The following is a 230,686-nucleotide window of genomic DNA, read 5'->3' on the forward strand; positions in this document are numbered from 1 at the left end:
ACGCCATGACCTTTACTCGTGCTATCGGCACAAGGTAGCTCGATGGCTGCGATCAGCGGCTCAGTGCCCGATAATGGGAAGTTATCGACGCGATTAGGCAGCACTTGGTCTGCTAAGTTACCGTTACCATCACCCGCCACTTCAATTAAGTGCACAGGTAAGCCAGTCGCTTTTAACATAGCAGCATGGTTAACAGGATCTGCAGAATCTACCGCTGTTTGAACCGCAAAGGCAAACGTCGGAATAAATTGGGCATATACCCCCTGCACCAGTGCCGCATATTCAGGGCTACCGGGCTCATAACCTGCTGTATTAGCCGCATCGACCTGTGCTTGGAAAGTTGCAGATGCCGTAATATTACTAAACAGCACTGGACCAAAGGTTGCAGAACCTGCGAATGATCCTGCTAATCCACCTGCTGGCGCAACTAAGGATACAGCATTGATAGCATAAGCATTTGGCAAGGCATCGCCGGTTGCAGGATTCTTCATGCCTGTGCTGGCATAGGTCGCAAAATCGGTGCCCACAATGGCGCCTAAACTCAGACCTTGAGCACTGATTTTAGTCACATCAAATACTTGCGGCTGACCTGCTTGTGCTAAGCCCTGTGCTAAACCCGTAAGGGCAAGACGCACCCCTAAATGGTCCATCGTCGCTTGACGGAAGTTATCTCGCACCGACAAAGTGCTAGAAATATTCACAAACACCAACGGGTTACCATTTTTAAAGGCATCCGGTTTACCGACAACTGCACCGAAGGCAGGATCTGTCGCAGAGACTTCATAAATCCCATCACCGTTAGCATCGAATGAACGCGCACCGTGAAGTGGCATATCAATAGCAACAGTCGCAACCCCCATTGCGGCATACGTACCGGCATAGGCCAATGACATTTCTTTACCGCCACCTAAACCGTGAAGGGCAATTGTTGTTGGCCAACCAGATGTAGGAGGAATAAACTCACGACCTTGCTGTTGATAAAAAGCGGCCAATTTCGTTGCATTGGGCATAGAAATCAGTACAGATACTGTTTCATAACCTTTGATTGCTGGAATAGGATTGAACTTAGTCAGATGTTTGGTTTTATCAACTGCCGTGCCATCGTCTAAAACCCATGTTTTACCCGCCATTAACGAGGGATTAGCTAAAGCATCAGCAGGGTTAGCAATACCATTAGCCACCGCTTGCATACCAAAATTATTCTGGCTGAGTGTGCCCGCTTGCAGTGCAAGTAGCACAGATACAGGGCTATCACCTTGGGCTTTCCAATGACCATTAATTAATGGTTTACCTTCAGCGGATAAACAACCAACTGAAGAACAATCACCGTAAATAGGCAGTTTAATTTTTGCCGTATACACATCAGCCAAGTTTGCGGCAACATAGGCAGCTCCAGCAGCCGGTGTTAAGCCCGCCACTTGAGCCACAGTCAATCCAGTTGGTGTTGGCATCTGGGCAAAGCTTGGTGCATAGGGAGCACCCTTCGCCATCAGCAATTTGGTGGTTTCATAGACGTTAGCAACAGACTGAGTGGTAAATAAGCCAGAGTAACTGATGGTTAAAGGATCGACCTTATGGGCCGCAGCAATCCCTTTCTCATAACTATTCACTAAGGTTTGCAGCATCAATTGATCTGGCGTTTCTAAAGGTAACGTATTGATATCCAGCTTCAACAAACCATAGGTCGTTGAAGGAGCGATACCACGACCTTCAGAATCTTGAATAAGATTCGTTGTCGCATAAATATAAGATTGCCCAGCTTTGAGTGGCTTAAGCGGAATTATTACCACTTTTTTGCCCGAAGCGGTTGATATAAAGTCAACGCCAAACTGCAACTCAGCGCCCACTTTACAGGCTGAAACTGAAGGTTTAGCCTTACATTCGGGATCAGATGATAATGCGCCGCCTACTGTGGCTTCAAACATTCTGACAGCACCCGGTTGTGCAACCGATGCCGCCATTAAGGTCAGCGGTGTACCGTCATGTTTTTTCGCCAAATCGATATCAATAGAAATCGGTGATGTTGTCGACCACCCATCTAACGCCCCAAGCGCTATTTGTGGATCAACATAATTGCCCGAGCTTTCACCCGGAATTGATAATGTGCCATCTTTGGTGCCACTGAACAGCAAATCATTCGGTAATGGTACTTTTGAATTAGCAGGGTCGAACACCATGTGCGATTCAGGGATGAGCACTTCTGTCTTATCCTTGAGTTCATTAAAACTGTCCTCACCACATCCTGTGAGGCCCAGTGCAGATGCAATCGCAACACCCAAAATGAGTCTTTTCATCTTTTTTCCCCAAATCTTGTTGTAATAGTTTTGTTTTCCCCAAGAAATTAGTCACAATAGCTTTTAGATCTGTGACCAATAGGGCTTATGTTAGCCCCTAACTCATTTCAAGTTAACGTAAAAATATTGAGTTAGCCACAAGTTTGTCACAAAGATTTTAGCTATTGATAACAAAGTTTCATTCATTTGTTTGAAACATGCGTTTATCACTTCGGCGACTCTAGAAGTGGCGGGCATTCTCGCCAAGAGGAAAAAGAGACTCATGTTGGAATATCAAGCAGCAAAAGATTTACTCAAGGGCAAGACGATTTTAGTCACAGGCGCTGGTGCTGGCATAGGCCGAACCGCCGCCATTGAGTTTGCAAAACACGGCGCCACTGTGATTTTACTTGGTAAAACAGTGAAAAAATTGGAAGCAGTTTACGACGTAATAGAACAAGCCGGTTATCCCAAACCTGCTATAGTGCCATTAGATCTTAAGGGCGCAACGGAACAAAATTATCGCGATATGGCCGATACCATTGCCGAGCAATTCGATCATTTAGACGGCTTATTGCATAACGCTAGCTTACTCGGTGCCTTAGGTCCGTTTGAACACATAGATATTCCATCACTCGAAGACGTGCTCAAAGTGAACGTCACGGCCCAAGTCATGCTAACTAAAGCATTACTACCTGTGATGCGCCAAGCACCCAGTGCATCGATTATCTTTACGTCGAGCAGTGTGGGTCGTCAAGGCCGCGCCTATTGGGGACCTTATGCTTTCTCTAAGTTTGCAACCGAAGGCATGATGCAAGTTCTCGCCCATGAATGTGATGGCACCTCGGTTCGAGTCAACAGCATCAATCCAGGAGCTACCCGCACTGAGATGCGCGCTAAAGCCTACCCTGCAGAGAATCCACTGGATCTCAAAACCGCTGAAGAGATCATGCCGACCTATCTCTATTTGATCGGTCAAGATTCTAGTGCCGTCAACGGACAGCAGTTTAACGCACAGTAATCGAATCGCTTATTGAGTTTCTGCTGGTATGATTCAGCAATATTAAAGGGCCTATTTATGGCTCTTTATTATTTTAGATATTCTCAAAATGAAACCCGAACTTGTCGATGACATTAAGTACGACAAAGATAGCGCACCGCAAATCTTAGCTTAACTGAATTTTTGCAAAATAAATCATCGTTTTAGCTTTGGCGACTCTGTTTGATTCATCAAGCGAATTTTGCATATCCAGCTGTGAGTCAGCTAACTCATGGCTGGAGTAATAACTTACCCACAACTCATTTCCATCAATAACAAAGCCCGCATAACTAGTATCGCCCTTCGATGGCAGTGTCAGTAGTTCTTGAACCACGCCAGTATCTGGATGAATTTCAACTAAAGCCGTTCGAACTTGTTCATCGTATAAACGCACTACAGCCAACAAACGGGATTGATACATCAACATCACTGGCCCACCAATGCGCTTATCGAGTTCTTGCCATTGCCAATCAGTGAATGGCATTTGACTGCGGCCGAGTAAACCGACAAATTCTGGGCCCCATACGGGATCGCGCCTCAATAGACAAAAGCCGTTTTCTTGATGAAAAACAATGGCAGTTTCGTTGACATAACCTTGATTATTAAACACCTTTAACCAAGTCTCAAACTGCACCCCATCATCACTTTTATACAAGCGGGTATCGCCATCAGGCCCAGCGCGATAACCCACGCCATAGAGTGCATTTTGATGCTCGGTTAAGCGCCATAACCAATAGCCTTTATCAGCGACTTTTAACGCATCCGACCACGCTAGCCCATTGGCTGAGCGCCAAAGATGTGATTGTAAGCCGGACTTATCGTGTAAAGTCCCGCCGCCGAGTAAGAGTAATTCTCCTTGATACTCAATCAGTTTGCCATCGCGTAAATCCGCCTCATCCGAACGGATCAGCGCCACGCTCTGCCAAGTGTCGCCTAAATCCGCTGAGCGTAGAATTCGTAGCGCACCATCGGGTGACACATGGGCAGTCCCTTCACGGAAAACGCAAAACAGTGCCCCCTGAAACGTGATTAAATCGGTAAACGCATTATGGGCAGCGTGTTCCCAAATCCGTTTCACTGAAATTAGCTTCATCCATTCACTCCTCAATCCAACTGAGACTTGTTATAACATAGCTGCAAATAACAGAAAGCAAAAAGGCCGCTTAGCGGCCTTTTTCATTGGGATAAAACAACTTAGCTGCGCTGACGCGATGGCTTAGGTTTTCCCGATCCGGTTACTTTATGCTTACGTACGGCGCGGCGAATTTTAGCACTCTTCACCTGAGCACGGGCTACGCTGTGTTTATCAGCGGCGAGCATAGTACGAGTTTCGGGCTCAAGACCCGCCAGCTTACGCAAGTAGTTAACTTGCTCTACTGGCAATTCAACCCAGCCACCGCGAGGCAGTGATTTTGGCAGTTCGACCATACCATAACGAATACGGATCAAACGACTCACCTGTACTTCTTGGGATTCCCACAAACGGCGCACTTCACGGTTGCGACCTTCGCGTAAACACACATGCCACCACTGGTTCATGCCTTCGCCGCCCGCTGGTTTGATGCTATCAAACTGCGCAGGGCCGTCTTCTAACATGACGCCAGTACGTAAACGTTGTACTGTCGCCTCAGGGATTTCACCAAAGGTACGCACTGCGTATTCGCGGTCGACTTCGTTCGATGGATGCATTAAACGGTTCGCCAACTCACCATCTGACGTAAACAACAATAAGCCTGAGGTGTTAATGTCTAAACGACCCACCGCTACCCAGCGTGAATCACGCACTTTAGGCAAGCGATCGAATACCGTTGGACGGCCTTCAGGATCTTTACGACTGCAAATTTCGCCTTCAGGTTTATGATATGCCAGCACACGGCAAATCACGTCTTCGGCAGACTTTAACGAAATGGCTCTGCCATCGATACGCACTTTGGCATCGGCTTCAATCCGATCCCCAAGGCTAGCAATTTCACCATCAATACTAACTCGGCCTGCAGCAATCCATGCCTCCATCTCACGACGGGAGCCATGGCCTGCACGGGCCAAGACTTTCTGCAATTTTTCACTCATTTAGTATTTTGCTCTTCTGACTGTTCTGGCGCTGATTTCAAACCTGAAAAAACCGCCTGCAATGACTCAGTATCCGACAGCGGCGGTAAATCCGCTAAGGTGTCTAAGCCAAAATATGCTAAAAATTCTAAGGTAGTGGCATATAACGCGGGTCGCCCCGGTACTTCTTTATGGCCAACTACTTTAATCCAATGTCTATCTGACAAACTTTTTATGATATGGCTACTTATAGCCACACCGCGCACCTGTTCAATATCGCCGCGAGTCACAGGTTGACGATAGGCAATCACCGCCAAGGTTTCTAATGTCGCACGCGAATATTTAGGGGCTTTTTCCTGCCACAGGGGCTGCAAAAAAGGGCTCAAGACTTCTAAGGTCTGGAAGCGGTAACCTCCAGCGACTTTCACAAGTTGTACACCTCTGTCTTGATAATCCTGTTGCAGCTCATCCAATGCCGCTTTTATTTTGTCTCTGGAAACCGTGAAATCCACCAAGACAGTGTCTTTCAACATTTTCGCCGACAAGGGTTTCCCCAATACAAACAAACTCGCTTCAATAAGCTGTTTTAATTGAGTCGGATTTATCTGCATCAATTAATAGGCCTTAACGTAAATAGTTGAAAACGGCTCTGTTTGGTACAATTCGACCAATAATTCTTTGACTAATTCCATCAAAGCTAAGAAGGTGACTACCACGCCAGCACGGCCTTCTTCTACGGTAAATAAACGTTCAAAGGCCGTAAAATCTTCCGAGTTCAACATGGCTAAAATCTGGCTCATGCGTTCACGGGTCGATAACTGTTCACGCTTAACATGATGATCCTCATAGGCATCGATACGTTTGAGTACATCACCAAAGGCGCGGGCAATTTCAAACAACGAAACTTCTGGCGGGATCACCAGTGGCTTAATCCCAGGTGCTGCCACGGCTTTGGCTTGAAATACATCCCGCTCGAGCCGCGGTAAATCATCGAGTTTTTGCGACGCTTCTTTAATCACTTCATAGGCTTTAAGCTGCCGAATAAGCTGTGCCCGTGGATCTTCCTCAACCTCATCTTCGGCCACCATACGCGGCAGCAGCAAACGGGATTTAATCTCGGCAAGCGTTGCTGCCATCACTAAATAATCGGCGGCAAGTTCGATTCGAGCCTGAGTCAGCAACGTAATATATTCTAAATACTGCGCGGTGATTTGCTGAATGGGTAAATCGACAACGTCTAATTTTTGCTTACGGATCAAATATAAAAGTAAATCCAATGGTCCTTCAAAGGACTCAAGGAACACTTCCAATGCCTCCGGCGGAATAAACAAATCCAGCGGCATTTCGGTCATTGCCTGACCACGAATAACGGCTAAGGGTAAACTCTGTTGCGTGCCCTGCATCCGCTATCTTGCTCCGTTAACACTGCGCTATCCAACCTAGGCTAACGCCAAACGCGCGATTATACCTGTAAATTTACGGCGATAAAACTGCCAAATGTTGACTACCACTATCCGAATCACTTACCCGCATCCATTAGCGATAAATCTAATGCGGCAGATTTAGAGGAACGGCGTGATATCACCCGCGCCTTCACGTAAAATCTCGGCGCCATCTTCAGACATATCAATTACAGTCGTCGGCTTTTCGCCTAAATAACCACCGTGGATAATCACATCCACTTGATGCTCGAGCAAATCACGAATTTGTTCAGGATCAGACTCGGCAAACTCGGCATTTGGCATCACTAAACTGGTCGACATCAGCGGCGCATCTAAGGCTTCAAGCAACGCCAGTGCGATCACATTGTCGGGCACGCGAATACCTATGGTCTTTTTCTTGTCATTTTGCAGCCGACGGGGCACTTCTTTGGTCGCTTTAAAAATGAAGGTATAAGGTCCAGGCGTGCAACTTTTTAGAATACGATAGGCTTGGTTATCCACCTTGGCGTAGGTTGCAAGCTCGGAGAGATCACGGCACATCAATGAAAAATTATGATCGTTCTCAATTTGACGAATTCTCGCCATCCGCGTCATCGCGTCTTTCTCACCAATCAAGCAGCCTAATGCATAGCCTGAATCGGTGGGGTAAACAATCACACCGCCTGCTTTTAAGGCTGCGACGGCTTGACTGATAAGACGGGCTTGCGGATTTACTTCATGTACATAAAAAAACTGACTCATGGTCGTTCCATCCAAGATCTCGATTGCCAGACCCAATCAATACCTTGGGGCTGATACAGATTTTTACCTAATTCTATCCAATTGCTTGGAAAGTGAAAATCACTCCCTATCGATGCAAGCAACTGGTTTTGAACGCTCAGCGCCACAAGATTGGCCCTGTCGTCTAACGTTTGCTGGCCGAGTACCACTTCCATGGCATCTCCACCTGCTTCTTTAAATTCGCGCACTAAGCGCTTAAGCCACTTAGCGGATAACTTGTAACCGCTAGGGTGGGCTAACACAGCTAACCCGCCCGCGTTATGGATCACTTCAATCGCGCTAGCCATATCGCCCCAATTATTGGGCACATAACCAGTTTTACCCCGAGCTAAATAGCGTTTAAATACACTCGGCATATCCACAGCATGACCCTTATCAGCCATCCAGCGAGCGTAATGTCCACGGCTCAACGCGGCATCACCCGCCAACGCCTTAGCGCCTTCGTAGGCACCTTCGATACCAGCTTTAGCTAATCTATGGCCAATTTCTTGGGCACGTAATTCACGTAATTCACGCTGGTTTTCTAAAAATGCTAATAGCGCGAGGTTATCGGCATCGAAGTTAAGCGCCACGATATGAATATCGTAACTATTCCAGCGAGTAGAGATTTCCACGCCAGAAATCAATTTCAATGGTGCAGCTTGTGCCTGATTAAAGGCACGGGCTTCAGGTAAACCTGCCACAGTGTCGTGATCGGTGATCGCAAATAACTGCACGCCCTTTTCAAGGGCTCTTGCCACCAATTCAGACGGCGTTAACTGACCATCGGACGCGGTCGTGTGGCTGTGTAAATCAGCCAATATGCTTTGAGTATTCATGGCGCTATTGTACGCGCATTTGTTAACAAATGCGCTGCTATCTCGCACTTTGTCGCTAAGTCATATCAATTTTATGCCTCATTGAAGTGGATAAATCGCAGAAAATGAAAAATATTCAATTGACATTATTGCTCGGCTCATGTTTTCTATAGGTCCATTAACGAATTAGCGAGACCCTTTTGAATGACCCACATTAACGCTTCATTAAACATCATTTGGTGGTGGCACTTCCCAACGTAGCGGGTGGTGTGAAGCTCTGTGCTCATTTGAAAGTGACCAGAATCAACAAGAAGCCCGCAGAAATGCGGGCTTTTTTGTTAGGTGCGAAAAATGTCGGCAAACTCGGGTGAAAAATTAAGAAAGCGAGATAACTCATAATGTTAAAGACATTTAATCAGGTAGCTGGAGTATGAACATGCCCAAACAGACATTCGCACGCTCAAGCACACTCAAGGCGGCATTAACCTACCACAGCGATCCACTACGCTTATATCAGCATATCACCCAAGATGCGCCCCATACTATGTTGCTCGAATCGGCCGAAATCGACAGTAAAGATCACTTAAAAAGCATGGTAATGACCCATGCCGCCATGATGATCCGCTGTGACGGTTATCAGCTGACCTTCACCGCACTGACCGACAATGGCGCGAGCTTACTTGCTCCTATCGAACGCTTTTTTAGCCCGACCGCCCACTGCCAAAGCGCGCAATCCACCTTAGTGGTGACACTACAAAAAGACACTCAATTGCAGGATGAAGATGCACGCTTAAAATCGACCTCGCCACTCGATGGCCTGCGGATGTTTATCCAGCAGATTGATTGTGGCGCTCATACTGACAGCCAGATTAAACCCGCCTTTGAGGATCTGTTTTTAGGTGGCGTGCTGGCCTACGACTTGATTGATACCGTCGAACCACTGCCTGCCGTACCGAACCGCGATAACGATTGCCCTGATTACCTATTTTACCTCGCTGAAACCTTAATCCTTATCGATCATAAACTTAAACAAGCCGACATCATTACCCATAACTTCAGTCACGATTCAGCTCAATATGCCGCCATCACCGCAACGCTAAGTGAGCGGGTACAAAGTTTAACTGCAGAGTGTAAAACCCTCGGTAATTCACCTGCCGATATACCGACACTGGTCGCCATCGACGCAACTGAGCAAGTCAATATTTCCGATGAGGTGTTCAAACAAACCATTATCGATTTGAAAGAACACATTATTGCGGGCGATATTTTCCAAGTAGTGCCATCCCGTAGCTTTAGTTTGCCTTGCCCGAATACTTTAGGGGCTTATCGTGCCCTGCGCCTGACGAACCCTAGCCCTTACATGTTTTATTTCAGAGGCCAAGATTTCACGCTGTTTGGTGCCTCACCAGAAAGTGCGCTCAAATTTGATGCCAGCAGTAATCAGGTGGAAGTCTACCCGATTGCCGGCACCCGCAAACGCGGTAAAACCGCAACGGGTGAGATTGATTTTGACTTAGACAGCCGTATTGAACTTGAACTGCGTTTAGATAAAAAAGAACTGTCGGAACACTTAATGCTGGTCGATTTAGCTCGCAACGATATCGCACGCATCAGCCAAAGCGGCAGCCGCAAAGTCGCCGAATTATTAAAAGTTGACCGTTATTCCCACGTGATGCACCTCGTCAGCCGTGTAACGGGTCAACTGCGCCAAGATTTAGATGCCCTACATGCTTATCAGGCCTGTATGAATATGGGCACATTAGTGGGCGCACCAAAAGTACGTGCATCACAACTGGTACGCCAAGCAGAAAAAGCCCGCCGCGGCAGCTATGGTGGCGCTGTGGGTTACCTTAATGCCCTTGGTGACATGGACACTTGCATCGTTATCCGCTCCGCCTTTGTTAAAAATGGCACCGCCTTTATTCAAGCGGGCGCTGGCGTGGTATTTGATTCGGATCCACAAAGCGAAGCAGATGAAACCCGTCAAAAAGCCCAAGCCGTGATTTCAGCCATCAAGATGGGCGCTGGACTGCTAGTAACTGAATCACCAGTGAATGAATCGTCAGCTCAATCCACTTCGCATAATCCTCTTCAGTGCAATATAAATAGGAGCCAAATATGAAACTCTATCTACTCGATAACTTTGACTCCTTTACCTATAACCTAGTGGATCAATTTCGCAGCCTAGGTTGTGAAGTGGTGATTTACCGCAACGATGTTGCCGCCGATTATATCGCTGAAAAACTGCTTAACGAACAAGAGCCTGCAGCCCTCGTGTTATCACCAGGACCAGGTGCGCCCCATGAAGCAGGCTCTATGATGGCACTTATCGCCAAAGTTGCGGGTAAGGTACCTATGCTGGGTATCTGCCTTGGGCATCAAGCCATGGTGGAATATTACGGCGGCACAGTGGCACGCGCACCTTTTGTGGTGCACGGCAAGGCAAGTCCGACTTTCCATGACGGTACTGGCGTATTTGCCGGTTTGCCCTCTCCCCTGCCCGTTGCCCGCTATCACAGTCTCGTCGCCACTCAAGTACCGGATTGCCTGCAAGTGATTGCAACCACTGACGCTATGCCGATGGCAATTCTGCACCCTGAGCACAGAGCCGTTGGCTTTCAGTTCCACCCTGAATCGATTCTCACCACCTTAGGCAGCACACTGCTCATTCAAACCTTGGCATTTCTGACCCAAGACATGACTGCAGGAGTAAATGCATGAGTACAAACCATATTCAGCCTTTACTCGATGTTTTATACCAAGGTAAGAGTTTAAGTCGCGAGCACACCTTTGAGATTTTTAGCGCGTTAATTCGCGGTGAAATGAGTGAAGCCACTATGGCAGGCATGTTAGTCGCGCTCAAGATGCGCGGTGAAACCATAGATGAGATCAGTGGCGCCGCCGATGCCATGCGCGCCGCCGCCAAGACGTTTCCCTACTCGAATGGCGATAACCTTAGCAATGGCATCGTTGACATAGTTGGCACGGGTGGCGATGGCTTTAATACCATTAATATTTCCACCACTGCGGCCTTTGTTGCCGCGGCGGCGGGCGCCAAGGTCGCCAAACACGGCAATCGTAGCGTGTCGAGTAAATCGGGTTCATCGGATCTTTTGGCGCAGTTTGGCATTGACTTAACCATGTCACCAGACACCGCCAGTCGTTGCCTCGACGCATTGAACCTGTGCTTTTTATTTGCGCCCCACTACCACGGCGGAGTAAAACATGCGGGGCCGGTCAGGCAAGCACTGAAAACGCGCACTTTATTCAATGTGTTAGGGCCACTTATCAATCCTGCCCGCCCCGAATTTATGTTACTTGGCGTGTATAGCCCTGAGTTAGTCTTACCGATAGCGAAAGTATTAAAGGCGCTTGGCACAAAACGCGCTATGGTAGTGCACGGCAGTGGTTTAGATGAAGTCGCGCTGCACGGCAACACCCAAGTGGCCGAATTAAAAGACGGCGACATCATAGAGTATCAACTCACGCCCGCCGATTTAGGTGTGCCTTTAGCACAAATCAGTGACTTAGAAGGCGGCGAACCCGCGCAGAATGCCTTGATCACCGAGGCAATTTTGAAAGGTTGTGGCACAGATGCACATGCCAATGCGGTCGCCATCAATGCGGGTTGTGCTTTATATGTGTGTGGGATTGCTGATTCAGTGAAAACAGGAACCTTACTTGCGCTCAGTACCATACAAAGCGGTAAAGCCTTTGAATTGTTAAGCCAATTAGCTAAAGTCAGCAGTGAAACAAAGGAATAAGTGGCAATGACTCAAGAACTGATAACAAATAGCCAAGATATGAGAACTCAGCCACAGGCAGAAACAAACCCTATGCCAAAAAGTAATGTGTTAACCCGTATAGTCGACACCAAAGCTGCCCATATTGCCGCCCTGAAGCTGCGTTTCCCCGAGGCCAGTCTGTCGCCAAAAATCTCTGACCGCAGTTTATTTGCCGCACTCAAGGCGCCCAAGGCGGGTTACATTTTAGAATGTAAAAGAGCCAGCCCGTCCAAAGGGCTTATCCGCGATGTGTTTGATGTAGAAGCCATTGCCGATATTTACGGAAAATATGCGGCGGGCATTTCGGTATTAACCGACGAGCAGTTTTTCCAAGGGGATATGGACTATATCCCTAAGGTGCGCGCTCGGGTGAACCAACCTATTCTGTGCAAAGATTTTTTTGTCGATGAATACCAAATTAAACTCGCCGCCCACCAAGGTGCCGATGCCATTCTGTTGATGCTGTCCGTGCTCGATGATGCGCAATATCACCGCCTAGCGAAAGAAGCCGCTAAATATCTACTCGATGTGCTGACCGAAGTCAGTAACGAAGAAGAACTTAAACGCGCCATCGCATTAGATGCGCCGATTATTGGGATCAATAACCGTAACTTAAGGGATTTAAGTACCGATCTCGCCACCACAGAAACGCTAGCGCCACACATTGGCAGCGACCGCGTGGTGATCAGCGAATCAGGCATCTACAACAATCAGCAAGTACGCCGCCTGAGTCCACTGGTTGATGGTTTCCTCGTCGGTAGTTCGATAATGGCCGAGGCTGATATCGACTTAGCCTGCCGTAAATTGATCTTCGGTCACAATAAAGTCTGCGGCCTCACCCGCATGGAAGATATTCGCGCCGCGGCAACGTCAGGCGCCGTCTATGCCGGGCTGATTTTTGCTGAAAAATCCCCGCGCGCGTTAACCCTTAACGCAGCTGAACAATTGCTCAGGGAATATCGCGCATCCGCGGCTCCCGCCATTGAATTCGTCGGCGTGTTTGTTAATGCCGCGCCAAGCACCATTACGGATACCGCAGCCCGTTTGCAGTTATCTGCCGTACAGCTGCATGGCACTGAAACTGAACTTGAAATCGCACAACTCGCAGAGCGACTTGAGCAAGCGGGACTCACTACTCAAATTTGGAAAGCCGTCAGCGTCGATGCGCAAACGGGTGAGCTTGGTAACTTACCTCAGGGAGCATCGCGATATCTCTTTGATAGTAAAACGTCAGATCAATTTGGCGGCTCGGGCCAAGCCTTTAATTGGCAAAGCATTGATGTGAAATCCCTCTGCCCACAAAAGGCCTATGCCATGTTGGCGGGCGGACTCAACGCCGACAATGCGGCCAGTGCCAATGCCCAAGGATTTTACGGTTTAGATTTTAATTCTGGCCTAGAAACCGCCGCAGGAATTAAATCGGCGCAACTGATCCAAACAGCTTTTGCCCATTTACGTCTCTAGCCTATCGCGCTAAGCAAGAAGCCCTAGATGCTGTTGGTGCAGGGCAAGAGTGATGCTCAACAAAAAATATGAACCTATTAATGCCAGTGGCCAAATAGATAACGATGCGGTTAACCCCAAGACGCTGTTAGCACAATCGAAGCCACTGACAAACTGATTGATAAGATAAGGAAAAAGGTATGTCAAAGTTAAAGCTTAACCCTTATTTCGGCGAATACGGCGGCATGTATGTGCCACAGATTTTAGTGCCAGCCCTTAAGCAATTAGAAACTGCCTTTGTGGAAGCGCAGGAAGATGAAGACTTTAAAGCCGAGTTTACCGATTTACTGAAGAACTACGCGGGTCGCCCAACAGCACTGACCTTAACCCGCAATTTAAGCCCAAATCCTATGGTGAAAATCTACCTTAAACGGGAAGATTTACTCCACGGCGGCGCCCATAAAACCAACCAAGTGTTAGGCCAAGCACTGCTTGCTAAGCGTATGGGTAAAAAGGAAATTATTGCAGAAACTGGCGCAGGACAACACGGCGTTGCCACCGCCCTTGCCTGCGCGCTATTAGGCTTGAAATGTAAAGTCTATATGGGCGCGAAGGACGTTGCGCGCCAATCACCTAACGTATTTAGAATGCGGTTGATGGGCGCGGAAGTCATTCCTGTCACCTCAGGTTCTGCCACCTTAAAAGATGCCTGTAACGAGGCGATGCGCGACTGGTCTGGCAGCTACGAAAAGGCCCACTATCTTCTGGGCACCGCTGCGGGGCCACATCCGTTCCCAACCATAGTGCGTGAATTCCAACGCATTATTGGCGAAGAAACCAAAAAACAAATGCTGGAACGTGAAGGTCGCCTGCCCGATGCGGTTATCGCCTGTGTGGGCGGCGGTTCCAACGCTATCGGCATGTTTGCTGACTTTATCGACGAGCCAAGTGTCGAACTGATTGGCGTCGAACCTGCGGGTAAAGGCATAGACACGCCAATGCACGGCGCGCCGCTTAAACACGGTAAGACAGGGATTTTCTTCGGCATGAAAGCGCCTTTGATGCAAGATAGCGAAGGTCAAATCGAAGAATCCTACTCGATTTCAGCAGGATTGGACTTCCCCTCCGTTGGCCCGCAGCACGCGCATCTTAATGCCACTGGCCGCGCCCGTTATGAATCGGCTACCGATGATGAAGCCTTAGAAGCCTTCCAACAACTGGCGCGCTGTGAAGGGATTATCCCCGCATTGGAATCGGCGCATGCTATCGCCTATGCCGTCAAAATGGCGCGCGAGTGCACCAAAGAAACCATTTTAGTGGTCAATCTTTCCGGTCGTGGCGACAAAGATATTTTCACCGTTTCTGACATTTTGAATGGTAAAGAGGTATAACGAACATGAGTGATACATTGACTAACCCAGGCCTTTACCAAGCGGCCCGTTACCAAGCCACCTTTGCCAAACTCAAAACTGAAGGTCGTGGCGCTTTTGTCCCATTCGTCACCCTTGGCGACCCTAGCCCTGAGTTATCGCTAAAAATTATCGATACCTTAGTGCAAAACGGCGCCGATGCCTTAGAACTGGGCTTTCCGTTTTCCGATCCCTTGGCCGATGGCCCAGTGATCCAAGGCGCTAACCTGCGTTCTTTAGCCGCAGGCACGACTCCAACGGCGTGTTTTGAATTACTGGCGCAAGTGCGTGCAAAATACCCTGAACTGCCAATCGGTTTACTGCTTTATGCGAACTTAGTCTTTGCTAACGGCATAGATGCGTTTTACGCCAAAGCGCAGCAAGCGGGTGTGGATTCAGTACTTATCGCCGATGTGCCAGTGGAAGAATCAGCGCCCTTTAGCGAAGCCGCTAAAGCCCATGGTATTGCGCCAATTTTTATCACGCCGCCCAATGCCGACAGTGAAACCCTTGAGCAAGTGAGTAAAAGTGGTGAAGGTTACACCTATCTCTTATCCCGCTCGGGAGTCACAGGCACAGACACGAAAGCTGGCGTGCCGGTAGAGGAAATTTTATCTAAATTAAAAACCTTTAACGCCCCACCACCGCTCCTCGGTTTTGGTATTGCCGAGCCTTTACAGGTAAGCGCCGCCATCAAAGCGGGCGCTGCGGGGGCGATTTCTGGCTCTGCCGTAGTAAAAATCATCGAAACCCACCAGCACGATGAAGTTAAGCTACTTGCAACGCTTGGGGAATTTACTCGCGCAATGAAGGCTGCAACCTAAGAGAGTCTTGATTTAAATAATCCAATATAAATCAAGAATTCAATTACAAATAAAATAAGTGAGGTAGACTCGTCGCCTCGCTTATTTTGTTTATATTTACCAAGCTCTATGTTTACTCAGCCTTTATCTCCCGCAAACACTATCTATCAAGGCAATACTGACACTCACGCAGTACTACACTGACAGCGTATTTATTTAGTCACAGTTCCTCGATAGAATGCCCTATCGAAGAAAAACGGACTTTTTATGCAGTATCGGATCTATATTCTCGAATTAACGCCTTGGGGCTGTGGTTTTGAAGGTGAAGTTGCAGGTAAATGCGATAATGGTGCACCAATTTGGTTTTACTACCAAGGTAGCGATCAGCAGGCCGAAATTCGTTTTCCGGTTAACCAATGGGTCACAGTTGAATTGCTTGGCCGATTAGCAAGTGCCAGTCTTCAAGCTGATATGATTAAACAAACGCCACACCAGCATCTAAAATTCCCGTTGCATAACTGTCACTTTGAAGCTTCGGGACAAATCATCGACATCAGCCAAACACCCGAAGATACAATTTACCTGTTGCAATCAAATCTACCGCTCCCCTTTGATAATGAACTTGGGAAATCCCCTATCTCGCTAGGCCATTGGGTTAATGTAACAGGCGAGCTTTGGGTAACAAATTGGATGAATTGAGTCGATAAAAAAAGGTATAGTGCTAGCCTGTAACAAATCATTCGCCTGATACATATCCATTAGAGGATCCGATGACCATTTCTAAATCTTTACCCGATAACAAACCTCGTACTTTTTTGGGTACACCCAAATTACCGGCCAAGTATGCCACTGTGGTGATGCCATTTTTTCTCTCTATTCTCATGAGTTGTATCGTTTCTGGGATCAGCACTTTCAATGGCGTTGGCGCTTCACCGCAATTTCTCGAACTCTGGCTCGGCGCTTGGCTGATCTCATGGGTTGTCGCCTTTCCTACACTGCTGATGGTGTTACCTTTGGTGCGTAAAATCACAGCTCATTTTGTCGATTTACGCTAGTTTTACGACTTAATCTTCCGATTTAACTATTTTATTTCAAAGCCGTTTTAGGACGGCTTTATCTTGAACTCCTTCTCTTATGCGTACAGCAACTAAAAATTACATCGATAATTGCTCGATCTGTTACCCTGCCAATATTCACTTAAACTAAAACAGTACGACCTACACCATACCAATCGTATTAAATCAAAGCGCTCATTGAGCCCCCAGTCCACGCTTTACAATGGATTTACACTGACCGTTTAGCGGCACCTATGTTTATTGTATAAGGATGACATGACTCCCACCTAAATCAATTTTCCTCTGCTCTCGAACCAACTCAAGCATTAATGTAACCCACTGTATTTATATATTTTATAAAAATAGAGCTCGTAAAACCCTAAATGATACATCCTCAAAACGCTGCCTAATTATCACTCCTTTGTCATTTACTTATTTGTACCATTAACCGTATCTGCCCCCCTTATTCATCAGTTAAAAGTATTAACCCACAGCCCCACGCAAATGAGAATGATTTGCATTTGAATATTTTCACATGCTAATTTACCTACCGTTGTCGGGACAGAGACAGCAGGAAATGGCCTAAGGACTGAGCTAAAAATAGCGAGTTAATCAACGCAAGATAAATAGCCAAACAGTCTATTTTGATAACCGCATTCACTTTGGTTTGCGTCCTTAGGTAACTGATTACTGGATCGGCAACGCGCAGCAGCATGTTGCCAAGGAGGCGTAAGTGAGTACACAGCAAAGGGAAATGGATCGCGAAATCTTTGATCTACTTGGCATAGGCATTGGCCCATTCAATCTTGGCCTCGCCGCCTTATCAGAACCTATTGACGGCTTTAACTGCTTATTTTTAGATGCTAAAACCAGTTTTGACTGGCATCCAGGCATGCTACTCAAATCCTCAAGATTACAAACACCCTTTATGTCGGATCTGGTGACTATGGCCGATCCCACCAGCCGCTACAGTTACCTTAATTTTGCCAAGCAAACGGGCAGACTTTATCCCTTTTATATTCGTGAGAATTTCTTTTTACCTCGCCACGAATACAACTTGTATTGCCAATGGGTGAGCCAACAACTCAGCAACCTTAAATTTGGTTTTAAGGTCACTCAAGTGGATTACAACGCAGGTGAAAGTATTTATCGAGTTACAGGTTTTGATAGGCGCAGTGGTAAAACCCATACCTATCAATGCCGAAAGCTAGTGCTAGGCACTGGCACTGAACCTTATCTACCAAAGGATTGCCCAATCCAAGATGCACGGGTCATGCATACCGCCAGTTATATGCAGCAAAAAACCTACCTGCAGAGTCAGAGTGCCATCACAGTAATTGGTAGTGGCCAGAGTGCGGCGGAAGTGTTTTACGATCTACTGCAAGATATTGATACCTATGGTTATCAACTCAATTGGATGACACGATCAGCGCGTTTTTATCCCTTGGAATATACCAAGCTTACTTTAGAGATGACCTCGCCAGATTATGTCGATTACTTCCACGAGTTGACCCCTAATCAAAGATGCTCACTGATCGCCAGCCAGAAACAGCTCTACAAAGGGATAAATTCTGAGCTGATAAACGACATTTACGATTTGTTATATCAAAAGCGCCTATTGGCCGATTTTCAATGCCGACTGATGACGAATGCGGCACTGACTCATATCAAGCCCCAAGCCAATATGCTCAAGTTGCATTTCCACCACAATGAAAAAAATCACACCTTTGAGCAAGAAACGGGCGCCGTTATTTTAGGCACAGGTTACCACTATCGTTTACCCGAGTTTATTAGTGGTATTAAGCAACAAGTCGAATTCGATGACGCCGGACAACTTAGCGTGCAGCGTGATTACAGCATAGATATTCGAGGGGATATTTTTGTCCAGAATGTCGGTTTGCATACCCATGGGATAAGCTCTCCAGATCTGGGGATGGGCTGTTATCGCAACGGCACCATCTTAAAAGCCGTGCTCGGTTATGCGCCCTACCACATTGAGGAACATATCGCGTTTCAAACCTTCGATCCGGCCAAACTTGCCAGTCATCAGCCCTGCGGCGCCAATGCAATTAACACGCTGGATCTTAATCCAAGACATTTTCCTAAGGCGCCGCACAGAAAAACTCAAGTTGATGCGCCACAAACTATCCCTCCAACCAAGATTCCAAGTTCTGGCGCAAGTTCAACCGTGAGTTCAGGCGCGGGAACCAATATGCCGGTCTTAATGGCGCCGAACCAGGAGGCATAATAATGGCAAGCCAATTTAGCAACCATTGTTTAACACAACTATCCGCTATTTCGAGCATTAATGGTTTTCAGTTCAGAGCGTTAGACCTTACACAAGACATTCCAACACTACAGTCTTGGTTTAACCAAGATTACGCCAAGTTTTGGGGTATGCAGGGCTTGAACCTTGATGCCATAAAAAATCTGTTAGCAACGACAGAGCACAAGTTTGCCTTGATGGGTGAGTGGCAGGGTAAATCACTCTTTATGGTGGAGCTCTACGATCCCGCCCACGATGAAGTCGGCAAGCACTATCGTGTTGCGCCGGGGGATTGCGGTATGCATCTGATTATCGCGCCGCCCGATGGTAGCCCAATCAACGGCTTATCCTTCAAAGTGATGGATGCGATAGCGCAGCTCGTGCTTGAAAAATTGGCCTTTAACCGCCTAGTGGTTGAACCCGATCAACTCAATAGCAAAATTCATCGCTTAAATAGCCGAGTGGGCATTCGCTATGAAAAAGCGATTCAGTTAAGCACTAAAGCCGCGTTCCTCGGATTTTGCACTGCGGCCGATCGCCAGCTGGCATCAAGCACACCCTCTTCGATGCGCTTAGCCCAGACAACCTCAGCGCTGCCAAGCACGCTCGCCGCGCCCGTAACCTCTCCCATGACATTATCGACTCTTTAGGTGAACTAGATGAACTTACCCACAAAAGCCTTACTAATGGATCCATTGACAACGCAGGATCATCCAACTCACGCAGCGGCGGCTCAACTCAATCCTGCGCTGTCGTCAACCTCGACTTCTATGCCGGAGCACTTGACCCCCGCCTATTGGCAAGCGGCTAATCGGCATTTAGTGAAGAAAATCCTCTGCGAATTCACCCACGAGAAAATCATCACGCCGACCCTATACGGGCAAAAAGCGGGGCTTAACCACTATGAACTCAGGCTCAAAGACAGCACTTACTATTTTAGCGCGCGGCACTATCAGCTCGATCATCTTGCTATCGATGCAGATTCCATCCGCGTTTCAGTCGCAGGACAAGAGCAAGCCCTCGATGCGATGTCGCTGATCATTTCCCTTAAAAATGACTTAGGGATCAGCGAAACCTTACTGCCCACGTATTTAGAGGAAATCACTAGCACCCTCTACAGCAAGGCGTACAAGTTAGCGCATCAGGCGATCCCCGCCGCCACGCTGGCGCGAGCCGATTATCAGAGCATAGAAGCGGGTATGACTGAAGGCCATCCGGTGTTTATTGCCAATAACGGCCGGATTGGCTTTGATATGCAGGATTATCGTCAATTTGCCCCAGAAAGTGCGATGCCGATGCAGTTAATCTGGCTTGGAGTGCGCAAGAGTAAGACCACGTTTGCTGCCCTCGAAAACTTGAGTCACGACGCGTTACTCAAGGAGGAGCTTGGCCAGCAGTTCACTGACTTCCAACAACGTCTTAAAACCCAGCAGCATGATCCGCAGGACTTCTACTTTATGCCTGTGCATCCTTGGCAGTGGCGCGAAAAAATCGCCCGCGTCTTTGCCGGCGACATAGCCCGTGGCGATCTGGTTTATCTTGGCGAAGGCAGTGAACAGTACCAAGTTCAGCAATCGATACGCACTTTCTTCAATCTTTCATCGCCACAAAAGTGCTATGTCAAAACCGCGCTTTCCATCTTAAACATGGGCTTTATGCGCGGCCTGTCGCCCCTTTACATGAGCTGCACACCGCAAATAAATGCATGGGTGGCGAACTTGGTTGAAAGCGACCCTTACTTTACTCAGCAAGGGTTTGTGATCCTTAAAGAAATTGCCGCCATAGGTTATCACCACCATTATTACGAGCAGGCACTCACCCAAGACAGCGCCTACAAAAAAATGCTCTCTGCACTATGGCGCGAAAGCCCACTGCCGCACATTGCGCCTAAGCAAAATCTGATGACCATGGCCGCTCTGCTGCACACGGATCATGAAGATAAAGCGCTAATTTCGGCCTTGATAACGGCCTCAGGCTTGCCAGCAAAAGACTGGTTGAGCCGTTACCTCAACTTGTATCTGTCGCCCTTATTGCACGCGTTTTTTGCCTACGATCTGGTCTTTATGCCCCATGGTGAAAACCTGATCTTAGTGCTGGATGAATATGTGCCGGTCAAGATTTTAATGAAAGACATAGGCGAAGAAGTCGCGGTACTCAATGGCACCTCGCCGCTGCCTGATGATGTAAAACGCCTTGCGGTAAGCCTTGAAGAAGAGATGAAGCTTAACTACATCTTACTGGATATTTTTGACTGTATTTTCCGCTATTTAGCACCGCTGTTAGATGAGCAAACCAGTGTCAGTGAAAGCCAATTCTGGGAATTAGTGGCGGACAATGTACGTGACTACCAAGCTCAACATCCACATTTGGCCGCCAAGTTTGCCCAATACGATCTGTTTAAGGACAGCTTTGTACGCACCTGCCTCAATCGTATCCAATTGAATAACAACCAACAAATGATAGACCTCGCCGACAGGGAGAAAAACCTGCGCTTCGCCGGCGGTATCGATAATCCCTTGGCGGCCTTTAGGCAAAGCCATGCCTTTAAGCGCCCCAAACTTGGCAGCGCTGAATCGAAAACATGTTAACGCGCAACTAAGCAAATAGACCCGACACTTTCTGAAACTTGACGAAACGTTTGTGTGGGCCACTTATTGGCCCGCTTTATTTAACCCCAACCTAAATGGAATTAAAGATCACCATTATGAAGACTTTCCCTCTCTCCAGCATCGCACTCGTCTGTCGGCAAGCCCTCGTTAACCCGAAGCTATTGCTGTGCTCAGCCATGTTAGCCACGGTTCCCTATGCCACAGCTGACACTGTCGATGCGGATAGTAAAACTAAAAAGCACCAGAAAGAAATTGAAGTCATCAATGTCATTGGCGCTAAGGATTTACACGACAACCGTTATAAAACCCAAGCAATGAACACGGCAACTGGGCTCGATTTATCCTATTTAGAAACGCCGCAGTCGGTCACGTCCATCACCCGCCAAATGATGAACGATCAACAGCTTAATAGCGTGATTGATGCCATGACCAGCGTTGCCGGGATTAATGCTCGCCCTATGGATAACGATAGATACAGCATTAGTGCCCGCGGCATTGCCGTGACCAGTATACTGTACGATGGCGTACCCACCACCTACGACACCCGCTTCAACTATGGCGATAACCTTATCGACACCGCCATCTACGAGCGAGTAGAAGTGGTACGCGGCGCGACTGGCCTCATGACGGGAGCCGGTAATCCCTCGGCGGCTATTAACCTTATCCGTAAACGCCCGACTCAAGAGTTTATGGGCAACACCTCGTTAAGTGTGGGCTCATGGAATAATGTGCGCGGTATGGTCGATGTTTCCAGCGGCTTAAATGACTCGGGTTCTGTGCGCGGTCGCGTGGTGGCCGCCTATCAGGATAAAGATTCATTCCAAGACAGGTACGAGCAGCAGCGCACTACGCTATACGGCATAGTCGAAACCGATATTGGCGATAGCACCTTATTCACCCTTGGTGTCGATTACCAAGATGCTACACCGAGCGGCACTATGTCGGGCGGTTTACCGCTATTTTACAGCGATGGCAGTCGCACTAATTATGATCGTGCCACTTCAACGGCGCCCGATTGGGGCTCGGCGCATACCCAAGGCCTCAACACTTTTGCGAGTCTCGAACATAGATTAGATAACGGTTGGAACCTAAAAGGGACTTACACCTACGGCGATAACTCATTGGAGTTCGATGTACTATGGGCCACGGGATATCCAGATCCTGTAACCAATATCGGCGCCACTGCAGGCTCTATCGCCTATGTCGACGGCAGTCGCACCCAACACAATGTGGATTTGCGCGCCGAAGGACAATACCAACTCTTTGGATTAGAACATCAATTGATGTTTGGCTGGAATGGCCAACGCCAAGAGTTCGCCAATCCCTACTATTATCCCACTGCGGCAGTACCGCCTTTGGGGGATTTTCGCGATCCGAACTTCCAATATCCAAAACCTCAATGGAAGGAAACCTATACCACGGGTTCATTTGGCGAAACCAAACAGAGTGCAGCCTATGTAGCGACTCAGCTTAATCTCAGCGACGCTTTAGCTGTCATCGTCGGATTACGCCTCAATGAGTGGGAAACCGACCAAGATAATTTTGGCAGCCGTTACGATTTCAACATCAGCAACGAACTCACTACTTACTTCGGCCTCACCTACGCCCTGACCGAGCAATATTCGCTCTACGCCAGTTATACGGACATTTTTGCACCGCAAACTAAGCAAAGAATCGATAAAAGCTACCTAGATCCAGTTAAAGGGAAAAACTACGAAGGCGGGATTAAGGCGAGCCTGTTCGATGAGGCTTTAGATATGTCGCTGTCGGTGTTTGAGATCAGACAAGACAATGTCGGAGTCAGCACTGGCGATGTGATCCCAGGTACCACAACGCAAGTGTATGAAGGCGTAAACGGTACAAAAACACAGGGATTCGAATTTGAATCGACGGGTAAAATCACTGATGACTGGAATCTTTACTTAGGTTACACCCAGTTCACTAGCGAAGATCCTGAAGGCAAACGTATCAGTACCACGTCACCACGTCAGCAGTTAAAACTCTTCACCACTTATACCTTTGGCGGTGATTGGCATAAATTGCAAATAGGTGCGGGGGTTAACTGGCAGAGCCGCGTCTACCAAACAGTTAATTCGCCACTTGGCAAAGTCGAAGTAGAGCAAGGCTCTTACGCACTAGCGAGTCTAATGGCGAGTTACGCCTTCACAGAGCAGCTTAAGCTCAGCGCAAACCTGCACAACGCCTTAGATAAAAGCTACTACAGCCAAGTCGGTCAATATAGTCAATTCCAATACGGTACGCCGCGAAGTGCCAGCTTAACCTTGGACTATCGCTTCTAAGTCAGATTTATATTGAGATCGTTCGAAAAACCTTGTGAGCCCAAATCTTGGGCTCGCAAGGTAATAATTTACATGGACTTATCGATAACCGCGGCAATCAATCACAGCCATTAAGGAGTCACTATGGCAAGCCAACGGAGAGACACCAGACTGCAAACATTGTGCGATACCTCGCCAAGCCACAACGCGTTGAATCAAACTATTTTGTCACTCAATCAGCTGTTACATCAACGGGCACCCTTCTATGGCGAGCACCTTCGCGCAACGCAGTCACCTACAGGGCTCAGTTTTGATGAATGGAGTAACGTCGATACTTATCAAAAACTCATTGCACGTTTTGCCATCGCACATCCTAGCGCAGAAACTCAGAGTGAAACTGAAGCTATAACTGAAGATGAAACCGAGGTTAGTAAAACAGCTGCAAACAGCCGAGCGCACGCTTTGGTCAGTAAAAGCGCTACGGCCAGTATAAAAGACACTCGCAAAGCGCTGTATTCACTTTGGGGTCAATGGTATTTTGGCCTTTTAGTTCCGCCTGTGATGGAGTGGATTTTTAACGCAAAAAAAGCCGATTTCGAGCCTATTCACTGGCAGCCACAGTCCGTGTTTATGCAGGTACACGCCAGTGGCCGAGTGGCAAAATTTGAATTTAACATCGCAAATCGTCAGCCAAATACCGCTTTGACCTTTAAAAAATACCACGGCATCGAACCACTTTCCCAAACAAACACTAAGCCAAGTTTCAAGACAGACACTAAGGTACACTCGCCATTAACCTCATATAAGCCGCCAGTTGATAAAGAACTCGCCCTACAAGGCCTTATCTTAAACTTACTGCAACCGAGTGTTGAGCGACTACTCACTTTGAGCCCCGTGCCCGCTAAATTATATTGGAGTCACTTAGGCTATCTGATCCACTGGTATCTAGGAGAGTTGGGATTATCTCAGCAACAAAGTCAGCAACTTAAGCAAGCTCTGTTTCGCAGAACGACCTTTTTTGATGGCACCCAAAATCCACTGTATAACAGCATCAATTTGATTGTTGAACCCAAAGAAGGCAGCACAAACATCCAATGCATTCGCCGTACTTGCTGCCTAAGGTATCAACTCGCCAACACTGGCCAATGCCACGATTGCCCACTACTAAGTCGCCCTAACGCTAAGACAAACGCCGCCAAACAAGCACAAGTCTAACTTGCCCATTAAACCCATTTAATGGGCAAGATCGCAATCCTAGGCCCATGGTGCTTTTGCCCTTATGTTGCACATGCTACACTCAAGCCCATGTCTCTTTAACATGATTATTTATGAAACAACTGCTTGATTTCCTGCCCCTCGTCATCTTTTTTGCCGTTTATAAATTTTTCGATATTTATATCGCCAGCGGCGCATTGATCGCAGCCACCGCGCTTCAATTGATCGTGACCTATGCGCTATATAAGAAACTTGAAAAGATGCACTTAATCACCTTTGCTATGGTGACAGTGTTTGGCACACTCACTTTAGTGTTTCACGATGATTCTTTTATCAAGTGGAAAGTGACCATTATCTATAGTTTGTTTGCCATCGCCTTAGGTGTCAGTCAATTGCTCAATAAATCGATATTAAAGTCGATGTTAGGCAAAGAAATGCAAGTAGACGACAAAATTTGGGCTCGCGTAACTTGGTATTGGGTGATCTTTTTCGCCGCTTGTGGCCTAGTCAATATTTATGTCGCCTTTAGTTTGCCATTAGAAACTTGGGTCAATTTTAAAGTGTTTGGTTTAACCGCTTTAACTTTAATTAATACTGTCCTGACCGTATTTTATCTTTATAAACACCTTCCCGAAGATCAACGCAAGGAACTCAAATAATGTGGTATATGATTTCAGCTCAAGATTTTGAGAATAGTTTAGAAAAACGTTTAGCCGCACGCCCAGCTCATTTAGCTCGCCTGCAAGCCCTCGCCGATGAAGGTCGTTTACTGATCGCTGGCCCACACCCAGCCATCGACAGCGAAAACCCAGGTGATGCTGGCTTTAGTGGTTCACTGGTTGTCGCAGATTTTGAATCCTTAGTCGCAGCAAAACACTGGGCCGATGCCGATCCCTATATCGAAGCGGGCGTTTACCAAAGTGTTGTGGTTAAACCCTTTAAACGAGTCCTGCCTTAATGAAAATAGTGTCCTTTAACATCAATGGTCTGCGGGCACGCTTGCATCAATTGCAAGCCTTAATCGATAGCCACCAGCCCGACATCATCGGCCTGCAAGAAACCAAAGTGCACGATGAGGCGTTTCCATTAGCCGAAGTCGAAGCCATGGGATATCAAGTGCATTACCACGGCGGTAAAGCTCACTATGGTGTTGCCATGCTGTCTAAAATCGCACCAGAAAAACTGCAAAAGGGTTTTCCTAGCGATGACGAAGATGCCCAGCGCCGCATGATTATCGGCACATTTACCCAAGCGAATGGTCGTCCATTGACTGTGTTCAACGGCTATTTCCCCCAGGGCGAAAGCATAGACCACCCAACAAAATACCCTGCTAAACGTAAGTTTTATCAGGACTTAATGCACTACTTGCAGACAAACCACAGCAACGATGAAGATATCGCCATCATAGGTGACATCAATATTTCGCCGACCGATTTAGACATAGGCATAGGTGAAGTCAATCGTAAGCGTTGGCTAAAAACCGGCAAATGTAGCTTCCAACCGGAAGAGCGTGAGTGGTTAAAAACCTTACAAGACTGGGGCTTAATCGACACTTTCCGTCAATTACATCCAGAGCGCATCGAACGTTATTCTTGGTTCGATTACCGTAGCAAAGGGTTCGATGACAACCGTGGCCTGCGAATTGATGTGATTTTAGCAACGCCTTCACTAGCAGCACGTTTAGTCGAATCCGACGTCGATTACGATCTACGCGGCATAGATAAACCCTCAGATCATGCCCCCATTTGGAGCACGTTCAAAGAGGCTTAATCCGCTAACGTTCGACCATCTTAGTAGATATAAAACATCGGCTTAGACCGATGTTTTTTTATGGGCGAAACATATTTTATCTTTGTCGTTCGATGAATGGTAAATGAGTCAAGTGTGATACTGAACGTAATTCACTTTTGGACAGATATGTCTTGAAGACGAGTGTTTTGGGACCAATAATTTTAGTTGTGAGGAGTTTAGCGTTTGCTGATATCCACTCACACATGCTTGCCATGGTATTTGCTCGTCGACTCGCAGCCAGTCCATCCGTGAATGCTCGACCGCCCCATCTGATGTGAAAGGATTCACAAATGCCGCGATGGCATGGACGCCAAAGAGCGGCCATGGGGCGGACGATCGTCTCGCCAATCACCAAGGCTCACCTGTTTAGCATTGGCGAAACCTGTTTGTTTTAAAGAAATACATAGCATGCTTTGGGACAAAAGCGTGTTAGGTCATCAGCTATAACAGGTGAATTTCGCATAGAAATTTCTATGGTGTAACGCCTTGCTCAGCTGCATTTTTGGAGTAGAAGCTTTTGTGTTATCAAACAAAAAAGAAGGAACGGAAAAATTTCAGATACAGCAATTTGTTATGTTCGCATTCTGATAATACTATCAACATATTGATGGACCATTATTCAACTTTCACATAGAAGCAATTACATTTACAACTGAAAAGACCAATTTGAGGATCTTTAGGTGTAACTCCCTTACGTTTAGCTTGTGAGTTAGCAACTTCTACAGCGTGCTTAATCTCATTAATTTCTTTGCTAGATAGCCTTCTCGTATGCCCATGTACAGGACATCGTTCTCGTTCTCCATCACCCGATATTCGCTCTCCTGACATATTGATGCCCTCTTTCTAATTACTACCGCTTTAAACATAACGCCGCCAGCAACTGCCGGAGTGAGTTGGAAGCTTTTTTACGTCTTTTTGCAAAAAAGAAGACAGTTTACGGAGGTCAGATTGACTGGCCTTGTTAAACATTTTAGAACTTGAGCGAATAACCACTGGAAACCCACTCATTGAAATTTTCCGCCAACAATACCATAGACTCTTTCGTTAAATCGCCGAAAGGTACCCTATAAACTGGCCAGTCTTCTGAACTTATATTATGTGTGGTATCGAAGACAATTGACTCTCCCCCACCATCTGAACCAATAGCAACCAACCCAGGCAAGTATTGCTCGTAGCAATAGGCTTCTGTTAATTCGGATATCTCTTTAGCGCTCCAGAGCACAACTGAGTCATCTGGTTCTTGCACGCCAATCGGAGTTTCTGCCCCATTAGTTTCAAGCAAGAACTTCTTATACTCACTCGGAAGATCTGTTCCTAACCATTTCTCAAGAGCCTGAATGTCTTCAGCACTTGCTGGATTTTCCGGATATTCGAATTTATCTCGATATTTGCTCATAATGTTTAACGCCCATTTAAGGGGCTGATAATCGTTTGCTAAAATTGTGTAGCGAAGCGAAGTCGAGCAAACTGTTAGCAGTCCCGCTTTAAATGCTTGTATGGGTTAACGTTTGGCTAAGGGGCAGGCTTTAACCCATCACTGAGAGCGGAGCGAACGATTTGAACCACTATTTAGGCTATCACAGTTACTCAAGGTCTACACAAACCTGCTTGTGCCATGCAGAAAGATTCGGCCATTCTTCCTTAGTGCTGCCGTTGTGAGACCAATAAATTATCTCACCCGTCTTTGCTATGCAGAAATAGTCGCCATTATCCTCGATGAATGGCAAAAGGTCTCTTGGAAGACCCATGACATTCCAGGCTGTTTCAGCAATGTCAAAGATATCAAGATGGCCAGAGCCGGGTAAAATTACCGCAGGCTCAAAGGTAGCGTTTGCAACATCGCTGCCAGACTTCAAAAATGATCGGTAGTCGTCATGAAAACTGATGCCCAGTTTGCTTTCTGCGCTAGCTATTTCGGTATCTGTCGGGTTTCGAAATGGATCGTTATTCATAATTATTGTTGCCTAACGTTAAGCGGCGTCCCAAGCCAATTTTAATTGACCGAGGCGAACAAGTGATACTCTGGTGAACGTTTATCATCAACAAAAAATTTAAAATTGCTTGATATTTTTCTTAAATATTTCCGATAAAGGTTAACACAATCAGCCATATAGAAACCATCAATTTCCCCAAATTCTATTTTTACAAAACACAGATTTCCACCGCCAACCACAGTGAAATACCCTCCGCAAAAAGGACATTTTCAGACATAACTTTCTCCCCTGAAATCTATGACCGTCAATTTAGATAATGTCACGCTGATAGAACGGAATGGGGCAATATAACTAAATAGTTCTTTGGGTACTTCCAAATTAAAATGGCGGAAATCTAAGATTTCCGCCATTGTCGGATGATACGTTACTACTTAACATGAGACTCAGTATCGGGCGTTATTGCTCAACACCCCATACCGACGACTCACATTAAAGGTGACACATTAACTCGTGCGGTACTGCTTTAAAATGCCATCTAACTCGACCGAGGCATGGTGCAGATCATTGGCTAAGGTCACACTGCGCTGGGCTGTTTGTTTGATAGTTTCCGACTGATGGCGGATTTCATTCAATTGTCCGGCAATGTCGCGAGCGGCGACACTCTGCTCTTCCGCCGAGGCGGCAATTTGGCTGCTCATATCAAATACCGCATTGACCGATTGCGCCATGCCTTGAACATCATCACCGACGGCGATAATCGCACTGCGACCTTCATCGGCCTGATCGACTATCTCCATGGTAATGCTAGATAAACGAGTCGTGCCAGATTGTAAGCCTTCAATCATGGCCTGAATTTCTACCGTGGCCTGTTGAGTTCGACCCGCTAAGGTACGCACTTCATCGGCTACCACAGCAAAGCCACGACCTTGCTCACCGGCACGGGCCGCTTCAATGGCCGCATTTAAGGCTAACAAATTGGTTTGCTGGGAAATACTGTTAATAGTTGTGACTACAGCATCGATACTCGCCGCATCCTTAGACAATTGTTCCACCGATGAAAACGCCGCACCAATCTTAGTTGAGAGTAAACCAATGCTTTCCACTGTATGGCTAATACGCCCACGACTGGCCAACATTTGGCTTGAATTTTCCTTGGTTTGCAACGAAGTATTACTCGCATTAACAGAGACTTCTTCAATCGCTGAGGTCATTTGTGCCATCGCCACGGCAACGGAATCGAGGAATTGATGTTGGAACCCAATCAGTTTATCACTGGTGGCCGCCTGTTGATTAAATTCATCGGATGCCAATGATAAGGTCTGTGCATTTTTGCCAATGGCTGACACCATTTCACTCATATTGTCGGCGCAGCGATCGATTTCCCGGGCAATCAAACTGAAATCGTCAGTACCAAAGAAGTTTAATCTAAAGCTCAAATCACCATCGGCTAAGCGTTTGATGGCTAAGTACATGTCCCATAATCCACCACCGAGTGAAGTTGAAATCCAGTAACTCAGTTGGAATAAAGGCAACAAACCCACTAACGCTAACCAGAACATAAAGTTAGCATCGCTACGCGCATCGGCTTCCCACTCATGGACATTCTGCGTCAGTTGTAAGGCTTGACCTGACACACTGGCGCTGACCGTCACTTTATCCCCTTGACGCTGCGCATCACTTTGCCTTGAAGTTACAGTTAACCCGTATTGGCTGGCAAATTGAGATAAGGCGTCAGCTTGTAGCTTTTGCGCCGTTGCAACTTGCGCTAAGGTATCGACGCTAGCTTGAACCCGAGCGATTGAGGCCTGCTCAAGGTTACGGTGCGCATGTTGATAGTTGACAAGCGCCACGGCGGCCGTGATCAGCGCCACCATAGAACACACTACCCAAAACTTTCCGTTGAGACTGAACTTGATCAATATGGCATCAATGGTACGAAACTGGATTTGTTTCATCTTGATAATTCCTAAGAACAAAATGCTATTTGGCACTAAATCAGCAGTATAGCTCAGATTGTCACGACAACTATGTCAGTCATAAGATCTGAGCAGGTATTATGCTAATCCGTGCTAGCAACTTGGTTACGTGTGGCGGCAGACCACTTTTGTGTCAGAGTAACCAACTGCCCCGTTAACAGGCTCATGCTAAAACCTAATAAGCCACCAATGATCAACGACGGCACGACATTGGCCACATCACCCGCCATAGCAAAGGTAGTGCAACAGCCAATAAATGCGCCGGGAATAAAGCTAAGCTTTTGATAACTTGCCTGTAAACACATGGCCGAAGTGGCTATGCCGGTAAAAATATACCCAAATACGGGCGAAATAAAAAAGCTGCTACCCGAGATAATGAGCCAAGCCCAAAATACACCGGACAGATTTGTGCACCACGCCATCATCACGCCCTGAAAGCCAGCCTTAGGTTGAGCAAAAAAAGTGCTACAACCTAAAAAGCCGATCCAAGTGACCAGATGAAAAGCATCTGCGACGCCACACCAAATAGCCGCCAATAGGCCGGCAGAAATAGCGACTTGCCAACGATTTTCCATGGATGACCCCTTTAGTAATTCTATTCACGGAAGTTTAATACCCTTGGGCGCTCTAAAATGTGTATTTTGAGGTGGCTTGGGTAAACATATTGGTTAAATTACCTCTATTTTGGTAACAAAAACCTGATCTATTGCTAATTTTCGGCATTAATGCCCGTAAAATCGCTAACAAGCAAATTTTTTGTGGTAAAAAAACGAAAAAAGCGCTTATTAGGCGCTTTTTTGTTCAAACGGCTTTCAGTTAACCCTCTTGCCGACACTTACACTCGCAATAGTTTATTCACGGGAAGATCGCGGATCCTCTGCCCCGTCGTCGCAAAAATCGCATTGGTTAAACTCGGGGCAACGGGCGGCACACCCGGCTCACCCACGCCTGCGGGCGGCGCATCGGACTCAATAATGATGATCTCCATATCGGGGGTTTGGGGAAGTCGCAGCAAAGGATAATCGTGGAAATTCGATTGCTGCACCTTGCCCTCTTTGTAAGTGATTTCACCCATCAAGGCTAAGCTCAGACCAAATATAATCGCACCTTCTGTCTGGGCTTTTACCCTATCGGGGTTAACTATCGTGCCCGCATCTATGGCTGCGATGGCATTAAGCACTTTAAGCTGTTTATCCTCACTCACTTCCACCAACATAGCCACAGCGACGTAACTCACAAAACTGCGGTGTACAGCAAAACCCCAGCCCTGATTTTTACCCGCCTTGGGCGCCTTAGCTTGGGCTTTTTCGACCGCGTCGATTACCCCAAAATAGCGACTGACGTCCACGGGATGACGATCAAGATCTTCGCCATAGTTGCCATATTTAAACTGTTGGTCGGTAAAGGTCTCACGCCTTGCTTCACCTAACAGGCTACGCCACATTGCAGGGCAAGAAACCTGAGAACGGTGAGCCATTTCATCGACAAAACTGCCGACACTAAAACCGTGCTGAATGTTACACACAGAGCGCATCCAACCAATACGGCTATGCGCCTGCGCTTTTACCGCTTCGTATCTTAAATTTGGCAAAGCAAAGGGCACATCCACAAAGCCTAAATCCAACTCACCGCCAGAGGGATATTCCACCCCTTCAGCAAAGGTTGAACTGATCGATGGGAATCCCGTACGGGCTAAAAGCGCGGTCGGTTTGTTGCTGGCATCAAACAGCGCCTTATAGGACTGGGCGCTGATAGCATGGTAATAACCGTTTTGGATCTCATCCTCGCGGCTCCAACTCACTTTAATTGGACGCTTGAATTGCTTCGATAACAGCGCGGCTTCAACGCTAAAATCAGGTTTGGATTTACGCCCAAAACCACCACCCAATAGGGTGACATTCACTTTAATCGCATCTTCTTCCATACCCAGTGCAGCGGCCACATTTTGCTGGGTACTTTGCGGCGTTTGGGTCGATGCCCAGATTTCACAGCCCTTTTCAGTCACATGGGCAGTAGCAACGGGCGGCTCGATAGAAGAATGAATTAAATAAGGCACGGTATAAACCGCCTTTAACGTATTCGCCTCGGGCCAGTTTTTGATCTCATCACCAACTTGGCGCACGACATTACCGCTTTGCTGTACCCGCTCGACCAGTGACTTCAAATAAAGACTTGAATCATGCTGACTGTTGTCGGCTTGAGTCCAAGTGACTTTTAAGGCTTTGCGGCCTTCGAGGGCACTCCACGTGTTTGTGGCGATGACAGCAACGCCGCCCAAAGCCTGAAACGCGGGTGCGCCCTTAGCGGCGGGCAAACGATACACATCCACGACACCGGCCACTTTGCGCGCTGCGGTATCGTCCAAGCTTGCCACATCGCTCCCAAGCACGGGCGGGCGTATTATGCTGGCGTAGAGCATGCCCTCGAGTTTGATATCGTAACCATAAATCGCGCTGCCGCTTAACATGGCATCCATATCAACGATTTGGCGTGATGCGCCAATCTGCTTGAAATCTTTAACCTCTTTAAAGGTTAACGACTCAACGGCGGGTACTGGTTGCTCAGATGCGGCTAACGCTAACTCGCCGAACTTGGCCGAACGGCCCGTTTTAGCATGCAACACTTTATGGTCGGCGGTATGCACCTCGCTCACGGGAACTTTCCAACGTGCGGCGGCAGCCTGCTCTAGCATGCTTCTTGCCATCGCCCCCATCTGGCGCATACGGTCGTAATTTTCGCGAATACTGCGGCTACCGTCAGTGTTTTGGCTGGCATAACGTTTATCGGCTAAGCCTTGAATGGGGACGATTTTATCCCAATCCGCGTCTAACTCTTCGGCTAAGACTTGCAGAATACCGGTTCTGATCCCCTGTCCCATCTCGGAGCGATGGCAAGTGAGGTACACTTTGTCGTCTTCACCAATGGCAATAAACAGATTCAACCGCGCTTCTTTATCCTGCGCCAACGCCATGGGGCTCCAAGTTAGTCCGCTCGCCCCTAATGCTAATCCGCCACCCACTGCGCCAAACAGTTTTAGCACGTCGCGGCGGCTGATATTTTCTACGGCAGTAAAAGTACTCATATTAGCCCTCCTGTTTGGCATAGTTTTGCAGTGCGGCTTTGATCCGAGGATAGGTGCCGCAGCGGCAGATATTCCCCGACATGGCAGAGTTGATTTGTTCTGCAGAAGGTTTCGGATGCTGCGCCACTAACGCCGCAGCCGACATCAATTGTCCCGCTTGGCAATAGCCGCACTGGGGCACGTTATGTTCGGCCCAAGCATTTTTAAGCTTTTGATTATCCAGCCCTTCAATTGTTGTCAGACGTTTTCCTTGTGCCTGCCCCAAACTGGTTAAACAGGCGCGCACAGGTTGGCCGTCTAAATGCACAGTGCAAGCACCGCATAGCCCTGCACCACAACCATATTTAGTGCCCGTGAGCCCTAAAATATCCCGTAACGCCCACAGGATTGGCATCTTAGGATCGGCATCTAAGGTAAATGATTTACCGTTGATGAAAAGTGTTTGGGTGGAAGCGGCGGTACTGACTTCCTTGATAACTGCAGTGGTTGATAATACTTCTGCCATAACTCACTCCTTAAGTGCCAACCACGACGCAAGATCGGCTTGGGTATCAATATCAATTGCGGCGCGGGGTAGTGTTATAGCGACTAACGCTCCCCGCTGTGCTTGTTGTTTTAGAATCGATTTCGCCCCGCGATCACCACTCAAGTGAGTGAACTGCGGTAATGTAGAGGCATTAAAAATAGCAGGTACGCCTAAATCATCCAAATAATGGGCGGCAACGTCTTTACCGGTTTCATGCCATGTCAAAATCAGTTGTCGATAATCGTCTGCACTCAAGGCCACTTGGTCAGCGAGTGTCAGCAGCATGGCATCAAAGCCCTGTTCCTTGGCATAGCTTGCCGCCAAACTCACTGAGGATGCCAAGCCTGTTTGCCACTGTGGATTAACTAAAATATCAAAGGGTTGGCGGGAATGAAGCTCGACTAATAATGGCTGCAATATGTGCTGATGAGCACCGAGTATGATTAACAAAGGCGTATGCTGGAGCGAATGAGTGTCTTGGCGATCCAAACCTAAATCTTGGCAACTAACCTGCTGTAAACGCTCAACATGAGTGTTAATGATGGTTTGTTCGCGAATTTCCGTAGCGCTATGTGATGGTAGAAGTTGCGCTAACTTTACCCCATCAAAGCGCTTACTCTCACCCGCCGCAAGTACCACAATCAGCAGGCGCTTGGATGAAAGTGGCGTTTTCTCTGTCAACGTTAGCGCTGTCGACTTTGGTGCTGTAGACATTAGTACAGAAGGCTTTTGCACTGGCGGCAATGTCATCAACGCATTATCTCATCGAGATGTTTTAAGGTCGCACCATGGAGCACCCCGTGGCACTGGGCCAAAATACTTAACGCAACGGCACTCGGTAACTCGCCGCCAAGGGCAAGCCCCGCGGGAGCAGAAAATACCCCAGTAAAAGATTCAGCACTGAGCCCTGCCATTCCAAGCACTTTATCCCGTCGATGGGCAGGACCAAGCAAGGCGATATAGGCTAGCGGATGCGCTTGAATGACCTTTAATGCCGCAGCATCTAAGCCCAAGTTATGGTTCATCACCACGGCGCAATCTAATTGAGCGATATGATTCGCGGTTAATTCCCCCGCGGTCAGTTTCACTATATGGGCATGGGGGAAATCCGCCGCTCTAGCATAGGCGGTACGACCATCGAAAACTGTCACTTGCCAACCTAAAGTGTGGGCCATGGCGGCAACGGGCTTAGCATCGATACCACCTCCAAAGATCCCAAGATGGAATCTTGGTCTCAAGGGAATAATCAATGATTCTCCCGCGTCTTGGGTGAAGACGCCCGTGCGAACAAAATCGCTGGCGGGGAACGGCGTCAACTCCTCAGAATAAAACGCAGCGTGATACTGGCGCGCATCCGTCCCCGCTTTGACTAAAGGCAATTGGTAAAAACCCGACCGACCGTGGCGAAATGCCTGCACTAGCTCAACTAAGCCAAGATCATGATTCTCTTTTAGCAGAGGGATCAACATGATATCTACTATGCCACCACAACCAAGTCGATAGCTGGCATCGGACTCATCGCTTGCATCATAGGTGACGCACATGACTTGCTTAGTCTGCATGGCATTTTGAGCATGGCGACGTAAATCGGCTTCTAAACAGCCGCCACTTAACATACCCACGCCTTGACCAAACTCATGGAACAACATCATGGCACCGGGTTTACGATAGGCCGAACCTTGAATTTGGGTGATCACCGCAAGCACCCAAGCGTCATCCGCCAGTGGTAGCCAATGCTCTAGTAAATCTTCGATTTGGTGATCCATCCGCAAGGACTCCATTGGGTTAGGGAGATTTAAAAAATTTAATGCGCTTATCGCTATTGAAACTATCAACCGTAAATAACGCAGCTATCGACGTCTATTTGTCATCAAAGCTTGACGCAAGTTTTATCAGCAAATAAAACTGCTTCGTCAAACGCTCGCATTAAACATATGGACAACCAAGTTAGCAAAGGCGTGTACGTATTGAAAGGAGTAATAGATTTCAAAAAGCGTTGAAGCATAAAATATGTTCAGGGGAAGTTAAAGAGGAAGAATTGACGTCCATGTCTGAGTGGCGTTTGTTCGCAAATCAACCACATTTCATCTAAAACTGGTATTCGCCCGCCTTAGTGCGCAGTATCTGGGATTGGTTGTCTAGACTAATGGATGTCGATTCAATCTGTTCGATAATCTGTGATACTTCACGGGAATTATCGCGGATCACCATCATGCTCGAAGCGATTTCTTTAGAAACTAAGGATTGTTCTTCGGTTGAAGCGGCAACCTGAGTATTGATCCCATGAATCGCTTCCGTACTATGGCGAATATCCTCAAATACTGCCACGATACGTTGCAGTTCAACCCCCGCCTTTTGCATTAGCGTCGCCGCTTGAGTCACAGATGTACCCACTTGATTCGTACGGCTTTGAAGGCTTGCGACAATATCATCGATTTCCTTGGTGGAATCTTGAGTGCGCTGGGCTAATGATCGAACCTCATCAGCTACCACAGCGAAGCCTCGTCCTTGCTCACCGGCCCGTGCGGCTTCAATCGCGGCATTCAGTGCCAGCAAATTCGTCTGCTCAGCAATCGCCTTAATCACACTCAACACATTGCTGACTTGGGTACTTTCGTTCACTAGATGTGACATAGAGTCTTGAGTATTCCTAAACTCAGTTTCTAATACCGACATGGCTTTCAACGCTTCCGATACTGTCTGTTTACCTACAGTGACATGCGTTTCATTTTCGGCGGCGCGGCTTTCAGCATTCGAGGTGCTCTCACTCACATGCACTAAGGTCGTGGTCATTTCTTCCATCGCACTGGCGCTGGCATCCAGTTCTCTCGCCACTCGATTTGAGCTTTCACGCGAAATTTGAATTGATGCTTTAGTTTGCTTAGCTAAATCAGCCACCTCTTTTGCAATGCCATCCGTCGTCGATAATGAACTGGCAAGGGAAGAGATAAACAAGTTGATTTGATTAACGATTTCGCCAATTTCCCCCTGAGTCGTAACAGAGATCCGCCGCGCAAGATTTTTAGAACGCTGAATATCGAGCAATTCAACACAGGTCTGCACTAAGGGAGTCACAATCCTGCTCTTAACGATAATAAATCCGCCAACGGCGGCTAAAATCACGATAAATAACACCAGTTGGGACCAGTTTAATGCCGCATGCAGGGAGTCGAGTCGGTTATTCACATCACCATCGGTACGTTTATCCAATGCTGTAAAAAACTCATCAATCGGCTGCATGATCTTAGCTTTTTCTCTGTGGTATTGGTCGCTATGTAATAACTCCCTCGCCATAGTTAAGTTAGGCTCTCCTTTGATCGTGTAAGTTTGGGTGTTGGGGTCCATAAAAATACCTTTGACGGCATTCATGGCTTTCACTTCGAGGGCGACTAACGCATCTGAGTTTTGCTGGGCTTGTTCAAGGTAACGGAATTCTTCATCAGAAAAACCGAGGGACTTCATTTGCGTGTTTATAGCAATGCTAGCACCGTCAGGCTTTGGCTTATCGCCATAGCTCAGCACCAAATCCCAGTAAATCTGATGATATTTTTCAGGTCTAGACTTCTCACCATTACGGATAGCCAAAATATCCATATACATTTTTTCGTATTTTTCATCACCCGTAACAGCGTAAGTTCGAGCGAGACGCGTTAGGTCATCAGAACTTTGTCTTAACTCATCGGCAACTTGATAGGACTGATATCGAACGCTAGCCGCATCATTAAAGAGATCGATTTTAGACTTAACATTGAAGCTCAATACCGCAGAAATCACGGCACTCGCAACTATGGTCGAAAAGACCACGCTCATCATTGTTTTTGTTTTCATACTTACCCCAGTAGACGGAAGAACTGCTTTAAGTCTAGAAGGAAAAACAGAAAACATAGGTAAATGTGGGGCAATTTGTGGAAATAATCATTTGATTTGCGAGTGATTATCGCTCACAAATCAAGCAATGCTGAATGGCGTCTCAATTACAGTAAAAGTTGGTCCGCGACAAAAGGGTTATGCTCGCGCTCTTCGCCAAAGGTCGACATAGGACCATGCCCAGGAATGAATTCAACCTCGGCGCCTAAGGGCCACAGTTTTTCGGTGATCGAGTGAATTAAATCCTGATGATTTGATTGGGGGAAATCAGTGCGGCCGATAGAACTTCGAAACAAAATATCCCCCACCCACGCCAACTTAGATTGGGCAGAGAAAAGTGCAATGTGTCCCGGCGTATGCCCAGGGCAATGCAGCACTGATAAACTTTGCTCGCCCACTTTAACAATATCGCCATCCTGCAGATATTGATCCGGTTCAAAGGCATCGCAATGGGGAAAACCAAAATTTTGGCTTTGCTTAGGTAAGTTATCAATCCAAAATTTATCGGCAATATGCGGGCCAATAATCGGCACATTGGCGGCTTTCGCTAAGGCTTTTGCACCACCGACATGATCGATATGCCCATGGGTAAGGAGGATTTTTTCGAGGACGAGTCCAAGTTTCGCCACTTCGTTTTGGATCCTGTCAATATTCCCGCCGGGATCCACAACCGCAGCACGCTTGGTTTTTTCACACCAGATCAAGCTGCAATTTTGCTGAAAAGGTGTCACTGGAATAATCTGATACTTCATAGCTTCAATCTCGTGTTATCCATAAGCGATAGATTACGCTAAGAAACTCATCATGGCTCAAATTTGTATCCAAAAAATTGATCTTCACCAAAAGCTAATCAAATAATCCTAGCTTACGACATAAACTATTTTGTCTATACCCAAGTTAGCTGAAGATACGCGTTTCAGATAGCCTAGGTTGCTGCATCTTCAGCTTATTTGGGTATACAATCTGCCAATCACAATAACATGTTCCTCTGCATTAAGGTTGTTTGATGAAACCCGATATTATTCTCGCCGGAGTGCTGGCGAAAAAACACACTTTTACCTTGCCCCTCAACTATCAAAATCCAATTGCAGAGCAAATCCAAGTGTTTGCCAGAGAACTCTGTAGCCCAGAAAACAAAGATAAAAAACTACCTTATATCGTATTTTTTCAAGGCGGCCCTGGATTTGCGGCCATGCGTCCCGCCAGCAACAGCGGCTGGATCCGTCGCGCATTAAAAGAATATCGAGTGTTATTACTCGATCAACGTGGTACAGGCTTATCAACACCGATTAATTACCAAAGCTTGCAACACTTAGATCCCGCAGCTCAAGCGGATTACCTAAGCCATTTCAGGGCTGACAATATAATTCGTGATGCCGAAACGATTCGTGCCCAGCTTTGTCCCGCCGATAAGTGGGCAATTCTCGGCCAAAGTTTCGGGGGATTTTGCGTGTTACATTATTTAAGCGCCGCCCCTCAAGGCGTCAGCGAAGCCTATATCACGGGTGGCATACCATCATTAACCCGTAGCGCCGATGACGTCTATCTTGCGACTTATCAACGCGTACTGGCGAAGAATAAACAATTTTTCCAACGCTTCCACGATGCTCAACATCTCGTCACTCGCTTAGCAAAATATTTGCTTGAAAATGAAGTGTATTTGGCAACGGGTGAACGCCTCACGGTTGAAATGCTGCAGTTGCTGGGTATTAATATCGGAATGGAGCAAGGGCCTGAATCGGTTTATTATTTGCTTGAGCAAGCCTTGATCAACACGGCTTCAGGGACAGTCGTTAACCCGTTATTTTTAAATCATTTCGGTCAAATGCTCGATTACAACACTAACCCGATTTTTGCCCTGTTGCATGAAGCAATCTACTGTCAACACTCTGCTTCACAATGGTCGGCACACAGGGTTCGACAGCAATTCCCCGCCTTTAACTATCAACAAGGTAAACCGTTTTTATTCACAGGTGAGATGATATACCCATGGATGTTTGACCAATTTAGTCACTTAGTGCCGCTTAAAGCCGTAGCAGAAATCCTTGCCCATAAATCAGATTGGCCAACACTTTACAATCTAGAGCAACTGGCACAAAACCGAGTCCCTGTTGCAGCGGCAATTTACAGTGAAGATATGTTTGTAGAGATGCAATACAGTTTAGAAACCACAAAACAAGTTGGCAGGCTAAAGTATTGGTTAACATCAGAATATGAGCACAACGGCATCCGCATGGATGGAGAACGCATACTGGATAAGCTCATCAGCTTAAACCGAGGCGACACCCTAAGATAAATATGAGCTTTAAGGGCTAATTAAGTTAATGCTGAGATTATATGCCTGCTCCTCATCAGTTGAGTGATTTTGGCAAGCTTTAACGACCTATTTCCGTATGAGTAAACCGTTTTGGTTTACTCTTTTTTTTGCAAAAAATGCACTCACCTTCGGCGAGTGCATTGCCCAATAAAATAGACGACAAAGCAAAGTGACAAAATCTTAAAACTATCGCTTCATTTTAGGATAAGTAAATTCATGACATTGATTACAATAAACTTTGCTTTCTTTATGTTCTTGATGACAGTAGGTACATGGTAAATCAGAACCGTAATGTAAACTGTCATGGGGATTGGGCTCGACCGAATGCCCCGCGTCTTCAGGTCGCTTAGTCAGTTTAGCCACATCCTGAGGAGAACCATGGCAGTTAGCGCACACTGCGGCATCAGGTATGGTCTTACGCTTTACATCACCATGACAGGCGGTACAGTCGACCTGATCATTCTCACTTGTCATCACATCCTTATGATAATCCTTAATATTCATCGCATTTGTTGTTATTGGCAGCATGAACATGCAACCAAGTAAAAGTGTATATAAGGGTTTTAACATCAGACTCTTCCTATAGCGGGGCATACTGCCCCGCATAACATATTAATAATTTGCGATAAATTCAGTTGAAGTTTGGATATCAGGCGTGAATGGGCGATCTTGAGCAACAAATGGCACTTTTTCTCGGTAAGCCTTGTACATGGCTTCGGTCGCTTTACCTAAATGAAGATCTGGAGTGGCCAACTTACGTAAATCAATCGCTTGACTTGAATGCAGCAACTCTAAACCGTAGATCACACGTGTGTTGCCGACAATCTGGATCAAATTGTCCGCAGCAAGCTTCAGGTTAGTGAAAGTATCTTCAATTCCCCCCGCAATTGAAATCCCATCAAATGACACTGGGGTCGCCAACTGTTTATTACGAACCTGCATATCTACAAAAGCTTTTTGAATCGCGCCAAAAGCATGGCCATTATTACCTGGAGCACTTAAAAAGCGTGGCAGTTTAGTAAAGTGATCATCGGATAAATGGATGGTGCGCATAACACTGTTATGGGATACATGCGTCAACGCCACGCTCAAGTTTTGTACTGCCAGTGCAACAGGCAAAGGTTCAAAGTTCGTGGTTGGGAACACACCACCTTGCCCTTCGACAATATACTTAGCAACCTGTGGAAACTTCGCATACTCATTCGATGCGCCAACAATAACTGCAGGGTTATCATCCGAATGATTTATTTGAATATTTACCACATCATTCAATTCTGCTAACGCTTGTTCAGCACTGGCTAACGTGTATGCTGTCGTTCGGTAACTGAGAGGGTCCTGCAAAGGACGTTCATCATTAAGCTGCCATAAATAACTGCCATCTAACTGTTTTAGAATGTCACTTGTGCTGGCTTTAATATAAGGGAAAGGACGAATATCATTGGTTTGTGGTAAAAATGGCGCCACGTTACCATTTAATCCCTCAAGGCTTAAACCAAATAGCGTTGGCGAGATAGAGAGTAATTGCTTGGCCTCACGGTAACCTTTCATCGCATAAGCTACTGAAAACGAATTGTTAGACAGAATTGATAGCGCATCTTTCCCCATAGGCACAAGTGGTGTAATTCCGGCATCCGCCATAGCATCTTTACTGCTAACACGTTGTCCTTTGTAGAATACTTCCCACTCACCCACCATAGCTAACCCGACATGGGATGAGAGCAAAATATCCGCTTCACCTACAGTACCGTGGGCGGGGATGACTGGCGTTAACCCTTTGTTAAGGTATGCCTCATAGAGTTCAGCCACAACAGGTTGCACCCCTGTTTGTCCCGCGAGCATAGTATTTAAGCGTACCGCCAAGGCTAATCGAGTTAACCGAATCGGTGCAGCGTCACCGACTCCTGCACTATGAGCTCGAAAAGTGCTGTAGTTAAAGTTACGTGATGCCTCAAGCACTTCATCACTTAACTTGCCATTGGCATCAAATAACTTGTGATCTTTGTTCAAACCAACGCCCACAGTAAGACCATAAACAGGCTTACCTAAACGAGCAGCTTCCATCAACAAACTATTAGCTTTAACGAGTTGGGTTTTCGCTTGAGATGCAATCTTGACTTTAGCGCCATCGGCGATTGCCCATGCTTGTTCTTGCGTTAAATGTTTACCATCGAGGACAACGTGCTCCATCGCTAAAGCACTCCCAGAGAGTAGGCTTAAAGTAAGCGATGCCATCAACACTGATTTATTCATTACCATTCTCCAATACATTGTAATTTTTAATAAAAATCTAATTATGCTTGCTTAAGCACCGCCGCCTTTGCCGCGGCACAATTTCGGCCCGCGTTGCGACCAGTAACAACGCCCTCTGCGACAGCACAAGCGCCTAAACGGCTAGCACCGTGAATTCCTCCGGTTGCTTCACCTGCGGCATACAGCCCTGGAATGGCTTGGTTGGTGACTAAATGCAGTACTTCTGATCGGGTATTCACTTTAACGCCGCCCATGCAATAGTGAACTTTTGGCCACATACGAACGGCATACCAAGGCCCTTTATCTAGCACAATGGCTTCTTGCAGAGGACGTGCGAATTCTTTATCAACACCATTTTTTACCGCTTCGTTCCAACGGGCGACTTGAGCTTTTAGTGCTTTGGCTGGCATACCATAAATAGCAGCAAGTTCGTCTAAGGTTTCTGCTTTACTAATCACCTTATATTTCAGTCCCCAATCTAAGGTTTGCGCCTTACTAGCCCCTTCTGCATTAGTGAAACCAATAGGATAAACAGGCTGACCATGTTCATCACGGCGAGTCATGATAGCGTCAGCTCTCGCTTTACGATCTGCAAGTTCATTGAAAAAACGTTCACCAGTGCGCACATCCACCACAATACCGTGGGGATAGGTCGCAATCGTGTTGAACTGGGATGCAGTACCAAAGCCTTTTTCATCGGGAGATGCCCATGGGCCGAGTTGAATTTGGTCTAAATGAATAGGGTTAGCACCTAAGAGCATCATTTGCTTTAGGGCTTCTGAAGTTGCACCAGCATGATTGGTGGAATCTAAGTCGTTATTTAACTCAGGTAGTTGCATCATGCGATATTCAATATCGCGACCAAAGCCCCCCGTTGCCATAACAACACCACGGCGCGCGCCTATGCGACGTATTTTACCGGTTCGCTCATTAGGGAAATAAAAACCTTCACGAACTTCGACCCCAATCACGCGACCATCGAGATCTTTCACAAAGCTTTCGAGCTTGGTCTGATTTCTCATCACCACGCCTTTATCTCTCGCGGCGTTAATCAGCGGTCTGATAATACCTGCCCCTGAACTTTCAACGGTTTGCAAGACTCGTTGTATTGAGTGACCACCAAAATGCTGCACGAAAGGTTTCCACTTAACCCCATGTTCAATCAACCACTGACAGGATTCAGCCGTGCCATTACACACCAGTTTTAACATCTCAACATCGTTCATGCCCCGACCTGCTCGCATCATATCGGCGACCATTTCATCGACAGAATCCTTAATGCCTGCTTGTTTCTGCAACTCAGAACCCGCCACAGCCATGGCACCGCCATTGATAGTTGAATTACCACCAAAGACTGGCATCTTGTCCACAACCATAACGCTCACACCAGCCTCTCTAGCTTGTAATGCCGCAGACATCCCAGCAAAGCCGCTGCCGACGACCAGCACATCTACAATCTCGTCGAATGCTTCAGGAACAGCATCGCAACTTGCTGTTGCAGGTAAGGCTATTGCAGCCCCAAAGCCCGCAGCCATCACAGCCCCACCTTTTAGCAACTGCCGACGGCCCGTATCAATATCTTGAGTTTTACTCATGCTTACTTCCTTCAATAATGGCTGGAACTTGTCAGCATGGAAGTGCATGCGCTGTGCCAAGCACCTAAAAAGAGGTAATTAAGTGGGGAACTTTGATTGGAGGCACGGAATCACGAAATATAAAGATCTACAATCACGATACTTAATGATTAACATGAAATATCAATGGAAAAACACTTTTATCACGAATCGACACTGAGATTATGCAGTAGCCTACAACTCGAAAAGTCCCTGCAAAGTTACTTCGAGTTTATTCGGGATGAACTGCCTATTGATGGGCTATTTATTAATATTTTTCGCAAACAATTTAATGACATACAATTTATTGCTCATGTCAATGCTAATCAATCCTGTACCTTAGATAGGCAAATATCTATCCCTGAAGAACTGGCTCAGTGCTTAGATGATCCTCAACGCCCGCGCGTGAGAATTGTTAATGATATTGAGCACGACCCAATCACTGCTTTAGTTGCACCTAAGGTGATCAACGGTATTCGTTCGCTGATCATTTTGAGAATGTCTATCGAAAATACCCACCTTGGGATAGTCGGATTTTATGCCAAAACGACAGGCGTTTTTCGCCCTCGTCATGCCGATTTAATTGCTCCGCATATGCATGCATTAGCCTTAATCACTGCACTCAATTTACGCGGACGTAACTTACTTAAAGAAAATGAAGCACTCTCAAAACAGAATGTGAGCCTTCGCAGAACATTAGACGTGCAAAATGGCGTAGTGGGGGCCAACTCAGGCTTGAAGCACGTCATGCAGCAAGTGCAATCCATTGCCAAGATTAATACAACAGTGCTAATGCTCGGTGAAACGGGGTGTGGTAAAGAAGTGATAGCCAATGCGATTCACGAACTTTCTGAACGTTCAGATAAGCCCTTTATCAAGGTCAACTGCGGCGCTATTCCAGATACTTTGATTGACTCCGAACTCTTTGGTTATGAAAAAGGAGCATTTACTGGGGCTGAGTCCCGTAAAATTGGCTACTTCGAACAAGCCAATGGCGGCACTATCTTTCTCGATGAAATAGGTGAACTACCATTATCCGCGCAGGTTAGATTACTCCGTGTACTTCAAAATAGTTGTATTACCCGAGTAGGTGGACACGATGCGGTACAACTTGATATTCGGATAGTGGCTGCCACCCATAGAAATTTACAAGCTATGATACACAGAGAAGTGTTTCGGGAAGATCTTTGGTATCGCTTAGCCATTTTTCCTATTGAAATTCCTTCATTAAGACAAAGACGTACAGACATTCCTTTACTCGTACAGCATTTTATCGAGCAACTGAGTTCAAAGTTCAACCTGCCTCAATTACCAAGAGTTGCACCGGAACAATTAAATATTCTGAATCAATACGCTTGGCCAGGAAATGTCCGAGAACTCATTAACGTGCTCGAACGGGCGATAATACAACAACCTTCAGGACCGTTAGATTTTGGCTTCCTTGCTCCACATCAGGGTGAGGAAATTACGACCCAAGCAAATCAAACCGTTATCATAGATCCAAACTATGCGAGCGATAAACTTGTGCCCCTTGATGTTATGACCAGAAAATATATTAGTCATGCACTGCGGATTACAGGTGGAAAACTCTATGGTCCAGGAGGTGCGGCTGAGTTATTGGACATCAATGCTAATACGCTGCGTAGCAAAATGAAGAAACTGGGGATTGTGTAATCTTTCATCGGCAACGATGACTCTACAACAAAAAGAAGACGTCGGTTAACGCGGTACACGAATAACAAAGGTCACATAAGTGACCTTTGAAAAATTAATGATAACCATAGGATCTAGAAGAAATAACGGATTCCCACCGCATAGTTGTTATCTTGTAGATCTTCATAGGCTTTATCATCCATACTGCTGAAATCTATTTTGGCCTCAGCGTACATAATTGTGTCGCGGCTATAGCGATAATGCAGACCTAACACTGCAAATTGGCGTGTCCATTTTCCTTGGATCGCAGTATCTACATCGGTATCAAGATCTTGATATGTCAGTAATACAGTTGGAACGAAACCATTATCATACTGATAAGCAACAATAAACTCTGCTCCAGTTGAATCATATAAATCTCCACCCACTAATTCGTTTTGCTCACTCTTATGGGCGTTAAAACCTACGTATAAACCGTCAGCATCACGACCTGGAGCATATTGATAGAAACTACCGTATTGGGCGCCAACCCCAATAATTTGGTTAGTGTTATCAACCTCTTGGCCTGCAAGATTTCCGGTAAAATCACCACGATTAAATCCCGCTAGCACTTTAAATTTATCAGTAAAGTTGTAAGTTACACTTGCACCGTAGCTAGGTTCGAAACTCAATTCGGAACCATCTTTCAAGGGAGCACCACTGCCATCATACAAGGCAACATCGCTATTTTGTTTAGAGGCATACTGCACTGCGACATGTAGATTACCAAAAGTATTTCGATATTGCAGCGCAGCATCGGCACGTCCTGCCCCAGTTAAACCACCGTCACCGAAGGTATAAGCCCCCACAGACCAACCTGTAAAAGCATTGAGCACATCGGTTGTGTAAGCAACATCATAGTAAGCCCCCCATTGCTTACCAAAACTGATCTTTCCCCATTTCTCATGGGACATCCCAACATAACCCAGTCGATTAAATAAAAAATCTGAATTTTTGGATGCCGATAACTGACCACCACCTTGGCCTTGCGTGTATATAAGGCCGTCATCACTGGTCACCATATTGATACCCCATTCCGTATGGGCAAAGGAGCTCCAGCCATTTTTCTCTTGACGGTCGAAACGAAAACCAACACGAGAAAAATTATCTATAACAGAAGTTTCATGACCATCATTTAACGCGGCAAAACCTAACCAACCTATCATGTTAACGCTGTTAGTTTGGTCATTATACAACTCAACGGCTTGAGCAGTTCCCATTAACAATAAGCTTGGGATCATCAAAGCGAGCAATGTCTTTTTCATTTCATCTACCTTTAAATTCAGCGAAACCACATATAATCACATGATTTATTTGATATATTATTTTCCACAATCAATAGTAAGCAGGTTATATGCCACCGGGAGGAAAAGCTGAAAATCAAGGTGTTTTTTAGATACGGATCAGGCAATCTCGAAATATCGTGATTATCGGTTGTTAAATACCGTTAGATAAATTAAATGTCGTTATTACATCAAAAGACAATAACGACATGTATGCAACAAGTGTGTCATTACACTGCTGTTGTATATTTGCGGCTATTAGAAGCTGAACGACTGGTTGATCGAGTTACCGAACTTTTGGAACTGGTCTTTTGGGAACCATATTTGTTGGAACCATCGTTTTTTGTTGTACCGATACCTTTCGCTGAACTTGATTTTTTAGAATACGACTTACGATAACCGGATTTATTACTTGCCGTTTTACGATAACCTTGGCCTTGTAAACCATTAAGCGCGGTTGGCAGTTGTGCGCCTGCATTCTGGATAAGCGTGGATAAGGTGCCGAGCAGTGGCTGCATAAAGGCTTGATAAGAGGTTTCTTTATGGCAAATGCCATTCAGACTCGCTTCCCAAAGCGCTGTCATATCCGGCGTAGTCGCACTCGCGGGCAAGCTGTTAATCAATCCTTTCCCCACGTCTGTCGAGACAATAGATTTACCTAAGCGTTGTAAAAAACCGCGTTTGAACAGCAATTCGATAATACCTGCACGGGTGGCCTCTGTACCTAATCCATCGGTTTCTTTAAGAATTTTACGGATCTCAGGATCGGTCACATAACGGCTAATACCCGTCATAGCACCGAGTAAAGTGGCATCGTTAAAGGCCTTTGGTGGTTGAGTATTTTTCTCCAACAATTCGCCTCGAGTACAATGCAAAGCCTGTCCCAATTTCAAAGGCGGTAATTGGCCGATAAACTCGTCATTCTCCTCATCGTCCTTACCTGTGCTTTCTTCCGTCGACTTGTTGCCACTCGCCTTACTGCCATTTGGCTCTTGGCGGGCAAAGAGTTGCTTCCAGCCGAGGGAATTATCCTGACGCGCCTTGGTATTAAATAAGCCACCCTCGATTGTCACTTGCACTGTGGTTTCACTGTAACAATAAGCCGGATAAAACTGTGCTAAGTACTGGCGAGCAACATGAAGATATAACTGCCTCTCACGCTGACTCAAGCTAGATAAGTTAGCTGTCTTCTCTGTGGGGACGATTGCGTGATGGGCGTCCACTTTTTTATCATCCCATGCTTTAGATTTAAGACGGGGATCGGGTGCATCAGCACCTTGCAATAACTCAGCTGCACCGTCACTTATCGCCTTAAGTACCGAAGGCGCAAGGTTATGTTGCTCAACGGGTAAATAACGACTGTCGGAGCGTGGGTAAGTAATGAGTTTATGACGTTCATACAAACTTTGGCAGGTATCGAGCACATCCTTAGCACTCATGCCAAACCGTTTCGCCGCATCAATTTGCAACGCGGATAAGCTGTAGGGCAATGGTGGATTCTGTTTCTTGTCCTTAGCCACTAATTGAGTGACTAAGGCGGGTTTATCACTGATGCGACTCACCACATTTTGCGCTAACCCTCTCACTAACACTCGTCCTTCTTCATCCATATAGGGCTGACAAGCTTCGCTAGGTTGCCACTTGGCGCTGAAGGTTTCTTGCTTCTCGGTCGCCAAATGCGCCAGTACTTCATAAAAAGGTTTAGATTGAAAGTGGGCAATCTCTTCATCACGGCGCACCACTAGCCCAAGCAATGGCGTTTGTACTCGGCCGACGGATAACACGCCTTGATAACCGACCTTTTTACCTTGGATGGTGTACGCACGCGTCATATTCATGCCATAGAGCCAATCGGCACGACTGCGGGCTAAGGCCGATGTGGATAAAGGAATAAACTCGCGATTACTGCGTAGCTGCGTTAGAGCCCGTTTTACAGCTTGTGGGTTTAAGTCACTGATCAGTAAACGCTGGGTTTGATGTAGCTTGTCCCCCGTCACGCCAAGATAGGCAATCACTTCATCCACGAGTAACTGCCCTTCACGGTCGGGATCGCCCGCGTTAACCAGCGTGTTGGCTTGTTTGACTAATCGTTTAAGCACTGTGAGTTGGCTGCGGGTTGCGGCCTTAGGTTTTAGTTGCCACTTGTCTGGCACTATTGGCAAATGCTCGAATTTCCAAGACTTAAATTCGGGATTATAGGCATCAGGTTCTGCTTGCTCGAGCAAGTGACCAACGCACCAAGACACACAATCGCCATTGGCGGCTTCGATAAATCCATCGCCTTTTTTATGGGGTTTAGGCAATACATCGGCAATGGCCCGCCCTAGGCTAGGTTTTTCTGCGATATAGAGAATCATACAAACACCAAGCACTGGATATAATTACAGTATAATTTAGCCCAAACGCCAGTTGAGTGCAAATTTCTGTAGTAAACCGAGCTTAAATGTAAAAGCTTAAGTGTAAATTCAATTGCGAATGATTCTCAACAAGGCATAAGATACACTAAATAACTAAGGAGTGACTATGGGACAGTTTGCAATAAATGCGCGACAGGCTATGACAATAACTCCAGCATTAATATTAAGATTCAATCAGTTATTGATATTCCATAGCTTAATGTTACTCGCAATAAGCATGCTCACCAGTACCTGGCTGGGACAAATGAAAATCATCGATATGCCGTTAGCATGGGGATTCATTCTCGTCATTCCTATTGCTGTGAGTTTATCTCTATTACTCAGCCATCAAATCACGCGCCATAGCTTAAGCAGCTTATTCGGCGTGTGGATGCTACTTTGGGTAATGGGATAACTGACATTCATAATAAATCACTACCGTATTTCGAGTTAACTCGCCCCTCCGCTCTATTTACCCATGCTAAAACTCAATTTCAAAACACATTGGTTTCAAATATTTAACACTTTAACTATGAAGCTCCCTAAAAAATAGTTATGTTGAGTATCTTGGATATTTACAAAAAATGTCTTAATCAAAAGTGAATGTCCTAACTCAACATCTGTTGAATAACCGTAAACCTAAAAACTCTGCTAAAACAACACAATAAAGGAATCGGAGTCTATGAATGAGATTGTCAACGCGATCAATAGTGTAATTTGGAGCCCTGCACTTATTTTTCTTTGCCTAGGTGTAGGGCTCTATTTCTCCCTTCGCACTCGATTTTTACAGCTGCGCCATCTGCCAGAAATGATACGCCTGATGTTTGATGGTAAGAGTACTGATGCGGGAGTGTCGTCTTTTCAAGCACTCGCGATGACATTAGCGGGTCGAGTCGGTACAGGTAACATTGCAGGGGTTGCCACAGCAATCACCTTTGGTGGTCCTGGCGCTTTATTTTGGATGTGGATGGTTGCCTTTCTCGGTGCCAGCTCCGCCTTCGTTGAATCTACCTTAGGTCAAGTCTATAAAGAAAAAATCAATGGCGAGTATCGTGGTGGGCCTGCTTTTTATATTGAAAAAGGCTTAGGCATGAAATGGTATGCATGGGTATTTGCAATAGCGACCATATTTGCCTGCGGGATCCTGCTGCCGGGCGTACAAGCTAACTCGATTGGTTCAAGTTTAAAAACCGCTTTCAACATAGATCCTAATGTGACTGCAGCCATACTGGCTATGCTTCTTGGTTTTATCATTTTTGGCGGTGTAAAACGTATCGCTCACTTTGCCAGTGCCGTCGTCCCCTTTATGGCACTGGGTTACATCATAGTGGCTTGTGTCATCATAGCGCTAAATATTGGCCAGCTACCGGGTATTTTATGGTTAATTATCAAAAGTGCCTTTGGCTTTGATGCGGGTTTTGGTGCCATTTTAGGCTTAGCCATCATGTGGGGGGTAAAGCGGGGTATTTACTCCAACGAAGCGGGTCAAGGTACAGCGCCACATGCCTCATCTGCAGCGGCGGTAAGCCATCCAGCCAAACAAGGGTTAGTTCAAGCTTTTTCTGTGTATATCGACACCTTATTCGTTTGCTCTGCAACAGGTTTCATGCTGCTCATTACAGGACTGTATAATGTTCAGGGCCCAGACGGTGCGGCGCTTTATACCGGCATTGCCGGAGTCGCTGCAGGACCAGGCTATGTACAAACGGCAATGGAAAGTATGATGCCAGGATTTGGCAATATCTTTGTGGCTATCGCACTGTTCTTCTTCGCCTTTACTACCATAGTGGCTTATTACTACATTGCTGAGACCAACATTGCCTATATTAACCGTAAAGTAAATCATCCTTGGTTCATGGTCGTTCTCAAAGTCGTGATCATTGGCTCAACCGTATACGGCACAGTTAAAACGGCTGATATGGCTTGGGGAATGGGTGACATTGGTGTCGGACTTATGGCATGGCTCAATATTATTGCCATTATTCTATTAAGGAAAACCGCATTCACTTGCCTTAAAGATTATGAATCACAACAAGCACTCGGCATAGAGCCACTTTTTGACCCGGTAAAACTGGGGATTAAAAATGCGGATTACTGGGTTGAACGCAAACACGCTGAAGAAAATGTAATGACTGAAACAGCGCAACGTATAAATACGTAGACGTTACCACTATGCTCCGTTAAGCAAATATAAGCCATTAAAAAGCCAGTGATTTCTCACTGGCTTTTTTGTATCGTTTAGAACAAAAAGGACACAAACTTTACGATACTGAATGACCCACAATCCTTATGGGTGACAGACGTTATGCAGCTCTAAGTTAGTGCCGATATCTTTATTTCGATCGGCTTTGGCATCGTCATTACGCAGTTGCGTCAAGTGATCTAAATACGCTTGGTCAACGTCGTTCGTGATGTAGTGACCATCAAATACAGACGTTTCGAAACGTTTAATCGCAGGATTTTCCATTCTTACCGCTTCAATTAAATCGGGTAAGTCTTGGAAAATAATGCCATCAGCACCAATTAACTTGGCGATTTCATCGGCATCACGACCGTGGGCAATAAGCTCATTCGACGTTGGCATGTCAATACCGTACACGTTCGGGAAACGAATTTCCGGTGCGGCAGAGGCAAAGTACACTTTCTTAGCACCTGCTTCACGGGCCATTTCGATGATTTGCTCAGAGGTCGTACCGCGAACGATAGAGTCGTCCACCAACAGGACATTTTTGCCTTTGAACTCAGTGTTAATGGCATTCAACTTACGACGCACTGACTTCTTACGCTCCTGTTGACCAGGCATGATGAAGGTACGGCCAATATAACGGTTTTTCACAAAACCTTGGCGGTACGGTAAATCCATGCAACGGGCAATTTCCAGCGCGATATCGCAAGAGGTTTCAGGAATAGGAATAACCACGTCGATATCGTGATCGTACCATTCCTTCTTAATCTTCTCGCCAAGCTTAGCGCCCATGTTGACGCGACTTGCATATACAGACACTTTGTCGATCGTCGAATCTGGACGGGCAAAATAGACGAATTCGAAGATACAAGGTGCATAGCTAGGCTCGGCTGCACATTGACGGGTATACAGCTGACCGTCAATTGAAACATAAATCGCTTCACCCGGTGCTACATCACGCATCACTTCAAAGCCAACGGCATCAAGTGCCACACTTTCAGAAGCCACCATGTATTCAGTGCCAGTGGCAGTTTCGTGCTTACCTAATACCAAAGGACGAATACCAAATGGGTCACGGAACGCGACTAAGCCTTGACCAATAATCATGGCAACAACCGCGTAGGCGCCACGAGCTTGTTGGTGTACGTTAGCGACCGCATCGAACACTTCTTCCGACGTCAGGGTCAAACTCGTGGTTTTTTGCAGTTCGTCGGCCAACAGGTTTAACAAGACTTCAGAATCCGAAGTGGTGTTCACGTGGCGACGTTTTTTGATCAGCCCTTCGGCTAATTCGACTGTGTTGGTTAAGTTACCGTTATGGGCTAATGAGATCCCAAATGGCGAGTTAACATAGAAAGGCTGCGCTTCAGATGCGCTTGAACTGCCCGCAGTTGGATAACGCACATGGCCAATACCAGCATTACCTTGTAGGCGTTGCATATGTTTGACTTCAAAAACGTCTTTAACCAAACCATTGGCTTTACGTAGTCTGAAAGCACCACGATCAATGGTCACAATACCTGCCGCATCCTGACCTCTGTGCTGCAACACTGTCAGTGCATCATAAATGGTCTGATTAACCGATGATTGGCCAACTATTCCGACGATACCACACATGGGTAAGCTTCCTCATTGTAAGATGTTCTATCACTTAGGATTATTTTATTTTCTTTCTTATAGTTTGGGTACAAAGCTGGAGGTATTTTCCAAATAGTCAAAAAACCATTGAATAACAACGCCAAATTCGGGTACTAGCACAGAATCTTTCCACCATTGGGAGTTGGGAGAGCCTGTAAAAGCATCCATGAAAAACAACAAGGCGCTCACAATAAGCGCGCCTCGAATAGCACCGAAGCACAAGCCCAAAAGCCTGTCAGTGCCAGATAATCCGGTTTTGACAACAAGTTGTCCGAGAATATAGTTAACTAAGGCACCGAGTACCAAAGTGGTAATAAAGAGGATGGCAATAGAAACGCCATTACGCAGCATCTCATCGTTCATTTGTGTTAAGTGAACGGCAAGATCTTGGTAAAATTGGCTGGCAACAAAGAAAGCCGCAAACCATACCACTAAGGACATGGCTTCTTTGGCAAATCCACGGATCAGACTGATGAGAGTCGATAATCCGATGACGAATATGATAGCGTAATCAATCCAAACCATTGAGATGGCTTTCCGACATGGGCTTTAAGACGGCGCGATTCTACCAGAGACTGAAACGATTCTCACCCCTAGTGAGGTAAATAAATCATTTTCAGTCTCGTGTGTTGTATCACCATTAAGATTCTAAGGGATTAAAAGGAACAATCCAGCCCTTGAGACGTGTAAGGTTTTCCACCTCAACCTGTACTTTCTTCAGCTTTGCCTCAGACACATCGGGTCCGACAAACACTTTAGTTAATACGCCATCTTTAGGGTTTTCAGGAATAGTGTACGCTTTAAAACCACTCTTACGCAGCTGTGCAACCAAGGCTTTAACATTCGTTGCGTTGTTAAAACTGCCAAGCTGCAAGGTAAAGCCACTTTTCAAGCTGTCACGGCTGACCACTTTAACGGCATCCTCTTTGGCTGCACTGGCTTTGGGCGTTTCTGCTTTAGGCTTTTCAGCCTTAGCCACAGTAGTCGCTTTAGCGTCCGCTTTTTTAGCCGGCTCAGTTTTTACAGTGGCTTTAGGCGGCTCTTTTTTAGCTTCAGGTTTCGTTTCAGGCTTAGGCTCTGCTTTTTTTACATCAGGCTTAACGTCTTTCTTAACATCTTGCTTTGCGACTTCGATTACTGGCGCAACGGCAGACTTTTCATTGTCAGCATTAACTGGCATTTCGGCTAAGGCGACCTCAGTCCCATTCAGCGCAGCAGCATCCTCGGCCGACAAGACTTCAAACATATCATCGTCGGCTTTTTGCTGCTCAATCACGGTCGGGCGCAAAGGAATTTCGGAAAACTGCTCTTCTTGGCGATCTTTTTTGCCATCCAAAATATCCGGCAAAAAAATTACCCCAAGCGCAACCAGCACTACAGTGCCGACTAAACGATTATGAAACTGGCTAGACAAAACTGACTTCCTGCATAAATTGAGACTTAAAACCTGCCACAGTGTAAAAGGAGCCAAACACAATTACCACATCATCTGGGTTAATTTGCGCTTTTAATGCAGACCAAGCCTCAGATATGTCCTCAAACTCAAATGCAGCAGCCTCAGTGGCTAATGTTTTGCGTAGCATGGCCGAACTCGCGCCACGCTCACCGTGCAGACTGACCAAATACCAAGTGTCGATCAGTGGGTTGATCACAGGCAACACACCTGCGATATCTTTATCCTTCAACATGCCGCAAAGGGCGAAGACGCACTTACCCACAACGATTGGCGCTAATTGTTGTACCAAAAACCGCGCCGCATGGGGATTATGGGCAACATCGAGTAACACTAACGGCTTCTCACTCACCCGCTCTAATCGACCCGTTAACCGAGCCGTGCTAATACCCTCAGCAATAATTGAAGGCGTGATATCCGGCCAGCCCTGTTCAATCACTGCCAATACAGTCGCCGCATTAGGTAATGGCAAAGTTGGTAACGCTAAATCGTGCAGTTTGAGCACTTGACCTTGAAAATCCCACAGATTGCCATGGGCTTGATAACTGAATTCGTTACCGACGCGATACAAGATGGCGCCAACCTCATTGGCGACATCATTGACAGTGTGTGGCAAGTTGGGTTCACCTACAATGGCAGGTTTACCACGGCGGAAAATGCCCGCCTTTTCACGGCCCACAAGCTCACGGGTATTACCGAGATAACTTTCATGGTCTAAATCGACCGACGTCAGTACGCTAATGTCGGCATCGATAATATTGGTGGCATCTAACCGTCCACCTAAACCGACTTCTAAGATAACCACGTCAAGCTGAGCGGCTTTAAAGAGTATCAAGCCTGCGAGCGTAGCATACTCAAAAAAGGTCAGAGAAATATCGCCGCGCGCGGCTTCAATTTGCTCAAATGCCGTAACAAAACCGCTATCACTGACATCGCTACCATTGATACGCACTCGCTCGTTGTACTTCAGCATGTGTGGCGAACTGTATACGCCAACCGTCAAACCCGATAAGTGCAGAATATTTTCGAGCATGGCGCAGGTGGTGCCTTTGCCGTTTGTCCCCGCCACGGTCACTATCTTGGTTGGACCTAAATCCAAAAGACCAAGGGTTTGCGCGACCTTAGAGACACGGGTTAACCCCATATCGATTTCGGTTGGATGTATAGATAGCAAATAATCCAACCACTGTTCCAATCCTGCATTTGGCGCTGGTACTGTAAGCATGTCCGTATATCCTCGTATTCGATTATCTCTCAAATAAGATCTTTTCAATCCAACATGAATAATGGCCCAAGGGCGAGCTTAGGTAATTGATATTGTTCTGGATAAGTCACATCAACTAAATAGAGTCCATGGGGTTTAGCCGTTGCTGCGGCTTGGTTTCTGTCTTTTAACGCGAGCAAATCGCCCATCCAAGTCAGTGGCTGATTACCTAGACCGATTTCTAACAATGAACCGACAATATTGCGCACCATGTGATGCAAGAAAGCATTCGCGGCGATATCAACAATCACATACATACCTTGGCGCGTGACATTAACGCAATGCACATTACGAAACGGTGTTTTCGACTGACACTGAACAGCGCGAAAGCTAGTAAAATCCTGCTCACCCAAGAGTGCCTGTGCCGCTTGGTGCATTTTGTCAGCATCGATATTGCCGTGATAATGGCTTACACCATGGCGTAAAATCCCAGGCCGAAAAGTGTGATTATAAATCACATAGCGGTAGCGTCTGGCGGTGGCCGAAAAGCGCGCATGGAAACTGTCGTCGACTTCTTTGACCCAACGAACGGCAATATTGTCGGGCAAATTAGCATTCACCCCTAAGGTCCATGCGCCTTCATTACGAATAGCATTGGTTTCAAAATGGACCACTTGGCCTGTGGCATGCACGCCCGCATCGGTACGGCCAGCGCAGAAGACGCCGATAGGCTCATTGGCCACTATCGATAACGCCCGTTCTAATTGCCCTTGTACTGAATCGACTTCGGCCTGACGTTGCCAGCCAAAATAACCATTACCGTCATATTCAATACCTAATGCAATCCGCATCCACTTATCCTCACAATTGATTTAGCGGCGCATTTTATCACAGCAGCCCATAAAAAAAACGGCGCTGAAGGCGCCGTTAGATTGAAACACTCTCAACCGGGATTAACTAATCTCTTTGAGCAAACGTCCAGCTTCATCCTGCTGGCGCTCGTTACCGTCAATTTGCACTTCTTTGAGCAGGGCTTTCGCACTGTCGCTGTCGTCAATTTCGATATAAGCACGCGCTAAATCCAGCTTAGCGTTGACTGAGTTTTCTTCATCATCAACATCGATCATCGCGGCATCACCGATTAAAGCACCGACATCACTCATCTCAACGTCAACTTCCGAATACAAATCGGTATCAGCCCCCTCTTCATCGGCATCATTCAGCAACTTGTCGATGTCGATAAAACCGTTTTCATTTTGAAAACTGGTTAAATCATGGTCAGGAACAAACTTTTTCTGCGCTTTTCGCGACTCCTGGGCATCGAGTGCAGCCAAGGCTTCATCGACGGTAAGATTATGATCATCGACCAGAGAGAAACTGTCTTCCGACGTCAACACATCTTCATCGTCATAATCTGTATTGGCTGTAAAAGCGGCGAGCACATTATCGTCACTTAAGTCGAGCCCTTGCTCAAGGTCCAAATCATCCGTGTCTTCTTTGATATCAAGTTTAAAATCTTCACTAAAATCAATATCGTTACGCGTAGCCTTAATGGGCTTCTCTTGAGAAGCATAATCGAGCGCTGTGGCATCTTTATTAGGCTCAACATCATTAGCCGTTACATCTGCTTGCGTTGCAGCAGGCTTAGCCTTAGGTGCAAAATCTAGCTCTGAGTCCCAATCGAGCACATGGGGATCTTTGCTCTTATTGGCTTTTAAATCATTAAAGAAAGAAGATTCTTTTTCTTTAACACTGGCCGCGGCTGCAGCAGCGGCCAAAGTGACTGCGGCCGTCGCTAATACATCAGCGTCGTTATCGTCACTCAGTTCCTCGACTAATGTAAAAGTATCATCGGTGCCGTCGATAGAGTGAGCCGCACCTATGCCTTTAAGTAAATTATCTTCGTCAACTGAATTGTCGTCTGAATCGAGTTGCGCCGTTTCCATATCAAAGTCGAATTCATCTTCATCGGCATCCAATTGCTCCGGCACATCAAACTCAGCTAAGAGTGCATCTAAATCATCATCACCTGACGCTTCACCTTTTATGTCTTCCGGTAACGAAGCTTCTAATTCTGCGGCGATTTCTGCACTGATATCATCATCTTCTGCATCGACTTTGAGTTCAGGCTCAGCATCAAAACTCGCCAGTAGTGAATCAATATCATCGGATTCTTCTACGCCTAATTCATTAAGCTCATCGTCTAACTCAGCGGCAATTTCAGCACGAATATCGGGCTCGACTTCAGGTTCAACCGCTGGCGTCGGTTTATCAAAATCCGCTAACAGAGCATCAATATCGTCGGTATCTTCCACACCCAGCTCATCAAGCTCAGCGTCTAGCTCGGCGGCAATTTCAGCGCCGAGGTCGGGTTCAACTTCAGGTTCTGCAGGTTTATCGAAATCGGCTAACAGGGCGTCAATGTCGTCGGTATCTTCTACGCCCAGTTCATTAAGCTCAGTGTCTAGCTCTGCGGCAATTTCAGCACCGAGATCAGGTTCAACTTCAGGTTCTGCAGGTTTATCGAAATCGGCTAACAGGGCATCGATGTCATCGGTGTCTTCTACGCCCAGTTCATTAAGCTCCGCATCTAGTTCAGCAGCAATTTCAGCGCCAAGATCAGGCTCGACTTCAGGTTCAGCGGCTGGCGTTGGTTTATCGAAATCAGCCAATAAGGCATCGATATCATCAACGTCTTCTCCGCTAAGTTCATCATCTAGCTCATCACCGAGTTCTGCCGCGATGGCAGCACTGAGATCTTCATCATCAGATGCAACAACGTCTGGGGCAGGCGCTTGTGCAGTCTCAGTATCTTTTGCAGGAACACTAAACTCGGCAAGTAATGCATCAAGATCATCGTCATCCGCGATGGCTTCATCGGCAGGTTTAGTGTCTGCGACTTCAACATCATTCAACTTAGAAGTAACATCATTACTGTCATCTTCTTGAGCTAAATCGCTCGCAAAGTTACGCTCTAATTCACTTAAATCCTCTTCGGCTTCGGTGCTGTCTTCAGAAGTGCTGTCGTCAGAACCTAGGCCCGCTAATAGTGCATCAAGATCGGCTTCCTCAAGAATATTGCCAGATTTAGGTTTCTCCTCAACAATATCCTCTTCCTGATCGCCCATGGCTTCGGCCCACAGATCATCAAGAGATTGCCCTTCGTCTTCAACCTCAGGTTCGGCAGAGATCCCCGGATCGACAAACATTTCAGAAGCCATATCCATCTGATCGTGGGAGTCAGTCAAATCTTGCTCAGGTTGTAAATCGACACTGCCCATATCAAGAAGACTATCGATGGAGTCCGCATGGTCAGAATCTAAATGTACCGCCATATCGTCTAAATCGTCATCATCCATATCCATGATGGCGGTACCTGCAATCCCAGCGGCACCGGCGGCCATAACCGCTTCTTGTGTCTGCATTTCACGACGTTCTTTATTGCGTTTACGGCGCAGGAACCAGAACACAGCAAGCAGTAAGAACAAGGCAGGGATCACAGCCGCGGCAATCAATAACGCAGGACTGTTAAGGATATTGCGCCACAAGTCATCGGGCTCAATCGGTGCCTCTGCCTCTACTTCAGCTTCAACAGCTATCGTCTCTGGCACTTGCGCAGCTTCAACTTCGGCTTTCAAGGCTTGGTTTTGTAGTTTGCTGGCTTGAAGTGTTTCTTCCAGCACAGCAATCCGTTGATTTAATTCTTCAACTTTAACTTTTAGCGCTTCAACATCTGAAGTGCGCACTGAGAGTTGATCTTGCGTGCGGGCTAATTCATCGGTTAATGACAGATTTTTGCTTTCTGCCGCTTCTAACCGCGCCGTCACATCTGAACTCAGCATCTTGGGCTTTTCTGGAACAGGTGTTTCAACAACCGCTTTAGGTGGTGTCACTTTCGTTTCAACAATCACCGCAGGAGCCGTGACTGGCGCTTTTGCTGTCGTCACCTTAGCTGGCGGTTTAGACGCTGCTTTCGCCGGAGCCCGAGATTGTCTATCACTTTGCTCTGCTCTGGCTATCGCCATACGATTGGGGATCGACAGCATGACTTCTTTAGACGGAATGAGCAGGATCATACCGCGTTCTAAACTGTTATAACTGGCAGAGTTAAACGCATGAGGGTTAGCATCGTATAAGGCGGCCATCACCTGATAGACGCTAACACTGGCATCAGGACGGACTTTTTGCGCTATGCTCCAAAAAGTGTCTTTCGATGTCGTTGGACCATATTGATGGTTAACTTGACGAATCTGTCCGTCTGGCCCCATGATTTTTAAGGGTTTTAATCTTGGTGTATCTGCAGCAACGGCGGGATCAATAAAATAAGCGGTAGAAGAAACAGCTAAAACAGTGGCCATTAGACCCACAAGATACGAAGTGCGAAATTTCATCAATCCTTCCCTTTGAAGCGCTATAAAGTTATCTCACTGATAACAGGCTTTAGGCAATTGTATTTATTGAGATTACTATAAACCAGAAATCCCCGCCCTGCTACTGTTCACAATTGTAAAACAAAAAAAGCCTGCTGACAGCAGGCTTTTCAATGGGCATCAAATGCAATCTAATGCTTAGTAATAATCTCTCACTAAGATCTCGGCAATTTGCACACTGTTCAAGGCTGCGCCTTTACGAATATTGTCTGACACGACCCACAAGTTAATCCCGTGAGAATGAGAAATATCCTTACGAATGCGACCCACATAAACCGGATCGGTTCCTGCGGCATCTGTCACTGCTGTTGGATAATCATCATCGGATTCAAACAATACCACTCCTTCGGCATTACGCAGTAAAGCTTTAACGTCTTCGGCATCAACAGGCTGACGAGTTTCGATATTAATGGCTTCCGAGTGACCATAAAACACAGGCACACGTACGGCAGTCGCATTCACTAAAATCTCATCGTCACCGAAAATCTTCTGGGTTTCCCAGACCATTTTCATTTCTTCTTTGGTATAGCCGTTATCCATAAATTTATCGATTTGTGGCAATACGTTAAAAGCAATTTGTTTTGGATAGACTTCAGCGTCAGCAGGTAAACCTTGCAATAATTTAGTGCACTGATGCGCTAATTCTTCAATGGCTTTTTTACCTGTGCCCGATACTGACTGGTACGTTGCCACATTAATGCGGCTGATACCATAGGCATCATAAATAGGCTTAAGTGCCACCAGCATTTGAATGGTTGAGCAATTTGGGTTAGCAATGATATTGCGATTGCGGAAATCAGCGATAGCATGCGGATTCACTTCAGGTACAACCAAAGGAATATCGATGTCGTATCTAAAGTGTGAGGTGTTATCAATCACAACACAGCCTGCTTCAGCGGCAATCGGCGCCCATTTGGCGGAAACATCACCACCTGCAGAGAAGAAACCAATTTGAGCTTGGGTCCAATCGAAGGTTTCTACGTCGAGAATGGTAATTTGTTTGCCATGAAAGCTGACCGTTTCACCGGCGCTGCGGCTACTGGCTAAAGGGTACAAATTGGCAACCGGGAAATTACGCTCTTCAAGGATCTCTATCATAGTTTGACCCACTGCGCCCGATGCACCTAAAACGACAACATTAAATTCCTGTGACATAGCTACTGACCGACTCCTGAAAAACCTAAATTGGACAACCAATCTACCTCAGATTGACCGTCATAAGCCAGCGCCAATGCACTAAATTCGCGTCTATGTTGGTGATTTTTTCTCATAGTGTCGAAGCCATTCTCATTTAAGAATGTATTTCTGAACATCTTGTCATCATCGCGCAAATCATAGACAAAACGCGCGAGCTGTAATAACGCTTTTTCATTCGGCGCGGTCGCAAGTTCGACCGCCTTAATGTTAAAGCTTGGCAAGAGATCCAGTAGACTTTTATCGGCAGCAATATTAAGTAACTGACACAGCTTTTGATAGAGCATAAAAGTGCCGCGCGCCTTACCTTCTAAGCTGTAACCTGCAATATGCGGGGTGGCAAATTCAGCCAGTGGCACCAGTTCAGGCATCGGTGTTGGCTCGCCTTCCCACACATCAAGTACAAGTTTGAGATCATCACGCTGGCGTTTAACTCTGACAAGTGCTTTGTTATCTATCACATCACCGCGGCAGCAATTCACTAACCATGTATTGGGTTTGAGCGCCTTTAAGCGCACCTCATCGAACAAATGTTTGGTTTTATGCTCGCCCGTGCGCGTGATGGGCACATGCAAACTGATGATATCGGCCTGCGCCATGATAGTTTCTAAGCTCACAAAACTGCGCGGATCGCCCTGTTTCTCTTTGATGGGATCATTAAGCAACACGCTAATACCGTAGGCTTGCAAACATTTTGCTGTTGCAGTACCGGTATTACCCGCGCCCACTATGCCGACGACCTTGCCCTTAAGCGGCGAATCAAACCGCTGTGCTAGCTCCAGCATAGCGATAAAAGCAAATTCCCCAACCGCAGTCGCATTGCAACCTGGCGCATTAGAGAAGGGGATATTACGCTCGGCAAGGTAGGCTAAATCCACATGATCTGTGCCTATAGTGGCACTGCCGACAAACTTCAGTTGATGATTGTCCGAGAGTAACTCGGCATTCACTTTGGTGACTGAGCGCACTAATAACACATCGGCATCGCGCACTTGCGCTGCGGTTAACGTGCGGCCATTAACAGGAATAATTTCCCCGAGATCGCCAAATAGCGGTTCAACATAGGGCATATTTTCATCGACTAAAATCTTCATGGGCACCTGATCTAAAAAAGTGGGAATGGAAGGCATCAAGATGCTCGGTATTCTAACAAGACTAATGGGATAAATCCTTGTCGATGCAACAGGTTTACAAAAAACGCCCATAAAAAAGGGAAGCCTAAGCTTCCCTTCTATCGCGTTTGATAAACAAACTTATTTGAATTTACGCATCACTAGCGTGGCGTTTGTACCGCCAAAACCAAAGCTGTTACTCATAACAGTATTCAGCTCAGCATCGCGATATTCACGCACGATAGGCATATCTTTCGCCGCTTCGTCCAGATTTTCGATATTGATGCTTGGGGCAATAAAGCTGTTTTCCATCATGATTAAGCTGTAAATCGCTTCATGTACGCCTGCGGCGCCTAATGCATGACCTGTCATAGACTTAGTCGATGCAATCGGTGGGCACTTGTCTTTGAAAACTTCACGTAGCGCTTCTAATTCACGCACGTCGCCCACTGGCGTTGAAGTGCCGTGAGTATTGATGTAATCGATTGGGGTATCGACATCCATCATCGCCATTTGCATACAACGCACAGCGCCTTCACCCGATGGCGCCACCATGTCATAACCGTCTGAAGACGCGCCATAACCAATCACTTCAGCGTAAATTTTTGCGCCGCGAGCCAGAGCATGCTCTAACTCTTCAACCACTAAAATACCGCCGCCGCCAGAAATCACAAAACCATCACGGTCTGCATCATAGGTACGAGAGGCTTTTTCGGGTGTGGCATTGTACTTGGTTGACAGTGCGCCCATAGCGTCGAAGCCCATGGTCAGTGTCCAATCCACTTCTTCAGCACCACCGGCAAACACCATGTCTTGCTTACCCATTTGGATAAGTTCAACGGCGTGACCAATACAGTGGGCGCTGGTTGCACAGGCTGAACTGATAGAATAATTCATGCCTTTAATTTTAAATGGCGTGGCTAAACAAGCGCTGGCCGTGCTCGACATGATGCGAGGCACAATATACGGACCTACGCGTTTAACGCCTTTTTCACGCAATGTATCGGCAGATTGTACTTGGTTAGACGATGATGCGCCGCCTGTACCCACAATCAAACCTACGCGCGGATCTGAATACTGCTCTTCAGTTAAATTGGCATCGGCAACCGCTTCTTGCATAGCAATGTAGGCATAAGCTGCCGCATCACCCATAAAACGCAATGCCTTACGATCGATATGCTCAGCAGGGTTTAACTTGATGTCACCCCATACGTGGCTACGTAACTGCATCTCTTCAAACTGAGCTGAATGCGTAATACCACTGCGGCCCGCTTTCAGTGACTCGGTCACTTCTTGCTTGTTATTACCGATACTTGAAACAACACCCATTCCGGTGATCACGACTCTTTTCATTTTATTGCTATCCATTGTGTACATGTCAGTACCTACTTTTCGCTGAGCCAATAGTATCTGTTTTGACTCAATTAAGTGGTCAGCTTTCCATAAAGGCGAGTAAAATAATGCCAATTATGAGACCGAGAGTAAATTTCTTTGACTGCAGAGCCCAATAAACCTTGCCAAATTAAGCGCGATTACCCGCAATTAATCAACCTTTATCCCGCAACAGCTCACACTGATGCACACTATCTCAGCAAATTGAGCATTTATCAGCAGCGGATATTTGAGGCTCATTCACAGCAAAAACTCTTAGTATTAGGGCAAATTGGTTTAGGTAACGGGCTTGAACTCTTATCTTGGTGGCGCACTCAGACAAACCCTAAGCAACGATTACTCCTTAACGTATTCGAACCCAATCCGATTAATGCGTACGAACTTAAATTACTTTGGGATCAATCCGCCTGTTTAACCAAAGTGCCTGAACTTGAGCCACTTGCCCAACGCTTACTTCATACAGAGCCGACGGCTATTATAGGTTGCCAGAGATTAATTTTTGATGACGGTCGTACCACAATCGACCTGCACTTTGGTGATATTCAATCCCAGCTCAGTTCGCTCATCCATTCTCCGCTTCACCCCGTTCAGCACTGGCTGGTATTGCCCCATCTACAAAATGGGTTAAATCAGCAGATCCATTGGCAGATGGCAAAACTCAGTGACGATGGCGCCACTGTGGCAACTATTGGATTAAACGAATCAAGCGTATTAAGCGAAACACCTGTGAGCCATTTCCAAGCCTGTGGCTTTGAGGTGAGGGATTTTACCTGCGCTGAAATACAGACAAACCATCAGCCTGATGCCATTTTGTTACACGAGCGCCACGTCTTACGCCAGCAAGATGCTAAAGCCTATGCCTTTAATCCTATGGCTGCAATCTTACCCTCGGACGCGCCCAGCTCGATTGCCATCATAGGCGGCGGGTTAGCCTCGGCGCATTTGGCACTGTCTTTGGCGGAACGCGGCCAAAGCACGCAGATCTTTTGTAAAGATGCCAAGCTTGGCCAAGGCGCCTCGGGCAACCGCCAAGGAGCGATTTATCCGCTGCTGACACCGGAAAATGATGAATTAAGCCGCTTCTTCCAGCAGGCATTTTTATTTAGCCGCCGTAGAGTACAGGCGCTGACATCTGTCCCCGCCCCACATCAAACGCCGATTTCCCATGATTTTTGCGGGGTATTGCAAACTGCCCACGATGAACGCAGCCAATTACGACTCGATAAAATTATTCAAAGCCAGAACTGGCCAAGTGAAATAGCCTATCGAGTCGATGCGAAACTGGCCAATTCTCTTGCGAACATTAATATTGACAAATCAGGCTTTTTCTATCCGCTGGCTGGCTGGGTTTGTCCGTACGAATATGCCGAAGCCGCAATACAAAAAGCGCAGCAGCTTACCGAGGTCAAACTCCATTTGGAGACTGAGATCCTTGAAATTGAGCATCAAAGTGAAGGTTGGTATTTAATCACCGCTAAGCATCGCTTTGGCCCCTTTGCACAACTTGTGCTCGCCAATGGCGCAGCGCTCACGCAATTTGATGCCAGCAACAAATTACAAATTAGCCCTTTTCGCGGCCAAGTCAGCCATGTGCCCGCTCAGTTTCAATTGAGTCAACTCGCGACTGTGCTGTGCGCCAACGGTTATTTAACCCCGAGTCACCAAGGACTCCACTGTCTTGGCGCGAGTTACGTTAAAGAACCTAAGCATTTAGATTTTTGCCCGCAGGAGCAGCAAGAAAATCTCGCCAAAATGCATGAAAGTTATCCTGACCAAGGCTGGCTTGATGATATCGACATGAGTGGCAACAATGCTCGCGTTGGCGTGCGTATGGTCACGCGGGATCATTTCCCTATGATGGGCTGCGCGCCCGATGTGCCTAAAATCCTTGAGGATTATGAGCAACATCAACTCACTAAAGAGAGTCGCCACTACTGGCAAACCACGCCAGCGCCGGTGCATCAAGGGCTGTATATTCTTGGTGGGTTAGGCTCACGGGGGTTAAGTTCTGGGCCACTGGCCGCCGAATGTCTCGCGGCGCAGCTTTGCGGCGAACCAATACCACTCGATAAAGCGACTCTGTGTAAACTCAACCCCAATCGCATGTGGCTGCGAAAATTGCTCAAGGGCAAAGAGCTCTAGACAATCAATCGCTAGAAAAATAACGTTTTTGAGCGCTATAAAAAAGGGATTAAGCCATGGCTTAATCCCTTTTTAAAAATATTATTTTTAAACCAATTAAGCTGCTGTGATGGCTATCGCGTTATCAATGCTGCTAGGTTCAAGGCTGCTAGACCCGACACTACTGGATTCAACATGTCGAGGTTTTCGCGGCGCTCTGGGCCCTTTCACCCGAGTACGATTGTTGTTATCACGACTCTGACGGATGAGCGCATCGCCGCTTAAGTTCGAAGGTAGACCAGATGCTAGGCTCGATGTCAGGCTTGCAGCCTCACGGTGGGATTTAGCCAATCTGTCGTATAGCAACACATTGACCGAAGCCGCAAGATTCATACACCCGACCGTAGGCACATACACTACGGCATCGGCTTTATCGATAATCTCTTGGCCAATGGTGCCATCTTCAGGACCAAACACATAAAAGGCTTTCGCGGGATGAACAAAATCCGGCAGCGGCGTCGCGCCCACCACCAAATCGACACAGATAAGCTGAGTGTCCGCCGGAACCGCGGCTAACAATGAAGTGACGCCCGTTAGCGGAATGCGCTCGCCAGCATCTTTAGTATCGACATGGTATTGCACAGCACCCGAACGCGCGGCTAACTCGTAGCGCCTGCCAGTGTAAAATACGCCATCGACGCCATAACAACCCGATGCGCGCATAATGCCACCGACGTTAACGGGTGTTTTAGGATTCACTAAGCCGATAAATACCGCGCTGGCATCGATAGCTTGCTCACTGGCTAATTCAGCACTAGGCATTTCTACACTCGTTACTTCGGTATGAGTCACTTGCTCATCGTCAGTCATAGGCATAACGCTAGGCAACATCCAATTCGCCTATAATCTTTGCCTGCAGCTGTACCCATGCCTGTTCAACCAAGGCATAATCGGCATCGTTTAATTCTTGGCGCGCGAGTGCTAGACAGTCGGTCATTTTTAGCATTAACGCATCAAGATCCGTTTCACCCTGCGCTTCCAATTGCGACAACACTACGGCCACATGGCCCTGTAAATAGCCACAGGCAAACAAAGCATCGTCATCACCATGGCTAACAACGCTGGCGATCCACTGTTCTAATGCGTCTTCGTAATGCTCTAACATGGGTCTAACTCTCCATTAATACTAGATTGGCCGACACATCTGCTGCGACCAATAAATCTGGATTGGCCACCTGATACATGACGTAATCATGGTAGCCCGTCGTCACTTTGTAATAGCCGCCAAGCTCGCTATCTAATTTAGGGTCGCCACTATCCACAATTAGTGGTCGTCCATCAAGTGCTTTTAGCTTAGTTTTTGTGGCGAGGATAATAATATTGTCTTTTCCGATGCGCCGAATGAGCTCGGGTGACAACTGTTGATTACCGCGCCCTAAGATATGGCCTTGGCCACCAATTAAGGTAATCACCAACTTAGTCGGCTTATCTTGGGTCAGTTCGAGTAATTTATTCGCGGTTAAGTCATTGCCAACTAGGTTTTTATTTTGAATGAGATCAACACCGAGCAGGGTATTATCGAGTCCTAACTCTTCCATAACAAAGGCAACCGTACTGCCAGAGCCCATGATGTACAGTTCATCTTCCATTTGATTGATCACATCGGCGGCGATATCGGCCAGCACGAGTTCATCGACTTCCTTGCCGCCCATCTTCACCGCTTGCACATAGCGCGGCTCGGCGGGCACTAAGAGCTCACCAAAGCGTTTAGCGCGCACTGTGCCTTGGCGAAAAGCCACTTCGTCAATATCCATCACATCGGCGGACATCAAACTGACAAGTTCGCCATCGAGTAACATCTTGACCACCATGCCAGACGCATGGGGCGTAATACCGTAAACGCCGGAATGAATTTTCACCCCAGCAGGCACGCCGAGCACAGGGAGTTTGTCGTCGATAGTGGCTTGTTCAAATACAGAGTAAACATCGCGGGCCGTGCCATCACCACCAGCAAAAAGCAGTAAATCCAGCGGTTCATCCAGCAGCGCACGCACAACGGCCTGCGTATCCAGCGCCTGGGTTTTATCCGGAGTTTGATACACCACTCGCGTGGTAAAACCCAGTGTTTTAGCGGCGTCTTCACCCATGATGCCTGAAGCGGTAATGACTTCAATGTCATCACTATAATCACGGATAACCTCGAGGGCCTGCATCATACGCAAGGCGGCTTTGGGTTCAGCGCCTAAGGCGAGCGCTTCTTCGGCAACGCCATCGCTGCCCTTAAGACCAACACTGCCACCTAAGCCAGCCAACGGATTGACAACTAACCCTAAACGAAACCGAATCACCCTTTACCTCACTTAACGCAATCTTTTGATTTTTTATATTTTTATCTTAATGGATATGACTAGGCCGTATGGGCTGCAACACTCGGTTTATCCTTAGGGATAAAGAATACCGCCAGCATAGCGGCAAAGGCGCATACTGCGGCAAATACCCAAGACCAAACCGCCCCACTACCATCGCCCCAAATATAGCCGCAAATCCAAGTACCGAGCGCGCCGCCAACCCCAAAACTTAAACTGGCGTATAGGGCTTGACCTTGGCTTCTGTGACTCGCATCGAAATGTTTATGCACAAATTGAATCGATGCCGCATGGGTTAAGCCAAAGGTAAAGGCATGTAATAATTGGCTAAAACCAAGCCACAACACACTATCTACCCCAAAAGCAACCAATAACCAACGTAGACAAGTCATGCCGATGCTGACAATCAATAAGGTATTCACGCCATAGCGGCCGAGTAAACGCGGCGCGAACATAAACATCACGATCTCGGCCATAGCGCCAAGGGCGACAAATATGCCCGCCGAGGATTCGGAGTAACCTGCTTGCTTTAAATATAAGACGAAGAAGCCGTAGAAAGGTCCCGCGCTCATTTGCAGCAACATGGCCGAGACTAAGAACCAAATAATCGCCCGATTCCATTGCAATGGCGGCCGCACTTGGCTGGTGTCGCGCACTAAACGATTTGCTGGTAATGGCAACGCACTGGCTAACATGCCGATAAATAATGACAAACCGATATAAGGCAACACCTCAGTGCCCCACTGACCAATGGCAAAGCCCGCACCGACAACAAGACAGATATAACCGACACTGCCCCAACTGCGAATTTGACCGTAGCGGCTGGCATTCTCGCCTAAGGTTTCTAAGGTGATCACTTCAAGCTGGGCGAGGATCGCATTCCAAAAGAAAGTATAGAGGGCCAAACTCAGCGCCATATACACAAAACCACCATAGTAGAAGAAACTCAAATACGCCAGCGCGGCAGCTCCCGCGCCCATTTTGATCAGCTCGGCGCGCATCCCAGTACGGTCAGCCACTTTAGCCCACACATTCGGCGCAACAATGCGCGTCGCCATCAGGATGGCGAGTAAAAAGCCAATTTCTTGAGGATTAAAACCGCGATTTTCGAAGAAGACCCCAAGATAAGGGACCATAGTGCCGAGAATAGAAAAGAAGAAAAAATAGCAGGCACAAAGCCAGCGCAATTGCCGGCTTGTGCTAGAAGAAGTTGACATTAACGCATTCCATTTATCTCATGCTACTCATTGTATCGTTATCGCATACCAGCTATTTCATGCGACTTATCGCATACCAAGCACTGGCGTATGACTACGCACATCCTGATTTTGCGCTCTGTGTCTTAGCAAGTGATCCATCAACACAATGGCAAGCATAGCTTCGGCAATCGGTACCGCGCGGATCCCAACGCAGGGATCGTGACGACCTTTAGTGACCACTTCGGCCATTTCACCCTGCGCCGTCATACTTTGACCTGGCACACTGATGCTGGAGGTGGGTTTTAACGCAATATGGGCAATAATCGGCTGACCCGATGAAATCCCACCGAGCACACCGCCCGCATGGTTAGATTCAAAGCCTTGCGGCGACATTAAGTCACGCCCTTCGGAGCCCTTTTGCGTCACGACACCAAAACCATCACCAATCTCAACGCCTTTGACGGCATTAATGCCCATCAGCGCGTGGGCAATATCGGCATCGAGTCTATCAAATACTGGCTCCCCTAAACCCACAGGCACACCTGTCGCGATAACGGAGATTTTCGCGCCAATGGAGTCACCGGATTTTTTCAGCTCTCGCATGTATTCATCGAGCGCTTCAAGCTTGCTAACATCGGGGAAGAAAAAGGCATTTTGCTCAATTTGGTCAAGATCAATGGTCTCGGCACAAATAGGACCCAGCTGCGACATATAGCCGTAGATCTCGATACCGTGAACTTGCTTTAAATACTTTTTCGCCACCGCACCCGCCGCCACTCGCATCGCGGTTTCACGGGCTGATGAGCGGCCACCACCGCGGTAGTCACGCATACCGTACTTTTGCTGGTAGGTATAATCGGCGTGCCCAGGGCGAAATAAATCTTTGATATTAGAGTAATCTTGACTGCGTTGATCGGTATTTTCAATCAAGAGTCCAATCGAGGTGCCCGTGGTTTTACCTTCGAAGACGCCGGATAAAATCCGCACTTCATCGGGCTCACGGCGTGCCGTGGTATATCGGGATGTCCCAGGACGACGGCGGTCAAGATCATGCTGCATATCGGCTTCGGTTAATTCAAGCCCTGGTGGGCAACCATCAATAATGCAACCCAGTGCAACACCGTGACTCTCACCAAACGTCGTCACTACAAAATTTTGACCAATACTGTTTCCAGACATCCGCTTTGTACACCTTAGGTTATTTGTTCATCGCTCCGTGTCCAGCGACCACTGGACAATTTATTTTCCCGCTGCAAGCCTAACTGGCAGCGGGAAAAGTCTCAACCTAATTTGCTATCTTAGGTTATTCTGCGTCGCGATAAATGCCGAACACTGACTGATTTTCGACCAGTTGATCGCGGGTCAATACAAATACGCCATCGCCACCATTTTCAAAGTTAATCCAAGTGAATGGCACTTCTGGGAACTGCTCAATCAAATGCACCATAGAATTACCGACTTCGACTACGAGTAAACCCGTTGGCGTGAGGTATTGCGCGGCATTGGCGAGTATACGCTTGGTTAAATCTAAGCCGTCGCGACCTGAGGCTAAACCAATGGCTGGCTCATGGTGATATTCATCAGGCATGTCGCCAATGTCTTCAGCATCCACATAAGGTGGGTTTGAAACAATCAAATCATACTGAGGCCCTTCTGGGATGGCCGAAAACAGATCCGATTGCATCGGGAAAACTCTGTCCATCACACCTAAGGTTTCGATATTGATTTGCGCCACATCTAAGGCATCTTCGCTGATATCCAGCGCATCGACTTCGGCGTCTTCAAATTCATAGGCACAGGCAATCGCGATACAAGCGCTGCCAGTACATAAATCTAAAATACGTGTAACTGGCTTGTTATATAACCAAGGGCTAAAACGATTAGCGATCATTTCGGCAATCGGTGAACGTGGCACTAACACGCGCTCATCGACGTAAAATTCAAGCCCAGCAAAACGCGCTTTGTTGGTCAAGTAAGGCACAGGTAAGCGCTCTCTCACCCGACGAATGATCAACTCGACAATTTTATGCTTTTCACTGCTGGTCAAGTTACTTAAAATCACTTGCTGACCGATTTCTTCGGGTAAGTGTAAGGCATGGAAAACTAAGGCGATGGCTTCATCCCACGCATTATCAGTACCATGACCATAATACACATTGGCATCGTTAAAACGGCTCACGGCCCAACGTAACATATCGCCAATAGTACGTAATTCTGTCACAGCTTCATCTACAAAGATCTTATCCAAAACGTGCTCCCGCTAGTTTGTTCGCAAACATTGTAACTGAACTCTATTCAGAAACCATAGGATTCAATAGAATACCCGCCATGAATAAAGACGACGACAAAGAAGGCTTGGCGATGTTCTCAGCGCTTATTGATGGAATTAAACCCATCACGCAAAATAAGCGACACTTTCGCATGCCCTTAAAAACCAAACAAGAAATAGAACTGAAAGAGCAGCAACTGCATGCTAACAGTTATTTCTCAGATACTTATCAACCACTACTGCCTGTACAAGGGCCGATGCGTTGGTTAGAAGAAGGTGTTGACAGTTTAGAGCTCAAGCGCCTCAGACGTGGGGATTACCAGCCAGATTTGCTGCTGGATTTGCACGGCTATCGCCAATCGGAAGCCAAACTTGAGTTAGCGGCACTGATCCAAGCCTGCGTTAAACAGCAAAGCCTGTGCTGCTGCATTATGCATGGTTATGGCAGTGGCATATTGAAACAACAAGTTCCCATGTGGTTAGTGCAGCATCCTATGGTGAAAGCTTTCCATCAGGCGCCTAAAGAATGGGGCGGCGATGCGGCGTTATTAGTGCTGATTGATATTGGTGAGCAGCCGCATAGACGTTAGCTCGCTATCGGCTTAGGCTTTAACATTTACTATTTAGTGGAAAACAAACGGCCCATTTAATGTGGGCCGTTTGTTTTGTAAAAGAGATATAAACCTAGATTAGCTAATACTATGCGGGGCGTGCTGCCACACGATTGAGGCTTGCTCGGCATGTTTATCAATGAGCGTAATGCCTGACGTCGCGAATAATGGCGGCTCAACGCCAGCCACTAACTCACTGACTAAGTAGCCCAGTAACGGCATGTGAGCAATCACTAGTACTTTATCGGCTTTGTATAATTCAGCATAAGCCACAACCAAGGCGGCTACATTGGCGGGATCGCCAGAAGGTACGAGATCATCGGCGACTAGCCACTTACGCGGCTCAGGAAAATGCTGACTCAGTTCCTGCCACGTTTGCTGTGCTCGTAAGTAAGGACTAACTAAAACAAGATCGAAATCAGCCACACTGCGAGCTAGCCAGTTGCTCATCAACACAGTATGGTGCCTTCCAACATCGGTCAGTGTTCTGTCTCTATCAGACTGAGCATTAAATCCGGCGTCACCATGTCTCATCAAAAATAGCTGCATACTTCTCTCGCGACTCAAACTTGTTTTTGTTTTATCCCAATTGTAGCCCTAAAATCCGTTTCAACAAACCTCACAAGACTTAATCTTTAGTCGATAAACACAAGAGATATTTGCTAAAAACCATTAAGACTATCAATATATAACAAGCTATCGTTACCGGAGTGTCTCTTTGCAAGCCTCTCAGTCCATATATAAAAGTCCAAATGATCACCGCCAGTATCGTTATCTTGTATTAGATAATGCGCTCAGGGTGTTATTGGTTGAAGATCAAGATGCCAGCCAAGCTGCCGCATCTATGGCTGTAGGCGTGGGTCATTTTGATGATCCCGCAGATAGACCCGGCATGGCGCACTTTTTAGAGCATATGCTCTTTCTAGGTACTGAGAAATTCCCAGACTCAGGCGAGTATCACGCCTTTATCAACCAGCATGGCGGCAGCAATAACGCTTGGACGGGCACAGAGCACACTAACTTCTTTTTCACCATCAATGAAGACGTGTTTGCCGACTCCTTAGACAGATTCAGCCAATTTTTTATCGCCCCAAAATTTGATTTAGATTTAGTCGATAGAGAACGCCAAGCTATTGAATCTGAATTTAGTTTAAAACTAAAAGATGATATCCGTCGAACCTATCAAGTACTCAAAGAGACAGTCAACCCACTGCATCCATTTTCGAAATTTTCAGTGGGTAACTTAGTCACCTTAGGCGGAGAACAGGCACAGGTACGTAGTGAATTACTCGATTTCTATCAAAGCCATTACAGCGCCAACTTAATGACCTTGTGCTTAGTCGCTCCGCTTTCCCTTGATGAATTACAAGATTTAGCCTGCCACTATTTTAGTGGGATCCGAAACTTGAACTTAGTGAAAAACTATCCTCAAGTACCACTATTTTCAGAAAAAGAACTGTTGAGGCAAATCGATATTGTGCCGCTTAAGGAGCAAAAACGCTTAAGCATCAGTTTTAATTTCCCAGGAATTGATCACTACTACAAACGTAAACCTTTGACTTATATCAGCCATATTTTAGGCAATGAGAGTCATGGCAGTCTGTTGTCGTATCTGAAAGAACAAGGATTAGTGAACAACTTGTCTGCGGGCGGCGGTGTAAATGGTTATAACTTCAAGGATTACAGTATCGGTTTACAGTTAACCGATAAAGGGCTAGGCAATCTCGATGAAATTATCAGCTGCTGTTTTGAGTATATTGAACTTATCAAAACCCAAGGCTTAGATGAATGGCGTTATTTGGAGCGTGCAAACCTGCTCAAAATGGCGTTTCGTTATCAAGAGCAAGTTAAATCACTCGATTTAGCCAGCCATCTCAGTATCAATATGCATCACTATGAAGTCGAAGACTTGGTCTTTGGCGATTATCGGATGGATGGGCTGGATATCCCTGAAACCATTGAGCTACTTGAGCTCATGGTGCCACAGAATATGCGCCTGCAGCTTATCGCCCAATCGGTTAAAACGGATCGTAAAGCTAACTGGTATCACACGCCGTACAAAGTCCGCCCAATTGCGCCACAGTCCATAGCTCGTTGGCAAGTGAACAGTATTCGCCCTGAATTACAGCTACCGGCTGCAAATCCTTTTATTGTCGCCGACTCGATTGCCCGTCCGGATAAGAGCGATGTTGACGTGCCAGTGATAGTTGCTGAATCAACTGGATACCGCATTTGGCATAAGAAAGATGATGAGTTTAATGTGCCAAAAGGTCACATGTATTTATCGCTGGATTCAGAGCAGGCAAGTAAAACGCCAAGGCATGCCGCCCTCACCCGCTTATATGTTGAAATGCTACTCGATTATCTCACCGAGCCAACCTATCAGGCCGAAGTTGCTGGATTAAGCTATAACATTTATCCGCATCAAGGCGGAATTACACTGCATTTATCGGGCTTTACCGGCAATCAAGAAACGTTATTAGCACTATTAATCCATAAAGCCAGAGAGCGCAATTTTACCGAAGAGCGCTTTGCCCTCATAAAATCTCAGCTACTGCGCAGTTGGCAGAATCAAACACAGGCTAAACCGATTTCACAATTATTTACTAGCCTGACTGTTACGCTGCAAAAAAGCAGTTATGAACCAGCACGCATGGCTCAAATGTTGGAAGATATTAGCCTAGAAGATTTACATAACCATGTACGCGCCTTCTACGAAAAGATCTATCTTGAAGGGTTAGTCTACGGGGATTGGCTAGTCTCTGAAGCACAAGCTCTCGGCAAACGTTTACAGCACATTTTATCCTTAGTTTCGACGCCGAGCGCCGAGTCCACCAGAGAATTAGTGAATTTAACAGGCCAAGGCACGTTACTGAGAGAACTCGCAATAGATCATCAAGATAGCGCAATTATTGTGTATTACCAATCTGCCGTGGCAACACCCGAAAAAATGGCGCTATTTAGCTTACTGAATCACACTATGTCGTCCACCTTTTTCCATGAGCTGCGTACTGAAAAACAGTTGGGCTATATGGTAGGCACAGGTTACCTGCCGCTCAATCGTCATCCTGGACTTATTTTCTATATTCAGTCACCCACAACTGGACCACTGCATTTATTAGAGGCCATCGATGAGTTTATTGCCGACTTTAATTATGCAGTGATGCAAATCACCAACGAAGAATGGGAAAGCACAAAGGTAGGTCTGATTAATCAAATCATGGAGCACGACGCGAACCTCAAAACTCGCAGTCAACGTTATTGGGTCAGTGTCGGCAATAGAGATTATCAATTTAACCAAAGAGAACTCGTCGTAGACGAAATCACTAAGCTCACCCGCACTGATTTACTCAAATTCATGATGCATAAAATGCGTACTAAGCACAGCGATCGCTTAGTGTTATTTAGCACAGGTGAACAACACAGAACCCAACCCGCGCTGATGTCAGACAAAATGATCACGGATCTTAAAGTTTTTAAGCAAACGGCAGAAAAGTTTAATTTCTAAACAAAAAACACTTTTGCTCACACATTTGTGAGCAAAGTTAGGTAAACAAACAGAACCGCTACAAATCAGTCCAACTATAGTCGTATCTTTCGGTGTTGGGCGTAATCCTGATGTAAAACATGGCTAGCCCATGTTCTACCACTTCAGCACCGAACAATTTTACTGCATCTACATGCTGTTAAAAGGATTTTCTGCAGACTCCACTTTGACAAACCGCTCACTTTCTGGAAAAGTGATGTAACACAATTGTTTCATGGCATCCTCGGATAATAAGAACAAACACTATGCCTAAAGCACTCTTTAAAATCGTCTTGCTCGCTTTTTTTAGCTTGCATGCATTCGAAGACGTAAACGCATCTCCCTTTTCTGATAAATCTCCTATTATTCTCCAATCACAATCTTTTGGTGTCCCAGAAGGACTTTCCCAAAGCACTGTTACGTCTATCGTTCAAGACAATGATGGTTATATATGGATAGGAACATTTAATGGATTAAATCGATTTGATGGGAAAAACTTTAAGCATTTTTATGCTAATGATACCAGAACAGGCCTTCCCAGCTCTTTTATTAGAAGTTTACTTATTGATGATAAAGGCATTTTATATGTTGGAACCGATAGTGGCTTAGTCGTATATGATAAACTTCAAGAATCCTTTTCTCATTATGGACTGTCGGTAAAAAGCTCTCCTGTTTGGAGCCTCAACTCAAGTGATAAGAGTTTAATTGTTGGAACTAACAAAGCAATTATAGATATAAATAACAAAGAAAAAACATACGAACTTTCAAATAAAGGCCTAAGTGAAATCAAAAAAACGATAAAAGTAGGCGACGATTATTACATAAGAGATTATGCAGGTACGTTATTTAAGCTCACCCAGAATGAATTAAAAGAGATAGCTAAAAAAACAATTGATTTCGAGCAAGAAGATCACTCAACACTACTCATATCATTAAGTGATGGACTATATAAGTATAAGGACAATAAAATAGTAAAAATTGATCCGCGAGTATTTTTTCAACTCACGAAACACAAAAACACTATTTATGGTATCACTGATAAAAATATAGTTAATATTTCTAAAAATAGCATTGTAGGACTTCTAGCCACAGATAGCACAGATAAAACATCTTCATTTTTTGCAACCGAAGATATGTTTATACTAGGAAGTATTGATCAAGGCATCACTATTGTAAAAAAAGTAAATAATTTAGTGCAGAAAACCAACTTAACCACCGATAGCACATGGCATCTTACAAAAAACACTAAAGGCTTTCTGGTTTCATCTGACTCTGAAAAAATAAATCTTTTTGATGAAAATTTAAACCTAATCAAAAGTTTCAGCACTCATACTCAAGGATACAAATACGCAGTTCTAAGTGATGATGGACTTTATTTTGGTACTAATGCAGGGTTATTTTTACAGAAAGATGATTCATCCAGGTTGATTAGCAAAAATATAATATCATCACTCTCTATTAATGAAAATAGTTTAACAATTGCTGCTGGCACACCTGATGGGAAAGTTTTAATCATCAAAAATGGTGAAATTACTAACAGCATTGATACAAAAAAGAATGAGCCAATTTTTGACGTAGAGTTAACATCTGACAACCTAATATATATAGCCGGACAAGATGGACTGAAAAAATATGAAAATGGGTTATTAGAAAACTTAAACAATGAAATAACTTACAGCATCGAAAAAAGTGATAATGGCATTTACTTCGGAACATCAACGTCACTGATGCTTTATAATGATACCAGTAAAAAAATTTCGAGAATACTTTCTAACAATAAAGAGATCTACGCCATTGTAGATAATGATGGTTTTATAACAGCCTCATCACTAAGTGAAGTCATTATTTTTGAAAAAAACAGTAAAGTATCTTATACCTTAAAAACATCAAATGGGAGTCAATATGAGTACAATGCTCCCAATGGTATTAATATAAACGGTAACACTCTACTTGCGGGGATCAGTGGAATTAGTCTAGTATCACCTAAAGATGTTGTAAGCTATGTAAAGAAAAGCAAGGTAAATAAAACAGAAATATCAGATTTCTTAGTATTTAATATAGTTCAAAATCAAGAAAGTAACTATCTAATACAATCAATCGCAGCATCTAATAAAATATCATTGAAATACTCTGACTATCCATTTTCGTTCAATTTTATATCTCCCATGTCAGACGACTCATCAACTAACTACTACTATAGGATGTTTGGCCTTTCTGATATATGGATACCTGCAAATGGAACAAACTCAGCAACATATACAAACTTATCTCCAGGAAATTATACTTTTCAAGTTTATGCGGTTAACTCACTTTCCGGTGAAAAAGCAGCAACAAAAGAGCTTGCTGTCATTATAACACCTCCTTGGTGGTCATCATTTCAAGCAAAATCTATTTATGCTGCAATTGTATTATGTATCTCATATCTAGTAATAAAAACGGTGCTACGTCGTAGAGAAACACAAAGACAGATTGTACTCAGCGAAGAAAGATTAAAACTTTCCCTTTGGGGAAGTGGTGATGAAATGTGGGACTGGGATATAGAAACTGGCAACATTTTTCGCTCCAATATTTGGGGAGCACTTGAATTTCCCCGTGATGGACATCGTTCAGGAAAATCGGATGAAGAGAGTAATATACATCCTATGGATCAGGAACGTGTTCGTGAAGCGCTTAATAAGCATTTTTATGGTGAAACAGATCATTTTGAAGCCGCATATAGGGTAAAAGGCAAAGACGACAATTGGGTATGGATTTTAGACCGCGCCAAGATTGTAGAGCGGGATGACAAAGATAATGCCCTGCGAATGACTGGAACGATTAAAAATATTAGTCAATTTAAACAAAAAGAAGAGCAGCTGAAACTCTTTGAAAAAGCGATTGAAAATATTTCAGAAGGCATGTTTATCCTCGACAATGAATACCGTTTTGTCGAAGTCAACGAAGCTTGCTGCAAAATTTCATTACGTAACCGAAATGACTTTATTGGCAACTTACTCACATTTGATTTATATCCAGAAACCTTCTCCACCCAAATCAGAACCATGTTAAAACAGCAAGGTCGCTGGGCAAATGAAGTCGAAGCCGCCAGAGGAGATAACAGTCACTTCCATATGGAGCTCACTATCGATGCTATCTATGATGAGTTAGGCGAATTATCACACTATGTTGGTGTTTTTTCTGATATATCAAGACGTAAGCAGCAAGAAGAAGAGCTTAGAAAATTAACTAATAACGATCTCTTAACTGGACTGCCAAATCGCTCCAACTTACAAGTGACCTTAAGTAACCTAGTGAATCGAGAAATAGCTCATGCGCTTATGGTACTTGATCTTGATAATTTTAAACGTATTAATGACTCCTTAGGCCATCAAATTGGAGATGCATTATTAAAGCTCGTTGCTACCCGCATTAAGTCCTTACTTCCTAAAAATACCAGTATTTATCGTCTAGGCGGAGATGAATTCGCCATTGTATTAGACAAGGGTTCAGATATAAGCGCCAGCGCTGCGATTGCTAACCGTATTATTGAGGGATTAAAACCTGCATTTGACGTTAGCAATGAACAGCTAGTCCTAGGATTAAGTATTGGCATAGTGCTATTCCCAGAAGATGAGCAAAGCGAGCAAGCATTACTGAGAAAGGCTGACATTGCTATGTACCATGCTAAGTCAGCAGGAGGTAATTGCTACCAGTTTTATTCTGAGTCTTTAAACCAACATGCAATTAGGCAATTAGAAGTAGAAAATCTTATCCGTGAAGGCTTAAAAGATGATCTATTTGAAGTTTATTATCAACCTAAGGTTGATCTTAAAAGCGGTAAAATTGCAGGTATGGAGGCTTTAGTCAGATTAAATCATCCAGTACATGGCTTGATACCCCCAAATGATTTTATTCCGCTTGCTGAAGAAAACGGCTTAATTGTTGAAATTGGTGAAATAGTCTTACGCAAAGCCTGTTTCGCAGCACAGAAATGGCGTGAACAAGGCATATTCAGCGGCAGAGTCGCCGTCAATTTATCGTCACGTCAATTTGCACTGCCCGATATTCAACAGCGAATAGAGTCAATATTAAGACTCACTAAACTACCTGCATGTCATCTTGAATTAGAAATAACTGAAGGTACCGTCATTAAACAGCCGGAAACGGCTATTATTGTCATGCAGCAACTGGCTAAAATGGGCGTTAGTTTAGCACTCGATGATTTCGGCACTGGATACTCGTCCCTTTCATACTTAAAACGTTTCCCGATTCATACTTTAAAAATTGATAAAGCTTTTGTTGACGATATTGATAAGTCTGATCGCGATCTCAAAATGGTCGATTCTATTATCACTATCGCCCATAACATGGGGCTTTCTGTTGTAGGAGAAGGGGTAGAACAAGCTGCACAATTGAACATTTTACGGGCACTCAACTGCGAAGAAATTCAAGGCTATATTTTTAGTAAGGCCATAAAGGAGACCGAATTTACCTTGCTACTCCAAGAAGACATGATAAAGCTAAACACAAAAAGCAACATTACATAATCAATTTACTCTCAACTTGATTGCGACTTACAACATTGGCACAACAAGTGCAATAGCACTATCAGTGTCAATAATAAATCAATATCAACTACCCTGAGAGAGAATTAGAATGATGAAAGGAATCCTTGCCGCCGTTACTTTATTATCTTCAATTAGTTTTGCAGTAAATACTTATGCACTTGAAGATAGCACTAAATTAGAACCAGCAGCTAAGTCAATTACTTCAGAAGAACCTGCAGTTAAACTTGCTCCAGTAGAAGTAACTGGGCATCCATATGTGAAGTTTAAACCTTTTGAAATCGCTGGGCATCCTTATGTGAAGTTCAAACCTTTTGAAATCGCTGGGCATCCTTACGTGAAGTTTAAACCTTTTGAAATCGCTGGGCATCCTTACGTGAAGTTCAAACCTTTTGAAATCGCTGGGCATCCTTACGTGAAGTTCAAACCTCTCGAAGTCGCAGGACATCCTTACGTTAAATTTATTAACTCTGAAGTTGCATAACATTAATCAGGTTAAGGAGAGTGACTATGTTAAATTCAATCAAAAAAGCACTCGGTTTATCCAAGCCAGCGCGTAAAAAAGTTAAGTTGCCTGAAGGCTTGAATCACCTTGAAGTGATTTCAGCAAAAGGTTGGTGGAACTAATTTAAGTTCTGTAGCCATGAGTCTAACTCATGTACAGTGATAGTTAATTAAGTTAGCGCAGCTTAGAAACAATAAAGGGAGCATTGACTCCCTTTAGTTTTAAGTGAATATAAAAGTACTAAAGTCATGTAGTCATGTAGTCATGTAGTCATGTAGTCATGTAGTCATGTAGTCATGTAGTCATGTAGTCATGTAGTCATGTAGTCATGTAGTCATGTAGTCATGGAAATTACCTAACAAATTAATAAATTAGCTATTTAATATCCCTTCCTCACTACAACGGACTTTCCTCAAGGCTAAATGACTATGTGTCGTAAAGAGTGGATAAGCCAGAGGCCCGAGCACAAAACCCAGCAGCACCCAATGCTTAACAGTAAGACCTGCGGTAAATGCAGCCAAGCCAAAGTACCAAGCCGAGATTAATGCGATAAAGATAACCAGCAAAACCACAAACCACCTCTTTGAAAACAACTAAATAAATCATAAATGTAGAGAAATTAATTCCTCATTAAAATGCGGATGCTACTCGCGTAGTCTTGGTGATTGATGCACATGTTAAATACGTCGTTTTAACAGCAGGATAAAAAATTCTCCGCACTATGCATAAACGAGCAACACTCATTCATCGCTACGCTCTCAGTACAGAACAGGTAACACTGAACTCTCGATAAAGGGCTCAGATTATACAAGATCCACATCCCCAACATGAACATTTTTTAGGCAAAAACATGCCTTATGGCAATAAAAAAAGCGGCAATGATCTGCCGCTTTTTTGTTCAATTCCAATTTACTAAGACCTAGATTAACTATGACTTAAATTCACTGAAACTTAGAAAAAGTGCGCGTTTTCTTGAGCCATGGTTTTTAAACGCTCACAAGGCTCGAATCTGTTACCGAATTGACTTTGATAACCTTCAAGGATCTTCACTAAGTTCGCGGCGCCTAAAGTGTCAATATAATGGAATGGGCCACCGAGGAATGGCGGAAAGCCAATACCAAAAATGGCGCCAATATCACCGTCTCTTGGCGATGCAATAATACCATCATCTAAACAACGCACCGCTTCATTGAGCATTTGTACGACACAACGCTCGGCAACCGCTTTTGCGTCTTTATTGGTGCCAGGCTTAATGCCTAACACGCCATAAACACTCTCATCGACAGCTTTAGCTTTCTTGCTCGATGCGCCGTATTGATAAAAACCTTTGCCATTTTTACGGCCTTTACGATCGTCACCTAAAAGCTTGTCAAATGCCGCTGGCGCTTTAAAACGTTCACCCAATTCTTTCTCGAGGATCGGTGAAATTTTTGCGCCCACGTCGATACCCACTTCGTCGAGCAAAGTAATCGGTCCCACAGGGAAGCCAAATTTCACTAAAGCTTTATCCAAATGCTCAACACTTTGGCCTTCAAGTAGTAATTGCGCGGCCTCATTCATATACAGAGCCAGAATACGGTTCACGTAGAAACCCGCACCATCCTGCACCACTATCGGTGTTTTACCTTGCTTACGGGCAAATGCGACAGTAGTCGCAATGGTTTCTGGTGACGTTTTAGCATGGGCAATCACTTCCACCAGCGGCATTTTTTCCACTGGCGAGAAATAATGCAGACCAATCACATTTTCAGGACGCGTCGCCGCCTCAGCGATTTGGCTAATTGGCAAAGATGAGGTGTTTGACGCAAAAATCGTGTGCTCACCACACTCACGCTCAATGTCTTTCACCATTTGATGCTTAAGCGCTAAGTCTTCAAATACCGCTTCCACAACGATGTCGGCATCTTTAACGCCTTTATATTCAGTGGTTGTCGTCATCAGCGCCATTAAGTTATCACGGGCAGCAGGCGTCATATGGCGGCGCTTTACCCCTTTATCCAACAACTTATAAGCGTAGGCTAATGCATTGCTTAAACCTTTTTCGCTGATGTCTTTGACGCGAACGGGGATTTTAGCCTTAGTGGTAGTCACAGAGGCAATGCCTCCGCCCATTAAACCGCCACCTAAGATCACCGCTTTCTTCACTTTACGCGGCGTAGCACCCTCAGCGCCGGTTTCTTTCTTCATTTCTGTGGTGGCGAAGAAAATACTGCGCAGCGCTTCAGATTCTTTTGATACCACTAATTCGGCAAAGTGACTCGCTTCGACTTCTAGCCCTTTTTGCATCCCCTTCGCAATCCCTTGACGCACGCAGTCAATAATTTTGGCTGGTGCTGGATAATTACCTTGGGTTTTCTTTTCGACTTGTTTAGTCGCTTGATCGAAAATAATGTTACGACCAAAGCTCGTGCCTTCAAGTACTTGATTAACGAGTGACGTTTTAACAGGTTTCGGTGCACGTTTACCAGCAAGCGCCATCTCAACTGCGGTTTGCAGCAAAATGGTCTGCGGTACAACATCATTCACTAAGCCCATTTTCAAGGCTTGTTTAGGACGAATTTGTTTGCCGGTTAGCATCATATCTAAGGCGGTGGTAATACCGACTAAACGAGGCAAACGTTGAGTCCCACCGCCGCCAGGTAATAAGCCAAGTTGAACTTCCGGTACGCCGAGCATGGTTTTACCATCGTCGCTACATACCCTTTGATGACAAGCTAAGGCTAACTCTAAACCACCACCTAAACAGGCACCATGGATTGCCGCCACTACAGGAATTTTTAAGGCTTCTAACTCATTAAAAACCACATGCCCTTGCTGGGATAAGGCTTTGGCATCGCCAGCCGTTTTACAGGCATCGAGCATGGAAATATCCGCGCCCGCGACAAAAGAATCTTTTTTGCCCGAGATCAGCACGAGTCCACGAATATGAGGGTCGCTTTTAATCTCAGCCAGAATCTCACTGATTTCAGGGCCAAACTGTGCTTTTAGGGTGTTCATGGTTTCTCCAGGAACATCCATAGTCAAAATGGCAATGCCGTCGTCGCGGCGAGTTAAATTAAAGGTCTTTTCCATGCCGATTACTCCACTTCCACTATTATAGCCACACCCAAACCACCGGCCGCACAGGCCGTCGTTAAGCCAGTTCCACCACCACGGCGCTTAAGCTCACGACACACTTGGGTGATTAAACGGGTTCCCGTTGCCGCAAAAGGATGACCATAAGCGAGCGAGCCACCGAGCACGTTAAACTTGCTCATGTCGATTTCGCCAATCGCGCGGTTGCGGCCGAGTTTTTCTTCGGCAAATTTTTTCGAAGCAAACATCTGCATATTCGCTAATGTCTGCGCCGCAAAGGCTTCGTGCATTTCAATCAGAGTAAGATCTTCTAATTCCATTCCGGCACGTTTTAACGCCAGTGGCGTCGCGTAGGATGGCCCCATCAACATATCTTGCCACACATCAATGGCGCTAAAGGCGTAACTCTTAATGTAACCAATAGGTTGATAACCTAAGGCTTTGGCTCGACCTTCACTCATCAGGATAATCGCTGAGGCACCGTCCGTCAGTGGCGTACTATTGGCCGCCGTCACAGTACCATGTTGTTTGTCGAATGCAGGACGCAACTTAGCATATGACTCCAGTACCGAGTTTTCGCGGATATTGTTATCACGATCGATAAACTGCTTATACGGCGGTATATGCGCGACCATAACTTCGTCACGCAAATGGCCAGAAGCCCAAGTTTCACTCGCTAAGGTATGTGAGCGATGTGCTAAGGCATCTTGATCGGCGCGACTAATATTGTAGGTTTTTGCCATCTGCTCGGCGGTTTGTCCCATAGACAAGCCCGTTGAGTACTCGGCAACCGCAGGCGGCACAGGTAATAAATCCTTTATGCCTAAACGGCGGAAAATTTGTAATTTTTGCCCAAAGCTACGGGCTTTATTCAGATCGACTAACGCATGGGCTAATTTTTTCGACACACCGATAGGCAAGACAGAAGAAGAGTCGGCGCCGCCCGCAATACCGATTTCGATATTGCCTGTCATGATAGATTCAGCCACGTTTACGGCAGATTGAAAGCTAGTTGCACAGGCGCGAGTGACACTATAGGCATCGGTCGACACATTCATGCCAGTACCGAGTACGATTTCACGGGCAATGTTAGGTGCAGCCGGCATTTGCACGACTTGTCCATAGACTAATTGCTCAATCAGCTTAGGATCGAGTTCTGAGCGCGCCAATAATTCATTGACCACCATTTTGCCCATATCGAGCGCCGATACGCCGTGGAATGCCGTGGCTTGCTTTGCAAAGGGCGTTCTTAAACCCGCTACAATGGCGATACGTTCACCCTTGGCGTTCGTAACCTGTTGTCTATCACTCATTTGTCACCCTCTTTATGTGCGCAATCGCTGAGAGATTTCAGGCGGCGCTATCGATTTCCGTGTTTGACCCATTGTTTTACGGCGAAAAACGCCCAATAACAGGTCTGACCATTAAAGTGTGATCTGATTCTAACTTCTTGTCAGCAAGTTTTAAACACCTGTTTGTTTTTTTAACACTAGCCAAACCCTAAGGGAATTCTTTACCATAGCTGTTGTCTATAGCCCACACACGTATTTTCAACATAATAAAACGAGTAGCATCATGCCTTTGAGTCGCTTCCACGCATTACGCACTTACCTAAATAAGGTTGTTTTAGGGCAGCCAGTATTGACCGAAAATCTGCTCATTGCCTTAATTGCCAATGGCCACTTATTAGTTGAAGGACCACCGGGGCTGGCCAAGACCCGTGCGGTGAAAGCCTTATGTGACGGGGTTGAGGGCGATTTCCACCGCATTCAATTTACCCCAGATCTACTGCCCGCCGACTTAACCGGTACAGATATCTATCGCTCGCAAACTGGCACCTTCGAATTTGAAGCCGGACCGATTTTCCACAATTTAATCTTGGCGGACGAAATTAACCGTGCCCCAGCCAAAGTTCAGTCAGCCTTATTAGAAGCCATGGCCGAAGGTCAAGTCACAGTTGGTAAGCACAGCTATAAGCTACCGCCGCTGTTTTTAGTGATGGCCACCCAAAATCCATTAGAAAACGAAGGCACTTATCCCCTGCCAGAAGCACAGCTTGACCGTTTTTTAATGCACTTAAACCTTGATTACCCGAGCGGCGAGACTGAAATCGAAATTCTGCGTCAATCCCGTAAAGAAGCGCTGACCCACGAATTGCCAACCACTGAGCCGATTGCTCAGGCGGATGTGTTTGCCGCCCGTGACGAAGCCATGGAAATCTATCTCGCCGAGCCGCTCGAAAAGTACATAGTCGAAATCGTGATGGCGACCCGTGAGCCTTTACGTTACAGCGAAGACTTAGCTAAGTGGCTTGAGTACGGCGTCAGCCCACGCGCAACTATTTCATTAGAACGCTGTGCCCGCGCCCGCGCTTGGCTGCACGAGCGAGACTTTGTTTCACCGGAAGACATTCAAGCTGTTGCGCCAAATGTATTACGCCATAGACTCCTACTCAGCTACCAAGCACAGGCCGAAGGTGTCAGCCGCGATCACGTGATCAACCACATCTTAAGTCAAGTTGCAGTACCTTAACGGTGAAGATAAAGGTGAAATAAGATGAGTGACACAGCGCGACTCTCAGACTCGGCCGATGGCTTGCCGCTTTTTGCCGATGGCTTGCATTTAACCGAGCAAGAGCTGCTGGCGTGCCAAAATATCGCCCGTGCTATGCCTGAGCGTTATAGCCGTGCCCGCGCTAATTTAGCGGGCCATCGCAGCAGCTTAATCAAAGGCCGCGGTATGGAGTTTGCCGAGGTGCGCCACTACCAACAGGGCGACGATGTGCGCACCATTGATTGGCGCGTTACCGCTCGTACGGGCACAACTCACACTAAGTTATTTGTCGAAGAACGTGAGCGCCCTATTTTATTGTTAATCGACTTGAGCCAAAGCCTCTATTTTGGTTCGAGTTTATTGCTGCAATCAGTGCAAGCAGGACACCTTGCGACCACCTTAGGTTGGAATGCGATTAACCATGGCGATCGGCTCGGCGCCTTGATCGCCTGTGAGTCTGAGCATTTAGAGCTCAAACCCCGCAGCCGTCGTCAGGGCATATTGCAATTGGTCTCAGGCCTGCGCCGTGTACACGAAAATCAGCTCAATCATGTTGGCAGTGGCCAGCGCGATCCTGACCATATTCTGCGTGCCTGTCAGCGATTACAACGTATCGCCAAACCCGGCTCCTTAGTTTGGATAGTGACAGATGGCAGCCATTTTAGTCCCCAATGTATCGCGCCTCTCACCGAGCTTAAGCGTCATTGCGATGTGGGTGCCTATCTTATTACCGATCCTCTGCGTCAAGGTACACTGCCGTTACCACACAACTTTAATTTGCCGGTACGGGATGGGAATGAGGACTTAGTGCTTACCCGCCACAGTTATCAGGCTTGGCTCGACATTCAGTTGCGTCAGCAAAAGGACTTTATTGCCATGATGCAGCAACTGCGCGTTCGTACCCAGCTCATAGATGCGGGTGCTCCCCTAGCCCACCAATTGGAATTATTGCGTTAACTATGGATCCAGCAACAGTGAATTCAGAAATAGCAAATCCACAGGCAACAGTACCTATGCCTTCTACGGCGCCAAATCCAGCCCTTGCACAACTGCAGGATATTATTCATCCCGAACCGATCGGCGCTTGGTCTTGGGCAATCGGTTATTGGCTGGTTTTAGCACTTGTGATTGCCCTCATCACACTCTTAGTTATCTGGCTAAGAAAACGCGCCCGTGACTTTGCGCCGAAAAAAGCCGCTAAACAGTTACTCAATCAGCTCGATAAACAAGCGACGTCCTATGCCTCTGACATCAACAGCCTATTAAAGCGCACCGCCGTGAGTTACCTCAGCAGAGAAGCAATAGCCTCCTTAGATGGCGAAGCTTGGGCGGCTTGGTTAGACAGCTATTTACCCGAGCATAAACGCCAACATATCGGCCCTTTGCTAGCCAAACGCCATCAGGCTACGACATTGACCTTAGCTGAAGCCAATGAATTGCATCAACTCACACAGGCTTGGTTGGCATCGAAAGCAAAACTGAGTGCGCCTGAGCCGACTCTTGTTTTAGCTAAGGGCTACGTTCAAGCTAGTGGCGACGCTCAAGCTAAAAGCCAAGCGACAACCCAGCAAGCTGACACTGAAAAAGCGGAGGCACAATGTTAACAATTGCATGGCCTTGGCTATTGATATTATTGCCTTTACCTTTGATTTTTTGGCGCCAACACACATTACAAGTGGATGGTGGCCGGCTGCAATTACCCGGAATAAGCCAAACGGATAAACAAAGCTTAGCGGCCAACACGCGCCAGAGTCGCAAACGCTACTGGCTGATGTGGTGCCTGTTAGTGCTCGCTATTGCTCGTCCTCAATGGCTTGGTGAACCTATCGAACTGCCAAGCCAAGGCCGCGATTTGATGATGGCGGTGGATTTATCCGGCAGTATGCAGATTGAAGACATGGTGGTGAATGGCAAAACCGTCGACCGTTTCACTTTAATTCAGCACGTCGTCAGTGACTTTATCGAGCGCCGCAAGGGTGATCGTATCGGCTTGATCCTCTTTGCCGATCACGCCTATTTACAGGCGCCGCTCACTCAAGATAGACGTTCAGTGGCGCAATTTTTAAAAGAAGCACAAATTGGCTTAGTCGGTAAGCAAACCGCCATAGGTGAAGCCATAGCGCTGGCGGTAAAACGCTTCGATAAAATGGACGAGAGTAATAGAGTGTTGATTTTATTGACCGACGGTTCTAACAACGCGGGCAATATCGAACCAGAGCAAGCAGCGCAAATTGCCGCTAATCGTAAAGTTACCATTTATACGGTTGGTGTGGGCGCAGATGTGATGGAGCGCCGCACACTCTTTGGCCGCGAGCGGGTTAATCCTTCGATGGATCTGGATGAAAACCAACTTAAGCATATCGCCGACGTCACCCACGGCCGTTATTTTCGCGCCCGTAACAGCCAAGAGCTAGACCAGATTTACCAAGAAATCGATAAACTCGAACCTGTGAGTCGCGATCAGTTAAGCTATCGTCCGCAGGCAGATCTGTTCTACTGGCCGCTGGCACTGGCATTACTGACGAGTCTGTGGATTACCTTAGGTCAATTGCCACTCTTTGCAGCGCGCCGCGTTAAACCCTCTGTCGCAACCACTTCACAGGGGAACATCAAATAATGAGCCTACATTTTATTCGTCCCGAATGGCTACTCGCCCTAGTGCCGCTAGCCTTAGCCTTGTTGAGTTTATGGCGGCAACACGAAAGCCACAGCGCGTGGAACCGTTATATTGCGCCACACTTAGCCAAGATATTGGTCACCCAAGGCAATAAGAAATCCCGCCGTCCGTTACATTTATTAGCCTTAACTTGGTTGATTGCGACCTTGGCACTCGCCGGACCTGCCGTGAATAAACAATCCTTACCTGTGTTTGCCGCCGAGCAAGGCCGCGTACTGGTGATGGACATGTCCGTATCTATGTTCGCCACCGATCTTGCGCCGAATCGGTTAACCCAAGCTAAATTTAGGGCAACGGATCTGCTGCGTAATCTTAAAGAAGGTGAAACAGGTTTAGTCGCCTTTGCCGGCGATGCCTTTACTATCAGCCCATTAACCCGTGATACCGGCACATTACTCAATTTACTGCCGACGTTAAGTCCTGAGATCATGCCCGTTCGTGGTTCAAACTTAGCGGCAGGCTTGACCCAAGCCAAAACGCTACTGGCTCAGGGTGGCCATATTCGCGGTGATATTATCGTGATGACAGATGGCATCACAACAGCCCAGTTTGATGAGGCTAACTCGGCATTAAATGGCACCCAATATCGCCTCGCCGTCGTCGCTTTTGGCACCAGCCAAGGTGCGCCAATCCGTCTACCCGATGGACAATTACAACGCGACAGTAGCAACGAAGTCGTTGTGGCCAGCACTGATTTCGCTCTGCTGCAAAAACTGGCCGTGAATAACAAAGGCGTTCTGATCCAGAATCGCACCGACGGTAATGATCTCGCCCAATTACAGCAATGGTTAAGCGATGCTGGCGATGCGAAAGCCACAGATCTTGATGGTGAAACTTGGCAGGATCTCGGTCCTTACCTCGCCTTATTATTACTGCTACCCGCCCTTTTCAGCTTTAGACAAGGAATCGTGGCCAGTGTTGGATTTGTCACTCTCGCGGGCGGCATACTGATCGCGGCTGCGCCTCAGCCTGCCCATGCCAGTATGTGGGACAATGCCTGGGACAATGTGTGGAAAACCACAGATCAACAAGCGATGCAGGCCTATCAATCCCAAGATTACGCAAACGCCGCTAAGCAGTTTGAGTCGCCCCAATGGCGTGGCAGCGCCCAATATAAAGCTGGTGATTTTGCGCAAGCACTGAAAACCTTCGAGCAAGATAGTTCAGCCCATGGCCTCTACAATCAAGGCAATGCGTTGATGCAACTCGGTAAACCCGATAAGGCCAAGGAGCGCTATCAAGCCGCGCTTGAGAAACAAGCTGATTTCCCTGCGGCCAAGGCCAACCTTGAACTTGCTGAAAAGTTATTGCAGGAACAGCAACAACAGCAAGGTAAAAACGAGCAACAGGATAAGAACCAAGATCAACAAGGCGATCAGCAGTCTGGCGACCAACAATCCGGTGACCAAAAATCGCAGGATAAACAGCAATCTGACCAAGATAGCGCTCAGAAAAATAAACAAGATCAAGCGGGACAAGAGCCTCAGGATCAACAGGACGATGCCGACGCGGATCCAAGCCCTGAGCAGCAAAAAACGGATGAGCAACAGTCTGAGCAAGATAAGCAAAATGGCAATGCTCAGGATCAGCAGGATGAAGCCAAGCAGCAAAATGGCGAGCAGGATGCGCAGGAAAATGAGCCTGCAGACAATGAAGCTAAGATGCAAGCGCAGGCTAAAGCCGATGCTGAAGAGCAAAAGTCAGCTGAGCAAGAAAAGCAAAGCGTTGCTGCCAAAGAAGCTCCTGAGCAAAATGCGCAAGATAAACAAGAGGCTGCTATGAGTGAATCGGTAGAGGCACCGCCAACCAATAGCGAGCCACTGCCCGCAGAAATGCAGCGAGCACTGAGGGGCGTGAGTGAAGACCCGCAAGTGTTACTGCGCAACAAGATGCAGTTGGAATATCAAAAACGCCGTCAAAATGGCCAAATATCAAAGGATAACGAACAGTGGTGACGAGACAATTTTTTATCCTGCTACTCCTTGCCATCGGAGTGGCTCATCCCGCCTTTGCACTTAGCAAAATTGAGGCCTCGGTCGATCGCAACCCTGTGATGGAGGGCGAATACTTTGTGCTCAACATCAGTGTCGATGACGAGGTCGATACCGGTAAGCTAGACACATCCGCCCTACTGAAAGATTTTATTGTCGGCCGTACTAGCGTGAGCCGCAGCACGCAAATAATGAACTTCGATGCGGTCAAAGAAACCCGCTGGCAAGTACTGCTCGCGCCAAAACAACAAGGCCAGTTAACCATTCCAGCCTTTAGTATTGACGGTGTCAGCTCATCGCCTATTCCACTCAAAGTGGTCGAAACCGGTAGCCAGCCCGCGCAAATGAACAATCTGTTCATTGACGCCAAAGTCTCGACCGACGAAGCCTATGTTGGGCAGCTCATTACCTACAAGGTGAAACTCTATCTGGCGGTAGAATTACAAAGGGGCGTATTGAGTGCACCAGTGATCGAAGGCGCACAGATCAAACAAATCGGTGAAGATAGGGATGGTTCAGAGATAGTCGATGGCCGACGTTACCGCGTGATTGAACGCACCTATGGCATCATTCCCGATTTGCCCGGCCAAGTGAATATTAAAGGTGCAACCTTTGCTGGCGATGTGCTGGTAGAATCCCAACGCCGCGGCGGCATGTTTGGCTTTAATGAAAGCCGCCCAATGCAAGCAGGCGCGCCCTCACTGACAGTTCAAGTGAATCCCGCACCAACAAGCTTCCAAGGCCAATGGCTGGTTGCCGATTTAGTAGCGCTAAAAGAAAACTTCCCTGAGGATATTAAAAAGTTTACCGTCGGTAGCCCTATCACCCGCACTATTACGCTGTTGGCTTCCAATGCCGATGAAAATAGTCTGCCTGATATAGTGCAAACTCTGCCCGATGAACTCAAGTCATACCCAGAAAAACCCCAGCGGCAGACCTTTGTGCGCGATGCACAAATTGTTTCGCAGTACAGTATTACTTCGGCAATCGTTCCCAGCAAAGCGGGCACCTTTACCTTGCCCGAAATCAAAGTGCCTTGGTGGAATCCGCGCCTTAAACGTCAAGAAACTGCAACGCTGCCCGCACGTACCATAATCGTTGAAGGTGGTGCTGTCAGTGATACGCCAGCTCAACCAACATGGGAAACCAACTCCGCGGCCGATAAGGGCTGGTCTTGGCTAACCACTGTTTTTGCTGCGCTATGGCTGGTCACTCTAGTCGCTTGGATTATCACCTTAGTCGCTTGGCGCCGCGCCTTAAAAAATCAAACGGCCGCCCCAATTGCAGTAAACTCTTCAATCAGTTCAGCACAATCAGTGACTGCCTCCGGCTTGAAAGGATTAGAGCAAGCCTGCGCCAGTGGCGATGTAAGCAGAATTATGTTGCAATTGCAGCGATATTTCAGTGAGTTACAGCAAACGCCTATGACATTAGATAAGATTGCTGAGCAGTCACCACAACTGGCAGCAGCGATACAGCAACTGCAAATCAAAGCCTACAGTGCGAAGGCCGATAAGAGCCAGCATACTGACAGTGCTAATACGAGCAGTGCGAATTCTAACAATACAAATAGCCACTTAAGCGCCGAATGTACCGCCTTACTTAACGCGGTTAAGGCCTGTGAGCATAAACATTCAAACCCAAAATCAGCGCCATTAAGCCCACTAAATCCTAAATAAATGATGGGGTTAATGACAAAGAAGCGAGTGCTACCATGCTAAATATTCCGCCAAAAAGCCCAAAGATAAAAAATGTTTGCTAACTGGCGCAAGAAATCCGTCGAGCCCGCGGTCTCTTCTGACATGCTAAGCAAACAACGACGATACAACAGCCTAGTCAAGGCGCTACATGCAGACATTTTCCGCTACGCCTATTGGTTATGTGGCGATAAGCACGTGGCTGAAGACATTACCCAAGAAACCTTCTTGCGGGCGTGGCGCGCTTTGGATTCCCTCAAGGATGATAAAGCGGCGAAAGCTTGGCTGATCACGATTCTTAGGCGTGAAAATGCGCGGCGTTTCGAGCGTAAACAGTTCGATTATTCCGACGTTGAGCAAGATACCTTAGAGGACAATATCTCCAATAGCAGTGAAGAGCAGGCCGAGCAATATCTGATCCGTCGACAAATTGGCAAGCTGGATATCGAATACCGTGAACCACTCTTACTCCAGCTCATTGGTGGCTTTAGCGGCGATGAAATCGCCGAGCTGATGGAGCTCAATCGCAACACCGTAATGACGCGTTTATTTCGGGCGAGGAGCCAATTGAAAGAATTACTTGAGAAGAATGATGTGAGAGGTCAATCCAATGGATGAGCTTAAATTTAGACGTCAAGCTTATGAAGATCCTCATAATCAAGATGCTGACTTTCTGGCGCAGATCAATGCCAAGCCAGAAAACCAAGCCCTAATCAATGAGCTTAAAAACCTTGATGCCAAACTGAGCAACGCATTGAAAGTGGATGTGGCTGAGGATCTCGCCGACAAACTCATTTTGCGTCAGCAGTTACAACAGCACCATAAACAGCGCCGGCAAACGTTTTTTTTAGTGGCCATGGCAGCCTCAGTCGCGTTTGTGGTAGGCATCAGCTTCAGCCTATTACGCTTAGGGCCTATTGATTTGGCTGAACATGCCTTGGCCCATGTCTACCATGAAGATATTGCCTTGCATGTCGATCAAAATGTCAATTTTAGTCAAGTCAATGCCCAGCTTGCGTCGATAAAAGACTTTGGCAATGCCAAATTTACCCAACAACCGGGCAAAGTGTATTACACCTCTTATTGCGATTTTCAAGGGGTAAAAAGCCTGCACTTAGTACTTCAGGGCGAACAAAGTAAGGTGACACTCTTTATCGTGCCACTCGAGAAACGTATGGTGTTGGATAAAACCTTCGCCGACGGTAAATATCAAGGGATGGGCTTTGAAACGCCCGATGCATTTATTTTGCTCATAGGTGAGGATCAAGCTGACCTTAGCTATATAAAAGACGAAATCAAGAATATATTTATTTAAGCTATTGTTATAATTTGCATTTAAAAATCAATCTCCGATATTTTCATGTTATCGGAGGTTAGATTTCAATCACACTTACATCTGCTAATGGGCGCACGTTCAAACATCTGGTAGCATGCTTGCCACTTTTAATAATAAAAAGATGGGAAAAGGCAAGATGACGATTGAAACCCCGATTTTAATCACATTTGTTGGTTACTTAGTATTGATGATGGGCATAGGTTTTTGGGCTTACCGTGCTACCGATACTGTTGATGATTATATTTTAGGTGGCCGCAAAATGGGCCCCGCAGTGACCGCACTCAGCGTGGGTGCATCTGACATGTCAGGTTGGCTGTTACTGGGGTTACCCGGCGCAGTTTACTTAAGCGGCTTAGGTGCAGCCTGGATTGGCGTAGGATTAATTATTGGTGCTTGGCTAAACTGGTTATTTGTTGCCAAACGACTGCGCATTTATACCCAACTCGCCGATAACGCCCTCACTTTACCGGATTTTTTCGAGAAACGTTTCCACGATACCCAAGGCTATCTCAAGCTCGTTTCCGCAATCACTATTCTGGTGTTTTTTACTTTCTATGCCTCCTCTGGCATGGTCGGTGGCGCGATTTTGTTTGAGAAGGTCTTTGGGCTTGATTACACCGCAGCCCTCGTGATTGGCTCGGCCATCATAGTCGGTTACACCTTTATTGGCGGTTTCTTTGCCGTGTGTTGGACTGACTTTTTCCAAGGCAGTTTAATGCTCATCGCCCTATTGATTGTCCCTTTCGCCGTTTTCGCTCACCCCGAAAGCCATGCAGGTATTGAAACAATCGATCCCGCGATGTTGGCATTGGTCAATGACAAAACCACTGCCATCGGCATGTTATCTTTGCTCGCATGGGGCCTAGGTTATTTTGGTCAGCCACATATTTTGTCGCGTTTTATGGCGATAGGCAGTGCCGATGCCCTGCCCTTGTCACGCCGTATAGCCATGAGCTGGATGGTGTTATCTCTCATTGGCGCGTTAGCCACAGGTATCGCAGGATCGCTCTATTTCGCCAAAGAGCCATTAGCCAATTCTGAAACGGTATTTATCCATTTAGCTCAAGCGGCGTTTAACCCATGGATTGGTGGGCTATTAATCGCCGCTATTTTATCGGCAATCATGAGTACTATCGACTCACAGCTCTTAGTCTGCTCAAGTGTCATCACCGAAGATTTCTACCGTAAATGGTTGCGCCCAAAGGCCGATGATCGCGAGCTAATGATGGTAGGTCGTTTAGGTGTACTCGCTATCGCTGTAATTGCAGGTGTGATAGCACTCAATCCTGAAAGTAGCGTGCTCAGCCTAGTGAGTTATGCTTGGGCAGGCTTTGGTGCGGCCTTTGGTCCCGTAGTCTTGTTATCCCTGTTTTGGAAGCAATATAGCCGTAATGGCGCTATCGCCACTATTATTGTCGGTGCATTAACCGTGGTGATTTGGAAGCAACTCACTGGTGGCATTTTTGAAGTATACGAAATCCTTCCTGGGTTTATATTCGCGACTATTGCGGGTATTTTAGTCAGTAAATTCTCTGCTCCAAGTGAAAAAGTAACGACAGAGTTCGAACAATTTAAGTCTGCACTCTAATCTAGATATGCTTCCATATGTTAAAAAGCGCACAAGTGTGCGCTTTTTACATTTTGTATCCTTTTAAATGCCCAACACACCATTACAAACCGTTAACTTCAATTGAAACCCATAGCGGTACCCAAAGCCCTTCATATCAAGCATCTGGCCAGACCATTCAAGCATACTAAAGTATCACTCTTGTTTTAAAGACTTTTAATTAACTGAAAATTAACATATTTCACTTCTGGTCGGACTTGTTGAGGGTACATTGAATCCATAAGATGCCGGAGACTAATAAATGGATTTAAATACTTTCGGCGGACTAGGACCGAATAAAAATCCAATACTTATAAAAAATAGAGAGAATAATAATGAAAACATTCAACAAGACACTCATTGCCGTTTCTGTCGCATTAGCAAGCACACAAACCTTAGCTTCAGGTTTTCAACTAAACAGCCAATCAGCAACGGGTATGGGCCGTGCATTTGCGGGTGATGCGGTTATTGCCGATAACGCTTCTGTGTTATCACGTAACCCTGCTGCTATGGCATTATTCGATAAAGATGCGATCTCCTTCGGCTTAACTTATGCCGATATTACTGTTGATGTTAAAGACGTTAACTTTGCCGGTGGTGCCGTTGACTTAGGCAGCATCGATGACGCGGGTAGCTCTAAAATTATCCCTAATATTTTCTACATCCACCCCATCGACGATAAGTTCGCCGTAGGTTTTGCCGCTTTCTCTAACTTTGGTACCGGTACCGATGCCAGCTCACTTTCAAAGAGTTTACCAGCAGGCTCACCAGCACCTTATGATCTGCTTGGCGAAACAGAAGTAACAACGGTTAATTTTAACACCAGCCTTTCATACCGTATTAATGACATGTTCAGTATCGGTGCTGGTATTGATGCCATTTACGGTGAAGGCCGTTTAACCCGTAACATGGGCGCGACACCTCTGGTTGACGTCGACGCTGACGGTTGGGCGTTTGGTGGTATTGTGGGTGCCACAATTGAGTTAGATAAAGACAATCGTTTCGGTATCAGCTACCGTTTCAGCCCAACAGTGAATGTTAAAGGTGATGTTAATACCATTACATCAACCAATATACCAAATGTTGGACAAGTGGCTGTTGCCACCAGTTTTGATAGTTTAGATGTACCGCTAGCGGATATCTTCCAAGTTGCAGGTTTTCATCAAATCACCCCTAAGTTTGCTCTGCACTATACAGCACAGCACACCCAATGGGGTAATTTTGAACAAATCACAGCTAAAGATGGTGTTGCAACCATTCCAGCTGTTGGAGTGACTCAAGCCGTAGGTGATGTTGCGCTGAAAGAATACCAATGGAAAGATTCATGGTTATTCAGCCTAGGTGGCACTTACACAATCAACGAACAATTCACCGTGCGCGCGGGTTATATGCATGACCAAGGCGTTGTGGACGAAATCAGCTCTATTTCATTCCCAGACTCTGACCGTAACTGGTATACAGCGGGTATGAGCTACCACATCAACCCACAAAACACGGTTGACTTTGGTATCGCTTATATTAAAGGTGAAGAAGTTCACCTGATCGAAAACAGCGCAATCGCAGGCCCTGTTAATGCGATTACTGAATCAAGTGGTATGTACTACTCAGTTCAATACAGCTACCAGTTCTAAGATAAATTCCTAACACCAAAGCCGCATTTTTTGCGGCTTTTTTGTATCTTAAGCATTTATTGCCTAAAGTTAATTCATACTCCTGTAAATGCAGCTACGGCTATGGCTAAAGTCATTGGACTCGGTGGAATTTTCTTTAAAAGTGTCGATCCCGTTGCCTTGGCAACTTGGTACAAAACCCATCTTCAAGTCCCTATTGAAAACTGGGGAGGCGCCGCGTTTTATCACACAGATAAATCAACTCTTGGCTACCATGTTTGGACTCCTTTCGCCCATAGCACGGACTATTTCGCCCCCTCAGATAAAGGGTTTATGTTCAACTTTGTCGTTGACGATTTAGAGCAAGCACTCCTACAAGTAGAGCAAGGTGGCGGTCAACCGATTGGTGGTATTGAAGATTCAGAATTTGGCCGCTTTGGCTGGTTTATTGACCCTGATGGCAATAAAGTCGAATTATGGCAGCCAAGCGCCATCCCTCCTGAAAAATAAATGCTTTAAACAGATATTTCAAAACTCATCTCTCAACATAATCTCCTCTGCCTTAAGCGGCATCTATTCCGAATAAACCCAGTGCATGACTGAGGTTTATTCGGTATCGTAGACTGAGTTCATCTAATCAAGAGATTCTTTTTATGGAAAAAAGTAACATCCTTCCTGCCCTGCTGTTAGGTGGTTTCCTTTGCGCTGGACTTGTTTATGTAGGCCAGACAGCAAGCTCAGCACTATTGCAAATGAAAGCCATGGAACGCACTGTCACGGTAAAGGGCTTAGCGGAAAAAGAAGTCAAAGCCAATGTGGCAATTTGGCCAATCAATTTCACTGAGGTCGATAACAATCTGCCTAAACTCTATGAGACGGTTCAGCAAAAAACCGATCGTGTTGTGGCGTTTTTAAAGGAACAAGGCTTTAGCGACAGCGAAATTACTGTCTCTTTGCCTTCAATTGAAGATCGCCAAGCCCAAGGTTATGTCGATCCCAACGTCAGATACCGTTACTCGGCAAAAGTGAACCTATCGGTTTATACCCCACAGATTGATCTCATGCTGAACACCCGTAAGCAAATGATTAACTTAGTAAAAGAAGGTATAGCGATCGCTAGCCAAGATTATGATAATCGCACTGAGTTTCTGTTTACCGATCTCAACTCAGTCAAACCTATCATGGTGCAAGAAGCGACTCAAAATGCCCGCGAAGTGGCTGAAAAGTTTGCTAAGGATTCGGATTCTCGCCTCGGAAAAATTAAAAGTGCGAGTCAAGGCCAGTTCACTATTTCAGACCGCGATAGCAGCACGCCTTACATTAAACAAATTCGCATCGTTTCCACACTAACCTATTATTTAAATGACTAAATTTTAGGCTTAATTTGAAGCTCTGAAGCATGAGGAATAAGGCGCTATAGGCCTTATTCCTTATTCCTAAATTAGGTAAAAACACTACATTAAATTTTTCTAATAAATATTGATTGCCTATTGAAAACAACTCCATTAGAATTTTCTCATAAATTACATCTGGGGTGATATAAGTTATGACATCAATTTCTCGTGCTTTTTTCTTACTGCTGGCACTTTCCAGTACTCAAGCTCAGGCTGCCTCAGTCGAAACCATCGAAGTCTTAAATAAACCCTATCCGAATTGGGTCACCTTAGACGCCACCATTGAAGCAGTAAAAGCGGCGACGGTATCGGCGCAAACCTCTGGTCGTATTGTCAAACTCAACTACGATGTTAACGATGTCGTCCCCGAAGGAGCCGCCCTACTGGAAATTACCAGTAAAGAGCAAGGCGCTGAACTGGCAAGCTTTGAGGCTGATCTAGCCAAAGCGAAGGCTTTAAATGTCGAAGCTCAGGCACAATACAAACGTTATAAAGAGCTATTTCCCCAAGGCGCGATTTCTAAGGGCGCGATGGATGAAGCCACCGCCAATGCTAAAGCAACAGAACAAGCCGTCAGTGCAGCACAAGCCCGTGTCATCAAAGCCAACGAATCCTTAAAATACACTGTCGTTTCAGCGCCTTTTAGTGGCATAGTCACTGAGCGTTTTGTCGAACTTGGCGAAACCGTAAGCCCAGGACAAGCACTACTTTCAGGGTTTTCCGCGAGTCAAATGCGCGCCATTACCCAAGTGCCACAGCGTTACATTAACCAACTTAAAAATTCCCCCGAATTTCTCGTCCGTTTAAGTGATGGGCGCGAGTTCACCTCAACTGACCTCACGATTTTTAGTTTCGCCGATCCCGTCAGCCACAGTTATCAAGTGCGAATTAATCTGCCAGAAAATGAAGCCAATCTTCAACCCGGTACTTGGGCAAAAGCTTCCTTTAAAAATGGCGATCGGGAAAAAATCCAACTGCCCGCCTCTGCACTGCTCACAATGAACGAACTGAGCAGTGTTTACCTTAAACAAGGCGAAGCCTTTGTGCTGACCCAAGTCCGTGTCACTGAGCCCTTAGATGGCGAGGTAGAAGTGCTTGCGGGCCTTAAGTCGGGTGACAAGGTGGCCGTTGATGCCTACCAAGTGTTGCTCAGCAAGAAGCAATAAATTCCCTAGCGACTTAAGCTTTGTCGAGGTTGTTTTATGAAACATGCTCCAGTACCACAAACCACACTTGGGATTTCCGGACGAATTGCCGCTGCCTTTCAAAATAGCGCCATCACGCCGCTATTAGCACTTCTCGGGCTCTTACTTGGCTTATTCGCCATTTTGGTGACACCAAAAGAAGAAGAGCCACAAATTGATGTCACCTTTGCCGATGTGTTTATCCCTTTTCCCGGCGCGACACCCACGGAAGTTGAAAACTTAGTCACCCTGCCAGCGGAACAAGTGATCTCCGAAATCAAAGGTATCGATACTCTGTACTCGTTCTCCCAACCCGATGGCGCGCTGATCATCGTCATCTTTAAGGTCGGTGTTGCGCGCAATGATGCCATCGTCAGCCTATACAACCAGATTTATTCCAACATGGATAAATTACCAAGGGGCGCTGGCGTGGGTGAACCGCTAATTAAACCCCGCGGCATCGATGATGTGCCCATTGTCAGTTTGACCTTATGGTCAAAGGACAGGCAAGTGTCTGCTGAGCAGCTAACCCATGTCGCCCTTGGATTAGAAACCGAAATTAAGCGTATTCCCGGCACTCGCGAAATCGATACCGTTGGCCAGCACGATATGGTGGCCAACATACGTATCGATCCCGCCAAGATGAACAGCTTTAATCTGACCTACGATAAGTTAAGACAAAGCCTGAATGACAATAATATGGTCTCTATGCCTGCATCCTTAGTGCAAGGCAATCAAGAGATTAAAGTTCAGGCTGGGCAGTTTTTACAATCCATCGACGATCTCAAGCAATTAGTCGTCAGTGTCTATCAAGATAAACAAGGCAAGAATATTCCGATTTATTTGGCAGATATTGCCGAAATCAGCTTAAAAAGTGATATCCCTAAACAGAGCGTTTGGCACGCAGATAAAACCGACATTTATCCCGCTGTCACAATCGCAATTGGTAAACAAGCAGGCCAAAATGCCGTCGACATCGCCGACAGTGTGATTGAGCGGATAGCTAAAGTCGACAATGTGTTGATCCCGGCAAATGTCGAAGTCACAGTGTCACGTAACTATGGCGAAACCGCGGCGGATAAATCTAACACCCTTATTTTAAAACTGATTTTTGCCACCAGCGCCGTAGTCGTGCTGGTCTTTTTAACCATGGGCGCACGCGAATCCTTAGTCGTGGGCGTGGCCATTATTATCACGCTAGCGATCACCCTTTTCGCCTCTTGGGCGTGGGGATTTACCTTAAACCGCGTGTCCTTGTTCGCCTTGATTTTCTCCATCGGCATTTTGGTCGACGATGCCATAGTCGTAGTAGAAAACATCCACCGACATATGGCACTCGGCAAAAAGTCTTTTAGTGAGCTTATTCCTGTGGCGGTCGATGAAGTCGGTGGCCCGACGATTCTGGCGACATTTACAGTTATCGCAGCCTTGCTGCCGATGGCTTTTGTATCGGGCTTAATGGGGCCTTACATGAGCCCGATCCCCATCAACGCCAGTATGGGCATGTTAATTTCCCTCGTTGTGGCATTTGTGGTCACTCCTTGGCTCAGTCATAAACTGCTGAAACATAATGACCAACACGATACTGCCCAAGCCTCGCACGAGGATGAAGCTGAAACTAAGATGGTGCGCCTCTTTACTCACTTAATTGGTCCTTTCCTGCTGGGTAAAAATGCCCGTAAGGCAAGAGTGGGACTGGCTGCCGGCGTATTTGTGTTAATCGGCATCGCCGTCGCGCTCCCCGTGGGTCAGCTCGTGGTGCTTAAAATGCTGCCCTTCGATAATAAGTCAGAGTTTCAAGTGATGGTGGACATGCCAGAAGGCACTCCCGTAGAGCAAACACAAAGAGTATTGCAGGATTTGAGTCGCTACCTAACAACCGTCCCTGAGGTCGAGCATCTGCAATTGTATGCGGGCACTAACGCGCCAATGAACTTTAACGGCTTAGTGCGCCACTATTTCCTGCGTCACAGCCAAGAGCTTGGCGACATCCAAGTGAACCTAGTGGATAAGAAACACCGCAAGCGCGACAGCCACAGCATAGCGGTATCGGTGCGAGACGAACTGCAGCAAATTGGCGAGCAATATCAAGCCAATATCAAAGTGGTTGAAGTGCCACCTGGGCCGCCGGTGTGGTCGCCGCTGGTTGCTGAAGTGTATGGCCCAAGCCCCGCAATCCGCGAGCAAGCCGCTTACGAGATGCAGGCGCTGTTCCATGAAACCAAAGATGTGGTCGATATCGATATTTTCTTGCCCGCAGCCCAGCAAAAATGGCAAGTGATGATCGACCGCAGTAAAGCCAGCCTGATGGCCGTGCCCTACAGCAATATTGTCGACTTGATTGCCACCTCCGTTGGCGGCAAAGATGTGAGTTATTTACATCAAGCCCAGCAAAAACAACCGATACCGATCCGCCTGCAATTAAACGAAGGCGCGAAAGTCGATTTAGATCAAGTGCTGAATATGAAGTTACTGAGCCAAACGGGGCAATCCGTGCCTGTGTCTGAGCTGGTAACCATCAAACGCGGCAAAATCGATGCACCGATTATCCATAAGAATATGATCCCTATGATCATGGTTGTCGCCGATATGTCGGGACCACTGGACAGCCCGCTCTACGGCATGTTCGATATGGCGGGCAAAATCGATGGCGTCGATGGCTTAGGGTTTGATCAGCATTATATTCACCAACCCACAGGGTTAGACTCAGTCGCCGTGCTCTGGGATGGCGAATGGAAGATCACCTACGAAACCTTTAGAGACATGGGTATCGCCTATGCGGTCGGTATGATTGCGATTTATTTATTGGTGGTCGCGCAGTTTAGATCGTATCTGGTGCCGCTTATCATCATGGCGCCAATTCCACTGACTGTGATTGGCGTAATGCCTGGACATGCCCTGCTCGGAGCACAATTCACCGCGACGTCCATGATAGGCATGATAGCGCTGGCGGGGATTATTGTGCGTAACTCGATATTATTGGTCGATTTTATTAATCAAGAAACCGCATCCGGCGTGCCCTTTGAGCGGGCAGTGATCCACTCTGGCGCCGTGCGAGCTAAACCTATCATGCTGACTGCATTTGCAGCCATGATAGGGGCATTGTTTATTCTTGATGATCCGATTTTCAATGGCTTAGCGATCAGTCTGATCTTTGGTATTTTTATCTCGACCATACTGACCTTAGTTGTCATCCCTGTGCTGTACTACACGGCCATGAAAAACCGTATGAATACTGTTCAGATACAAACACAAAACTAACCACAACAAAGGCCATCACCAAGATGGCTTCAAGGAGTAAGGTATGTCATTAGAACGCAGTATTATGGCTTTTGCCGGATTGATGGTGTTACTGTCACTGGTGTTAACCGCCTATGTGCACCACAACTTTCTGTGGTTAACCGCATTTGTTGGCGCTAACCTATTCCAAAGTGCTTTTACCGGTTTTTGTCCTGCCGCCATGGTTTTACGAAAATTGGGTGTAAAATCAGAGGCTGAAATTGCTAAACAAAGCTAAGCCACATACAGTCACTACTTAAGAGTTAAGATAAGAGATAAGAGATAGGTGAGCAAGTACACGCTTGACTAATACAAGCGTGCCGAAAAGCCGTCAAGGAGAGATAAAGTGACCCACAACCTCGTAACCAGTGGCCAAAGTCTAATGCGCTTAGCCCTATTAAGCTTGCAATCACTGGTACTCATGCCACTGCTGCTAATGCCCATGATAGCCAGCGCCGCCGACCAAGATCCTGCAATCGCATGGGATAAAATTGCCGCAGGCGCTATGGTGCTCGATGTTAGAACGCCTGAAGAATTTGCCGAAGGTCATTTAGCGAATGCGGTCAATATTCCCTTTGAGCAAGTGACAGAGGAGTTTGCTAAGCGTGGCATCGCCAAAGATGCTCCCGTCGTCTTGTATTGCCGCAGCGGTCGTCGTAGCAGTATTGCGACCGAAGCCTTAGTCGCTGCCGGATACACCCAAACCTATAATGGTGGCGGCTATTCCACCTTAGTTGAAGCGCAAAAACGCCCGCTAAGTAATTAACAACCATCAAATTGGCTCTAGTGTGGGGAAGTAAGAATAAATCACTTTAGTACTCTCACCTCGCTCTAGCCATTCAAGGCTTAACGGCTAAAAGCGCCCTAGGGCGCTTTTTTATTGTCTAAGTAAAATATCGAAATTAAGCAGGGGGTGGATTAATAGGTTCTTACCAGATTCATTGTGGACGAAAGAACACAGGATTTTTTAGTAGTTCTATAAAATAAGTAACCCCCGTATTCCCAAACAGCCTAAGTAAAGTCAATCCATTGGCAACTGCCACCCTATTGACAGCCTTTTGCAACAATTTCGCATAATCAATCACTTGAGAAAATATTATCATTATGATGAAAACTTAAAGTTTGTTTTTATTATTTTTAATTACAAAAAAATATATATATAAATTTCAATGCATTGATAACGGTAAAATCAATCAAAAACCCGTATATGAAGTCGTAAATTCGTATTCACTTATTCACGTTTATCACATAAAAAAACAAATATTTTAATAAAATTTGGTTACAAATCGTTACAACTTGAATTTATATGCACTATAAATGACTATTAAATCCAAATACTTACCAACCGCCATACCGTTAACAATTGATTTACAAATGACGTGGTCGCAGATAAATTCACTAACCGAGTAGCATCTGAGTCGTAGTTATTCTTATGAAACATAAAATAATAATGATTAACACTAAATTGACCATGGAAGAAGAACATGACAATCAACAGAACCACTAAAATAGCGTTAAGCCTTTCAAGCTTAGCTATTGCGATCTCAGCTGGTGTACAAGCAGCACCACAAGCCCCAGGTTTTGCCGTAGCATTACAAGCACAAACCTCCCCACTGCCAAAGCGTTACATTGTGAAGTTTAAAAACACTGATGCCGCGGCCATCATGTCAGCCAATAGTGTGCAATCAACGAGTGATCTGCAGTCACTCAATGACGCGACAACAGATACGCTACCAACCACAATGAATTATCAGCCACAAATGGCTGAAATCAGTGCCCAACATACCACATTAAATAAAGTACAAGCGAAGGAAATGAAGCGTATCGGCCGCAGTAACAGCTACTCGGTGAAACTCGATGCCAAAGGGATCAATGCATTAAAAACCCGTGCTGATGTGGAATATGTCGAAGAAGATATGCCACGCCGCTTTCTAAGTGAAAGTACGCCTTGGGGCCAAACTTTTGTGGGAGCAACCCAGCTAAGCGATAGCCAAGCGGGCAACCGCACTATTTGTATTATCGACTCAGGCTACGACCGTAGTCACAGCGACTTAGGTGGCAACAATGTCACAGGGACCAATAACTCAGGCACGGGTAACTGGTTTGAGCCGGGCAATAATAACGCCCACGGTACCCACGTTGCGGGGACGATTGCGGCGATTGCCAACAATGATGGCGTGATCGGCGTTATGCCAAATCAAAATGCCAATATTCATGTGATCAAAGTGTTTAATGAATCTGGCTGGGGCTACTCTTCATCCTTAGTCGCTGCCGTAGACACTTGTGTCACCAACGGCGCCAATGTTGTCACTATGAGTTTAGGTGGTTCAGGTTCTAGCACCACTGAGCGTAACGCTCTGGCCGCCCACTATAATAATGGTGTTCTCCTGATTGCTGCTGCGGGTAACGATGGGAATAGCACTCACAGCTACCCAGCATCCTACGATGGCGTCATGTCTGTCGCCTCTGTGGATAGCCATAAAGACCACTCAGCATTCTCCCAATACACCAACCAAGTGGAAATATCTGGCCCTGGTGAAGCCGTTCTATCGACTGTTACCCGTGGCGAAGGCCGTTTAGCCGATATCACTATCGGCAATCAGTCTTACTTTGACTCAGGTGTCGTACCGCACAATCGCCTGATACCTTCTGGTAGCAGCTATGTCCCCGCACCATTTAACGGTACCAGCACTGCAACTTTGGCAGAATGTACCGTTAGCGGCACAAGCTTCAACTGCGGCAACATGACCAATAAGATTTGTTTAGTGGAACGTGTTGGTAATCAAGGCACTAGCTACCCTGAAATTAACGCAGCTAAAGCCTGTAAGAATGCAGGTGCCAGTGCGACGATTGTTTACAGTAACGCGGCATTACCCGGCTTACAAAACCCCTTCCTTGTCGATGCTAACAACGAAATCAATATGGTTTCTGTATCTGTTGATCGTGCAACAGGTTTAGCACTGCGCAATCAACTGGGCGCGACAGTCACTGTCAGCAACCAAGGCAATAAAGATTACGAGTACTACAATGGTACATCAATGGCGACACCGCATGTGTCAGGTGTTGCGACCTTAGTGTGGAGCTACCACCCAGAATGTAGTGCGGCGCAAGTCCGTAACGCATTGAAAATGACTGCAGAAGATCTTGGTACTGCAGGTCGTGACAACTACTATGGCTATGGTTTAGTTAATGCAGTTGCAGCAAAAGCCTTCCTAGACGCATCTTGTACTGGTCCAACGGATCCTGTCGATCCAACCGAACCGGGCGATAGTGTTCTGGTGAACGGTGTGGCGAAAACAGGTTTAGCAGGCGCAACAGGTGAAGAATTACATTTTTCATTTGAGGTTCCAGCAGGTGCAACTAACCTAGGCTTTGTGATGAACGGTGGCACAGGTGATGCGGACTTGTATGTGCAATATGGCGCGGCGCCAACCACCACTAATTACGATTGCCGTCCGTATAAAAGTGGCAATAGTGAGTCTTGTCCAATCACCAACGTACAATCAGGCACTTACTATGCTATGGTGAAAGGCGATTCGGCTTTCACTGGTGTGTCGTTAACGGCGAACTACACAGCGTCTAATGGCGGCGGTACGCCAACGAGCTATACCAATGCTGATAACTATAATATTCCTGATAACAAAGCGGCGGGGATCACTAGCCCAATCACGGTTACTCGCACAGGTGATTCAGGTACTGTGACTGCAGTCGTGAACATAGTCCACCCTTACATTGGTGACTTAAAAGTGCAGCTGATCAGCCCTTCAGGAAAAACGGTTACCCTGCATAACAACACAGGTCTTGGTGCAGACAATATCAACAAGAGCTATACCGCAGATATGACAGGTGCGAATTCGAACGGCGTATGGAAGTTAAAAGCCGTAGACAGTGGCCGTGGTGATGCTGGCTATATCGATAGCTGGGAACTGAGCTTCAAATAAATCAAAATCGATACTCTTACTGATACTTAAAAGTGATAAACGGAAAGAGCCTGCAATTGCAGGCTCTTTTTTTACAAAACATGTTATTCAATATCTTTGAGAATTTCAGGCTCAATCAACACGCTGGTTTCATTATCCGATAACCAAATTTGGCCTTCACTAATCGAAACTTGCAATGCCATATTACGCCCAACAAAGGCTTCCATCGCCGTGACGGACTCTTCGGCAATATTCCACACTTTTAAATTCTGATAACGCTCTAACGCTTGCTGATTCTGTTTCCACCAAATCGGTACACTGCGACCACCATAGGTAAAGAGCTGCACGACTTTGGCACGGCCGCTGGCCTTTCGCAGCCATTTTTCATCGGCCTGACCAAACTCAACCCACAGATCAATTTCACCGGATAGGGTTTTGTCCCATAGCTCTGGCTCGTCATCGACGCACAGACCTTTACTAAAACTTAAGGTTTCGCTGGCATTCACAATAAACGCGAGTAAACGCACCATCATGCGGCCATCGGTTTCGGAAGGATGCTGTGCAAGCGTCAATTGATGGTCTTGGTAATAATTCCGATCCATATCGGCTATCTGTAAATTGACTTTAAACACGGTCGCCTTGAGGGCCATAGTCATCCTAAATGCAGAGTGAAATCCTGAAACAGCGAAATCCTAAAATAAGGCTGCCGAGTCTACCTGAGACTCGGCATTAGCTCAAACGAACAATAGAATACGCCCATGAAATCGAACATAAAGTGCAATCGAACAAAAGGTTAAATCGAACCCAAGGCTGAATCGGTAAGAAATTAAATCGCACCGGGTCGCAGATGTTTAGCCATGGGGAAATGGGCTTTCAACAAGCTGATTTTTTGCGTATCCGCTACCAGTAGCATGCGCGTACCCAGCTCATACTGTTGACTCAACTCACTGAAAGCGGGTAAAAAACCGCGATCTGCGTCGCGGCGAACAAGTTCAGCGAGTTCAACGCTTAAATCACCTTGGCTGTATATACAATCGAGGCGCTGCAATAGCGGCATGGCGGCGAGCGGCAGTAAGTCCACAGAGGTTGCATCATCCAACAAAAGGATTTCGCCGCGGCAGACTAAGTTATTAAACGCATTATGGTAATGCTCAGTGGTACGACTATCGAAACGGTCGCCATTGGTATCGAAAAAACGCTCCCAAAATAAGCGGCGTTTCGAGGTTGAATCGAGTTTATCTTGTACTTCGACGCGTCTATCGGCGACAAAATCGAATAACGGTTTGAGTGACTGCGGTAGGCTAGATTCTAAACGCGAGCGAATCGTGCGTGCAAATACCGGTGCAGCGCCCGCAGTGCTGATCGCGACCACTAAACGACCTCGATCCACAATAGAAGGAGTGATAAAGCGGCAAAAGGCCGGATTATCAACGGCATTAACCCAGATACCACGCGCGGTAGCTAAGGTCGCTAACTCTGCATTAAGACTGTCGTTTGCCGTAGCTAAATACACCAAATCATAATTTTGAACGTCGGCATGGACAACTTCACGCTGGGATAACAAAATGCGGCCAGCATCTGCATAACGTTGCACTTCAGGGTTCACCTCTGGCGCTACCACGTGGATATTGGCTTCAGTACGTGTCAGCAGTGCTAACTTACGGCTCGCCACATCGCCCGCCCCCACCAGTAGAACATTCAAATTAACCGTATCGACAAACAAGGGAAAATATTGCATTAGATGAGATCCTGAACGCTTAGTCCTGCACGACTGGCAGTTGACGCTGTATCCAGCCCTTATAGCCACCAATCATAGATGCAACGTGGGTGTAACCCATAAGTTGCAGATTATGGGCAGCCAAGGCGGAGCGCGCACCACCCGCGCAGTAGAGTAATATGGGTGTATTTTTATCGGGGAAACGCGCTTCGATATCACGCTCTAAAATACCCCGGCTTAAATGTTTCGCTTGGGGTAAATGATCTTGCAGCCACTCACGATCCTCACGCACATCAACAAGGTGCCAGCGGTCATCGGCCTGATAAGCTTCGATTGTCACTTCGGTGATATTAGGCAGAATAGCGTCAACAAGGGCGGAAAATGCATTGGGATGCTGCATCACTAACTCCTAGATAAGATATTGAATGACATGATGAATGTCCGCTTATCAGCAAAGTGTAATCTTCTCATCCTGCAGACGCAATCTTTCAGCCTCACCGCAAAGCTGAGAAGGTTGCCAGTGAAAGGCTAGTTGTGGCTTTCGCTGCGCTCTGAGCTACATTGCCAGCAAAGCTCAAAACTGCCTTCATTAGTCTCATGGCATTGCACACACTGCCATTGCGGACTTTCAACATCCAACGCATTCAATTGAACTTGTGCCGACGCGTATTGGGACTCACCTACCCATAACTCGACGTTTTGCATCCCAGTAGGGAGTTCACCAATGCCGCCTAATAACGCTTCACCTCTGAGTTCAACATGAATGCCACAGGCCTCCAATAAACCTTTCCATGTGTGGGCCTGCAATAAATTACCACCAGCAACTAACACTTTACGTTCTTCCATGCGACATCCTACGGCTACAACTCTCTAGAATATGGGTTGCCGACATCCTACTGCTAAATAGCCGAGGCTGTCGAGCGCTGATTTTTACATCAGTTGTTAAATAAATTAACATTCACCTTTTACAGCATAACTGACTATAACTTTGTGAGTTTGCTAGCAGAATGTCAGATATGCCTCAAAATTGATGCAAAAAAAAGCCACCTCATAGGTGGCTTTTTAACTCGAAATTAACCTTTAAGGCATCATAGGAGGTTGGTCTGCGCCTTCTTTCTCAATCTCAACTGGCATCATGTGTTCACGATTGATACCCAGTTTAACGGCCAAGAAGCTCGCCACATAGATAGAGGAATAAGTACCCACAAAAATCCCCAACAGCAATGCAGTCGCAAAGCCATGGATCATAGTGCCGCCCTTAAGGAACAAGGCCACAACAGTCACCAAAGTCGTGCCCGTTGTAATAATGGTACGGCTCATCGTTTGAGTGATTGAAATGTTAACTATTTCTTCAGGATCGCTCTTACGCATCTTAAGGAAGTTCTCACGGATACGGTCAAATACCACAATAGTATCGTTAAGTGAGTAACCCACCACCGTCAACAAGCCCGCCAATACGGTCAAGTCAAATTCCAATTGGAATAACGAAAACACCCCTAAGGTCACGATGACATCGTGCGCCAGTGCTGCTACAGAACCAAACGCTAAGCGCCATTCGAAACGAAACGACACATAGATCATGATACAAATCAGCGCAACTAATACCGCCAATGCACCTTGCTCTGCCAGTTCTTTACCCACTTGTGGGCCAACAAACTCAACACGCTTCTGCTGCACTTGTGGGTCAACTTTCTGTGCGGCTTCCATGACAGACTTAACCTGCACATCGCTCTTAACGCCTTCTTTCACCTGTAAACGTACAAGTACGTCACGGCTAGAACCGAAGTTTTGCACGATCGCACCTTCGGAATCTGGCGTCGTCAGTTGCACACGCAGCGCATTCAAATCAACCGGCTGAGTAAACTCCATTTCAACAACAGTACCGCCAGTGAAATCAAGACCCCAGTTAACGCCATTAGTTGCGAGCGATACCAGCGAGCACAGCACTAACACTGCCGACATAATGCTAATAGGCAGTGCATGGCGGAGGAAGTTTACTGTATGTTTTAAGGATAAAACTTCAATCATTGTCACTTCCCCTTAGATAGACAGAGTCTTCACGCGCTTACCACCCCAAATCGCGTTAACGATTGAGCGAGTACCCACGATGGCGGTAAACATAGAAGTCGCAATACCTATCATTAAGGTCACAGCGAAGCCTTTAATCGCACCAGTACCTACGGCAAACAAAATGAGCGCAGTGATGAAGGTGGTGATGTTCGCATCGGCGATAGTTGAGAAAGCATTACCATAACCTTCATGGATTGCCTGCTGTACGCTACGTCCTGCACGAAGCTCTTCACGAATACGCTCATAAATCAGCACGTTGCCGTCAACCGCCATACCGACCGTCAACACCATACCGGCAATACCGGGTAGGGTTAACACAGCGCCAGGGATCATAGACATCACGCCCACAACCATGGCTAAGTTTGCAGTTAAAGCCAGGTTAGCAATAAGCCCAAAGCTACGGTAGTAAACCAACATAAAGAGTAAGACAACTGCCATACCCCATACCATAGCTTGCACACCGCTTTGAATGTTTTCAGCACCTAAGCTTGGACCAATGGTACGTTCTTCAACAATTGATACAGGAGCAATCAAGGCACCCGCACGCAGTAATAGCGCAAGGTTTTGTGCTTCACCATGACTTAAGCCAGTGATCACAAAGTTACGGCCTAAACGGGCTTGAATAGTAGCAACCGAAATTACTTCTTCAATTTTCAGCATCTTAACGCTGCCATCGGCATTGCGTTCACCACTGTCTTTATACTCGATGAACAAAGTCGCCATAGGCTTGCCTATGTTGTCTTTGGTCACGTCAGAGAAAATGGTACCACCTTTAGCGTCGAGGTTGATGCTGACCTGAGGACGACTGTACTGGTCAAAGCTAGGTTGTGCGCCAGTGATATGATCACCCGTCAACATCACTTCTTTCTTCAATATCACAGTGCCACCTTCGCGGCGCTGATACACTTCAGAACCCGCAGGTACACGACCTGATTGCGCAGCATTCGGATCGGCTTTGTCATCCACCATGTGAAATTCAATTGATGCGGTTGCACCTAAGATTTCCTTAGCACGAGCCGTATCTTGCACACCTGGCAACTCAACGATAATGCGCTCGGCGCCTTGACGTTGTACTACAGGCTCAGCCACACCTAACTCATTAACACGGTTACGAATTGTGGTAATGTTTTGTTGCAGTGCTTCTTCTTTAATCTGCTTTAGATAAGCTTCACTCATCACAGCTTGCAGCGCGAAATCTTCGCCACGGCTAGCGTCGGTGAACACCATATCTTGATTGCGAGTCTTAAGAAAACGCTCGGCAGTCGCTAAGTTTTCAGCATCACGGAACTTGATTTCAATTCCAGTGGCATTAACACGAATACCAGCATAACGAATGGTTTCTTCACGTAATTGTGAACGGAAATCAGCGACTTTAGCTTCTTCCATCTTACGAATCGCTTCGCCCATGTCCACTTCCATGAGGAAATGCACACCACCGCGAAGGTCAAGACCAAGCTTCATTGGGCTACCACCCATGGACTCAAGCCACTTAGGCGTCGCAGGCGCTAAGTTAAGTGCCACAGTAAACTTGTCACCTAAACTGTCAGCAATGATTTCTTTCGCCAGTAGCTGTTGATCCGCATTTTGCAAACGGACTAACAACTGACCTTTTTCAAGCTCAGAGCGCTTTACCGCAATGCTCTTACTGGCTAACAGCTCGTTCACACTGGCTTGGGTAGATGCTGTTACTTCAGCACCTCGAGTCGCCACCACTTGCACCGCGTGATCTTCACCAAAAAGGTTAGGTACGGCATAGAAACAACCTATGGCGATGACGAGCATCACCATAATGTTTTTCCACATTGGGTATTTATTTAACACGCCTGAGCCCTCTTGGCTTACAACGACTGGATAGAGCCCTTAGGCAATACAGCTGCAATATAGTCTTTTTTGATCGTGATTTGTGTTGTGTCGTTCAAGCTCAGTAACACGTAATCGCTTTCGTCGCTGATTTTTGCAATCTTGCCTAAAATCCCACCACTGGTTAACACTTCATCGCCTTTGCCTAATGAAGACATCAGATTTTTGTGCTCTTTAACGCGTTTTGATTGCGGACGGAAAATCATGAAATAGAAAATCAGGCCGAAAATCGCCAGCATGAAAATCAGTTCCATCGTGCCGCCACCTTGTGGTGCGCCGGCAGCGCTTGCATATGCATTTGAAATAAACATAGTTTTTCTCTTCTTATTAGCAAAAAATCAATCGACTAACTCTGGTACTTCGCGACCTTGACTGGTATAGAAGTCCGCCACAAAGGCGTCTAATGTACCCGTCTCAATCGCACCGCGCAAACCTTCCATTAACATTTGATAGTATCTCAAGTTGTGAATGGTGTTTAAACGCGCACCCAGAATCTCATTACAACGATCTAAGTGGTAAAGATACGCCCGTGAATAATTTTTACAGGTATAACAATCACACTTAGTATCAAGTGGTGACGTGTCATCTCTATGACGCGCATTGCGTATTTTGATCACACCTTCACTCGTAAACAGATGACCGTTGCGGGCATTACGGGTTGGCATCACACAGTCAAACATGTCAACACCACGACGTACACCTTCAACTAAATCTTCTGGTTTACCGACCCCCATCAGATAGCGAGGTTTGTCTGCAGGAATTTGCGGGCAAATATGCTCAAGAATGCGATGCATATCTGCTTTAGGCTCTCCTACGGCCAAACCACCGACGGCATAACCGTCGAAACCAATATCGACTAAGCCTTTTAAGCTTTCGTCGCGTAAATCTTCATACACACCGCCCTGAATAATACCGAAGAGTGAGTTAGGGTTCTCTAAACGGTCAAATTCATCACGCGAACGTCTCGCCCAACGCAAAGACATCTGCATTGACTTGCGCGCTTCATCTTCGGTGGCAGGATACGGGGTACATTCGTCAAAAATCATCACCACATCACTACCCAATGCATCTTGAATTTGCATTGATTTTTCAGGATCTAAGAAGATTTTTTCACCATTAATGGGCGAACGGAAATGTACACCTTCTTCGGTGATCTTACGGATATCGCCAAGACTAAACACTTGGAAACCGCCCGAGTCCGTTAAAATAGGACGCTGCCAGTTCATAAAGTCATGCAAGTCACCGTGCTTACGCATGATTTCTTCGCCTGGGCGCAACCATAAATGGAAAGTGTTACCGAGCAAAATATCCGCGCCAGTGGCACGTACTTCTTCCGGTGTCATGCCTTTCACTGTGCCGTAGGTTCCTACCGGCATAAAAGCGGGGGTTTCTACTGTGCCACGATCAAAAATTAACCGACCACGGCGCGCACGCCCGTCGGTAGTGTCTAATTCAAATTTCATAATTCACCTCGCCAGATAAACAGTCTGACTACATTTTTAATGGCTAATGCCATTTTGATTAACAATAGAGATGGGGACAGCGTTAAAAGGTTCAATCTTTTAACGAAAAAAATTGCCGCACAATCTCACTTTGGGCGGCTATTTTAAAACAAAATCTTGGTCTAGTGGGCTTTTTTCGTCACAAACATCGCATCGCCATAGCTAAAGAAGCGATATTTTTGCGTGATAGCATGTTGATACGCCGCCATAACATGATCAAAACCGGCAAAAGCACTCACTAACATGATCAAAGTTGATTCAGGTAGATGAAAATTTGTCACCATAGCATCGACCACTTGGAATTCATAACCTGGGTAAATAAAGATATCAGTATCGCCGCTAAAAGCTTTGAGTTCGCCAAGGCTTGCGCGTGCCGCACTTTCTAAGGAGCGCACTGACGTCGTCCCTACGGCCACCACACGTTTACCCGCAGCTTTGGTTTGCGCGATTAAATCAACCACTTCCTGCGGTACATTCGCCCACTCGGAATGCATCTTGTGTTCAAGAATGGTATCGACACGCACTGGCTGAAATGTTCCCGCGCCCACATGCAAGGTCACAAACGCGACATTCACGCCCTTGGCTTTTAATGCATCGAGCATGGCATCGTCAAAATGTAAACCCGCCGTTGGCGCGGCAACTGCACCAGGGTTTTGGTTATACACAGTTTGATAGCGCTCTTTGTCGGCATCTTCATCGGGTCTATCGATATAAGGAGGCAAAGGCATGTGCCCTACTGCTTCAAGCACTTCTAAGATGGTTAACTCGGATAACAACTCAAGTTCAAACAAAGTATCGTGACGGGCGACCATCTTCATCTGATAGCCACCATCGAGATGAATTAACGAATCCACTTTAGGGGATTTAGAGCTACGAACGTGGGCGAGGATGCGCTTATCATCGAGCATACGCTCAACTAAAATTTCTAACTTACCGCCACTGGCCTTTTGACCAAACATGCGCGCGGGGATCACTCGGGTATTGTTGAACACCATTAAATCGCCGGGATTAATCATCCCCAGCAGATCGGTAAACTGTTTGTCGCCTAACGCACCAGAGTTGCCGTCTAAGGTTAACAGACGGGATGCATTACGCTGCGCCATAGGATAACGAGCGATCAGCTCATCGGGGAGATCGAAAGAAAAGTCTGCAACGCGCATATTGGCCTCTAGATAGCTTAGAACGGCGGCTAGTCTATGGTTAGAGGCCAATAAGATCAAGATTACTTATTGCCAGTGTCCACTTCTTGCTCGGGTTCCACTGGATTGATGCCATCTTGGGGCAGATTGTCATCGGTATCGAATTTTAGCCGCGAGCGACTAAAGTCATCCATGCTGAAACGGTGTTGTTCAAAGGGGATTTCTATTAGCACTTTTTTGCGCTTCTGCTGCTCGTCTTTACCGAGCATTTTGGTGAACCAGTTCCACATCATCCATGATCCTAAAAAAGGTTATTGATTTTATTTCACTTTTCCCTTATCGATTACTATGTCAACGTTGAAGTCAGCCATAATTATTTACGGCGAATCAAATGTCATTATCAATAAAAAGTGAAAAAATACTGCATTTTTAGCTTCGGCGCTTTCCTAAGCGCGCTTGTGCATGATACCGTGAACCGACGTGGTTAACCAAGCACAAATAATGAACTTTCTTACACACTTACATCTCGCCGACATCAGTAAAACCCACCTTGCTGCCAACGTAGCAGGTAACTATATTCAAGCGCCAATTGCGCAAGCCCCAATGGAGTTACGCCAAGCCTTATGGCTAAACCAAGAGATTAATACCCTCTGCGCCAGCCATGAATTGACGATTGAATTAATGGAAGCTTTCCCTGCGCCCTTAAGAAGCATAGCAGCAGAACTCATGGCGGTGAGTTTCGATCACTATTTAGCTTACTATTGGGAAGAATATCACCACCAACCCTTGGATGAATTCAGTAGCAAGGCCTATGACGCGTTAGATTCTTTCGCCACGCAAGGCGTTGATCCATACCATCCAGAGGCATTATTTACACTCTTGCCCACAATGCGCAGCGCCGATTGGCTAGGCAGCTACATCACCGAAAAAGGATTACAACAAGCCTTAGCACAAGTGGCCAAACAGCATCCGCAAGCCGCACTGTTTAAAGATGCCCATAAAGTCGTCAATAAAATGCAGATAGAAATCGAAACCGCGTTCCGCACTTTTTATCCGCAGCTGATGGCTTATACCCGTATTTGGAGCCGTAAGACGCCTGTAGAATATTTGCCCTCACCCCTCTAAGAATAAGCAAGCATGAGATTATGCTGTGTGCCTGCGTAAATTTTGCTAGTATGGCCGCGCAAAAATGAGGACAAGATGCAGATATTTGATTACCAGCCCCCAGCAGTTCCTTGGCTAGACATACGCTATAAAGATAGAGATCTGATTATCATCAATAAACCTTCGGGATTATTGTCTAATCCGGGTCGAGCGGCTCACACCTTCGATTGCGCATTAACCCGCTTACAAGCCCTTTATCCAGAAACGATTTTAGTGCATAGGCTCGACTGCGCGACCTCGGGCATTATGGTGTTCGCCCGTAATAAAAAAGCGGAGTCGCATTTAAAAACACAGTTTCAAGATAGACAGAGTAAGAAAGTCTATATTGCCGAAGTGATGGGACATGTGCAGCAGGAACAGGGCATTATTGACCTCGCGATAGTGCCAGACACTGAACATCCGCCCTATCAAAAAACGCTACAGGTGGGAGAGACTGGCGGCAAAAGCGCCCTCACTCACTACCGTGTATTAGAGCGCCGAGAAAACAGCACCTTAGTCGAGCTTTCGCCAGAAACCGGCCGTACTCATCAATTACGTGTGCATATGCTCGCCCTAGGCCATGCAATTTTAGGCGATGAATTTTACGGTGATGCCGAGGTTATCAAGGCCAGACCGCGTTTATGTTTACATGCACAAAGCTTAAGTTTGACCCATCCCTATTCGGGTAAATCGCTGTTTTTTAGCAGCAAACATCCATTTACTGAATAACTTAAGCCACTCGCTACAATTCCATAAAAGCAAAAGGTCGCGACTTAGCTCTTAGCTATCGTGCGACCTTCGTTATTTACGGATTCTACTGTCGTCGTTTAAGCGACGCGTATACCTTGACCAAAATCGACATCAGCCGCTAATTTTTCTGCTTGGAAATAACAGCCCTGCTCATTACAAAATTGTAATTGCTGCGACGATGTAACGATAAAAAATTCACCAAAGAAATTGCCGCCAACATCCTCTAGCTTATGGCCCTCAGGAGTTTGCGTCATATAGACTTCATCTAAACTATGGCAGCCATCGCTAAACCAAGTTTCTAAAAAATATTTATCGTCTTCTTTATAGAGGGTAATTTTGTCCCCCAATAAAGGACGCCCATCTAACCAACGACCTATAATTTCACGATTTTGCATATCTGTCTCCCGCCAATGAAGGCGACGGCGTTTTTCAATCCCAGACATCCTGATATCCTTATGCAATACCCAATCACCTAAAGTGAATGTCAGTTGTGGTAGTACATTAAGCATAGAACCCATTTAACTCTTTACTCCCCACAGCAGCAAATTACTTCAAATCGCCCGTCAAATGTAACTTTTTGGTTAATTTAAATTTGCTAAATATTTAAAATATAAAAGATAAATCCCTTTGACTAATTAATCGGCAGTGTAGCTCAATCTAAAAATAAAAACGCGATCTTTATCACTATTTACTTATCGCTAAAGTAAAGGCAGCTAAAAGACTTATCTTCCTAGATGAATGAGTTTGTTACATCTTTTATTGCCAATTTTAATAGGGTTTCTGATATAACCCATAAGTGAATTACCGCACAAATAAGACCAAGTGATATTTCAATATCCCTACAAAACAAAAATAAAGCAGGAAGCGCTATGCATAACATTCATCGTCGTCACTTTCTTAAAGCAGCGGGTGCAGCTACCGCCGGACTCGTCACAGCCAATATTGCCCTCAACGCCTACGCCAGTAGTGTCGCCCCTAAACCACAAGCGGGTAAATCCGTTATCGGACTCATAGCACCCAAGATGGACGTGGTTCGAGTTGGCTTTATCGGTGTTGGCGAGCGGGGTTTTAGCCATATCGAGCAATTCTGTCATTTAGAAGGCGTTGAACTTAAAGCCATTTGTGATACTCACACAGCGGTGCTGGACAGAGCCGTGGATCATATCGTTAAACAGAATCGGCCAAAACCGGCTGTCTATACTGGTAATGACCTGAGCTATCGCGATCTCTTAAGCCGCGATGATATTGATATTGTGATCATTTCTACTCCATGGGAATGGCACGCGCCTATGGCGATAGAGACGATGGAAAGCGGTAAACATGCCTTTGTCGAAGTACCGTTAGCACTCACAGTAGAAGAATGCTGGCAAATTGTGGATACCGCTGAACGCACTCAGAAAAACTGCATGATGATGGAGAACGTCAACTACGGCCGTGAAGAACTTATGGTTCTCAACATGGTACGCCAAGGTGTGTTTGGTGAGTTGCTCCACGGTGAAGCCGCTTATATCCACGAGCTACGTTGGCAGATGAAGGAAATAGACCATAAGACGGGCTCATGGCGGACTTATTGGCATACCAAGCGCAACGGTAACTTGTACCCGACCCACGGTTTAGGGCCGGTTTCCCAGTATATGAACATCAACCGCGGTGATAGATTTGATTATCTAACCTCGATGAGTTCACCCGCTCTTGGCCGTGCGCTCTATGCTAAACGTGAATTTCCCGCCGATCATGAGCGTAATCAGCTCAAGTACATCAATGGGGATATCAACACCAGTCTGATTAAGACCGTTAAGGGCCGGACCATTATGGTGCAGCATGACACTACGAGCCCAAGACCTTACAGTCGCCACAATTTGATCCAAGGAACAAATGGCGTGTTTGCGGGTTTCCCGAATCGTATCGCCGTCGAAAATGGTGGCTTTGGTCAGAGTTACCACGAGTGGGATATGGACATGCAAAAGTGGTATGACAAATATGATCACCCTCTGTGGCAACGCATAGGCAAAGAAGCTGAGATTAACGGCGGCCACGGCGGCATGGATTTTGTGATGTTATGGCGCATGATTTATTGCCTGCGCAATGGCGAGGCCTTAGATCAGGATGTGTACGATGGCGCGTCTTGGTCGGTGGTGAATATCTTAAGTGAACATTCAGTCAATGACCGCAGTAATTCAGTCACCTTCCCAGATTTTACCCGCGGCGCGTGGCAAACCGCCAAGCCATTAGGGATTGTCGGCGCTTAAGCAGCAGCTTTCGCCAAACTCACAACCTTGCCCTGCCCACCATAAGGATAAGTGCCTCGGCCTTATCCTTTTTCTTTTCTTTTCTTAAATGAAGCCTAGAAATGCCAGCACCATCAATAGCAAGCAATAAGGGACAAGCAATTAGGGGCAAAAACTCATGATAAGAAACCAACTATAAACGCTAATAGTAGCCAATTTCTTTGATTTTCAAAGAAAAATCACCACTCTGCTGGGCACCAATCACTAGCCCTAGACTACAGACTTGGCTTAAATCTATTGCCACTCGGGAAATCGGTTTACCCCGACATTGGGGCTTGAAATCACGGAATGGAATTTCTATCCGCTGCCAATTCAAGACTCTGGCACTACTCACGCCAAAGGTTTGGTGAGTTGGCGTGGGCATAGGCGCTTGATACACCGTACTTTGTGGTGTGTCGACATCCTTTAAATTCACTTTATAGTCTTTAGTTCGGTCGCCATCGAGTTCGAGGTAAATCCCAGTAAACTCACTGACATCTATAGGGCTAAACTCACAACGCACTGAAGCAAACCCGCCGCCATTTGCCAGCGACACATGGCCACTAAACTCACCATAGCCTAAAGGTGACACCGTCATCTTACTGCGGGACAAACCGCCCATCACAGTGTCATTTATCCCATACCAGAGCTTTGCGGCATCTAGCACTCTAAAATCAAAAAAGATCATAACGACTCCCATAAAAAAAGCAGCCACCTAAGTGACTGCTTCCATAATACTTTTCAATACGAATAACAGCACTCGTTAACTCAGTTTAGCTTTATTCTCAGCGGCTTCACAAGCAGCAGCGGTAAAGATAACGTCAGTAGAGCTGTTCAATGCGGTTTCGGCAGCATCTTGAACCACACCAATAATAAAGCCGACAGCGACTACTTGCATGGCGACATCATTAGAAATACCAAACAAGCTACAAGCCAGTGGGATCAATAGTAATGACCCCCCCGCCACACCCGAGGCGCCGCAAGCCGAAATAGCGGCGACAACGCTCAATAACAATGCGGTGAGTAAATCGACTTGAATGCCTAAGGTATGCGCCGCAGCTAAGGTCAATACCGTAATAGTGATCGCCGCGCCGCCCATATTGATGGTGGCACCTAACGGAATAGAGACTGAGTAAGTGTCTTCATGCAGATTTAATTTTTCACACAGCGCCATATTCACCGGAATATTCGCCGCACTCGAGCGGGTAAAAAATGCCGTCACGCCACTTTCACGCAAACAACGAAATACCAACGGATAGGGATTGCGTTTAATCTTCACGTAAACAATTAAAGGATTAACGATTAAGGCAATAATGGCCATCGCACCTAATAATACTGCCAATAACTGCGCATAACCCGCAATTGCGGCAAAACCGGTTTCAGCAAACGTCGCAGCAACTAAACCAAAAATACCAATAGGTGCTAAACGAATAATGAAATGCACCATTTGCGAAATGCCGTGGCTCATGTCGGCAAATACTTGCTTAGTAGAATCGCTAGCATGATGTAAGGCTAAACCTAAACCCACACCCCAAGCAAGAATACCAATATAGTTGCCCGTCATTAACGCATTCACTGGATTATCAACCAGTTTAAATAATAAGGTATGGATCACTTCACCAATACCTTGTGGAGGACTTGTACCTTCCACACCAGCAACCAAAACTAAAGTCGTGGGGAAAATAGAGCTTAAAATCACAGCAGTTAACGCCGCGGCAAAGGTACCCAATAAATACAGGATCACAATTGGGCGCATATTGGTTTGCGTATTTTTCTTTTGATTGGCAATCGACGATGCTACTAAGATAAATACCAGTATTGGAGCAATCGCTTTTAATGCTCCAACAAATAAACTGCCTAAGAAGGCGATATCTTTTGCGCTATCGGGTGAAAAACTCGCTAACACCACACCAGCGATAATCCCTAATAAGATTTGTAATACGAGACTGCCATTAGCCAACTTAGCTAATAATGATGATTCTTGTTTCATGGTTTAACCTGTCGTTATTATATTTCGGTTGAGATCCCCAACGCGCACCTTCGGAAATGAGGCCAATAAGGTTTTTATAGGATGTGACTAGACTTGTCTAGTTTTGCGGGGAAATAAGCTAACTAAATTACCCTTGTCCCGCAAAAAGCATACAAAAAACTAACAAGCGCCTTATTGGCGCTGCTTCATGGCTAAATCGGCACCACGCAACATGGCATCAATCAACTCGTGAGCATCGAACTTAGTCAGCGCTTCATTTGCCCCCACTTGGTGGGCCTGACTCACGCTTATTTCGCTGGATAAAGACGTGTGTAAAATGATGTAGGCCTTGGCGGTCAATGGATTATCACGCACCTCAAATGCCAGTTCGTAACCATCAAGTCCCGGCATCTCAATATCACTCACCAGAATATCTATGGGGTGATGCTCTAGTGCCGCTTGTTCCATCATGACTAAGGCTTCTTTACCGTCGGCGGTCACTCGATAAGGGATGTTGATCATATCAAGGGCGTCGGATAACTGCTTACGTGCCACCTTAGAATCATCCACTAACAGGATATTCATGGGTTTGAGTTTCTCACGCTGCACATCGGTCAAGATTGCCCGATTTGCCTGTGGGTTATTCGGGAAAATTTTCGACAGCAATAACTCAACATCGAGTAATTGTACTAACTGGTCCTCAAAACGAGTCACGCCAGTCAAGTAAGCATTCTTACCCAAATTGGCAGAAGGCGCCTCAATATCACGCCAATTACATTCAATAATCTTATCGATACCACGCACTAAAAAGCCAATGATCATCCGCTGACAGTCAGTGATGATGATGTAGCATTTTTCCCGCTCTTCAGGAGCTATCGGCCGATAACCAATCGCAGCAGCCATATCTATGATAGGAATAGTATGGCCACGAATCGTTGAAGCGCCAAGAATCGTCGGATGAGATTGGGGAATTTTGCTTAGCTGTGTGTACGGCACCAGCTCACGCACTTTCAACGTGCCTAAGGCAAACACTTGAGTCTGTGATAACCGAAACAGTAGTAATCCCTGTGACTGACTTGCCTTACTTTTCATAATTAGATAAATAACTCACTAAAAACAACCTTCGGATAGCTTAACCTTAACACAGTAAAATTTTGATGACTAAGGTCAAACGAATGAAACTATTATTACCTATTTATTAATAGGTTCGACGCCAATCGCCGAGAAATGCTTAGTCTTGCAATGCATACAAGACATCAAAGGCGAATTGATCCCAACCTTCGGCAGTAAAAGCGATATCGCGAATATTACGAACTTGGCTCACCGCATGTAATGGCGCTGCACCATTGACCATCAAGTAATAGGCCATGATAAGACTGGTGCGATCCTTGCCAGAGCGACAATGGATCACGACAGGCAGCTCATCGGCTTCACATTGCTGAATAAAGGCGAGTGCCTTGGGCAACTGAGCGACACAAATCGCCACATCCCCATCTTGGGGCGGCACATTGCGCGAAAAGGGAATACATTCATAACGTAAATCAAGCTGCTTAAACGCACTCGGCTCGCAGCCCTCGCCCCCATTGACCGACAGAATGGCACCAATACCGGCCTCTTTGAGCGCTTTTAAATCCCAAGGATCTTTATTAGGGCCACTGCGCCCTGCGACTTTACCTTCAACTAACCAGAATAAGTGTTGCATAAACCTTACCTACGACAAGTGAGATGACAAGGAACGCCAGAGATAAGCTAAGAATAGCTTGTTTCCAACGACTTAAGATTTTTTACCCCAAAATTCAGCATTGGCAGGCGGTAACTGTTTACGTTTTTTTTTACCCATACCTTCAGGCTTGGCGACAGGTTTAGCTTGTTCTAACAGTTCGGCTGGCATTTCATCATCGGCTTCAAAACCGACAATTTGCTCACGCACTAACTTAAGTTTGTTCTTTTTCTCTATCACGCCAAAGTGGTGATAATCCTCATGGGAAATCAAGGTCACGGCTAAGCCAGCTTCACCGGCGCGGCCACTACGGCCAATACGATGCATATAATCTGCAGGGCTCCTTGGTAAATCAAAGTTGATCACCACAGGCAGTTTATCGATATCGATACCACGGGCGGCAATATCGGTCGCAATTAACACACTGATCTCACCATTTTTAAAGCCATCGAGCACCCGCGTACGCGCACCTTGGGCTTTATCGCCATGGAACACTTCAGCAGTGATCCCACGTTTAGACAGCTTTTGCGCTAAGTGATTACAGGTATTTTTGGCACTCACGAAAATCAACGCCTGTGACCACTGATGTTCTTTAATCAGATGCGCCAATAATGCGGTTTTCATCGGACGATTAACCGTAATCACCCGTTGATGAATCGTGCTTTCTTGCTCACTTTGCAATTGATATTCAAGCGGATTATTAAGCAGTTTTGCCGTTAACTCACGGACTTCTTCAGGGAATGTCGCTGAGAATAATAAGGTTTGTTTCTTGGCGGGCAAAGCGTCGAGCACTTGGGCTAATTCTTCGGTAAAGCCAAGGCTTAACATGCGGTCGGCTTCATCGAGCACTAAGGCACTAACGCGGTTAAGTTTGATGGCATTACTGGACAACAGATCTAACAAACGACCCGGCGTTGCTACGAGTACGTCGGCGCCAGAACGTAAGCTCTGCATTTGCGCATTGACTGACACACCGCCAAACGCAGCGACAATTTTTAGCTTGCCATTGAGATGTGAGGCATAGGACAGAAAGCTGTCAGCGACTTGTTGTGCTAATTCACGGGTAGGGACTAAGACCAAACAACGAATATAAACGCCTGTCTTATCTTCTGTTTTTGCTTCAACAAGTTGTTGCAACAGCGGCACGGCAAAGGCTGCCGTTTTACCCGAGCCCGTATTAGCACCGGCTAACACATCGCGCCCCGCAAGCACAGCGGGGATCGTCGCCGCCTGTACTGGTGTGGGCGAAACATACGCTAATTCGGTTAATCGATTTAGCAAAGGTGCAATAATGCCGAGTTGGGCAAAGCTTGCCGCAGAGGAAGAAGCCTGAGTCATAGAAAGTTTAACTGCTCACCAATATCTTAATAGGCGGCTATTCTAGCTTAAATATCGAGGCAATGCTTGGCAGTTTCCAGCGTTAATAACTGCTGTTTCATCGCAAGCCCATAGGCGTAACCCGTTAACTTGCCATTTTTGCCTATCACTCTATGGCAAGGCACGATAATCGCAATGGGATTGGCACCATTGGCAGCGCCCACGGCGCGCACCGCCTTAGGCCGACCGATTTGCTCGGCAATCTGCCCATAACTGCAGCTCTGACCGTAATCTAAATTGAGCAAGGCTTGCCATACGTCGCGCTGAAATTCAGTGCCTTTAGGTGCGAGCTTTAAATTAAATTCAATCAGTTCACCTGCAAAATAACGCGCGAGCTGCACTTGAGTTTCACTAATATGCGCCTTAGCTTGATTGAGGACATCCTCACTCACCTTAACAAGCGCAATCTCAGTGCGATCCGAGCCGACAACAGTTAAATGACTCAGCCCATAGGCATTGGCATTTAACTGCAATATTCCGGCAGGACTCATAAAAGTATCTACGGCACAGGGCTGATACGCAGCAATACTCGGCGCTTGGCTCAATTGACGAATCGCATGTTTCATAATTTATCTCTCTATTTATGTCTTACATTTATCTCTATCAATTTAGATCGTTTTACGTCGTTATTGATGCCAAAGTTGAAAGGTTAAATAACTGCCCCAAGGCGCGATCTCTTGACTCAGTTGCTGGCACAGCTGCAGGTAGTTAACCGCACCCACAGCGGCTTCATCCAGCCTATGGGTCTTGCCATACAAGGCCAGCAAATGCTTTTTAACAATCAAATCGGTATGCAAAAACACATTGGGATCGCCCAAACCGCGGAGCTTAGCATACGCGATTGTCCAAGGACCTATGCCCTTAACGCTGAGCCAATCATCGACACTCGCCTCAGGATGATCGCAGATAAACGCCGCGAGCGCATTGAGGGCTAATTTACGAGCGCCGGGCATTTTTAGCTCTGTTAGACTCGCCTCACGAATGGCCTCGGGTGTAGGAAATAAACGATACTCGCAACCATTGAGACTAAAGCGCTCGCCATAGGCTTCAACCAATTGATTAAGTAGCTTAGTCGCCTGCACTACCGTCACTTGCTGGCCTAGAATCGCGCGACAGGCCGCCTCAAATAAGGAGCCTGCACCGGGAATCCGTAATCCCGAAAACGGTGTTAATCCTAAACTTGGTAGCGCACTTAAGCCTTGTTCAATCAGCAGCATATCCGCATCGAGATCTAAAATGCGTCGCACTTCAGTGACCAGCAATTGCAGCTCATCGACAGGAGAGTCTTCGGTCAACATTATCGCGAGTTTGAAGCGATTTAGCTTAGGCTCATGGATAATGTGCACTGTGCCGCGCATCTTACCTAGGGCAAAACAGCGACCATATTCGAGCCCATTATCGCCAGCTTTGGCCTCATCTACCACGGACGCCTCATCGCCAACGACATCGCTCGCTTGTGGATGACTCATCTGCGGTGTGAACCATTCCATCCCTGTTACCGCACGTAATCGATAAAACGCCAGCTGTGATGCCCAATCCAATGGCGGACGATAATACTGATACAAGGTTAATCCATAGTGCGGCACAAATTCACCCATAGTATCAATCTCACTTAATCCTGTTAGTGGCTCAATCATGGACTCCTTTGCCGCTTTGGTTAATGTACTTTTTCTTAACTGCGTCGGCGTCAATTGCAAGGTTTGCTTAAACGCCTCATTGAAACGGCGAATACTGTTGAAACCCGCCGCCATCGCGACTTGAGTGATAGGTAATTGGGTTTGGTGCAATAATTGTTTAGCAAACAGTAATTGCCGATATAAGGCGTATTGTTTTGGCGAAGTGCCAAAGCCTTCGGTAAAGAGCTTATTGAGATAACGACTGCTGATCCCTAATCGGTCAGCCAATTGTGTTATTGTCGAAGCTGGCTCTCCCGATGATTTTCCCGCTAAGGCGCCCGCTTCGATTAAGCTAATGGCCCTCGCTAACGTTGTGCCAGTCCCCTTCCAAGGATTCGATCCCGGCGCACTGTCGGGCCGACAACGCAAACACGGGCGTAATCCTGCCTGTGCAGCTTTCACGGCCGAATCAAAATAACGCACATTTTGCTCTTTTGGCGCGACGGCGGGACACACAGTTCGGCAATAAATGCCCGTCGTTAATACGCCCACAAAAAACTTACCATCAAACCGCGGATCGCGGCTCATCCTCGCCTCACGGCAAATGGACGCAGAAAGTAGCCCCGCACTGGACTCCAGTGAATGCACCGAATCTATTTCATCACGCTTAATCGCACTCTTAGACACTCTATCTGCACTCATTTTTCACCACGCCCGACAATATTCGCTCACAATTAATTTCTTGTTCATTACTTTACGTAAAACTAGCATATAGCACTAGCGGAAAACGGAACTCAATCATTTCAATGCTTTTAGGGCATGAAATCCTATATGCTAGAGCCGACTATTTTTTATCTCACCATAGAGTTAATTCATGTTTAAACGATTTGAATCCTGGGTTGAAGCCCTACCCGATGATGAACCCACTAAACCACCCACAGGGGTTTATGCTTTTTGTCGCCACTACACTAAGGGCTACGAACTGCCGCTGATCTTAATGTCAGTGCTGACCGCCATGCTGGCCATGCTTGAAGTGTCACTGTTCGGATTCATGGGCCAATTAGTGGATTGGCTGGTGAAAAAAAATCCCGAAACCTTATTCCAAGACGAAGGCACGACCTTAATGCTGATGGGAGGTATGGTGATAATTGTGATGCCAATATTGGTATTACTGCATGCGCTTATTATGCATCAAACCTTGCTCGGCAATTATCCTATGTCGATCCGCTGGCTTGCACACCGTTATTTGCTAAAACAAAGTGTATCGTTTTATCAAGATGATTTTGCTGGCAGAATCGCCACGAAAGTGATGCAAACATCCTTAGCCGTACGCGAAACTGTGATGAAATTGCTCGATGTGTTGGTATACATTTTAGTATATTTCACCTCTATGCTGGTGATGATTGCCAGCGCTGATCTGCGCTTAGTCATACCTATGCTCGTCTGGCTTGCACTGTATGTTGGTCTGCAATGGTACTTTGTGCCTAGACTAAAAAGTGTCTCTACCGAGCAAGCCGATGCGCGCTCAACCATGACAGGCCGTATCGTCGACAGCTATACCAACATCACCACAGTGAAGCTATTCGCCCACACACAAAAAGAAGCCGAATACGCCAAATCCAGTATGCGGATATTTTTAGACACGGTTTATCGCCAAATGCGCTTAGTGACGGGCATCAGCGTCAGTGTGCAAATCATCAACTATCTGTTGGCCTTTAGTATTGCAGCAGTATCGATAGCTCTATGGACCGATAGCGCAATCACGGTCGGCGCCATCGCCATTGCGGTCAGTTTAGCACTGCGCTTAAACGGCATGTCACAGTGGATAATGTGGGAAATCAGTTCGTTATTCGAAAATATCGGCACGGTTACCGATGGAATGAACACCTTATCGAAAACAACGATCATCCAAGATGAGCCAAACGCCAAGGCGCTGGTCGTCAATCATGGCAAGATTGATTTCAACCAAGTGTGTTTCCATTACGGTGAGCAGACTGGCGTGATTGAAGATCTGAATTTGAATATTAAAGCAGGTGAAAAAGTTGGCTTAGTGGGGCGTTCTGGCGCAGGTAAATCGACCCTAGTGAATCTACTAATGCGATTCTACGATGTTGAAAAAGGTCAGATTAATATCGATGATCAAGACATCAAGATGGTTATGCAAGATTCACTGCGTTCGCAAATTGGCATGGTAACTCAAGATACCTCCCTCTTGCACCGCACCATTCGCGAGAATATTCTTTACGGCAATCCCAGTGCCAGTGAAGAGCAACTTGATCGCGCGATTAAACAAGCTCAAGCCTATGACTTTATTCAGGAACTCAGTGATCCTAACGGTAATCATGGCTTAGATGCCCAAGTGGGTGAACGCGGCGTAAAACTCTCTGGTGGCCAAAGACAGCGTATCGCCATCGCGCGGGTTTTATTGAAAAATGCGCCCATTTTACTGCTTGATGAAGCCACATCTGCACTAGATTCCGAAGTCGAAGCTGCTATTCAAGAAAGTTTGTATGAATTAATGCAAGGCAAGACAGTGATCGCGATTGCCCATCGACTTTCGACTATTGCCGCGATGGACAGGTTAATTGTATTAGATCAAGGCCGAGTCGTTGAGCAAGGCACGCACCATGAACTCATCGCCGCAGGCGGTATTTATGCTCAATTATGGGCGCACCAAACCGGTGGATTCTTAGGTGTAGACTAAGCCAAAGGTGAGATGACAAAAGGCGACACTCAGCAGTGAGTGTCGCCTTTTTTATCTCAAATAAGTTTCCACCTAATTCTGCCCTCTTCCCACATAGCTTCACTCTTACACTCGCCCGCATATTCACCGCAACGATACGCTATTCAGCTATTACAATAGCTACCGTAAGAACGGTTCACTTCAAATTGCGCTCGTTTAGCGATTGGAAGCATGAGATAAATCGCGATTAACGATTCAACTTATCAGTATTGAAAGTGGCAGCATTCAAAGTGCCAACACACTGAACAATCCGAAAGGTGAGTTTGAGCCATGGATTAGCGCAAAGTTAAGCAGGAAAACGCTTCAATAATCTTTGTCACACGATTAAACAGAATGACTTCACCACAGGAAGTAAGCCTCTCGAAGCATTATTTATCTTAATGTGGATGGTTTGAATTATTGGGTAAATTCGGCAAATAACTCGGGGCGTATGACTCGTAAATGAATCGGGGAGATCTCGATTTAATATTCAAAATTCAGACACAAAAAAACCACCTTAAGGTGGTTTATTGTCTTTAACCAAAGTTTCGATAAACCTTGATTAAAATTGGTATCCCCTAGGGGATTCGAACCCCTGTTACCGCCGTGAAAGGGCGGTGTCCTAGGCCTCTAGACGAAGGGGACCCGGACTTATGWTTTAACTCGTAACCGAGYTTTKTAACACATTCRCTTCAGTAGGCTAGGAAGCAAATGYCTYGTTCTTACCAAACAACWCGTTAGTTATTTGCTAGGAACCAAAATGTGGTATCCCCTAGGGGATTCGAACCCCTGTTACCGCCGTGAAAGGGCGGTGTCCTAGGCCTCTAGACGAAGGGGACCCGGACATATTAATTTGAACTTAACGTTCCCGTTTAACATCTACGGTCTCATAGGCACTCTTCTAAGTAGCGAAGTGTGCCTTGGGTATATTAATTTAAACTTTCGTTTCTGCTTAATAAGGCAGTAAATTGGTGGAGCTACACGGGATCGAACCGTGGACCTCTTGCATGCCATGCAAGCGCTCTCCCAGCTGAGCTATAGCCCCAAATTTTTGTCAACACAGCTAACTTTAGCAGTATATGTATCAGCAGAAATTTAGATTTTGTCCTTACCAAACAACACGTTAGTTATTTGCTAGGAACCAATATTTGGTATCCCCTAGGGGATTCGAACCCCTGTTACCGCCGTGAAAGGGCGGTGTCCTAGGCCTCTAGACGAAGGGGACCCCGGACATATTAATTTGAACTTTTCGCTAGAAAAGGTTCCCGTTTAACATCTACGGTAAGTTTGGTGGAGCTACACGGGATCGAACCGTGGACCTCTTGCATGCCATGCAAGCGCTCTCCCAGCTGAGCTATAACCCCAAACCTATCGAACTACATTTAAGTGCACTGCAAGCATTTGCTCGACTGTGTCTCAACTGCGTGGCGCATTCTATGCAGCGCACCTAAAAGTGTCAACTCGTTTTTTTAGGAATTTATTCTATCTGCTACAAATTCAATCGCTTTGGATATTCTTTGCTCAGAACGGCTTCTTCCAATTAAAAATAGTGTGATATCTAAGCCTGGAGACTGCCCTGCCCCTGTTACTGCAACACGTAAAGGCATACCGACCTTACCCATACCCACATCTAATTCAGTCGCAGTATCTTCAATTGCCTGATGAATAGCTTCAGCTGTCCACTCAGTTAATGCTGATAATTTCTGTTGCACCAGTTGCAATGGCTCTAACGCAACACCGCGTAAATGCTTTTTCGCCTGTGCTTCATCAAACTCAGCAAAATCTTCATAGAAATAGCGGCTAGATGCGGCTAACTCTTTTAGAGTCTTAGCGCGCTCAGCTAATGCAGTGACCACTTCAGCTAATGCTGGGCCATTTGACAGATCAATTTTTTGATCGTCCATGTGCCATTGTAAGTGTGTTGCCACATATTCTGGATCTAGGCTCTTTATATAGTGTTGGTTCAACCACACCAGTTTATCGGTATTAAAAGCAGAAGCGGCTTTGTTGATGTCACTCAACTTAAAGAATTGCTTCATTTCTTCTAATGAGAAAATCTCTTGATCGCCATGTGACCAACCTAAACGTACTAAATAGTTCAGCAGTGCTTCTGGTAAATAGCCATCGTCACGGTACTGCATTACGCTAACAGCGCCATGGCGCTTAGACAACTTAGCGCCGTCATCACCTAGAATCATAGATACGTGTGCATATTCTGGGATCGGCGCCCCTAATGCTTTAAGAATGTTGATTTGACGCGGGGTATTGTTGATATGATCTTCACCACGCACCACACAAGTGATCCCCATATCCCAATCGTCAACCACCACACAGAAGTTATAGGTTGGCACGCCGTCGGTACGGGCGATGATCAAGTCATCTAATGCATCGTTAGAAAATTCAATCCGACCACGAACATGATCATCAAATACCACTGAACCACCGATTGGATTTTTAAAACGCACTACAAATGGTTCATCAGTCTCGCGAGCGGGTAAGTCGCGACAGCAACCATCATACTTTTGTGCTTCACCGTTAGCGGCCTGTGATTCTCTTAGGGCATCGATTCGCTCACGTGAACAGTAACATTTATACGCTGTGCCCTTTTCTAACATTTGAGCAATGATTTCGTTATAACGGTCAAAACGCTTAGTTTGGTAATATGGGCCCTCGTCCCATGTCAAACCTAGCCAGTTCATGCCTTCTAAAATCGCATCACAAGCAGCTTGAGTCGAACGCTCAATATCAGTGTCTTCAATACGTAATACAAACTCACCGTTATTTGCACGGGCTTGTAACCAAGAATAAAGTGCCGTACGGGCACCACCAACATGCAAGAAACCGGTAGGACTAGGGGCAAAACGCGTCTTAGTTGTCATAATGGGACACTAACCTATATAAAGTCGTCTAGATAAAGACAATCACGATAAAAAAAGTGGGCTTATTCTAACAGTCAAAGCAGGCGCTGCAAATGGGACAAGCTTCACAGTATCACTTATCTGGTTAAATCGTGTCGCAAATCCCTCTCCTTTTATAGGGAAGCCAATATAAAGCGATATATAGAGGTGGCACTATTGCGATCACCACCATTGATGAATGCTAACACTTGAGAATATTTTTCAGACTCTATATTCCAGCCCCTAAATCTCTACACCTATATACCTTTAACTATAAATATCTGCGCCATCGAACACGCGCATCTATACACTATCAATGCACTCATACTATTTAGTACGCTAATTTTTATAAATCACTCACTTCCTCAGCACTTTTACCACAAAAAAGTCCGGTGAATGGGATGAGTTCAACTCGTATTTAATCGCGAGCGCCCAAATTGCATACCATTGACTGGCGAATTAAATAACACTTTGATCGGCGGCATGATTAGCATTAAGCCAATGTGGACAAAAATAGCGCGACCAATGCTTTTTTCACTAAAAAGCGTTGACACTAGATCGAACCTCCCTATAATACGGCTCCACACAGCGAGGTCGATTAGCTCAGCTGGGAGAGCACCTCCCTTACAAGGAGGGGGTCACTGGTTCGAGCCCAGTATCGACCACCATATTTTCTACAAAGAAACTATGGCATACAAAATTTTATATCCCAGGTCGCTTAGCTCAGCTGGGAGAGCACCTCCCTTACAAGGAGGGGGTCACTGGTTCGAGCCCAGTAGCGACCACCATATAACTTAGTGTATTAGTGTGTAAAAGTCATTCCCAGGTCGCTTAGCTCAGCTGGGAGAGCACCTCCCTTACAAGGAGGGGGTCACTGGTTCGAGCCCAGTAGCGACCACCATTCTTTATTGAAGAATGACTTAAAAAATGTGTAGTTTGAGAATGCCCAGGTCGCTTAGCTCAGCTGGGAGAGCACCTCCCTTACAAGGAGGGGGTCACTGGTTCGAGCCCAGTAGCGACCACCATATTCTGCAATACACATGTTATATCCCAGGTCGCTTAGCTCAGCTGGGAGAGCACCTCCCTTACAAGGAGGGGGTCACTGGTTCGAGCCCAGTAGCGACCACCATATTCTGCAATACACACGTTATATCCCAGGTCGCTTAGCTCAGCTGGGAGAGCACCTCCCTTACAAGGAGGGGGTCACTGGTTCGAGCCCAGTAGCGACCACCATATATCTCCCCCAATAAACTTTATCCACGCGCTTACTCAACTATGCTTGATCTCAATCAGCGAGTGATAAGTTATGCTATTCGGCATTTTATATTTCGTTAAATACTAAGCACTATCGACACTCAGCCTGATTTCATTCTGCTTTAGCATTTTTGGAGATCAACATTATGGCCAGCGTCAGTCAATCCGCTTCTCTTGCCAATATCGCCACTTATTTAAAGCATACCCACGCCTGCTATGAGCAAACGGCTCTAAAAGAAGCGCGGGAAGTCATGCATAATCTCGTCAGCATGCGCCAAAAAGGCTTTATTACTGGTTGGTACTTTGATGAACAAGGCCATTTAGCCTTGTTACCTAGCGATGCTATCCTTAAACGTATTCTTTTAGAGGATGACTAACAGCATCAAATGAATTGTGTCTTGATTGACTACGATAGCTATCGACTTAACCTCCATAGACTTCACATCTCACCTACACTTCTTCTAAAGCAGCTCACCACAATATTTATCGTTATATCGCATACTTTTACGGCTTTTTTTGATCTAAAAATAACTAAGTTTGTTTAATTTATCTGCAACGACAAGAGCCGTCAATTTGAGGCCGATCTTCACTATGGGTGGGTTTCCACCCAAACACAAAATCACTGTGAGCGAGATCTCACCCACCAAACTAAAAGTGTGACAAACATCAAATGAACTACACTTTAGTAACCAAACACTTACAGAAGCCAGTGTAAGTTGGCGTGGTATTTGCCTTTAGTAAGACAGACCTCAGGGAAATCAAGGCTGTATTCCTACTCAAACTTGGTAACAAACTAACCAAGACTGAGGACAAATCCTAACAACAGAAAAAGGAACTCAAGATGATATTGAATCAACAAACTGGATTGACCCGTCCACTCAAAACCTTAGTCAAAATGCTCGCTGTTGCCTCCGTATTTGCGACCAGTTTTAACGTATTTGCAGAACCGATTGAAATTAAGTTTTCACACGTAGTGGCAGAAAACACACCTAAAGGCCAAATGGCACTTAAATTTAAAGAACTCGTTGAACAACGTTTACCAGGTGAATACAAAGTCAGTGTATTTCCTAGCTCACAGTTATTTGGGGATAACAACGAACTAGCGGCACTGCTGTTAAACGACGTACAATTTGTCGCGCCTTCACTCTCAAAGTTTGAGCGTTACACTAAACGTCTACAAATATTCGATTTACCTTTCCTATTCAATGATATGGATGCCGTGAACCGTTTCCAACAAGGTGAAGCTGGTCAAACATTACTGAACTCCATGAGCCGTAAAGGGATTGTCGGTCTGGGTTATTTACACAATGGTATGAAACAGTTCTCCTCTAATACACCACTTAAAAATCCTGCTGATGCAAAAGGCTTAAAATTCCGCGTTATGGCATCTGATGTTCTAGCAGCCCAGTTTGATGCTGTTGGTGCAATCCCTGTGAAAAAACCTTTCTCTGAAGTATTTACCCTACTTCAAACCCGCGCTATCGATGGTCAAGAAAACACTTGGTCAAATACTTATTCACAAAAGTTCTATGAAGTGCAAAGCCAAATCACTGAAAGTAATCACGGTGTTCTCGACTATATGGTCGTGACCTCTGACACTTTCTGGAAAGGTCTACCTGCTGACAAACGTAAGATCATCAAAGAAGCTTTAGACGAATCTATCGCATTAGGTAACAAGATTGCTGCTGAAAAAGACAATGAAGACAAACAGTTAATCCTTGATTCTAAACGTTCACAGTTAGTGACTCTGTCTCCTGCTGAACGTCAAAAATGGGTTGAGGTAATGAAACCTGTTTGGGCTAAGTTTGAAGATCAAATCGGTAAAGATGTGATTGATGCTGCTGTAGCTGCAAATAAATAATAATGATGATAGTCGCCTAAGCTCAACCGAGCTTAGGCGACCATTTCAGCGAGGGGATTATGGCTGTGATATCGCGAATATTTGGTTATGTTGAAGAAGGTGTGCTCAATTTATTGATCACTCTGATGACGCTGTTAGTGTTTTCAGAAGTCGTCGCTCGCTTCTTCTTCAACACGGGTTTTCTTTGGATCCAAGAACTTACATTAACCTTTTGCGGTTGGTTTGTGTTATTTGGTATGTCCTATGGGGTTAAAGTCGGTGCCCATATTGGTGTCGATGCGTTTGTTAAAAATTTAGCGCCAAAGGCTAAAAAGATAGTATCTCTTATTACCGCCTTTGTTTGTATCGTCTATTGCGGACTCTTTTTAAAAGGCAGTTGGGATTACTTAAGCCAGATGTATCAAATCGGTTTGCCTATGGAAGACATACATTTCCCACAATTTATATTAAAAAGCCTTGATCCAGATTTTGCTTGGAACACTTTAAAAATCGATATTGAAGATGGCGCAATACCGATTTGGTTATCTCAAAGTATTTTAATCATTGGCTTTTTTATGTTGACTTGGCGTTTCGTCGAACTCTTTATCGCCATTCTACGTGACCAAGTCTCAGGCTTCCAATTTGCCGATGAAGCGAAAGAAAGTATGCATTTAATCGATGAGAGCGCTAAAAACGCTAAAGTAGATCCAGTCTCTGACCAAAAGGAGGCTAAATAATGGCTATTGCAACCCTATTTACCGCCCTATTCGTATGTATGTTTCTCGGTATGCCTATCGCTATCGCATTAGGTTTTTCCAGCATGCTGACGATTTTATTGTTCTCGAATGACTCCTTAGCTTCAGTTGCACTCAAGCTGTATGAGTCTTCATCAGAGCATTACACTTTACTCGCAATCCCCTTCTTTATTCTGTCATCCGCCTTCCTATCAACGGGTGGTGTTGCTAGACGGATTATCGATTTTGCCATGGACAGTATTGGACATGTCCGTGGTGGATTAGCAATGGCATCCGTTATGGCGTGTATGCTGTTTGCTGCAGTTTCTGGATCATCTCCTGCGACTGTTGCGGCAATTGGTTCTATCGTCATAGTCGGCATGGTAAAAGCAGGTTATCCCGAAAAATTTGCGGCAGGCGTGATCACGACCTCTGGCACTCTCGGGATTTTGATCCCACCTTCAATCGTCATGTTAGTGTATGCCGCAGCAACTGAAGTGTCGGCTGCAAAAATGTTTATGGCAGGCTTAATCCCAGGTTTAATGATGGGATTTATATTGATGATCGTCATTTATATCGTTGCCCGCTTTAAAAACTTGCCCTCACGTCCTTTTCCTGGCGTTAAACAACTGGGGATTTCAAGTGCCAAGGCAATGGGTGGATTAGCACTCATCTTTATCGTATTAGGCTCTATCTATGGTGGCGTCGCTAGCCCAACCGAAGCATCAGCTGTGGCTTGTGTATATGCTTACCTTATTGCGGTATTTGGCTACCGTGATATCGGGCCATTAAAAGACGTGGCATGGCGTAATCAAGGTGAAAACTTAGCCAAAGCAACTGCGCGTAACTTAGGTCATATGTTCTTAGGACTGATTAAAACGCCTATCGACAAAGACATACGTCATGTTGTGCGCGATGGTGCCAAGGTCAGTATCATGCTGCTGTTTATCATAGCTAACGCTATGCTATTTGCGCATGTATTAACCACAGAACGTATCCCTCACATTATTGCTGAGTATATTGTTAGCATGGGTTTACCCGCCTGGGGATTCCTGATCATCGTTAACTTACTGTTGCTTGCTGCCGGTAACTTTATGGAGCCATCGGCGATTGTACTCATTATGGCGCCAATTCTGTTCCCTATTGCAACGCAATTAGGCATAGATCCTATCCACTTAGGTATCATAATGGTCGTAAACATGGAGATCGGTATGCTAACGCCGCCGGTGGGACTCAATCTCTTTGTCACCGCTGGGATCACGGGACGCAGTATTGGTTGGGTGATTCAGTCGGTTCTGCCTTGGTTACTCGTGATGCTAGCCTTCTTAGCCCTGATTACTTACGTACCACAGATTTCACTCTTCTTACCTGAATGGTTGGATTCGATGCGTGGATATTAGTCTGCAATTCAAGGTTGTGAGATTACCCCTTGATTACAGATAGATTTTAAGCGAGCCTAGTCAGGCTCGCTTTGTCTTATTATGCGCAGTATCAGTTATTGATCCCGTTGCTTTATCAGGATAACCACCATGTTGCCCATGACGCCTAAGGCCAAGAAACGCCTCTTTCTGACCGTTGTGTTACTTGCAGGCCTATTTGCAACCCTCAAACTGACCTACTGGGTGCATTTGCATCAAGGTAAAATCGAGATCCAAAAGCAATCGGAGAAACAACTAAAGGAATTAGTCAGTTTTCTCGATGGTGCACTATCGCGCTACGAAAGTATTCCCCACGTGCTCTCGACTAACCCAATGCTCGCCAATGTCCTGAACGACCAGCAGAATCCTGATAAAGTCCAAGAGCTTAATTTATATCTCGAAGAAATTCAGCATGTCACCGAAGCATCCGATATCTATCTGATCGATGCCTTAGGTATCGCCATTGCCGCCAGTAACTGGCAACAAAGTTTTTCCTTTATTGGCAAGGACTACTCCTTTAGACCCTATTACACAGATGCTATCTCGGGCAATCTAGGCCGTTATTACGCAGTGGGTACCAGCTCAGATAAGCGCGGATTTTATTTCTCTTACCCTATTTATCAACAAGGTGGTAAAGGCATACTTGGGGCCATCATAGTCAAAGTTAATATTGCCGACATAGAGCAACAAAGTACCAGTATCGCGATTGCGGGTCAGTATCAGTTCCTTATCAGTGATCCTGAAGATATCGTCTTTATTTCCAGTATCGATGAATGGCGGTTAAAATCACTAACCCCGCTTACCCAAGCCAAGCAATATGCCCTTAATGCCTCAAAACGCTATGCAGAACGTCTCATAGGAGAGTTGTTGATGAAGCCGCCCTATGAAAGTGGTAGTCAAGCTATGCTATACCAACTGCAAACGGGTACAGACCATGAACAATACATGGACATCCACCAATCAATGGCTAAGGCAGGCTGGCGAGTACACATCTTAGCGCCAATCAAACCTTTACTGACCTCTTTGCCCGCGCTGATGTTACTGTCAGCTAGTATTTATCTTTTGCTGGCACTCAGCATCCTATTTAACGCCGAGCGCCGTCGCAATCTACACCGAATGCAACTAGCGCAAAGCCTGTTAGAACAGCGAGTTGAAGAACGCACTCAGGACTTACAGCAAGCCAACAATCAGCTCAAAGATACTCAAGATGAGCTGATCCAAGCGGCAAAACTGACAGTGATCGGCAGTTTATCCGCCAGTATTAACCATGAACTCAATCAACCACTCGCGGCACTTCGCAGCTATGCCCAAAATACCCAAACTTTTCTCGCCCGTGATATGCAAGATAAGGCACTGGATAATATCAAGATTATTATTGAACTTACCGATAGATTAGCCGATATTGTTGGGCAATTTAAAAGCTTTACCCGCAAGAGCCAAGGCGCTGATAGCGCAACCGATATTGGCCGCTGTATCAAGCAAGCCCTGACCATAGTTCAACCTGCAATTGATAAACAGGGTGTTGAACTCGATGTGCAATTACCCAACGGCAACTATCAGGTTTGGGGCGATAAGGTTAGATTACAACAAGTGTTTGTCAACATTATGAGCAACGCCATTGTCGCTATGCAACAATCGGTTAAACGCCAATTGGTTATCCGCGTGACCAGTGAAGATAAGTTTTGCATCAGCATCCAAGATTCAGGCCCTGGTGTACGTGAAAGCCAAATGGAGAAAATCTTCGAACCTTACTTTACCACTAACGAGCGCCACGGACTGGGGCTAGGCTTATCGATTTCACAACGTATTATCGAATCCATGCAAGGCCAAATTAACGTTGCCAATGCCGAAGAGGGTGGCGCTATTTTCCAGATTATTTTACCTATTTACTTGCTCGAGGAACGTTAGTTTTATGAGTGTGCCCAATTCAATTCAAGATTATTCTGTTCTCATCATCGACGATGAGCCGCACATAGGCACAGTTCTCGTTCAACTATTTGAACTGGAGGGCATTAAGGCGCTCGCCACCACAGAACCCAAAGGTATCGCTAAGTTGCTGCATAAAGATTGGGCGGGAATGGTGATATCGGATGTCAACATGCCACAATTAGACGGCATCAGCTTAATGCAACAAATCCGTCTGCAAGATCCCGATCTCCCCGTCGTCCTACTCACTGGTTTTGGTGATATTGCCATGGCAGTCAATGCCTTAAAACAAGGCGCCTACGACTTTCTCGAAAAACCCTTTAATAACGAACATATACTCGATGTGGTTAAACGCGCCTTAGAAAAACGCAGTCTGACCTTAGAGAACCGCAAGCTTAAAAAGGATCTCGAAAGCCAAAGCGTACCGGGCCCTCGTATTTTGGGCAACAGTGTCGGCATCAACCGTATGCGCCACATCATAACGCAAGTGATAGATACGCCTGCGGATGTGTTAATTGAAGGCGAAACAGGTACAGGTAAAGAACTTGTCGCCCGCTATTTACACGACCACAGCAGCCGCAGCCAAGCCAACTTTGTCGCCATAAACTGTGGTGCAATCCCCGAAAACCTGATTGAAAGTGAACTCTTTGGCGCCGAAGCGGGGGCCTTTACTGGCGTCGATAAGATGCGCATTGGCAAATTTGAATATGCCAATGGTGGCACGTTATTTTTAGATGAAATTGAAAGTACGCCACTGTCTCTGCAAGTAAAACTGCTGCGAGTGCTTGAAGATCGTAAGGTTGAACGTTTAGGTTCTAACAAGAGCATCAACTTAGATATTCGCGTGATAGCGGCTACAAAAGTCGATTTAAAAGGTCTGTGTGACACCGGGGAATTTCGCCAAGACTTGTTGTATCGCTTAAATCTGGTGACTGTGCCCATCCCTCCCCTGAGAGATCGCCGTGAAGATATTCCGTTACTCTTTTTACACTTTGCCCGCGTCGCATCGGCACGCTATCACAAAGCGCTTATCGCCTTAAATGCGGAGCAAAACGCGATACTTACTTCCCACGACTGGCCAGGCAATGTGCGTGAGTTACGTAATCTCGCTGAACGCTTTGTGCTACTGGGCGGAGAAGCCGCCTTTGCTGGCACGTTAGGCAATACTCCAAGCCTGCACTCGAGTATGTCCCTGCTACAAAGGGTAGAGTTTTTTGAACGGGTACTGATTGAAGAAGCACTTAGCCACAACAAGGGCAGTATTAAGCAGACCATGGAGCAGCTAGAACTGCCCCGCAAAACCCTCTACGACAAAATGCGTAAATACGATTTAGACCGCAAACAATACATTAATTCCGATGACTAAAGGACATATTTAAGCTTTAGACTAACGCCCGTTTGACATGAGTTTGATGGTAATGCAAACGGGTGATTGCTAAGGCGATCAAGGCTAATAAGGTTAACGATCCCATCACCACACCGCGCCACTGCGCCTCATGCCAAAACATCATCAAATAAGGGCCGCCAATCGCAGCACCTAAGTAATAACAACATAAATAGAGTGACGTCGCCTTAGCTCGATCACGACTGGCCCGCATTGCAACAAAGGAATTACAGCAACTGTGGGTAAGGAAGAACCCACAGGCGGTCATTAAAAAACCTAAGCTAATGGTCAAAGTGGTATCAAACAGGGTCAGTAAACTGCCGAGCAACATCACGCACCAAGACCATTGATATAATTTATGTTGACCAAATTTGGCGAGCCATTTCGCAGTGAAATACGACGCAATAGTCCCGCTGGAATAACACAGAAAAATCAAGGTGGCTTGGAAACGACTCCATTCATAGGGTGGAGCCATCAAATGCAGTTGAATAAAGCTAAATTGATTCACCATCATCATAAAGGTCAAGCCGCCAATCGCGTAGACCAAACGCATTTGCGCATCGGTCAGATGATGACTAAAGCCATGAAGATCTTGCGCTAAACGGGCGCGTTTTGATAAGGAAGGCTCAGTGTTACTGGGTGACATCGACTGCGCATCGGCAAGTGAAGGCAGCAAATAGTTCACTAAAGCCACCCCCGCTAACGTCACTAGAAACAACAACCACATAGATTCTTGCCAAGATAAAAACTGCGACATTAAACCACCTAGCAGACGTCCAACAATCCCGCCAATACTGTTCGCCATAATATAAATACCTGCGGCTTTCAGCATAGTGCTTGGTAATAATTGCTCCTTAAAGTATGCCATGGCAATCGCAGGGACAGCAGCGAGTAATGCACCTTGTAGCAATCGCACTAGCACTAATCCATTAAAATCCGGCGCCCAGATTAATAGTAAGTTAGACAATGCCAATAACCACAAGCTGACAATGATTGGAGTGTGTCGACCGATACGATCTGACAGTACCGCATACAAGAGCAATGAAAAGGCTAAGGAAAAACTGGTTACCGACAGGATTAACGTCGCTTTAGAGCCTGATACCGCAAAATGTTCCGCAATCAGCGGCAACATGCCTTGCATTAAATACAAGTTGATATAGACCACCACTGAAGCGACGCAGAGCGCCCACATCAATCGGGTGTCACGCTGTTTATTGTCAATCATAGTATCTAATACGGCTTGCACGGGAGCCTCGACCAAGTAATCACTCATAGGATAGACAAAGATTATCACTGGGCATAACATAACAATAATAGATAATATCTATCGTAATCATTGATTTTTGTTATAGAAATAGCGCGCCAAAAGTACACTTCTTGCCACTGATAAAATAGTACGAGCCCGATTAATGGATATTCGCCAACTCAAACATTTAGATGCCCTTGCCAATACCGGCAGCTTTACCGCCGCAGCCAAGAAACTGAATATGGCTCAGCCCGCGTTAAGTCAAAGTATCAAGCGCTTAGAAGTCGCACTCGGCGTCACCTTAGTCAATCGTACGAGCAACAAAAATGATAAACTGCTCACACTCACGGCCGAAGGTATAGTCCTGCATCAACACGCCACTTTGATCCTAAAACAAGTTAAGCAGGCCGAAGCGCAAATCCGCGCCATGGCCAATCTCACCTCGGGAGAGGTCCGCATTGCCGTGCCGGGCATGCTGGGTTCTTTCTATCTCCCCTCGCGCTTAATGGCTTTTCGGCATAAGTACCCCGAGTTGAAACTATCACTGTTTGAAGGCGGGACGCGGGATGCACTGCGCATGTTGCAACAGGAAGAAGTGGATATTGCAATCATTACCGCCCAAGACCTACAGCCCGAATTTGATAGTCAGCTGTTGATCCGTGAGCAAATGGTGATCGCTATGGGTGCCGAACACCCTTTAGCGGAACATAGCGCTGTGAGTCTACATGACTTTTTCGACCATGAATTAGTGATGTTCAAAACAGGTTATTTCCACCGTGAATGGATACTCTCTCAAGCCAAAGAATTAGGCAAAAAGCCCAATATTGCCTTCGAGACCAATCTTATTAATCTGATTAAACAAATTGTTTCCCAAGGATTTGGGATCACCAGTGTACTTGAGATGGCGATAAGCTCAAAAGATGACATTTTAGCCAAACCCTTCGATCCACCGGTATTTTTAAACCTCCATATTGCATGGAAAAAGCAGCGCCCCGTCAGCCAAGCAGACCGCGCCTTTGTCGATTTTTTAATGTCAAATCGCTAACACAAACCAGCAAATACAAAAAAGGGCTGATATCAATATCAGCCCTTCTCTCTTACCATTAAACCTTCCGATTTTACTCTGAGGGTTTAGCCTTGTTTACGACGACCAAAAGCAAAAGGTAGCAACAACAAGCTTAACCAACCTAAGGCACCACCATCATCTTTCTTGGCTGGTGTTTCAGTCACAGATACAGACACAACACTTGAATCTTTATTGCCGTGGTTATCAGATACTGTCAGTTGGAATGAAACCGTCTGAGCAGAGCCACTCACGTTTGGTGCGACGAGATTAAGCTTGGCCGCATTAGCGTCAAAGTTAAAGCTGGTGCCCCCTAACTGAGTCCATTTGTAGGTCAAAGGATCATTGTTGGCATCCGACGACTTGCTCGCATCGATGAACAAAGGTTTACCTTCTTGGACAGTGGCAGGAGCTTCAATCACAGCTACTGGCGCCACTTCTGGAACATCAAATTGATACTCCTGCTTCAAGATTTCAGCCGAGTCGTTATTCACTTTGTTGGTCAATGCCACTATGTTGCCTTGACTCGCCTTACGTGGCACTAAGTCAAAGGTGACATCTAATGCCGCAGCAGCAGAGGCCATTTCGATAGTCCAAGTGATCTTATTGCCCACTTGCGCACCTTGATGGCTAATATTAGCCACTTCGTGACCTTCTGGTAATAACGCCTCTAGGCTGTAAACACGGGTTTCTTGCGTTTTGTTCGCTTCAATACGTGTCTTCATCACTTTAGCGGTACCAGGTGTTAATTCACCAGAAACAGTACTGCCTAGAGGAGGTAATACGTCATCACTAACGCGCTCAAATACGACCGGAATTTTAACAGGTGCGACTTTGTCATCAGTGGTGGTCAGCGTCAGCATAGCTATGCCAGCATCTCCCACTAGCATCGCTTGTTTCCATGCTAAGTTGACATTGAAATCTTTATGATCACCCGTAAGATTTGCTGTTAAGTTATCACCCGCTTCATCGTATAACGTCACTTGTTTCAAACTAAAGGCATCATCCGCATCGGCTGCAGATGCCTGATAGTTTTGTACAACGACAATATACTCGCCCTTCACTGGGTTCTTAATAGATACACTTTCCTTTGAACCCTCGAAAGCAGAAGATGCAGCAATTGAAAGCTTGCTACCGTCTTTCTTATCGAGTATCACAAACATGTCTAAGTCAGGAGAGGTTGTATTACCGATTGATGCATTGAAATATAAAGCTTTATCTTCAACATTAAAGCTAAATACTTTTACGCCATCGGCCAAATCATCAAATGCACTACCAGTATTTGAATCCTGTTTCACACTTGATTCATAAGTAGCGCTTAATTTAAGTGCAGTCACTGTCGCCGCAACACCCGGTAGATCAATCGCTTTCAAGTGCGCCAAATTACGTTCATCTGCATCACGTGAGGCTGAAACATTAACCAAAGCAGGTAAATCGCGTTTAGCTATCTTAGCTACGATCGGCATATTAGCCGTTGGGAAAGTATCGGACGTTAATACTAAGTTACCAAAGCCCCAACTTGCACCGACGTCAGTCACATCCGCAGTCACTGTAATCGTTTGGCTTTCACCTTTTTTGAGATTAAAGCTTTCTGGCGTCACAGTTAACGCGAATTTATCCGTTGCGGAAACGCCTTTTGCAGTCCAGCTACCATCAGCCGTTGCAGTAACAATACGTGTCCAAGTACAAGTATCAATACAACGTGAATCAGCCATGCTTGGAATGTTTAGCTTACGTGGATCGCCACCTGTTGTAGGGTTAGCAATCTCGTAGTTTAAGGCACTTTCATCCATCACTAAGCCCGTTTTTGCAGCTAAATCAACACGAATACGACCGGCTCCTACGTCGAACGGATCCGCAACGGTTTTACCATCGGCTTTTTTCATGGCTTGGGCTGTCGTTGCCGTCATCATTAGCGCAGAACGAATGTTGTCTGGCGTCCAATCCTTATGCAGCGATTTAAGTAACGCACCAGCACCTGCAACGTGAGGACTCGCCATTGAAGTACCTGACATCAAAGTGAAATCAGCAGGATCTGTACCTGTTTCATCATGGCCAAACTGTTGGTCGGAATAAGCAGCGTAGATGTCACTGCCCGGTGCAGCGACATAGGGTACGAGTACATCGTTAGTCAGGTTAGGTCCAATCAATGAACTGGCAGATAAAACATCCGCTTCTTTACTGGCAACTTTAGGGGTTGGAGACAGCGTGATTTCAAGAGCAGGATTTGCCGCCATAGCAGCAATCAATTCTAAGCCATCAATATCACCAATAAATACCGCTGGAATATTCAATTTATCCAGCCCCGACATAGTCAGACGCGCATTATTTTCACCATCTCTATTGAAAACAATCACACCCTTAGCGCCAGCTTCCATTGCTGCGGCCACTTTGATATCGAATGAGCAAACACCGCGTCTTAAAACGGCGATCTTGTCTTTAAAGGCATCTGCTGGGAACGGTTTACAGGCTTCAAAATTGGTCGCATCAATTGCGCCAGCATAAAGGGGAACACCTTTGAGCACTTCAGTTTGAACCGGACCAGAACCAGCAGTGTAATGATAGTTTTTACCATTAAATTCCACGGCGCGTACTATGTCACGGTTATGAGTCGAGTTAGCTACCGAAGTATACCAAGGTGCATTTTTAGGCGTAGAGTAAGGTGTTTGATTAATCGCAGGGCTCGTGTTTGTCGCGGCACGTGTGTTACCCGCAGCCACTGCAGCAAAAATCCCCGCATTACGCGCGGCTAAAAAGCCTTGTTCCGTCGCACTATTCCACGGGTTTCCACCACCACTGATAGAAAAGTTAAGCACATCGACGCCATCTTTAATCGCATCATCTAAGGCTTTTAAAATCGGTGCACTTGGACATCCTGAATAAGTGTCGCCCGCATTACCTGGATTACAAATTTGATAAGCTATGATGTTTGCATGTGGTGCAACACCTGAGATTTGTTTAAATTCAAGACCTGTCGCAATGCCATCGCTTTCTAACTTACCTGTTTCACCTTGCACATAAGGCACATTCACTAGGATGTTACCTGCTGCGGTACTCGCAACGTGAGTACCATGCCCACCGTAATCCTCACCATTTTTAGCTGGAGGGGTGTCACCAAACACTTTTGCATCGTCGTAGTTATTTGTTATCTCAGAGTAACTGCGAACTCCAATCAACTTGTCATTACACATGCTCGCGAAATCAGTTTTACAATCACCAATATAGATGCCTTGACCTAATGGGTTTGTGTGGTCATAGCCATCTTGGCCAACATCAGCGAATGAAGCATGATCTGAGTTAATACCTGAGTCGATAATACCGACGATCACACCTTCCCCCATGGCTTTCGTGCCCGTCGCACTGCCATCCCATATATTAGGAGAACCGATAAGCGCTTGACTGACATCGGTTTCCATTTGCTCCATACGCTCGCGCTCAACAAACGCAACCTCAGGTAACTCAGCCATTTTCTTCGCTTGAGCTTGAGTCATGCGAACCGCCATACCGTTTAACGCATACTGATATGTCGTTAATGGTTGCAGATTGGTGCCAATAGCCGCACTCGCGTTAGCTAAAAATCGGTTCTGTTTTACTTTCAAATAACTAACATAACTTTTGACTTCAGCTTTAGAAGCATCAAGTTTACCGTTCACAGCAACTTTTGAAGTACCGTTTACCTGCACTCTTTGTGAACTAGTCGCTTTTAATCCTGGAATAGTTCCTTGGTAATTAGCAACCGAACTATCACGTAAACGGACGATATAAGTATATTCACCCTCACCTAAATCTGCTTCAGGTACAAACTTAACCTCAGCTCCGGCAGCGTTACCGCGTAATGAAGTGACTTGTAATTCACTTGGAATATCTAACTGCAAGGTTTCACCCGTAGGTGATAATACGGTTTGTGCATTTGCCGCCGACGATAACAGTGCCATAGACACTGCTAATGCTATTTTAGTTTTCATTGTGACTTCCCTAATTCTTATAAGTTGTATGATTTATAAAACTCAGGTTTGGGTGGCATGAAAACGCTGCGGCAACCAAAAACATCACCCGTAACTGACATTTTTTATGAATAACCATTCAATTTACTGTGATGATGATCACTGAGTTTTATCGCGACAATTTGTAACACGTGATGATACAAATTAAAACAGTAAGTTAACAGAACGTAATTCAGTAAATGATGAACAACCTCATACCTTGTTAAAATAAATCCATATAACCTTTATCAGACTGTTTTATGTCCCAACGATAAGTCGTAGTATAAAAATCGATAAAAAAAATAATAAACATTAAATCATATATTTAAACTTAACCTTTAAGTGTCAGCTCAAAAATACTCTTAGGTTAAACAGAATGAATACCCGTAAATAAATATTCTTTTTTACAAATATCATTAGTTACAAAATAAACGCAAAAGATCTTTTACGAAACAACAAACAACAAAAATAACATCACTAATTTAACAAAATATATACATATTATATTTGTATGATATTTTACAAAATGATACCCCTTATAAAAATTAACTAACTTATGCATTAATATTCTTAATCCTGTATAGAGCAAGTTAATACTTAATCTCACATTTACAGCATAGCAAGCGGATTATTGACCACAAAAAAGCCCTTTCAATATAGAATTGAAAGGGCTAAATCTTCATCAATATAAAAACAATATTATTGCAGTTGTGGCCAGTGGTTAATTAGCCATCACCGCCTTCATTAACACTTCTGTCGTGAACTTATCATTATTGATAACTGGGAACCTGTCATAGGTTTGGAAGATCACTTGGTCTTGAAACTTAATCATCGCCACTACGCCATATTGGATACTTTTATCGATCGATTTAGCGGGCAATGTAAATTTAAATGGCACAGGTGCTCTGGCGATATTGAAGGTTTTTTGTGCGACGATGACACCTGGAGTATTCAAATCAATAATGGCAATAATGATTTGGCAGCCTTGAGGTAATGGGATCTTCTCTAGATAGCCAGCGGCGCCATTGATGATAATCGGTTGTTCAGGTGTTACAGTCACACAGCCATTGAGCAAGACAGCCATGAGAGAGAACAATATAAACGATTTTATTTTCAGATACATACTAACGTCCTTTTACCATGCGTATCAGGCCTTCTTGAGTAGAAGAAGCCACTAACTCGCCTTGTTGATTGAAAAACTGCCCTCTGACGTAACCTCTGCCACCGCTAGCATTAGGACTATCGATACTGTAAAGCAACCACTCTCCCATATTAATCGGGCGATGGAACCACATCGCATGGTCGATCGTCGCCATTCGTACCCCAGGACTTAAGAAGGATACACCGTGGGGCTGAGCTGCCGTGACTAAAAAGTTAAAGTCTGAGGCATAGGCGAGTAAATATTCATGGATATGGGCATCATTTGGCATAGGACCATTAGCCCTCATCCAAACATAACGGTACGGCTCGGTTTCTTTAGGCGCAAAAGGGTGCAGTGGATTGACCAATCGCATCTCAATTGGCGCATCGGCCATAAACTTTTCAAGTATGCTCGGCGGTACTTTATCCCGCATCGTCAGCGCCAATTCCTGCTGATTCAACAAACCTTCAGGTCCGGGTACTTGCGGCATAGCGGCTTGATGACTAAAACCTTCCTCAGGTTCTTGGAAGGAGCAGGTCATATGAAAAATCGGCCGACCTTTTTGAATAGCACTAACCCGACGAGCGCTAAAACTACCGCCATCACGCATATTTTCTACTTCATAAACAATCGGCAACTTCTCGTCACCTGCACGTAAAAAGTAGGAGTGTAATGAATGGATCTTACGCTCAGCAGCTACTGTCTGTTTTGCGGCGCTCAGTGCTTGGCCCATCACTTGACCACCAAACACATGCCCAAAACCCAGATCTTGGCTTTGACCACGAAAGAGGCCAATTTCAATTTGCTCAAGGGAAAGTAATGATAAAAGATCGTCTAATACCTGACTCATGGGATCCTACTGCGTAATTAGCAATTAATCTTAAAGGGTAACTCAGTTAGCCTTAAGCTGACCAGTCTTCTATCGATGATTCACAATCAAATCATCACTCAACGATGAGGAATTAAACGAGGCACGTTGGAGTATCTGTGTTATTTATTGTGCTTAGCATTTACGGCTTTATTGAGCCACTTACTGCATTTAAATCGCTATAGATGCAGGCTTAGTTCAAATACAAGCATGATGAATCAATCGATTTTAATGTGATGTTCTAGCGCACTTAACTTAGACCAAGACAAAACCTTATCCTCTCCACAGGAGTGCAAAGTCACGGGGAAGGATTGGTGTAACTGTGGCCACTGCTGCGCGAGGTTATCTGGCGTAAAAAGACCTTCATTAAAATACATAGGCTGAAACTCGACAAACATGCCGTGGCTAACACTGCCCGCTCCGGCGAGTAGATGTTGACCATTTGGCGCCTGTTCACTCACCAAGAAAGCCGTAGTAGCCGTTAATGATTCAAAGGAAAATAGCGGCTGAATCGCACTCGCTAAATGTTTGGCCGTCATCGCGGTTACGGCCTGAGGGCATAAGCTATTGACTCGAATATTATGAATTTCACCTTCTAATGATAAGCTATTCACCATGCCGACCAGCGCCATCTTGCTCGCACTAAAACCAACTTGGTGCAAGTCACCGAACAAGGCCGAAACTCCCGTTGTCATCATTATCCGGCCAAAATTCTGTTGTTGCATATAAGGCCAAACAGCTTGAGTGAGATAAAAGCTGCCATTGAGATCGACATCCAATTGCCGTTGCCACTGCTCAAGTTTAATGTGCTCAAAGGGACAAGCACCATAAACGCCCGCGTTATTAATCAAGATATCAATGCGATGCCAGCGTAGGATCACCTCTTCAATCATGCTATTCACTTCATTTCGCTGACTCACATCAAGCACAAAATAAATGCAATCTCCACCGAGTTTAATAATGCTGCAATAGGTCTGCATTAATTCTAAGTTGGCTTGGCTCGTCTGAGCGCCGTCGGTGGAAATTGACTCATAGGACGATAACGGCTGGTCGACGAGTATCACTTTTGCCCCCCGTTCAGCCAACATGATGGCATACGCTCGACCTAACCCAGCCGCAGCCCCAGTGACTAATGCCACCTTATTGTCAAAACGCATCCAAATATGTCCTTATCGGCATTGTTGTAGCGGCAAAAAATAACGAGCATAGGGTAACAACCGCCTATGCTATCTACTAAACAAAGTATTTAGCGTTACGCCTATGTCATGGACAGCACAAAGCCTCCATTAACATTAACTATGGAAACACAGACTTTTTTGATTTTCTTTGAACTTAACGACAAATCTCATCCTGCATCAGTGAACATATGTGCGCCAATTCAAACTCTGTTAAATGCGTTTATTAGATAGTGCTCACTTTCGTGTTAAATCTTGTTATGCTATGCGCTAATTGAGCCCTTGCTCGGTACCATTCCCATTTACCAATAATGACTGGACGCCATGAATCCTTGGATTTTAGCAATAAGACCCCGTACGCTACCCGCGGCCATAGGTCCCCTACTGATAGGCAACATTCTCGCCCTGCATCTTGAGAGTTACAGCTGGTTAATCGCTGCCACTTCAATGTTGTGTGCTGTCTTATTACAAATCGCGGTCAACCTCGCTAACGACTATTTTGATTTTAAAAACGGCATAGATACAGACGAGCGCTTAGGGCCCGTTCGCGTGACTCAAAGTGGTTTAATTTCACCAACAAGCGTTCGCAATGCCATGATATTTTGTCTCTTAATGGCGCTTGCCGTGGGATCATATCTGATTTGGCACGGAGGCTGGCCCATCGCCATTCTCGCCGCAGCCGCTATTTTAGGTGCTCTTGGCTACAGTGGTGGCCCCTATCCCCTCGCCTCCCATGGGCTCGGTGAAGTAGCGGCATTTGTCTTTTTTGGGTTAGTGGCAGTGGTGGGCAGTTATTATCTGCAGGCGGGCGATACGACTGTTAATGCTTGGTTATTAGGTTGTGCGATTGGCTTATTTAACGCTGCGATTATGTTGGTGAATAACACTCGCGACATCCGTACCGACACCCAAGCGGGCAAGCATACTCTAGCGGTACGTATTGGCGAAGCTCAGGCAAAAGTGCTTTATCAAGCTTTAATCTATTTGCCCTTTGGCTTAGTCATCGCTGGCTTTTTATTCGGTATTTTACCCGGCTTACCAGTACTACTTGCGGGATTATCTCTGCTTATTGCCCGCAAACTCAGTAGCGATTTTTATGCAGTTTCTGGTGAAGCCTTAAATCCGTTACTCGGCCGTACAGCTAAGTTAACCATGATTTTCAGTACCTTGTTTAGCGTGGGTTTAGTGTTTACCGCATAAGAGTAAATCAGCTAAGCTAATGCTACACCACAGCTCAATGCTGAATATAAAAAGGTTCATATCTTCGATAGATACGAACCTTTTTTATTGGCCGCAACACAACTTCAATTTGGCTTATTATCGACGAGGGAAATCCTACCCTCCATTTATTGCCAGATATAACCAGAGATCAGCGTGTTTAACAAAATACCATTAAAGTTGCGTTCGGCATGGGATGAACCATTATGGCCTGCACCAAAACACACATGTAGCGGTAATAAATGTTCTTCCCGCGGATGACTAAAACGCGCTTCAGGGGCTGATTGCCAATGAATTAACGCTGTTTTTACCTCGGCAAAACTAACACTTGCCGTTAAAGTTTGCGTCAACCAATGATCAAATTCTGCACTGCGGCTTTGCACTGTGAGATCGCTTGAGAAAAATGCCCGCATATTGTGAAACGACATGCCAGACCCCACGATCAACACCCCTTGGTCCCGCAGCGGCGCTAAAGCCTCCCCAATCGCTATATGGATTTTAGGATCGAGGCTGTGGACTAACGACATCTGCACCACGGGAATATTCGCCTCAGGATACATCAACTTAAGTGGTACAAAAGTACCGTGATCAAATGCGCGTTCGCTATCTAAGCGGGCGGCGATGCCCTTATCCGATAGCATATTCGCAATCTGTGCGGCTAATTCTGGCTCACCGGGTGCAGGATATGTCAGCTGATAAGCCTCAGGTGGAAATCCATAGTAATCATACAAAATACTTGGCTTTGGGCTACTCGACAAAGTCACCACAGATTCTTCCCAATGGGCAGTGATCAACACAATCGCCTTCGGAGTTGGCATTGGCGCTGTTACTGAAGTTAAAAATGCACGCAACTCCCTATGATTAACATCATTGAGCAAAGGCATAGGGCCACCACCATGGGGCACAAATAGCACAGGCATACGACTCGCGTTAACTTGCATCATAATCCTCTCGTGTTGATTAACTTATATCTGTACTACTGGCTTTAAACTCAGCATTTCTCACTTAACTCACGGTTCTACATAACACTTCAATGCACGCTTAAAATGCGGAGCGATTCAGCACCAACTGCCGCTGAAATTGCACTAAACGCTCAATAATTTCATCCAGTTTGATAACCAGAAAGAGGCCAGCCGATAAACTCAATGCGGGCAGTGCATTAATCGGCGCTTCATAATTAAAGTGGAAATAAATCGCCCCCATCATAATCGCCAGTAAACCGCTCGCCGATAGCACTCGGTAGTCACGTAGACACAACCCAAGGGCACCAATCACTTCCATCAAACCAATAAAATAGCCAAATCCGGTGGGAAGATTCATCAAAGTAAACGGAACATGGAACATAGGCACGCCAAATAACTTGGCAAATCCCGAGATAAAAAACACTATGCTCATCGCCAGTGTGACGGTTGCAGCGGCGCGATTGAGTGTATTGGCACAAAGGAATAACTTCTGTGTATCAACCTCTGCAACTAAGCCATTGATACTTAAAACCTTGGTATCACATAAGTTTAAAAATCGCATCGCACACACCCCATTAAACGTGATATTTGCCGTCAGTCTTGGGCATAAATTCGCAGACGACGAGCGAGAATGGAATCGATTATGAGCCGATAAAAGATAAATAAATATGGAATAAAATCTAATATCTCCTAAACTAATAATTTATAAATTGCGAGCAATCCTTGTGACCTTAGATCAACTGCTGATGTTTAAAACCGTAGCTGAGGCGGGCTCACTCAAAGCTGCCAGTGACAAGCTACATAAAACCCAACCCGCCATTAGCCAAAGTATCAAACAGTTAGAATCCCAACTCGATCTTATCCTGTTTAATCGCGAAGGTTATCGACTCGCCATCACTGAGCAAGGTCGAAAACTGCTGCAACATACCCTGCGGGTACTGAATGAAGCGCAAGAAATGAAGCAAGTAGCGAAGCATTTAGCCAAAGGTAACGAAGCAAGCATCACCTTAGCTTTTGAAGCCTCCTTTAATCTCGCTCGAATTTTGCCGATTTTAGAGCTGACTCAAAATGAGTTTCCCTATACCCAAATTATTCTCAAACAAGAGTTTTTAACTGGTGCACTCGAAGCGCTGAATCAAGATAAAGCTGAAATCATCATCTCCGCAGGCGGAATTGAGCCCATACGCTCGAGTCATTTAGAATTAGCCTATTTATTTTCCGGTAGCCTTCTCGATGTTGCCGCGCCGCGCATGCTTGAGCGTCATCCGACACTGACCTACGCACGAGAGCTCGTTAATGAATACCAAATCGTGATCCAAGATACGGGCTCAGGCACTGCGAATATTGAGTTTGGGGTACAGGCGGGGCAACGACGTTGGTATGTTAATGATTTTTACACTAAAAAAATGCTTATTCAAAGTGGTATGGGCTGGGGCAAGCTGCCGCACTATATGATTGTAGATTCACTCAAACAGGGCGCGTTGATTGCACTGGATCTGCGTGAAAGGCAAAACAACATTCAACTCGATTACTATGTGATGCGAAAACCCCACTCACCTTTAGGCCCTGTCGCCCAAGCACTCTGGCAAAAGCTGATCGCCTTTTCATCTGAGCTGAATACTTAGGAATTCAAGCTTAAGATTTAACTTAGTGACTTAAAATGAATTGAAGTCAAAAAGTCATAAGCCGTTATAAAATCATCGACCATAAAAAAACGCCCCTTGATAAGGGGCGTTTTTCATTTTGTTAGTGGGCAGAACCTTAGACTAAACCTTAGCTAAGGTGCGCTCTTTAGCGCTCCAATCTAAGTGATATTTCTCGCCTGCTGGGGTATCGATACGCTCAAAGGTATGAGAGCCGAAAAAGTCACGCTGACCTTGGAGTAAGTTCGCTGGTAATGTTTCGCAGCGGTAACTGTCGTAATATGCCAGTGCTGAGCTAATACACGGCGCTGGAATACCTTGCATTACCGCAGTCGCTACCGCAGTGCGCCATAGGCCTTGCTTTTCAGACAAGGCAGACGCAAAACTGTCCGCCATCAACAGATTGCCAAGATCAGATTTGTCTTCATAGGCTTGAGTGATTGATTGCAAGAAAGTCGCGCGAATAATACAACCCGCACGCCAAATTTTTGCAATTTCAGCAAAGTCTAACTGCCATTTTTGTTCATGAGCCGTCATCGCCATCAACTGGAAGCCTTGGGCGTAACAACACACTTTCGCGCAATATAACGCGCTTTCAAGGGCTTCAATCAACAGTGCTTTTTGTGCGTCATCGATAACAGGTGCATTTGGCCCAGCCAATTTCTGGCTGAGTTGTAGACGTAAGGATTTTTGGGTACTTATGGCGCGCGCATACACAGCTTCAGCAATCGTCGGCGCCGGACAGCCAATTTGTAAACTGCTCACGGCCGTCCACAAACCCGTGCCTTTTTGGCCCGCTTTATCTAAGATCATTTCCACCAGCGGTTTACCCGTTAATGGATCGACCTGTTTTAATACTTCGGCACTGATCCCCATCAAATAGCTGTTTAAACTGCCTTTGTTCCAGCGTTCAAACACATCGCCCACTTCCGATGCACTCATGCCTAAACCGTCATGCAGCATTTGATACGCTTCGCAAATCAACTGCATATCAGCGTATTCGATACCGTTGTGCACCATTTTCACATAATGGCCAGCACCCGCGGGGCCAATATAAGTCGTGCATGGCTCGCCTTCTGTCACTGGATTACCCGGCTCGAAGCGTTCGATAGGTAGCCCAGTTTTGGTATCAACCTTAGCGGCAATCGCTTTCCAAATCGGCGCAACATGGTGCCATGCATCGATATCACCGCTAGGCATAAGTGAGGGTCCAAAACGCGCACCGACTTCGCCGCCCGAAACTGCAGAGCTGAAAAATACAAACTGCCCTTTGTAGCGCGCTTCACGCTCAACAGTGTCAGTCCATAAACTGTTTCCTGTGTCGATAACAATATCGTCGGACTCAATTCCGGCAGAAATCAAGGCACTACAGACACCATCGACGGGGGCACCAGCAGGAACAGAAAGCACAAGAATACGGGGTTTTGTGAGACTGGCTAACATTTCGGTAAGATTAGCACAGCCAAGAATGCGAGATTCGAGTCCAGCACGTTCCTGTTTTTCTTGCTGTATTACACCATTAACTTTAACAGGATCGAGGTCAAACGCGCTGACGTGATATTGGTTATCTGCGATGTTTAGCGCAAGGTTTTTACCCATAACACCAAGGCCAATTACGCCGATATCATTAAGATTGCTGTGGTTTTGCATTATATTATTCCCACGGGACACAGAGGTTAGAGCTAACCAATTTTGAGGGGTAATTATACCGATCTTTGTAACTTAATTACCAGAGACATACGATTGGCAATTTCGATTGTGCCGAAAGTACCAATCGTTTAGGTCTCATTTTATCTAGGGCGTGTTGACGTTTCAGGGTTATTTTTGCAGCGAGTTGGCAGGCTTTTATGCAAGGCAAAGCCCGTGCAGTGTAGTTATTCTACATAAACGGGCGATAACGCAGCAGAAACGCCAGCCAAACGCTGCCCGAAGGGTTCGTCTGGCAAGCTCTTGCTCTTTTTCACTCGTCATTTGAGTAGAATAACTACACGTCACTCCTCGTTTCGCGATCACGAGCTTGCCAAATCGAACAAAATTTAATCTCAAAACGTCAACACGCCCTAGTAGAACCGTCAATTAATGGGCAAGTTTAAGCCCTAAAACACCCAGTAATATCAGTATCAAACTGACGATTTTAAGTAAGCTAACGCCTTCTCCTAAGAGGATAATTCCCGCAATTGCGGTGCCCATAGCGCCAATACCGACCCACACGCCGTAAGCCGTACCTATAGGTAGCTGCTTAACCGCGAGTCCTAGTAGCAACACACTCACTGCCATCGACGCTACTGTAAAGATACTTGGCCACAAACGCGTAAAACCGTCGGTATATTTAAGCCCTATAGCCCAACCAATTTCAAATAAACCCGCAAGAACTAATAAGAACCAACTCATAGTGAACTCCCATAAAGGGGTCGTCCCCATGTTAGATTAGGCGTATTTAGGGTCGTCCCTAAGCCATTTGATTACAGTAAAACTGTAGGTGATGATTGTGCGTGATAGCTGTACGTGATGAGCCTGCAAGACTAGCAAATTTGAGGTGAAAATTTCAATCTTTGATTTTGCCGAAATAAGAAATGCCATGCGCAAAAAGCGATAGTAAGCTTGGTCAGTTTACTATCGCCTTGATATTTCAACTCTCTATAAGACCTTTACACTCTTTCTATAAAAGCCTTTACGATCTATTTCTTACACTAAGGCATCGGCATAACCCATGCGAGTGAGCGCGGTACGCACTAACTCTAAGGTCTGTGGATCTTCTATGGTCGCTGGCGCAGTATATTGCTGATTATCGGCAATTTTTCGCATAGTACCGCGTAAAATTTTACCCGAGCGCGTTTTAGGTAATTTTTGAATCGCACTCACTAACCTAAAGGAAGCGACGGGACCAATTTCTTGGCGTACCAGGGTTATTAACTGTTTATGCAGCTCTTCATCACTGATCGTCACGCCTTTCTTGAGTACCACTAATCCGAGGGGAACTTGGCCCTTAAGCGCATCATCTACCCCAATTACCGCGGCTTCGGCCACATCAGGGTGTTGACATAACACTTCTTCGAAGCGTCCCGTCGATAACCTGTGCCCCGCTACATTTATGATGTCATCGATACGACTCATAATGTAGAGATAGCCGTCTTCATCGGTATAACCCGCATCGCCAGTTAAGTAGTAACCCGGATACATAGACAAGTAACTATCTTGATAGCGTTGATCATTTTGCCACAGTGTCGTTAAGGTTCCCGGCGGTAGAGGCAATTTAATCACCACATTACCCGAAGTATTGGCCGCAACTTGCTCACCTAATTCGTCTAGCACTTCAACCGCATAACCCGGCACAGGTAAAGCTGGCGAACCTGGTTTAATGGTAACCGGCGCTGTGCCCATCAAATTTGCTGCGACAGGCCAGCCCGTTTCGGTTTGCCACCAGTGATCAATAACAGGTTTAGCGAGCTTAGTGTGTGCCCAAACTAAGGTATCGGGATCGCAACGCTCCCCCGCCAAAAACACATTTTTAAGACAAGCTAAATCAACACCTTGTAGATATTCACCGTCAGGATCTTCACGCTTGATTGCGCGAATAGCCGTCGGCGCGGTGAAGAAGCTTTTAACCTTATATTTGGCAATCGTGCGCCAAAATGCGCCAGGATCTGGCGTCCCGACAGGTTTGCCCTCATACATTAACGTGGTTGCGCCCACCAGCAGCGGCCCGTACACAATGTAAGAGTGACCCACAACCCAGCCCACATCGGACGCAGCCCAAAACACATCACCCGCTTGAATATCGTAAATATGCTGCATCGACCAAGCCAGAGCCACGGCATGGCCACCATTATCGCGTACCACACCTTTAGGCTGACCCGTGGTGCCTGAGGTATAAAGCACATACAAGGGATCGGTAGCCTTGAGGACGACACAATCGGCCTTAGGTGCAGTTGCTAATGCGGCTTGCCAATCTAAGTCACGACCCTCAAGTAAATCGGCCTGATACTGGCTACGATTCAAAATTAGGCAGTGATTAACCTGATGCACTGACTGCGCTAATGCTTTATCTAACAGAGGCTTGTAAGGGATCACGCCCGAAGGCTCAATGCCGCAAGATGCCGACAAGACCAATTTAGGCTTGGCATCGTTAATCCGAGTCGCGAGTTCATTGGCGGCAAAGCCACCAAAAACCACAGAATGAATCGCACCGATGCGGGCACAGGCCAGCATAGCGAAGGCAGTTTCCGGCACCATAGGCATATAAATCACCACACGGTCGCCCTTCACTATACCAATAGATTGCATAAAGCCCGCGAGTCGGCTCACTTGAGCCTGTAACTCCCCGTAGCTAATGCCGTATTCAGTATCCGTAACAGGACTCACATACTGGATAGCCACTTGGTCACCGCGTCCAGCCAACACATGGCGGTCAACGGCGTTATAACAAGTGTTCATCTCACCATCGGCGAACCAATGATAAAACGGCGCCTGTGATTCATCGAGCACAGTTTGCGCTGGCTTAATCCAATCGAGCGTCTTCGCCGCTTCTCCCCAGAATTCGGCTTTATTAAGCAAGGATGCTTGGTGCAACGCTTGATGTTTTTGTTGGTTCTGTTTTTGATTTGTGGCTTGCGCTACAGATGCATTTTGCTGTTCGGTCAACATATGTCCTCCAATCAGGACTGCGACTCACATCGTCAGCCGCAATAACTACCCCTTCCTGCTTCTATTATTAGCAAGGAGGTCTAAAGCCCACTATTAGACGTTAGCCTATAACCAGAAGATATTTGTGGTTTTATGTGAGAACACTAATTTAAAGCACACGTTTTAATCTCGCTGCACAGGCTTATGGCAATTGGGATTGACACTTTTATGGCAACAGAATAAAAGCCAAAATCTTTACCTTTACGTAAACTTCATATATCTTGCTTAAAACTGATTATTTAGGGTGCATGAATGAGCGCAACGAACACACCACAAACGACTTACTCGATCAGTGATCTCTCAAAAGAGTTTGATATCACTACTCGTAGTATTCGTTTTTACGAAGACCAAGGTTTGCTTAAACCTAAACGCCGCGGCCAAACCCGTATTTATAGCCTCAAAGACAGGGTGCGTCTCAAGCTAATTCTTCGCGGCAAACGCTTGGGCTTTTCTTTGGCAGAAACCCGTCGCTTGTTCGAATTATACGATGCCGACAAGAGCAGCACCTCACAGCTCAATACCATGCTGGCGCTAGTGGAAGAAAAAAAGTCCGCACTACAACAGCAAATGGACGACATCAAAGTCGTATTGATGGAACTCAATTCCGCCGAGCAGCAGTGCCGTTTAGCCTTAGAAGATAACAAAACGGCAAAAGCCTAAATCCCCGTTGACACAAAATCAAATCAATTTGATAGCGATAACGACTACGGATTTAAGTACAAGATTTAAAAGACTCAAGCACCTAAAAATCATAAAAACTATAACAATCTGAAATTAGAACATCTGAAAGGACACAAGCAATGAACTCTCTCTACACAAGTCTGAATTTTAGCCTAGGCGAAGACGTCGATATGCTGCGCGATGCAGTGCAGGATTTTGCCGCGAATGAAATCGCCCCAATTGCCGCGAAAGTGGATCACGACAATGCCTTTCCCAATGAACTTTGGCCTGTGCTTGGAGGAATGGGACTGCTCGGAGTAACGGTACCCGAAGAGTTCGGCGGCGCAAACATGGGCTACCTAGCCCACGTCGTCGCAATGGAAGAAATCTCCCGCGCATCCGCTTCTATCGGCCTAAGTTACGGTGCCCACTCAAACCTGTGTGTCAATCAAATCAACCGTAACGGTAATGCAGCGCAAAAAGCCAAGTACCTGCCAAAACTGGTGAGCGGTGAGCATATTGGCGCGCTGGCCATGAGTGAGCCAAACGCAGGTTCTGACGTGGTTTCGATGAAGCTACATGCCCGTAAAGAAGGCGACCGATTCATCTTAAACGGCAACAAAATGTGGATCACTAACGGTCCAGATGCACACACCTATGTCATTTACGCGAAAACCGACTTAACCAAAGGCGCACACGGTATTACCGCCTTTATCGTTGAACGTGATTCGAAAGGTTTTAGCCAAGCGCAAAAGCTCGACAAACTCGGCATGCGCGGCTCTAACACCTGCGAACTGGTGTTTGAAGATGTAGAAGTACCAGAAGAAAACATTTTAGGCGGACTCAATAACGGCGTAAAAGTGCTGATGAGCGGCCTAGATTACGAGCGCGTCGTACTGTCTGGCGGTCCGCTGGGGATCATGAATGCCTGCATGGATATCGTTGTGCCTTACATCCACGAGCGTGAGCAATTTGGCAAATCCATCGGTGAATTCCAACTAGTGCAAGGCAAGTTAGCCGACATGTACACAGGCATGAATGCCGCCAAATCCTATGTCTATAACGTCGCAAAATCCTGCGATCGCGGTGAAACCACCCGTAAAGATGCCGCAGGCGCCATTCTTTATAGCGCAGAACTTGCCACCAAAATGGCACTGGATGCAATTCAACTGCTAGGCGGCAATGGCTATGTCAACGAATACGCCACAGGCCGCTTACTGCGTGATGCAAAGCTGTATGAAATCGGCGCTGGCACCTCAGAAATTCGCCGCATGCTGATTGGCCGCGAACTGTTCAATGAGTCGAAATAACGCGAGTTCAAATAATCTCTCACAAGTGAATGGGTAGCACCTCACTGTAACTTACAGTTTGCGCCCACCATTCGAGCAAGGTGATACCGAGTTTCCGCTTTATAAGGACAATCAAAGTGACGCAAATAAGCAGTCGTATCAACGCCCGTAGCGATGAATTTAAAGCAAAATCAGACGATATGGCCGCCCTAGTGGCCGATCTCAAAACTAAACTCAATAAAATCGAACTCGGCGGCGGCCCTGTGGCGCTAGAGCGTCATTTATCCCGCGGTAAATTACTGCCACGTCAACGGGTTGAAAAGCTGCTCGATGCAGGTTCGCCCTTTTTAGAGCTATCGCAATTTGCGGCGTTTGAAGTCTATGACGAAGAAGTGCCCGCAGCGGGCATTATCGCTGGTATCGGCCGTGTGAGCGGTGTTGAGTGCATGATCATCGCCAACGACGCTACAGTTAAAGGTGGCACTTACTACCCGATTACCGTTAAAAAACATCTACGCGCCCAAGATATTGCCAGCCGTTGTCACTTGCCTTGTATCTATTTAGTCGACTCTGGCGGCGCTAACCTGCCCCGCCAAGATGAAGTCTTCCCCGACCGCGACCATTTCGGCCGCATCTTTTACAATCAAGCGCAAATGTCCGCTAAGGGCATTCCCCAAATTGCAGTGGTGATGGGCCTGTGTACCGCAGGCGGCGCCTATGTGCCGGCCATGGCGGATGAATCGATTATCGTAAAAGATCAAGGCACTATCTTCTTAGCCGGCCCGCCATTAGTCAAAGCGGCCACTGGCGAAGAAGTTAGCGCCGAAGAACTCGGCGGCGCCGAAGTGCACACTAAAATTTCCGGCGTAGCGGATCATTTAGCCCAAAACGATGAGCACGCGTTAGAGCTTGCCCGCCGCGCGGTATCACGCCTGAATCATCAAAAAGAAATCAAATCACTGCTGAGCCCAGTCAAGCCACCAAAATTCGATATCAGCGAACTGTATGGCATTGTCGGCACCGACTTGAAAAAGCCCTTTGATGTCAAGGAAGTGATCGCCCGTATCGTCGATGATTCTGATTTTGATGAGTTTAAAGCCAACTATGGCGCGACCTTAGTGTGCGGTTTTGCCCGCATTCACGGCTACCCAGTCGGCATTGTCGCTAACAACGGCATTCTGTTCTCTGAGTCTGCGCAAAAAGGCGCGCACTTTATTGAACTGTGCTGCCAGCGCAAAATTCCGCTGCTGTTCCTACAAAATATCACCGGCTTTATGGTGGGTAAAAAGTACGAACACGAAGGCATAGCCAAACACGGCGCTAAAATGGTGACCGCGGTTTCTTGCGCCAATGTACCTAAATTCACTGTGATTATTGGCGGCAGCTACGGCGCGGGTAACTACGGCATGTGTGGCCGTGCGTTCGAACCGACCATGATGTGGATGTGGCCTAACGCCCGTATTTCTGTGATGGGCGGAGAGCAAGCCGCAGGCGTTCTCGCCACAGTGCGTCGCGACGGTTTAGCCCGTAAAGGTGAAGAATGGTCGCTTGAGGATGAAAAATCCTTTAAAGCGCCAATTGTCGCCCAGTACGATAAAGAAGGTCATCCGTATCATGCCAGCGCCCGTTTATGGGATGACGGCATTATCGACCCAGCGCAAACCCGCGATGTGGTCGGCCTTGCCCTATCGGCGGCATTAAATGCTCCTATCGAAGACACCCGCTTTGGTGTGTTCCGTATGTAAAAGGCACATGTGAAAAACATATGTCACACAAGAAGATAGGAAAAGAATAATGACAGACACATTAAACAGCGCTAGCGGCACAAAGGATTTAAGCAACTTACAGCACGTGAGCCATGCGCTCACTCACGGCGTTGCCGAGCTTATTTTAGATCGCAGCGATGTGCACAACGCCTTCGATGAAGTGATGATTAGCGAGATGATTAGCGTCCTTAGCTATTTTGCTGAGCACAAGCAATGCCAAGTGCTGGTACTCAAAGCGAACGGCAAAAACTTCAGCGCCGGCGCCGATCTCAATTGGATGCGCAAGCAAGCCAAAATGGACTTTGAGCAAAATCTAAATGATGCCAAAGCCTTAGCAAAACTGATGCAGGATTTAGATACCTTTCCTAAGCCCACCATTGCACTAGTGCAAGGTGCAGCCTTTGGCGGCGCACTGGGGCTGATTTGCGCCTGCGATATCGCTATCGCCACGACGCGCGCCAGCTTTTGCTTGAGCGAAGTGAAACTCGGATTAATTCCAGCAGTAATTAGCCCTTACGTTGCCCGCGCTATGGGTAATCGTGCATCGCGCCGCTACATGCTGACCGCCGAGCGTTTTAGTGCAGAAACCGCATTAAAACTTAACGTCATTCATGAGATCAGCGATGACTTAGACGCCGCCGCAAAGCCTATGATTGAGGCACTACTTGCCAATAGTCCGCAAGGCATGGCGTGGGTCAAAACACTGCTGTCGCATCTTGAAGATGGCGTGATAGACCAAAACACCATTGATTATACTAGCGAGCGTATCGCCCGCATTCGGGTATCGACCGAGGGCCAAGAGGGCTTAAACGCCTTTTTTGAGAAACGTCAGCCTAATTGGCAACAAGCGCACTCAATGCCCTCCAAGCCCATGCAAAAGCCAAGTGATACCCAAGGAGCCCTTTGATGTTGACCAAGCACATGTTTACCAAACTATTGATTGCTAACCGCGGTGAAATCGCCTGTCGCATCATCAAAACAGCCCATGCCATGGGCGTTCGCACCGTTGCCCTATATTCCGATGCCGATAAAGAAGCGCGCCATGTCGCCATGGCCGACGAATCCTTCTATTTAGGCGGCAGCGCACCGGCAGACTCCTATTTAAAGGGCGATTTGATTATCGACATCGCCAAAAAAGCGGGCGCACAAGCGATTCACCCAGGTTATGGTTTCTTGTCTGAAAATGCCGACTTTGCCCGTAAATGTGAAGCCGCTGGCATCACCTTTGTTGGCCCAGGCAGTGATGCTATCGATGCCATGGGCAGCAAAAGCGCCGCTAAATCTATTATGACTGCAGCAAACGTGCCCTTAGTGCCGGGTTATCACGGCGATGACCAAACCGATGCGACCTTAAAAGCGGAGGCGCTGAAAATCGGCTTCCCTATGCTGATTAAAGCGGCTTATGGCGGCGGCGGTAAAGGCATGCGGATCGTCGAGAACGAAGGCGAAATCATGGAAGCCGTAAACTCGGCGCGCCGTGAAGCGGCCTCTTCTTTTGGTAATGATAAGTTATTGATGGAGCGTTATTTACGCCAGCCACGCCACGTCGAAGTGCAAGTGTTTGCCGACACCTTTGGCAACGCGATTTACTTATCGGATCGCGATTGTTCGATTCAACGCCGCCACCAAAAAGTGGTCGAAGAAGCGCCTGCGCCCGGCTTAAGCGATACACTGCGTGCCCAAATGGGTGAAGCGGCCGTCGCGGCAGCCAAAGCCATCGATTATGTTGGCGCGGGGACGGTGGAGTTTCTGCTCGACACAGACAATAGCTTCTATTTCATGGAAATGAACACCCGTCTGCAGGTTGAGCATCCAGTGACTGAGATGGTCACAGGACAAGATTTAGTGAAATGGCAGTTAATGGTCGCCAGTGGTCAGCCACTACCCCTTAAGCAAGATGAAGTGCGTATTCACGGCCATTCCTTTGAAGTGCGAATTTATGCCGAAGATCCACAAAATGAGTTTTTACCCGCCAGCGGTAAGCTCAACTTTTTACGTGAACCCGAGCAAAGCAAATACGTGCGTATCGATTCGGGCATTCGCGAAAATGATGTGATCAGCAACTTCTACGATCCTATGATTGCCAAGCTTATCGTCTGGGATGAATCGCGCCCGCGCGCGCTGCAACGTTTAGTGCATGCCTTAGAGTCGTATCAAATCAGCGGTCTTAAGCACAACATTGAGTTTTTGGCCAACATTGCCGAACACCCAGCCTTTGCCAATGCCGACTTTAGCACTGACTTTATTGGCCGTTATGGCGATACCCTGATTGGCACAGCTTCAAGCGAAGCCGATACTGCGCTTGCCTTTGCCGCGCTGTATCAAGTGCTTGCCCGTAAAGAAGCCGCCAAAGCGCAAGCTGTCAACAGCGCCGATCCTTACTCGCCTTGGGGTCAAGTGAGCGGCTTTAGACTCAACAGTTGCAGTCAGCACAATATTGCCCTACTCGATGATGCCCATGAATTGCAGCAGTTAGTGATGCTCGATTTAGGTGGCATGTATCAGCTACCGCTGCACGGACAAGATTGGTTGCTAAATGGCGAGCTGAAACAAGATTTACTGCTCGCAGAAATCAACGGCCATAAGAGTAAAGTGCCCGTTAGTGCCCAAGGTGATGACTTTACGCTGTTTTTATCCTCTGGCAGTTACCACTTTAAAGCAGTGCAAACACTCGTGGTCGAAGAACAAGCCAGCAATACTGACAAGTTAAAAGCGCCCATGAACGGCACGGTAGTGACCCATTTAGTCGATATCGGCACACAAGTTAAAGCGGGCCAAGGTTTGCTGGTGATGGAAGCCATGAAGATGGAATACACAATCGAAGCCCCCTTTGACGGCATAGTCACTGAGTTCTACTTTAAGGCGGGCGAGCTAGTAACCGATGGCGCAACCTTGCTTAACGTAGAGCCGTTAAACCTAGCGCCATTAAATGGGATTGAGGCTGAGCCCACTGCGACCAAGGAAGCCTAAGATGTCTTTCGTCAATATGAGCCAAAGTCTACACGCCAAAGACACGGTCAGCATTTTCGAGATGGGCGCACGCGACGGCCTGCAAAACGAAGTCGCCGTGCCGACGGCAGCAAAAATCGCCTTGATTGAATCGCTGGCAGGTGCGGGGCTTAAGCGTATCGAAGCCGGCAGCTTTGTGTCACCTAAATGGGTGCCACAAATGGCCGATTCTGCCGATGTGCTCAAGCAAATACAGCGTCAAAGCGGCGTGGTGTATAGCGCTCTCACACCCAACGTTAAAGGCTTTGAACTGGCACTGGATGCAAAAGCGAGTGAGGTGGCAATATTTGGCGCCGCCTCACAAAGCTTTAGTCAGCGCAATATCAACTGCTCGATAGAAGAGTCGATTGAACGCTTTATCCCTTTGATGAAATTAGCAAAAAAACACAATATCCCAGTGCGTGGCTATGTGTCCTGTGTGCTCGGCTGCCCCTATGAAGGTGAGATAGCGGTCAGTGAAGTGGCCCGTGTGTCTGAAATCCTTTACAAAATGGGCTGTTACGAAATATCGCTTGGCGACACCATAGGTGTAGGCACGCCGCAAAAAGCCCGTAGAATGCTGCAAACTGTGGCTGAGCGCGTCCCAGTCGAAAAACTGGCGCTACACTTTCACGACACCTATGGCCAAGCATTAGCCAACATTTTAGCCTGCTTAGACTTAGGTGTGCGGGTGTTTGACTCCTCGGTTGCGGGTCTTGGTGGTTGCCCCTATGCCAAAGGCGCATCGGGCAATCTTGCCACCGAAGACTTAGTGTATATGCTGCACGGCATGGGATTCGAAACGGGTATCGATTTACAAAAACTCGCGTTAGCTGGGCAAGCGATCAGCACACAGTTGAATCGCAACAACGGTTCGAAAGTGGCCACTGCCCTGTTAGCAAAATAAAACAAAAACCATTAACGACACCAACAACCGTTATTAAAAACGCGCGTTATTTCCCGCGCGTTTTCTAAAGCATAAAAGGACATCACAATGGCAGGACTCAATAAAGTCGTCAGCAGCTATGAAGAAGCGTTAGCAGGCTTATCGGACGACATGACCATTATGGTCGGCGGCTTTGGCCTATGCGGCATTCCAGAAGGCTTAATCAATCAAATGGTTAAGATGGGCGTTAACGGCTTAACGGCGATATCAAATAACGCTGGCGTTGACGATTTCGGCCTTGGCTTACTGTTAAAACATCGCCAAATCGCCACTATGATCGCCTCTTACGTGGGTGAAAATGCCACCTTTGAACAGCAAATGCTCTCTGGCGAACTGAACGTGATTTTAACGCCCCAAGGCACGCTGGCGGAAAAGATCCGCGCAGGCGGCGCAGGTATTCCGGCATTTTTCACCGCTACAGGCTTCGGCACGCCAGTCGCTGATGGCAAAGAAACCCGCGAAATCAAAGGTCGCCATTACGTGTTAGAAGAATCGCTGACCGCAGATTTTGCCTTAGTGCGCGCATGGAAAGCCGATACCATGGGTAATTTGGTGTTCCGTAAAACCGCAGCCAACTTTAACCCTATGATGGCGGCCGCGGGCAAAATCACTGTGGTTGAAGCCGAGTTTATTGTTGAGCCGGGCGAGCTAGACCCAGATCATATCCACACGCCGGGCATCTATGTTGACCGCGTTATTCAAGGCACGTTCGAGAAACGTATCGAGCAGCGCACGGTAAAAGCCGCGAAATAAAAGGCGCTGGCAAAACCTTGAAACACAGTTAACGCAATTGGCACTTAGCTCCCTAAAGTAAAAACTAAGGGTAAAAACCTAAGAGTAAAGACCAAAGCGTCAAAGCCAAATAGAAAGGATAGATATCATGGCATTATCAAGAGAACAACTGGCTCAGCGCGTCGCCAAAGAATTAAAAGACGGCTACTACGTCAACCTTGGCATCGGCATTCCCACACTGGTCGCTAACTATATTCCGAGCGGCATGGAAGTCATGCTGCAATCGGAAAATGGTCTACTTGGCATGGGCGAATTCCCTACCGAAGACACCATAGATCCCGATTTAATCAACGCGGGTAAACAAACCGTTACCGCAGTGAAAGGTGCTTCATTTTTTTCATCGGCGGAAAGCTTTGCCATGATCCGTGGCGGCCATGTGGATTTAACCGTACTCGGCGCCTTTGAAGTCGATGTGAATGGCTCTATCGCCTCATGGATGATCCCCGGCAAACTCATCAAAGGCATGGGCGGCGCGATGGATTTAGTCGCGGGCGCCGAAAACATTATCGTGACTATGATGCACGCCGATAAATACGGCAATTCTAAGCTGCTACCCGTGTGCGAATTGCCACTAACCGGTTACGGCTGCATTAAACGCGTCGTCACAGATTTAGCCTTTATCGAAATCAAAGATGGCGCATTTCATTTGTTAGAGCGCGCGCCAGGCGTCAGCGTCGAAGAAATCGTCAGCAAAACCGCCGGCAAATTAATCGTGCCAGAGCATGTACCAGAAATGGTGTTTTAAGCGTTCTCTAAAATGCGCAAGTAACGTATAGCGGCTAAGGTTGAAACTCAAGTTAGTTTGAAAGCTTTAGCCTAAAGAGTTTTGAGCGTTAACCGACGTTTTACGATACCAACAAGGCCCAGAAAATGATTCTGGGCCTTGTTGCTTTTGTCATCCCCGCGAAAACGGGGAACCATGAGTAAAATTCACCACCAGCTTGTTCACTACAAACCTTGTTTTTTTGTGAGCTTTTGCAGTCTAGGTACTTTTTGAGAGCTTATCGCCATAAACAGCACTAATGCTCTGGCGACACGCCGTAAACCCATCCTTGGGGGCTCAACGAAAAAGTCCCTTTTTCCGATGGTCGCCAACGCAAGAGTGCGGTTTACTCCCCATCCCAGCATATTCAATAATGAACAATGTCGCGCATTAAACTGATAACACCATATGTTAGTAAGGTTCTTTGCTGGCGAATGTGTGTTCACCATCGCTACAACGGAGTCGCTTAATGCTTGCTTCAAAAATGCTACAGATAGTCATATTTAGCGCCGTTACGGTAAACTTGACGCCAGCTAAGTAAAAAGGATACACAGAATGTTAGATAAGTTTCTCAATAAACGCAGCCGAAGCCGCAAGCTGATGCGCGATTATCCAAAAAACGTGTTTGAATACAACCAGTATTTGTTGACTGGTTATATTGATACTGGGATAGCGGAAAAATTCGAGAGATTAAAAGCATATATTGATTACCCTGATGATTTTCGCCAGTGGGAGTTATTTGGATCTGAGTTCGCAGTACCTGAATGCCATTGGAATCTTGCGGCACAACTTACGTATATTGAATCAGGCAAGCTCGAGGCGGCACCGCTGCTGCATTCGCTCGCTTACGGCTATTTTGATACCGCCATAGACTATTACAAATACTGCACTGCGGTTGAAAACACCGGTGGTTTTACTAATGCTAGTTGGGATACAACCCATGTATTCAGGCTGGTGCTGATGCTTTTTTCAGGGCTTAAGACTGAGGCCGACGAGCTGTATTATGCCAACGCAATGGCTTGGCGCTCAGGCTGGATAATTCGCTCCCACAGTTTTATAGGCGATTTTTTGGTGCTGCTGTATGGGCGCTATTTGGGCGTTATTGAGCCGCCTTTTGCCACGGAAGTGCAAGTGACACTGCGAAAAACGGCTCCTTTCCCCTATGCGCCATTTTTAGATAACTGGGACACACAGGATATCGAATTCATCAGCACTATGCTGCAAACCCTGTGTGATCATCAGGTAGAACAAGCAGTTATTGGGGATAAAAAGTGCTTTTTTGAGTTCAATGGTGGACCGCACACATATTTACCATTGACAGCGTTAATGCTGCTGAAACTGCGATCCCTTAGGGGTTTGCCTAACCCACAATTCAGTCATCCAGCCTTTGGCGAGATCACAGCTTTGTTTGAACAAGTATCCACATCATTTAGTGATTATGTTGCAACGTTAGGGATACAGCGGATTGAAGATGCTGCTGATGAGGTGTTAACCAACACATTAACCAGAATGCAAAGCCAAGATTTTGATGCCCATGCTATTTTCGCCAAGCGACTGCCATCGTTTAGTGCTGGTTAAGATTTTGATTAACCAAATTTTCATAAAAAATGGATAACCAATAAAATTATGATTCTATTAATATTGAGGACCCAAGGCTTAAGGTTGAGCGTATTCAAGCCTTAAGTCATCCACAATACAAGCCAGAGGAAAGCTTATGTACCAGATTGCGATTGTGATATTTGATGAATTTACCGATATCGATTTCTTCTTAATGCGCGATATTCTCGGCCGTACAAAAACCGATTGGACAGTAAAAGTACTCGGGACCAAACCTAGCCACATATCAAGCTTGGGGATGACGGTTGCAACCGATGGTCATGTGGCCGAAGTCGCTGATGCCGACGTGGTATTATTCAGCAGTGGTTACAAAGGCGTACCTGCGGCACTTGCTGATACTGAGTTTATGTCCGCCCTTAAATTAGATCCCACACGACAATTGCTTGGCAGTATCTGCGCTGGGTCATTCTTCTTTGCCAAATTAGGGCTACTCGACAATCTTTCAGCAACGACTCACCCCGATGCAAAACCTGCCCTAGTTGCCATGGGCGTCGATGTAGAAGACTGCGCCCTCGTGATTAATGGCAATATTGCCACTGCGGGTGGCTGCCTTTCCTCACTCTATTTAACCGGTTGGGTTGCGGAGCGTTTATTCGACAGTGCGAAACGCCGCGAAATTCACAGGCAGCTTATTCCTGCCGGGCAAACAGATATTTTTGAAGCATTAATCCAATCCTCCATCTCCGCGGCCATTCGTTAAAAGTGATGTAGATACTCTCGATGAATGAAAAGGATCCCATGATAAAACTTAAAAATCTTCTCGAGGCTATAAAAGCCGAGCATCAAATAACCACCCCGAATGAGCTTGTGGCTTTGCTATCGCAAAATGAATTACTCATTCAGCAAATCCAAACTGCTGATGCGCAGCATTGGGTGCATTTTGCTAAGAATACCTTCGATGGTTGGTATTGCATTCGAACACCTATGCTCAGTACCTTTCATGTTTATTACCAAGAACGTGGACAAAACTGTTGGGGAGAAGATGTTTTTACCGAGCAAAGTGAAGCCATAGCAGCGGTTATTTTTATGTCTGGTATTTGGGATCAAGTCCCCTAGCACTAAGCAAGTAAAAGCCTGCTCACTCATCCTATATCTTCACCTTCACGAATGGCGATATGTAACGAATCATTACGCGACTTTCAATATCGAAATCATCCTGTTAGGGTGAGTGCTTAGATTGACTCATAATAACAGACACATTTTTAGCGCTCTGTTTATCTCTCTCATTGTCCAAAGGAGCGGTATCTATGGACTGGCTTATTATTGCACTCGCAGGCTTTTTAGGCGGCATGCTCAATGCAGTTGCCGGTGGTGGCAGTTTTATTACCCTTTTAGCGTTAGTGTTTGTCGGGGTTCCACCGATTGCGGCGAATGCCACGGGGACAGCCGCGCTGCTGCCCGGTTATATCGCCAGCGCATGGCGTTTTAGAAAGGATATCGAATATCCGGCGAGTCTTAGCCTTAAGAATCTGATCTTAATTGCTTTAATTGGCGGCAGTATTGGCGCGGGTATTTTGCTGACCACCAGCGAGCAAGTCTTCGCAAAGCTGATCCCTTGGCTGATTCTACTGGCCACCGCGGCCTTTATTGTTGGCCCTTGGTTGCTCAAACGAAGAATCGCTGAGCAAGGCGAAAACACCTCTACGCCAATGTTAAGTCCGATAACGGCACTGATAATGCTGTCGGCTGTGTGTATCTATGGCGGTTATTTTAATGGTGGCTTAGGCATCATACTACTCGCAAGTTTTGGCCTGATGGGGCAAACCAATCTACATGGGATGAACGGACTTAAAAATCTGATTTCAGCCCTGCTCACCGCCATCGCCGTTGTGGTTTATGCCGCGGGCAATGTGATCGATGGGCAATATCTGTTGCTGCTTGCCGTTATGGCGATTGTCGGTGGTTATGTGGGGGCGGCGCTGGCCTACCGTATTTCACAGCCCTTGCTACGCGGCTTTATTGTGATCGTCGGTTTAGCGATGGCCTTAGGCTTTTTCATGCGCTAGTTTTTCATGCGTTAGTTTTCATACGTTAGACTTTTGATTTGTGAAGCTTAAGCTCATAACAGCTGGACAGGCGAGTTTTCGATACAAGGTCTCACCGATAAATTGCCCTTATGTGACTGACTTGTTACTCTGATCCATCCTATAGGAGAACAGTGTGATTAAGGATAGCGATGAAACTGATGACCTTGAAGCTGAGTACCTTGAGACTGAGTAAATTAATGCCAAAGACCTTGAAGCTCAGCACCTTAAATCTTGCCCTGTGTCTTATTGCATGCTCACCGGCTATTTACACCGAAACCGCTAGCGCAGCGACCATTAGCGTCAAAACGGAAACGGGTAATATTCAGGTAAAAACCATAGCCCAAGGGTTAGAAAATGTCTGGGGCATGGCATTTTTACCCGACGGCAGCATGCTCGTGACTGAACGCGCTGGCAGAATGCGCATTGTCAGCACCGCAGGCAAAGTGGGTGAACCCTTAACGGGTTTACCGCCTATGTATGCCAAAGGTCAAGGTGGTTTACTTGATGTCGTGCTTGCGCCAGATTTTGCTAGCAGCAAAAAAATCTATTTCAGTTATTCAGAACCCGCTGAAGGTGATGCAAGCGAGCTCAATAGCACAGCGGTCAGTTTTGCCACTCTCAATGGTAACAAGCTTGAAAATCTCACCCGCGTTTTTAGTCAGCACCCCAAAATCAACAGCGGTCACCATTTTGGATCTCGTTTAGTGTGGGCGCCTGACGGCACACTGTTTATCACACTCGGCGATCGCTATAGTGAAAAAGATAGCGCACAAACATTGGACAATCATTTAGGCAAAGTGGTGCGTATTCATGCCGATGGCTCAGTGCCTAAGGATAACCCCTTCGTCAATACGGCTGGCGCCTTACCCGAGATCTGGTCTATTGGTCACCGCAATATGCAGGGCGCGGCGATCAATCCCATCAGCAAAGTATTGTGGACGGGCGAACATGGGCCCCAAGGCGGCGATGAACTCAATATCGACCAAGCGGCTAAAAACTATGGCTGGCCAGTGATTACCTATGGTGAGAATTATGGTGGCGGCAACATCGGCGAAGGCACCCATAAGGTGGGAATGGATCAACCCGTCTACAAATGGGTTCCCTCGATTGCCACGGCGGGCTTTATGTTTTACACAGGTGATAAATTTCCACAGTGGCGAAATAATCTGTTACTCGCCAGCCTAAAGGGAAAAACACTGGTGCGTTTAGTACTTGATGGCGACAAGATTATTAAAGAAGAGCGGCTACTGAAAACTGAATTAGGGCAAAGATTGCGCTCAGTCGTGCAAGGGCCAGATGGACTGATTTATCTCGTAACCGATGAAGCTAAATCAAAAATTTACCAGTTATCGCCGCAGTAATCTTAATCGCTGCACTTTTATCACAGTGCTTTAACTAAACCATGTTAACCACAGCAATAAACTCAATCGATAGAGAATTTAAGCCTTAAAACGACAAAGAGTGTTCATCTGGAACACTCTTTGTCGTTGGCGTGGCACTTATTAATTCATGCCTTTATTCGTTCACCACACACATGCCCTGCTCGGTTTGTACATAGGGAGCTAAAATAGGCATCATGCCCTTCATCACCTGCAATGGCAGCGCCGAAGTAAAACTAAAATCATCGGATTTACTGCCTGGCACGAAGGCGGTCAAAGTACCGAAGTATTTGTCACCTAGATAAAACACGAAGGTCGCAGTGCGGTTCATCGCCGTAGTCGCCACTTTTTTACCTTGCTGCATCTGAGTCACAATACGGTTATCACCGGTGCCGGTTTTCCCGCCTATGGCTAACATGCCACCTTTTTCATCGGTAAAAATGCCCTTTAAACGACGTGCGGTGCCGTTTTGCACTACGTTCGCCAGCGCTGCTTTTAAGGCTTGTGCTACTTCATGGCGCATTACCCGCTCACCTTGGGTGTTCTGATTCTGCAATCTCACTTCATAGGGCGTATCTGCGGCGAAATGCAGCTGATTGATACGCACTGTGGGCAAACGATAGCCGTCGTTTTGAATAATGCCCATCAGCTCGGCTAAGGCTGCGGGTCGGTCACCCGAGCTACCCAGTGCTGAGCCTAAGGATGGCACCATAGAATCAAAGGGATAACCTAAACGCGCCCAACGTTGATGTATGTCAAGGAAGGCTTCAACTTCAAGCATCACTTGCACTCGTACGTCACGGGCGTTTTTATGCCGCGTCCTAAACAACCAACGGTAAACCTCTTGACGTTGTGCTTCACTCGCCTGCTTAACATCGTTCAAGTTGGCATCAGGATTATGATTAAGATAATCCAGCACCCACAATTCCAAGGGATGCACCCGTGCGATATAGCCTTGATCTGGCAAATTATATTTATCCGGACCGTACTTGTTGTATAAGCTCTTAATACGACCATCGGTATAGCTTACCTGTGGCAATCTTTGCTTCAAGAAAGCCTTAAATGCCGCCATAGGTTCATCGGGCAGTAAATAGCGATACGCCGCCGTCAACTGCTGCTCCGACTGGGACAAACCGTCAAAAAACATGTCGAAACGCTCATTCGCAGCCACTTTTTTGTACTTACGATAAAACTTCGTAACGAAGGTATTACCTTCTCTATCAGCAAATACCCGCAGATATTCGTCACGGCGCGGATCTTTATCATTACGCAGCAACTGGGCCATATTGCCCTCGTTTTGCATACTACTGCTGTAATTCACAATATCGCGCATAAGGCGCACAAACGGCAAGTTAACCGAATCCTGCAGGGCTTGGTAAAGTGTTGGCGTTTTTAAATCTTCTGTTTTTTTAAAGTTATTAAACACATGCAACCCACCACCGGTAAAAAATTGTTCACTGGTTGAGGCCGAATATTCTCGCTGTAACGCCGCATCTAACATGCGGTCTAAACGTCTGTCGGGATTCAAAATCAAGTAATCAATCGCCCAACGGGTTAAATGATCCCTAGGTTCGATAATGATGGATTCCAATTCAATCCCATGTTTCTTGGAATACTTGTCGTGGATCTCGGCAATGATTTCTAAGTAGGTCGCCATCACCCGCAATTTAGCGGTTGAGCCCAATTCCAACTTACTGCCCTCGTTAATATCAAAAGGCTGATCGGTGCTATCCGTCTGCACTCTAACTCGGTTGGCGGTCTCAGTGCGCTCATAAAGCGTAAAGCTATACAGTACGTTTTGCAGTTGACTTGGGTCGAGTAACCGTTCGCCAAGCAGACCCACTTTCTCCGCGGTAGGCACTTGCGCCAGACTGCGTAAGTAGTGACTGACTTTCTGCTGTAAGTCACTGTGTAAGCTACTATTGACCGTCAAATCGAGCCTGTCTAAATCATACAGCCCCACATTTAACATGCCTGCGGTGCGAATGCGAACTGTGTTCACGCCCTTATCTGCGCCAGATTGGGTATTACGCTGCGGCTTGGCGACCTTAAACTGCAATTTCTGCGCGAGTGCAGCATCACGTAGACCACGATCAATCAAATAATACTGGCCGAGTAAACGGATATGGCTATCGACTAAGTTTTCAAGATCTTCATGACCTTGTAATAGATAGTAGGACGGACGACGTTGGGCGATCATCAAGGCAACTACTTGCCGGAATACTTGTCCGCGCTTGGTGGCATTACCTTTGATCTGCGGCGATGCTAACAGCTTATTTGCAGTATCGAAATCGGTACCAAACCACGCCCACAATCCATCACCAATACCATGAACTTCACCATGATTTGGCGCCGAAGATAATGGCACGGTATTCAGATAATCTTGAACGATGCGCTTACGAGCAGGTTCAGTGTTTTCACCTTGTTGGTACACGCGCACACTGGCCGAGCCAATTTGCAGTAACTTATCCTTAATGCTCAAGGTTAAACCTTGGGAAGAATGGCGGAATTTCTCAATCTGAGTCGCGAGTGTACTGCCACCCGCGGTAGAGACATTCATACCAACCATTTCAGCAATTTGACTCATACCTGCCACCACAAAACGTGGCCAGTCGATCACAGGATTGAGTTTCTCTTCCGTCGTCCATAACTCGCGGTTTTCAATAAACAGTAAAGTATTAACGATTTCATTGGGGATCTTATCGTCGTCCTGATAAACCCGTTTAGGATAGGCAAATTCGTATAAATCAGTATTGCGGCAATCGAGCAGCGTCAACCCAGATTGAGCCTTTTCATGGTAAGGCGGAAAAAATCCAAGTTGAGCGTATTCCTGCAACGCTGGCGAAAACGCCACTTGTTGAGTAACCTGAAAATTCCGTTGCAATAACCTATCAATATATTGAGGTAACTTACTGTAGCCATGGCGCTCATCAAAAGGACCATAACTAGGATAAATAACCGCTTGGCTCGGTGAGCTTTCTAATTCATAGGTGAGCGTCTTAGCATATTGATTGATGAATTTTGCTTGGTAAAACGAAGTTTTAACCTCAAGTCCAATCAGCAATGCAGCGCAGCAAATCAGAATGAAAAATAAGAACCAGACCCTGCCCTTTGATCTGGCTTTACGCGGCGGCTTAACCTTAGCTTTAGGCTCAGGTTGTGGTGGACGAGGACGATAATTTTCGAACTTCATCTCTGATGTGGAATTAGGCAAAACAGCTCCAAAAAAACACTAAAATATTCATCTTTCATGCAACTCAGCAAATCCGTTGCCACTCAGTAAAGCAAGATATCAAACTCATCTAGCCATTATCCGGCTCTATTAATTAGTCTTAGTACCCATTATGTTCCACACTTTATCAAACCTAACTTCACTGTAAAGAAGGGTGCCTGTGACCCACAACCGCCACTAATCAATACTAATGTTAAGCTGATAGTACATTTTGCCAAATATTAATTTGTTGATATCAAGGTATTTTCAGCGATTAAGGCAACAGACAGTATGACTTAAAAACAAAACGAGCTAATTTAAGTCGCATAAAAAGAATGAGTCGCTCAATAATCACACGTGATTAACGAAGCCTCATCCCACATATTCATGCGCATCCCAGATAAATTCACGAAAATGCTTGCGACAGACAGACTCGTAACTTTCATTACCGCCAATCGCCACTTGCTCACCCTCGCGCATCACCTTGCCTTCACCATCAAGACGCACCACCATGTTAGCCTTACGGCCACAATGACAAATAGTCTTCAACTCAACTAATTTATCGGCCCAAGCTAATAAATAATGACTGCCGCTAAAAAGTTCGCCTTGAAAGTCCGTTCTTAGGCCATAACAGAGTACAGGAATATCAATATTATCGACCACATGCGTCAGTTGCTTAACCTGTTCTTTACTCAAAAACTGACACTCATCCACCAGCACACAACTTAATGGCGTAGCTTGATGCACATCGCTAATCATTTGAGTTAAATCATCTTGGCTACTAAATACCTGTGCTTCGGTTTCAATGCCAATACGCGAGGCCACTTTACCTTTGCCATACCTGTCATCTATGGAAGCTGTCATGACCAAAGTATTCATACCGCGTTCACGGTAGTTATAGGATGACTGTAATAGGGAAGTGGATTTACCCGCGTTCATAGACGAATAATAAAAATACAATTGAGCCAAGACTTATACCCTTTAAAAACGTTAGCGCTTACGCGTCTGCTACCAGAGCCAAATTGAGCGCTAGTCTAACATTGCGCTTCACATCAGAACACTAGCAGCCGCTAAGCTTTTATCATGAAATTCTGCAATGACACCAACTTATCAATCATTTTAATCCCCAATCGCCTCCTGAAATATTTCTAGTCCACTTCATTTAATACTCTTCCCTGCAAAAAACATAAAAAACGTCCCGATGCCGTTCAATTGTTAATGAAAGCTTAACTGAAACTTAAATGTTGTTTCATAAGGAAAAATTAGTAAAAGTTAAATTTAAAAAGTGCGATCTACCTCCAAAGTAATAGGTATAAATGGGCTTGCGCTCAAAAAATAAACATAGCGTTAACAGTAATATTTCATTCGAGACAAAACGTGCTCAATTAAAAAAAGAAAAGTATTCGATAGCTTGCAAATTGAGACCAACGGTCAAAGCACTAATCTACCCTGCAAACTTTAGTGCTCCACTCCGTCCTTTATTCGCATATTGGATCAAATGGAGATTATGATGAGAATTTTCACCTCTAGAAAACTGGCATATTTAGTTGCCTTAGCACTAACTGGCGCCCTTGTTGGCTGTGGCGATGATGGTAAAGATGGTGTAGATGGAGCACCAGGAACGCCCGGTATCCCTGGAACACCTGGTGAACCAGGAACACCCGGTGAGCCTGGAACACCGCCCCCAGTCACCAGTTCTACTATGACTAACGTCAAAGTGATCAACTATAGCTTTGGCGAAGGCAGTATCACTTACGAATTTGAAATTACAGATGAAAACAATAACCTAATCAACGGACTGTTAAATGCTCAAGCCAAAGTGGCTGCACTAACAGATAAAGGCTTCATCACTAACCGCACCGAAGCTGATAAAAATGGTGTTGCAGATAATGTCCATATTGGCGGTGAAGCAACTCAAGCAACCGTCGGCGCTGAATTGACCGCTTTAGCTGATGGTCATTACCAATTTAAAGTACCAATGAAAGGGGTTAATCCAAGTACTGAAGGTATCGTTTGGTTACGTGTCGGTGGTAATAATGGTATTGCGACCTCTAAACCTCTGGTCGTTAACAAACCTGAAGGCACCCATTCAACCACAACTGATAGTTGTTACTCTTGCCATATCGACTATTCAACAAGCCCTCGTCGTCATGCAAGCTATGTCGCTACCGGCATGGACAGCGAAGTCACTTTCGTGGAAGGCTGTTTAGTGTGTCACGGCTCAGTCAGCCGCGCAGTTGTCAATGCTGAAGGTTTCTCTACGGGTGGCTATGCGACAAACACCCTATCTAAAATTGGTCATATCAATCACCAAGATTTTACTAAAGACTTTTCAGTACAAAACTGTACATCTTGTCACGTTGAAGCACCTAAAAACATCAACGTAGCTGGACCAGGTTGTATTGATTGCCATGACAGTGGTGGCGTACCAGGGGCTATTATCCCAAGTAATGGTGCGGATCTGCGCATTATGCACGAAAGCAAAGCGGGTATAACCGAACGCCAAGCGATTCGCGCTAAGTATAAATTGAGTCTATCAACACCTGTTAAAGTAGATGATATTTCTACCAAGACAGACCACTATGCGCCGACAGGTGCTGCGGCTGCAGTAACCGCCCCAGGCTGGTGTACAACGCTGACAGTGAAAGACACCGATGGTAACGTCTTTAGCATTAAAGACAACTTTAACTATTCTAGCCCGCTAGTATATGACGCTAAGAAACCCGTAGTTTATGCGGGCGCTTATTTACATTCCTATGAAAATGGCAGCTTAGTGGGTCGCCCAGGTAACCGTACTAACTACTACTATGGTTACAACACTGACGGCACTAAAAATATCTGTCATTTACTGACAGATATCAGCGCAGTGAATGCTAACTATGTTTATTCTGCCCGCGTGACATTCAGTACCGCTGGTTGGATGGAATATGATGGTAAGCAACGCTACCAAAGTAATGGCAACCTAAGAGCGACAGGTTATGATGGTTCTATGGGCATATCCTTTACGGCTTACTCAGATGTCGTTAACCCTGTCACCACTCAAAAGGTCTCTGGCTTCGAACGTCGTGAGATAGCGAGTACTAACAGCTGTACTACTTGTCACAACGATGCCACTGCGTTCCACAAAAATGGTGCCTTCGATGAAGGTGGTAAAGCTTGTATCGCCTGCCATGACAACGGCATGGAACGTACTTCAGCAGCCTTAGGCGCAGGTTTTGGTCCTATGGTGCACAGCTGGCACTGGGGTAATGGCGCTAAAGTCGGTGAAGTTAAAGCTGATGGAACTCAAGCGCAAACCGCTAACGGTGCAGGCGCGATTGAAGCCTCTACTAGCTGCGTTGCCTGTCATGAAAAAGCGATTGATTTAAGCAAAGTGCCAAATCAATACATCGCTGAACCAGGTAGCAAAATGACAAGTCCAGTCACCGCTAACTGTTATGCCTGCCACACTAGCGATTCAGCTAAGGCGCATATGGCAAGCAACGGTGGTGAAATCAGCATACCAAAGGTTGCTGACTGGTTTAAACAACCGACCTCTGAATCCTGTGCAGTATGTCATGACACAGGTAGAAGTTCTGGTATTGATAAATACCACAAGTTTACTCGCTAATTAATCATCTCATCATCGCGTGATTAAGAAGTAAGTAAAAAGCGGTACCTATTTTCCCTGCAAGGAAATAGCCAAAGGAGTCTCGCTAATGTGAGGCTCCTTTTTTACTTAGACATTCCCGATAACAAGCCATTTTCAGTCCTATTTAAGTTACTAACGTTACAGTCCTAAAAAAACAACAATTCAAAGGAAGTCACTCAATTATGCGTAAAAGTTTTATTGCCATCGCCATCGGCGCCACTCTCACCGCCGGATTCATGGCAGGTTGCAGCAGCACAGAAACTAAAGCACCTAACGTTATCTCGGTACCAACCCAAAACCCGCTGTTCCAAGCCAGTAACCTGCAATATCAAGCACCCGATTTTAGCCTCATAAAGAATGAGCACTTCTCGCCAGCCTTAGAGCAAGGCATGGCAGAGCAGTATCAAGAAATTCTCGCAATAGCCAATAATCCGGCAGCAGCAACCTTCGATAATACGATTGTGGCTATGGAGAAAAGCGGCGCCCTACTCAACCGTGCATCAAGCGTGTTTTATAATTTAGCAGGGTCGAATAGCAATCCAGAACTGCGTAAAATCCAAGGGGAAATGGCGCCAAAAATGGCGGCCCACTCAGATAATATCAACTTAAACCCAGCGCTATTTTCCCGTATCGAAGCCATCTATAACGACCGCACCAACTTAGGATTAACCCCAGAAGCAGTACGTTTGGTTGAGGTATATCACCAACGCTTTATCATGGCTGGGGCTAAACTTACCGATGAACAAAAAGTTAAAATCCGCGCGTTAAATGAAGAACAATCAACACTAACGAATGAGTTCTCTCAGCGTTTATTACGCTTAACCAAAGAAATCGCCGTTGTGGTGGATTCAAAAAGTGAACTTGCTGGGTTAACCGACGGTGAAATCACTTCAGCCGCGAACGATGCCAAAGCGGCCGGTCACGATGGCAAGTATCTGATTAACATCACCAACACCACTCGCCAACCTGTGTTGGCATCACTGGAAAACCGTGAGCTACGCCAGCGTATTTGGGAAGTCTCAGCGAACCGTGGCTTAACTGGTGAAAACGAAACTGCGTCACTCGTATCTCGTTTAGCGAAACTCAGAGCCGAGCGCGCAACACTATTAGGCTATGAAAACTGGGCAAGTTATCGATTAGCACCGCAAATGGCCAAAACACCCGAAGCGGTTTACAGCATGTTTGGCTCAATGGTGCCTGCGGTAGTTGCTAACACAGAGAAAGAAGCGGCCGACATTCAAGCGATGATCACTAAAACCGGTGGGAAATTTGAACTGGCACCGTGGGACTGGGAGTTTTACGCAGAAAAAGTTCGCCAAGAAAAATACGCCCTCGATGCCAATAGCATTCGCCCATACTTCGAGTTTAATCGTGTGCTCGAAGACGGCGTATTCTACACACTCAAAGAACTCTATGGCGTCACCTTAAAACCACGCCCAGATTTACCGGTTTACCATCCCGATGTGAAAGCCTACGAAATGTTTGATGCCGATGGCTCAAGCATGGCCATTTTCTACGCCGACTATTTTGCCCGTGAAGGTAAACGTGGTGGCGCTTGGATGAGTTCGTTCGTCGGTCAATCCTTCCTCGAAGGCACTAAACCTGTGGTCGTCAACGTGATGAACATAAAGAAAGCGCCCGAAGGTCAACCCACCTTCGTCAGCTATAACGAAGTCACTACTATGTTCCATGAAATGGGTCACGGCACCCACGGCATGTTCTCTAAAGTGACTTATCCAAGTCTGGCGGGCACCTCGGTTTCACGCGACTTTGTCGAATTTCCATCGACGTTTGAAGAAGATTGGGCCGCCCATCCAAAAGTGTTAGCGAACTACGCGAAACACTATGAAACAGGCAAACCCATTCCCGATGAACTGCTGCAAAAACTGCTGAAATCTGGCAGCTTCAACCAAGGCTTTGACACTCTGGAATACATGGCCGCTGCATTAGTAGACATGGAATGGCATTCATTAAGCCCAGATACCCCGCTGCAAGATGTACCAACATTTGAAGCCAATGCTTTGAAAAAGCACGGCTTAAACATCAGTGCCGTACCTCCGCGTTATAAGTCGACCTATTTTGCCCACGCCTTCCCCGGCGGTTACTCGGCAAGTTATTACGCTTATATGTGGAGTGAGATTTTAGCGGCGGATGCGTTTGCCTATGTACAAACCCAAGGCGGGCTCAATCGTGAAATCGGCATGAAGTACCGCAAAACGATCCGTGAAGTGGGTAATAGCATAGCGCCAATGGACGCCTACAAAAACTTCCGCGGACAAGAGCCAACCACAGAAGGCTTACTTAAACGCCGCGGTCTAGATCAAGCACGCTAAGCTAAGAGTTGATAGCCTTAATGCGATAAGCTAGAGATAAAAACAAACTCAGCCTTAACCAAAAAAATCAGCCAGCATAATGCTGGCTGATTTATTTTGACTTATTTGTCGTGAACGTTTGCAGTGAAAGGTTTCAATTAACGTCTAGCTAATTGTGCCTTTAGATTTGATTTTAAGTACGATAATACTAATTACAAATGCCACACTACAAGCCACTAAACCCGCGACAACAGACTCGGTAAATCCAAGTGCCACATAACCCACTAAGCTAATAAACGCCGCAATGAGTGCATAAGGTAGCTGAGTCACCACATGGTCGATGTGGTGGCAACTGGCGCCCGTAGACGACAAGATAGTCGTGTCGGAAATTGGTGAACAGTGATCGCCAAATACAGCCCCCGCCAGCACAGAGGCAAGCATAGGTAGCATCATGCCAGTGTGACTTCCCATCGCCATATCAGCAGCAATCGGCAACATGATCCCGAACGTACCCCAGCTAGTACCAGTTGAGAACGCGGTAATACCTGCTAGCACAAACATTAAGGCGGGTAAAAATGCGAACGGAATATTTCCTGTTGCTAAACTAGCCATAAACTTACCGGTTTCGAGTTGACCAATCACACCTGCGATTGTCCAAGCAAATAACAGGATGTAAATCGCCGGCAGCATAGAGCGAGCGCCCTGCACTATACCTTTGACTATCATCAATTTCTCAACGCCTTGCACTAAATTCAATATCAGCGAAACCGCTAGACCAATTAATGCACCAAAGAAAAGTGATGAACTGACATCGGTTTTCTCAAAAGCAGAAATAATATTAAATTCAATCCCTTCCGCCGCGAGTACTTGAGCGCCACTGTTAATCATAAAATAGAGGGTTGCAAATACCAACACGGTAATCGGCAGAAATAGACCTAAAATCTTACCGGTTTCGGCTTCAGGTAAATCCGCGTTCGCCCCAGGCGGTAATCCTTTAGACTCATCGTATAAATTACCACGTTGGGCATTGAGCTCATGCTCACGCATTGGCCCAACATCTAATCCCATAAAGACAACAAAAAGTAATAATAACAAGGAGAAGATTGCGTAAAAGTTCATCGGGATCATTTGAATAAAAATACTCAAATGACCCGTATCAGCAAAACCATGGGCAGTTAATATCCCGCCAATGAGTGCGATAATATAAGCACCCCAGCTCGAAACTGGAGAAATAACGCACACAGGCGCCGCAGTAGAATCTAATAAATAAGCTAACTTAGCGCGGGAAACATAATAACGATCGGTAACAGGTCGAGCGACCGAACCAACAACTAAACTATTGAAATAATCATCAATAAAAACTACGCAACCTAAAAACATGGTCAATAGTTTAGCATCACGTTTATTACGTATATGTAAACGAGCCCAATCGGCAAAAGCCCGCGCGCTGCCACTTACGGTAATTAACGCTGTGATCATTCCCAGTACAATTAAGAAACCGAGAATATATAAGTTCCACGAATTTAGACCTTTATCAGTCCAAAAAAGCCCTTTAACGCCATTAAATACAAACTCACCCGTTGCTAAAGGTGAAAATTGATTGAGCAATAAAGCACCAATTAAAATACCTAACCCCAAAGAAAGCAGTACACGGCGAGTCAAGATCGCCAACACGATAGCCACCGCAGGCGGCAACAAGGAAAGTGCCGAATCGGCATAATTCATAACAGTCATTGATTATTATCTTCGTTAAATACGAATGGAGGGCGACTGAACTGGTGGGAAAAGGCAATAGATACCCAAGGTCACCTGTCCTATCAGTAGCGCTCCATAGTAACTATTCCCAATATCCATATCGGAAAATACTATGGCAGTGCTGCACCTATTAGGTACAACCCCAGCAGTTGATCGTGATAAATCGAACCACTTCGGCACCAAATCCTTTCGCAATCGATCAACGGAATCACCCTACTGATCACTACTAATATTTGGCGCGCCTCTACTTCTAAGAACGCCCTTGCACGGGCGTGAGGCACATAAAAACATAAGCGGCTTAGCAGATGCTACCGCAAAGCCACTTAATGTGACCTAGATCACAGATAAAATCAACTGAGACTTGTAATCAGCTCAGGAACCGCCTCAAACAGATCAGCAACGAGTCCATAATCGGCAACTTGAAAAATCGGCGCTTCAGGATCTTTGTTGATTGCAACGATGACTTTAGCGTCTTTCATGCCGGCTAAATGTTGAATCGCGCCAGAAATACCGACGGCAATATACAAGTTTGGCGCAACGATTTTACCGGTTTGACCCACTTGTAAATCGTTAGGCACAAAACCTGCGTCAACTGCAGCGCGTGATGCGCCAACTGCTGCGCCGAGCTTATCAGCAAGTTGCTCCAACATGCCGAAGTTTTCACCACTGCCCATGCCTCGGCCGCCAGATACGATAATGCCAGCATTGCCTAACTCTGGACGGGCAGAAACTGTCAGCGATTGAGAAACAAACTGAGTTCTCGCTTCAAACACTTTATCAAGTGTCGTCACAGCCGCACTGTTACCTTCTGGCGCAGCGTCAAACGCACTGGCGCGCACTGTTATCACTTTAATGGCATCATGGCTTTGCACTGTCGCTAAGGCGTTACCCGCATACACAGGGCGCACAAAGGTATCGGCATTGACGACGGTAATAACTTCTGAGATTTGCGCGACATCTAATAATGCTGCAACGCGCGGAAGCGTGTCCTTACCTAAACTTGAAGCCGAGGCCAGAATGTGACCATAGTTTGACGCTAAGTCCACCAGCAATTTGGCAAAATTTTCCGCTAAATGCGCTTCATACACGCTGGCATCGGCAACGAGTACTTGGCTAACGCCTTGTAGTGCCTGTGCGGCTTGGACAACCGCGCCACATTGATGACCCGCAACTAAGACATGTACTTCATCGCCTATGGCACGGGCGGCGGTAACAATTTTTGCCGTATCGAGTTTCAGTGCAGCATTATCATGTTCAGCTAATACTAAAATGGCCATTTAGATCACCTTCGCTTCATTTTTTAACTTTTCAACTAGCTCAGCTACCGACGCTACCATAATGCCCGCTTTACGTTCAGCTGGCGGAGTGACCTTCACAATCGTTTGGTGACTCTTTAACGTCACGCCTAAGTCTGCCACAGTAAATACTTCTAATGGCTTACGCTTAGCTTTCATTATGTTAGGCAATGAAGCGTAACGGGGTTCGTTCAAACGTAAATCGGCGGTCACAACAGCAGGTAAAGGCAGTTTAAGAGTTTGCATGCCGCCGTCAATTTCACGGGTGACTTGTAATGTATTCGCTTCTAATTTGATTTCTGAAGCAAAGGTCGCCTGTGGCATATCCATTAACGCGGCAAACATTTGGCCAGTTTGGTTATTATCACCATCGATGGATTGCTTACCAAAAATCACCAGCTCTGCTTGTTCTTTGTCTTGTACCGCTTTGAGCAATTTGGCGATAGACACTGGCACGAGCTCTTCTTCAGTATCGATATGAATTGCACGATCTGCGCCTAATGCAAGCGCGGTACGCAGTTGTTCTTGCACGGCTTTATTACCAATACTGACAACAACCACTTCAGTAGCGCTACCCGCTTCTTTTAAACGAACCGCTTCTTCTACTGCGATTTCACAAAAAGGGTTCAACGCCATTTTTAGGTTTGCAGTGTCAACACTTGTATTGTCAGCTTTGACCCTGACCTTCACATTGGCATCAACAACGCGCTTAACGGGCACCAATACTTTCATAGGGTTTCCTTCCTACACTTTCATGTACATGGACAAAACATTGGTTAATACCAATGCAGGATAGAGCAACTTTACGTCCTGTTAACGTTAACGTCAACCAAAGTCAAACGCCTGTTTGTATTTTTTAATCCGCTGCAACGGCCACTTTTTTGGACACTTATTTGAGGGAATAAGAAAAGTTCAAAAAATAAATAATATTTAATTTCCTTAAAACGCATAATTTTATTTGATTCGAGCTATATTAGTTTCTATCATTTAGGTGTTGTTCACCATTATCCTGTATTAAAAATAGAGTGGGACGAAAATAGATATGAGCGAATTTTTAGAGATATTAACTCACGGCCGTCGTTTTAAAGCTGCAGTAAAAGAACTTAGCGTTGAAGAGTTACGTGATTTAGCCGACAAATTAGATAAAATTTTAGTAGAACGCGAGTCTATGGCTGAGGAAGAAGAACAAGCCATGGCAGCTCGTAATGCTAAGATTGAAGAAATCCGTCAACAAATGGAAGCCGTTGGTTTATCAATTGATGACTTAGGTGGCGTAGCTGTTAAAGCTGCTGCGAAGAAACGCGCTCCTCGTCCAGCCAAATACCAAATTGAAGTTGACGGTGAAATGGTTCAATGGACTGGCCAAGGCCGTATGCCTACCGTATTTAAGAACGAGATCAACAAAGGTCGTTCTATGGAAGATTTCTTAATCTAATCCAACCAAGTGTGATGGCGCTAATTTGCCAACACAAGTTTGCATAAAAGCTCGCATTAATTGCGAGCTTTTTTATATCCATCAATCGTTTCAAACTTAAACGACAGCCGTTAATTCCGCACCTCACTCCCGCTCAAATTACGTTACAATTCAGCCTTAGTATTTACATCTGCTTTCAGTTACTCTTTGTTCACCCTCACTCGATTGAATAAAATAATGCAGATAAACAATAAGATAATGATAAGCTGCAGCATAATCGCTAGCTTAGTATCACAAACAACATTTGCCCAGCTCAATACTGGAACAACATCCAGTAAACTCACTGCATTTACCCATGCTGAATTAATTATTGCCCCGGGAAAACGTTTAAGCGATGCCACTTTATTAATTGAAAATAATCGAATTAAAGCCATTATTGAGCACAACGACATTCCCGCTGGCGCATTTAGAATCGATTTGAGTGGTTATACAATTTATCCCGGATTTATCGATCCTTTTACTGATTATGGGATTGAGTTCGAATATCCCAAACTTAAGCTCACTCGCCCCGTCTATGATATAAAGCGTATAGGTGGTAATGCGGAAAATGGTGCAATTCATTCTGAAAAAGAATGGTTTAATTACGTTTACCCCAATAAAGAACGCGCAAAAGAGTGGATTAATAATGGTTTCACCAGTGTGCAAAGTAGCAAACTCGACGGTATCTTCCGTGGGACGGGTGTCAGCCTTTCATTAGCAGACAAAACGGCTAATGAAGTGATTTATCGCGCCCGCAGTCAACCTTTTATGGCATTCGATAAAGGTTCGTCTGAACAAGATTATCCCTCATCATTAATGGGCAGCATTGCACTTATTAGGCAAACCTTTGCCGATGCAAATTGGTATAACCAAAATAAAAACAAACCTGCCAATGGCGCAATAAACAATCAAGTCGAATTTAATATTGCCTTTGAGCGTTTAGATAATTTAGCCGATAAGCAAATTATCTTTGAAACCAAAAATCTCAACGACCAATTACGTGCAGCCCATTTACTCAAAGAACATAAACTGCCAGCCAACCTACTTGGTAATGGTCAAGAATACTCACGCATCAATGAGTTAAAGGCGCTGAACTATCCGTTGATCTTGCCTTTAAACTATCCGCAGGCACCCGATGTCGGCACAGATGACGCTGATCGTGAAGTATCACTGGCGGATTTAAGACAGTGGGAACGTGCACCAACCAACCCTGCAGCGGTAGCTAACGCGGGTATCCCCTTTGCGTTAACGCAGTTTGGGATTAAGACAGATGCCTTCTGGCCGCGCCTACGCCAAGCCATTGCCCAAGGTTTAAGTGAAGAAAAAGCTCTCGCGGCACTCACCACCCAAGCCGCAGAGATGACAGGCACCGCCGACTTTACCGGTAAACTCGCGCCCGGTTATATGGCTGACTTTGTTATCACTAAAGGCAATATCTTTAAAGATGGCCAGATCTACAGTGTTTGGTTGCAAGGTCAGGAGCAAAGTCTGCGCTCACTTCCCCAAGCACGATTACTGGGAGATTACCAATTAAGCCTCAATAACCTCACGCTAGATTTATCGCTACATGATGAAAGTAAAAGTGATAAACCCAACATCCAAGGCAATTTAAGCAGTGGCGAACAAAGTATCTCACTCACTCAACTTAAGTTAGATGATAACGGAAGATTGAGCTTTACTGCCAATTTGAGCGCCGCAGGCATTAACGGCCTTAGCCGCTTTACGCTGTGGATGGCCGATGACGGCATTCAAGGTCGTATGGTCGATGCAAAAAGTCGCACTACAAATGTTGCCGGTGTCGCTATGACTCAAACTGCAAAGCTCAAAAATGCAGACCAAGCAAACAATCAAGCTCCCAAGAATGAAGCCAACACGAGCCTAGTGAGTCACCTCACCTTCCCTAACGTCGCTTACGGACTGAGAGAAGCCCCTAATGTTGAGAAGCTACACATCAAGAATGCCACCCTGTGGACATCGGATAAGCAAGGCATTCTCGAACATGCTGATCTCTTGATGGCCAATGGCCGCATCGAAAAAATTGGCCAACAATTAAGTACACCATCAGGTTATCAAGTCCTCGATGCAACAGGTAAACACCTCACCGCCGGCATAGTCGATGAACACTCGCATATCGCCATTAATGGCGGTACTAACGAAGGAACAGACGCAGTTACCTCTGAAGTACGCATTGGCGATATTATTAATCCCGACGATATTTCAATCTATCGCGCCTTAGCGGGCGGCGTCACCAGCGCGCAATTACTCCACGGTAGCGCCAACCCTATCGGTGGCCAATCACAACTGATCAAAATGAAATGGGGCGAGTCGGCCGAACAACTCAAATTTACTAACGCGCCCGCCAGTATCAAATTTGCTTTAGGTGAAAACGTCAAACAGAGTAACTGGGGTGAGAAATTTGTTCAGCGCTTCCCCCAGACTCGCATGGGAGTAAAAGCGTTATTTGAAGAAACCTTCGACGCTGCTATCGCCTATGAAAAGGCGTTAAAAACCTATGATAATCTGCGCTCCAGCGATAAAAAGAAAACCGTCGCTCCGCGCCCAAGTTACCGTCTGCAGGCGGTCGCCGAAGTATTAAATCAGCAGCGTGATGTGCACATTCATTCCTATGTGCAGTCAGAAATCCTGATGTTTATCCGCTTAGCCGAGGCTTATCACTTTAAAGTACAAACCTTTACCCATGTGCTCGAAGGTTACAAAGTGGCGAGTGAACTGGCTGCCCATGGTGCTGGCGCATCGACCTTTGCCGATTGGTGGGCCTATAAGTTTGAGGTGTATGATGCGATTCCGCAAAACGCGTGCCTGATGCAAAACAAGGGGGTGACCACCAGCATTAACTCAGACGATTATGAAATGCAGCGTAGACTCAACCAAGAAGCGGCTAAGTCTATGATGTATTGCAATATGTCGAAGGAAGACGCTTGGAATATGGTCACGATCAATCCAGCCAAACAATTAAGAGTCGATGAGTTTGTGGGTTCACTCATCCCAGGAAAAATGGCCGATATCGTACTCTGGAACGCAGAGCCTCTGTCTATTTACGCCAAAGTGACGCAGGCATGGGTTGAAGGAAAACGCTATTTTGACCGCGACCAAGACCAAGTTGCCCAACAAGCTGTGGTGAACGAGCGCGCCGCACTTATCCAAAAAATTCTCAGCAGTGATAACCAAACTAAAGCGGGTGAAAAAGTCACGCCACTCAACGAGCCACAGTGGCACTGCGATACCCACTATCAGGCATGGGGCCACGCTCATGAGGGAGCCAAATAATGCAACATTTATCTAAAACCGTTTTGTTTGTGGCGCTACTCGGCGCAATTTGCACCACGCTGGCCCCAGCTATGGCAAGCGATATTGTGCCTACACCTAAACAAAGCCGCAGCGTACTGATTAAAAACGCCACTGTGCACACAGTCAGTCAAGGCGTGCTCAGCAACACAGACGTCTTAATTGAAAATGGAAAAATCACGGCCGTTGGGCCCCAACTCACCAGCCAAACCAACAGTGCAACCGCAGAAACCAGTGACACTCAAATCATCGATGCTAGCGGTAAACACTTGTATCCGGGCTTAATCGCCCTAGACACCAGTTTAGGCTTAGTCGAAATTGAAATGAGCCGCCCAACGGTCGATAACGCCGAGGTGGGCTACATCAACCCACAGATCAGCACGGCCACAGCTTACAATCCGGATTCGGAGCTCATCCCGACCATACGTTACAACGGCATTACCCACGCACAAATCGTTCCGAGCGGTGATGGGTTAGCTGGACAATCGGTACTGGTGGATCTCGATGCATGGACGATTGAAGATGCGCTGACACCAAGTACTGGACAGTTCCATGTCTACTGGCCGCAAATCAAACGCATGCCAGAAGATGAAAAAGAGAAAGCCAAGGCCATCGAGAAAAATCAGCAGGCAATCGACAAGCTCAATATCGCCTTTGAAGATGGCTATCGCTATTTCTTAAGTGATAAGGTCAACGGTAAAGACAAAAACCAGGATGAAGATCCCCAGTCCGCGACCAACAACCTACGCTGGCAGGCCATGCTGCCGCTATACCAAGGCAAAGCGACACTGTTTGCCCATGCCGACAGTGTTGGCCAAATTGAGCAAGTGATCGCCTTGACGAAAAAATATCAATTCAAACTGGTAATTGTCGGCGGATACGATGCATGGCGTTTGGACTCAAGCCTAAGGGAAGTTAAGGCTGGGGTCATTTACCCTCATACCTTGAGTCTGCCTAAACGTAAAGATGAGCCAGTCGATTTACCCTTTAAGATCCCATCTTTACTCGCCAATGCAGGTATTCCCTTCGCCCTTGGGTTCTCATCGGACTGGAATAGCCGTAACCTCCCCTACGCCGCAGGTTACAGCGCCGCCTATGGTTTAACGCCTGAACAAGCACTTAAGTCCATCACCTTAGATGCCGCAAAACTGTTAGGTGTGGAAGATTTAGGTGCGATAGCGGTGGGATACCAAGGCAGTGTCGTGCTGTCCGAGGGGGACATTCTCGACCCTATGACCAATAAAATTGAGGCTATCTGGATTGAAGGGCGGCAGATAGATCTGAATAATCGCCATCAGCAGCTTTATCAAAAGTACCTTAAGCGGTAGAATTTACTCAGATAATAATATCGCATCGGCGCAGCCTACCAAGGCTGCGCAGTTTTCTCCTCAACCTCAGGTCAAACCATGAAAATTATCCTCTCAAGTGCATTAGTGCTCCTGCTCAGTGCCTGTGCAAGCGACTACAGTTTTAACAGTAATTTGGACAGTGAGGCGATTAATGACTATTTCAAGGCATCCGATGTCATCCTTTATGAAGGCGATACCTTGCCTAAAGGTCATTATGAATTAAAAGGATTGGTCGAAGGTGAGTCCTGTCAGGCCGATGTCAACGGTGCGCCCGCGTCACTTGCCGATGCCAGAACCGAAGCCCGTCGCAATGCCGCAGATAAAGGGGCTAACGGCATTATCATCAAGCAATGTGTCATATTTGAAGAAGCAGCCCAAGGTTGTATCAGCCGCGCATTATGCGTTGGTCAAGCAGTAAAAACGGCTACAACAGAGTAAGCCTCACGCATATTAAGCATACTGTTCGCGGCGTGATCCTATAGTGTTCTAAGAATGCCCCTATCAACCGCTTAATAGCTAACGCTTCGTGACCAACGCTGCATTATTAGCGCACAAAGATGGGCCTTAATGATGAGCTTAGAATGATGAACTTAGGCGGTTGTTATACTTACCCTTTAGGTAATTTTTTGCATGACATTTACCAACCAAATTATCGCAGTGGCAACATGCCGCACGCCCTATAAACAAAAATTTGGCATTCCAAGACAACCCGGACTTGTTGAAGCGCGCGGCTATGTCGAGCTCGAGCCCCATGTGAATCATATCGATGCGGTGCGTGGCATAGAGCAATATTCACATCTCTGGTTACTGTTTTGCTTCCATGAGAATCTTGCCCAAGGTTGGAAAACCACAGTGCGCCCGCCGCGTTTAGGCGGCAATGAAAAACTCGGCGTGTTCGCCACTCGCTCCACTTTTCGCCCCAATGGCATAGGTCAATCTGTGGTGAAATTGCACGGTGTAGTGCAGCGCAAGGGCAAAGTGTGCCTCGAAATTTCCGGTATGGATCTGCTCGATGGCACGCCGATTATCGATATTAAGCCATACATTCCTTTCTCAGATTCTATTACCGATGCTGTGGGTGGCATTGCCCAAGACGCGCCTAAACTGATTTCAGTGGTGTATTCTGACCATGCCAAGACACAGATTGAGCGTTACGCCGAGCAGGAAACCTACACAGATTTAGCCGTACTTATCCGCGGTGTGCTGGGGCAAGATCCTCGCCCCGCCTACAAAAAAGCCAAGGACGATCCTAAGTTATACCAAGTCGCCCTCTATGATTTAGATGTGTTCTGGCAAATGGCAGTCGATGACAATGACCAAGAATACATCTTGGTACTAGAACTCAAACCGGGGAAATGTGGCTAAATGTCTGCGCCAACGCCTACATCAAAACCTGATTATCAAAGCCAGCATAAAAAGCGGCTCTCTTGGATGCCCTGGCTGTATTTTTCCTTAAAAGAGAAACATTTAATCTGGGCTAAACCTTGGCAAGACGATATTCAAGCAAAACTTTGTGCCCTCGAAACGGTAACTATCGGCGAGCAATGCTTTATCGCCCCCGAAGCTCAGTTATTTGCCGAACCCAATCGTGATATCCGCATGGGTAATCGCTGCATGATCGCCGCCGACTGTTTCTTACATGGGCCTATCACACTAGGGGACGAAGTGGCGATTAATCATGGCTGCTCCTTCGATGGCGGTAGAGTGGGTATTCAAATTGGTAGCCAGACCCGCATCGCCAATAATGTCACCCTTTACGCCTTCAACCATGGCATGGCGCCAGATACGCCCATCTATCAACAAGCTGCTAACTCCAAAGGCATTGTTATTGGCCAAGATGTGTGGATTGGCGCTCAGGCAGGCATAGTCGATGGTGTGACCATTGGCGATCACGCCGTGGTCGGCATGGGCAGCATAGTGACGAAAGATGTACCCGACTGGGCGATAGTGGCTGGCAACCCCGCCAAAGTGATTGGCGATAGACGAGATAAGTAAGCAATAAGGATTATCTTGATACTAGCAGTGACGAAGTCACTCTCTAACAGCGCAGCGCTCTTCCTTGCGTTATCCGTTATCCGTTATCCGTTATCCGTTATCCGTTACCCGTTATCCGTTATCCGTTATCCGTTATCCGTTATCCGTTATCCGTTATCCGTTATCCGTTATCCGTTATCCGTTATCCGTTATCCGTTATCCAGCATCAAAAAATGCTATTTATCTCCCAGCTAGTTGAATTTAACCTAAATCCCTAGGTGACATCACCAAAGCAGGTGATAAAATGGCGACCATTCAACTCAAATTTGGACATCGGTAATGCGCGTCAGCAAGTACCTGCTATCAACACAGAAAGAAACTCCTGCCAACGCAGAAGTCATTAGTCATCAATTAATGTTACGTGCGGGCATGATCCGTCGTAATGCGTCGGGCCTTTACAGCTACCTCCCCACGGGCTTACGCGTATTGCGTAAAGTCGAAGCCATTGTTCGTGAAGAAATGAACAAAGCCGGTGCAATTGAAATTCTAATGCCTATGGTGCAACCGGCAGACTTGTGGGTAGAAACGGGTCGTTGGGAAAAGTTTGGTCCCGAGCTGTTACGCTTTAAAGATCGTCACAATCGCGACTTCGTACTGGGGCCAACCCATGAAGAAGTGATCACCGATCTCATTCGTAAAGAAGTCAGTTCATACAAGCAATTACCGCTGAATCTTTACCAAATTCAAACCAAATTCCGTGACGAAGTTCGTCCACGTTTTGGCATGATGCGCTCACGCGAATTCTTGATGAAAGACGCCTACTCTTTCCACCTTGACGTCGATACCATGAATGAAACCTATGAGGCTATGTACACAGCCTATAGCAACATTCTATCGCGCATGGGCTTAGCTTTCCGCCCAGTTTTAGCTGATACGGGTTCAATCGGTGGCAGCATGTCACACGAGTTCCATGTTCTAGCACAAAGCGGTGAAGATTTAATTGCTTACTCAACGGGCAGCGATTACGCGGCTAACATTGAGAAAGCCGAATCACCTATGCCAACTGAACCCCGCGGCGCAGCCACTGAAGCATTGCGTTTAGTCGATACCCCAAATGCGAAGACCATTGCGGAATTAGTTGAGCAGTTTGGTTTGGATATCACTAAAACGGTCAAAACCTTGATCGTAGTCGGTGCAACCGAAGCCGCTCCGCTAGTGGCGTTAATCGTTCGTGGCGACCATGAACTCAACGAAGTCAAAGCCGACAAGTTAGATTTAGTCGCATCACCATTGGAAATGGCGCCAGAAGCCCTAATCCGTGACGCCATTGGCGCAGGTCCTGGTTCACTTGGCCCTATCGGTCTTAAAATCCCTATCGTTATCGATCACAGCGTTAGCGTCATGAGCGATTTTGCCGCCGGTGCTAACGTTGATGATAAACATTATTTTGGTATCAACTGGGAACGCGATCTGCCGACAGCGCAAGTTGCCGACATCCGTAACGTAGTCGAAGGCGAGCCAACACCTGATGGTTCAGGCACTTATGCTATGGCACGCGGTATCGAAGTGGGCCATATTTTCCAACTGGGCACTAACTACTCTAAATCGATGAACGCGACTGTACTTGACGAAAATGGCAAGTCACAGGTGCTACTGATGGGTTGTTACGGTGTCGGCGTGAGCCGTATTGTGGCAGCAGCCATCGAACAAAACTTCGATGACCGTGGCATCATTTGGCCAGAAGCGATTGCGCCATTTAGCGTGGGTATTCTGCCAATGAACATGCACAAGTCGCACCGCGTCACCGATATCGCCGAGCAGTTATACAAAGACTTAAACGAAGCGGGTATCGAAGTGTTATTGGATGATCGTAAAGAGCGTCCAGGTGTGATGTTCGCCGATATGGAACTGATTGGTATCCCACACACTGTGGTGATTGGCGATCGCAATATCGATGCTGGCGTATTTGAATACAAAAACCGCCGCACAGGTGAAAAACAAGATATTCCATTCGATCAACTGCTCGACTTCCTGAAAAACGCAGTTAAAGGCTAAGCCTTAACGCGAAATGTAGACAAGCTGAAGATCAAAAACGAAACGCACTTGAGCCCAGCTTAAGTGCGTTTTTTATTGGACTTTTTATTGACCTTCATCGTTCACATTGGCTCGCAACATGACTTTTTATATGCGGCTGTTTACCGCTGTATTTTGGGCAAGGTATTTTGCGCTAACTGGTACTGACTCGGAGCGACGCCCATCAACTGCCTAAACATATAACCAAAGGCTGAACCCGAGGCATAACCTAAGGATAACGCTGTAGTGAGCACAGATTCACCTCGGCTGAGCATTTGAATCGCCACCTGCAATCTAAGCCTTTGCAACCATTGGCTATAACTCAGCCCTGTTTGCTGTTTAAATAATCTCGCTAACGTGCGGGCCGAGGCACCGACCTCCCGCTGCCAATCCACCAAAGTACGTTGCTCACTTGGATCGGCAAGCAAAGCCTCGGTAATGCGCAGTAATTTTTTATCCCTAGGATAAGGTAAATCCAAGGCGACCTTAGGGGCGAGTACCATAAAGTCACGGATCACCAGCAAGAGCCGCATGACGCTATCCTTAAAATCGGGATCAATTAGCCCAGCCTCACTCTTCACTAAGGCATTAGCCTCTTGCAGTAATAACTGCAAAACAGGCTTCACACTCAAACAAGTACAGTCGGGTGGAAACCCGCCTATCCGGGTTTCATCCAAATACAGACTACTCAATTGCACCTGACCTAGCGCGATAACCTCATGATCGACAAAGGGAGGCACCCACACCGCTTGCTCAGGCGGCACAATGTAACGCCCAGCAGGCGTGATCACACTCAACACACCTTGACTGGCATAAATGACCTGTCCCCAAGAATGACTATGGCGCTGCACATGTTCAAACGGCTTGAGTGTTCGCTTAAGCAACATGATGGAGGCACTTAGCCCTGCGGCGGCTAAACGTGAAGGTGCGACCTGCGTGTGCTGAGTAATATGCTGCTGGGATAAATGCGTGTCAGTGACTTGATTCAAGGTGTTATCGCCCAAGGTGATTTTTATATCGAAGCTTCTTTTCAAATTATCGAGCCTCTTGCGTATAGAAGCGCCTCTTTCTTTAGAAGCACCTTTATGTAAAGAAGTGTCTTTATATCTAGACATTAAGTCAATCTATCGAGCTAAAGCCAAAGCTGCAAACGCTAACATGTCATATCAGACTGAATAAATTGGAGATGACATGAGTATCCACATGGATAAAAATCGCGTAACGCCCGTTACTTTACAAAAAATGAAAGGTAAAACCCCCATAGTTGCCCTCACCGCCTATGAAAAGCCGATGGCAGAAATTATCGATCCCCATGTGGATATGATTATCGTCGGCGACTCCGTCGGCATGGTGGTTTATGGGCAAGACTCTACACTCGGGGTAACCTTAGAAATGATGATTAATCATGGTCTTGCTGTCACTCGCGGCGCAGCACATGCCTGCGTCATTATCGATATGCCCTTTGGGAGTTATCAAGAATCGCCTCAGCAAGCCTTCAGACATGCCAGCCAAGTATTAATACGCACAGGCGCGCAAGCAGTAAAACTCGAGGGTGGCGCAGAGATGCTCGACACCACTCGTTTTTTAACCCAGCGAGGGATCCCTGTGATGCCACACATAGGATTAATGCCGCAACACGTGAATCAATTGGGTGGATTTAAAACCCAAGCAAGGGATGCTGCCGCCATCGAAGCCCTCGTTAGTTTAGCGAAAGACTTTGAGCAAGCAGGCGCTTTTAGCATACTGATTGAAGGCACATCCGAGCTCGCGGCGCGCACAGTGACGGCAGGAGTCTCAATCCCAGTCATAGGCATTGGCGCCTCACCCGCCTGCGATGGTCAAGTGCTCGTGACTGAGGATATCTTAGGCTTATTTTCTGACTACACGCCTAAATTTGCTAAACGCTATATCGACTTAGGACCATTGATCACTAAGGCCTGCGCCCAATATGCCCAAGAAGTGAGAACGGGTGAGTTTCCAACATCGGAGCATTGCTTTGGCCTCAGCAAAACGACTAAGGTTACTGCGGATTAATTGTCTAAAATTAAATGATCCAGCAATCGAATAAACGATAAATCGAAATTTACAACTAATTGAGTCTACCGACTTGCTTTTTATAGGGGGGCGTTGCTTTAATAAAACTATTAAAACAATAAATTGAGTCTGAAGATTGCCTACATCAACTGCATTAGTCTTAGGCGGTGGCGGCGCTAGGGCGGCCTACCAAGTCGGCGTGTTAAAAGCACTGGTCCAGCTTTATCCACGCAATCATGGTATTCCCTTTAAAATTATTTGCGGAACCTCTGCGGGTGCCATCAATGGCACAGCTATCGCGACCCATGCCTCTTGCTTTCACCTTGGTGTCAGAAAACTCGAATGGGTTTGGCGTCACTTTGAAACTCGAAAAGTCTACCGAGCTTCGATCACCGGTGTTCTCAGCCATCTAACTAAAATGGCCCTCAAAGGCATGCAAGATGATAAGGTCAATACCGATGCAGGCAGTCTGCTCGATAATGATCCGCTAAGAGGCTTACTCAATGAGCTCATCGACTTTAAACGTATCGACCGCAATATCCGTAATGGCTCACTGACGGCACTGAGTGTGGATGCCTCTTGTTATAATAACTCTCGCTCAGTGACCTTTTTCCAAGCCGCGAAAGAAATCGAAAACTGGACCCGTGCCCGTCGCAGTGGCGAACGTATCATGCTCAATACCGAGCACCTACTCGCCAGTTCGGCAATCCCTATGGTATTTCCATCCATTAAACTCAACCAAGCCTATTATGGTGATGGTTCAGTCCATCAGCTAGCACCGCTCTCAAGCCCTATCCATTTAGGCGCCGAAAAACTATTAGTCATTAACTTAGAGAGTCCACACAAGCATTTCCCAATGGAACTGGAATATCACCCAAAAACAGCGACCATAGCGGGTCATCTGCTCGATACCATCTTTTCAGATACCTTAAATAGCGACCTTGAGAGACTAGAAAGGATCAATAACACTTTAAGCCTGATTCCTGAGTCAAGCCGTAACAAACTCGCCTTGCATCCGATTAAAGCCCTAGTCATCAAACCTAGCGAAGATCTCAGCAAAATTGCTGCCCGCTTCTATGACGACATGCCATGGGCCGTTAAAACCTTACTCGGCTTCATCGGCATAGACAGGCAGTCAGACTCAAGTATTGTGTCCTACCTACTCTTCGAAAAAACGTATACCAGCGCTTTAATCGACTTAGGCTATAAAGATGCCATGGAAAAAATCGATGAACTTAAAGATTTCTTTTGTTTAAAATAAGCTAACGACTTAATCAGTTTCTTCACTAAAAATCATGCCAAATGGATAGATATAGCTTGAATATTAGTGCCGAAATTCAAACTTTCGCATGAGCAAGAAGATGGATTTAACATTGATAATTTTGTTTGCATCGCTTAATATGCTGTACTAGATTATCAAAAAATCATGCACATTTTTTCAAAAAGGGAATCACGATGAAAAAAACTTCACTAGCACTTATCGTTGCAATGACAGCATTCAGCTCTATGGCTGCAAATGCAGTTGAAGGCGAAGCTGCCGGTACTGGTACTGCTGCAAGCACTAGTACTGGTGTTATCGTTGCTGGTAGCGTAGCTGCTGCTGCTGCAATTGCTGGCGCAGTTGTTATCTCTAACAGTTCTGATGGTAACCCAATTACCAACACAGGTACTGGCACAGGTACAACTACAGGCACTGGTAACTAAGCTATTGTTAGTATGCTTCTAAACAGCCGCCCTATGGGCGGTTGTTTTTTTTGAGTGTTTACAAAGTTAATTTCATAACTTGAAATCTGTCTGATACCTCTTTAAATTCGCTATTTAATCCTAATTGAGAATAAGCAACTCGGATGCGTATACATAAAAAATTACTGTCACTACTGACAATCTCGATTGTGTTAGTAAACACAACCGCTTGTAGCCAAAGAATCAGTGCACTTAACGATACTTTGAAGTTAGCCTTTATCGGTGACAAAGATACTCAATTGTCGGAACAGCAAGTTAATAATATCCCCTATGCCAGTATCTATGCTCGAATCGATGGTATACCTCAAGCGTTCATTGTACTTGCACTTGCAGAGCCTAAGTTCACCTTAACGCTGCCACCGACTCCTGCAATAACAGAGTTAAAATGGCTCTCTGCAGATAAAGCCATGTTAGTAACAATAAATGGACGATTGGTTAGGACGAGCAACCTATTAACAGGTGATTTAATTGCAGTAGAAAGCAATGAGCCAGATCCTATACTCTTAGGCTTACATTTAGACAGCACTCCCAAAACATGGACTCGAACGATTGATTGGCAACCCGGATATCACTTTGGCTACCGCGTAAATTCACATTTTAGTTTTATTGCTAAAGAAAACATTCTCATCAACGATACTCCAACCCAAGCGCTACATTACCTTGAATCAGTTTCGGTAGATAATCTCAATATTCAGTATCAAAATGAATTTTGGCTCACACCAGAAACAGGTCATGTGATTAAGAGTCGTCAAAAAATTTCCCCTAATCAGCCTTTTATCGAAATTACATTACTCAAGCCATTTGCGTCTTAGTGGAGTCCCAATGAGATCCTATTTAATGCCCTTAGCGCTACTGGTCAGTTCTGTTTTAGCGACAGTAGCTCAGGCTGAAACCCAATTGTTAGTTACAACGTCGTCAAACCAAGATGCACAAGTTGAATTACTTTATCCAACATCGATTCGTCTTGATAAAGTAGTTCTGGACGGCTTACAACAACTTCAAATACATAATAAAAACAATCATAAAGAGATAACCCCTATTTATTGGTTGGGTGCAGCACTACTCGATATCCAAAACACTGCCGCTTTAGAAGCTAAGCGCAAAGAAACCCTGTCCCAACTAGCACAAATGGGTCAAGCTGCAGATGACAGTATCTATACAGCAAAGCTTGCAAAACTTGCGCAGTTTTTACGACAAATCAAGCTCGGACAGCGCGTAATGCAGCCATTACATCCTGATCTAATTAGGATAAATGACTCATACAACCCTCTAATTGATGGCCGTTTCGAACTTATCTTACCTCAGAGACCTACGACAGTACTTGTCATGGGTGCGGTAGCTAAAGCGGGAAGTTTTGAATGGCAAGTCAATAAGAATAGTAAAGACTATTTAGCGAAAGCGATTCCATTAGAAAACGCTGATAATAGCTTCGTATGGATAGTTCAACCAGATGGTAAAGCACTAAAACAACCAATAGCCTATTGGAATGCTCAAGCGCAAGATATTGCTCCAGGAGCTGTGCTTTATGTTGAATTTTCAGACTTAGTAGAAGACTACAGCACATTGAACGCCAATATTATTGAATTACTAAGGAATCGGGCTCTGTAATGAATAACGCTACCCATTCTAATCTTACGTTAAGTAAACTTTCAGCTATTGCTCTGGCTCTTTTCCCTTTATTCCATATCCAAGCCGATGAATTTAGCTATCCTCCACTCTTAGCCTCACAATCGGACTTTGGTGGTGTAGGATTAATGCAAATGCCTACAGGACGTATGGCTCCTGAAGGTGAGTTTAATTTTGCAACAACTTATAACTCTGAATACCAGCATTTTTCAGCTTCAGTGCAATTATTCCCTTGGTTTGAAACTACGGTTCGTTATACCCAAGTACAAGATCTACTCTACAGTAACGATCCGAGTTTCAGCGGTAACACCAAGTACACTGATAAAGGTATCGACTTTAAAGTCCGTCTAGTAGAAGAAAGTTACTGGTTACCAGAAACTTCTATTGGTATAAGAGATTTTGGCGGTACAGGCTTATTTGATGGCGAGTTTATTGCGGCCACTAAACGTGTTGGTCCAGTCGACTTTACCTTAGGGATAGGCTGGGGCTATATAGGAAATAGCGGTAACCTGACTTCGGATAAAAAAGATCTTAATGATAATTGTGATCGAGACACATCTTTTGGAGGAAAAGGTGGAACTGTCGACTACCAACGTTGGTTTAAAGGCTGTGCGGCATTATATGGCGGTATTGAATATCAAACGCCGTGGGAACCTTTACGAGTAAAAGTAGAATATGATGGAAATGATTATCTAGCAGATTTCCCCGTCACTGGTGGTGGCGTCGATATGTCACAAGACAGTAAATTTAACTATGGCTTACTCTACCGAGCAACGAGCTGGAGTGATTTCCACCTAAGCTATGAGCGTGGTAATACTTGGACGTTAGGCGTTAGCCTGCAGACTAACTTCAATGATTTACGACAAATTAAACGTGATACTCCTGCAGAGAAATATAAACCTATAGCAGCAGTACCTATGTCGGGTAAAAGAGTAACGCATGACGGTACAGAAGAAACAGCACAATCCTCTACCGATACGGCTATTTCAACGGTAACAACTCAGCCATTAGTAACAACTGAGTCATCAAAGTCAGAACCGGTTACAAACACGACTATCCACGCTGAAATGCCCAGCCAAACTGATTGGGACAGAGTAGCGACTGAGCTTAGTACTATCGCTGGTTACGACAATCCAAAAATCTATCTTGATAATCACAGTGTGACCGTGGTTGCAGATCAAGTAAAGTATATGGACCGTAAAGAAGCCCACCATAGAGCCGCCACTATACTGGCAAATAACACTAACAAGCAGATAATTACTGAATATCGTCTTATTGAAACCCGTTATAAGCAGTCGATAACAGAGACACGTATCGACGCTGATAAATTCGCTCAAGTAGCTACCTATGGTTATATCAATGCAGATATGGCGGATAGCACAGAAATCAGTGTACCAAGGTCGCCTCAAGGAACATTAGTAACCCAATCCCATGAGGATTGGTTGGATAAATTAAGTTTTGATATTACCCCCACTATGGTGCAATCCTTCGGTGGTTCAGAAGGTTTCTATATGTTCAACATAGGTGTTACTGGCAGTGCAGCGTATCGATTTAATGATCGCTTGGAAATTTCGGGATCACTTTATTTGAATCTCTATGATAACTACGATAAATTTTTGTACGATGTTCCACCTGATGGTACCGACTTAAAACGCGTAAGAACGCTTATTCGTCAATATGTCCATGACTCAACGGTCAGAGCGACTAACTTACAGCTAACTTGGATGGATAATCTGAGCGATAACATCTCCTATCAAGCCTATGGTGGTTATTTAGAGATGATGTATGGTGGAGTAGGTACAGAATTCCTTTATCGACCGCTAAACAGTGAGTGGGCATTCGGTTTTGATGTTAACTATGCGAAACAAAGAGATCCTGACAGCATGTTTGGTTTCTTCGAGGATGAGCATCAATACGATCCTATTACAGGTCCATATCGCGTACAAACCGGTGTAGTGACTGGACATGCAACAGCTTATTACCAGCCTAAGTGGTTCCCGAATACCTTGTTAAAAATCAGTGCAGGCCAATATCTTACCGAGGACAAAGGCATAACTGTCGATTTCTCAAAACAGTTTGATAGTGGCGTTATCGTCGGTGCATTTGCGACTAAGACTAACTTGTCAGCAGAAGAATACGGTGAAGGTAGCTTTACCAAGGGATTCTATATTTCAATTCCATTCGATTTAATGACAATTAGACCGACTCAAAGCCGTGGCTTCCTCTCTTGGATGCCGTTGACCCGTGACGGTGGCCAAATGCTTGGTCGTAAATACAACTTATTTGATATGACTGATGCGCGGTCACCTTGGTATACCAGACCCAGTGTAGACCCCATTAAATAGTTAGTACGCAGCTAAACCTCAAAACGGGCAAGATAATTCTTGCCCGTTTTGTTTTCTGCCATTAGGACTAACTTACAATAGTAAAATCTGCACTGCCAAATTAGCTCACGACTCAATCATTCCTTTTAATACAAGCAGTGATTGGTCTTATGAGGGTACACTGGCGATGCTATCTCTGGTGGATAAAATCGGTGCGGCAATTAATGGCCAATCAATGGCAAACTCAGCACTGTTCCAAGCTAAAACGCTTTCATCTTCAGGATCATAATATTGGGTACATTGATAAATAACATCAGCATAATCACTGAGGACATAAAAACCGTGCGCAAAGCCCGGCGGGATCCACATTTGCAGATGATTCTCTGCCGATAGCACTCGCCCAACCCACTTTCCATAGGTGGCCGAGTCAGCCCGAATATCGACGGCAACATCAAAAATGCTCCCTGCACAGACCCGCACCAATTTACCCTGCGGTTTTCGCCGTTGAAAATGCAAGCCTCGCAGAACATTGTGTTGCGAACGACTCTGGTTTTCCTGCACAAATACGGGAGGCTCAAGTCCTCTTGCAGTAAAACAAGCATCAAAATAGGATTGCCTGAACGTTTCCTTAAAAAAACCACGCTCATCACCAAATACTTGAGGTTCAAACACCAATACTTCGGCTAATTCTGTTTCGCTATATTTCATCCAATACCTGCTTATAGAGTCATGCACGAAACAGCGAAATAGGAGGGTATAAAAAGGATCAATATATCCCGAATCTCAGCTTGCATAAGTGTGGCCAAAGGGTAATAAATCATTGGTTTATCATAAATGGGTAGTAATTGCTTACAGACAACCTGCGTCATAGGATAAAGACGCGAGCCAGTACCGCCCGCCAGCAAAATGCCTTTTCTCATTGAAATATTTAGGATTGATAAGCCATGTTGAAGTGCCAAGATTGTAGCATACAAAATGTCGCGAGCAGGAAGAACAGATAACAGTGCTGCTGGCTGTTAATGCAGGAAAAACAACGCAACAGAATAGTAAACCGCAAAAGCTAAATACCATTTTGGCCAGTAAGATTTCAATTCGTCTTTTACTTAATAAACATATAAGAAGACGCTAACCTATCTCAACCCTTACTACTTTCAGGGATCAGCATCTCAATACGTAACCCCTGATTAGGCGCAGAGAAGAGTGACACATTACCATTCAGTTTTTGTGTGATCAGATTATAAATAATCGACATCCCCAAACCTGTTCCGCCACTCTGCCTTGCGGTGGTGAAAAAAGGCTCGAATGCTTTGGCTTTCACTTCATCGGACATGCCTACGCCATTATCTTCATAAATCATCTTGATCTGCGAAGCCATTTTTTCAACTACTATCACAATTTGCTTATCACCGACAAAATCATCGGGAAAAGCATGGCGAAAACTGTTCGCGACTAAGTTAGTGAAAATTTGTGCGATCGCACCAGGGTAAGAATCAATAAAAATATTATCGTCAAGTTCAACTTTTAAAGTGATATTTTTCTTACGCATCAAGGGTTTTAATGAACTAAATATCTGAAAAATATAATTCTTCAGATTAAAGCGCTCGCGTTCCAGTATCGATTGGTCTGCAGCAGTACGCTTGAAGTTATGCACCAGTTCTGCAGCACGGGAAAGATTACGCTCAATTAAGCATAAACCATCCTGCATTGTATTGATAAAGCTGACAAATTTATCCTCATCGAGCTCGTTTTTCTCAAAGAGTCCTTTCAATAGGGATAACTCATCCAAACAATGGGTCACGGATGTGACAGCTATGCCAAGGGGGGTGTTCACTTCATGGGCAACACCAGCAACTAAGCTGCCTAAGGCCGCCATTTTTTCATTTTCAATTAAGTGCTTTTGGGTTGATTTTAAAGTCGATAATGCCGTTTCAAGCTCTGCGGTGCGCAGCTCAACTTGATGCTCAAGATCGGTATTAATGAGCTTGAGCTGTTGTTGATATTCAATAATCTCTTTAGCACTCATGGCTCGACCAAAAAGGTCGGCGAGTGCCGAGGCAAAAGCCTTCTCATCCCGAGTCCATTCCCTCGCCTCGCCCTGATGTTCAGAACAAATAATCCCCACCATTTTTCCGTGGTGACGAATAGGACTATCCAACAAAGAGCAGATCTGATTCGGTTTCAGATAGGTTTCGACAAATTCTTTAGTGGCGGGATCCGTTTGCGCCTTATTGGCGACAATTGTGCGCTCATTGTCGAGCAAGCTAAAGTAATGGGGAAACTGCGCGCGAGTGAGCACTAACGCTTCTAGTGGCTGTTGATTGTCGAGTGAATAATAACAAGTGATGCTCTGATTATCCGGACTCAACAACCAAATGCCCGCCCGAGAGATCTGTAATCCCTTACAAATTGAGCTCACGATAAGTTGTGATGCTTGAATGAGATCACCCTCATCAATAACCTGAGACTTACTGACATCAAATAAAATTCGATCAAGCATTCGGGTCATAGTGGCTCATCCGGAATATGAATATGTAGGGAGGCAAACACATCTAACAAATCAAGGCTGGCTTCACATAACACGGGATCAAACTGTTTACCCGATTGCGCTAAGATGTACTCGCGCACCGCCTCAACTGACCAAGCCTCTTTGTAACTTCGCTTGGAAAGCAAAGCATCAATCACATCGACAATCGCCATGAGGCGGCCTTCAATCGGAATGTCTTCCTGCGATAGCCCACGGGGATAACCTTGCCCATCCCAACGTTCATGGTGAGTATAAGCAATTCTAGCGCCCATTTTGGCAATGATACGATTTGAGCCAACCAACAGGTTATAACCCTTCTCTGCGTGGGTTTGCATAATCGCCCATTCCTCGGCATCGAGTTTACCGGGCTTATGCAAAATACTCTCAGGGATACCGATTTTGCCTACATCATGAAGAGGCGCCGCATAACGAATAGTTTCGATAAAGTCTGCCTTCATACCAATGGCAATCGCGAGCATTTCTGTCATGCGCGCTACACGGCGCACATGGGCTCCCGTCTCCTTACTGCGCTGCTCAATGGCATCTCCAATGATTAAAATTAGCTCCCTTTGTGTCTGCTGCACATTTTCGCGACCCGATAAGTTCTCAAAGGTTAAGCTCACATTTGCCGCAAATAGCTCAAGAATGCTGACTTGAAAATCCGTTAACTTAGTGTTGTGTTGTAAATAGAGAATACTGGTGACATGGCCACTAAGCTCATAAAATCCAACATAAATATTGTCACGGATCAGCGAGGTTTTTAGCGCTATCGCTTCAATAATATGTTCCCGCACATCCCCTGGCAGAGTCTCAACGCTGCCACCTTCAAAGTAACTGATCATATCTCCCGTGGCGGCCAGCAGATTCATTTGAGTATCGAGGTAAAGGTCTTGATGATAACTCGTGAGATAAAGAGCCGAGCTTTCAAGATTGAGCAGCTGCAAGGTCTGTTCGAGCACTGCACTACCAAAGTTATGCAATGTATGGCTCTTAAGTACAGAGGTGGAAGCGGCAATCACTTTTTCCATCCCCTTTTGGCTTTGCTCGATAATTTTTATATCGCGATAGGAGCGCAATGAGGTGTACACACAAGACTTAAGCCGAGCCGCGGTGAGCTCTGTTTTAGCTTTATAATCGTTAATGTCAAAATCCCGAATAACTTGCTCTTCAGGTGCTTGCCCCGGCTGACCCGTACGTAAAATGATGCGGGTACTGTGGTTATTTAATTCAGTGCGAATTTTTTGGACTAGCTCTAAGCCTGCATGATCGGTTTCCATGACGACATCAATAAAGGCCAAGGCGATATCTGATTCAGTTTGAAATAATGTTAAACCTTCAGCAGCGCTGTAACAGGAGTAGAACTGCAAGACTCGATTATCTAAGGTCAGATGTTTTAACGCAAATCGAGTTACATCATGGATCCCAGGTTCATCATCAATAATGGCCACCTTCCAAATGCCTTGTTTAGGCTTATGGGATGTATCTTCGATAACATCAGCACTTTTCTTAAATAACGCCACAAAACCACCGTTTACGATGAATAGTTACGTTTTAGTATAGATTCAATCTTAAAAGTGACTAGTTTCAAAGGATAAATTATCATCCTATTAATAACCGCTTAGGACTAACAACTAACATAGTGGCCACTTAAAACTCACACTAAAACAACTTAAGCTATTGTTATAAAAATAGAAATAGCAAAAGTTAGCCTAACCTAGTCTTGGCGGGTATGATGAGTGCACTTAATGCATAATTCCCAAAATTTCTATTGGAGCTACTATGAAAAAATCACTATGTTACATCGCACTGCTGGCTTTATTCACCACGGCTTGCTCAGAAGCCCCAAAAGAAGAAACTGCAGTCAATACAGCCCAAGCTCAAACAGAAGCGGCAAAATCCGTCCCAGTAGGTGATACCAGCCAAAACTCGCTCGATTGGGCTGGTAGTTATGAAGGCGTATTGCCTTGCGCCAGTTGTGAAGGAATGCAAACCCTAATAACTTTGCAAGCTGATAATAGCTTTGTTCAAGAAACAGTTTATTTAGGTAAAGATGAAAAGATTTTAAAACTGATGGGCAAAGTGACATGGGACGAACTGGGCCAGAAAATCACCCTAGAAGATGGTACACAATATTTGGTCGGTGAAAATCAGTTGATCATGTTAGACACTGAAGGCAAACGGATCACCGGCGAACTTGCTGCAAATTATGTGTTGAAAAAGAAAGGTCTATAAGCAGAGCTGGCAGCTAGCACTCAGCTGCGGTATTAGATTATGGATAACGGAATGCTGCACTTACCGTAAGAGCAAAGCCTCCGTACCGTTATCCATAAGTCACGCTGAAATGTTCTGCAATCGCAAAGCCATGCTTTAGAAGTTGTGAAGCTAAGAAAGGCGAAACAAACCTTCTTAAACAATAAAGAGGTTATTTTGAATAACAGAATGCAACTGATCCGCTATCAAGATTGCCCATCAACACCATGGAAAAATGGTGGTGGAAGCACAAAACAGCTATTCATTTCCCCCATCAATGCCGAACTTACTGAATTTGACTATCGGATCAGCATTGCAAGTATTAGCAGCAACGGACCCTTTTCATCATTTATCGGCATAGACAGGCAACTGGTCATTCTGGAAGGCGATGGTGTTGAACTCAGCATCAATAGTCATGAAAGGACAAAACAGATAAATGGCCTTGGAGCTGGAGAAAAGATATCAGGAAATACAGATACAACTGAGTATAAACGACTCACACCCACAGATAGCCCATTCTGCTTTACTGGTGAAACCTCAATAACAAGTCAATTATTAGGCAGTGATGTTATTGATTTCAATGTCATGACCAAACGCGGCGCATTTAAAGCGCATACGCAAAAACTTAGCTTTGATGACACATTTATCGAAGAACAGATTGCAACCTCAAACAACTATCCAAATGAACTGCAAAAAACTGAAGCTTACGTCCCTATCATCCAAATACTTTGCTGCTTAGATACCGTGACATGGGAGCACAATGGCCAGGTTATCAAGATCATGCCCTATGATATTCTCGTTTTCCAACAAGGGGATGGTATAAGGTTAAAAACAACAAGACCAAGTAGACTACTTAAAGTGTCTATTACTGCCTGTCCCCTATAACAGTATTTACAGGTTAAGCTCCAATATTACTCAATTTGGCGCGTTAAAATACCGAGCTACTATCCACTCGACAGTTTTTCTGAGCCCATAATCGAAGGACTCTAATGGTTGCCAACCAAGTTCTCGCTGGATCTTGCTCGCATCAATGGCATAACGCACATCATGCCCAGGTCTGTCTGTAACGTCGTTTGCCCAATCAGCATAAGGACCAAGGCAGAACCAATAAAGCTGGTTCCACCGATAATGAGTATTAGCTTATCGCTAACCCAAAAAAGTAAAAGGTTAGAAAAACAAAAAGCCGAATCTAAAAAATTCGGCCATCATAAAAGCGTGTACATCTATATTAGCTCTAACAAAGTTAACTCACTTTGTAGTAAGTACGATACCAATCAACGACACTCTGAACGCCTTCTCGAACGCTAACTTTAGCTTTATAGCCAGTTGCAATGAACAGGTCCGCCGTATCGGCATAAGTTTTATAAACATCACCGGCCTGCATTTCCCTGTAATTTTTAATGGCTTCTCTACCTAACGCCCTTTCAATCTCTTGGATAAAATCCATCAAATTAATCGGGCTTCCATGGCCGATATTATACACTTTATAAGGGGCAGAGCTGCCAGCGGGCGTGCCAGTTTCAACCTTCCAATGTTCATTACGCCTAGGTATCACATCTGCGATACGCACAACCCCTTCAACAATATCATCAACATGGGTAAAATCACGCCACATATCACCGTTATTATTAATATCAATTGGTTGACCTTCTAGTATTTTCTTAGTGAAAATAAAGGGCGCCATATCAGGTCGCCCCCAAGGGCCATACACAGTAAAAAATCGCAAGCCAGTGGTAGGCATATTGTATAAGTGCGAATAACTATGTGCCATCAACTCATTAGACTTTTTGGTCGCCGCATATAAGGATACAGGATGATCAACAGAATCAGAGGTTGAAAATGGCGTTTTTTCATTTAGCCCGTAAACAGAGCTGGATGAAGCATAAATCAAATGCTGTACTTTTGTATGTCGGCACCCTTCTAAAATATTAAGATGACCCACTAAGTTACTATCTGCATAGGCCATTGGATTTTCAATTGAATAACGAACACCAGCCTGTGCAGCTAAATGTATAACCCGGTCAAAACGCCCATTAATAAATAAACGCGAAACAAGGTCACGGTCCGCTATATCCAACTTAATAAATGTAAATGAAGTATCACTGACGATAAATGCTAACCGAGCTAATTTCAAAGACACATCATAATAGTCATTTAAATTATCAACACCAGTAACAGTATGACCACAAGCCAACAACCTTTCACAAACCTTCGCTCCAATAAAACCTGCTGCACCTGTCACTAAATATTTCATTTTGCATCCTCAATTCAGCACTTACTCAACAAATTTAATCGCTACCGAATAGATCCCGGGTATAAACCTTGTCAATAACATCGGAGAGCTCTGCTGCCATGCGATTCGACACAATCACATCAGCCTTGACTTTAAATTCAGCGAGATCTGTCACCACACGGGAGTGGTAAAATTCAGCCTCTTTTAATACAGGTTCATAAACAATAACCTCAATGCCCTTAGCCTTTAAGCGCTTCATAATCCCTTGAATACTCGAAGCACGGAAATTATCAGAACCCGACTTCATGATAAGACGGTAAATACCCACTACTTTAGGATCGCGGCTTAGAATTGAATCAGCAATAAAGTCTTTACGTGTCGTATTAGAATCAACAATCGCCCCGATAATACTATTAGGTACATCCGCATAATTTGCTCTAAGCTGTTTAGTATCTTTTGGTAGACAATAGCCGCCATAACCAAATGAAGGATTATTGTAGTGATTGCCTATTCGAGGATCTAAACACACTCCCTCAATAATTTGTCGGGTATCTAATCCACGAGTCTCGGCATAAGTATCAAGCTCATTAAAGAAAGCCACTCGCATAGCAAGGTAAGTATTTGAAAACAACTTAACTGCTTCAGCCTCAGTTGAGTCGGTAAATAATACTTGAATGTCTTTCTTTACAGCACCTTGCACGAGTAAATCAGCAAAAACGCTTGCGCGCTCACTGAGTTCACCCACGATAATTCGTGATGGATACAAGTTATCATAAAGCGCCCGACCCTCACGCAAAAACTCGGGCGAAAAAATAATATTATCACAATGGAATTTTTGCTTAACCTTAGCAGTAAATCCCACCGGTACAGTTGATTTAATCACCATTATCGCATTATGGTTGATCGCTAACACATCTTGGATCACTGCCTCAACGGAGGATGTATTAAAATAATTAGTTTTTGGATCATAATCCGTAGGCGTAGCTATAATGACAAACTCAGCATCTTGATAGGCTAACTTTTTATCCAAGGTAGCAGAAAAACTAAGCGATTTATCAACTAAAAATTCGGAAATTTCTGCATCAACAATTGGCGATATTTTATTATTGAGTAAGTCAATTTTCTCTTGAACAATATCAACTGCAATTACATTATTATGCTGCGCAAGAAGCATAGCATTTGATAAACCAACATACCCAGTCCCAGCAATTGCTATTTTCATTTAAGCCTTTCCTTTATTTACTCACAGTAACTATTAGCTCGATTGAAAAGAGTATTAAATATAAAATATTCCTTGCACAAGCAAAAATTAATGTCTTCTGTATCCATATCCATAGGTATCAACAAAGTACTTGGAATCTAATTCAAACTCATGGGAAATCAGATCGAATTGATATAAATTAAAAATATAGTGCATACCATGCGACTTAAACCATCAGCACAACACGACTTTCTAGACATACAAGCTCCTGAAAACAAAAAAAGCCAAATCAAATTTGATTTGGCTTTTCAAATACCACAAAAAACTAAGAAACTAGCGGAACAACTTTATTTTGGCCATCAACAGCACTTAATTTTTTCTTTTGCTGCCACACTAAATCGCATATCCCATCTGTTGGGTTAAAACCTGTTGGTGCTGACAGTAAGATTTCTCGTATAGCTTCATGATTAAACTCATGACAAGCTTTATCTAAGCGATTAAGAATAACTTCTAGCTCTTTCCAAGAAAGATAGCTTTCATTGGCAGTCATAATACGTTCATGCTCTGTGCCAGTAACATCATCACCAATTAGTAATTCTTCGTATAATTTTTCACCCGGACGTAATCCACTAAACTCAATGGCAATATCACCATCCGGATTTAGTTCATCCTTCACTTCAAAACCGCTGAGACGAATCATTTTTGCCGCTAAATCGACAATTTTGACGGATTTACCCATGTCCAATACAAATACATCACCACCTTTACCCATGGCCCCCGCTTGGATAACTAACTGTGAAGCTTCCGGAATAGTCATAAAGAAACGGGTAATTTCGCGGTGAGTAACAGTAACAGGCCCGCCATTGGCAATTTGTTTACGAAATAATGGCACTACAGATCCAGAAGATCCTAATACATTACCAAAGCGAACCATGCAAAAACGCGTTTGATGCGGCTCTTTAGATAACGCTTGAAGTGCCAACTCGGCCATACGCTTAGTCGTGCCCATGATATTAGTTGGTCGTACAGCCTTATCCGTCGAAATCAATACAAAAGTTTCAACCTTAGCTGCAATCGCTGCACGAGCAGTATATAAAGTACCGAAGATGTTATTACGCACACCTTCAACGACATTGTGCTCCACCAATGGCACATGCTTATAGGCTGCAGCGTGATACACAGTTTGGACTTTAAACGATTGCATTACTGCTTGAACACGATTTTCCCGTTGTACCGAGCCCATGATCGGTAAAATTTTAACATCAAGCCCCAACTCAAAAGCTGTCGCTGAAAGTTCGCGCTCAATCGTATACAAGGCAAACTCAGATAACTCAAATAGCACTAATTTTTTAGGTGACTGTTTTAATATCTGTCGACATAACTCAGAGCCAATCGAGCCGCCAGCTCCCGTGACCATCACTACTTTATTGCGGATATTGGCAACCATTAAGTCGCAACGGGGAGTAACTGCATCACGCCCTAACAAATCATCGATTTCGACTTCTTTAATATCGCTATAAAGCTTATTACCACTAACCAGATCAGCCATTGCAGGTAAGGTTAATACTTGTACAGCCAAAGGTTCAAGCTTGACTAAAATCTCTTGGCGACGAGAGCGAGAGGCACTTGGCATAGCCAACAATACCTTTGTAGCGGCTTTTTGTGTGATGAGTTTTTTAATAATAGAAGGCGAATGAACATGCACTCCTTGGATGACAGTGCCATGCAAGGTCGCATCGTCATCAACAAATGCAAAGGGATAATACTCATGACTCTGTACCAATGAGGTCACCAGTTGGCGACCACTCACACCCGCACCATAAATAATCACAGGTTCACCAACGCGCTTTAGACCAGACCCCACTAACGAGCGCACCATAGCGCGAGTTCCACCTACAAATACCAAGGCAAAAGCAGCGTAAATAATTGGTACAGTACGGGGTAGATTCGCCTCGCTGTAATACGCAATTAACACTAACGATACTGTTGAGGCAAGCACACCAACAATAATAGCGGTAAGTGCTTGTAACCCCATGTATCTAAGCACAGCACGATATAAGCCCAGCTTAGCAAACACCATGATACTCACAGGCACAACCAAAACAATGAGCAACCAGTATGTGCTATTAGTTAAGACACTCACGGCATCTAACCGCACCAACAAGGCAGCCCAAAATGCGACTAAGAGAAATACCGAATCAATCGCCACACTCACTAAACGTTTATGTGCCCGTTTCAAAGAAAATAAACACTGCAAAAATTCCATTTTCCGCTCCAATTTACTCAAAAACTTCATAAATTCCATAATTAACAACACCGCCTCCATACTCAAGAGGCTCAAACAACAAAAACCAACAATATCACAGCACTGTTAAAAAATCTCTAACTAAGGATGCTATCTAAAATATGAGCAACAGCTTTAAAAGTATGTAAAATAATAAGATAGGGATAATCTAGACAAACTAATAACTTCTTGAAAACAACATTAATAATATTTATAGCGTAGAAAAACACGACCAATCGAATCGCTAAACATAAAATTGATAATCAATTACTTTGGCTTAACTGCATCACCACTACCACTCCCCGTAGCCGTCATAATAATATATTTAAAATAGTCTTTGATGGTTAATGACTCGATCATCTGTTTATCAGTTTCAGCCAATAGTTTAGGCGTAGACATATCAATACTTTGAACTTGGGCTAATCCTGTTACGCCAGGCAAAACATTATAAACCCCTAATGCATCACGCTCAGCAATCAGCTCTTCTTGATTAAAAAGATTGGGGCGCGGGCCAACTAAACTCATTTCACCTTTAAGAACATTAATAAGTTGTGGCAATTCATCAATTTTGGTCTTACGTAAAAAACCACCAAACTTAGTGATCGCAGCATTACTAGCAAGATGGCTCGCAACCGATGCAGTGTCCTTGCTCATAGTACGAAACTTAATCAGCTTAAACGGCTTTTTATTCTTTCCTACCCGAGTTTGTATAAATATTGGCGACCCCGTGTCAAATAAACCGATTATAGTCACCACTATTAACAGAGGCCAAAGCAATAAAATACCGAAAAGAGCAGCTAAAAAATCTAATAATCGAATCATTTATTATTATCCTTCAAAAACAGCATTGCTTGTTCCATCGTAAATGGCGGCCGCCATCCTAAAATTTTGTTGGCATAACTAGAATCAACTTCAAGGTTGCCCAATAGCTGTTCAGCCGCAGTCGATTTACCCAACAATTTTGCAACAAAATGCATTAACGGTACTGGAATAGGAAGCTGAATCACTTTTTTGTTCAATCCCTCAGCAATAGCATTGGTAAAGTCCTTAATAGAAACAGCTTTACCATCAGAGGCTAAAAAAGTATGACCAGCAGCTTCGGGATGAGTAGCACAAACAACTAATAAATCAGCTAAATTTTGCACAGCTATAAAATCACGTTTATTATTAACCAAGCCAAATGGCAGTAAAGGAAACATATTGATTAACTTAGTTAACATACCAAAATTACCAGGTGCATTAGCACCATAAACTAGCGTAGGTCGAACAATCACAATCTCAAGCCCAGTCTCTTCAGCGATCTTTTGTAAGCCTACTTCAGCATCATACTTTGACTGTGCATAAGAATTGTCAGGACGTATATCAGTATTCGCAGTAAAGGGCTGCGATGCTGTCGGTGTTCCATTTACCACAATCGAACTGACATATACAAATCGTTTAACGCCAACTGTAATTGCCTGTTGTGCTAACTTAATCGTGCCATCAACATTAACATCGCGGTATATATCAACACTTTTATTAGCTTTAATTGCTGAAGTACTCATTACATGAGCTAGTGCTGCACAGTGAATCACAACATCTACATCGCACAAAGCAACAGCATAATCCTCAGCACCACCAATGTTCCCAGTAATATGAACTGCATTAGGTATAGTGTTAATTTGTAGGCCAATAGGCACACGGCGACCATAAGTGCGGATAGCTAGGCCAGCTTGCTGAATAAACTGAGTAAAGACTGCGTGACCCACAAAGCCTGTGGCACCAGTTAATAAAATCATTACTAATTCCTATAATCAGTAGAGAACAGTAAACATATTATTTAAATATGCTATACCCCATATTTTTTTAGAGTGCTCATATACTGTTCAATAACTAACTTCTCATCAAACTGCTTAGCCATAAATTCTCGGCCAGCGTTTCCCATAGTGACCCGCTCAATGGCTGGCATAATAATTATCTTCTCGCAACAGGCAGAAAGCCCTTTTACATCTTTAACTGGACACAAAAAACCAGTTTGGCCGTGCAGTACAACTTCACGGCAGCCTGGGACGTCAGTAACAATCAAGGGCTTAGCCATCGATGCAGATTCGATCATGGTACGTGGAATACCTTCACGGTAAGACGGTAGTACCACACAATCGGCATTGGCAATAAATGGGCGCACGTCAGTCGTCGTACCAAGATATTCCACCCAACCTTGCGCTTCCCACTGGGCAATTTGCTCATGCTCAATAACGCTGGGGTTGGCTACCCCACAAGCTCCGAGAAGCTGAAAGATTGCTTGCGGATAATGGGCTTTAATCATACGCGCAGCTTCGACATATTCTCCCACGCCTTTATCCCACAACATCCGAGCGATTAGTAAAAAACGTACAGGTGGATTTAACATGGCAGCATCATAACTCACGGCCTGCAAGGGGGGGGCAAAATGATTTAAATCGACCCCTTCTCCATATAGTAAAGCAGCCTTATCCTTTGCCACCAAGCGATACTGTAAAAATACTTGACGGTCGTCCTCATTCAAAAACCACACTTCTTTTGGAAAACAGAACGCAAACTTATATAACACGCGCGCAACCTTGGCCACCAAGTTATTATTAACAAAGGTATAACCCAAGCCTGTTGTGATTGCTAACGAGGGAATACCTGCCAACTTAGCAGCTAAGGAACCATAAATATTCGGTTTAATACTGTAATGAATGATAAAATCTGGCAATATGGTACGATAATGACGATACAAATTTACAATTAACGCTATATCTTTAAAAGGATTAGTACCTTTGGCAGAAATAGCTAAATCAATGACGTCACAGCCCATATCCCGTAATTTATCAGAATACTCATCTTGTGCAGCAATAATTGTAACTACATAACCATCTTTAATTAATCGTTTTATTACACCACAACGAAAATTAAACATTGACCAAGCTACATTGACTACAAGAACAATTTTTTTGTTATTTTTACGCATAAATATTACTAATATAACGCCCAGGTTTATTAAAATTCAAAACTTTTGCAGGCACTCCAGCAACGGTAGCATCATCTGGTATATCGCGGGAAACCACTGCACCAGCACCAATAGTAACACGATTGCCAATTTTGACATCCTCGACGATACAGACATTGGGGCCAATATAAACATTATTACCAATCGTAGCGCCAACCCCATGATTTGAACCAATTGAAACAAATTGCGAAATATTGCAATTGTTTCCGATCGTTGTTAACGGACTAACAACAATACTTTGCGCATGGCCGATATAAAATCCATAACCAATTTTCGTACCAGGAGGAATGTCAATACCAGTCTTCCAAATTAAGAATTTTAACCGCACTTTAGCAAAAAGGTTAAGTGAACGAGATGATGAATGTGCTAAACGAAACCAAAAACTGTAATTAAAGCCTTGATTATAAAAATAATTGACCAAAAAAGTTCTAAACCCAGGTTTGGCATAACGTGTAAGATCACTTTTTATTGACTGAAATACATTTGCCATCAAAATACCTTATCTATAACACACTCAGTTAACTATAAAGCCCCAACCAACGCTCTGTTTGGGCACGTAATGAATAACACTCTACAATCCGCTTACGTGCAAATCGGCCCTGCGCACTAGCAGCCTCGGGCGTTAGAGCTAATCCCTGTACTAAGCCACCAGCTAAGGCAACGCTATTTCTTGCTGGCACCAAAATGCCAACATCACCCACCACCTCTTTCACCCCACCGCAATCAGTAGCAATAACGACCCTCTCGCAGGCCATTGCCTCAGCAACGACTAAGCCAAACCCTTCCCAAGCGGAAGAAAGTACAAAGAGATCGGCAGCACTCATCCACTCATGAACATCATGGCGTAGCCCTAAAAAATGTACCCGTGCAGTTAGTCCAAGTTCTGACACCATCAAATTTAATTTTGCCTGCTCTTCCCCAACACCTATTATGGCAAGTTGTACATCTTTATAAGGCTCAGGCAACTGACTGAAAGCCGCCAACAGATTGGGATAATCTTTAGCTTCAGTTAAACGTCCAACTGCTAATAATAAAGGGGCATTGGTCAAACCTAACTCCGCGCGCATTCTTACTCTGCTCTGCTCATTAAAAACAAAGCGTGCAGTATCAATGCCGTTATGCATAGCAATAATACGCTTTACAGTCACCGCACCACGTTTAACCATTATATCCACCGCCTCTTGGCTGACATTAGTGCTTAGATCACACAAGCTATCAGTTAACCTATACGCTAGCATACGGCCCACCCCACCTTCGTTGGAGCTGTGTGCAGTAGAAATCAATTTAGGTAAATGGATACTTAAACGTAGCAAGCGGGCAAATAAATTAGCGTGAACCATATGGCTGTGAACTACATCAGGATTAAAGCGTTTAATTAACTGACGAGCTTGCCAATAAGCTTGTATAAACCCCAATGGGTTTTTAACCATATTAAGCGCAACGACCTCAACCAAATTAGTATATGGTCTATTTACCGTTTCACCAGTCATGGATATCAGCAATACCTGATGACCTAGTGCAGCGAATTGAACAGCTAAATCACAGACTTGCCGCTCAGCCCCTCCCATGCCGAGACCGGTAATTATTAATACAATATTCATCTAACGTTTCCTATTAACCACCCAATAGGTATATTATACCTTGTTCAGTAAGACTGTTACTTTCGATAGCCTGTTTAAATATAAAAGAGTTTATCAACACAAAAAATGATAATAACAATAAAGCACGTTTATTCCCGAAAGAACACATAAGACAGATTATAAATGGCATGAATGTAGTAATAAGCCTACCTGCAAAAGGGCTTAAAAAATACATTCCCAAATAAATCGAAACTCCTAGCATCGCTATAATATACAACCCGTCATCAGTAAATTTTTGTTTACTTTGCGTCAGACTAATAAATAAAACAATAAGATACAATATAAAGTTACCACCACCACCACCACCACTAGTTGCTTCGTCATACTCGGACGCTTGTCTTAGTGCCAAAACTTCTGCGATTGGCAATATCATAAAGCTAATAAATGCTGATACGAAAATAATAAATGAAACGCGTAAAAAAATATTTTTTGTAACCGTAATTGAAAACAATTTATCCAAAATCAAAAAAAATAAAACAATAAATGTTGAAGAATGGATAAACCCCAAACAAAAAACTAAAGGGAAAAAAAGTTTAGACTTCCAAAAGTAAAAAACAAACCACATTAACAATGATGCAGCAAAGGCTTGACGTAAAACGATAAGCAACATATGAAATGATTGTGGAACCAAAGCCAGAGCAAAAAAACCGAGCAACACTAAAAATATATTTTTGCTCCTAAAAAAAATAAAAAAACTTATGGTGAATGCAATGAAAAACACAAAAAAAAGTGGAACAACATCAGGCTCAAAAAAAAATGAAAGGGCACTATTCAATAGCAAAAATAATGGTTCATTTGTAAATAATGCTATGCCATCATACCGCTCCATTATATTCAATGAGTCTTTAGCATAGATAATATAATTAGCTCTATCTCTAAAAAGCTCATTTGGTAACAACGTCAACAAAAAAGCAAATACAGCAGAGAAAATAAAAAAAACGAAGACCTTAAGTTTAGTTAAAGGTATACGCATGAAATCAACCTTTTATAATAGCTTTAACCAAGTGTCAATGATAACTTTTGGCAAGAAACGCTTTATGTTTTGAGCTGATAATTCAGATAGTTTATTATAGTCTGATACCACGTCAAATATTTCAATAGCGGTACAAAGCTGTTTAGCTAAAGCTTGTATGTTGCCAGTTTCGCACAACCAACCGGTTTCGTCATGTATGATAATTTCTGCAGGCCCTGTATCACAGTCAAATGAAACAATCGGCAAACCGTACGCTTGCGCTTCAATTAGTACTAATGGTAAACCTTCAAAACGTGAACTCATAACAAAAAATGCGGCTTGCAAGTAATGAGCAGCAATGTCATTAGTCTTAGGCACAAACTCGGTATTAGATTCAATATTTAAATCTCGGCGTAATTGCTCCAACATCGCTTTATCTTCACCATCTCCAACAATCCGCAAGCACCAATCAGGATGTAAAGTAGAGACATTCGCCCACGCTTTCAGTAATAAATCGAAACCTTTTTGACTAGTTAAACGACCTACTGCCAAAAATAATTTTTCCTTTTGAGAATTTATCTCACTAGGCAATGCAATTGTTACCGGATTGGGGATTGCAGTAATATCAGCATTACAAGTGGTATTGGCTAGCCACAATGCTTTATCTCGCTCAGTAAGCGTTACAACATCATCAGCAAAACGAGCTGCTAATTTGCGCGCCAAACGGCGTGCAGTTCTACCCAGATCGACATGGTAATTAAAATGTTCCCAACAAATATGTCTGATACCTAGACCAGCAATTGCAGGTATCGAATATAGTGCTAACATTGATTCAACACTGATTAGAATATCGATCTGATTCTGTTTTAAATAATTTCTAAGATTAGCTATTGCGGACGGTAAACGGAGAAGACCACTGCCTACTGAATTAAAAAGAGAAGAATGTGTAATATCCACAGAAAGTTCAAAGAATGGTTCCCCAACACTTTGTAAACTGAGCATATGCACGTTATATCCACACAAGCTCAAATCATTCGCAATAACAGAAGAAACTCTTTCTGTTCCTCCACTATTACTTAAATCACCAACAAAGAAACATAAATTCTTCATAAAACCCTAAAATGAACTTAAAATTAATTTAAAACTAAAAAACAAATATAAATTTATTAACTTACTTTTAGATTTCCCAAAAGCATATGGTAAATAAATCTGACTCTAGCTTTAAATAAGAACAAAGAAATTAAAAACAAAACAGACCATAGTAGGGTACTCGTAAGGAAACTGACATGATAAAATTGGAATAAAATAGACAATGATACATATTGAAAAAGTATTACATATACTCTTATTCTAGGAAATGATTGCCAAAGAAACACACTTGACTCAGTCCGTACCATAAAAAAAATGACAAATGATATTAATGTTGCAATAGCAGCACCTGAAGCTCCGAAATCGGGAATGAGTATAATATTCAAGATTACATTTAATAAAAGCGAGACCACAGAAGCTAAAATTGAAAAAGAGGTACGTCTAGAAATACCAATACCGACCTGCGTCACTTCGGAAAGCATATATATCAATGGCACTCCGACACACGCCACAAATAAATAATTTAAAAATTGATAATCATCAGGAACAAAATAGACTAAAATAAATGAAAACATACCTAACAACGACCATACAAAGCTAAGAAACAAAGTCATACATTCAATTGACATTATAATCTTAGGCATTTTAACACCTTCATTTACCCAGCGATACACCAGTGGATGCCACATACTAGAAAATATGGAGGAAAAAATACCTGTTACACTAGCAAAACCAAGAGCAACAGCATAAACACCAACTTCATGTAAAGTAGATAATGACTTCAATGCATAACGATCTAAGGTTGTAAGACCTGTATAAGCTAAACCAGAAATAATCAGTGGCAGTCCAAAGCTAAGCATTTTTTTCAGCATATTCAAATCAAAGTTTAATTTTAATATATTGAAAACACCCTTATCAACGAAAAATAACATCACAAGTGTCGAAGAAAGGACTGATAGAAAGAATGAGTAAATTAAATACCTGAATTCAAATATTTTAAACACATAAACAGTCATTAGTATAAAAATGAATAACGTAACCCGTGGGACAAGTATAGTCAGTGAATAAATAAAACCTCTCTCTTCCATCCTAAATAAATAGCCTAGCTGATTATTTAGCATAAAAAGGCATAATGACATAGCTATTAGAACAGAACTTATATCGTCGTCAAAATCAAGTAAAAGAGTTGTCACTGGCGTGAAACAGAAAATAAGTATTAACAATGGAAAGAAAATTACATTTGGCAACATCATAAATCTAAATAGATCAGGTTTATTATCACACTCGTGGTACTCTCTAACAAATGCCTGCTCTAAGCCAAGAGAAAACAAAATAACACCAATAGCAATACTTACTTGAAGAATTGAAAATCTACCTAAATCTTCTACAGAGAAAAAATTAGCAATCAAAGGAAGAGTTATAAATGAAAATAAAGCACCACCTATAGGGCCAAAAGAATAAGATAATATCTTTTTGAACATCATTGAAATACCTGAACAGTTATCATATCAATCAAACATCACTTATCAGAATAAAAGTTGTTTTGTTTACTAATCGTTGATTCTAAAGAAAATAAATCATTTGCTAAAGTTACATTGCCATTTAAATTACAAATATCTAGATTAATATTCTCGTAATCAAATATATCAAAACCTAAAGATTCCAAATAAGCCCAACTAGTACTACTTGGATTCAAGTAAACTTTCACACCTAGAGATAATAAGTTCAAAATATTCCCCATACCCTGCTGCCCATCATGCCCGAAAATTGCGACATCCATCCTAGATAAGAATATTCTATATTCATTAGGTTCAAGAAATTCTTTTAATATCTCTACATTAACCTTACCTAACTTTTCCAGAGCGTAGGATTCAATATATCTAGCATATTCTGAATCTCCATAGGATAAAGGGATATAATACTTAATGTTAGTATGGGCACTATTCAAATAAGATAGACGGTCTATTATCACTTGATGTGCATTTCGCTTTATAGCCGATGCTCCAATCATTATATTAATTTTTTTTGGTGCAGTGGCAAATTCTCTTTTATCTCCGATAACAATGTTGCTAGGATAAAAAGACCCAACGTTAATCAATTCCGCATTAAGATTATTTGACTTCTTTCTTGCCAAATCATAATCGTCAACAAGATAAGTAATAAATCCATGCATTACCTTTAGGAATCTCATTGAGAAATAATATATTATTTTACTTTTATAACTATTATTTTCTATAAAGTGAACCTCCCCTCCCCACAAAGCTAAATAATATTTAGACTTAAACAACTTCAAAAACAAAGGCATCAACATTATATAATACGTTGCCGGTAAAGTATGAAAAACTACCTTGTCATAACTTTTTATAACATATATCAACCTTAATACATCAAATATAGAACTTTTTAATATCTTGAAATTATGTCCTCCACCTAAGCCTGAATTATCACCAATAAAAATAAAATCATGTTCAGCGCCTCTTGCATGTTCTGTTAGCATAGATGCATAATCTGGAACGAATTTATTTCTAAAAGTATTACTATTATTAGCTACATGAAGGCATCGAGGATTAACACTCACTTTACATTACCTTAGAGTTTTTGGTGGGAGTAAACAAAAAACTATATTTATAAATTATGTTATAAAACCAATGTGGCTAAAATAGTTTCACAAATTTTATCCACTTGATCATTAGTTAGTTCATAAAACAAAGGTAAACGAACCAAATTGTCAGTAAAAAAATCAGAATTAGGTAGCTTACTTTCTATACTATGGTTAAAATTTTGATAGTACTCACTATTATGAAGTGATAAATAATGAAATACGGCATGGATTTCATTATTTTTCAAGTGCTGGATCAATGCTGTACGCTGCTCTAAATTTTCGCACACTAAATAAAACATATGAGCATTATTTGTTGAATAGTCAACAACGTTTGGCAATTGTATTTTACTATTTTTAAGTGGCGTACTAAGATTATCGTAATAGCGTTGCCAAATTTCTTTGCGTCTACCTTGAATTGTATCAATATTCTCCAACTGAGCAAAAAGGTATGCTGCAATAATATCTGATGGCAAAAAAGATGAACCAATATCTACCCAACCATATTTAGCCACTTCACCGCGAAAAAATGAAGATCGATTAGTACCTTTTTCACGGATAATTTCAGCACGATGAATATATTGCTCATCATTAATAACTAGTAAACCACCTTCACCAGCAATAATATTTTTAGTTTCATGAAAGGAGAAAGTCCCAAACGTACCGATACTACCAAGCGGTTTACCCTTGTAATAACTATCAATAGCTTGGGCTGCATCTTCTACTACAGGGATGTTATGTTGTTTGGCAATCGCCATTATCGCATCCATATCACAGGCAATACCAGCATAATGAACTACTACAATAGCTTTTGTCTTCGGTGTGATTAACTTAGCTATTTGTACAGGATCAATATTGGGATGGTCAGGATAACTATCGGCGAATATGATATTCGCTCCACGTAAAGCGAATGCATTCACAGTTGATACAAACGTATAAGAAGGTGCAATTACCTCATCATCAGGTTGAATATCTAGCAGAATTGCGGCCATTTCCAATGCATCGGTGCATGAAGTGGTCATCAACACTTTTTTAAAACCATAACGTTGTTCAAAAAACTCATGACATTTTTTGGTAAATAAACCGTCACCAGAGATTTTTCCTGATGCAACAGCTTGGGCGATATAAACTAATTCCTTACCATGGAGATATGGCTTATTAAAGTTAATCATATATAATTCTTATTGGTTAAGTGTTTTATAAAATCGGTTGTATTGGTTGTAAAATGCATTTTCAGTTAAAAAACCTTTAACTATAGATTCATTAACATCTATTGAAAAACCAAGCATTTTATTAAATCTAATCGCTCGCTTATTATCTAGAAGAATTTCAGATTTTGCTGAACGTATAAGTTTATTTTTAAAAGCCCAGTCATACATAAGAAAAACAGCCTTCGAAGCGAGCATACCATTAAGAAATTCTGCTGCACATAGAAAAACGCCCCCTTCACCAACACCATCTTCATCTATGTTTTTTATGTTACAACAACCAACTAACACTCCGTTACTTTCAATAATAAAATAATGATTTTTTTCTTTATCAAGAGTTTTAAACCATTCTTGCTGACTTTCTGGTGTAATTGCAACTCTTTGCTGCATGAATGCTTGAACAAAATCACTATTCCGCCAATCCCTTAAAATATCTAAATGATGATGGGATAAAGCGTGTAATTTAATACCAAAACCTTGTATCAACATAAATACCACACATTAACACCATTCAATAATACAACCAGCCCAAGAATACCCAACCCCAAATCCACAAATAAGTAACCTATCATTCGGCTTCAGTTTATTTTCATCGAGCGCTCTTTCAATTCCTAATGGAATAGTTGACGAAACAGTATTTCCATATTCTTCATAGGAAACTAAAAACTGCTCATCAGTAAAGCCAGTCTTGAGACGTAATTTATCAAGCATAAACTTATTCGCTTGATGAAAAATTACTCGTTCTATTTGTGATTGGACTAAGTCAGCAGCTCGTAGAATATCCTGTATTGCTTTAGGCACAGTTTTCAGAGTGAATGTGAGGATCTCTGCACCATTCATATATAAATTACATGGTGCACGTTTATTTCCACTTGAATCTTCAACTTCCGTGAATGATGCATTACATATTGGATCTCTTGACCCGCCATGCGGGACGATAAGATTAGCGGCGCCCTTTCCATCAGTACCGAATTTTACACTGTGAATAAAATTGCTAGTTCCCAATTTACCTTGCACCAAAGTTGCGGTAGCAGCATCACCAAATAATGTTCTAACACTCTTATCATTTGCATTGATATAGCGAGAATATAGCTCTGAGGTTATCAATAAGACATTACTGGCTTGATGCGATTCGATTAAAGCCTTAGCCATGCTTAAACCATACACATAACCAGAGCAGCCTAAATTAAAATCCAATGCACCAGCCGTGGTAGGTATTCCAAGCTCATGTTGCACAATACAAGCCGTCGTAGGTAGCACATAATCTGGGCTTTGCGTACATAACAGCACATAATCAATCTGTGATGCTTCAACATTATATTTCGTTAACAGGCTGTTAGCTGCATTTATTGCCATACTAGAGCAGCTTTCATTTTTTGACGCGATATACCGAGTGCGTATGCCAGTTTTTTCATATATTTTTTCGACACTCCATTCTGGATACTCCTCCGCCAACTGTTCATTGCTGAGACAGTTTTTTGGCAAATAAGATGCTACCCCAGAAATAAATGCTCTCATACTTAGCCTTTTACTGGGCACTGTAACCTCCATCCACAAATAAAGTTGTGCCCGTTATCCATCTTGATAAGTCACTGCTCAGAAAACTGGCAGCGTAAGCAACATCTTCGGGTTTACCAAGTCCTAATGGGTGTTTATTAACTATTTTAGCCAACTGGCTGTCTGTTAGTTGCTTAGAAAAATCCATCATCATTTCCGTTTCAACCAAGCCAGGTGCGAGACAATTTACTCTTATATTTAATTTCGCCAATTCCATAGCTAACGATTTTGACATTCCCTCAAGCGCAGCCTTACTTGCTGCATAAGTTGTATTTGCAGGCTCACCACAAGTTGCGGCAACTGAACTTAAAAAAATGACACTTGAACTTATTGCGTTAAATTTTCCACGCCTTCTGAAGTTTTTCACAAGGAACTGTGCACTTTTAACGTTTATATTAAAACATTCATCAAAATCCTTTTCTTTTAATGCTTGGAGAGGTAATGTTTTCATAATACCAGCGCAATGAACTAGTCCATCCAATGGTCCTGCAACACTAACGACCTGATCCATAAAATTTTTAATATCATTTTCAGTACATAAGTCTGCAATAATTGCGAAATGACTATCACCTGTTAGTGAATCTAATGTCTGACTCAGTCTGACTTGATTTCTTCCAGAAATAACTAATTTTGCACCCTGAGTACTAAAATATTTAGCTATTTCTCGACCAATACCAGAGGAAGCACCTGTTATTAAAATAGTTTTATCACTAAGCATATTATTTATCATTAGCTAACACCTCGACTGGCAATAATAATGTATTACTTAAGTCACACATAACTGCTCCCCAAGAAAGACCAACACCAAAACCAACCAATAATGTTTTCTTATATCTAGCTTGTTTTCTGGCACAGAGTGTCACGGGAATAGATGCACAACTTGTATTACCATATTCATTGATACTTATTGCAACCTGCTCAGGTTTAAAATTAGATTTTTTTAATAAATGTTTTATCATAAAATGATTAGCCTGATGATAAATGCAGACATCAATATCGTCGGAATCGATTTTTAAATCATGCAGGAAACTATTAATTAAAGCAGGCACTGTCTTTAAAGTAAATGTAAATACCTCTCCTCCATTCATTTCAAGATAGGCATTATTAGCGCCACGAGTTGCATCACTACTAATTTGCTCACGGGCAACTATACTTTGCCAACCTGCGCCATCACTGCCTAACTCAAAATTAATTATACTATCAGCTTCATATTCTAAGGCCGTTGCACTGCCTGCATCTCCAAACAATAATTCTGTACTTCTATCACCTGGTTTTATAATTTTACTGATAGTATCGCCAGCCAAGAGTAATATTTTTTTTATACCAGCATTCACCAGACTAGCAGCGACTTGTAGTCCATAAACATAACCAGAACAACCAAGATTAATATCAAATGCTAAGGCCGTTGACGGTAACCCAAGTTTACTTTGCAATATACAAGCTGTAGCAGGTAATTGATAATCTGGTGTCTGTGATACAAATATTAATGCTCCAATCTCTTGCACATCCCAATTTAATTCTTCTATTAACCGCTTTGCTGAATGCAGGCAAAGATCCGATGCAGTTGTTTGAGCATCAACAATATAGCGCGTTTCCACACCAATACTTGCAATAAGTTTGAGGGTTTCTTTATCGCCGTACACCTGAGAAAAATCAATATTATTGACTTTTCTATTTGGCACGGTACATGATATCCCTTTAATCGAAATATTTTTTATAGCGAGCATCAGAAACCCTCAACAATCTATTATTTGACCAAACTAATCAAGTCAGCAACTGTTTTAACAGAGCTTAATTCAGCAGGAGATATAATCTGGTCAAAATTAGAGTCAATCTCTGAAATAAATGTCACAACAGCTAACGAATCCCATACAGTTTCATCAAGCTCTGTTTCTATGGTAAGTTCTGCAGCATCCGTTTCTAGGATATCTGCGATAATCTCGATTATTTTTTGTACGTTACTCATTTTATTCTCCATTGATATATAAACATAGTACTTAAGGCAAATTAGATTTAACAAGTGTTGTTAAATAATGTCCATAGCTATTTTTTTCCATTTGTTTCGCAGATTTTATCACTTCTTCATCCGCCAACCAGCAATTTCGCCAAGCTATCTCTTCCAAACAAGCAATTTTATAACCTTGCCTCTTTTCAATAGTTTCAACAAATGAAGCGGCCTCTAATAGGCTTTCATAAGTGCCTGTATCTAACCAAGCAAAACCACGTCCTAAAAGCTCTACGTTTAATTCACCCATATCCAGATAAGCTTGATTAATACTAGTAATTTCTAATTCGCCGCGTGATGATGGCTTAACATTCCTTGCAATATTCACAACTTGATTATCGTAAAAATATAAGCCTGTCACTGCATAATTAGATTTGGGTTTTATGGGTTTTTCTTCAATACTGATGGCCTTTTGATTTTGATCGAATTCAACCACACCAAAACGCTCAGGATCTTTAACTTGATAGCCAAATACTGTTGCTCCCGTTGATCTAGCAGCAGCTTTTTTAAGTATGGGTGAAAAACCTTGTCCCCAAAAAATATTATCCCCAAGGGCTAAACACACACTATCGCTGCCAATAAACTCTTCACCAATAATAAATGCTTGCGCTAAACCATCAGGGCTTTGCTGCACGGCATATTGCAGATTTATGCCAAAGTCACTGCCATCACCAAGGAGACGTTGAAATGAAGATTGGTCCTCAGGCGTAGTGATAATTAAAATTTCCCGTATCCCTGCCAGCATTAGTACAGAAATGGGATAATAAATCATGGGTTTATCGTAGACAGGTAATAGCTGTTTCGAAACCCCTTTAGTAATCGGGTACAAACGAGTACCAGAACCGCCAGCGAGAATAATTCCTTTCATAGTAAAATCAGTTCCTAGATAAAGAGATCCTAGGTTTAAAGAAAAACTAGGACATAAAACAAAATAATAAAAGAGATTAAATGCCTAAACGCTCTCGCTGATAGCTACCATCTTGGACATGCTGACACCACTCTTGATTCGCTAAATACCATTCAATGGTTTTACGAAGGCCTGTTTCGAAGGTCTCTTCTGGTTGCCAGTTAAGCTCATTACTCATTTTCGTAGCATCTATGGCATAGCGTCGATCATGGCCGGGTCTGTCTGTGACATAAGTTATTTGCTCGGCGTAAGAAGTATCTTTAGGCATTAGAACATCTAAAATACTGCAGATGGCCTGTACCACTTCAAAATTCTGCTTTTCGTTATGACCGCCAATATTATAGGTTTCACCGACTTTGCCACTTGTAACAACTTTATAGAGTGCACGAGCATGGTCTTCTACATATAGCCAATCACGGATCTGATCACCTTTGCCATAAATAGGTAATGGCTTTCCTTCTAGTGCATTAAGGATCACTAGCGGGATCAGTTTTTCAGGGAAGTGATAAGGACCATAGTTATTGGAGCAATTAGTCACTATGGTAGGTAAGCCATAGGTACGTAACCATGCACGAACTAAGTGATCACTTGATGCTTTAGAAGCTGAATACGGACTGCTAGGAGCATAAGGTGTTGTTTCGGTGAAAAGAGTTAACTCTTCTGGAGTCTCAACTTCATCTGGATGAGGTAAATCGCCATAAACTTCGTCAGTAGAAATATGATGAAAACGAAAAGCTTTCTTTGCTTCTGTCGATAACTCGCTCCAATATGAACGCGTTGCTTCAAGGAGCGTATATGTACCAACGATATTGGTCTGAATGAAATCTGATGGGCCAGTGATTGAGCGGTCAACGTGGGACTCTGCCGCTAAATGCATTACCGCATCAGGTTGGTACTTATTAAAAACTCTATCTAGCTCTACTCGATCACAAATATCCACTTGTTCGAATGCGTATCGTTGATTTTTTTCAACACTAAGTAGTGATTCAAGATTGCCAGCATAAGTTAACTTATCAACATTAATCACACTATCTTGAGTATTGTTGATAATATGTCGAACAACTGCAGAGCCGATAAAGCCAGCGCCACCTGTAACCAGAATTTTCACTAAAAAATACCTCGATAAAATATAAAATGTAACGCTTGCGAGAATTAGAAAGCGGTTAACAGAACGCTTCGCGGCTAGAGCGGGGGCTACGCCCTGCTAGAAAAAGCAGAGCGTCGCTCGATAACTGCTCCTGCGCTCTTATTAAAAAGCGTGCTACCTCCTGCATCTGACCACGATGGATGGTGGAAATGTCAGATTTTGTATGGAACAAAATTGACCATGCAGTCGTTCGCTTCTTCTAGAGTCTAGTGCAGCGCTTTTTACTGCGTCCTAAGCGTCTTTTCTTACAAAATGCCTTACCAGCACTAGCATCACCCCGAGCATACCGCCGAACAGTGTGCCTAATACGCAAATTAATGCACGTTTAGGCTTTGCTTTTTCTTCAGGCACTAGAGCAGGGTCAATAGTTTTAAAAACGTATTCATCACGCACTTCGGCAAACATAATGGTTTTAGCTTGTTCTTCTACTAACTTATA

187 protein-coding genes, 11 tRNA genes, 2 pseudogenes, 1 riboswitch and 1 other annotated feature (2 of these 202 only partly in view) are annotated in these 230,686 nt (G+C 45.2%); of the genes and pseudogenes, 93 read left to right on the forward strand and 107 right to left on the reverse strand.

The features are described from left to right. On the reverse strand, window positions 1-2,294 hold the 5' portion of the coding sequence (locus L5L94_RS12220; RefSeq protein ID WP_263163354.1) for a VolA/Pla-1 family phospholipase. The gene continues 190 nt to the left of window position 1, outside the view; the window shows 2,294 of its 2,484 coding nt (coding positions 1-2,294); it begins with the start codon at window positions 2,292-2,294; its stop codon lies beyond the left edge, outside the window. A gap of 262 nt (window positions 2,295-2,556) precedes the next feature. Here L5L94_RS12220 and L5L94_RS12225 point away from each other — a divergent pair, with 262 nt between their 5' ends. After that, window positions 2,557-3,294, forward strand: a complete 738-nt coding sequence (locus L5L94_RS12225) for a YciK family oxidoreductase (protein WP_263163356.1) — start codon at window positions 2,557-2,559, stop codon at window positions 3,292-3,294. Between the two features lie 145 nt (window positions 3,295-3,439). Here the strand turns inward: L5L94_RS12225 and L5L94_RS12230 are convergent, their stop codons facing one another. The 6 genes from L5L94_RS12230 to rnm all read right to left on the reverse strand — a co-directional run bounded on the left by L5L94_RS12230 (window position 3,440) and on the right by rnm (window position 8,401). Further along, complete coding sequence (locus L5L94_RS12230; RefSeq protein ID WP_263163357.1) at window positions 3,440-4,405, reverse strand: exo-alpha-sialidase; 966 nt, start codon at window positions 4,403-4,405, stop codon at window positions 3,440-3,442. A 101-nt stretch (window positions 4,406-4,506) separates the two neighbouring features. Beyond that, window positions 4,507-5,382 (reverse strand): 23S rRNA pseudouridine(2605) synthase RluB, encoded by an 876-nt coding sequence (rluB, locus tag L5L94_RS12235; RefSeq protein ID WP_028760991.1) that lies wholly within the window; start codon window positions 5,380-5,382, stop codon window positions 4,507-4,509. Next, window positions 5,379-5,972, reverse strand: coding sequence for an SMC-Scp complex subunit ScpB (gene scpB / locus L5L94_RS12240; RefSeq protein ID WP_014610798.1), 594 nt, complete (start codon window positions 5,970-5,972; stop codon window positions 5,379-5,381). Before scpB ends, rluB begins: the two co-directional genes overlap by 4 nt. Before the next feature lie 3 nt (window positions 5,973-5,975). After that, the gene (locus tag L5L94_RS12245) at window positions 5,976-6,764 is read right to left on the reverse strand and encodes a segregation and condensation protein A (RefSeq protein ID WP_011788945.1); all 789 of its coding nucleotides are present in this window, start codon (window positions 6,762-6,764) and stop codon (window positions 5,976-5,978) included. Window positions 6,765-6,923: 159 nt separating this feature from the next. Next, window positions 6,924-7,544, reverse strand: coding sequence for an L-threonylcarbamoyladenylate synthase (locus L5L94_RS12250; RefSeq protein WP_011788944.1), 621 nt, complete (start codon window positions 7,542-7,544; stop codon window positions 6,924-6,926). Then, the gene (gene rnm, locus L5L94_RS12255; protein WP_011788943.1) at window positions 7,541-8,401 is read right to left on the reverse strand and encodes an RNase RNM; all 861 of its coding nucleotides are present in this window, start codon (window positions 8,399-8,401) and stop codon (window positions 7,541-7,543) included. The genes L5L94_RS12250 and rnm overlap by 4 nt, the downstream gene beginning before the upstream one ends. 210 nt (window positions 8,402-8,611) lie before the next feature. Continuing rightward, window positions 8,612-8,719: a sequence feature (Trp leader region), on the forward strand. 97 nt (window positions 8,720-8,816) lie between these two features. Here rnm and L5L94_RS12260 point away from each other — a divergent pair. The 16 genes from L5L94_RS12260 to xthA all read left to right on the forward strand — a co-directional run bounded on the left by L5L94_RS12260 (window position 8,817) and on the right by xthA (window position 27,014). Further along, a complete protein-coding gene (locus L5L94_RS12260; protein ID WP_263163361.1) occupies window positions 8,817-10,502 on the forward strand; it encodes an anthranilate synthase component 1 in 1,686 nt (561 codons plus the stop codon). Further along, on the forward strand, window positions 10,499-11,101 hold the full coding sequence (locus L5L94_RS12265; RefSeq protein WP_168824192.1) for an aminodeoxychorismate/anthranilate synthase component II: 603 nt from the start codon (window positions 10,499-10,501) through the stop codon (window positions 11,099-11,101). The genes L5L94_RS12260 and L5L94_RS12265 overlap by 4 nt, the downstream gene beginning before the upstream one ends. Beyond that, entirely contained in the window at window positions 11,098-12,144 is a 1,047-nt protein-coding gene (trpD, locus tag L5L94_RS12270) for an anthranilate phosphoribosyltransferase (protein WP_263163363.1), read from the forward strand. Before L5L94_RS12265 ends, trpD begins: the two co-directional genes overlap by 4 nt. A 6-nt stretch (window positions 12,145-12,150) precedes the next feature. Continuing rightward, window positions 12,151-13,629 (forward strand): bifunctional indole-3-glycerol-phosphate synthase TrpC/phosphoribosylanthranilate isomerase TrpF, encoded by a 1,479-nt coding sequence (gene trpCF, locus L5L94_RS12275; protein ID WP_263163365.1) that lies wholly within the window; start codon window positions 12,151-12,153, stop codon window positions 13,627-13,629. 179 nt (window positions 13,630-13,808) lie between these two features. Further along, window positions 13,809-14,999 (forward strand): tryptophan synthase subunit beta, encoded by a 1,191-nt coding sequence (gene trpB / locus L5L94_RS12280; protein WP_173244108.1) that lies wholly within the window; start codon window positions 13,809-13,811, stop codon window positions 14,997-14,999. A gap of 5 nt (window positions 15,000-15,004) precedes the next feature. Further along, the gene (trpA, locus tag L5L94_RS12285; RefSeq protein WP_263163366.1) at window positions 15,005-15,841 is read left to right on the forward strand and encodes a tryptophan synthase subunit alpha; all 837 of its coding nucleotides are present in this window, start codon (window positions 15,005-15,007) and stop codon (window positions 15,839-15,841) included. 246 nt (window positions 15,842-16,087) lie between these two features. Continuing rightward, entirely contained in the window at window positions 16,088-16,519 is a 432-nt protein-coding gene (locus L5L94_RS12290; RefSeq protein ID WP_105252115.1) for a glycerate kinase, read from the forward strand. Window positions 16,520-16,590: 71 nt separating this feature from the next. Continuing rightward, window positions 16,591-16,875 (forward strand): DUF2798 domain-containing protein, encoded by a 285-nt coding sequence (locus L5L94_RS12295; RefSeq protein WP_028761002.1) that lies wholly within the window; start codon window positions 16,591-16,593, stop codon window positions 16,873-16,875. 733 nt (window positions 16,876-17,608) lie between these two features. After that, the gene (locus L5L94_RS12300; protein ID WP_263163367.1) at window positions 17,609-19,123 is read left to right on the forward strand and encodes a lysine N(6)-hydroxylase/L-ornithine N(5)-oxygenase family protein; all 1,515 of its coding nucleotides are present in this window, start codon (window positions 17,609-17,611) and stop codon (window positions 19,121-19,123) included. 2 nt (window positions 19,124-19,125) lie between these two features. Next, a complete protein-coding gene (locus L5L94_RS12305; RefSeq protein ID WP_263163369.1) occupies window positions 19,126-19,791 on the forward strand; it encodes a GNAT family N-acetyltransferase in 666 nt (221 codons plus the stop codon). A gap of 9 nt (window positions 19,792-19,800) precedes the next feature. Next, window positions 19,801-21,729, forward strand: a complete 1,929-nt coding sequence (locus tag L5L94_RS12310) for an IucA/IucC family protein (protein WP_263163371.1) — start codon at window positions 19,801-19,803, stop codon at window positions 21,727-21,729. A gap of 95 nt (window positions 21,730-21,824) precedes the next feature. Beyond that, window positions 21,825-24,050, forward strand: a complete 2,226-nt coding sequence (locus L5L94_RS12315; RefSeq protein ID WP_263163373.1) for a TonB-dependent siderophore receptor — start codon at window positions 21,825-21,827, stop codon at window positions 24,048-24,050. Between the two features lie 123 nt (window positions 24,051-24,173). Continuing rightward, on the forward strand, window positions 24,174-25,244 hold the full coding sequence (fhuF, locus tag L5L94_RS12320) for a siderophore-iron reductase FhuF (protein WP_263163374.1): 1,071 nt from the start codon (window positions 24,174-24,176) through the stop codon (window positions 25,242-25,244). A 113-nt stretch (window positions 25,245-25,357) separates the two neighbouring features. Next, window positions 25,358-25,903, forward strand: a complete 546-nt coding sequence (locus L5L94_RS12325; protein ID WP_028761007.1) for a septation protein A — start codon at window positions 25,358-25,360, stop codon at window positions 25,901-25,903. Continuing rightward, window positions 25,903-26,202: a YciI family protein gene (locus tag L5L94_RS12330; RefSeq protein ID WP_028761008.1), complete on the forward strand. Its 300-nt coding sequence runs from the start codon at window positions 25,903-25,905 to the stop codon at window positions 26,200-26,202. Before L5L94_RS12325 ends, L5L94_RS12330 begins: the two co-directional genes overlap by 1 nt. Beyond that, window positions 26,202-27,014 carry an exodeoxyribonuclease III gene (xthA, locus tag L5L94_RS12335; protein WP_168824214.1) on the forward strand — a complete coding sequence of 271 codons (813 nt, stop codon included), beginning with the start codon at window positions 26,202-26,204 and terminating at the stop codon, window positions 27,012-27,014. The genes L5L94_RS12330 and xthA overlap by 1 nt, the downstream gene beginning before the upstream one ends. Before the next feature lie 991 nt (window positions 27,015-28,005). On the opposite strand, the gene L5L94_RS12340 is transcribed toward xthA, so the two are convergent. From L5L94_RS12340 to L5L94_RS12385, 10 genes are all read right to left on the reverse strand, one after another. Continuing rightward, complete coding sequence (locus L5L94_RS12340; protein ID WP_105252108.1) at window positions 28,006-28,431, reverse strand: SMI1/KNR4 family protein; 426 nt, start codon at window positions 28,429-28,431, stop codon at window positions 28,006-28,008. Between the two features lie 187 nt (window positions 28,432-28,618). Further along, window positions 28,619-28,987 (reverse strand): SMI1/KNR4 family protein, encoded by a 369-nt coding sequence (locus L5L94_RS12345; protein ID WP_028761011.1) that lies wholly within the window; start codon window positions 28,985-28,987, stop codon window positions 28,619-28,621. A 485-nt stretch (window positions 28,988-29,472) separates the two neighbouring features. Beyond that, window positions 29,473-30,924 carry a methyl-accepting chemotaxis protein gene (locus L5L94_RS12350; protein ID WP_263139063.1) on the reverse strand — a complete coding sequence of 484 codons (1,452 nt, stop codon included), beginning with the start codon at window positions 30,922-30,924 and terminating at the stop codon, window positions 29,473-29,475. Between the two features lie 104 nt (window positions 30,925-31,028). Further along, window positions 31,029-31,520 carry a DUF1097 domain-containing protein gene (locus tag L5L94_RS12355; protein WP_113940728.1) on the reverse strand — a complete coding sequence of 164 codons (492 nt, stop codon included), beginning with the start codon at window positions 31,518-31,520 and terminating at the stop codon, window positions 31,029-31,031. Window positions 31,521-31,780: 260 nt separating this feature from the next. Continuing rightward, a complete protein-coding gene (locus tag L5L94_RS12360; RefSeq protein ID WP_263163376.1) occupies window positions 31,781-34,027 on the reverse strand; it encodes a xanthine dehydrogenase family protein molybdopterin-binding subunit in 2,247 nt (748 codons plus the stop codon). A gap of 1 nt (window position 34,028) precedes the next feature. Then, window positions 34,029-34,532, reverse strand: a complete 504-nt coding sequence (locus L5L94_RS12365; protein ID WP_105252104.1) for a (2Fe-2S)-binding protein — start codon at window positions 34,530-34,532, stop codon at window positions 34,029-34,031. Between the two features lie 3 nt (window positions 34,533-34,535). Further along, a complete protein-coding gene (locus L5L94_RS12370; protein ID WP_411569222.1) occupies window positions 34,536-35,303 on the reverse strand; it encodes a nucleotidyltransferase family protein in 768 nt (255 codons plus the stop codon). Then, a complete protein-coding gene (locus L5L94_RS12375; protein WP_168824222.1) occupies window positions 35,303-36,319 on the reverse strand; it encodes an XdhC family protein in 1,017 nt (338 codons plus the stop codon). The genes L5L94_RS12370 and L5L94_RS12375 overlap by 1 nt, the downstream gene beginning before the upstream one ends. A gap of 322 nt (window positions 36,320-36,641) precedes the next feature. After that, the gene (locus tag L5L94_RS12380) at window positions 36,642-38,381 is read right to left on the reverse strand and encodes a methyl-accepting chemotaxis protein (RefSeq protein ID WP_028761018.1); all 1,740 of its coding nucleotides are present in this window, start codon (window positions 38,379-38,381) and stop codon (window positions 36,642-36,644) included. Between the two features lie 146 nt (window positions 38,382-38,527). Beyond that, entirely contained in the window at window positions 38,528-39,172 is a 645-nt protein-coding gene (locus L5L94_RS12385; protein ID WP_131523516.1) for an MBL fold metallo-hydrolase, read from the reverse strand. Between the two features lie 254 nt (window positions 39,173-39,426). Between L5L94_RS12385 and L5L94_RS12390 the strand changes: the two genes are divergently transcribed. Beyond that, entirely contained in the window at window positions 39,427-40,716 is a 1,290-nt protein-coding gene (locus L5L94_RS12390; protein ID WP_263163381.1) for an alpha/beta hydrolase, read from the forward strand. A gap of 207 nt (window positions 40,717-40,923) precedes the next feature. On the opposite strand, the gene L5L94_RS12395 is transcribed toward L5L94_RS12390, so the two are convergent. Genes L5L94_RS12395 through L5L94_RS12405 form a run of 3 tightly spaced genes read right to left on the reverse strand, consistent with a single transcriptional unit; the run spans window position 40,924 to window position 44,582 of the window. After that, entirely contained in the window at window positions 40,924-41,307 is a 384-nt protein-coding gene (locus L5L94_RS12395; RefSeq protein ID WP_263163382.1) for a cytochrome c3 family protein, read from the reverse strand. 42 nt (window positions 41,308-41,349) lie between these two features. Further along, the gene (gene hutH, locus L5L94_RS12400; RefSeq protein ID WP_263163384.1) at window positions 41,350-42,987 is read right to left on the reverse strand and encodes a histidine ammonia-lyase; all 1,638 of its coding nucleotides are present in this window, start codon (window positions 42,985-42,987) and stop codon (window positions 41,350-41,352) included. A 41-nt stretch (window positions 42,988-43,028) separates the two neighbouring features. Continuing rightward, entirely contained in the window at window positions 43,029-44,582 is a 1,554-nt protein-coding gene (locus L5L94_RS12405) for a flavocytochrome c (protein WP_263163386.1), read from the reverse strand. Window positions 44,583-44,747: 165 nt separating this feature from the next. Between L5L94_RS12405 and L5L94_RS12410 the strand changes: the two genes are divergently transcribed. Then, complete coding sequence (locus L5L94_RS12410) at window positions 44,748-46,274, forward strand: sigma-54 interaction domain-containing protein (RefSeq protein ID WP_263163389.1); 1,527 nt, start codon at window positions 44,748-44,750, stop codon at window positions 46,272-46,274. A gap of 113 nt (window positions 46,275-46,387) precedes the next feature. On the opposite strand, the gene L5L94_RS12415 is transcribed toward L5L94_RS12410, so the two are convergent. Beyond that, window positions 46,388-47,557 (reverse strand): porin, encoded by a 1,170-nt coding sequence (locus tag L5L94_RS12415; protein WP_263163391.1) that lies wholly within the window; start codon window positions 47,555-47,557, stop codon window positions 46,388-46,390. 248 nt (window positions 47,558-47,805) lie between these two features. After that, complete coding sequence (locus tag L5L94_RS12420; RefSeq protein WP_263163393.1) at window positions 47,806-49,932, reverse strand: DNA topoisomerase III; 2,127 nt, start codon at window positions 49,930-49,932, stop codon at window positions 47,806-47,808. Between the two features lie 166 nt (window positions 49,933-50,098). On the opposite strand from L5L94_RS12420, the gene L5L94_RS12425 reads away from it, so the two are divergent. Beyond that, entirely contained in the window at window positions 50,099-50,386 is a 288-nt protein-coding gene (locus L5L94_RS12425; RefSeq protein WP_263163395.1) for a hypothetical protein, read from the forward strand. Between the two features lie 267 nt (window positions 50,387-50,653). Continuing rightward, window positions 50,654-52,132: an alanine/glycine:cation symporter family protein gene (locus L5L94_RS12430; RefSeq protein ID WP_105252099.1), complete on the forward strand. Its 1,479-nt coding sequence runs from the start codon at window positions 50,654-50,656 to the stop codon at window positions 52,130-52,132. Window positions 52,133-52,258: 126 nt separating this feature from the next. On the opposite strand, the gene purF is transcribed toward L5L94_RS12430, so the two are convergent. The 9 genes from purF to fabB form a co-directional block, all read right to left on the reverse strand. Then, on the reverse strand, window positions 52,259-53,773 hold the full coding sequence (gene purF, locus L5L94_RS12435) for an amidophosphoribosyltransferase (protein WP_028761029.1): 1,515 nt from the start codon (window positions 53,771-53,773) through the stop codon (window positions 52,259-52,261). A gap of 57 nt (window positions 53,774-53,830) precedes the next feature. Next, a complete protein-coding gene (locus tag L5L94_RS12440) occupies window positions 53,831-54,319 on the reverse strand; it encodes a CvpA family protein (RefSeq protein ID WP_028761030.1) in 489 nt (162 codons plus the stop codon). 115 nt (window positions 54,320-54,434) lie between these two features. After that, entirely contained in the window at window positions 54,435-55,208 is a 774-nt protein-coding gene (locus L5L94_RS12445; RefSeq protein ID WP_028761031.1) for an SPOR domain-containing protein, read from the reverse strand. Then, window positions 55,201-56,472, reverse strand: coding sequence for a bifunctional tetrahydrofolate synthase/dihydrofolate synthase (folC, locus tag L5L94_RS12450; protein ID WP_263163396.1), 1,272 nt, complete (start codon window positions 56,470-56,472; stop codon window positions 55,201-55,203). The genes L5L94_RS12445 and folC overlap by 8 nt, the downstream gene beginning before the upstream one ends. 44 nt (window positions 56,473-56,516) lie before the next feature. Next, entirely contained in the window at window positions 56,517-57,302 is a 786-nt protein-coding gene (gene truA, locus L5L94_RS12455; protein WP_028761033.1) for a tRNA pseudouridine(38-40) synthase TruA, read from the reverse strand. A gap of 102 nt (window positions 57,303-57,404) precedes the next feature. Next, window positions 57,405-60,842 (reverse strand): FimV/HubP family polar landmark protein, encoded by a 3,438-nt coding sequence (locus L5L94_RS12460; protein ID WP_263163398.1) that lies wholly within the window; start codon window positions 60,840-60,842, stop codon window positions 57,405-57,407. A gap of 177 nt (window positions 60,843-61,019) precedes the next feature. Beyond that, window positions 61,020-62,036, reverse strand: coding sequence for an aspartate-semialdehyde dehydrogenase (locus L5L94_RS12465; RefSeq protein WP_131523510.1), 1,017 nt, complete (start codon window positions 62,034-62,036; stop codon window positions 61,020-61,022). Window positions 62,037-62,038: 2 nt separating this feature from the next. Further along, window positions 62,039-63,169 carry a 4-phosphoerythronate dehydrogenase gene (locus L5L94_RS12470; RefSeq protein ID WP_263163400.1) on the reverse strand — a complete coding sequence of 377 codons (1,131 nt, stop codon included), beginning with the start codon at window positions 63,167-63,169 and terminating at the stop codon, window positions 62,039-62,041. Between the two features lie 159 nt (window positions 63,170-63,328). Further along, window positions 63,329-64,540: a beta-ketoacyl-ACP synthase I gene (gene fabB / locus L5L94_RS12475; RefSeq protein WP_041408164.1), complete on the reverse strand. Its 1,212-nt coding sequence runs from the start codon at window positions 64,538-64,540 to the stop codon at window positions 63,329-63,331. Window positions 64,541-64,678: 138 nt separating this feature from the next. Between fabB and mnmC the strand changes: the two genes are divergently transcribed. Then, window positions 64,679-66,721: an FAD-dependent 5-carboxymethylaminomethyl-2-thiouridine(34) oxidoreductase MnmC gene (gene mnmC, locus L5L94_RS12480; RefSeq protein ID WP_263163402.1), complete on the forward strand. Its 2,043-nt coding sequence runs from the start codon at window positions 64,679-64,681 to the stop codon at window positions 66,719-66,721. A gap of 96 nt (window positions 66,722-66,817) precedes the next feature. On the opposite strand, the gene L5L94_RS12485 is transcribed toward mnmC, so the two are convergent. From L5L94_RS12485 to prmB, 6 genes are all read right to left on the reverse strand, one after another. Then, window positions 66,818-67,591: an RNA methyltransferase gene (locus L5L94_RS12485; RefSeq protein ID WP_263163404.1), complete on the reverse strand. Its 774-nt coding sequence runs from the start codon at window positions 67,589-67,591 to the stop codon at window positions 66,818-66,820. Continuing rightward, window positions 67,581-67,865, reverse strand: a complete 285-nt coding sequence (locus L5L94_RS12490; protein WP_263163406.1) for a YfcL family protein — start codon at window positions 67,863-67,865, stop codon at window positions 67,581-67,583. Before L5L94_RS12490 ends, L5L94_RS12485 begins: the two co-directional genes overlap by 11 nt. Window positions 67,866-67,869: 4 nt before the next feature. Next, entirely contained in the window at window positions 67,870-69,048 is a 1,179-nt protein-coding gene (locus tag L5L94_RS12495; protein WP_263163407.1) for an ATP-NAD kinase family protein, read from the reverse strand. A gap of 59 nt (window positions 69,049-69,107) precedes the next feature. Beyond that, window positions 69,108-70,283: an MFS transporter gene (locus L5L94_RS12500; RefSeq protein WP_263163409.1), complete on the reverse strand. Its 1,176-nt coding sequence runs from the start codon at window positions 70,281-70,283 to the stop codon at window positions 69,108-69,110. Window positions 70,284-70,349: 66 nt separating this feature from the next. Then, entirely contained in the window at window positions 70,350-71,444 is a 1,095-nt protein-coding gene (aroC, locus tag L5L94_RS12505; protein WP_263163411.1) for a chorismate synthase, read from the reverse strand. A gap of 124 nt (window positions 71,445-71,568) precedes the next feature. Beyond that, window positions 71,569-72,513, reverse strand: a complete 945-nt coding sequence (prmB, locus tag L5L94_RS12510) for a 50S ribosomal protein L3 N(5)-glutamine methyltransferase (RefSeq protein ID WP_263163412.1) — start codon at window positions 72,511-72,513, stop codon at window positions 71,569-71,571. Window positions 72,514-72,593: 80 nt separating this feature from the next. Between prmB and smrB the strand changes: the two genes are divergently transcribed. Continuing rightward, window positions 72,594-73,124 (forward strand): endonuclease SmrB, encoded by a 531-nt coding sequence (smrB, locus tag L5L94_RS12515; RefSeq protein ID WP_105252090.1) that lies wholly within the window; start codon window positions 72,594-72,596, stop codon window positions 73,122-73,124. Between the two features lie 99 nt (window positions 73,125-73,223). Here smrB and sixA read toward each other — a convergent pair whose 3' ends face one another. Further along, entirely contained in the window at window positions 73,224-73,694 is a 471-nt protein-coding gene (gene sixA, locus L5L94_RS12520) for a phosphohistidine phosphatase SixA (RefSeq protein ID WP_028761045.1), read from the reverse strand. 169 nt (window positions 73,695-73,863) lie between these two features. Between sixA and L5L94_RS12525 the strand changes: the two genes are divergently transcribed. The 3 genes from L5L94_RS12525 (at window position 73,864) to L5L94_RS12535 (ending at window position 81,699) form a co-directional block, all read left to right on the forward strand. Next, window positions 73,864-76,653, forward strand: coding sequence for an insulinase family protein (locus L5L94_RS12525; protein WP_263163415.1), 2,790 nt, complete (start codon window positions 73,864-73,866; stop codon window positions 76,651-76,653). A gap of 284 nt (window positions 76,654-76,937) precedes the next feature. Continuing rightward, window positions 76,938-81,197: an EAL domain-containing protein gene (locus L5L94_RS12530; RefSeq protein ID WP_263163416.1), complete on the forward strand. Its 4,260-nt coding sequence runs from the start codon at window positions 76,938-76,940 to the stop codon at window positions 81,195-81,197. 109 nt (window positions 81,198-81,306) lie between these two features. Beyond that, the gene (locus tag L5L94_RS12535) at window positions 81,307-81,699 is read left to right on the forward strand and encodes a hypothetical protein (protein ID WP_263146195.1); all 393 of its coding nucleotides are present in this window, start codon (window positions 81,307-81,309) and stop codon (window positions 81,697-81,699) included. 392 nt (window positions 81,700-82,091) lie between these two features. Here the strand turns inward: L5L94_RS12535 and L5L94_RS12540 are convergent, their stop codons facing one another. The 3 genes from L5L94_RS12540 to fadI form a co-directional block, all read right to left on the reverse strand. Further along, window positions 82,092-82,292 carry a hypothetical protein gene (locus tag L5L94_RS12540; RefSeq protein WP_131525278.1) on the reverse strand — a complete coding sequence of 67 codons (201 nt, stop codon included), beginning with the start codon at window positions 82,290-82,292 and terminating at the stop codon, window positions 82,092-82,094. Window positions 82,293-82,671: 379 nt separating this feature from the next. Beyond that, window positions 82,672-84,792 carry a fatty acid oxidation complex subunit alpha FadJ gene (gene fadJ, locus L5L94_RS12545; protein WP_263163418.1) on the reverse strand — a complete coding sequence of 707 codons (2,121 nt, stop codon included), beginning with the start codon at window positions 84,790-84,792 and terminating at the stop codon, window positions 82,672-82,674. A gap of 5 nt (window positions 84,793-84,797) precedes the next feature. Continuing rightward, a complete protein-coding gene (fadI, locus tag L5L94_RS12550) occupies window positions 84,798-86,108 on the reverse strand; it encodes an acetyl-CoA C-acyltransferase FadI (RefSeq protein WP_263163420.1) in 1,311 nt (436 codons plus the stop codon). A 262-nt stretch (window positions 86,109-86,370) separates the two neighbouring features. Here fadI and L5L94_RS12555 point away from each other — a divergent pair, with 262 nt between their 5' ends. From L5L94_RS12555 to L5L94_RS12635, 17 genes are all read left to right on the forward strand, one after another. Further along, window positions 86,371-87,327 (forward strand): AAA family ATPase, encoded by a 957-nt coding sequence (locus tag L5L94_RS12555; RefSeq protein WP_028761051.1) that lies wholly within the window; start codon window positions 86,371-86,373, stop codon window positions 87,325-87,327. A 24-nt stretch (window positions 87,328-87,351) separates the two neighbouring features. Next, the gene (locus L5L94_RS12560; RefSeq protein WP_263163421.1) at window positions 87,352-88,305 is read left to right on the forward strand and encodes a DUF58 domain-containing protein; all 954 of its coding nucleotides are present in this window, start codon (window positions 87,352-87,354) and stop codon (window positions 88,303-88,305) included. A gap of 2 nt (window positions 88,306-88,307) precedes the next feature. Next, window positions 88,308-88,952 (forward strand): DUF4381 domain-containing protein, encoded by a 645-nt coding sequence (locus tag L5L94_RS12565; protein WP_263163422.1) that lies wholly within the window; start codon window positions 88,308-88,310, stop codon window positions 88,950-88,952. Continuing rightward, window positions 88,946-89,965 (forward strand): vWA domain-containing protein, encoded by a 1,020-nt coding sequence (locus L5L94_RS12570; protein WP_263163424.1) that lies wholly within the window; start codon window positions 88,946-88,948, stop codon window positions 89,963-89,965. The genes L5L94_RS12565 and L5L94_RS12570 overlap by 7 nt, the downstream gene beginning before the upstream one ends. Next, the gene (locus tag L5L94_RS12575) at window positions 89,965-91,980 is read left to right on the forward strand and encodes a VWA domain-containing protein (RefSeq protein ID WP_263163425.1); all 2,016 of its coding nucleotides are present in this window, start codon (window positions 89,965-89,967) and stop codon (window positions 91,978-91,980) included. The genes L5L94_RS12570 and L5L94_RS12575 overlap by 1 nt, the downstream gene beginning before the upstream one ends. Further along, window positions 91,974-93,695, forward strand: a complete 1,722-nt coding sequence (locus tag L5L94_RS12580) for a BatD family protein (RefSeq protein WP_263163427.1) — start codon at window positions 91,974-91,976, stop codon at window positions 93,693-93,695. Before L5L94_RS12575 ends, L5L94_RS12580 begins: the two co-directional genes overlap by 7 nt. Window positions 93,696-93,767: 72 nt before the next feature. After that, window positions 93,768-94,331, forward strand: coding sequence for a sigma-70 family RNA polymerase sigma factor (locus tag L5L94_RS12585; protein WP_263163429.1), 564 nt, complete (start codon window positions 93,768-93,770; stop codon window positions 94,329-94,331). Next, entirely contained in the window at window positions 94,324-95,028 is a 705-nt protein-coding gene (locus L5L94_RS12590; RefSeq protein ID WP_131525286.1) for a DUF3379 domain-containing protein, read from the forward strand. The genes L5L94_RS12585 and L5L94_RS12590 overlap by 8 nt, the downstream gene beginning before the upstream one ends. 157 nt (window positions 95,029-95,185) lie before the next feature. Further along, window positions 95,186-96,637 (forward strand): sodium/proline symporter PutP, encoded by a 1,452-nt coding sequence (gene putP, locus L5L94_RS12595; protein ID WP_105253092.1) that lies wholly within the window; start codon window positions 95,186-95,188, stop codon window positions 96,635-96,637. 353 nt (window positions 96,638-96,990) lie between these two features. Continuing rightward, entirely contained in the window at window positions 96,991-98,286 is a 1,296-nt protein-coding gene (locus L5L94_RS12600; RefSeq protein ID WP_173244015.1) for an OmpP1/FadL family transporter, read from the forward strand. Between the two features lie 102 nt (window positions 98,287-98,388). Next, window positions 98,389-98,775 carry a VOC family protein gene (locus L5L94_RS12605; protein ID WP_173244012.1) on the forward strand — a complete coding sequence of 129 codons (387 nt, stop codon included), beginning with the start codon at window positions 98,389-98,391 and terminating at the stop codon, window positions 98,773-98,775. 143 nt (window positions 98,776-98,918) lie between these two features. Continuing rightward, window positions 98,919-99,635, forward strand: a complete 717-nt coding sequence (locus tag L5L94_RS12610; RefSeq protein WP_028761062.1) for an SIMPL domain-containing protein — start codon at window positions 98,919-98,921, stop codon at window positions 99,633-99,635. 176 nt (window positions 99,636-99,811) lie between these two features. Beyond that, complete coding sequence (locus L5L94_RS12615) at window positions 99,812-100,825, forward strand: efflux RND transporter periplasmic adaptor subunit (protein ID WP_212601835.1); 1,014 nt, start codon at window positions 99,812-99,814, stop codon at window positions 100,823-100,825. 36 nt (window positions 100,826-100,861) lie between these two features. Beyond that, on the forward strand, window positions 100,862-104,104 hold the full coding sequence (locus tag L5L94_RS12620; protein ID WP_263163432.1) for an efflux RND transporter permease subunit: 3,243 nt from the start codon (window positions 100,862-100,864) through the stop codon (window positions 104,102-104,104). A gap of 43 nt (window positions 104,105-104,147) precedes the next feature. Continuing rightward, complete coding sequence (locus tag L5L94_RS12625; protein WP_105252075.1) at window positions 104,148-104,360, forward strand: DUF2892 domain-containing protein; 213 nt, start codon at window positions 104,148-104,150, stop codon at window positions 104,358-104,360. A gap of 108 nt (window positions 104,361-104,468) precedes the next feature. Beyond that, entirely contained in the window at window positions 104,469-104,888 is a 420-nt protein-coding gene (locus L5L94_RS12630) for a rhodanese-like domain-containing protein (protein WP_263163434.1), read from the forward strand. 718 nt (window positions 104,889-105,606) lie between these two features. Then, window positions 105,607-108,063 carry a S8 family serine peptidase gene (locus tag L5L94_RS12635; RefSeq protein WP_263163436.1) on the forward strand — a complete coding sequence of 819 codons (2,457 nt, stop codon included), beginning with the start codon at window positions 105,607-105,609 and terminating at the stop codon, window positions 108,061-108,063. Window positions 108,064-108,146: 83 nt separating this feature from the next. On the opposite strand, the gene L5L94_RS12640 is transcribed toward L5L94_RS12635, so the two are convergent. From L5L94_RS12640 to L5L94_RS12685, 10 genes are all read right to left on the reverse strand, one after another. Next, the gene (locus tag L5L94_RS12640; RefSeq protein ID WP_113941666.1) at window positions 108,147-108,692 is read right to left on the reverse strand and encodes a YaeQ family protein; all 546 of its coding nucleotides are present in this window, start codon (window positions 108,690-108,692) and stop codon (window positions 108,147-108,149) included. Between the two features lie 176 nt (window positions 108,693-108,868). Then, a complete protein-coding gene (locus tag L5L94_RS12645; protein WP_263163438.1) occupies window positions 108,869-109,780 on the reverse strand; it encodes a bifunctional precorrin-2 dehydrogenase/sirohydrochlorin ferrochelatase in 912 nt (303 codons plus the stop codon). A 19-nt stretch (window positions 109,781-109,799) separates the two neighbouring features. Next, complete coding sequence (locus L5L94_RS12650) at window positions 109,800-110,159, reverse strand: rhodanese-like domain-containing protein (RefSeq protein ID WP_028761070.1); 360 nt, start codon at window positions 110,157-110,159, stop codon at window positions 109,800-109,802. Window positions 110,160-110,287: 128 nt separating this feature from the next. Next, complete coding sequence (locus L5L94_RS12655; RefSeq protein WP_028761071.1) at window positions 110,288-110,605, reverse strand: DUF2007 domain-containing protein; 318 nt, start codon at window positions 110,603-110,605, stop codon at window positions 110,288-110,290. A 234-nt stretch (window positions 110,606-110,839) separates the two neighbouring features. Then, window positions 110,840-111,787 (reverse strand): protein translocase subunit SecF, encoded by a 948-nt coding sequence (secF, locus tag L5L94_RS12660; RefSeq protein WP_263163440.1) that lies wholly within the window; start codon window positions 111,785-111,787, stop codon window positions 110,840-110,842. 12 nt (window positions 111,788-111,799) lie between these two features. Then, complete coding sequence (gene secD, locus L5L94_RS12665; protein WP_263163441.1) at window positions 111,800-113,650, reverse strand: protein translocase subunit SecD; 1,851 nt, start codon at window positions 113,648-113,650, stop codon at window positions 111,800-111,802. A gap of 17 nt (window positions 113,651-113,667) precedes the next feature. After that, entirely contained in the window at window positions 113,668-114,000 is a 333-nt protein-coding gene (yajC, locus tag L5L94_RS12670) for a preprotein translocase subunit YajC (RefSeq protein WP_007649452.1), read from the reverse strand. Between the two features lie 27 nt (window positions 114,001-114,027). After that, window positions 114,028-115,152 carry a tRNA guanosine(34) transglycosylase Tgt gene (gene tgt / locus L5L94_RS12675; protein WP_006082277.1) on the reverse strand — a complete coding sequence of 375 codons (1,125 nt, stop codon included), beginning with the start codon at window positions 115,150-115,152 and terminating at the stop codon, window positions 114,028-114,030. Window positions 115,153-115,313: 161 nt separating this feature from the next. Continuing rightward, window positions 115,314-116,351 carry a tRNA preQ1(34) S-adenosylmethionine ribosyltransferase-isomerase QueA gene (gene queA, locus L5L94_RS12680; protein WP_263163443.1) on the reverse strand — a complete coding sequence of 346 codons (1,038 nt, stop codon included), beginning with the start codon at window positions 116,349-116,351 and terminating at the stop codon, window positions 115,314-115,316. Window positions 116,352-116,413: 62 nt separating this feature from the next. Continuing rightward, on the reverse strand, window positions 116,414-116,623 hold the full coding sequence (locus L5L94_RS12685) for a hypothetical protein (protein ID WP_263163444.1): 210 nt from the start codon (window positions 116,621-116,623) through the stop codon (window positions 116,414-116,416). 208 nt (window positions 116,624-116,831) lie between these two features. Between L5L94_RS12685 and L5L94_RS12690 the strand changes: the two genes are divergently transcribed. Both L5L94_RS12690 and L5L94_RS12695 read left to right on the forward strand, forming a co-directional pair. Then, window positions 116,832-117,455 (forward strand): acyl carrier protein phosphodiesterase, encoded by a 624-nt coding sequence (locus L5L94_RS12690; RefSeq protein WP_263163446.1) that lies wholly within the window; start codon window positions 116,832-116,834, stop codon window positions 117,453-117,455. Window positions 117,456-117,530: 75 nt separating this feature from the next. Next, the gene (locus L5L94_RS12695; RefSeq protein WP_263163448.1) at window positions 117,531-118,202 is read left to right on the forward strand and encodes an RluA family pseudouridine synthase; all 672 of its coding nucleotides are present in this window, start codon (window positions 117,531-117,533) and stop codon (window positions 118,200-118,202) included. Between the two features lie 98 nt (window positions 118,203-118,300). On the opposite strand, the gene L5L94_RS12700 is transcribed toward L5L94_RS12695, so the two are convergent. Continuing rightward, entirely contained in the window at window positions 118,301-118,741 is a 441-nt protein-coding gene (locus L5L94_RS12700; RefSeq protein WP_131523165.1) for a hypothetical protein, read from the reverse strand. A 351-nt stretch (window positions 118,742-119,092) separates the two neighbouring features. Between L5L94_RS12700 and L5L94_RS12705 the strand changes: the two genes are divergently transcribed. Next, window positions 119,093-120,472, forward strand: coding sequence for a Gfo/Idh/MocA family oxidoreductase (locus L5L94_RS12705; RefSeq protein WP_263163450.1), 1,380 nt, complete (start codon window positions 119,093-119,095; stop codon window positions 120,470-120,472). A 181-nt stretch (window positions 120,473-120,653) separates the two neighbouring features. On the opposite strand, the gene L5L94_RS12710 is transcribed toward L5L94_RS12705, so the two are convergent. The 7 genes from L5L94_RS12710 to L5L94_RS12740 form a co-directional block, all read right to left on the reverse strand. Further along, a complete protein-coding gene (locus L5L94_RS12710) occupies window positions 120,654-121,178 on the reverse strand; it encodes a CIA30 family protein (protein WP_263163452.1) in 525 nt (174 codons plus the stop codon). A gap of 75 nt (window positions 121,179-121,253) precedes the next feature. Next, window positions 121,254-122,480: a serine/threonine transporter SstT gene (sstT, locus tag L5L94_RS12715; protein ID WP_113941009.1), complete on the reverse strand. Its 1,227-nt coding sequence runs from the start codon at window positions 122,478-122,480 to the stop codon at window positions 121,254-121,256. A 171-nt stretch (window positions 122,481-122,651) separates the two neighbouring features. Further along, the gene (locus tag L5L94_RS12720) at window positions 122,652-123,551 is read right to left on the reverse strand and encodes a chemotaxis protein CheV (RefSeq protein ID WP_028761082.1); all 900 of its coding nucleotides are present in this window, start codon (window positions 123,549-123,551) and stop codon (window positions 122,652-122,654) included. 139 nt (window positions 123,552-123,690) lie between these two features. Further along, a complete protein-coding gene (locus L5L94_RS12725; RefSeq protein ID WP_263163453.1) occupies window positions 123,691-124,161 on the reverse strand; it encodes a dual specificity protein phosphatase family protein in 471 nt (156 codons plus the stop codon). 72 nt (window positions 124,162-124,233) lie between these two features. Further along, window positions 124,234-125,517, reverse strand: coding sequence for a DEAD/DEAH box helicase (locus tag L5L94_RS12730; protein ID WP_263163454.1), 1,284 nt, complete (start codon window positions 125,515-125,517; stop codon window positions 124,234-124,236). Window positions 125,518-125,564: 47 nt separating this feature from the next. Continuing rightward, on the reverse strand, window positions 125,565-126,122 hold the full coding sequence (locus L5L94_RS12735) for a methylated-DNA--[protein]-cysteine S-methyltransferase (RefSeq protein ID WP_263163456.1): 558 nt from the start codon (window positions 126,120-126,122) through the stop codon (window positions 125,565-125,567). 60 nt (window positions 126,123-126,182) lie between these two features. Then, window positions 126,183-127,874, reverse strand: a complete 1,692-nt coding sequence (locus L5L94_RS12740) for a DNA-3-methyladenine glycosylase 2 family protein (RefSeq protein ID WP_263163457.1) — start codon at window positions 127,872-127,874, stop codon at window positions 126,183-126,185. Window positions 127,875-128,046: 172 nt separating this feature from the next. On the opposite strand from L5L94_RS12740, the gene L5L94_RS12745 reads away from it, so the two are divergent. Beyond that, window positions 128,047-129,876 (forward strand): ABC transporter ATP-binding protein, encoded by a 1,830-nt coding sequence (locus tag L5L94_RS12745; protein ID WP_113941006.1) that lies wholly within the window; start codon window positions 128,047-128,049, stop codon window positions 129,874-129,876. 587 nt (window positions 129,877-130,463) lie between these two features. On the opposite strand, the gene L5L94_RS12750 is transcribed toward L5L94_RS12745, so the two are convergent. From L5L94_RS12750 to gltX, 6 genes are all read right to left on the reverse strand, one after another. After that, window positions 130,464-130,539 (reverse strand) — tRNA-Glu (locus L5L94_RS12750). Between the two features lie 118 nt (window positions 130,540-130,657). Beyond that, a tRNA-Glu gene (locus tag L5L94_RS12755) sits at window positions 130,658-130,733 on the reverse strand. A 130-nt stretch (window positions 130,734-130,863) separates the two neighbouring features. Beyond that, window positions 130,864-130,939 (reverse strand) — tRNA-Ala (locus tag L5L94_RS12760). Window positions 130,940-131,043: 104 nt separating this feature from the next. After that, window positions 131,044-131,119 (reverse strand) — tRNA-Glu (locus tag L5L94_RS12765). Window positions 131,120-131,182: 63 nt separating this feature from the next. Further along, window positions 131,183-131,258, reverse strand: a tRNA-Ala gene (locus L5L94_RS12770). A gap of 105 nt (window positions 131,259-131,363) precedes the next feature. Next, window positions 131,364-132,773 carry a glutamate--tRNA ligase gene (gene gltX, locus L5L94_RS12775; protein ID WP_105252064.1) on the reverse strand — a complete coding sequence of 470 codons (1,410 nt, stop codon included), beginning with the start codon at window positions 132,771-132,773 and terminating at the stop codon, window positions 131,364-131,366. 610 nt (window positions 132,774-133,383) lie between these two features. Here gltX and L5L94_RS12780 point away from each other — a divergent pair. The 12 genes from L5L94_RS12780 (at window position 133,384) to L5L94_RS12835 (ending at window position 141,329) form a co-directional block, all read left to right on the forward strand. Further along, window positions 133,384-133,459, forward strand: a tRNA-Val gene (locus tag L5L94_RS12780). 44 nt (window positions 133,460-133,503) lie between these two features. Further along, window positions 133,504-133,579, forward strand: a tRNA-Val gene (locus L5L94_RS12785). A 37-nt stretch (window positions 133,580-133,616) separates the two neighbouring features. Then, window positions 133,617-133,692 (forward strand) — tRNA-Val (locus L5L94_RS12790). A gap of 48 nt (window positions 133,693-133,740) precedes the next feature. After that, window positions 133,741-133,816 (forward strand) — tRNA-Val (locus tag L5L94_RS12795). A 28-nt stretch (window positions 133,817-133,844) separates the two neighbouring features. Then, a tRNA-Val gene (locus tag L5L94_RS12800) sits at window positions 133,845-133,920 on the forward strand. A gap of 28 nt (window positions 133,921-133,948) precedes the next feature. Beyond that, window positions 133,949-134,024 (forward strand) — tRNA-Val (locus L5L94_RS12805). Between the two features lie 167 nt (window positions 134,025-134,191). After that, window positions 134,192-134,422, forward strand: a complete 231-nt coding sequence (locus L5L94_RS12810) for a hypothetical protein (RefSeq protein WP_263163459.1) — start codon at window positions 134,192-134,194, stop codon at window positions 134,420-134,422. A gap of 464 nt (window positions 134,423-134,886) precedes the next feature. Next, window positions 134,887-135,906: a TRAP transporter substrate-binding protein gene (locus tag L5L94_RS12815; RefSeq protein WP_113941003.1), complete on the forward strand. Its 1,020-nt coding sequence runs from the start codon at window positions 134,887-134,889 to the stop codon at window positions 135,904-135,906. A 59-nt stretch (window positions 135,907-135,965) separates the two neighbouring features. Continuing rightward, window positions 135,966-136,622: a TRAP transporter small permease gene (locus L5L94_RS12820; protein ID WP_181800891.1), complete on the forward strand. Its 657-nt coding sequence runs from the start codon at window positions 135,966-135,968 to the stop codon at window positions 136,620-136,622. Next, window positions 136,622-138,019 carry a TRAP transporter large permease gene (locus L5L94_RS12825; RefSeq protein ID WP_028761090.1) on the forward strand — a complete coding sequence of 466 codons (1,398 nt, stop codon included), beginning with the start codon at window positions 136,622-136,624 and terminating at the stop codon, window positions 138,017-138,019. The genes L5L94_RS12820 and L5L94_RS12825 overlap by 1 nt, the downstream gene beginning before the upstream one ends. A gap of 129 nt (window positions 138,020-138,148) precedes the next feature. Further along, window positions 138,149-139,945 (forward strand): ATP-binding protein, encoded by a 1,797-nt coding sequence (locus tag L5L94_RS12830; RefSeq protein ID WP_263163461.1) that lies wholly within the window; start codon window positions 138,149-138,151, stop codon window positions 139,943-139,945. A 4-nt stretch (window positions 139,946-139,949) separates the two neighbouring features. Next, window positions 139,950-141,329: a sigma-54-dependent transcriptional regulator gene (locus L5L94_RS12835; RefSeq protein WP_028761092.1), complete on the forward strand. Its 1,380-nt coding sequence runs from the start codon at window positions 139,950-139,952 to the stop codon at window positions 141,327-141,329. A 16-nt stretch (window positions 141,330-141,345) separates the two neighbouring features. Here L5L94_RS12835 and L5L94_RS12840 read toward each other — a convergent pair whose 3' ends face one another. Continuing rightward, entirely contained in the window at window positions 141,346-142,593 is a 1,248-nt protein-coding gene (locus L5L94_RS12840; protein ID WP_263163552.1) for an MFS transporter, read from the reverse strand. Window positions 142,594-142,756: 163 nt separating this feature from the next. On the opposite strand from L5L94_RS12840, the gene L5L94_RS12845 reads away from it, so the two are divergent. Then, window positions 142,757-143,638 carry a LysR family transcriptional regulator gene (locus L5L94_RS12845; protein ID WP_028761094.1) on the forward strand — a complete coding sequence of 294 codons (882 nt, stop codon included), beginning with the start codon at window positions 142,757-142,759 and terminating at the stop codon, window positions 143,636-143,638. 86 nt (window positions 143,639-143,724) lie between these two features. Here the strand turns inward: L5L94_RS12845 and L5L94_RS12850 are convergent, their stop codons facing one another. From L5L94_RS12850 to L5L94_RS12865, 4 genes are all read right to left on the reverse strand, one after another. Then, window positions 143,725-147,621, reverse strand: coding sequence for a S8 family serine peptidase (locus L5L94_RS12850; protein ID WP_263163463.1), 3,897 nt, complete (start codon window positions 147,619-147,621; stop codon window positions 143,725-143,727). Between the two features lie 739 nt (window positions 147,622-148,360). Then, the gene (locus L5L94_RS12855) at window positions 148,361-148,762 is read right to left on the reverse strand and encodes a YbaY family lipoprotein (protein ID WP_131523152.1); all 402 of its coding nucleotides are present in this window, start codon (window positions 148,760-148,762) and stop codon (window positions 148,361-148,363) included. A gap of 1 nt (window position 148,763) precedes the next feature. Then, a complete protein-coding gene (gene tesB, locus L5L94_RS12860; RefSeq protein WP_028761097.1) occupies window positions 148,764-149,630 on the reverse strand; it encodes an acyl-CoA thioesterase II in 867 nt (288 codons plus the stop codon). Between the two features lie 236 nt (window positions 149,631-149,866). Then, window positions 149,867-150,805, reverse strand: a complete 939-nt coding sequence (locus L5L94_RS12865) for an SDR family NAD(P)-dependent oxidoreductase (protein ID WP_263163466.1) — start codon at window positions 150,803-150,805, stop codon at window positions 149,867-149,869. A gap of 342 nt (window positions 150,806-151,147) precedes the next feature. On the opposite strand from L5L94_RS12865, the gene L5L94_RS12870 reads away from it, so the two are divergent. Next, window positions 151,148-152,023 (forward strand): 1,4-dihydroxy-2-naphthoate polyprenyltransferase, encoded by an 876-nt coding sequence (locus tag L5L94_RS12870; RefSeq protein ID WP_173243963.1) that lies wholly within the window; start codon window positions 151,148-151,150, stop codon window positions 152,021-152,023. A 146-nt stretch (window positions 152,024-152,169) separates the two neighbouring features. On the opposite strand, the gene L5L94_RS12875 is transcribed toward L5L94_RS12870, so the two are convergent. After that, entirely contained in the window at window positions 152,170-152,985 is an 816-nt protein-coding gene (locus tag L5L94_RS12875) for a DODA-type extradiol aromatic ring-opening family dioxygenase (RefSeq protein ID WP_263163468.1), read from the reverse strand. A 97-nt stretch (window positions 152,986-153,082) separates the two neighbouring features. Further along, complete coding sequence (locus L5L94_RS12880) at window positions 153,083-153,565, reverse strand: DoxX family protein (RefSeq protein WP_263163470.1); 483 nt, start codon at window positions 153,563-153,565, stop codon at window positions 153,083-153,085. 163 nt (window positions 153,566-153,728) lie between these two features. On the opposite strand from L5L94_RS12880, the gene L5L94_RS12885 reads away from it, so the two are divergent. After that, window positions 153,729-154,628 carry a LysR family transcriptional regulator gene (locus L5L94_RS12885; RefSeq protein ID WP_173497695.1) on the forward strand — a complete coding sequence of 300 codons (900 nt, stop codon included), beginning with the start codon at window positions 153,729-153,731 and terminating at the stop codon, window positions 154,626-154,628. 141 nt (window positions 154,629-154,769) lie between these two features. On the opposite strand, the gene gndA is transcribed toward L5L94_RS12885, so the two are convergent. The 3 genes from gndA to L5L94_RS12900 all read right to left on the reverse strand — a co-directional run bounded on the left by gndA (window position 154,770) and on the right by L5L94_RS12900 (window position 159,290). Then, the gene (gene gndA / locus L5L94_RS12890) at window positions 154,770-156,296 is read right to left on the reverse strand and encodes an NADP-dependent phosphogluconate dehydrogenase (protein WP_263163472.1); all 1,527 of its coding nucleotides are present in this window, start codon (window positions 156,294-156,296) and stop codon (window positions 154,770-154,772) included. A gap of 426 nt (window positions 156,297-156,722) precedes the next feature. Then, window positions 156,723-157,037, reverse strand: coding sequence for a quaternary ammonium compound efflux SMR transporter SugE (sugE, locus tag L5L94_RS12895; protein WP_263163474.1), 315 nt, complete (start codon window positions 157,035-157,037; stop codon window positions 156,723-156,725). Between the two features lie 294 nt (window positions 157,038-157,331). Beyond that, window positions 157,332-159,290: a propionyl-CoA synthetase gene (locus tag L5L94_RS12900; RefSeq protein WP_263163477.1), complete on the reverse strand. Its 1,959-nt coding sequence runs from the start codon at window positions 159,288-159,290 to the stop codon at window positions 157,332-157,334. Between the two features lie 291 nt (window positions 159,291-159,581). Here L5L94_RS12900 and L5L94_RS12905 point away from each other — a divergent pair, with 291 nt between their 5' ends. The 13 genes from L5L94_RS12905 to L5L94_RS12965 all read left to right on the forward strand — a co-directional run bounded on the left by L5L94_RS12905 (window position 159,582) and on the right by L5L94_RS12965 (window position 173,538). After that, window positions 159,582-159,989, forward strand: a complete 408-nt coding sequence (locus tag L5L94_RS12905) for a MerR family transcriptional regulator (protein WP_006082318.1) — start codon at window positions 159,582-159,584, stop codon at window positions 159,987-159,989. Between the two features lie 140 nt (window positions 159,990-160,129). Next, window positions 160,130-161,299 carry an isovaleryl-CoA dehydrogenase gene (locus tag L5L94_RS12910; protein WP_263163478.1) on the forward strand — a complete coding sequence of 390 codons (1,170 nt, stop codon included), beginning with the start codon at window positions 160,130-160,132 and terminating at the stop codon, window positions 161,297-161,299. Between the two features lie 116 nt (window positions 161,300-161,415). Beyond that, the gene (locus L5L94_RS12915; protein WP_263163479.1) at window positions 161,416-163,023 is read left to right on the forward strand and encodes a carboxyl transferase domain-containing protein; all 1,608 of its coding nucleotides are present in this window, start codon (window positions 161,416-161,418) and stop codon (window positions 163,021-163,023) included. A gap of 49 nt (window positions 163,024-163,072) precedes the next feature. Further along, window positions 163,073-163,951, forward strand: a complete 879-nt coding sequence (locus L5L94_RS12920; RefSeq protein ID WP_263163481.1) for an enoyl-CoA hydratase-related protein — start codon at window positions 163,073-163,075, stop codon at window positions 163,949-163,951. Continuing rightward, window positions 163,951-166,014 (forward strand): acetyl/propionyl/methylcrotonyl-CoA carboxylase subunit alpha, encoded by a 2,064-nt coding sequence (locus tag L5L94_RS12925; protein ID WP_263163483.1) that lies wholly within the window; start codon window positions 163,951-163,953, stop codon window positions 166,012-166,014. Before L5L94_RS12920 ends, L5L94_RS12925 begins: the two co-directional genes overlap by 1 nt. 1 nt (window position 166,015) lies before the next feature. Beyond that, on the forward strand, window positions 166,016-166,939 hold the full coding sequence (locus L5L94_RS12930; RefSeq protein WP_263163485.1) for a hydroxymethylglutaryl-CoA lyase: 924 nt from the start codon (window positions 166,016-166,018) through the stop codon (window positions 166,937-166,939). 87 nt (window positions 166,940-167,026) lie between these two features. After that, window positions 167,027-167,731 carry a CoA transferase subunit A gene (locus tag L5L94_RS12935; protein ID WP_263163487.1) on the forward strand — a complete coding sequence of 235 codons (705 nt, stop codon included), beginning with the start codon at window positions 167,027-167,029 and terminating at the stop codon, window positions 167,729-167,731. A gap of 127 nt (window positions 167,732-167,858) precedes the next feature. Next, window positions 167,859-168,515, forward strand: coding sequence for a 3-oxoacid CoA-transferase subunit B (locus L5L94_RS12940; RefSeq protein ID WP_006082325.1), 657 nt, complete (start codon window positions 167,859-167,861; stop codon window positions 168,513-168,515). A 573-nt stretch (window positions 168,516-169,088) separates the two neighbouring features. Next, window positions 169,089-170,111: a hypothetical protein gene (locus tag L5L94_RS12945; RefSeq protein WP_263163489.1), complete on the forward strand. Its 1,023-nt coding sequence runs from the start codon at window positions 169,089-169,091 to the stop codon at window positions 170,109-170,111. A gap of 136 nt (window positions 170,112-170,247) precedes the next feature. Further along, a complete protein-coding gene (locus tag L5L94_RS12950) occupies window positions 170,248-170,850 on the forward strand; it encodes a DJ-1/PfpI family protein (RefSeq protein WP_113940987.1) in 603 nt (200 codons plus the stop codon). A gap of 38 nt (window positions 170,851-170,888) precedes the next feature. Then, the gene (locus L5L94_RS12955) at window positions 170,889-171,206 is read left to right on the forward strand and encodes a cytoplasmic protein (RefSeq protein WP_263163490.1); all 318 of its coding nucleotides are present in this window, start codon (window positions 170,889-170,891) and stop codon (window positions 171,204-171,206) included. A 191-nt stretch (window positions 171,207-171,397) separates the two neighbouring features. Then, window positions 171,398-172,156 carry a sulfite exporter TauE/SafE family protein gene (locus L5L94_RS12960; RefSeq protein ID WP_105252043.1) on the forward strand — a complete coding sequence of 253 codons (759 nt, stop codon included), beginning with the start codon at window positions 171,398-171,400 and terminating at the stop codon, window positions 172,154-172,156. 170 nt (window positions 172,157-172,326) lie between these two features. Beyond that, on the forward strand, window positions 172,327-173,538 hold the full coding sequence (locus tag L5L94_RS12965; RefSeq protein WP_263163493.1) for a PQQ-dependent sugar dehydrogenase: 1,212 nt from the start codon (window positions 172,327-172,329) through the stop codon (window positions 173,536-173,538). Between the two features lie 154 nt (window positions 173,539-173,692). Here L5L94_RS12965 and L5L94_RS12970 read toward each other — a convergent pair whose 3' ends face one another. Together L5L94_RS12970 and L5L94_RS12975 are read right to left on the reverse strand one after the other, a co-directional pair. Further along, window positions 173,693-176,770 carry a transglycosylase domain-containing protein gene (locus L5L94_RS12970; RefSeq protein ID WP_105252041.1) on the reverse strand — a complete coding sequence of 1,026 codons (3,078 nt, stop codon included), beginning with the start codon at window positions 176,768-176,770 and terminating at the stop codon, window positions 173,693-173,695. 369 nt (window positions 176,771-177,139) lie between these two features. Beyond that, window positions 177,140-177,736, reverse strand: a complete 597-nt coding sequence (locus tag L5L94_RS12975) for a thymidine kinase (protein WP_263163494.1) — start codon at window positions 177,734-177,736, stop codon at window positions 177,140-177,142. Between the two features lie 541 nt (window positions 177,737-178,277). Between L5L94_RS12975 and L5L94_RS12980 the strand changes: the two genes are divergently transcribed. After that, window positions 178,278-180,377 carry a multiheme c-type cytochrome gene (locus tag L5L94_RS12980; RefSeq protein WP_105252040.1) on the forward strand — a complete coding sequence of 700 codons (2,100 nt, stop codon included), beginning with the start codon at window positions 178,278-178,280 and terminating at the stop codon, window positions 180,375-180,377. Window positions 180,378-180,580: 203 nt separating this feature from the next. Next, a complete protein-coding gene (locus L5L94_RS12985; RefSeq protein ID WP_263163497.1) occupies window positions 180,581-182,731 on the forward strand; it encodes a M3 family metallopeptidase in 2,151 nt (716 codons plus the stop codon). Between the two features lie 144 nt (window positions 182,732-182,875). On the opposite strand, the gene L5L94_RS12990 is transcribed toward L5L94_RS12985, so the two are convergent. The 3 genes from L5L94_RS12990 to L5L94_RS13000 all read right to left on the reverse strand — a co-directional run bounded on the left by L5L94_RS12990 (window position 182,876) and on the right by L5L94_RS13000 (window position 186,492). After that, complete coding sequence (locus L5L94_RS12990) at window positions 182,876-184,444, reverse strand: Na+/H+ antiporter NhaC family protein (protein WP_263163498.1); 1,569 nt, start codon at window positions 184,442-184,444, stop codon at window positions 182,876-182,878. Between the two features lie 79 nt (window positions 184,445-184,523). Next, window positions 184,524-184,720: riboswitch (Lysine riboswitch) on the reverse strand. A 95-nt stretch (window positions 184,721-184,815) separates the two neighbouring features. Then, entirely contained in the window at window positions 184,816-185,742 is a 927-nt protein-coding gene (locus L5L94_RS12995) for an electron transfer flavoprotein subunit alpha/FixB family protein (RefSeq protein WP_263163500.1), read from the reverse strand. After that, the gene (locus L5L94_RS13000; RefSeq protein ID WP_028761124.1) at window positions 185,743-186,492 is read right to left on the reverse strand and encodes an electron transfer flavoprotein subunit beta/FixA family protein; all 750 of its coding nucleotides are present in this window, start codon (window positions 186,490-186,492) and stop codon (window positions 185,743-185,745) included. A gap of 310 nt (window positions 186,493-186,802) precedes the next feature. Between L5L94_RS13000 and L5L94_RS13005 the strand changes: the two genes are divergently transcribed. The 8 genes from L5L94_RS13005 (at window position 186,803) to L5L94_RS13040 (ending at window position 195,897) form a co-directional block, all read left to right on the forward strand. Next, window positions 186,803-187,195 (forward strand): H-NS family nucleoid-associated regulatory protein, encoded by a 393-nt coding sequence (locus tag L5L94_RS13005; RefSeq protein ID WP_028761125.1) that lies wholly within the window; start codon window positions 186,803-186,805, stop codon window positions 187,193-187,195. Window positions 187,196-187,411: 216 nt separating this feature from the next. Further along, the gene (locus L5L94_RS13010) at window positions 187,412-190,501 is read left to right on the forward strand and encodes an amidohydrolase family protein (protein WP_263163502.1); all 3,090 of its coding nucleotides are present in this window, start codon (window positions 187,412-187,414) and stop codon (window positions 190,499-190,501) included. After that, entirely contained in the window at window positions 190,501-191,847 is a 1,347-nt protein-coding gene (locus tag L5L94_RS13015) for an amidohydrolase family protein (RefSeq protein WP_263163504.1), read from the forward strand. The genes L5L94_RS13010 and L5L94_RS13015 overlap by 1 nt, the downstream gene beginning before the upstream one ends. Window positions 191,848-191,925: 78 nt before the next feature. Next, window positions 191,926-192,306 carry an Rcs stress response system protein RcsF gene (gene rcsF / locus L5L94_RS13020; RefSeq protein WP_263163505.1) on the forward strand — a complete coding sequence of 127 codons (381 nt, stop codon included), beginning with the start codon at window positions 191,926-191,928 and terminating at the stop codon, window positions 192,304-192,306. Between the two features lie 192 nt (window positions 192,307-192,498). Then, window positions 192,499-193,233, forward strand: coding sequence for a tRNA (N6-threonylcarbamoyladenosine(37)-N6)-methyltransferase TrmO (gene tsaA, locus L5L94_RS13025; protein ID WP_113940977.1), 735 nt, complete (start codon window positions 192,499-192,501; stop codon window positions 193,231-193,233). Further along, entirely contained in the window at window positions 193,234-193,863 is a 630-nt protein-coding gene (locus L5L94_RS13030; RefSeq protein ID WP_263163508.1) for an acyltransferase, read from the forward strand. Window positions 193,864-193,878: 15 nt separating this feature from the next. Next, on the forward strand, window positions 193,879-194,097 hold the full coding sequence (locus L5L94_RS13035) for a hypothetical protein (protein WP_263163510.1): 219 nt from the start codon (window positions 193,879-193,881) through the stop codon (window positions 194,095-194,097). 84 nt (window positions 194,098-194,181) lie between these two features. Further along, on the forward strand, window positions 194,182-195,897 hold the full coding sequence (locus tag L5L94_RS13040) for a proline--tRNA ligase (RefSeq protein WP_263163511.1): 1,716 nt from the start codon (window positions 194,182-194,184) through the stop codon (window positions 195,895-195,897). Between the two features lie 140 nt (window positions 195,898-196,037). Here the strand turns inward: L5L94_RS13040 and L5L94_RS13045 are convergent, their stop codons facing one another. After that, a complete protein-coding gene (locus tag L5L94_RS13045; RefSeq protein ID WP_317629645.1) occupies window positions 196,038-196,919 on the reverse strand; it encodes a helix-turn-helix transcriptional regulator in 882 nt (293 codons plus the stop codon). Window positions 196,920-197,106: 187 nt separating this feature from the next. On the opposite strand from L5L94_RS13045, the gene panB reads away from it, so the two are divergent. The 6 genes from panB to L5L94_RS13075 all read left to right on the forward strand — a co-directional run bounded on the left by panB (window position 197,107) and on the right by L5L94_RS13075 (window position 203,663). After that, complete coding sequence (gene panB / locus L5L94_RS13050; protein ID WP_263163514.1) at window positions 197,107-197,949, forward strand: 3-methyl-2-oxobutanoate hydroxymethyltransferase; 843 nt, start codon at window positions 197,107-197,109, stop codon at window positions 197,947-197,949. 136 nt (window positions 197,950-198,085) lie between these two features. Next, window positions 198,086-199,210: a patatin-like phospholipase family protein gene (locus L5L94_RS13055; protein WP_028761134.1), complete on the forward strand. Its 1,125-nt coding sequence runs from the start codon at window positions 198,086-198,088 to the stop codon at window positions 199,208-199,210. A gap of 194 nt (window positions 199,211-199,404) precedes the next feature. Next, the gene (locus L5L94_RS13060; protein ID WP_028761135.1) at window positions 199,405-199,653 is read left to right on the forward strand and encodes a hypothetical protein; all 249 of its coding nucleotides are present in this window, start codon (window positions 199,405-199,407) and stop codon (window positions 199,651-199,653) included. Window positions 199,654-199,796: 143 nt separating this feature from the next. Beyond that, window positions 199,797-200,504 (forward strand): YjbF family lipoprotein, encoded by a 708-nt coding sequence (locus L5L94_RS13065; RefSeq protein ID WP_263163516.1) that lies wholly within the window; start codon window positions 199,797-199,799, stop codon window positions 200,502-200,504. A 10-nt stretch (window positions 200,505-200,514) separates the two neighbouring features. Next, the gene (locus L5L94_RS13070; RefSeq protein WP_028761137.1) at window positions 200,515-201,300 is read left to right on the forward strand and encodes a capsule biosynthesis GfcC family protein; all 786 of its coding nucleotides are present in this window, start codon (window positions 200,515-200,517) and stop codon (window positions 201,298-201,300) included. Further along, complete coding sequence (locus tag L5L94_RS13075) at window positions 201,300-203,663, forward strand: YjbH domain-containing protein (RefSeq protein WP_263163518.1); 2,364 nt, start codon at window positions 201,300-201,302, stop codon at window positions 203,661-203,663. Before L5L94_RS13070 ends, L5L94_RS13075 begins: the two co-directional genes overlap by 1 nt. 147 nt (window positions 203,664-203,810) lie before the next feature. Here the strand turns inward: L5L94_RS13075 and rfbC are convergent, their stop codons facing one another. The 4 genes and pseudogenes from rfbC to L5L94_RS13095 form a co-directional block, all read right to left on the reverse strand. Next, window positions 203,811-204,350 (reverse strand): dTDP-4-dehydrorhamnose 3,5-epimerase, encoded by a 540-nt coding sequence (rfbC, locus tag L5L94_RS13080; RefSeq protein ID WP_263163520.1) that lies wholly within the window; start codon window positions 204,348-204,350, stop codon window positions 203,811-203,813. 44 nt (window positions 204,351-204,394) lie between these two features. Beyond that, window positions 204,395-204,562, reverse strand: a pseudogene (locus L5L94_RS13085) (sugar phosphate nucleotidyltransferase); the annotation flags it as partial. A 215-nt stretch (window positions 204,563-204,777) separates the two neighbouring features. Beyond that, window positions 204,778-206,148: a GAF domain-containing sensor histidine kinase gene (locus L5L94_RS13090; protein WP_263163521.1), complete on the reverse strand. Its 1,371-nt coding sequence runs from the start codon at window positions 206,146-206,148 to the stop codon at window positions 204,778-204,780. Beyond that, entirely contained in the window at window positions 206,145-207,686 is a 1,542-nt protein-coding gene (locus tag L5L94_RS13095; protein ID WP_263163523.1) for a DUF3369 domain-containing protein, read from the reverse strand. The genes L5L94_RS13090 and L5L94_RS13095 overlap by 4 nt, the downstream gene beginning before the upstream one ends. Window positions 207,687-207,945: 259 nt before the next feature. Here L5L94_RS13095 and L5L94_RS13100 point away from each other — a divergent pair, with 259 nt between their 5' ends. Together L5L94_RS13100 and L5L94_RS13105 are read left to right on the forward strand one after the other, a co-directional pair. Further along, window positions 207,946-208,398 carry a copper resistance protein NlpE gene (locus L5L94_RS13100; protein WP_113940966.1) on the forward strand — a complete coding sequence of 151 codons (453 nt, stop codon included), beginning with the start codon at window positions 207,946-207,948 and terminating at the stop codon, window positions 208,396-208,398. 207 nt (window positions 208,399-208,605) lie between these two features. Continuing rightward, on the forward strand, window positions 208,606-209,301 hold the full coding sequence (locus L5L94_RS13105) for a HutD family protein (RefSeq protein WP_263163554.1): 696 nt from the start codon (window positions 208,606-208,608) through the stop codon (window positions 209,299-209,301). Between the two features lie 30 nt (window positions 209,302-209,331). On the opposite strand, the pseudogene L5L94_RS13110 reads toward L5L94_RS13105, so the two are convergent. The 22 genes and pseudogenes from L5L94_RS13110 to L5L94_RS13215 all read right to left on the reverse strand — a co-directional run. Then, window positions 209,332-209,484 (reverse strand): annotated as a pseudogene (locus tag L5L94_RS13110) (GDP-mannose 4,6-dehydratase); the annotation flags it as partial. Window positions 209,485-209,659: 175 nt separating this feature from the next. Next, window positions 209,660-210,670, reverse strand: coding sequence for an NAD-dependent epimerase (locus tag L5L94_RS13115; protein ID WP_263163525.1), 1,011 nt, complete (start codon window positions 210,668-210,670; stop codon window positions 209,660-209,662). A 34-nt stretch (window positions 210,671-210,704) separates the two neighbouring features. Beyond that, window positions 210,705-211,871: a nucleotide sugar dehydrogenase gene (locus L5L94_RS13120; RefSeq protein ID WP_263163526.1), complete on the reverse strand. Its 1,167-nt coding sequence runs from the start codon at window positions 211,869-211,871 to the stop codon at window positions 210,705-210,707. 304 nt (window positions 211,872-212,175) lie between these two features. After that, window positions 212,176-214,116, reverse strand: coding sequence for a nucleoside-diphosphate sugar epimerase/dehydratase (locus tag L5L94_RS13125; RefSeq protein WP_173497671.1), 1,941 nt, complete (start codon window positions 214,114-214,116; stop codon window positions 212,176-212,178). A gap of 285 nt (window positions 214,117-214,401) precedes the next feature. Then, window positions 214,402-214,956 (reverse strand): sugar transferase, encoded by a 555-nt coding sequence (locus L5L94_RS13130; RefSeq protein ID WP_173497670.1) that lies wholly within the window; start codon window positions 214,954-214,956, stop codon window positions 214,402-214,404. Next, entirely contained in the window at window positions 214,953-215,912 is a 960-nt protein-coding gene (locus tag L5L94_RS13135) for an NAD-dependent epimerase/dehydratase family protein (protein WP_263163529.1), read from the reverse strand. Before L5L94_RS13135 ends, L5L94_RS13130 begins: the two co-directional genes overlap by 4 nt. Before the next feature lie 50 nt (window positions 215,913-215,962). Continuing rightward, window positions 215,963-217,105, reverse strand: a complete 1,143-nt coding sequence (locus L5L94_RS13140; RefSeq protein ID WP_173497668.1) for a glycosyltransferase family 4 protein — start codon at window positions 217,103-217,105, stop codon at window positions 215,963-215,965. Then, a complete protein-coding gene (locus tag L5L94_RS13145; RefSeq protein WP_173497667.1) occupies window positions 217,098-217,634 on the reverse strand; it encodes a serine O-acetyltransferase in 537 nt (178 codons plus the stop codon). The genes L5L94_RS13140 and L5L94_RS13145 overlap by 8 nt, the downstream gene beginning before the upstream one ends. A 28-nt stretch (window positions 217,635-217,662) precedes the next feature. Further along, window positions 217,663-218,745 carry a glycosyltransferase gene (locus tag L5L94_RS13150; protein ID WP_263163531.1) on the reverse strand — a complete coding sequence of 361 codons (1,083 nt, stop codon included), beginning with the start codon at window positions 218,743-218,745 and terminating at the stop codon, window positions 217,663-217,665. 13 nt (window positions 218,746-218,758) lie between these two features. Then, on the reverse strand, window positions 218,759-219,757 hold the full coding sequence (locus tag L5L94_RS13155; protein ID WP_263163533.1) for an EpsG family protein: 999 nt from the start codon (window positions 219,755-219,757) through the stop codon (window positions 218,759-218,761). A 12-nt stretch (window positions 219,758-219,769) separates the two neighbouring features. Further along, on the reverse strand, window positions 219,770-220,846 hold the full coding sequence (locus L5L94_RS13160; RefSeq protein WP_263163534.1) for a glycosyltransferase family 4 protein: 1,077 nt from the start codon (window positions 220,844-220,846) through the stop codon (window positions 219,770-219,772). 56 nt (window positions 220,847-220,902) lie between these two features. Continuing rightward, complete coding sequence (locus L5L94_RS13165; RefSeq protein ID WP_263163535.1) at window positions 220,903-222,309, reverse strand: oligosaccharide flippase family protein; 1,407 nt, start codon at window positions 222,307-222,309, stop codon at window positions 220,903-220,905. 35 nt (window positions 222,310-222,344) lie between these two features. After that, a complete protein-coding gene (locus L5L94_RS13170) occupies window positions 222,345-223,403 on the reverse strand; it encodes a TDP-N-acetylfucosamine:lipid II N-acetylfucosaminyltransferase (RefSeq protein ID WP_263163537.1) in 1,059 nt (352 codons plus the stop codon). Between the two features lie 59 nt (window positions 223,404-223,462). Further along, window positions 223,463-224,596, reverse strand: a complete 1,134-nt coding sequence (gene rffA / locus L5L94_RS13175; protein WP_263163538.1) for a dTDP-4-amino-4,6-dideoxygalactose transaminase — start codon at window positions 224,594-224,596, stop codon at window positions 223,463-223,465. Between the two features lie 9 nt (window positions 224,597-224,605). Then, window positions 224,606-225,121, reverse strand: a complete 516-nt coding sequence (locus L5L94_RS13180; protein WP_263163540.1) for a GNAT family N-acetyltransferase — start codon at window positions 225,119-225,121, stop codon at window positions 224,606-224,608. A gap of 12 nt (window positions 225,122-225,133) precedes the next feature. Further along, window positions 225,134-226,150, reverse strand: a complete 1,017-nt coding sequence (locus L5L94_RS13185) for a 3-oxoacyl-ACP synthase III family protein (RefSeq protein ID WP_263163542.1) — start codon at window positions 226,148-226,150, stop codon at window positions 225,134-225,136. 10 nt (window positions 226,151-226,160) lie between these two features. After that, on the reverse strand, window positions 226,161-226,919 hold the full coding sequence (locus L5L94_RS13190) for an SDR family NAD(P)-dependent oxidoreductase (RefSeq protein WP_263163544.1): 759 nt from the start codon (window positions 226,917-226,919) through the stop codon (window positions 226,161-226,163). Next, window positions 226,909-227,916 (reverse strand): ketoacyl-ACP synthase III, encoded by a 1,008-nt coding sequence (locus tag L5L94_RS13195; RefSeq protein WP_263163545.1) that lies wholly within the window; start codon window positions 227,914-227,916, stop codon window positions 226,909-226,911. The genes L5L94_RS13190 and L5L94_RS13195 overlap by 11 nt, the downstream gene beginning before the upstream one ends. 20 nt (window positions 227,917-227,936) lie before the next feature. Beyond that, window positions 227,937-228,155 (reverse strand): acyl carrier protein, encoded by a 219-nt coding sequence (locus tag L5L94_RS13200; RefSeq protein WP_168824422.1) that lies wholly within the window; start codon window positions 228,153-228,155, stop codon window positions 227,937-227,939. 31 nt (window positions 228,156-228,186) lie between these two features. Next, window positions 228,187-229,062, reverse strand: a complete 876-nt coding sequence (rfbA, locus tag L5L94_RS13205) for a glucose-1-phosphate thymidylyltransferase RfbA (protein ID WP_263163548.1) — start codon at window positions 229,060-229,062, stop codon at window positions 228,187-228,189. Window positions 229,063-229,138: 76 nt separating this feature from the next. Further along, complete coding sequence (gene rfbB / locus L5L94_RS13210; protein ID WP_173497657.1) at window positions 229,139-230,209, reverse strand: dTDP-glucose 4,6-dehydratase; 1,071 nt, start codon at window positions 230,207-230,209, stop codon at window positions 229,139-229,141. Between the two features lie 270 nt (window positions 230,210-230,479). Next, window positions 230,480-230,686, reverse strand: partial view of a Wzz/FepE/Etk N-terminal domain-containing protein gene (locus L5L94_RS13215; protein ID WP_263163550.1) — the end only. 768 nt of this gene lie beyond the right edge of the window; the window shows 207 of its 975 coding nt (coding positions 769-975); its start codon lies beyond the right edge, outside the window; it ends in the stop codon at window positions 230,480-230,482.

The organism is Shewanella sp. SM21 (genome assembly GCF_025654335.1).
In the GTDB taxonomy this organism is placed as follows: Bacteria; Pseudomonadota; Gammaproteobacteria; order Enterobacterales; family Shewanellaceae; genus Shewanella; species Shewanella oncorhynchi.

Coding starts and splice junctions, on each gene's coding strand:
- L5L94_RS12565 (WP_263163422.1), top strand. CDS start 88,308: ATGGATCCAGCAACAGTGAATTCAGAAATAGCAAATCCACAGGCAACA.
- L5L94_RS12420 (WP_263163393.1), bottom strand. CDS start 49,932: ATGATTCTCTATATCGCAGAAAAACCTAGCCTAGGGCGGGCCATTGCC.
- L5L94_RS12530 (WP_263163416.1), top strand. CDS start 76,938: ATGCCTAAAGCACTCTTTAAAATCGTCTTGCTCGCTTTTTTTAGCTTG.
- L5L94_RS12980 (WP_105252040.1), top strand. CDS start 178,278: ATGAGAATTTTCACCTCTAGAAAACTGGCATATTTAGTTGCCTTAGCA.
- L5L94_RS13065 (WP_263163516.1), top strand. CDS start 199,797: ATGCGTATACATAAAAAATTACTGTCACTACTGACAATCTCGATTGTG.
- L5L94_RS12935 (WP_263163487.1), top strand. CDS start 167,027: ATGGCAGGACTCAATAAAGTCGTCAGCAGCTATGAAGAAGCGTTAGCA.
- rluB (WP_028760991.1), bottom strand. CDS start 5,382: ATGAGTGAAAAATTGCAGAAAGTCTTGGCCCGTGCAGGCCATGGCTCC.
- L5L94_RS12570 (WP_263163424.1), top strand. CDS start 88,946: ATGTTAACAATTGCATGGCCTTGGCTATTGATATTATTGCCTTTACCT.
- L5L94_RS12395 (WP_263163382.1), bottom strand. CDS start 41,307: ATGTTAAAACCCTTATATACACTTTTACTTGGTTGCATGTTCATGCTG.
- L5L94_RS12575 (WP_263163425.1), top strand. CDS start 89,965: ATGAGCCTACATTTTATTCGTCCCGAATGGCTACTCGCCCTAGTGCCG.
- L5L94_RS12605 (WP_173244012.1), top strand. CDS start 98,389: ATGGCTAAAGTCATTGGACTCGGTGGAATTTTCTTTAAAAGTGTCGAT.
- L5L94_RS12995 (WP_263163500.1), bottom strand. CDS start 185,742: ATGGCCATTTTAGTATTAGCTGAACATGATAATGCTGCACTGAAACTC.
- L5L94_RS12385 (WP_131523516.1), bottom strand. CDS start 39,172: ATGAAGTATCAGATTATTCCAGTGACACCTTTTCAGCAAAATTGCAGC.
- L5L94_RS12370 (WP_411569222.1), bottom strand. CDS start 35,303: ATGACATTGCCGCCAGTGCAAAAGCCTTCTGTACTAATGTCTACAGCA.
- L5L94_RS13090 (WP_263163521.1), bottom strand. CDS start 206,148: ATGACCCGAATGCTTGATCGAATTTTATTTGATGTCAGTAAGTCTCAG.
- L5L94_RS12610 (WP_028761062.1), top strand. CDS start 98,919: ATGGAAAAAAGTAACATCCTTCCTGCCCTGCTGTTAGGTGGTTTCCTT.
- L5L94_RS12365 (WP_105252104.1), bottom strand. CDS start 34,532: ATGGCAGAAGTATTATCAACCACTGCAGTTATCAAGGAAGTCAGTACC.
- L5L94_RS13130 (WP_173497670.1), bottom strand. CDS start 214,956: ATGATTCGATTATTAGATTTTTTAGCTGCTCTTTTCGGTATTTTATTG.
- L5L94_RS13150 (WP_263163531.1), bottom strand. CDS start 218,745: ATGAATATTGTATTAATAATTACCGGTCTCGGCATGGGAGGGGCTGAG.
- L5L94_RS12710 (WP_263163452.1), bottom strand. CDS start 121,178: ATGATCTTTTTTGATTTTAGAGTGCTAGATGCCGCAAAGCTCTGGTAT.
- L5L94_RS12740 (WP_263163457.1), bottom strand. CDS start 127,874: ATGAGTGCAGATAGAGTGTCTAAGAGTGCGATTAAGCGTGATGAAATA.
- fadI (WP_263163420.1), bottom strand. CDS start 86,108: ATGAGTGATAGACAACAGGTTACGAACGCCAAGGGTGAACGTATCGCC.
- L5L94_RS12920 (WP_263163481.1), top strand. CDS start 163,073: ATGACAGACACATTAAACAGCGCTAGCGGCACAAAGGATTTAAGCAAC.
- L5L94_RS12600 (WP_173244015.1), top strand. CDS start 96,991: ATGAAAACATTCAACAAGACACTCATTGCCGTTTCTGTCGCATTAGCA.
- L5L94_RS12645 (WP_263163438.1), bottom strand. CDS start 109,780: ATGCAATATTTTCCCTTGTTTGTCGATACGGTTAATTTGAATGTTCTA.
- L5L94_RS13135 (WP_263163529.1), bottom strand. CDS start 215,912: ATGATTTTATTAACTGGTGCCACAGGCTTTGTGGGTCACGCAGTCTTT.
- truA (WP_028761033.1), bottom strand. CDS start 57,302: ATGCGGATTGCATTAGGTATTGAATATGACGGTAATGGTTATTTTGGC.
- rcsF (WP_263163505.1), top strand. CDS start 191,926: ATGAAAATTATCCTCTCAAGTGCATTAGTGCTCCTGCTCAGTGCCTGT.
- L5L94_RS12305 (WP_263163369.1), top strand. CDS start 19,126: ATGGCAAGCCAATTTAGCAACCATTGTTTAACACAACTATCCGCTATT.
- L5L94_RS12310 (WP_263163371.1), top strand. CDS start 19,801: ATGAACTTACCCACAAAAGCCTTACTAATGGATCCATTGACAACGCAG.
- L5L94_RS13105 (WP_263163554.1), top strand. CDS start 208,606: ATGCAACTGATCCGCTATCAAGATTGCCCATCAACACCATGGAAAAAT.
- L5L94_RS12410 (WP_263163389.1), top strand. CDS start 44,748: ATGGAAAAACACTTTTATCACGAATCGACACTGAGATTATGCAGTAGC.
- xthA (WP_168824214.1), top strand. CDS start 26,202: ATGAAAATAGTGTCCTTTAACATCAATGGTCTGCGGGCACGCTTGCAT.
- L5L94_RS12940 (WP_006082325.1), top strand. CDS start 167,859: ATGGCATTATCAAGAGAACAACTGGCTCAGCGCGTCGCCAAAGAATTA.
- L5L94_RS12225 (WP_263163356.1), top strand. CDS start 2,557: ATGTTGGAATATCAAGCAGCAAAAGATTTACTCAAGGGCAAGACGATT.
- trpA (WP_263163366.1), top strand. CDS start 15,005: ATGAGTGATACATTGACTAACCCAGGCCTTTACCAAGCGGCCCGTTAC.
- L5L94_RS12465 (WP_131523510.1), bottom strand. CDS start 62,036: ATGTCACAGGAATTTAATGTTGTCGTTTTAGGTGCATCGGGCGCAGTG.
- L5L94_RS12430 (WP_105252099.1), top strand. CDS start 50,654: ATGAATGAGATTGTCAACGCGATCAATAGTGTAATTTGGAGCCCTGCA.
- L5L94_RS13040 (WP_263163511.1), top strand. CDS start 194,182: ATGCGCGTCAGCAAGTACCTGCTATCAACACAGAAAGAAACTCCTGCC.
- L5L94_RS12870 (WP_173243963.1), top strand. CDS start 151,148: ATGAATCCTTGGATTTTAGCAATAAGACCCCGTACGCTACCCGCGGCC.
- L5L94_RS12945 (WP_263163489.1), top strand. CDS start 169,089: ATGTTAGATAAGTTTCTCAATAAACGCAGCCGAAGCCGCAAGCTGATG.
- L5L94_RS12440 (WP_028761030.1), bottom strand. CDS start 54,319: ATGGTTTGGATTGATTACGCTATCATATTCGTCATCGGATTATCGACT.
- L5L94_RS12615 (WP_212601835.1), top strand. CDS start 99,812: ATGACATCAATTTCTCGTGCTTTTTTCTTACTGCTGGCACTTTCCAGT.
- L5L94_RS12700 (WP_131523165.1), bottom strand. CDS start 118,741: ATGGGTTCTATGCTTAATGTACTACCACAACTGACATTCACTTTAGGT.
- yajC (WP_007649452.1), bottom strand. CDS start 114,000: ATGTTTATTTCAAATGCATATGCAAGCGCTGCCGGCGCACCACAAGGT.
- tgt (WP_006082277.1), bottom strand. CDS start 115,152: ATGAAATTTGAATTAGACACTACCGACGGGCGTGCGCGCCGTGGTCGG.
- L5L94_RS12470 (WP_263163400.1), bottom strand. CDS start 63,169: ATGAAGATTTTAGTCGATGAAAATATGCCCTATGTTGAACCGCTATTT.
- L5L94_RS12640 (WP_113941666.1), bottom strand. CDS start 108,692: ATGGCCCTCAAGGCGACCGTGTTTAAAGTCAATTTACAGATAGCCGAT.
- queA (WP_263163443.1), bottom strand. CDS start 116,351: ATGCGCGTTGCAGACTTTTCTTTCGATCTCCCCGATGAGCTGATCGCT.
- secF (WP_263163440.1), bottom strand. CDS start 111,787: ATGATTGAAGTTTTATCCTTAAAACATACAGTAAACTTCCTCCGCCAT.
- L5L94_RS12705 (WP_263163450.1), top strand. CDS start 119,093: ATGCATAACATTCATCGTCGTCACTTTCTTAAAGCAGCGGGTGCAGCT.
- L5L94_RS12730 (WP_263163454.1), bottom strand. CDS start 125,517: ATGACTCAGGCTTCTTCCTCTGCGGCAAGCTTTGCCCAACTCGGCATT.
- L5L94_RS13145 (WP_173497667.1), bottom strand. CDS start 217,634: ATGGCAAATGTATTTCAGTCAATAAAAAGTGATCTTACACGTTATGCC.
- L5L94_RS12990 (WP_263163498.1), bottom strand. CDS start 184,444: ATGACTGTTATGAATTATGCCGATTCGGCACTTTCCTTGTTGCCGCCT.
- L5L94_RS12290 (WP_105252115.1), top strand. CDS start 16,088: ATGCAGTATCGGATCTATATTCTCGAATTAACGCCTTGGGGCTGTGGT.
- sixA (WP_028761045.1), bottom strand. CDS start 73,694: ATGCAGCTATTTTTGATGAGACATGGTGACGCCGGATTTAATGCTCAG.
- L5L94_RS13190 (WP_263163544.1), bottom strand. CDS start 226,919: ATGATAAATAATATGCTTAGTGATAAAACTATTTTAATAACAGGTGCT.
- fhuF (WP_263163374.1), top strand. CDS start 24,174: ATGGCAAGCCAACGGAGAGACACCAGACTGCAAACATTGTGCGATACC.
- trpD (WP_263163363.1), top strand. CDS start 11,098: ATGAGTACAAACCATATTCAGCCTTTACTCGATGTTTTATACCAAGGT.
- L5L94_RS13030 (WP_263163508.1), top strand. CDS start 193,234: ATGTCTGCGCCAACGCCTACATCAAAACCTGATTATCAAAGCCAGCAT.
- L5L94_RS13180 (WP_263163540.1), bottom strand. CDS start 225,121: ATGTTGATACAAGGTTTTGGTATTAAATTACACGCTTTATCCCATCAT.
- L5L94_RS12820 (WP_181800891.1), top strand. CDS start 135,966: ATGGCTGTGATATCGCGAATATTTGGTTATGTTGAAGAAGGTGTGCTC.
- rfbA (WP_263163548.1), bottom strand. CDS start 229,062: ATGAAAGGAATTATTCTCGCTGGCGGTTCTGGTACTCGTTTGTACCCG.
- L5L94_RS12265 (WP_168824192.1), top strand. CDS start 10,499: ATGAAACTCTATCTACTCGATAACTTTGACTCCTTTACCTATAACCTA.
- smrB (WP_105252090.1), top strand. CDS start 72,594: ATGAATAAAGACGACGACAAAGAAGGCTTGGCGATGTTCTCAGCGCTT.
- L5L94_RS12250 (WP_011788944.1), bottom strand. CDS start 7,544: ATGAGTCAGTTTTTTTATGTACATGAAGTAAATCCGCAAGCCCGTCTT.
- panB (WP_263163514.1), top strand. CDS start 197,107: ATGAGTATCCACATGGATAAAAATCGCGTAACGCCCGTTACTTTACAA.
- L5L94_RS13075 (WP_263163518.1), top strand. CDS start 201,300: ATGAATAACGCTACCCATTCTAATCTTACGTTAAGTAAACTTTCAGCT.
- rfbC (WP_263163520.1), bottom strand. CDS start 204,350: ATGAAATATAGCGAAACAGAATTAGCCGAAGTATTGGTGTTTGAACCT.
- L5L94_RS12245 (WP_011788945.1), bottom strand. CDS start 6,764: ATGCAGGGCACGCAACAGAGTTTACCCTTAGCCGTTATTCGTGGTCAG.
- gndA (WP_263163472.1), bottom strand. CDS start 156,296: ATGCAAAACCACAGCAATCTTAATGATATCGGCGTAATTGGCCTTGGT.
- L5L94_RS12830 (WP_263163461.1), top strand. CDS start 138,149: ATGTTGCCCATGACGCCTAAGGCCAAGAAACGCCTCTTTCTGACCGTT.
- L5L94_RS13000 (WP_028761124.1), bottom strand. CDS start 186,492: ATGAAAGTATTGGTGCCCGTTAAGCGCGTTGTTGATGCCAATGTGAAG.
- L5L94_RS12340 (WP_105252108.1), bottom strand. CDS start 28,431: ATGAGCAAATATCGAGATAAATTCGAATATCCGGAAAATCCAGCAAGT.
- L5L94_RS12825 (WP_028761090.1), top strand. CDS start 136,622: ATGGCTATTGCAACCCTATTTACCGCCCTATTCGTATGTATGTTTCTC.
- hutH (WP_263163384.1), bottom strand. CDS start 42,987: ATGAATAAATCAGTGTTGATGGCATCGCTTACTTTAAGCCTACTCTCT.
- L5L94_RS12360 (WP_263163376.1), bottom strand. CDS start 34,027: ATGAGTACTTTTACTGCCGTAGAAAATATCAGCCGCCGCGACGTGCTA.
- L5L94_RS12875 (WP_263163468.1), bottom strand. CDS start 152,985: ATGATGCAAGTTAACGCGAGTCGTATGCCTGTGCTATTTGTGCCCCAT.
- L5L94_RS12960 (WP_105252043.1), top strand. CDS start 171,398: ATGGACTGGCTTATTATTGCACTCGCAGGCTTTTTAGGCGGCATGCTC.
- L5L94_RS13155 (WP_263163533.1), bottom strand. CDS start 219,757: ATGCGTATACCTTTAACTAAACTTAAGGTCTTCGTTTTTTTTATTTTC.
- rffA (WP_263163538.1), bottom strand. CDS start 224,596: ATGATTAACTTTAATAAGCCATATCTCCATGGTAAGGAATTAGTTTAT.
- L5L94_RS13200 (WP_168824422.1), bottom strand. CDS start 228,155: ATGAGTAACGTACAAAAAATAATCGAGATTATCGCAGATATCCTAGAA.
- L5L94_RS12590 (WP_131525286.1), top strand. CDS start 94,324: ATGGATGAGCTTAAATTTAGACGTCAAGCTTATGAAGATCCTCATAAT.
- L5L94_RS12415 (WP_263163391.1), bottom strand. CDS start 47,557: ATGAAAAAGACATTGCTCGCTTTGATGATCCCAAGCTTATTGTTAATG.
- L5L94_RS12845 (WP_028761094.1), top strand. CDS start 142,757: ATGGATATTCGCCAACTCAAACATTTAGATGCCCTTGCCAATACCGGC.
- L5L94_RS12880 (WP_263163470.1), bottom strand. CDS start 153,565: ATGCGATTTTTAAACTTATGTGATACCAAGGTTTTAAGTATCAATGGC.
- L5L94_RS12855 (WP_131523152.1), bottom strand. CDS start 148,762: ATGTATCTGAAAATAAAATCGTTTATATTGTTCTCTCTCATGGCTGTC.
- L5L94_RS12695 (WP_263163448.1), top strand. CDS start 117,531: ATGCAGATATTTGATTACCAGCCCCCAGCAGTTCCTTGGCTAGACATA.
- L5L94_RS12955 (WP_263163490.1), top strand. CDS start 170,889: ATGATAAAACTTAAAAATCTTCTCGAGGCTATAAAAGCCGAGCATCAA.
- L5L94_RS12815 (WP_113941003.1), top strand. CDS start 134,887: ATGATATTGAATCAACAAACTGGATTGACCCGTCCACTCAAAACCTTA.
- L5L94_RS12745 (WP_113941006.1), top strand. CDS start 128,047: ATGTTTAAACGATTTGAATCCTGGGTTGAAGCCCTACCCGATGATGAA.
- L5L94_RS12835 (WP_028761092.1), top strand. CDS start 139,950: ATGAGTGTGCCCAATTCAATTCAAGATTATTCTGTTCTCATCATCGAC.
- L5L94_RS13060 (WP_028761135.1), top strand. CDS start 199,405: ATGAAAAAAACTTCACTAGCACTTATCGTTGCAATGACAGCATTCAGC.
- L5L94_RS12725 (WP_263163453.1), bottom strand. CDS start 124,161: ATGCAACACTTATTCTGGTTAGTTGAAGGTAAAGTCGCAGGGCGCAGT.
- L5L94_RS12655 (WP_028761071.1), bottom strand. CDS start 110,605: ATGGAAGAACGTAAAGTGTTAGTTGCTGGTGGTAATTTATTGCAGGCC.
- L5L94_RS12355 (WP_113940728.1), bottom strand. CDS start 31,520: ATGGAAAATCGTTGGCAAGTCGCTATTTCTGCCGGCCTATTGGCGGCT.
- L5L94_RS12460 (WP_263163398.1), bottom strand. CDS start 60,842: ATGAAATTTCGCACTTCGTATCTTGTGGGTCTAATGGCCACTGTTTTA.
- L5L94_RS13100 (WP_113940966.1), top strand. CDS start 207,946: ATGAAAAAATCACTATGTTACATCGCACTGCTGGCTTTATTCACCACG.
- L5L94_RS12850 (WP_263163463.1), bottom strand. CDS start 147,621: ATGAAAACTAAAATAGCATTAGCAGTGTCTATGGCACTGTTATCGTCG.
- purF (WP_028761029.1), bottom strand. CDS start 53,773: ATGTGTGGTATCGTCGGAATAGTTGGCCAATCATCGGTTAATCAGACC.
- L5L94_RS12650 (WP_028761070.1), bottom strand. CDS start 110,159: ATGCAGCATCCCAATGCATTTTCCGCCCTTGTTGACGCTATTCTGCCT.
- L5L94_RS12500 (WP_263163409.1), bottom strand. CDS start 70,283: ATGTCAACTTCTTCTAGCACAAGCCGGCAATTGCGCTGGCTTTGTGCC.
- L5L94_RS12925 (WP_263163483.1), top strand. CDS start 163,951: ATGTTGACCAAGCACATGTTTACCAAACTATTGATTGCTAACCGCGGT.
- L5L94_RS12330 (WP_028761008.1), top strand. CDS start 25,903: ATGTGGTATATGATTTCAGCTCAAGATTTTGAGAATAGTTTAGAAAAA.
- trpCF (WP_263163365.1), top strand. CDS start 12,151: ATGACTCAAGAACTGATAACAAATAGCCAAGATATGAGAACTCAGCCA.
- L5L94_RS12345 (WP_028761011.1), bottom strand. CDS start 28,987: ATGAATAACGATCCATTTCGAAACCCGACAGATACCGAAATAGCTAGC.
- L5L94_RS12735 (WP_263163456.1), bottom strand. CDS start 126,122: ATGAAACATGCGATTCGTCAATTGAGCCAAGCGCCGAGTATTGCTGCG.
- tesB (WP_028761097.1), bottom strand. CDS start 149,630: ATGAGTCAGGTATTAGACGATCTTTTATCATTACTTTCCCTTGAGCAA.
- L5L94_RS12690 (WP_263163446.1), top strand. CDS start 116,832: ATGAACTTTCTTACACACTTACATCTCGCCGACATCAGTAAAACCCAC.
- L5L94_RS12560 (WP_263163421.1), top strand. CDS start 87,352: ATGAGTGACACAGCGCGACTCTCAGACTCGGCCGATGGCTTGCCGCTT.
- L5L94_RS12620 (WP_263163432.1), top strand. CDS start 100,862: ATGAAACATGCTCCAGTACCACAAACCACACTTGGGATTTCCGGACGA.
- L5L94_RS12325 (WP_028761007.1), top strand. CDS start 25,358: ATGAAACAACTGCTTGATTTCCTGCCCCTCGTCATCTTTTTTGCCGTT.
- L5L94_RS12905 (WP_006082318.1), top strand. CDS start 159,582: ATGAGCGCAACGAACACACCACAAACGACTTACTCGATCAGTGATCTC.
- folC (WP_263163396.1), bottom strand. CDS start 56,472: ATGCTTACAGTACCAGCGCCAAATGCAGGATTGGAACAGTGGTTGGAT.
- L5L94_RS12375 (WP_168824222.1), bottom strand. CDS start 36,319: ATGGATCACCAAATCGAAGATTTACTAGAGCATTGGCTACCACTGGCG.
- L5L94_RS12535 (WP_263146195.1), top strand. CDS start 81,307: ATGATGAAAGGAATCCTTGCCGCCGTTACTTTATTATCTTCAATTAGT.
- L5L94_RS12485 (WP_263163404.1), bottom strand. CDS start 67,591: ATGTTGCCTAGCGTTATGCCTATGACTGACGATGAGCAAGTGACTCAT.
- fabB (WP_041408164.1), bottom strand. CDS start 64,540: ATGAAAAGAGTCGTGATCACCGGAATGGGTGTTGTTTCAAGTATCGGT.
- L5L94_RS13195 (WP_263163545.1), bottom strand. CDS start 227,916: ATGCTCGCTATAAAAAATATTTCGATTAAAGGGATATCATGTACCGTG.
- L5L94_RS12865 (WP_263163466.1), bottom strand. CDS start 150,805: ATGCGTTTTGACAATAAGGTGGCATTAGTCACTGGGGCTGCGGCTGGG.
- L5L94_RS12625 (WP_105252075.1), top strand. CDS start 104,148: ATGTCATTAGAACGCAGTATTATGGCTTTTGCCGGATTGATGGTGTTA.
- L5L94_RS12230 (WP_263163357.1), bottom strand. CDS start 4,405: ATGAAGCTAATTTCAGTGAAACGGATTTGGGAACACGCTGCCCATAAT.
- L5L94_RS12930 (WP_263163485.1), top strand. CDS start 166,016: ATGTCTTTCGTCAATATGAGCCAAAGTCTACACGCCAAAGACACGGTC.
- L5L94_RS12390 (WP_263163381.1), top strand. CDS start 39,427: ATGAAACCCGATATTATTCTCGCCGGAGTGCTGGCGAAAAAACACACT.
- sstT (WP_113941009.1), bottom strand. CDS start 122,480: ATGAAACAAGAATCATCATTATTAGCTAAGTTGGCTAATGGCAGTCTC.
- L5L94_RS13165 (WP_263163535.1), bottom strand. CDS start 222,309: ATGATGTTCAAAAAGATATTATCTTATTCTTTTGGCCCTATAGGTGGT.
- L5L94_RS12315 (WP_263163373.1), top strand. CDS start 21,825: ATGGAATTAAAGATCACCATTATGAAGACTTTCCCTCTCTCCAGCATC.
- L5L94_RS13015 (WP_263163504.1), top strand. CDS start 190,501: ATGCAACATTTATCTAAAACCGTTTTGTTTGTGGCGCTACTCGGCGCA.
- L5L94_RS12900 (WP_263163477.1), bottom strand. CDS start 159,290: ATGTTGACCGAACAGCAAAATGCATCTGTAGCGCAAGCCACAAATCAA.
- L5L94_RS13125 (WP_173497671.1), bottom strand. CDS start 214,116: ATGGAATTTTTGCAGTGTTTATTTTCTTTGAAACGGGCACATAAACGT.
- L5L94_RS13160 (WP_263163534.1), bottom strand. CDS start 220,846: ATGAAGAATTTATGTTTCTTTGTTGGTGATTTAAGTAATAGTGGAGGA.
- L5L94_RS12260 (WP_263163361.1), top strand. CDS start 8,817: ATGCCCAAACAGACATTCGCACGCTCAAGCACACTCAAGGCGGCATTA.
- L5L94_RS12950 (WP_113940987.1), top strand. CDS start 170,248: ATGTACCAGATTGCGATTGTGATATTTGATGAATTTACCGATATCGAT.
- L5L94_RS12295 (WP_028761002.1), top strand. CDS start 16,591: ATGACCATTTCTAAATCTTTACCCGATAACAAACCTCGTACTTTTTTG.
- L5L94_RS12585 (WP_263163429.1), top strand. CDS start 93,768: ATGTTTGCTAACTGGCGCAAGAAATCCGTCGAGCCCGCGGTCTCTTCT.
- L5L94_RS13005 (WP_028761125.1), top strand. CDS start 186,803: ATGAGCGAATTTTTAGAGATATTAACTCACGGCCGTCGTTTTAAAGCT.
- scpB (WP_014610798.1), bottom strand. CDS start 5,972: ATGCAGATAAATCCGACTCAATTAAAACAGCTTATTGAAGCGAGTTTG.
- fadJ (WP_263163418.1), bottom strand. CDS start 84,792: ATGGAAAAGACCTTTAATTTAACTCGCCGCGACGACGGCATTGCCATT.
- L5L94_RS12380 (WP_028761018.1), bottom strand. CDS start 38,381: ATGAAAACAAAAACAATGATGAGCGTGGTCTTTTCGACCATAGTTGCG.
- L5L94_RS12810 (WP_263163459.1), top strand. CDS start 134,192: ATGGCCAGCGTCAGTCAATCCGCTTCTCTTGCCAATATCGCCACTTAT.
- trpB (WP_173244108.1), top strand. CDS start 13,809: ATGTCAAAGTTAAAGCTTAACCCTTATTTCGGCGAATACGGCGGCATG.
- L5L94_RS12685 (WP_263163444.1), bottom strand. CDS start 116,623: ATGATGTGGAACTGGTTCACCAAAATGCTCGGTAAAGACGAGCAGCAG.
- putP (WP_105253092.1), top strand. CDS start 95,186: ATGACGATTGAAACCCCGATTTTAATCACATTTGTTGGTTACTTAGTA.
- L5L94_RS13120 (WP_263163526.1), bottom strand. CDS start 211,871: ATGAAAATAGCAATTGCTGGGACTGGGTATGTTGGTTTATCAAATGCT.
- L5L94_RS12910 (WP_263163478.1), top strand. CDS start 160,130: ATGAACTCTCTCTACACAAGTCTGAATTTTAGCCTAGGCGAAGACGTC.
- L5L94_RS13140 (WP_173497668.1), bottom strand. CDS start 217,105: ATGCGTAAAAATAACAAAAAAATTGTTCTTGTAGTCAATGTAGCTTGG.
- L5L94_RS12490 (WP_263163406.1), bottom strand. CDS start 67,865: ATGTTAGAGCATTACGAAGACGCATTAGAACAGTGGATCGCCAGCGTT.
- sugE (WP_263163474.1), bottom strand. CDS start 157,037: ATGAGTTGGTTCTTATTAGTTCTTGCGGGTTTATTTGAAATTGGTTGG.
- L5L94_RS12720 (WP_028761082.1), bottom strand. CDS start 123,551: ATGAAAAGTAAGGCAAGTCAGTCACAGGGATTACTACTGTTTCGGTTA.
- tsaA (WP_113940977.1), top strand. CDS start 192,499: ATGACATTTACCAACCAAATTATCGCAGTGGCAACATGCCGCACGCCC.
- L5L94_RS13010 (WP_263163502.1), top strand. CDS start 187,412: ATGCAGATAAACAATAAGATAATGATAAGCTGCAGCATAATCGCTAGC.
- L5L94_RS12985 (WP_263163497.1), top strand. CDS start 180,581: ATGCGTAAAAGTTTTATTGCCATCGCCATCGGCGCCACTCTCACCGCC.
- L5L94_RS13115 (WP_263163525.1), bottom strand. CDS start 210,670: ATGAAATATTTAGTGACAGGTGCAGCAGGTTTTATTGGAGCGAAGGTT.
- L5L94_RS12425 (WP_263163395.1), top strand. CDS start 50,099: ATGGGACAGTTTGCAATAAATGCGCGACAGGCTATGACAATAACTCCA.
- L5L94_RS12965 (WP_263163493.1), top strand. CDS start 172,327: ATGAAACTGATGACCTTGAAGCTGAGTACCTTGAGACTGAGTAAATTA.
- L5L94_RS12555 (WP_028761051.1), top strand. CDS start 86,371: ATGCCTTTGAGTCGCTTCCACGCATTACGCACTTACCTAAATAAGGTT.
- rnm (WP_011788943.1), bottom strand. CDS start 8,401: ATGAATACTCAAAGCATATTGGCTGATTTACACAGCCACACGACCGCG.
- L5L94_RS12405 (WP_263163386.1), bottom strand. CDS start 44,582: ATGAGTAAAACTCAAGATATTGATACGGGCCGTCGGCAGTTGCTAAAA.
- aroC (WP_263163411.1), bottom strand. CDS start 71,444: ATGTCTGGAAACAGTATTGGTCAAAATTTTGTAGTGACGACGTTTGGT.
- L5L94_RS12350 (WP_263139063.1), bottom strand. CDS start 30,924: ATGAAACAAATCCAGTTTCGTACCATTGATGCCATATTGATCAAGTTC.
- L5L94_RS13185 (WP_263163542.1), bottom strand. CDS start 226,150: ATGAGAGCATTTATTTCTGGGGTAGCATCTTATTTGCCAAAAAACTGT.
- L5L94_RS13070 (WP_028761137.1), top strand. CDS start 200,515: ATGAGATCCTATTTAATGCCCTTAGCGCTACTGGTCAGTTCTGTTTTA.
- L5L94_RS12635 (WP_263163436.1), top strand. CDS start 105,607: ATGACAATCAACAGAACCACTAAAATAGCGTTAAGCCTTTCAAGCTTA.
- gltX (WP_105252064.1), bottom strand. CDS start 132,773: ATGACAACTAAGACGCGTTTTGCCCCTAGTCCTACCGGTTTCTTGCAT.